Annotated in this window: 193 protein-coding genes, 1 tRNA gene, 8 pseudogenes and 1 riboswitch; of the genes and pseudogenes, 125 read left to right on the plus strand and 77 right to left on the minus strand. The window is 40.4% G+C overall.

The annotated features are described in order from the left end of the window. Positions 1–218: 218 nt before the first annotated feature. Complete coding sequence (locus AC5JL8_RS19830) at positions 219–1,541, minus strand: OmpP1/FadL family transporter (protein WP_495881393.1); 1,323 nt, start codon at positions 1,539–1,541, stop codon at positions 219–221. 607 nt (positions 1,542–2,148) lie between these two features. Here AC5JL8_RS19830 and AC5JL8_RS19835 point away from each other — a divergent pair. From AC5JL8_RS19835 to AC5JL8_RS19845, 3 genes are all read left to right on the plus strand, one after another. After that, complete coding sequence (locus AC5JL8_RS19835) at positions 2,149–2,880, plus strand: DUF8692 domain-containing protein (protein ID WP_495881394.1); 732 nt, start codon at positions 2,149–2,151, stop codon at positions 2,878–2,880. 257 nt (positions 2,881–3,137) lie between these two features. Continuing rightward, the gene (locus tag AC5JL8_RS19840) at positions 3,138–3,812 is read left to right on the plus strand and encodes an alpha/beta hydrolase (protein ID WP_495881395.1); all 675 of its coding nucleotides are present in this window, start codon (positions 3,138–3,140) and stop codon (positions 3,810–3,812) included. Between the two features lie 80 nt (positions 3,813–3,892). Then, positions 3,893–4,774, plus strand: coding sequence for an isocitrate lyase/PEP mutase family protein (locus tag AC5JL8_RS19845; RefSeq protein ID WP_495881396.1), 882 nt, complete (start codon positions 3,893–3,895; stop codon positions 4,772–4,774). Positions 4,775–4,806: 32 nt separating this feature from the next. On the opposite strand, the gene AC5JL8_RS19850 is transcribed toward AC5JL8_RS19845, so the two are convergent. Both AC5JL8_RS19850 and AC5JL8_RS19855 read right to left on the minus strand, forming a co-directional pair. After that, on the minus strand, positions 4,807–4,941 hold the full coding sequence (locus AC5JL8_RS19850) for a hypothetical protein (protein ID WP_495881397.1): 135 nt from the start codon (positions 4,939–4,941) through the stop codon (positions 4,807–4,809). A gap of 9 nt (positions 4,942–4,950) precedes the next feature. Beyond that, on the minus strand, positions 4,951–5,079 hold the full coding sequence (locus AC5JL8_RS19855; protein ID WP_495881398.1) for a hypothetical protein: 129 nt from the start codon (positions 5,077–5,079) through the stop codon (positions 4,951–4,953). 272 nt (positions 5,080–5,351) lie between these two features. On the opposite strand from AC5JL8_RS19855, the gene AC5JL8_RS19860 reads away from it, so the two are divergent. The 6 genes from AC5JL8_RS19860 (at position 5,352) to AC5JL8_RS19885 (ending at position 17,389) form a co-directional block, all read left to right on the plus strand. Next, positions 5,352–6,743, plus strand: coding sequence for a S8 family peptidase (locus AC5JL8_RS19860; RefSeq protein ID WP_495881399.1), 1,392 nt, complete (start codon positions 5,352–5,354; stop codon positions 6,741–6,743). Between the two features lie 781 nt (positions 6,744–7,524). Continuing rightward, the gene (locus tag AC5JL8_RS19865) at positions 7,525–8,424 is read left to right on the plus strand and encodes an alpha/beta hydrolase (protein ID WP_495881400.1); all 900 of its coding nucleotides are present in this window, start codon (positions 7,525–7,527) and stop codon (positions 8,422–8,424) included. Between the two features lie 498 nt (positions 8,425–8,922). After that, on the plus strand, positions 8,923–11,043 hold the full coding sequence (locus tag AC5JL8_RS19870; RefSeq protein ID WP_495881401.1) for an AMP-dependent synthetase/ligase: 2,121 nt from the start codon (positions 8,923–8,925) through the stop codon (positions 11,041–11,043). 51 nt (positions 11,044–11,094) lie between these two features. Continuing rightward, positions 11,095–13,464 carry a 3-hydroxyacyl-CoA dehydrogenase/enoyl-CoA hydratase family protein gene (locus tag AC5JL8_RS19875; RefSeq protein ID WP_495881402.1) on the plus strand — a complete coding sequence of 790 codons (2,370 nt, stop codon included), beginning with the start codon at positions 11,095–11,097 and terminating at the stop codon, positions 13,462–13,464. A 160-nt stretch (positions 13,465–13,624) separates the two neighbouring features. Next, entirely contained in the window at positions 13,625–14,806 is a 1,182-nt protein-coding gene (locus AC5JL8_RS19880; RefSeq protein ID WP_495881403.1) for a thiolase family protein, read from the plus strand. Positions 14,807–14,938: 132 nt separating this feature from the next. Then, positions 14,939–17,389, plus strand: a complete 2,451-nt coding sequence (locus AC5JL8_RS19885) for an acyl-CoA dehydrogenase (RefSeq protein ID WP_495881404.1) — start codon at positions 14,939–14,941, stop codon at positions 17,387–17,389. 59 nt (positions 17,390–17,448) lie between these two features. Here AC5JL8_RS19885 and AC5JL8_RS19890 read toward each other — a convergent pair whose 3' ends face one another. After that, complete coding sequence (locus AC5JL8_RS19890) at positions 17,449–17,679, minus strand: hypothetical protein (protein ID WP_495881405.1); 231 nt, start codon at positions 17,677–17,679, stop codon at positions 17,449–17,451. A gap of 444 nt (positions 17,680–18,123) precedes the next feature. Here AC5JL8_RS19890 and AC5JL8_RS19895 point away from each other — a divergent pair, with 444 nt between their 5' ends. From AC5JL8_RS19895 to AC5JL8_RS19915, 5 genes are all read left to right on the plus strand, one after another. Next, positions 18,124–18,840, plus strand: coding sequence for a biliverdin-producing heme oxygenase (locus AC5JL8_RS19895; RefSeq protein ID WP_495881406.1), 717 nt, complete (start codon positions 18,124–18,126; stop codon positions 18,838–18,840). 143 nt (positions 18,841–18,983) lie between these two features. Beyond that, positions 18,984–20,366, plus strand: a complete 1,383-nt coding sequence (gene hemN, locus AC5JL8_RS19900; protein ID WP_495881407.1) for an oxygen-independent coproporphyrinogen III oxidase — start codon at positions 18,984–18,986, stop codon at positions 20,364–20,366. A gap of 490 nt (positions 20,367–20,856) precedes the next feature. Continuing rightward, a complete protein-coding gene (locus tag AC5JL8_RS19905) occupies positions 20,857–21,129 on the plus strand; it encodes a GlsB/YeaQ/YmgE family stress response membrane protein (RefSeq protein WP_495881408.1) in 273 nt (90 codons plus the stop codon). A gap of 144 nt (positions 21,130–21,273) precedes the next feature. Beyond that, positions 21,274–21,969 carry a manganese catalase family protein gene (locus AC5JL8_RS19910; RefSeq protein WP_495881409.1) on the plus strand — a complete coding sequence of 232 codons (696 nt, stop codon included), beginning with the start codon at positions 21,274–21,276 and terminating at the stop codon, positions 21,967–21,969. Between the two features lie 109 nt (positions 21,970–22,078). Next, entirely contained in the window at positions 22,079–22,807 is a 729-nt protein-coding gene (locus tag AC5JL8_RS19915) for a DUF3891 family protein (RefSeq protein WP_495881410.1), read from the plus strand. A gap of 526 nt (positions 22,808–23,333) precedes the next feature. Here the strand turns inward: AC5JL8_RS19915 and purH are convergent. Next, the gene (purH, locus tag AC5JL8_RS19920; protein ID WP_495881411.1) at positions 23,334–24,875 is read right to left on the minus strand and encodes a bifunctional phosphoribosylaminoimidazolecarboxamide formyltransferase/IMP cyclohydrolase; all 1,542 of its coding nucleotides are present in this window, start codon (positions 24,873–24,875) and stop codon (positions 23,334–23,336) included. A 167-nt stretch (positions 24,876–25,042) separates the two neighbouring features. On the opposite strand from purH, the gene AC5JL8_RS19925 reads away from it, so the two are divergent. From AC5JL8_RS19925 to ureG, 6 genes are all read left to right on the plus strand, one after another. Continuing rightward, complete coding sequence (locus AC5JL8_RS19925) at positions 25,043–25,669, plus strand: alpha/beta hydrolase (protein ID WP_495881412.1); 627 nt, start codon at positions 25,043–25,045, stop codon at positions 25,667–25,669. 154 nt (positions 25,670–25,823) lie between these two features. After that, complete coding sequence (isiD, locus tag AC5JL8_RS19930; RefSeq protein WP_495881413.1) at positions 25,824–26,036, plus strand: protein IsiD; 213 nt, start codon at positions 25,824–25,826, stop codon at positions 26,034–26,036. 82 nt (positions 26,037–26,118) lie between these two features. Then, on the plus strand, positions 26,119–27,345 hold the full coding sequence (gene coaBC / locus AC5JL8_RS19935) for a bifunctional phosphopantothenoylcysteine decarboxylase/phosphopantothenate--cysteine ligase CoaBC (RefSeq protein WP_495881414.1): 1,227 nt from the start codon (positions 26,119–26,121) through the stop codon (positions 27,343–27,345). Between the two features lie 133 nt (positions 27,346–27,478). Then, entirely contained in the window at positions 27,479–27,919 is a 441-nt protein-coding gene (gene ureE / locus AC5JL8_RS19940) for an urease accessory protein UreE (RefSeq protein WP_495881415.1), read from the plus strand. After that, entirely contained in the window at positions 27,900–28,586 is a 687-nt protein-coding gene (locus tag AC5JL8_RS19945) for an urease accessory protein UreF (RefSeq protein WP_495881416.1), read from the plus strand. The genes ureE and AC5JL8_RS19945 overlap by 20 nt, the downstream gene beginning before the upstream one ends. A gap of 48 nt (positions 28,587–28,634) precedes the next feature. Further along, the gene (gene ureG / locus AC5JL8_RS19950) at positions 28,635–29,231 is read left to right on the plus strand and encodes an urease accessory protein UreG (protein WP_495881417.1); all 597 of its coding nucleotides are present in this window, start codon (positions 28,635–28,637) and stop codon (positions 29,229–29,231) included. Here ureG and AC5JL8_RS19955 read toward each other — a convergent pair. Next, positions 29,204–29,308 carry a hypothetical protein gene (locus AC5JL8_RS19955; protein ID WP_495881418.1) on the minus strand — a complete coding sequence of 35 codons (105 nt, stop codon included), beginning with the start codon at positions 29,306–29,308 and terminating at the stop codon, positions 29,204–29,206. The two genes, ureG and AC5JL8_RS19955, sit on opposite strands and share 28 nt — an antisense overlap. A gap of 292 nt (positions 29,309–29,600) precedes the next feature. On the opposite strand from AC5JL8_RS19955, the gene AC5JL8_RS19960 reads away from it, so the two are divergent. The 3 genes from AC5JL8_RS19960 (at position 29,601) to AC5JL8_RS19970 (ending at position 31,299) form a co-directional block, all read left to right on the plus strand. After that, on the plus strand, positions 29,601–30,422 hold the full coding sequence (locus AC5JL8_RS19960) for a nucleotidyltransferase family protein (RefSeq protein ID WP_495881419.1): 822 nt from the start codon (positions 29,601–29,603) through the stop codon (positions 30,420–30,422). Beyond that, the gene (locus AC5JL8_RS19965) at positions 30,415–31,077 is read left to right on the plus strand and encodes a DUF262 domain-containing protein (protein WP_495881420.1); all 663 of its coding nucleotides are present in this window, start codon (positions 30,415–30,417) and stop codon (positions 31,075–31,077) included. The genes AC5JL8_RS19960 and AC5JL8_RS19965 overlap by 8 nt, the downstream gene beginning before the upstream one ends. Before the next feature lie 69 nt (positions 31,078–31,146). Then, positions 31,147–31,299 (plus strand): hypothetical protein, encoded by a 153-nt coding sequence (locus tag AC5JL8_RS19970; protein WP_495881421.1) that lies wholly within the window; start codon positions 31,147–31,149, stop codon positions 31,297–31,299. A gap of 95 nt (positions 31,300–31,394) precedes the next feature. Here AC5JL8_RS19970 and AC5JL8_RS19975 read toward each other — a convergent pair whose 3' ends face one another. From AC5JL8_RS19975 to AC5JL8_RS19990, 4 genes are all read right to left on the minus strand, one after another. Continuing rightward, positions 31,395–33,008, minus strand: coding sequence for an NAD(P)H-quinone oxidoreductase subunit 4 (locus tag AC5JL8_RS19975; RefSeq protein ID WP_495881422.1), 1,614 nt, complete (start codon positions 33,006–33,008; stop codon positions 31,395–31,397). A 336-nt stretch (positions 33,009–33,344) separates the two neighbouring features. Then, complete coding sequence (locus tag AC5JL8_RS19980) at positions 33,345–33,854, minus strand: hypothetical protein (RefSeq protein WP_495881423.1); 510 nt, start codon at positions 33,852–33,854, stop codon at positions 33,345–33,347. A 9-nt stretch (positions 33,855–33,863) separates the two neighbouring features. Beyond that, positions 33,864–34,787, minus strand: a complete 924-nt coding sequence (gene thrB, locus AC5JL8_RS19985) for a homoserine kinase (RefSeq protein WP_495881424.1) — start codon at positions 34,785–34,787, stop codon at positions 33,864–33,866. Between the two features lie 263 nt (positions 34,788–35,050). Continuing rightward, positions 35,051–35,650 (minus strand): hypothetical protein, encoded by a 600-nt coding sequence (locus AC5JL8_RS19990; RefSeq protein ID WP_495881425.1) that lies wholly within the window; start codon positions 35,648–35,650, stop codon positions 35,051–35,053. A 296-nt stretch (positions 35,651–35,946) separates the two neighbouring features. Between AC5JL8_RS19990 and AC5JL8_RS19995 the strand changes: the two are divergent. Continuing rightward, positions 35,947–37,452 (plus strand): annotated as a pseudogene (locus AC5JL8_RS19995) (catalase); the annotation flags it as partial. Positions 37,453–38,030: 578 nt separating this feature from the next. Continuing rightward, positions 38,031–38,546, plus strand: coding sequence for a hypothetical protein (locus AC5JL8_RS20000; RefSeq protein ID WP_495881426.1), 516 nt, complete (start codon positions 38,031–38,033; stop codon positions 38,544–38,546). Between the two features lie 114 nt (positions 38,547–38,660). Here the strand turns inward: AC5JL8_RS20000 and AC5JL8_RS20005 are convergent, their stop codons facing one another. From AC5JL8_RS20005 to AC5JL8_RS20015, 3 genes are all read right to left on the minus strand, one after another. Then, the gene (locus AC5JL8_RS20005) at positions 38,661–39,011 is read right to left on the minus strand and encodes a DUF1257 domain-containing protein (RefSeq protein ID WP_015136553.1); all 351 of its coding nucleotides are present in this window, start codon (positions 39,009–39,011) and stop codon (positions 38,661–38,663) included. A 142-nt stretch (positions 39,012–39,153) separates the two neighbouring features. After that, the gene (gene ycf46 / locus AC5JL8_RS20010) at positions 39,154–40,665 is read right to left on the minus strand and encodes a stress-responsive protein Ycf46 (RefSeq protein ID WP_495881427.1); all 1,512 of its coding nucleotides are present in this window, start codon (positions 40,663–40,665) and stop codon (positions 39,154–39,156) included. Between the two features lie 90 nt (positions 40,666–40,755). Next, positions 40,756–41,103, minus strand: coding sequence for a slr0373 family blue light stress response protein (locus tag AC5JL8_RS20015; protein WP_495881428.1), 348 nt, complete (start codon positions 41,101–41,103; stop codon positions 40,756–40,758). Between the two features lie 310 nt (positions 41,104–41,413). On the opposite strand from AC5JL8_RS20015, the gene AC5JL8_RS20020 reads away from it, so the two are divergent. The 3 genes from AC5JL8_RS20020 (at position 41,414) to AC5JL8_RS20030 (ending at position 45,799) form a co-directional block, all read left to right on the plus strand. Further along, entirely contained in the window at positions 41,414–43,510 is a 2,097-nt protein-coding gene (locus tag AC5JL8_RS20020; RefSeq protein ID WP_495881429.1) for a hydantoinase/oxoprolinase family protein, read from the plus strand. 50 nt (positions 43,511–43,560) lie between these two features. Further along, positions 43,561–44,106: a protein-tyrosine phosphatase family protein gene (locus AC5JL8_RS20025; protein ID WP_495881430.1), complete on the plus strand. Its 546-nt coding sequence runs from the start codon at positions 43,561–43,563 to the stop codon at positions 44,104–44,106. A 142-nt stretch (positions 44,107–44,248) separates the two neighbouring features. Next, positions 44,249–45,799 carry a hydantoinase B/oxoprolinase family protein gene (locus AC5JL8_RS20030; RefSeq protein WP_495881431.1) on the plus strand — a complete coding sequence of 517 codons (1,551 nt, stop codon included), beginning with the start codon at positions 44,249–44,251 and terminating at the stop codon, positions 45,797–45,799. A gap of 28 nt (positions 45,800–45,827) precedes the next feature. Here AC5JL8_RS20030 and AC5JL8_RS20035 read toward each other — a convergent pair whose 3' ends face one another. From AC5JL8_RS20035 to pbpC, 3 genes are all read right to left on the minus strand, one after another. Then, positions 45,828–46,265, minus strand: a complete 438-nt coding sequence (locus AC5JL8_RS20035) for an RrF2 family transcriptional regulator (protein WP_495881432.1) — start codon at positions 46,263–46,265, stop codon at positions 45,828–45,830. 418 nt (positions 46,266–46,683) lie between these two features. Next, complete coding sequence (locus AC5JL8_RS20040) at positions 46,684–46,848, minus strand: hypothetical protein (RefSeq protein ID WP_495881433.1); 165 nt, start codon at positions 46,846–46,848, stop codon at positions 46,684–46,686. Between the two features lie 189 nt (positions 46,849–47,037). After that, a complete protein-coding gene (pbpC, locus tag AC5JL8_RS20045) occupies positions 47,038–49,380 on the minus strand; it encodes a penicillin-binding protein 1C (protein WP_495881434.1) in 2,343 nt (780 codons plus the stop codon). 347 nt (positions 49,381–49,727) lie between these two features. On the opposite strand from pbpC, the gene AC5JL8_RS20050 reads away from it, so the two are divergent. After that, the gene (locus AC5JL8_RS20050; RefSeq protein ID WP_495881435.1) at positions 49,728–55,445 is read left to right on the plus strand and encodes an alpha-2-macroglobulin family protein; all 5,718 of its coding nucleotides are present in this window, start codon (positions 49,728–49,730) and stop codon (positions 55,443–55,445) included. Positions 55,446–55,463: 18 nt separating this feature from the next. Here AC5JL8_RS20050 and AC5JL8_RS20055 read toward each other — a convergent pair whose 3' ends face one another. Further along, complete coding sequence (locus tag AC5JL8_RS20055) at positions 55,464–55,691, minus strand: type II toxin-antitoxin system HicA family toxin (protein ID WP_495881436.1); 228 nt, start codon at positions 55,689–55,691, stop codon at positions 55,464–55,466. Continuing rightward, on the minus strand, positions 55,688–55,891 hold the full coding sequence (locus AC5JL8_RS20060; RefSeq protein WP_086690510.1) for a type II toxin-antitoxin system HicB family antitoxin: 204 nt from the start codon (positions 55,889–55,891) through the stop codon (positions 55,688–55,690). The genes AC5JL8_RS20055 and AC5JL8_RS20060 overlap by 4 nt, the downstream gene beginning before the upstream one ends. Before the next feature lie 47 nt (positions 55,892–55,938). Between AC5JL8_RS20060 and AC5JL8_RS20065 the strand changes: the two are divergent. The 8 genes and pseudogenes from AC5JL8_RS20065 to AC5JL8_RS20100 form a co-directional block, all read left to right on the plus strand. Continuing rightward, positions 55,939–56,115, plus strand: a pseudogene (locus AC5JL8_RS20065) (alpha-2-macroglobulin family protein); the annotation flags it as partial. 85 nt (positions 56,116–56,200) lie between these two features. After that, complete coding sequence (locus AC5JL8_RS20070; protein ID WP_495881437.1) at positions 56,201–56,437, plus strand: type II toxin-antitoxin system Phd/YefM family antitoxin; 237 nt, start codon at positions 56,201–56,203, stop codon at positions 56,435–56,437. Next, the gene (locus AC5JL8_RS20075) at positions 56,434–56,607 is read left to right on the plus strand and encodes a type II toxin-antitoxin system VapC family toxin (RefSeq protein ID WP_495881438.1); all 174 of its coding nucleotides are present in this window, start codon (positions 56,434–56,436) and stop codon (positions 56,605–56,607) included. Before AC5JL8_RS20070 ends, AC5JL8_RS20075 begins: the two co-directional genes overlap by 4 nt. Before the next feature lie 198 nt (positions 56,608–56,805). Further along, a complete protein-coding gene (locus AC5JL8_RS20080) occupies positions 56,806–57,066 on the plus strand; it encodes a type II toxin-antitoxin system VapC family toxin (protein ID WP_495881439.1) in 261 nt (86 codons plus the stop codon). A 203-nt stretch (positions 57,067–57,269) separates the two neighbouring features. After that, positions 57,270–57,923: a DUF488 domain-containing protein gene (locus AC5JL8_RS20085; protein ID WP_495881440.1), complete on the plus strand. Its 654-nt coding sequence runs from the start codon at positions 57,270–57,272 to the stop codon at positions 57,921–57,923. Then, positions 57,916–58,362 (plus strand): DUF488 domain-containing protein, encoded by a 447-nt coding sequence (locus AC5JL8_RS20090; protein ID WP_495881441.1) that lies wholly within the window; start codon positions 57,916–57,918, stop codon positions 58,360–58,362. The genes AC5JL8_RS20085 and AC5JL8_RS20090 overlap by 8 nt, the downstream gene beginning before the upstream one ends. Positions 58,363–58,371: 9 nt before the next feature. Then, positions 58,372–59,061 (plus strand): dual OB domain-containing protein, encoded by a 690-nt coding sequence (locus AC5JL8_RS20095; RefSeq protein ID WP_495881442.1) that lies wholly within the window; start codon positions 58,372–58,374, stop codon positions 59,059–59,061. Positions 59,062–59,513: 452 nt separating this feature from the next. After that, on the plus strand, positions 59,514–60,095 hold the full coding sequence (locus tag AC5JL8_RS20100; protein WP_495881443.1) for a hypothetical protein: 582 nt from the start codon (positions 59,514–59,516) through the stop codon (positions 60,093–60,095). A 411-nt stretch (positions 60,096–60,506) separates the two neighbouring features. Here the strand turns inward: AC5JL8_RS20100 and AC5JL8_RS20105 are convergent, their stop codons facing one another. Both AC5JL8_RS20105 and AC5JL8_RS20110 read right to left on the minus strand, forming a co-directional pair. Then, positions 60,507–60,860: a Rieske (2Fe-2S) protein gene (locus AC5JL8_RS20105; protein WP_495881444.1), complete on the minus strand. Its 354-nt coding sequence runs from the start codon at positions 60,858–60,860 to the stop codon at positions 60,507–60,509. Positions 60,861–61,672: 812 nt separating this feature from the next. Then, positions 61,673–61,810, minus strand: coding sequence for a hypothetical protein (locus AC5JL8_RS20110; protein ID WP_495881445.1), 138 nt, complete (start codon positions 61,808–61,810; stop codon positions 61,673–61,675). A 613-nt stretch (positions 61,811–62,423) separates the two neighbouring features. Here AC5JL8_RS20110 and AC5JL8_RS20115 point away from each other — a divergent pair. Then, a complete protein-coding gene (locus tag AC5JL8_RS20115) occupies positions 62,424–65,009 on the plus strand; it encodes a GAF domain-containing protein (RefSeq protein WP_495881446.1) in 2,586 nt (861 codons plus the stop codon). 216 nt (positions 65,010–65,225) lie between these two features. Here the strand turns inward: AC5JL8_RS20115 and AC5JL8_RS20120 are convergent, their stop codons facing one another. Together AC5JL8_RS20120 and AC5JL8_RS20125 are read right to left on the minus strand one after the other, a co-directional pair. Then, positions 65,226–65,804, minus strand: coding sequence for a DUF2808 domain-containing protein (locus AC5JL8_RS20120; protein WP_495881447.1), 579 nt, complete (start codon positions 65,802–65,804; stop codon positions 65,226–65,228). Positions 65,805–66,056: 252 nt separating this feature from the next. Continuing rightward, positions 66,057–68,264: a GumC family protein gene (locus AC5JL8_RS20125; protein ID WP_495881448.1), complete on the minus strand. Its 2,208-nt coding sequence runs from the start codon at positions 68,262–68,264 to the stop codon at positions 66,057–66,059. A gap of 2,006 nt (positions 68,265–70,270) precedes the next feature. Between AC5JL8_RS20125 and AC5JL8_RS20130 the strand changes: the two genes are divergently transcribed. The 7 genes from AC5JL8_RS20130 (at position 70,271) to AC5JL8_RS20160 (ending at position 76,728) form a co-directional block, all read left to right on the plus strand. Then, complete coding sequence (locus tag AC5JL8_RS20130) at positions 70,271–71,710, plus strand: glycosyltransferase family 4 protein (protein ID WP_495881449.1); 1,440 nt, start codon at positions 70,271–70,273, stop codon at positions 71,708–71,710. A gap of 370 nt (positions 71,711–72,080) precedes the next feature. Then, positions 72,081–72,506 carry a hypothetical protein gene (locus AC5JL8_RS20135; protein WP_495881450.1) on the plus strand — a complete coding sequence of 142 codons (426 nt, stop codon included), beginning with the start codon at positions 72,081–72,083 and terminating at the stop codon, positions 72,504–72,506. A gap of 975 nt (positions 72,507–73,481) precedes the next feature. Continuing rightward, entirely contained in the window at positions 73,482–73,670 is a 189-nt protein-coding gene (locus tag AC5JL8_RS20140) for a hypothetical protein (protein ID WP_495881451.1), read from the plus strand. 60 nt (positions 73,671–73,730) lie between these two features. Then, positions 73,731–73,892 carry a hypothetical protein gene (locus AC5JL8_RS20145; RefSeq protein WP_495881452.1) on the plus strand — a complete coding sequence of 54 codons (162 nt, stop codon included), beginning with the start codon at positions 73,731–73,733 and terminating at the stop codon, positions 73,890–73,892. Between the two features lie 181 nt (positions 73,893–74,073). Then, entirely contained in the window at positions 74,074–75,039 is a 966-nt protein-coding gene (locus AC5JL8_RS20150; protein WP_495881453.1) for a GDP-mannose 4,6-dehydratase, read from the plus strand. Next, complete coding sequence (locus tag AC5JL8_RS20155) at positions 75,036–75,872, plus strand: ABC transporter permease (RefSeq protein WP_495881454.1); 837 nt, start codon at positions 75,036–75,038, stop codon at positions 75,870–75,872. Before AC5JL8_RS20150 ends, AC5JL8_RS20155 begins: the two co-directional genes overlap by 4 nt. Positions 75,873–75,906: 34 nt before the next feature. Next, positions 75,907–76,728 (plus strand): Uma2 family endonuclease, encoded by an 822-nt coding sequence (locus AC5JL8_RS20160; protein WP_495881455.1) that lies wholly within the window; start codon positions 75,907–75,909, stop codon positions 76,726–76,728. Positions 76,729–76,730: 2 nt separating this feature from the next. On the opposite strand, the pseudogene AC5JL8_RS20165 reads toward AC5JL8_RS20160, so the two are convergent. After that, positions 76,731–76,940: pseudogene (locus AC5JL8_RS20165) on the minus strand (Uma2 family endonuclease); the annotation flags it as partial. Positions 76,941–77,039: 99 nt separating this feature from the next. On the opposite strand from AC5JL8_RS20165, the gene vapB reads away from it, so the two are divergent. After that, entirely contained in the window at positions 77,040–77,276 is a 237-nt protein-coding gene (gene vapB, locus AC5JL8_RS20170; RefSeq protein ID WP_495881456.1) for a type II toxin-antitoxin system VapB family antitoxin, read from the plus strand. A 300-nt stretch (positions 77,277–77,576) separates the two neighbouring features. Here the strand turns inward: vapB and AC5JL8_RS20175 are convergent, their stop codons facing one another. Next, a complete protein-coding gene (locus tag AC5JL8_RS20175; RefSeq protein ID WP_495881682.1) occupies positions 77,577–78,143 on the minus strand; it encodes a Uma2 family endonuclease in 567 nt (188 codons plus the stop codon). A 176-nt stretch (positions 78,144–78,319) separates the two neighbouring features. Here AC5JL8_RS20175 and AC5JL8_RS20180 point away from each other — a divergent pair, with 176 nt between their 5' ends. The 23 genes and pseudogenes from AC5JL8_RS20180 to AC5JL8_RS20290 all read left to right on the plus strand — a co-directional run bounded on the left by AC5JL8_RS20180 (position 78,320) and on the right by AC5JL8_RS20290 (position 101,670). Then, positions 78,320–79,591 (plus strand): lipopolysaccharide biosynthesis protein, encoded by a 1,272-nt coding sequence (locus tag AC5JL8_RS20180; RefSeq protein ID WP_495881457.1) that lies wholly within the window; start codon positions 78,320–78,322, stop codon positions 79,589–79,591. A 69-nt stretch (positions 79,592–79,660) separates the two neighbouring features. Beyond that, positions 79,661–80,224, plus strand: a complete 564-nt coding sequence (locus AC5JL8_RS20185) for a class I SAM-dependent methyltransferase (RefSeq protein WP_495881458.1) — start codon at positions 79,661–79,663, stop codon at positions 80,222–80,224. Between the two features lie 22 nt (positions 80,225–80,246). Further along, positions 80,247–81,338, plus strand: a complete 1,092-nt coding sequence (locus AC5JL8_RS20190) for a glycosyltransferase family 4 protein (RefSeq protein WP_495881459.1) — start codon at positions 80,247–80,249, stop codon at positions 81,336–81,338. 99 nt (positions 81,339–81,437) lie between these two features. After that, positions 81,438–82,466 (plus strand): glycosyltransferase, encoded by a 1,029-nt coding sequence (locus tag AC5JL8_RS20195; RefSeq protein WP_495881460.1) that lies wholly within the window; start codon positions 81,438–81,440, stop codon positions 82,464–82,466. Positions 82,467–82,604: 138 nt separating this feature from the next. Then, positions 82,605–83,237: a class I SAM-dependent methyltransferase gene (locus tag AC5JL8_RS20200; protein ID WP_495881461.1), complete on the plus strand. Its 633-nt coding sequence runs from the start codon at positions 82,605–82,607 to the stop codon at positions 83,235–83,237. 9 nt (positions 83,238–83,246) lie between these two features. Then, positions 83,247–84,254 carry a glycosyltransferase family 2 protein gene (locus AC5JL8_RS20205; protein WP_495881462.1) on the plus strand — a complete coding sequence of 336 codons (1,008 nt, stop codon included), beginning with the start codon at positions 83,247–83,249 and terminating at the stop codon, positions 84,252–84,254. A 39-nt stretch (positions 84,255–84,293) separates the two neighbouring features. After that, the gene (locus AC5JL8_RS20210; protein WP_495881463.1) at positions 84,294–85,373 is read left to right on the plus strand and encodes a glycosyltransferase family 1 protein; all 1,080 of its coding nucleotides are present in this window, start codon (positions 84,294–84,296) and stop codon (positions 85,371–85,373) included. 33 nt (positions 85,374–85,406) lie between these two features. Then, the gene (locus tag AC5JL8_RS20215) at positions 85,407–86,144 is read left to right on the plus strand and encodes an FkbM family methyltransferase (RefSeq protein ID WP_495881464.1); all 738 of its coding nucleotides are present in this window, start codon (positions 85,407–85,409) and stop codon (positions 86,142–86,144) included. A gap of 20 nt (positions 86,145–86,164) precedes the next feature. Then, entirely contained in the window at positions 86,165–87,385 is a 1,221-nt protein-coding gene (locus tag AC5JL8_RS20220) for a glycosyltransferase family 4 protein (protein WP_495881465.1), read from the plus strand. Between the two features lie 160 nt (positions 87,386–87,545). After that, positions 87,546–88,220: a class I SAM-dependent methyltransferase gene (locus AC5JL8_RS20225; protein ID WP_495881466.1), complete on the plus strand. Its 675-nt coding sequence runs from the start codon at positions 87,546–87,548 to the stop codon at positions 88,218–88,220. Between the two features lie 3 nt (positions 88,221–88,223). Further along, a complete protein-coding gene (locus AC5JL8_RS20230) occupies positions 88,224–89,231 on the plus strand; it encodes a glycosyltransferase family 4 protein (RefSeq protein ID WP_495881467.1) in 1,008 nt (335 codons plus the stop codon). Continuing rightward, positions 89,231–90,592, plus strand: a complete 1,362-nt coding sequence (locus AC5JL8_RS20235; protein WP_495881468.1) for a hypothetical protein — start codon at positions 89,231–89,233, stop codon at positions 90,590–90,592. Before AC5JL8_RS20230 ends, AC5JL8_RS20235 begins: the two co-directional genes overlap by 1 nt. Continuing rightward, positions 90,585–91,835: a glycosyltransferase family 4 protein gene (locus AC5JL8_RS20240; RefSeq protein WP_495881469.1), complete on the plus strand. Its 1,251-nt coding sequence runs from the start codon at positions 90,585–90,587 to the stop codon at positions 91,833–91,835. Before AC5JL8_RS20235 ends, AC5JL8_RS20240 begins: the two co-directional genes overlap by 8 nt. A gap of 39 nt (positions 91,836–91,874) precedes the next feature. Then, positions 91,875–93,047 (plus strand): glycosyltransferase, encoded by a 1,173-nt coding sequence (locus tag AC5JL8_RS20245; RefSeq protein WP_495881470.1) that lies wholly within the window; start codon positions 91,875–91,877, stop codon positions 93,045–93,047. 9 nt (positions 93,048–93,056) lie between these two features. After that, positions 93,057–94,298: a glycosyltransferase gene (locus AC5JL8_RS20250; protein ID WP_495881471.1), complete on the plus strand. Its 1,242-nt coding sequence runs from the start codon at positions 93,057–93,059 to the stop codon at positions 94,296–94,298. Between the two features lie 12 nt (positions 94,299–94,310). Beyond that, on the plus strand, positions 94,311–95,444 hold the full coding sequence (locus AC5JL8_RS20255) for a glycosyltransferase family 4 protein (RefSeq protein WP_495881472.1): 1,134 nt from the start codon (positions 94,311–94,313) through the stop codon (positions 95,442–95,444). Beyond that, the gene (locus AC5JL8_RS20260) at positions 95,437–96,717 is read left to right on the plus strand and encodes a glycosyltransferase family 61 protein (RefSeq protein ID WP_495881473.1); all 1,281 of its coding nucleotides are present in this window, start codon (positions 95,437–95,439) and stop codon (positions 96,715–96,717) included. Before AC5JL8_RS20255 ends, AC5JL8_RS20260 begins: the two co-directional genes overlap by 8 nt. A 20-nt stretch (positions 96,718–96,737) precedes the next feature. Next, a complete protein-coding gene (locus AC5JL8_RS20265) occupies positions 96,738–97,628 on the plus strand; it encodes an FkbM family methyltransferase (protein WP_495881683.1) in 891 nt (296 codons plus the stop codon). After that, complete coding sequence (locus AC5JL8_RS20270) at positions 97,591–98,358, plus strand: glycosyltransferase family 2 protein (RefSeq protein WP_495881474.1); 768 nt, start codon at positions 97,591–97,593, stop codon at positions 98,356–98,358. The genes AC5JL8_RS20265 and AC5JL8_RS20270 overlap by 38 nt, the downstream gene beginning before the upstream one ends. Positions 98,359–98,609: 251 nt before the next feature. After that, positions 98,610–99,398, plus strand: a complete 789-nt coding sequence (locus AC5JL8_RS20275; protein ID WP_495881475.1) for a Uma2 family endonuclease — start codon at positions 98,610–98,612, stop codon at positions 99,396–99,398. 150 nt (positions 99,399–99,548) lie between these two features. Further along, positions 99,549–100,045: pseudogene (locus tag AC5JL8_RS20280) on the plus strand (YdcF family protein). A gap of 133 nt (positions 100,046–100,178) precedes the next feature. Beyond that, positions 100,179–100,709 (plus strand): annotated as a pseudogene (locus AC5JL8_RS20285) (WcaF family extracellular polysaccharide biosynthesis acetyltransferase); the annotation flags it as partial. A 469-nt stretch (positions 100,710–101,178) separates the two neighbouring features. Continuing rightward, the gene (locus AC5JL8_RS20290; protein ID WP_495881476.1) at positions 101,179–101,670 is read left to right on the plus strand and encodes a hypothetical protein; all 492 of its coding nucleotides are present in this window, start codon (positions 101,179–101,181) and stop codon (positions 101,668–101,670) included. A 165-nt stretch (positions 101,671–101,835) separates the two neighbouring features. Here AC5JL8_RS20290 and AC5JL8_RS20295 read toward each other — a convergent pair whose 3' ends face one another. The 5 genes from AC5JL8_RS20295 to AC5JL8_RS20315 all read right to left on the minus strand — a co-directional run bounded on the left by AC5JL8_RS20295 (position 101,836) and on the right by AC5JL8_RS20315 (position 105,864). Beyond that, positions 101,836–102,123: a TMEM165/GDT1 family protein gene (locus tag AC5JL8_RS20295; protein WP_495881477.1), complete on the minus strand. Its 288-nt coding sequence runs from the start codon at positions 102,121–102,123 to the stop codon at positions 101,836–101,838. A gap of 45 nt (positions 102,124–102,168) precedes the next feature. Beyond that, a complete protein-coding gene (locus tag AC5JL8_RS20300) occupies positions 102,169–102,597 on the minus strand; it encodes a TMEM165/GDT1 family protein (protein WP_495881478.1) in 429 nt (142 codons plus the stop codon). Between the two features lie 167 nt (positions 102,598–102,764). After that, positions 102,765–103,115 carry a YkgJ family cysteine cluster protein gene (locus AC5JL8_RS20305; RefSeq protein ID WP_495881479.1) on the minus strand — a complete coding sequence of 117 codons (351 nt, stop codon included), beginning with the start codon at positions 103,113–103,115 and terminating at the stop codon, positions 102,765–102,767. Between the two features lie 467 nt (positions 103,116–103,582). Next, positions 103,583–105,040: an O-antigen ligase family protein gene (locus AC5JL8_RS20310; protein WP_495881480.1), complete on the minus strand. Its 1,458-nt coding sequence runs from the start codon at positions 105,038–105,040 to the stop codon at positions 103,583–103,585. Continuing rightward, positions 105,022–105,864 carry a YaaW family protein gene (locus AC5JL8_RS20315; protein ID WP_495881481.1) on the minus strand — a complete coding sequence of 281 codons (843 nt, stop codon included), beginning with the start codon at positions 105,862–105,864 and terminating at the stop codon, positions 105,022–105,024. The genes AC5JL8_RS20310 and AC5JL8_RS20315 overlap by 19 nt, the downstream gene beginning before the upstream one ends. Positions 105,865–105,991: 127 nt before the next feature. Here AC5JL8_RS20315 and AC5JL8_RS20320 point away from each other — a divergent pair, with 127 nt between their 5' ends. Both AC5JL8_RS20320 and AC5JL8_RS20325 read left to right on the plus strand, forming a co-directional pair. After that, entirely contained in the window at positions 105,992–107,092 is a 1,101-nt protein-coding gene (locus tag AC5JL8_RS20320) for an NAD(P)/FAD-dependent oxidoreductase (protein WP_495881482.1), read from the plus strand. 549 nt (positions 107,093–107,641) lie between these two features. Then, positions 107,642–108,019: a hypothetical protein gene (locus tag AC5JL8_RS20325; protein ID WP_495881483.1), complete on the plus strand. Its 378-nt coding sequence runs from the start codon at positions 107,642–107,644 to the stop codon at positions 108,017–108,019. Between the two features lie 39 nt (positions 108,020–108,058). Here AC5JL8_RS20325 and AC5JL8_RS20330 read toward each other — a convergent pair whose 3' ends face one another. Together AC5JL8_RS20330 and AC5JL8_RS20335 are read right to left on the minus strand one after the other, a co-directional pair. Further along, positions 108,059–108,397, minus strand: a complete 339-nt coding sequence (locus AC5JL8_RS20330) for a DUF3140 domain-containing protein (RefSeq protein WP_495881484.1) — start codon at positions 108,395–108,397, stop codon at positions 108,059–108,061. A gap of 9 nt (positions 108,398–108,406) precedes the next feature. Beyond that, positions 108,407–108,622, minus strand: coding sequence for a hypervirulence associated TUDOR domain-containing protein (locus AC5JL8_RS20335; RefSeq protein WP_495881485.1), 216 nt, complete (start codon positions 108,620–108,622; stop codon positions 108,407–108,409). A gap of 370 nt (positions 108,623–108,992) precedes the next feature. On the opposite strand from AC5JL8_RS20335, the gene AC5JL8_RS20340 reads away from it, so the two are divergent. Continuing rightward, positions 108,993–109,925, plus strand: a complete 933-nt coding sequence (locus AC5JL8_RS20340) for a bestrophin family protein (protein ID WP_495881486.1) — start codon at positions 108,993–108,995, stop codon at positions 109,923–109,925. 31 nt (positions 109,926–109,956) lie between these two features. Here AC5JL8_RS20340 and AC5JL8_RS20345 read toward each other — a convergent pair whose 3' ends face one another. Then, positions 109,957–110,805 carry a M28 family peptidase gene (locus tag AC5JL8_RS20345; protein WP_495881487.1) on the minus strand — a complete coding sequence of 283 codons (849 nt, stop codon included), beginning with the start codon at positions 110,803–110,805 and terminating at the stop codon, positions 109,957–109,959. Between the two features lie 318 nt (positions 110,806–111,123). Between AC5JL8_RS20345 and dnaK the strand changes: the two genes are divergently transcribed. The 5 genes from dnaK (at position 111,124) to AC5JL8_RS20370 (ending at position 116,142) form a co-directional block, all read left to right on the plus strand. Beyond that, complete coding sequence (gene dnaK / locus AC5JL8_RS20350) at positions 111,124–113,223, plus strand: molecular chaperone DnaK (protein WP_495881488.1); 2,100 nt, start codon at positions 111,124–111,126, stop codon at positions 113,221–113,223. A 261-nt stretch (positions 113,224–113,484) separates the two neighbouring features. Then, on the plus strand, positions 113,485–114,477 hold the full coding sequence (locus AC5JL8_RS20355) for a DnaJ C-terminal domain-containing protein (protein WP_495881489.1): 993 nt from the start codon (positions 113,485–113,487) through the stop codon (positions 114,475–114,477). 457 nt (positions 114,478–114,934) lie between these two features. Continuing rightward, positions 114,935–115,066, plus strand: coding sequence for a hypothetical protein (locus AC5JL8_RS20360; RefSeq protein WP_495881490.1), 132 nt, complete (start codon positions 114,935–114,937; stop codon positions 115,064–115,066). 245 nt (positions 115,067–115,311) lie between these two features. After that, entirely contained in the window at positions 115,312–115,842 is a 531-nt protein-coding gene (locus tag AC5JL8_RS20365) for a J domain-containing protein (protein WP_495881684.1), read from the plus strand. Between the two features lie 27 nt (positions 115,843–115,869). After that, the gene (locus AC5JL8_RS20370; RefSeq protein WP_495881491.1) at positions 115,870–116,142 is read left to right on the plus strand and encodes a DUF3143 domain-containing protein; all 273 of its coding nucleotides are present in this window, start codon (positions 115,870–115,872) and stop codon (positions 116,140–116,142) included. Between the two features lie 108 nt (positions 116,143–116,250). Here the strand turns inward: AC5JL8_RS20370 and uppS are convergent, their stop codons facing one another. From uppS to lysA, 3 genes are all read right to left on the minus strand, one after another. Next, positions 116,251–117,000, minus strand: coding sequence for a polyprenyl diphosphate synthase (uppS, locus tag AC5JL8_RS20375; RefSeq protein ID WP_495881492.1), 750 nt, complete (start codon positions 116,998–117,000; stop codon positions 116,251–116,253). Continuing rightward, positions 116,997–117,920: a diadenylate cyclase CdaA gene (cdaA, locus tag AC5JL8_RS20380; protein WP_495881493.1), complete on the minus strand. Its 924-nt coding sequence runs from the start codon at positions 117,918–117,920 to the stop codon at positions 116,997–116,999. Before cdaA ends, uppS begins: the two co-directional genes overlap by 4 nt. A gap of 229 nt (positions 117,921–118,149) precedes the next feature. Further along, positions 118,150–119,574 carry a diaminopimelate decarboxylase gene (gene lysA / locus AC5JL8_RS20385; protein ID WP_495881494.1) on the minus strand — a complete coding sequence of 475 codons (1,425 nt, stop codon included), beginning with the start codon at positions 119,572–119,574 and terminating at the stop codon, positions 118,150–118,152. A gap of 91 nt (positions 119,575–119,665) precedes the next feature. Between lysA and rimI the strand changes: the two genes are divergently transcribed. Then, positions 119,666–120,217 carry a ribosomal protein S18-alanine N-acetyltransferase gene (gene rimI, locus AC5JL8_RS20390; protein WP_495881495.1) on the plus strand — a complete coding sequence of 184 codons (552 nt, stop codon included), beginning with the start codon at positions 119,666–119,668 and terminating at the stop codon, positions 120,215–120,217. Positions 120,218–120,224: 7 nt separating this feature from the next. Here rimI and AC5JL8_RS20395 read toward each other — a convergent pair whose 3' ends face one another. Beyond that, the gene (locus AC5JL8_RS20395) at positions 120,225–120,383 is read right to left on the minus strand and encodes a hypothetical protein (RefSeq protein ID WP_495881496.1); all 159 of its coding nucleotides are present in this window, start codon (positions 120,381–120,383) and stop codon (positions 120,225–120,227) included. A 370-nt stretch (positions 120,384–120,753) separates the two neighbouring features. On the opposite strand from AC5JL8_RS20395, the gene AC5JL8_RS20400 reads away from it, so the two are divergent. The 9 genes and pseudogenes from AC5JL8_RS20400 (at position 120,754) to lepB (ending at position 126,795) form a co-directional block, all read left to right on the plus strand. Beyond that, the gene (locus AC5JL8_RS20400) at positions 120,754–123,222 is read left to right on the plus strand and encodes an ATP-dependent Clp protease ATP-binding subunit (protein WP_495881497.1); all 2,469 of its coding nucleotides are present in this window, start codon (positions 120,754–120,756) and stop codon (positions 123,220–123,222) included. 112 nt (positions 123,223–123,334) lie between these two features. Next, positions 123,335–123,505, plus strand: a pseudogene (locus AC5JL8_RS20405) (DUF6972 family protein); the annotation flags it as partial. 96 nt (positions 123,506–123,601) lie between these two features. Further along, positions 123,602–123,652, plus strand: coding sequence for a hypothetical protein (locus AC5JL8_RS20410; RefSeq protein WP_495881685.1), 51 nt, complete (start codon positions 123,602–123,604; stop codon positions 123,650–123,652). A 1-nt stretch (position 123,653) separates the two neighbouring features. After that, a pseudogene (locus tag AC5JL8_RS20415) lies at positions 123,654–123,881 on the plus strand (hypothetical protein). Between the two features lie 249 nt (positions 123,882–124,130). Continuing rightward, a pseudogene (locus AC5JL8_RS20420) lies at positions 124,131–124,535 on the plus strand (DUF1308 domain-containing protein). A 2-nt stretch (positions 124,536–124,537) separates the two neighbouring features. Beyond that, positions 124,538–124,834 carry a DUF3349 domain-containing protein gene (locus AC5JL8_RS20425; RefSeq protein ID WP_495881498.1) on the plus strand — a complete coding sequence of 99 codons (297 nt, stop codon included), beginning with the start codon at positions 124,538–124,540 and terminating at the stop codon, positions 124,832–124,834. Between the two features lie 226 nt (positions 124,835–125,060). Then, positions 125,061–125,333 carry a hypothetical protein gene (locus AC5JL8_RS20430; RefSeq protein ID WP_495881499.1) on the plus strand — a complete coding sequence of 91 codons (273 nt, stop codon included), beginning with the start codon at positions 125,061–125,063 and terminating at the stop codon, positions 125,331–125,333. After that, positions 125,330–125,695, plus strand: coding sequence for a clan AA aspartic protease (locus AC5JL8_RS20435; protein WP_495881500.1), 366 nt, complete (start codon positions 125,330–125,332; stop codon positions 125,693–125,695). The genes AC5JL8_RS20430 and AC5JL8_RS20435 overlap by 4 nt, the downstream gene beginning before the upstream one ends. Before the next feature lie 527 nt (positions 125,696–126,222). After that, positions 126,223–126,795 (plus strand): signal peptidase I, encoded by a 573-nt coding sequence (lepB, locus tag AC5JL8_RS20440; protein WP_495881501.1) that lies wholly within the window; start codon positions 126,223–126,225, stop codon positions 126,793–126,795. Between the two features lie 37 nt (positions 126,796–126,832). Here the strand turns inward: lepB and AC5JL8_RS20445 are convergent, their stop codons facing one another. Both AC5JL8_RS20445 and AC5JL8_RS20450 read right to left on the minus strand, forming a co-directional pair. Further along, the gene (locus AC5JL8_RS20445) at positions 126,833–127,366 is read right to left on the minus strand and encodes a ComEA family DNA-binding protein (RefSeq protein WP_495881502.1); all 534 of its coding nucleotides are present in this window, start codon (positions 127,364–127,366) and stop codon (positions 126,833–126,835) included. Between the two features lie 15 nt (positions 127,367–127,381). After that, positions 127,382–127,756 carry an NINE protein gene (locus tag AC5JL8_RS20450; protein ID WP_495881503.1) on the minus strand — a complete coding sequence of 125 codons (375 nt, stop codon included), beginning with the start codon at positions 127,754–127,756 and terminating at the stop codon, positions 127,382–127,384. Positions 127,757–128,099: 343 nt separating this feature from the next. Between AC5JL8_RS20450 and AC5JL8_RS20455 the strand changes: the two genes are divergently transcribed. Then, positions 128,100–128,552 (plus strand): tetratricopeptide repeat protein, encoded by a 453-nt coding sequence (locus AC5JL8_RS20455; RefSeq protein WP_495881504.1) that lies wholly within the window; start codon positions 128,100–128,102, stop codon positions 128,550–128,552. Between the two features lie 125 nt (positions 128,553–128,677). Beyond that, positions 128,678–129,001 carry a DUF1825 family protein gene (locus tag AC5JL8_RS20460; protein WP_495881505.1) on the plus strand — a complete coding sequence of 108 codons (324 nt, stop codon included), beginning with the start codon at positions 128,678–128,680 and terminating at the stop codon, positions 128,999–129,001. Between the two features lie 148 nt (positions 129,002–129,149). On the opposite strand, the gene AC5JL8_RS20465 is transcribed toward AC5JL8_RS20460, so the two are convergent. After that, positions 129,150–131,072, minus strand: a complete 1,923-nt coding sequence (locus tag AC5JL8_RS20465) for a transglycosylase domain-containing protein (RefSeq protein ID WP_495881506.1) — start codon at positions 131,070–131,072, stop codon at positions 129,150–129,152. Between the two features lie 175 nt (positions 131,073–131,247). Here AC5JL8_RS20465 and tyrS point away from each other — a divergent pair, with 175 nt between their 5' ends. From tyrS to AC5JL8_RS20485, 4 genes are all read left to right on the plus strand, one after another. Next, entirely contained in the window at positions 131,248–132,444 is a 1,197-nt protein-coding gene (tyrS, locus tag AC5JL8_RS20470) for a tyrosine--tRNA ligase (RefSeq protein ID WP_495881686.1), read from the plus strand. A gap of 20 nt (positions 132,445–132,464) precedes the next feature. Further along, complete coding sequence (pyrF, locus tag AC5JL8_RS20475; protein ID WP_495881507.1) at positions 132,465–133,184, plus strand: orotidine-5'-phosphate decarboxylase; 720 nt, start codon at positions 132,465–132,467, stop codon at positions 133,182–133,184. Beyond that, positions 133,181–133,813, plus strand: a complete 633-nt coding sequence (locus AC5JL8_RS20480; RefSeq protein ID WP_495881508.1) for a hypothetical protein — start codon at positions 133,181–133,183, stop codon at positions 133,811–133,813. The genes pyrF and AC5JL8_RS20480 overlap by 4 nt, the downstream gene beginning before the upstream one ends. A 471-nt stretch (positions 133,814–134,284) precedes the next feature. Continuing rightward, entirely contained in the window at positions 134,285–134,845 is a 561-nt protein-coding gene (locus AC5JL8_RS20485; RefSeq protein ID WP_495881509.1) for a hypothetical protein, read from the plus strand. A gap of 133 nt (positions 134,846–134,978) precedes the next feature. Here AC5JL8_RS20485 and AC5JL8_RS20490 read toward each other — a convergent pair whose 3' ends face one another. The 5 genes from AC5JL8_RS20490 to AC5JL8_RS20510 all read right to left on the minus strand — a co-directional run bounded on the left by AC5JL8_RS20490 (position 134,979) and on the right by AC5JL8_RS20510 (position 139,582). Continuing rightward, a complete protein-coding gene (locus AC5JL8_RS20490; protein ID WP_495881510.1) occupies positions 134,979–135,665 on the minus strand; it encodes a uracil-DNA glycosylase in 687 nt (228 codons plus the stop codon). 683 nt (positions 135,666–136,348) lie between these two features. Next, positions 136,349–137,449: a tetratricopeptide repeat protein gene (locus AC5JL8_RS20495; RefSeq protein WP_495881511.1), complete on the minus strand. Its 1,101-nt coding sequence runs from the start codon at positions 137,447–137,449 to the stop codon at positions 136,349–136,351. Positions 137,450–137,790: 341 nt separating this feature from the next. Continuing rightward, positions 137,791–138,093 carry a hypothetical protein gene (locus AC5JL8_RS20500; protein ID WP_495881512.1) on the minus strand — a complete coding sequence of 101 codons (303 nt, stop codon included), beginning with the start codon at positions 138,091–138,093 and terminating at the stop codon, positions 137,791–137,793. A gap of 266 nt (positions 138,094–138,359) precedes the next feature. Continuing rightward, positions 138,360–138,797 carry a riboflavin biosynthesis intermediates N-glycosidase gene (gene ybiA, locus AC5JL8_RS20505; protein ID WP_495881513.1) on the minus strand — a complete coding sequence of 146 codons (438 nt, stop codon included), beginning with the start codon at positions 138,795–138,797 and terminating at the stop codon, positions 138,360–138,362. 458 nt (positions 138,798–139,255) lie between these two features. Beyond that, the gene (locus AC5JL8_RS20510) at positions 139,256–139,582 is read right to left on the minus strand and encodes a DUF6464 family protein (protein ID WP_495881514.1); all 327 of its coding nucleotides are present in this window, start codon (positions 139,580–139,582) and stop codon (positions 139,256–139,258) included. 802 nt (positions 139,583–140,384) lie between these two features. Between AC5JL8_RS20510 and AC5JL8_RS20515 the strand changes: the two genes are divergently transcribed. After that, positions 140,385–140,618, plus strand: coding sequence for a Nif11-like leader peptide family natural product precursor (locus AC5JL8_RS20515; RefSeq protein ID WP_495881515.1), 234 nt, complete (start codon positions 140,385–140,387; stop codon positions 140,616–140,618). Between the two features lie 573 nt (positions 140,619–141,191). Here AC5JL8_RS20515 and AC5JL8_RS20520 read toward each other — a convergent pair. Both AC5JL8_RS20520 and AC5JL8_RS20525 read right to left on the minus strand, forming a co-directional pair. Continuing rightward, a complete protein-coding gene (locus AC5JL8_RS20520; protein ID WP_495881687.1) occupies positions 141,192–141,734 on the minus strand; it encodes a hypothetical protein in 543 nt (180 codons plus the stop codon). 246 nt (positions 141,735–141,980) lie between these two features. After that, the gene (locus tag AC5JL8_RS20525) at positions 141,981–143,330 is read right to left on the minus strand and encodes a helix-hairpin-helix domain-containing protein (RefSeq protein WP_495881516.1); all 1,350 of its coding nucleotides are present in this window, start codon (positions 143,328–143,330) and stop codon (positions 141,981–141,983) included. 280 nt (positions 143,331–143,610) lie between these two features. Here AC5JL8_RS20525 and gatA point away from each other — a divergent pair, with 280 nt between their 5' ends. After that, positions 143,611–145,071 (plus strand): Asp-tRNA(Asn)/Glu-tRNA(Gln) amidotransferase subunit GatA, encoded by a 1,461-nt coding sequence (gene gatA / locus AC5JL8_RS20530; RefSeq protein ID WP_495881517.1) that lies wholly within the window; start codon positions 143,611–143,613, stop codon positions 145,069–145,071. A gap of 70 nt (positions 145,072–145,141) precedes the next feature. On the opposite strand, the gene AC5JL8_RS20535 is transcribed toward gatA, so the two are convergent. After that, on the minus strand, positions 145,142–145,408 hold the full coding sequence (locus AC5JL8_RS20535) for a hypothetical protein (RefSeq protein ID WP_495881518.1): 267 nt from the start codon (positions 145,406–145,408) through the stop codon (positions 145,142–145,144). A 508-nt stretch (positions 145,409–145,916) separates the two neighbouring features. On the opposite strand from AC5JL8_RS20535, the gene AC5JL8_RS20540 reads away from it, so the two are divergent. Further along, positions 145,917–146,282 carry a hypothetical protein gene (locus tag AC5JL8_RS20540; protein WP_495881519.1) on the plus strand — a complete coding sequence of 122 codons (366 nt, stop codon included), beginning with the start codon at positions 145,917–145,919 and terminating at the stop codon, positions 146,280–146,282. Positions 146,283–146,532: 250 nt separating this feature from the next. Here the strand turns inward: AC5JL8_RS20540 and AC5JL8_RS20545 are convergent, their stop codons facing one another. The 4 genes from AC5JL8_RS20545 to AC5JL8_RS20560 form a co-directional block, all read right to left on the minus strand. Next, entirely contained in the window at positions 146,533–146,895 is a 363-nt protein-coding gene (locus AC5JL8_RS20545; protein WP_495881520.1) for a DUF4288 domain-containing protein, read from the minus strand. Between the two features lie 422 nt (positions 146,896–147,317). Next, positions 147,318–147,599 carry a hypothetical protein gene (locus AC5JL8_RS20550; RefSeq protein WP_495881521.1) on the minus strand — a complete coding sequence of 94 codons (282 nt, stop codon included), beginning with the start codon at positions 147,597–147,599 and terminating at the stop codon, positions 147,318–147,320. After that, entirely contained in the window at positions 147,577–147,855 is a 279-nt protein-coding gene (locus AC5JL8_RS20555) for a tetratricopeptide repeat protein (RefSeq protein WP_495881522.1), read from the minus strand. Before AC5JL8_RS20555 ends, AC5JL8_RS20550 begins: the two co-directional genes overlap by 23 nt. A 136-nt stretch (positions 147,856–147,991) precedes the next feature. Beyond that, the gene (locus AC5JL8_RS20560; protein WP_495881523.1) at positions 147,992–148,399 is read right to left on the minus strand and encodes a hypothetical protein; all 408 of its coding nucleotides are present in this window, start codon (positions 148,397–148,399) and stop codon (positions 147,992–147,994) included. A gap of 474 nt (positions 148,400–148,873) precedes the next feature. On the opposite strand from AC5JL8_RS20560, the gene argZ reads away from it, so the two are divergent. From argZ to AC5JL8_RS20580, 4 genes are all read left to right on the plus strand, one after another. Continuing rightward, positions 148,874–150,985 carry a bifunctional arginine dihydrolase/ornithine cyclodeaminase gene (gene argZ, locus AC5JL8_RS20565; RefSeq protein ID WP_495881524.1) on the plus strand — a complete coding sequence of 704 codons (2,112 nt, stop codon included), beginning with the start codon at positions 148,874–148,876 and terminating at the stop codon, positions 150,983–150,985. Positions 150,986–151,026: 41 nt separating this feature from the next. Further along, a complete protein-coding gene (locus tag AC5JL8_RS20570) occupies positions 151,027–151,533 on the plus strand; it encodes a DUF2085 domain-containing protein (RefSeq protein WP_495881525.1) in 507 nt (168 codons plus the stop codon). 176 nt (positions 151,534–151,709) lie between these two features. Then, positions 151,710–152,030 carry a hypothetical protein gene (locus AC5JL8_RS20575; RefSeq protein WP_495881526.1) on the plus strand — a complete coding sequence of 107 codons (321 nt, stop codon included), beginning with the start codon at positions 151,710–151,712 and terminating at the stop codon, positions 152,028–152,030. Beyond that, a complete protein-coding gene (locus AC5JL8_RS20580; RefSeq protein WP_495881527.1) occupies positions 152,023–152,250 on the plus strand; it encodes a hypothetical protein in 228 nt (75 codons plus the stop codon). Before AC5JL8_RS20575 ends, AC5JL8_RS20580 begins: the two co-directional genes overlap by 8 nt. A gap of 650 nt (positions 152,251–152,900) precedes the next feature. Here the strand turns inward: AC5JL8_RS20580 and AC5JL8_RS20585 are convergent. Beyond that, entirely contained in the window at positions 152,901–154,718 is a 1,818-nt protein-coding gene (locus tag AC5JL8_RS20585) for an N-acetylmuramoyl-L-alanine amidase (protein WP_495881528.1), read from the minus strand. Positions 154,719–154,802: 84 nt separating this feature from the next. Between AC5JL8_RS20585 and pyrG the strand changes: the two genes are divergently transcribed. Both pyrG and AC5JL8_RS20595 read left to right on the plus strand, forming a co-directional pair. Then, positions 154,803–156,425, plus strand: coding sequence for a CTP synthase (pyrG, locus tag AC5JL8_RS20590; protein WP_495881529.1), 1,623 nt, complete (start codon positions 154,803–154,805; stop codon positions 156,423–156,425). Positions 156,426–156,538: 113 nt separating this feature from the next. Continuing rightward, positions 156,539–156,961, plus strand: a complete 423-nt coding sequence (locus tag AC5JL8_RS20595; RefSeq protein WP_495881530.1) for a hypothetical protein — start codon at positions 156,539–156,541, stop codon at positions 156,959–156,961. A 120-nt stretch (positions 156,962–157,081) separates the two neighbouring features. Here AC5JL8_RS20595 and AC5JL8_RS20600 read toward each other — a convergent pair whose 3' ends face one another. The 3 genes from AC5JL8_RS20600 to AC5JL8_RS20610 form a co-directional block, all read right to left on the minus strand. Next, on the minus strand, positions 157,082–157,975 hold the full coding sequence (locus tag AC5JL8_RS20600; protein WP_495881531.1) for an ROK family protein: 894 nt from the start codon (positions 157,973–157,975) through the stop codon (positions 157,082–157,084). A 146-nt stretch (positions 157,976–158,121) separates the two neighbouring features. After that, complete coding sequence (locus AC5JL8_RS20605) at positions 158,122–158,325, minus strand: hypothetical protein (RefSeq protein ID WP_495881532.1); 204 nt, start codon at positions 158,323–158,325, stop codon at positions 158,122–158,124. 137 nt (positions 158,326–158,462) lie between these two features. Beyond that, on the minus strand, positions 158,463–159,359 hold the full coding sequence (locus AC5JL8_RS20610) for an ABC transporter permease (RefSeq protein ID WP_495881533.1): 897 nt from the start codon (positions 159,357–159,359) through the stop codon (positions 158,463–158,465). Between the two features lie 140 nt (positions 159,360–159,499). On the opposite strand from AC5JL8_RS20610, the gene AC5JL8_RS20615 reads away from it, so the two are divergent. Continuing rightward, complete coding sequence (locus tag AC5JL8_RS20615; protein ID WP_495881534.1) at positions 159,500–159,901, plus strand: four helix bundle protein; 402 nt, start codon at positions 159,500–159,502, stop codon at positions 159,899–159,901. 164 nt (positions 159,902–160,065) lie between these two features. On the opposite strand, the gene trxB is transcribed toward AC5JL8_RS20615, so the two are convergent. Both trxB and AC5JL8_RS20625 read right to left on the minus strand, forming a co-directional pair. Further along, positions 160,066–161,439, minus strand: a complete 1,374-nt coding sequence (gene trxB, locus AC5JL8_RS20620) for a thioredoxin-disulfide reductase (protein WP_495881535.1) — start codon at positions 161,437–161,439, stop codon at positions 160,066–160,068. A gap of 135 nt (positions 161,440–161,574) precedes the next feature. After that, positions 161,575–162,360 (minus strand): Rpn family recombination-promoting nuclease/putative transposase, encoded by a 786-nt coding sequence (locus AC5JL8_RS20625; protein WP_495881536.1) that lies wholly within the window; start codon positions 162,358–162,360, stop codon positions 161,575–161,577. Positions 162,361–162,472: 112 nt separating this feature from the next. On the opposite strand from AC5JL8_RS20625, the gene AC5JL8_RS20630 reads away from it, so the two are divergent. The 4 genes from AC5JL8_RS20630 to AC5JL8_RS20645 all read left to right on the plus strand — a co-directional run bounded on the left by AC5JL8_RS20630 (position 162,473) and on the right by AC5JL8_RS20645 (position 166,849). Beyond that, positions 162,473–162,748: a hypothetical protein gene (locus AC5JL8_RS20630; protein ID WP_495881537.1), complete on the plus strand. Its 276-nt coding sequence runs from the start codon at positions 162,473–162,475 to the stop codon at positions 162,746–162,748. 56 nt (positions 162,749–162,804) lie between these two features. Continuing rightward, positions 162,805–163,368 (plus strand): Uma2 family endonuclease, encoded by a 564-nt coding sequence (locus AC5JL8_RS20635; RefSeq protein WP_495881538.1) that lies wholly within the window; start codon positions 162,805–162,807, stop codon positions 163,366–163,368. Between the two features lie 403 nt (positions 163,369–163,771). Beyond that, positions 163,772–164,308 (plus strand): type IV pilin-like G/H family protein, encoded by a 537-nt coding sequence (locus AC5JL8_RS20640; protein ID WP_495881688.1) that lies wholly within the window; start codon positions 163,772–163,774, stop codon positions 164,306–164,308. 300 nt (positions 164,309–164,608) lie between these two features. Continuing rightward, positions 164,609–166,849 (plus strand): O-linked N-acetylglucosamine transferase, SPINDLY family protein, encoded by a 2,241-nt coding sequence (locus tag AC5JL8_RS20645; RefSeq protein ID WP_495881539.1) that lies wholly within the window; start codon positions 164,609–164,611, stop codon positions 166,847–166,849. A gap of 32 nt (positions 166,850–166,881) precedes the next feature. Here AC5JL8_RS20645 and AC5JL8_RS20650 read toward each other — a convergent pair whose 3' ends face one another. From AC5JL8_RS20650 to AC5JL8_RS20675, 6 genes are all read right to left on the minus strand, one after another. Next, positions 166,882–167,370: a PIN domain-containing protein gene (locus tag AC5JL8_RS20650; protein ID WP_495881540.1), complete on the minus strand. Its 489-nt coding sequence runs from the start codon at positions 167,368–167,370 to the stop codon at positions 166,882–166,884. Further along, positions 167,360–167,614, minus strand: coding sequence for a UPF0175 family protein (locus AC5JL8_RS20655; protein ID WP_495881541.1), 255 nt, complete (start codon positions 167,612–167,614; stop codon positions 167,360–167,362). The genes AC5JL8_RS20650 and AC5JL8_RS20655 overlap by 11 nt, the downstream gene beginning before the upstream one ends. A gap of 385 nt (positions 167,615–167,999) precedes the next feature. After that, positions 168,000–172,079 (minus strand): O-linked N-acetylglucosamine transferase family protein, encoded by a 4,080-nt coding sequence (locus AC5JL8_RS20660; protein WP_495881542.1) that lies wholly within the window; start codon positions 172,077–172,079, stop codon positions 168,000–168,002. A 50-nt stretch (positions 172,080–172,129) separates the two neighbouring features. Beyond that, positions 172,130–172,663, minus strand: a complete 534-nt coding sequence (locus AC5JL8_RS20665) for a class I SAM-dependent methyltransferase (RefSeq protein WP_495881543.1) — start codon at positions 172,661–172,663, stop codon at positions 172,130–172,132. A gap of 43 nt (positions 172,664–172,706) precedes the next feature. Next, positions 172,707–173,102, minus strand: a complete 396-nt coding sequence (locus AC5JL8_RS20670; RefSeq protein ID WP_495881544.1) for a tetratricopeptide repeat protein — start codon at positions 173,100–173,102, stop codon at positions 172,707–172,709. Positions 173,103–173,591: 489 nt separating this feature from the next. Next, on the minus strand, positions 173,592–173,798 hold the full coding sequence (locus tag AC5JL8_RS20675) for a hypothetical protein (protein WP_495881545.1): 207 nt from the start codon (positions 173,796–173,798) through the stop codon (positions 173,592–173,594). Positions 173,799–173,944: 146 nt separating this feature from the next. Here AC5JL8_RS20675 and AC5JL8_RS20680 point away from each other — a divergent pair, with 146 nt between their 5' ends. Then, the gene (locus AC5JL8_RS20680; RefSeq protein WP_495881546.1) at positions 173,945–174,163 is read left to right on the plus strand and encodes a DUF4327 family protein; all 219 of its coding nucleotides are present in this window, start codon (positions 173,945–173,947) and stop codon (positions 174,161–174,163) included. 67 nt (positions 174,164–174,230) lie between these two features. Here the strand turns inward: AC5JL8_RS20680 and AC5JL8_RS20685 are convergent, their stop codons facing one another. The 4 genes from AC5JL8_RS20685 to AC5JL8_RS20700 form a co-directional block, all read right to left on the minus strand. Continuing rightward, complete coding sequence (locus tag AC5JL8_RS20685; protein ID WP_495881547.1) at positions 174,231–175,502, minus strand: protein kinase domain-containing protein; 1,272 nt, start codon at positions 175,500–175,502, stop codon at positions 174,231–174,233. A 165-nt stretch (positions 175,503–175,667) separates the two neighbouring features. Further along, the gene (locus AC5JL8_RS20690; RefSeq protein ID WP_495881548.1) at positions 175,668–177,644 is read right to left on the minus strand and encodes a serine/threonine phosphatase; all 1,977 of its coding nucleotides are present in this window, start codon (positions 177,642–177,644) and stop codon (positions 175,668–175,670) included. Between the two features lie 249 nt (positions 177,645–177,893). Then, positions 177,894–179,258 carry a PAS domain-containing sensor histidine kinase gene (locus AC5JL8_RS20695; protein WP_495881549.1) on the minus strand — a complete coding sequence of 455 codons (1,365 nt, stop codon included), beginning with the start codon at positions 179,256–179,258 and terminating at the stop codon, positions 177,894–177,896. A gap of 528 nt (positions 179,259–179,786) precedes the next feature. After that, positions 179,787–180,416 (minus strand): rRNA large subunit pseudouridine synthase E, encoded by a 630-nt coding sequence (locus tag AC5JL8_RS20700; protein WP_495881550.1) that lies wholly within the window; start codon positions 180,414–180,416, stop codon positions 179,787–179,789. A 113-nt stretch (positions 180,417–180,529) separates the two neighbouring features. On the opposite strand from AC5JL8_RS20700, the gene AC5JL8_RS20705 reads away from it, so the two are divergent. From AC5JL8_RS20705 to thiC, 4 genes are all read left to right on the plus strand, one after another. Beyond that, a complete protein-coding gene (locus AC5JL8_RS20705; protein WP_495881551.1) occupies positions 180,530–180,925 on the plus strand; it encodes a hypothetical protein in 396 nt (131 codons plus the stop codon). Between the two features lie 83 nt (positions 180,926–181,008). Continuing rightward, entirely contained in the window at positions 181,009–181,833 is an 825-nt protein-coding gene (locus tag AC5JL8_RS20710; RefSeq protein WP_495881552.1) for a hypothetical protein, read from the plus strand. Next, positions 181,833–182,294, plus strand: coding sequence for a DUF2726 domain-containing protein (locus AC5JL8_RS20715; RefSeq protein WP_495881553.1), 462 nt, complete (start codon positions 181,833–181,835; stop codon positions 182,292–182,294). The genes AC5JL8_RS20710 and AC5JL8_RS20715 overlap by 1 nt, the downstream gene beginning before the upstream one ends. 226 nt (positions 182,295–182,520) lie before the next feature. Then, positions 182,521–182,617, plus strand: a riboswitch (TPP riboswitch). Positions 182,618–182,626: 9 nt separating this feature from the next. After that, positions 182,627–184,000: a phosphomethylpyrimidine synthase gene (gene thiC / locus AC5JL8_RS20720; RefSeq protein ID WP_495881554.1), complete on the plus strand. Its 1,374-nt coding sequence runs from the start codon at positions 182,627–182,629 to the stop codon at positions 183,998–184,000. Between the two features lie 106 nt (positions 184,001–184,106). Here thiC and AC5JL8_RS20725 read toward each other — a convergent pair whose 3' ends face one another. Further along, positions 184,107–184,271, minus strand: a complete 165-nt coding sequence (locus AC5JL8_RS20725; RefSeq protein ID WP_495881555.1) for a hypothetical protein — start codon at positions 184,269–184,271, stop codon at positions 184,107–184,109. Between the two features lie 317 nt (positions 184,272–184,588). Here AC5JL8_RS20725 and AC5JL8_RS20730 point away from each other — a divergent pair, with 317 nt between their 5' ends. Further along, complete coding sequence (locus AC5JL8_RS20730; RefSeq protein WP_495881556.1) at positions 184,589–185,380, plus strand: DUF4058 domain-containing protein; 792 nt, start codon at positions 184,589–184,591, stop codon at positions 185,378–185,380. Between the two features lie 45 nt (positions 185,381–185,425). On the opposite strand, the gene AC5JL8_RS20735 is transcribed toward AC5JL8_RS20730, so the two are convergent. Continuing rightward, positions 185,426–186,271 (minus strand): Rpn family recombination-promoting nuclease/putative transposase, encoded by an 846-nt coding sequence (locus AC5JL8_RS20735; RefSeq protein WP_495881557.1) that lies wholly within the window; start codon positions 186,269–186,271, stop codon positions 185,426–185,428. A 10-nt stretch (positions 186,272–186,281) separates the two neighbouring features. Here AC5JL8_RS20735 and AC5JL8_RS20740 point away from each other — a divergent pair, with 10 nt between their 5' ends. Further along, positions 186,282–186,419, plus strand: coding sequence for a hypothetical protein (locus tag AC5JL8_RS20740; protein WP_495881558.1), 138 nt, complete (start codon positions 186,282–186,284; stop codon positions 186,417–186,419). Here AC5JL8_RS20740 and pyrE read toward each other — a convergent pair. Further along, on the minus strand, positions 186,408–187,028 hold the full coding sequence (pyrE, locus tag AC5JL8_RS20745) for an orotate phosphoribosyltransferase (RefSeq protein ID WP_495881559.1): 621 nt from the start codon (positions 187,026–187,028) through the stop codon (positions 186,408–186,410). The genes AC5JL8_RS20740 and pyrE overlap by 12 nt on opposite strands. Before the next feature lie 107 nt (positions 187,029–187,135). Here pyrE and AC5JL8_RS20750 point away from each other — a divergent pair, with 107 nt between their 5' ends. Further along, entirely contained in the window at positions 187,136–187,567 is a 432-nt protein-coding gene (locus AC5JL8_RS20750; RefSeq protein ID WP_495881689.1) for a hypothetical protein, read from the plus strand. Between the two features lie 150 nt (positions 187,568–187,717). Here AC5JL8_RS20750 and AC5JL8_RS20755 read toward each other — a convergent pair. Further along, positions 187,718–187,790: transfer RNA gene (locus AC5JL8_RS20755), tRNA-Ile, on the minus strand. A gap of 188 nt (positions 187,791–187,978) precedes the next feature. On the opposite strand from AC5JL8_RS20755, the gene AC5JL8_RS20760 reads away from it, so the two are divergent. Both AC5JL8_RS20760 and AC5JL8_RS20765 read left to right on the plus strand, forming a co-directional pair. After that, positions 187,979–188,677, plus strand: coding sequence for a hypothetical protein (locus AC5JL8_RS20760; RefSeq protein ID WP_495881560.1), 699 nt, complete (start codon positions 187,979–187,981; stop codon positions 188,675–188,677). A gap of 211 nt (positions 188,678–188,888) precedes the next feature. Further along, positions 188,889–190,250 carry a hemolysin family protein gene (locus AC5JL8_RS20765; protein WP_495881561.1) on the plus strand — a complete coding sequence of 454 codons (1,362 nt, stop codon included), beginning with the start codon at positions 188,889–188,891 and terminating at the stop codon, positions 190,248–190,250. A 30-nt stretch (positions 190,251–190,280) separates the two neighbouring features. Here AC5JL8_RS20765 and queC read toward each other — a convergent pair whose 3' ends face one another. Next, positions 190,281–190,985 carry a 7-cyano-7-deazaguanine synthase QueC gene (gene queC / locus AC5JL8_RS20770; protein ID WP_495881690.1) on the minus strand — a complete coding sequence of 235 codons (705 nt, stop codon included), beginning with the start codon at positions 190,983–190,985 and terminating at the stop codon, positions 190,281–190,283. Positions 190,986–191,568: 583 nt separating this feature from the next. Between queC and AC5JL8_RS20775 the strand changes: the two genes are divergently transcribed. The 6 genes from AC5JL8_RS20775 to rdgB all read left to right on the plus strand — a co-directional run bounded on the left by AC5JL8_RS20775 (position 191,569) and on the right by rdgB (position 197,865). Continuing rightward, a complete protein-coding gene (locus tag AC5JL8_RS20775) occupies positions 191,569–192,651 on the plus strand; it encodes a Gfo/Idh/MocA family oxidoreductase (protein WP_495881562.1) in 1,083 nt (360 codons plus the stop codon). 335 nt (positions 192,652–192,986) lie between these two features. Further along, positions 192,987–193,601 (plus strand): DedA family protein, encoded by a 615-nt coding sequence (locus AC5JL8_RS20780; RefSeq protein ID WP_495881563.1) that lies wholly within the window; start codon positions 192,987–192,989, stop codon positions 193,599–193,601. A 208-nt stretch (positions 193,602–193,809) separates the two neighbouring features. Further along, positions 193,810–194,958 carry a filament morphology actin-like protein FcmB gene (gene fcmB, locus AC5JL8_RS20785; RefSeq protein WP_495881564.1) on the plus strand — a complete coding sequence of 383 codons (1,149 nt, stop codon included), beginning with the start codon at positions 193,810–193,812 and terminating at the stop codon, positions 194,956–194,958. 5 nt (positions 194,959–194,963) lie between these two features. After that, entirely contained in the window at positions 194,964–195,455 is a 492-nt protein-coding gene (gene fcmC, locus AC5JL8_RS20790; protein ID WP_495881565.1) for a filament morphology membrane protein FcmC, read from the plus strand. Positions 195,456–195,765: 310 nt separating this feature from the next. Beyond that, positions 195,766–197,202: a phosphoglucomutase/phosphomannomutase family protein gene (locus AC5JL8_RS20795; RefSeq protein ID WP_495881566.1), complete on the plus strand. Its 1,437-nt coding sequence runs from the start codon at positions 195,766–195,768 to the stop codon at positions 197,200–197,202. Positions 197,203–197,277: 75 nt separating this feature from the next. Then, the gene (rdgB, locus tag AC5JL8_RS20800; RefSeq protein ID WP_495881567.1) at positions 197,278–197,865 is read left to right on the plus strand and encodes an RdgB/HAM1 family non-canonical purine NTP pyrophosphatase; all 588 of its coding nucleotides are present in this window, start codon (positions 197,278–197,280) and stop codon (positions 197,863–197,865) included. A gap of 191 nt (positions 197,866–198,056) precedes the next feature. On the opposite strand, the gene AC5JL8_RS20805 is transcribed toward rdgB, so the two are convergent. From AC5JL8_RS20805 to AC5JL8_RS20820, 4 genes are all read right to left on the minus strand, one after another. Continuing rightward, positions 198,057–198,395 (minus strand): P-II family nitrogen regulator, encoded by a 339-nt coding sequence (locus tag AC5JL8_RS20805; RefSeq protein ID WP_086686886.1) that lies wholly within the window; start codon positions 198,393–198,395, stop codon positions 198,057–198,059. 355 nt (positions 198,396–198,750) lie between these two features. After that, the gene (locus AC5JL8_RS20810; RefSeq protein WP_495881568.1) at positions 198,751–199,368 is read right to left on the minus strand and encodes a hypothetical protein; all 618 of its coding nucleotides are present in this window, start codon (positions 199,366–199,368) and stop codon (positions 198,751–198,753) included. A gap of 232 nt (positions 199,369–199,600) precedes the next feature. Beyond that, positions 199,601–200,431 (minus strand): bifunctional hydroxymethylpyrimidine kinase/phosphomethylpyrimidine kinase, encoded by an 831-nt coding sequence (gene thiD / locus AC5JL8_RS20815; RefSeq protein ID WP_495881569.1) that lies wholly within the window; start codon positions 200,429–200,431, stop codon positions 199,601–199,603. Positions 200,432–200,565: 134 nt separating this feature from the next. Next, positions 200,566–201,003 (minus strand): hypothetical protein, encoded by a 438-nt coding sequence (locus AC5JL8_RS20820; protein ID WP_495881570.1) that lies wholly within the window; start codon positions 201,001–201,003, stop codon positions 200,566–200,568. A 117-nt stretch (positions 201,004–201,120) separates the two neighbouring features. Here AC5JL8_RS20820 and AC5JL8_RS20825 point away from each other — a divergent pair, with 117 nt between their 5' ends. Together AC5JL8_RS20825 and AC5JL8_RS20830 are read left to right on the plus strand one after the other, a co-directional pair. Further along, positions 201,121–202,971, plus strand: coding sequence for a S8 family peptidase (locus AC5JL8_RS20825; RefSeq protein WP_495881571.1), 1,851 nt, complete (start codon positions 201,121–201,123; stop codon positions 202,969–202,971). 85 nt (positions 202,972–203,056) lie between these two features. Further along, positions 203,057–203,290: a hypothetical protein gene (locus AC5JL8_RS20830; RefSeq protein ID WP_495881572.1), complete on the plus strand. Its 234-nt coding sequence runs from the start codon at positions 203,057–203,059 to the stop codon at positions 203,288–203,290. Here the strand turns inward: AC5JL8_RS20830 and AC5JL8_RS20835 are convergent. Beyond that, positions 203,277–203,600: a thioredoxin family protein gene (locus AC5JL8_RS20835; protein WP_495881573.1), complete on the minus strand. Its 324-nt coding sequence runs from the start codon at positions 203,598–203,600 to the stop codon at positions 203,277–203,279. The two genes, AC5JL8_RS20830 and AC5JL8_RS20835, sit on opposite strands and share 14 nt — an antisense overlap. Between the last annotated feature and the right edge of the window lie 1,146 nt (positions 203,601–204,746).

Consider the following 204,746-nt stretch of genomic DNA (forward strand, 5'->3'; position numbering starts at 1 on the left):
TTCAGAACTCGGAGTTTCGACCTTTTTGCTCGGTCGTTCGAGTTCAGAACTCGGAGTTTCGACCTTTTTGCTCGGTCGTTCGAGTTCAGAACTCGGAAATTTTAGTTATGAGCTTCAACTATGCACTTCAGAAGTACAATCACCGAGCTATTTTCTCTAAAGCTAGTTCTTGAGACTTAGGTTTGCAAGTTCTACGGAAGCTAGACAAATTTTTGAGGCTAAAATCGCCAGTTTACTTGTAAACCAAAGACATCAACTGCGCTTTCAAATTTCCCTGTGAGTGTACCTGCTGTGGTGCTTGATTGGTTAATCGAGCTATCGTCAGAGAAAACATGAAGATAACCAAAGTCTAAATCGAATGAATCGGAAGGTCGATAGGTAGCACCAAATCCAATCAAGGTGCGATCGCCTCCAGGTAGCCGTGGAGTATTATATTCATTGCTAATCGGACTAGGATCGTAACTAATACCAGTTCGCAGCGTTAATTGATCATTGACTGCGTAGTTTAAGCCAATACCTACGCGGTAAGTATCGTTCCAGTTCTCTGGTTGTACACTATCTGCTTGAGCTGGGTTGTCAAATCTCACTCGCAGTTCTTGAAAGCGGCTCCAGTGCGTCCAGGTAACATCACCGACAACTGATACACGCGGGTTAAGTTCGTGATAAACCGCAAGTGAGAGTGTATCAGGCAAGTTTAAAACAGCGCTAGCTCCCGTGTCTGTAAATTGCCCTCTGGCTGTAAGTATTCTCAGGTTGTCTGGTACGGTAAAATCTGCATTACCTCGGATATCTTGGGTAATGGGAGAACGGTAACTTAAACCAATTCGCGTGCTTTTGCTCGGTTCATACATCACCCCCAAGTTATAGCCTACACTCCAGTCAGAACCAGTGACTTTCACAAAGCCGTCTGCTTGTTGAGATTGGGTAGGTAAACCAACACTCCGCCCAATTAAACCAAAGTCGATGGCATTTGATAGTGTAGCCTCAGCATATTGAATATTCAGACCTGCGCCTACAGAAAAGTTATCACTTACCTTGGCGGCGATAGTGGGATTAATATTATAGGTGATGAGTTTAGATTCAACTGCGTGGTAACGCCCAACCCAGTCATTGTCATATTGGGTAGTTAGCCCATAAGGAACGTTAATGCCAATGCCTAGTTTAACGCGATCGGAAACACTCCAAGCAGCATAGAGGTTTGGCACAATAGCATCTACACCTGCATCACCGCCGTTACCACCTGTTAATGGTTGACCTGTTACTACCCTAGAACCTTGGTTCTGAAAACTAACATAAGGGAAAATTACGTAAGTACCCCCAACTACAGAAGTGTCTGGTAAGCGAGTTAAACCGGCAGGATTAAAGAAAATAGTGCTAGCATCATCAGCGCTAGCTGCACTCCCAGCAAAAGCATTTCCCAGAGTTTTGACACTTTGTTCATTAAGGGCAAATCCACCAGCCAATGCAAAGTTGGCTGTAGCGTTGACTATGAGTGCCATGAAGAGAGGCACTAGCGATAAGTTCACCTGTAATTTTTTCATATTATTTCAATTTGTGATTGATTGCGAACTTACAAATAGAGGCGATCGCTGATCCGATTATTAAGCAATTCAATATAATTAGGATTATTTTTTAACAACTTTTTGCGTATAACTACTGCATTCTTAGCCTTACCTCATCCAGACTGGAGGGTTGATCGAATTGCAGAGTTTGCCAACCACCTGGAGAGCCGCCTAGAGTAGAAAAGTATTGGTGATATTATGAGGCGATCGCTTGTTACCTCAATTTGAAAAATGATTGCGACCCATAGAGTAGCGTTACTACCTTGTCTATCATCACAGGGTTAGGTATTTTAAATCCCTATCAGGCCGATTGAATTTTTAATTTACGAAGTTACGATTATATTTAGTGTTACTGCCTAGCTTATAATAAAACAAATCTTAAAGAGGCAAAAAATGTTATTTTTACTACTCAATATTCCTGATACAGAGAACTAATACCATTTCACGAAATGCCTGATACAAATGATTGCTTTTTAATTCTTTCCCCCTGCCCCCTGCTGCCTATTTGTATCAATCTTAAAGTGAAACAGTATAAACAGGCTGAGAGTTTTGCGTTTAATGTAAAGAATATTACTAAAAGTTTTATATGTCGCAGCCATCTACCCGTGTTGTAGAGTTACCAATTCATATCTCTGCTAAAACAATTACACAACGTTTGATTATTATAATCTTATGTCTCACGCTAACAGGTGCTGTGAGTGCCTATTTCTGGGTAATAGAGTTTCCTTTTCCAAGTTCAAAATGGTTTTACAAACTCTTTAGCCTGGATGAAGAGTTAAATATTCCTGCTTGGTATTCATCGTTTTTACTATTATTCTCTTCGGGTTTGTTAGCAGTAATTACTTCAATTAAAAAAACAGATAAATATTATATTTATTGGAGAAATTTATCTTTACTGTTTTTATTTTTTAGCCTAGATGAAGCATTCAGCTTTCACGAAATTTTGATTATTCCATCATTAAGAAAATTCTTAAATTTACATCCTATATTTTTTCAAACTTGGGTGATTTTTGGCATTCCTTTAGTAATATTTTTTGCATTTAAATACTTCAATTTTTTACGACATCTACCTAACAAAACTCAATATTTATTTTTGCTCGCTGCAACTGTCTATATAAGTGGAACTCTGGGTATGGAAATGGTAGGAGGGATTTTAAGAGAAGTTTTTGGTCGGCTCGGCCTAATAACAGCTATTGGTATAGTTATTGAAGAGGTGCTGGAAATGATAGGAATTGTAATTTTTATTTATACACTGTTAGCTTACTTGAGCAGTTTGAAAGAAACTATTAATCTAAAAATTTCTATAGTTGAAAAGTAAGTTAAGAAACTATTTAGAAAGTAAATGCTAAATTTGTAGGACGTGTTGCGCTTTAACGCATTATTCATCAAAAGTGCGACTTGTAGCAACCTAAAGGCTAAATGCTATTAGCCCGTGGATAGAGGCTATTGCTGATTACTGCATAGAAACTAGATTTAATATGAGTTTAATCAGAAGGGTTTTCTAAAGAAAGAAACGGCAAAATATCCTTTCTAACCCCCGTTCCCCATTCCCCTCTTAATATTGTGGAGGATGTTGTGCAGCCTATATATGATGAATCATTTGAGATGATAGTCCAGGATGTTGAAATCGAACCTCAGCGGGAAGAATATCATCCAGTCAAACTAATCACGAGTCGGGGTTCAATTCATTGTCGCTACTATTCCGTGCAAGATGCTGAAAAAGCGGTGATTTGGGTAGGAGGTGTTGGTGGTGGATGGGATACACCTGCACGTGGACTTTACCCTTTGCTGTGCGAGCATCTTAGAACTGAGGCGATCGCTTCTTTGAGAGTGCGCTACCGCAACCCAACACAATTAGAAGAATCAATTCTGGATGTTCTTGCAGGTATTACTTATTTGCAAGATGAAGGTATCGAATCTCTAGCCTTAGTTGGTCACTCTTTTGGGGGTGCGGTAGTTATCCAAGCAGCTGCTCAATCTCCAGATGTCCATACAGTCGTCACCCTTGCGACTCAAGCCTATGGTACAGATCCTGTTCCAGAACTAGCCACACAATGCTCGCTTCTGCTACTGCATGGCATCGCTGATGAAGTATTACCACCTGAGTGTTCACAACGTGTTTATCAGCTAGCCCTAGAACCCAAACATCTAATTCTTTATCCTAATGCCCATCATGGTTTAGATGAAGTAGCCGATGAAGTTTACCCAACAGTCCGGGATTGGATTATTCAGCAGTTAAACCGTTCTTGAATCCATTTACTGATGGAATCCGATTCAAGGTGAGCAAACTCGCTGTATCCTCAGATAGGGGTATTTTTGCAAATTGCTTTATGTCTGCTGGACAAAAATTACGACAGTTATTAGCACGTCCTGAAATTATTGTGATTCCTGGTGTCTATGACTGTCTGAGTGCCAAGTTGGTTGAACAGTCAGGTTTTGAAGTGGCGGCTACTAGTGGCTTTGGTATTGCCGCTTCGACGCTGGGTTTACCAGACTACGGTTTTCTCACGGCTACGGAAATGCTCTACAGCGTAGGGCGGATTGCTCAGTCAATTAATATTCCTCTAATTGCCGATTTGGATACTGGCTACGGCAACGCTTTGAATGTGATCCGCACTGTTAAGGATGCCGTGCAGTTGGGTTTAGCTGGAGTGCTGTTGGAAGATCAGGAATGGCCAAAAAAGTGCGGTCACTTTGAAGGAAAGCGAGTTATCCCAGTTGCAGAACACGCCGGGAAAATTCGAGCAGCAGTAGAGGCGCGTGGTGACAGTGGTTTAGTAATTATTGCTCGTACTGATGCCCGTGCCCCTCTAGGTTTAGAGGAAGCGATCGCCCGTGGTCAAGCTTACATTGCAGCCGGGGCAGATGTACTGTTTGTAGAAGCCCCCCAGTCTGTAGCAGAATTAAAAGCGATCGCCTCAGCTTTCCCAAATGTGCCACTGGTAGCCAATATCGTTGAAGGTGGTAAAACTCCCGAAATTTCTACCTCTGAGTTACAACAGTTGGGTTTTAAAATTGTGTTTTTCCCTCTCACTGCCCTGTTTGCTGCCACACAGGTAATGGCAACTTGTTTACGTCACTTAAAAGAACAGGGAACCACAGCGAATTTTCCAGACTTAGTTAGCTTTCAAGATTTTCAAGACCTCATGGGCGTTCCTAAATATTTGCAGATGGAACGGGAGTTTGCTGCCCAAGATGACATTCACAAATGACTTAGTAAAGCTGCCTTGGCGGGCTACTACATTTATGTAAGGAAAAAGCAGAAATCAGCTACCTCAGACCAATACTTTAGGGCGATCGCACGAAGCGCAGTACCGGAGGCGATCGCAAAAGTTTTCGGTCTAAAGAGAATTGGTGTAAGTGGAGGAAAAACTCTCATACCAATTCTTTAAAAGCCAGCTACAAATAATTCTTCTCTGCTCACACCAGTCGCCTCAACGGTAGGCAGCCTTTGCGATCGCCTTGAATGAACTTCCCTAAGTAAGTTACGCATTTTTGTTTTTTTAAACAGTTTCATTAATTACACTTAAATAAATAAATCAATTATTAATTTTATGTACTGTTTTTGCAGCTTAATTTAAATATTCAGTATTTTTACGGTTAGATGCCAGATATTAGGATAACTATAATGCTCTGAATAAATTGGCAAAAAACGCTTTTTTCTTGAGCAATCAAAGAATATCGCGCAAATGCTAGCTTTTTGGTTGTTGTTAACGAAATTGACATACTTTTAGTTGGCATCTAACCATACATACTGGTAACTTTTATCAATCTCGGAAAAAACCTTAAATGAAAAAAACGTTTCTAGGGCTTTTTGTCTTAACTCTTTTTGGATTTGCTAGCTTACCGTCACTTGGGCAAGAGCAAAACAATAGTAAAAGTGTCTCTCCAAACAATACAAATTCAGTACCAGGAGAGCTATTAGTACAGTTCAAGAAAGAAGCCACTGCTGATGATAAAGCTCGTGCTTATGGACGAATTAAAGCGAAACACTTAGAGAAACTTGCTTCATCTGATAAGCATTCTGGTGGTCGTGGTGACTTAGTTTTAGTGAAACACCAAAACGATTTGCCTCCTCAAGCAGCAGCTCAGAAATTGATGGATGATCCTGCCGTTGAATTTGTGGAACCGAATTGGATCTACACTCATAACGCCACATCAAACGATCCGTACTATCTAAATGGTCAACAGTGGGGAGCGTACAGTAATGACTCTCCAACATCTATCGGCCCAAGCTTGACAACCAACCAGTACGGTAGTCAAGCAGAGAAGGCTTGGTCTACAGGAAATACAGGTAGTTCCACCGTTTATATCGGTGTCATTGACGAAGGAATGCAAGTGGAACACCCAGATTTAAAGCCTAATGTGTGGAAGAATCCTTATGATCCGGTAGACGGCATCGACAATGATGGGAATGGTTATGTTGATGACACAAATGGTTGGGACTTTGATGGTGGTAACAACACTGTCTATGATGGCGTTCAAGATGACCATGGCACTCATGTAGCCGGAACTATTGGTGCTGTGGGTGGTAATGGAATAGGTGTTGCAGGTGTGGCTTGGAATGTGAAGCTGATTTCAGTTAAATTTTTGGGAAAATACGGTGGCACAACGGCTAAAGCAATTAAAGCGATTGACTACATCACCGACCTCAAGACTCGCCATGGACTGAATATTGCCGCAACCAATAACTCGTGGGGTGGCGGCGGCTATTCTCTAGCCCTAAAAAATGCTATTGAACGGGCTAACGCTGCCAATATTCTATTTGTAGCAGCAGCTGGAAATGGCGGTTCTGATGGAGTCGGTGACAATAATGATCTCAGTCCCTACTATCCATCTGGTTATAGCAACGCAAACATCATTTCTGTAGCAGCAATTTCTAAAACTGGAACCAAGGCAAGTTTCTCAAATTACGGTGCAACGTCTGTAGATATTGGCGCACCTGGTGTAGGCATTGTCTCAACATTACCAGGTACAAATAACTCCTCAGTCTATGGAACTGGAAATGGTACATCAATGGCTACGCCCCATGTCGCTGGTGCGGTTGCGCTTTATGCAGCCTCACATCCGAGTGCGAATGCAGCGCAAATTAAGAATGCCATCTTGTCCAGTGCTATTCCAACTACTTCACTAGCAGGGCTAACAGTGACTGGTGGACGCCTTAACGCTTCTTCTTTCTAGCCAACCCTCTAATGGATTTCTGACAGTTGAGGGTGTGGAATATAAATTCTAAATAGTCCTCTTCTGTCACTCTATAAAAAAATTTTTAGTGGCAGTTATATTGGTGTGGTGTAGCTTAAGCTTATCTTGCAGCCTAAAGTCATCAAGATGCTAAGGCGCTATTTTAGGTTAACAATTAAATTATCCAAAATCTTAAATCATTGCTGCCTCGATCTATTCAATAAATCGCCCAACGCCCACTGTTAAAATTACTACGTAACACTAGATAATGCTGTTATTGCTGAGTCAGTCACTGTCTTGTAGCTTGAGAGGCTAATTTTAGTAATTTCTTGCTAATTTATACTTAATATAGTAGTAGTATTTTTTACTTAAGCTCAAATGTTTAGTTATTGTTGAGCTTATACGCAGAATTGAATAAAATTAATACAATATAAAAAGATGCACGGCGGCTTCTAAAAACTAAGTCTTTATACCTAAAATCTCTTTCAATCAATTGGTGTCAAGCCCTCAAAACGCAAATCGTTGGTATCAGCATTTTTGCTTAGGTTAAATTTATTCTTATGGTATTGACAAACACCAAAAATTAGATACAAAGGGTGAAAGATCACATCTACTAAGGGTAAAGTTTTAACTAGGTAACTAAGGATTATTTGTCTTGTTTTGTAGCTAGCATCTTAGCGCTCACTACATAATTACAAAAACTAATCATAGTAACCACAAGCAAAATCTCCAATTGCGTGCTGAGGACTAAATTGTAGAACTACGCATGTGGAGTTACAGTATGGCACACATCGAAGGCACCTTCACCGGAGCAGGAGGGCTTAACCTTTATTATCAAAGCTGGCAGCCAGAGGGAGAATCACGGGCAATTGTTGCCATAGTACACGGGCTAGGAGCGCATAGTGGCTTATTTAGCAATGCTGTGCAGTATTTGCTTCCCTTAGGCTATGTTATCTACGCTTTTGACCTGCGGGGGCATGGGCGATCGCCCGGACAACGCGGGCATATCAATTCCTGGGCAGAGTTACGAGAAGATTTGTATACCTTTTTGACACGCATTCAGGAACGAGGCCCAGGTTGTGCCTGTTTTTTATGGGGCCACAGCCTGGGAGCAGTAATAGCAGTAGATTATGCCTTGCGCTTTCCGCAAAGTTTGCAAGGACTTATCTTGACAGCACCAGCTTTGGGAAAAGTTAAGCTTCCTGTTCTAAAAGTTGCACTGGGGCGAATGCTTTCACAAGTATGGCCAAACTTCAGCCTCAAGGTTGGGATTGAAAAAAATGCAGGTTCACGCAATCCAAAAGTCATTGCCACGCCAGATCCATTGCGCCATGACTATGGCAGCGCACGACTTGCCGCAGAATTTTTTGCTACTAGCAAATGGGTTCAAAACCATGCTTCTGATTTACAAGTTCCTTTATTAATTCTGCATGGTAGTTATGACCAGGTAACACCTCCAGAAGGCAGTTTAGCCTTTTTTCACAAAGTAACTTTCCCTGACAAGGAACGTTATGAGTATGAGGGGGACTATCATGACTTTCACCAGGATATTAATTACCAAAAAGTACTTGTAGATTTGCAGAATTGGCTCGAAAAGCATTTGGCAGGAGAAATTGGTCTTCAGCCGACAATCTGCCAGATTAAAATCCCCACTTTGCAAAGTGAGTTGTCTAGTCTTTAGCTGCGTTTCTTTGCGAAAAAGATACAAACCTTGTCTTTGATCCCAGCTATGAACTACATTATTATTAGTACAGAATAAATAGATTTAAGGCGCTTAGACTAAGTAAGGTCTAATTCTTAAATAAAAATTAATTCTGTATTTAATAGATACCAAATGAAAGGAGATATTTGGTAGCATTAGGAGCTTAGGTATTAGAAGTCGGCATCTTAAAATATTACCTAGTCTTGCTTATAGCTTTGCTAAAGCATCTTTAGATAATAAGTTATTCAACACAGACCTATAGCTTCCTAAATTCATAGTAAAAGAAGCTAAAAGACTGAAATTCAAAGGATTGGTGACTGAAACTTAGAGACTGGGTGCTGGGAAGTGGTAAATTTTGGATTTCCAAATTTGGAAGCTTCCCGAATACCCAATATTCATATCAGTTATTGGTTAACATTAATAATTAATAACTGATAACTATTAACGAGGTGAAGAGTTTAAGACTCTTCCAGAAAAATGTTGTCGTCAAACAAGATATATAGAGCGCCTGCCAACTCTGGAGAAGTGATTTTGGGGCGTACTTTACCTTCCTTATTAGATGAAGCTTGCTCCCGCTCTCCCAACTCCCAAGCTTTAAATCAATATACAGAAACAGGTTGGCAACCTTTATCTAATCAAGAATTTCGCAATACTGCGGCAGAATTGGCATTAGGATTGCTGAATCTGCAATTAGAAACAGGCGATCGCATTGCTCTGTTAATGCACAGCGATGTCAATTTTTGCATTGCTGACATGGGTTCTTTACTGGCAGGTCTAGTAAATGTACCGATTGATTTAAGCCAAACAATTGAACACATTATTTTCATTTTGCAGCACACAGAAGCAAAAGTGCTGATTATTGCTGATTTAGATTTGTTTGCTCAAATCATTCCTTACCTGAAAAACTTATCTCATCTCCAGACAGTAATAGTTGCTGATGTTCCTAATGATTGGCATGAAAGGCGACAACAAATAATCTGTCAACATAATGTTGAAAATGGCACAACACTAAAAGATGAGGATAATCAACTTCCTGACTATCTATGTTTGTGTCTACCAAAATTCCTCTTATCAAAACAAAATGAACAATCAGTTATAGACATTTTCCAGTGTATTCAAGTCTTTTCATTAGAGGAAATCCGCTTACAGGGACGGACTGAAAATCTTGCAGATCGGTTACAACAACTCACATCCAAACTAGTAGCAACTGACCTCGCTACTATTATTTATATTCCTGGGATTACTGGGGAACCTCAAGGAGTGATGCTAACTCATGAGAATCTCTCTGCCAACGCCTTGGCAATGTTTACAGGAATCCCCGATTTAAAATTTGGCACACAGGAGGTAGTGCTTACATTCCTACCACTGACACACGTTTTTTCTAGAGTATTTTTTTACGGCCATCTCAACTATGGGCATAGCATTTATTTCAGTAATTCTAACCGAGTCCTGAAACACCTTAAAGAAGTCAAACCTACAATATTTGCTACCGTTCCTTTATTGCTGGAAAAAGTTTACGGCAAGCTTTTAGAGGAAGAAGGGAAAAACCAGACACGGGGAAATTTACCGCGTCGATTTTCTCTACACCTATCTCAATCTATAATGATTTGGGCATTAAAAATAGCCCAAAAATATGAATTGGGAAAAACATCACGAGGTAAATATACCTTAATGTTGATGTTAGCTAATAGGTTAGTCTTTTCAAAATGGCGTTCTGTTTTTGGGGGTAAGGTAAAATACCTAATTAGCGGTGGTGCAGCCTTAAAATCAGAAATAGTCAATTTATTTGCTGCTGCAAGAATAACCATTTTGCAAGGATATGGTTTAACCGAAACGAGTTCAGGATTAGCTTGCAATCGTAGTAAATTCAACCGTGCAGGAACAGTAGGTTTACCCATTGCTGGAGTAGAAATTGCTATTGCAGAGGATGGGGAAATTCTTACTAAAAGTCCTTACATTACTCAAGGCTACTACAAAAACCCAGCAGCGACTCAGCAACTAATTGATAGTGAAGGTTGGTTACATACAGGCGACTTGGGAGAATTTACAACTGATGGGTTTCTCAAAATTACTGGTTTGAAGAAAAGCCGATTTAAGCTTTCTACAGGTAAGTATGTAACATCGCAACCAATAGAAAGCAAGCTGAAAAAATCTCCTTTGGTAGCCCACGCTGTTACTGTTGGTGCTGAATGTAAATTCTGTGCTATGCTGATTTTTCCTCATTTAGAGAACTTACGTCAGCAGGCTTTATCAATAGGAATTGATTTACCGATTGAAGCCTTACTACAGCATCCTTGTATTGTTGCTTTGTATCAAGCCTTGGTCGATGAAGCTAATTGCCATTTGCCTCATTGGTCAACGGTAAAACGATTCCAGCTAATTAATGCCAACCTCACTGTTGAGAATGGAATGTTGACATCAACTCAGGAGGTAAATCGAGCAACAATTGTTGAAGTGTTTGCTCAAGAGATTGCTGCAATATATGAAGAAAAAGGGCTACAAAGACGCGGCAAAGCCAAAATAGAAAAGATAGATGATTTATGCCCTTTTATTCCAGCAGTTTCATGTCCGGCATACGCTCAATCTCTAAATTCATAACAATTATTCAACCAAAATCGTAAATCAAAATTCAAAAAGGAAGGGTGGAGTATGTTTAAGCCGTTCCAAACAGCCGCAGTTTTGGGTGCAGGGGTAATGGGAACTCAAATTGCTGCACATCTAGCTAACGCTGGACTTACAGTTCATTTATTGGATATTGCGGCCAAGGGCGACAATAAAAATGATGTAGTAGAAACAGCATTTAAAAAAGCTCTCAAGCAGTCTCCACCAATTTTATTTACAGAAAAAACAGCCCGTCGCATCATTTTGGGCAATTTTGATGAGCATTTTCATCGTATTGCTGATGTTGATTGGGTAATCGAAGTTGTGGTGGAAAATTTGGCTATCAAGCAAGATTTGATGGCGCGGGTAGAAAATACTATTCGTGATGATGCTGTAGTGTCTACTAATACTAGTGGTCTACCTATCAATGAAATTGCTCAAGGGCGTTCTGAGTCTTTTCGGAAGCGGTTTTTAGGTACTCACTTTTTTAATCCTCCACGCTACCTTAAATTACTAGAGTTAATTCCTACTCCAGATACAGACTCACAGATTCTCGAAAGAGTGCAATGGTTTGGCAGGATACACCTTGGTAAAGGCGTAGTAGTAGCTAAGGACACACCAAACTTTATTGCCAACCGCATAGGTATGTATGCAACCATGCTTGGTTTAAGAGGCGTTACTGAGCAAGGTTACACAATTGAAGAAATTGATACACTAACAGGAGTAATTGCCGGCAGACCGAAATCAGCAACATTTCGCACTGCTGATTTAGTGGGGCTAGATACATTAATGTATGTGGCACAAAACCTTTACCCAGCCATTCCTCACGATGAAAGCCGAGAAGCCTTGCGAGTGCCTCAATTAATGAAGAAACTCGTAGAAACAGGAACGCTAGGAGCAAAAACAGGACAAGGATTTTATAAGAAGCAAGGTAAAGAAATTCTCTCAATTAATCCTACAACACTCGCTTATGAAGCAGCGAAGCCACTTGATTTAGGGAATATTGAGACAATTGGGAAAATTAGTGATTTAGGCGATCGCCTGCGCGCACTTTATCATGATACTGGTCGTGCAGGTGCATTCTTTTGCAAATCAACCTTAGAAATCCTGAGCTACAGTGCCCGTCGCATTCCTGAAATTGCTGACAGACCGGCAGATATTGACCGGGCTATTCGCTGGGGTTTTGGCTGGGAAATTGGCCCGTTTGAAATCTGGGATGTGCTTGGCTTTGAGACTGTCTTAGCAGACATGAAAGCTGCTGGTATGTCTGTGCCAGAGTGGGTAGAAAAGATGCATGATAATGGCGTGCAAAGTTTCTATCAAAAAGACAGACTATCTTGGGCTGAACAAAAAGTAGTTGATGCCTGTGCCGTGTGCGTAGCCGAACAACCAAAAGTCCCAACAGATGAAATTCAGATAGCAAAAATCAAAGAAGATGCCAAAAATATCTTGTGGCAAAACTCAGAAGCTTCTTTGTTGGACATAGGGGATGGAGTAGTTTTGTATGAGTTTCATTCCAAAGGCCATACCCTAACTTTAAAAGTCGTAGAAGGTTTAGCTGCGGTATTAGACCTGATTGAAAACGGTGAATACCGAGGATTGGTCATTGGTAACGACAGTGCAAACTTCTCTGGTGGCGCAAATTTGGCAGAAATGGCCATGCTAGCGCAGACAGACAATGGTAAAGGCATTGCCGATTTAATCGTCAAGTTCCAAGCATTACTGCAACGTATTAAATATTTCCCTAAACCAATTGTCGCGGCAATTGTCGGGCGGGTTTTAGGTGGAGGTTGTGAATTAGTCTTAGCTTGTCCCCATGTAGTAGCAGCCGCAGAAACTTACATCGGACTGGTAGAACTCAGCGTCGGTTTAATTCCTGGGGCTGGCGGCATTATGCGGATGGTAACCTGGGCAGATGACAAAGCCGCCAGCGAATCACCACAAGATATTCTACCCTTCCTGCGGAAAGTGTTTGAAACTATTGGCATGGCTAAAGTTTCCAGTAGCGCCCACGAAGGGCAAGAATTAGGTTTCCTTTCACCGACAACCAAGATTGTGATGAATGCTGACCGACTTTTAGCTGTGGCGAAAGAGGAAGTCCTATGTCTAGACCACATCGGTTATTTTCCACCACCACAACGGAACGCCATCATGGTGCTAGGTCGTCCGGCCCGTGCCATGCTAGAACACGCCGCCTACGTCATGCAACAAGGTGGTTTCATTTCCGAATACGACAGTTATTTAGCTAGTCGCTTGGCTTACGTAATGACCGGTGGAGAATTGACTGCGCCTGCTTTAGTTGATGAGGACTACTTATCGAAATTGGAAAGAGAGTCGTTTTTACCACTGTTACAGCAACCGAAAACCCAAGAACGGTTTGCTTATACGTTAAAAACCAAAAAGCCTCTGAGAAACTAACGCGAAAACTCTTTTAATCCCTCTTACCTTTGTGTCCTTCGCGTCCTTCGTGGTTCGTTCTAAATTTTGTTAACGAACCGCAAAGGCGCAAAGGACGCGAAGGAAGAGAAGAAAGAGAATTATCTTTTTTGCCTTATTTATCAATAGGTGGGAGTTATTTATGAAAGATGCCTATATAGTCAGTAGCGTTCGCACACCTGTAGGAAAAGCGCCACGAGGTACGCTACATAATATGCGCCCGGATGATATGGGTGCAGTTGTAGTTAAAGCAGCAATTGAGAAAGTTAAAGACTTAGAACCTGTATACATTGATGATGTAATTATGGGTTGTGCTTTTCCAGAAGCAGAACAGGGGTTTAATATCGGGCGGTTAATTGCCCAGCGTGCAGGTTTACCTGATTCTGTTGCAGGTGAAACTGTGAACCGCTTTTGTGCTTCGGGACTGCAAACGATCGCAATGGCAACCCAAGCAATTATGGCTGGACACGCCGAAGTCATTGTGGCGGGTGGTGCAGAATCTATGAGTTTGATTCCGATGGGAGGACATTATTTAGCTCCCAACCCAGGCATGATGATCGATACGCCCAAAGCTTACTGCACAATGGGCATGACAGCCGAAAACGTCATGCAGCAATACGAAATTTCTCGCCAAGAACAGGATGCTTTTGCCTTGCGTTCCCACGAAAAAGCTTTAGCGGCAATTAGGCAAGGTCGGTTTGCAGAAGAAACTGTACCAATTACAGTGCAAGAAACACTTTATATTGATGGCAAACCGCAACCGATAGAAAAGGTGTTAGAGGTGGATGAAGGGCCGCGTGCTGATACCAGTATGGAAGCCTTGAGGAAATTGCAACCTGTATTTCGTGTTGGTGGTGGTGTGACAGCGGGTAACTCATCGCAAATGTCAGACGGTGCAGCTGCAACAGTGGTAATGAGCGATCGCATGATGCGTATGCTCGATGTCCGTCCTATGGGCAAGATGTTGGGCTATGCAGTGGCGGGTGTCGCACCGGAAGTTATGGGTATCGGCCCGGTGGAAGCTATCCCTAAAGTCTTAAAACAAGTCGGTTTGACCATAAACGACATTGGGTTAATCGAACTCAACGAAGCTTTTGCTGCTCAAAGTTTGGCTGTAATTCGTAAACTCGGACTCAACGAGGAAATTGTCAATGTTAACGGTGGTGCGATCGCCCTTGGTCATCCCCTCGGTTGTACTGGTGCGAAACTCACAGCTACCCTCTTCCACGAAATGAAACGGCGTAGTGTCCGTTATGGTTTAGTGACGATGTGTGTAGGCGGTGGAATGGGCGCAGCGGCGGTGTACGAGAATTTGATGATTTAGTTTTCTTTTTTAAACGCAGAGGTTAGCGCAAAGTCACGCAGAGTGTTTATGAGGAAAATTCGCTCTTGTATTTGTTTAACTCTTACTCTCTGCGCCTCTGCGTAAAATTTTTCTAATTTTGGGGTAAAACTAATGAACCTTCTCCAGCCAACCATAGTTATTCCCACACTAATTTTTCTACTACTATTACTTGGTTATATTGGCGTTCCGTTGTGGGTTTGGTCACTTTATTTCGCAGCATTACTAGTAACTGTTCATGCGCCTACTTGGATTTGGGTAATTTTTGGCGCGATCGCTCTCATATTAAATGTCCCAATTCTGCGGCAAACTATCATCACATCACCCTTAATTAAAGCTATTAAAGCCTTTAATTTATTACCAAAAATATCTGATACCGAACGCGCAGCCATTGAAGCCGGAAATGTTTGGGTAGATGGAGAGTTTTTCTCTGGTAAACCAAACTTCCAAAGAATTAATCAGGAACCATATCCTCTAGTCACACCAGAACTGCAAGCATTTTTAGATGGGCCAGTGGAACAAGTTTGTCGGATGGTGAGTGATTGGGAAATTTATCGCCGCAAAGATTTACCACCAGAAGTTTGGGATTATTTAAAACAAGAGCGCTTTTTGGGGATGATGATTCCTCAAGAGTATGGTGGCTTGGGATTTTCTAACTTCGCCTACAGCAATGTGATGACTAAGTTGGCATCGCGTTCTTTTACCCACGTTGCTACTGTTGGCGTAACAAATTCACTAGGCCCAGCAAAATTATTACTACGCTACGGTACACAAGAACAGAAAAATTATTACTTACCGCGCCTCGCACGAGGTGAAGAAATTCCTTGTTTTGCGCTGACAGAACCAACTGCGGGGTCAGATGCAGCCAGTATCAAGTCTGAAGGAACAGTGTTTAGAGGCGATGATGGCAAGCTTTATCTGCGGTTGAATTGGAAGAAGCGATATATTACTTTAGCTGCGATCGCAACTTTGTTAGGCTTGGCGTTCAAACTGCGCGACCCAGAAAACTACTTAGGTAAAGGTAAAGAACTTGGCATTACTTGCGTTTTAATTCCTACCAATACACCCGGCGTGAGCATGGGGAGACGACATGACCCTATGGGCGTGCCTTTCTACAATTCCCCCACGGAAGGACATAACGTTATTATTTCCGTTGACCAAATTATTGGCGGTGTGGAACAGGCTGGTAATGGTTGGAAAATGCTGATGCAAAGTCTAGCCGCAGGCCGTGGAATTAGCTTCCCGGCTAGCTGTACCGGAGTGGCAAAGTTAGTAGCGAGAGTTACAAGCGCTCATGCTGTAGTGAGGCAGCAGTTTGGTTTGTCGATTGGTCGCTTTGAAGGTGTAGAAGAACCTCTAGCAAGAATTGCTGGTCTTACCTACCTGATGGAAGCCGCGCGAACTTATACCTGCGGTGCAGTAGATCAAGGAGAACAACCTGCGGTAATTTCTGCGATCGCCAAGTATAGTTTGACAGAACTCTCCCGCAAAATTATTAACGACGGCATGGACATTATGGGCGGTGCGGGAATTTGTCGCGGCCCCAGAAATTTATTAGCAAATATTTATACAGCCACTCCAATTTCTATTACGGTCGAAGGTGCAAATATTCTCACCCGCACCTTAATGATATTTGGACAAGGAGCGATTCGCTGTCATCCTTATGTTTATGCGGAAATTACAGCCCTGCATCAATCTGATGTCGCTGCTTTTGATCAAGCTTTTTGGCACCATTTAGGGTTGACGGTGCGTAATACGTTCCGAGCCAAAATTCTGAATATTACCCGTGGATATGTGGCTTCATCTCCAGTCCCAGGTGCAACAGCCAAATACTACCGCAAACTGGAGTGGGCTTCTGCTACCTTCGCTTTACTGACTGATATTGCCATGTTCTCCTTCGGTGGGACTTTGAAGCGACGAGAGAAACTGACAGGAAGGTTTGCCGATATTCTCACTTGGATGTACTTAGCAACTGCAACCTTGCGACGCTTTGAAGCCGAAGGGCGAAAACCTGAAGACTTACCTTTTGTTCACTGGGCAATGCAATATGCTTTTGCTCAGATGCAGGAAGCTTTTGAGGGTATTTTCCAAAATTTATCTGTGCCAGTTCTAGGGACATTATTCGCTGGGCCTATAAGCTGGTGGTGGCGATTAAATCCAATTGGTTCCCTACCTACTGATAAACTTGGTAGCAAAGTTGCCCATGAGTTACAAACTCCCGGACAAATACGCGATCGCCTCACCGCAGGTATTCATATTCCTAGCACGAGCGATGAAGCATTGGGACGCTTGGAAAAAGCTTTCATGTTGTTATCTAAAGCTGAACCACTACTTAAAACTATCAAAAATGCTAGCCATGCAGGGAAACTACCACAGCAAAAACCTGACGTACTAATTTCAGCAGCCCTCAAAGCCGGGGTGATTAGCGAAAAAGATGTTGAGCTTATCTGTGAAGCGGAGTTCGCTCGTAATGATGCGATTCAAGTAGATTCGTTTACCTTGGAAGAGTATATGCAAGGTACTCAAAGCTTTGTAGATAAGGTAATGGCTCAGACTGTTGGATAAGCTTATCTTACTTCGTGTCCTTTGCGTCCTTTGCGGTTCGTTTATTCATAATATTTACCTCACGCAAAGGCGCAAAGAAAATTATCGAATTGTTTCTCTAGATAACTCCGCATTAATAGGTTTGACAAGGTAAATCCGTAACATATACCAGATGATGGCGATGATGACTGGTAATTTTTGGCAGAACTTGAGAAACTTGGGGCGATCGCTTCTAAAAATGTTTCCTGCACAGGTGCTTTAACACTTGGCTTCAGTATCTGAGGCTCTGGGTTTTCAACTGACTTCACCATGAGAGTCCTTTTATTTTTTAATCTTTAAATAGCTATATAATAATTAAATTCTGCAAACGAATGTCCCTAAACGCTTTGTGCCTCCACACACAGAAAAAGATAAATAAATGTTAATAACTTTATAGTTATACAAATATAAATAGTTAAATGATTTTGGGAGAAATAACAAGGACAGGTCACAGATCAGGAAGGACGTATCAAGGGTATCGGGCTGAGTCAATAATTCTTTTCGGACTTCCCTAGCCTCTCTTCCCTAGCCCCTGGCTCCTGAAGTTGCACACCCAGTCTCTACAGATAATATGCGTAAGTCCTGAGTGGTATTTGCTGGATTGCCTGATGCAGACCCACTCTAACTCCAGAATAACAATCTTGACTGTCAACTAGCAGGCATCCTGAGTCGGTGGCTGTCTAGAAACCTGACGCTTGAATATGAAGGAAGCAAAAATGAGTAGTAATCTGGCCGTCAAACTCCGCTCTGGAACTCAACAAGCTCACACAGCAGCGGAAAATGTAGGCTTTATGAAATGTTTTTTGAAAGGAGTTGTAGATAAAGACTGCTTCGCCAAATTTTTAGGTAACTTATATTTTGTCTACAGTGAACTCGAAGCAGCTATAGCAACTCATGTAAATCATCCTGTGATTGGTGCTGTCTACTTCCCAGAGCTGAATCGCCAAGCTTCTTTAGAGAAAGATATGGTGTTTTACTATGGGAAGGAATGGAAAGCGCAAATTACACCCTCAACCACCGCCCAAACCTACATCGCCCATATTCAGGAACTTGCAGCTACAGAACCTGCCTTGCTACTAGGTCACGCTTATACCCGTTACATGGGTGACCTCTCCGGTGGTCAGATGTTGCAAAAAATTGCCCAGTCAGCCTTGAAATTTTCTGGTTACGAAGGCACGAACTTTTATAATTTTGAACAAATTCCTGATAAAAAAGCATTTAAAGACAAATACCGTCAGGCATTAGATGCACTAGCTATCGATGATACAACTGCCGACAAAATTGTAGCCGAAGCTAACAATGCCTTTTATTTGAATATGCAAATGGTGCAAGAGCTAGAAGAAAGTTTAATCAAAGCGATCGGTCAAGTTCTGTTTAATAGCCTGACTCGCTCTCCAAACTCCGGTAGTACTGAAGTGGCTAAAGCTCAGTAATTTTCTTCAAATCAAGCTGTTGAGTTTGAGACAAAAACATCATCACTTATATTGGCAATTTGTTAGGTGTTAAACCGAACAAATTGCCGCTTCTACTATCTCTATCTATTCAACCAATCGCTAGAAATTACTCGGAGATTTTGATGGTTTATTTATTACCTGGGGTCAAATTTGATTTGGATATGATCCAAAAATATGATGCGCCTGCACCGAGATACACCAGTTATCCACCTGCGACTGAGTTAAGCGAAGCATTTACCGCAACTGATTTTCAAGCTGCGATCGCTGCCTCAAATCAACGAAAAACTCCTCTATCTTTGTATTTTCACATTCCTTTTTGCCAAAGCGCTTGCTACTTCTGCGGCTGTAACACGGTAATTTCTAACAACAAGAATATTGCCAAACCTTACTTGGAACATTTGGTTAAAGAGATTGAACATACCGCAGCTTTCATCGATACAGATCGCCCAGTTCTGCAAATTCATTGGGGGGGTGGTACACCTAACTATTTAGAGCGTGACCAAGTAGAATTATTATGGAACAACATTACTAAACGCTTCACTATTGATCCACAAGCAGAAATCTCAATTGAGATAAATCCTCGATATGTAGATAGAAATTACATTTTATTTCTGAGAAAGCTTGGATTTAATCGCATTAGTTTTGGTATTCAAGATTTTAACCGCCAAGTTCAAGTTGCTGTCAATCGTGTCCAACCGGAAGAAATGCTGTTTGATGTCATGAGTTGGATCAAAGAAGCCCAATTTGAAAGTGTGAATGTAGACCTCATTTATGGTCTACCTTATCAAACACGCCAGACTTTTCGGGAGACGGTACAAAAGACTATTGAATTAAATCCCGACCGGATTGTTGTATTTAACTTTGCTTATGTACCTTGGCTCAAACCTGCACAAAAAAATATTCCTCAGGATGCTTTACCTGCTCCACAGGAAAAGTTAGAAATTCTCAAAATGACGATTGAGGAGTTGACAAATAACCAATATCTATTTATTGGTATGGATCACTTTGCCAAATCTAATGATGAACTGGCGATCGCTCAACTTAATGGCACTCTAAAGCGTAACTTCCAAGGCTACACTACCCATGCGGAAACAGAACTCTTCGGTTTTGGGTCAACATCCATTAGTATGTTAGAAGATGCTTATGCCCAAAACCATAAGCAATTAAAAGATTACTATCAGGCAGTTACATTAGGTATTTTGCCGATTACTAAAGGCATCAAACTAACTCAAAATGATATTATCAGGCGGGAAGTGATTATGTGCATTATGTCTCACTTTCAACTGCATAAACAAGAGATTGAAGCCAAATATCACATCAGCTTTGATGACTATTTCTCTCATGAACTAGAAATGTTAAAACCTCTAGAAGCTGATGGACTTGTCAGTTTATCAACAAACCACATCAAAATTACAGACATTGGCAGATTACTGGTAAGAAATATTGCCGTTATTTTTGATACTCATATAAGAACTCAAGAAAAACAATTCTCTCGCGCAATTTGAGTTCGGTGTCCTGTAAATCTTACCTAAAATAAAGTGCTAGTCAGTCAAACTTAAGCGTTTAACATTATACAAGTTAATAGCTGTGTAGTGTTAAATGCTTATTAATAATAAGTTTCTATAGCTATTTATCAGAGCAATGTTTTTATAAACACATCACCAATAAGGCTGATTTAGGATTATTACTAAAGATAGGACTAAATTCAATATGTTTATACTTGATTATATATCTCTAGCAGGAATGAATAATTAAATCTCATTTAATGTGCTAAATTTACTAATTATTTTGTACTAAATTTGCTTATATTTTTGTATTTATAAGTTTTATTAGACATAAATTATTTCAGATATCTGAATACTAATATCAACTCTTTAAACACTGTATCTACCTTTTGGAGCTACAATTTATCTCATTTGATAGAAATAATTATATGTATATTTTTGATAAATTGAAACCAAATCAAAGCAAATTTTTGATTTCTGAGGAAACGATATGAACATTATTGCTTGGGTAGTATTAGGTCTCATTGCTGGTGCGATCGCTAAAGCTATTTATCCGGGTTCTCAAGGCGGTGGCATTCTTTCAACAATTATTCTAGGTATTGTCGGTGCATTCGTTGGTGGAAGTTTGTTTACATTATTCCAAACTGGAACCTTGCAACTTACTGCTGCTGGTTTAAGTATTCCTGGTTTATTTATTGCTGTAATTGGTGCGCTTGTTGCTATATACCTATGGGGACTTCTGAGCAGAAGCAGGAGTGTGTAGTTGAAATAGGCGACTAAAAAATAAATCAGAATAATTGGTAATTCTTGCGATTGGCAAGTTTTCGTTGCAGCTAGTGAAAACTTCTGAGAATTACCGAAACAATTCATTCATTTGTCACATCATTATTTCTGGAAGCACAAGGGTATGTTTTATCATAAAAAAGAACCAATTCATGTAGTCGATGTTGCTGAAGCTAACCCTCGGTATGCTCAGTTGCTCCTAGAGCAGTTTGGTGGAGCTACAGGAGAACTGTCGGCAGCACTACAATATTGGGTACAATCTTTTCATGTCGAGAATGCTGGCATTCGAGATATGCTCCAAGACATTGCGATCGAGGAATTTAGCCATCTAGAAATGGTGGGCAAACTCATCGAAGCTCATACAAAAAATGTCGATCAAACAGAAGCTTATAAAAGCACTTTGTTTGCTGTACGCGGTATGGGGCCTCACTTTCTAGATAGTCAAGGTAATGCTTGGACTGCAAGCTACTTGAATGAAGGTGGAGATGTAGTACGTGATTTGAGAGCTAACATTGCGGCTGAAGCTGGAGCGCGTCAGACTTACGAAGAGTTAATTAAGCTAGCAACTGATGAAGGAACTAAAAAGACTTTGGTTCATCTTTTAACCAGAGAAATTTCTCATACTCAGATGTTTATGAAAGCTCTGGATTCGTTAGGTAAGCTGACTGATCCAATGTTTGGTAATATTCAGCCTGACGAAACTGTTGCTCTTTACTACAACCTATCTAGCGATGGTAACGGTCACGATGAGCGTGGCCCTTGGAATTCTGAGCCAACATTTAAATACATTGCCAACCCACTGCTAGAAAAGAACTCTTAATTAACTTTATTAGCAGATTTATATGAGCCAGTTAGAAGTTAATTCCCTGGCTCATTTTTGAGGCTAAAACTCCTCTGAAACTCACAATTTAGACTATGGAGATTAACTGGTGATTGTCAATGCCACACAAAATGGTTGGGAAGTAATTTATCACCGTACACATGCTTTGTTAGCAGCTCAACTAGCAGGACAGTGGCGGCGCAAAAATGCCCCGGAACGTTTATACGAAACGCTAGCCGCAATTTCCCACCATGATGATTTAGAGAAAGAGTGGGAAGAGGACAATCTGACTGAGGGGGGTGCGCCAATGGATTTCACCCTGAGCCAAGAAACTTCTGTCGAGAAACTGGCTAATCTAGCAAAAAATGCCCGCTATCGGGGGCGGTGGGTATCTCTGTTAATTTCCAAACATATCAGTCGTTTGAATGAGTGCAAACGCGGCCAGTCTTCAGAAATGGATAAATTTCTTGATGAGCAACTGGAAAATCAGGAACGTTGGCGCAAGGAATTGGGTATTAGCAAGGAAGATGTAGATGCTGCTTATGCATTTATGCAATGGTGCGATCGCTTGTCTCTCATCCTTTGCCAACAAGAACTGCCTGCTGATGAGCGATTTTTAGAAATCAGCAAAGGGCCTGATGGGCAACGTTATGACATTATGCAACGCAGTGATGGCTTAATTACTGTCGAACCCTGGCCTTTTGAGGATGATAAGTTTACGGTCAACGTTGACGCGTGTGACTTGTCTCAAGTCAAATTTAAAAGCAGTGCTGAACTAACTCAGGCACTCCAAAAAGCTCCTATCAAGGTGCTGGAGTGGACATTTGTGAAGAGTTAGCCTAATTTCCCTATATTCAACAAAAAACGCCCAGGAGTGTTGCCGTGTTTCCACCCCAGGCGTTTTTTGTTTTTAACTTGCTCCTCACACACAAATAGAATATACCACTCGCTTTTAGAAAACGCAAGTAATTTAAATAATATTTTAAGAATTTACAAAGTATAAAACTTACAGTAATTTTCGGATACATAAACCATACTTAGAGGCGGACATCTGCCCGCCCTTACAAAAGATTGTGGTTCAAATAGATGAAAAACGCGGTCAATTTCTTGTTTAAGCTTGTGCCAATTTCCCAAACTCCTTGAAAAGGTAGAGTTTGCATGGGTAATGGTTTTGTTAATTTGCTAGTTGATACGATTTCTGTTAAGAAATTAAAAAACGCCCAGGAGTGTTGCCGTGTTTCCACCCCAGGCGTTTTTTATTTTTAACTTGCTCCTCACACACGACTAAAGCATATCACTTGTTTTTAGAAAGTACAAGTATAGTGTGTGACACTTTATTAAGTGAACTATATGCTGCCAAAAAATTAGTGTAAAAAGTGACGCACACCTGTTAATACCATCACTAAACCTAATTGATTAGCAGCTTTGATGGAATCTTGATCGCGCAAGCTTCCCCCTGGTTGAACAATGGCAGTAATTCCCGCATTTGCGGCAGTTATTACCGAATCATCAAAAGGAAAAAATCCATCGCTGGCTAGAATTGCACCTTTGGCTTTGTCTCCAGCTTGTTCTAAAGCAATTTTAACTGAGCCAACACGGTTCATTTGACCAGCACCCACACCGAGAGTGGTGCGATCGCCGCTGACAACAATTGCATTTGATTTGACGTGCTTGCAAACTTTCCAGGCAAATAGCAATTCTTCTAATTCGCTCTTCGTGGGTTGGCGTTCGGTGACGACTTGCCATTTATCGGTGTTAGCGATGATATCATCAGCGGCTTGGACAAGAAAACCACCAGCGATCGCTTTAACTGTTTCCTTGGGGCCACTGCTCAAATCTGGTAGGATCAAAACTCGAACTTTAGATTTGGCAGCTAAAATTGCTTCCGCATCCGCTTCACAACCAGGTGCTACGACACATTCTAAAAATGTTTTAGTTAACTCACTAGCTGTAGCACTATCAATCGGACGGTTAAGGGCGACAATACCACCAAAGGCAGAAATAGCATCAGCGTTGAAAGCTTTGTCGTAAGCTTCTTTGAGAGTATTGCCTAAAGCCACACCACAGGGATTAGTATGTTTGAGAATTGCGGCTGCGGGGGTATCAGTAAATTCCGCAATAATTCTACGTGCTGCTTCTAAATCAACTAAATTGTTGTAACTTAGTTCCTTACCTTGTAATTTAGTAGCACCAGCCCATCCTGTTGAGGTAGTACCAGTTTGATACCAAGCAGCGGTTTGATGGGGATTTTCGCCATAACGCAAAGATTGCAATTGTTCCCCAGATAGGATGTATTGCTCTGGTAAAGACTCACCATGCTGCGCTCCAGCAAGATAAGATGCGATCGCCTGATCGTAACTAGCAGTATGTAAAAAGCCTTTTAAGGCAGATTTTTGGCGAAATTCTAAAGATGCTTCACCGTGATTTTGGCGTAATTCTTGTAAATACTCATCATACTGCCCTGGATCGCTCAATACTGTAAGATGAGCAAAGTTTTTTGATGCTGCCCTCAGCATAGCAGGGCCACCGATATCAATTTGTTCAATTGCTTCGGGTAATGTAACGCCCCCTTTAGCAATAGTTTCTTCAAAAGGATAAAGATTGACTACCACCAAATCAATCGGACGAATTTGGTTATTTTCTAAATCTGTAACATCTTGAGCAACATCGCGCCGTACCAAAATTCCGCCATGAATTCTAGGATGTAGGGTTTTGACTCGACCGCCTAAAATTTCCGGTGAACCTGTATAATCAGAGACTTTTGTAACTGGTATCCCTGCATCTTTAAGAGTTTTAGCTGTTCCCCCACTGCTAATTATATCAAAGTCAAATTCTTCAACCAAGCTACGGGCAAGGTCAATTAAACCAGTTTTATTAGATACACTCAGCAAAGCCAGACGCGCCATAATTCCCAAATTCCTTTGGTATAAACAATTTAAGGGAGAAGATTATTTTACAAGCGACCAAGAACACCAGGAAGAATAGAGAAATGTGAAATTTCTCGTATTGTCGTTGCCGACTTTGGATTAGGATTGTCCTTTGCCAGTTATTTCTTACTACTGACCACTAACTAATGACTAAAACTTTGGAATTCATTTCAGTTCCCCCGAAAACCGGGCAAGCACCTTCAGGCTTAATCGTTACTTTACACGGTTGGGGTGCTAATGCCGAGGATATCGTACCTTTAGTACCCTTTTTTAACTTGCCAAATTATTACTTTATATTTCCCAATGGCCCTTATCCCTATCCCCATTCTTCTGTTGGTAGGGCATGGTATGACCTGAGAACAGAAAATATGTATCAGGGTTTACCAGAAAGTCGGCAACTACTCATAGATTGGTTGCAATCTTTAGAAAGTATAACAGGCGTGCCTTTCTCACGAACCATTTTGAGTGGATTTTCTCAAGGCGCAGCCATGACTTTAGATGTAGGAATCAATTTGCCTTTAGCAGGTTTAGTTGCGATGAGTGGTTATTTGCATCCTCAGGTAGGAAAGACAACTAAAAGTGATTTTCCCCCAACTTTAATTACTCATGGTAGACAAGATGAAGTTGTGCCACTGTCAGCTGCTGTGAAGGCACGAGACACCCTACAATCTATAGGAGTTCCAGTCCAGTATCATGAATTTGATATGGGCCATGAAATTCAGCCACAAATGTTAGACCTGCTACGGAATTTTGTGGTGAATGCAATTGGTTAGGCTGAGTTGTAATTTTTTTACAAATTCTGGTATAAATCCGGAATTTTTTTACAAAATCCACGCCATCTAATGAGTAATATAGATTGGGTGGCTGCGAAAAGCGCAACTCAATCCATGCTGAGTGCGGATGCTGCATAATGGAGGGGCAAGCATTATGAAAACTCTAGGCATTTCCAGAAAAGAGATTGCTGCCATGACTGCGGCAGAGGTAGAGGAATTAGCTACACGTCTAGAACTGGATAATTACAGCAATGCTTTTGAGGGTTTGAATGATTGGCATCTACTGCGAGCGATCGCGTTTCAGCGTCCAGAGTTAGTTGAACCCTACATCTATCTCTTGGACTTAGAACCTTACGATGAAGCATAGTGTGAAGTCTCAAGTATGAAGGATGAAGGATGAAGTATGAAATTACTTTATCCTTGATCTCTCATCATGAATATCATCCCCAATGCCTAATCCTAAATCTAATCCTAAATTACAAAAAGTTTTAATTTGCGTAGGCGGCGGTATCGCCGCCTATAAAGTCTGTGAGTTGGTATCGACGCTCTTTAAAACAGGGGTAGAAGTACGCGTAATTCTCACCCGTTCAGCGCAAGAATTTATTACACCTTTAACTTTAGCAACTCTTTCCCGTCATCCCGCTTATACAGATGAGCTATTTTGGCAGCCAACTCACTCTCGTCCATTGCACATTGAATTGGGTGAATGGGCAGATTTATTAGTAATTGCGCCTTTAACTGCTAATACATTAGCAAAGTTAGCTCATGGCATGGCTGACAATTTATTAACAAATACTGTACTGGCTTCTACCTGTCCTGTGCTGTTAGCACCAGCAATGAATACAGATATGTGGGAACAACTGACAGTGCAGCGAAATTGGCGACAATTATTAACAGATAGCCGATATCATGGCATGGGTACGGCATCTGGATTGTTGGCGTGCGATCGCGTCGGTGCTGGTAGGATGGCAGAACCTCCAGAGATTTTGACTTATATTCAATCGTTATTACACACAGGCGGTAAGCGAGATTTAGCAGGTAAACGAGTATTGATTAGTGCTGGGGGAACGCGAGAGTATCTTGACCCAGTTCGGTTTATCGGCAATCCCTCCACAGGTAAAATGGGCTTGGCTTTAGCACAAGCGGCACTGCATCGAGGCGCAATTGTTACATTAGTACATGGGCCAGCTAGTTGGGATGTACCTTTAGGCGTGCAAGCAATTCCTGTAATTAATGCCGAGGAAATGCAGCACGTTATGAGGGAGTATTTACCCAATGCAGATATGATTGTCATGTCCGCAGCAGTAGCGGATGTCAAGCCAAGAGATTACAGTACAGAGAAACTACCCAAGCGATCGCTTCCCCAATCTTTACCCCTAGAACCCGTACCAGATATTGTCAGTGAATTAGCACAACTCAAACAGCCACATCAGCGTTTAATTGGATTTGCTGCCCAAACTGGTGATATTGTTACCCCTGCATTAGAAAAGTTACGCAGTAAAAAACTAGATGCTATTGTTGCTAATCCCATTGATCAAGCGGATAGTGGTTTTGGTAGCGACAATAATCAAGCCATATTTTTAGATCAACAAGGAAGACAAATAGAAATTGCACCTTGTTCTAAATTACAAATGGCACATCATTTATATGATTTTGCCCTCACTGGAAAAACTTAAAATCTTCTTTTCCTCTCTTCCTCTGCGTCCTTTGCGTCCTCTGCGGTTCGTTTTCACCTTATTTTTGGCACTCTACTCAGGAACAGCTTAAAATTCACCCAGATACAAATTTGCCAGTTTAATTTCATCAATTATGCTAACGTTTACCCAATATAAACCCCCCGATCCTGATGCCGTAGTTACCTTAACTCTACCTCTCACAGCAGAAGAACGCACTCGTAGCCGTCATCGCTTTGAAATAACTGATGGCAGAGTTGTATTTTTGCGTTTACCCAGAGGAACCGTACTGCAAGATGGTGATATTTTGCAAGATGAAGCCCACAGCAATTTAATCAGAATTACTGCCAAACCAGAACCAGTATTAACTGTTTTTGCTCAAACACCACTGTTATTAATGCGGGCGGCTTATCATTTAGGCAATCGTCATGTACCTGTAGAAATTACAATAAACTATTTACGCTTATCGACTGACTCAGTTTTACGCACAATGTTGGAACAACTGGGGCTAGAAATTAAAGAAGAAATTTTACCATTTCAGCCAGAAGTGGGAGCCTATGGACATCACGCTCACTGATAGCCAATTTTTGTCTATTTTGCAGTTGACTAGCCCAGCATTACCTGTAGGAGCATATAGTTATTCTGAGGGTTTAGAAACTTTGGTTGAACAAGGTGCGATCGCTAATCAACAAAACCTCAAAGATTGGTTAGAGTCCCAGCTACGTTACGGAGCAATTCGGATAGAGGCGGCGGTAATGCTACGAGCTTATGAATTTGCAAAAATTGGGGATTTAGAAGCTCTATGTCATTGGAATCTGTGGTTATCTGCGGCTAGGGAAACAGAAGAGTTACGCACCTCTAGCTGGCAAATGGGGCGATCGCTAATTCAATTACTTGGTAAACTAAAGCCACAGATATTACCTCTTATCAATGCTGTTGGTAATCCTTGCAATTATGCGATCGCTTATGGTATTGCTGCTGCTCATTGGCAAATAAATATTCAAGCTGCCTTACTAGGATATCTGCATAGTTGGGCAAGTAATTTGATTACTGCTGGGGTAAAACTCATTCCGTTAGGACAAACAGCAGGGCAGCAGTTATTACTAGAGTTACAAGAATTGTTCAGTGCTGCGGCGGTAGAAATTTTGGCTTTGGAGGATGATGAACTCGGCTGTTGTAGTTGGGGTTTGTCGTTAGCCAGTATGCAGCATGAGACGCAGTATACCAGATTGTTTCGGAGTTAAGCGGCAGCATGGGGGCAAAGGGGCAGAGGAGACATCAAAGGGATTACTATGAGTACATTTAGAGTAGGGGTTGCTGGCCCGGTTGGTTCGGGGAAGACTGCGTTGGTAGATGCTTTGTGTAAAGCTTTGCGTGAGCAGTATCAAATTGCGGTGGTGACGAATGATATTTATACACAGGAGGATGCACAATTTTTAGTGCGTTCTCAGGCTTTGGCAAGCGATCGCATTTTAGGTGTAGAGACTGGTGGTTGTCCCCATACTGCGATCCGCGAAGATGCTTCGATGAATTTGGCTGCAATTGAACAGTTAGAACAGCGCTTTTCCAACTTAGATTTAGTCTTTTTAGAAAGTGGTGGCGACAATTTAGCAGCTACATTCAGTCCTGAATTAGTCGATTTAACAATTTATGTCATCGATGTGGCGGCTGGTGATAAAATCCCTCGTAAAGGTGGCCCTGGTATTACTAAATCTGATTTATTAGTGATTAATAAAATCGACCTTGCACCCTATGTCGGTGCAGATTTAAATGTCATGGATCGAGATGCAAAAAAAATGCGTAGCAATAAACCCTTTATTTTCACTAACTTAAAAACTCAACAAGGACTAACAGAAGTAATTCAATTTGTCCGTAAACATATCGGATAAAGCGATCGCCTGATTGTCTCAATCACTGTTTCTTCCTTCAACGCAGACAATTGCTCATCAAGCACCACCTGTCTCACCCTTCCTTTGCTGACTTGCAACTCAAAGGCTGTAACCTTACACTATTGTTTTCTGTCTCTAGCGTAGGTGTATTTATCTGATAGAAGTGCTCAGTTTTGTGTTCACCGTAGTCCTAAATGATTGATTCAGTTTTCTTAAAAAACTTTTTGGTTAAATTTATATTTAAATTGCTAGTCTATTGACACAGAGCCGAATATAATTCTAGTTTTAGTTAAAATGTGAAAGACGGTCTGTGCTAACGCTAAGTTTAGCTATATAAATATTAGGTTGAAGTGATAAATAGGAGGTGTAATGCACAAACCGATCAGTTTAGAAGAATATATAGAATGGGCAAAGCATTCGCTATTAAGCGATTTTAATGATCCAAGAATTGAGAGACTTTATGAAACTAATACAAGTAATATCCAAAATGCCATAATGCAGCATGACTTTTTTGTTTTCTTCTCTACTCATGCTTCAAACTGGCAAAAAGAATATAATCAAAAAACTTATTCAGAGCTTTTTATGAATAGTCATGAGCTAAGAATGATTACAAAACCGTATTTATCAGCTATTGAAAAAACATACAGAATTAATATATTATGGAATCAAAATTTTCCTGAGCCGCCTAAAAAAGGCTGGGTAAACCACCAAAGTATGTTTACTCAGTTCAATGATATTATTCGTGGCAATCTAGTTTGTAGATTTATAGATGGGCCAGATTTCGTGGCTAAAAAAATTATTGAATATGGCAAAATCAATAAATTAAGTGTTAGAAAATATAGCCAAGAACGTGAAGATGGATACTATGCCTATCATGTTTATGTTTCCTTACCTGCCAAAATTTTTGATATAAATTGGAATGTAGAAGATATTTATATTGAAACCGAGATACAAATAACAACTCAACTACAAGAAGTTCTAAAAGAATTAACACATAAATTTTATGAAAAAAAACGTATTTCCATAGAACAAGATACAAGTAAATGGAAATGGAATTTTTCATCTAGTCGTTTTAAAGTGAGCTATTTAAGTCATACTCTACATCTCTTAGAATCAATTATTTTAGAATCTAGAGACAAAGTTTTAGGAGATTGTTTAGCTGATGATGTAGAGGAAAATAGTAATGGCTAAAAATTATATTATCTCCCACACTCTAAATACCATTTTTCACATGATGGAAAATGGTACTCTTGCTGTTCCTGCTTTTCAGCGTGGGTATGTATGGGATAGACAAGCAGTTAAAGAACTTTTTGAAAGCATAAATAATGGTTATCCAATAGGAATCTTAATTGCAGTCGAGCATGATACAGAACATTTCGAGAGTGCGTCTAGTGAATTAACTTTTTTTCCAAAACTTAACTCTGATAAATTAGTCAGTTCAAAAAGACTTTGGATAATAGATGGTTCTCAAAGGCTTGCATCTCTTTATAATGTGTTTTTGGGAAAAAATAGCTCTTTCACTCTTTTATATGATTTAGAGAATAAAAAATTTATGTTCCCACAAGAGGCTGAAAATACAATTAAATTCTTGAATATGTCATCACTTTTTAAAACTGAAAATTTTATGGAACAACAGGCTAACATTGCCAAGAATAATGATGAGTTTCTGTTAGAAGAATTGTATTCAATCTTTAATAAATTTAAAGATTATCAAATACCTATTCAAGTAATTGCAGAAGTAAAAGACCAGGATATAGTTAATATTTTTACTGCTATGAATACCTCTGGAATATCTTTAAGCGAGGATGAAATGCAACGGGCACAAAAATATAATAAATCTACTTAAATAGGATTGAAGCGGCGATAAAAATAGCAATCAAACTCAGAATTTAATTTATAAAAATCTGTCAAAATCTTGTTATTAGAACAGGATGCTCATACCTCTAAAGCTACGTTACGGGGATTTTGGCAGGGTGATTCTCGTTCCGAGACAGTTGAGTGTTCGCATTCATCGTTGAGAGCAGCTGCGATCGCAGTTAAAAATAGAGATGAGTATTTAAGAGCATGACTACAATGCCCAAAATTTTAGGGGTGGTTATGTAACCACCCCTATATTCCCCTCATATTAGAATTTACTTGCAGCACCCTTCTTGAAAAATATATTTACTCAGCAATATTAACTAAACTTTCAACTTGAGAAGCAGCCAATGTTGGTGCTTGAAAAAGACGTGAGTACAGGCTTGATGGTTGCTGGTGAGCAACAACTGGTAGAACTTGGCGAGCATGGGCTGCTAATTCCACTGCCTTCACATCATAAGTCTGTGTTACCAACTTGGGATAGAAGCCAATACCGATGATAGGAACTATCAAACAGGAAGTAATAAACAATTCACGGGGTTTGACATCAAGTACTACAGCATCTAGATGTAATTCTTCGCTTTGCTTGCCGTAGAAGACTTGACGCAGCATCGACAGTAAGTAAATTGGAGTCAAAATTACGCCCACTGCTGACAATAGCACAACTACAACCTTGAAGCTGGAACTGTAAACATCACTGCTGGCGATACCTAGAAACACCATCAATTCACCAACAAATCCACTCATCCCAGGTAAGGCGAGAGAAGCCATTGAACCAGCTGTAAATAAAGCAAAGGTTTTGGGCATTACTTTCCCTATACCGCCCATTTTGTCCATCATCAAGGTGTGGGTGCGTTCGTAAGTTACACCAGATAAGAAGAATAAGCTAGCAGCAATTAAACCGTGGGAAACCATCTGTAGCACAGCACCGCTGATGCCGATTTCTGTGTATGAAGCAATCCCAATCAATACAAACCCCATGTGGGCAATTGAAGAGTAAGCCAACCGACGCTTGAGGTTTGTTTGAGCAAAGGCGCAACAAGCACCGTAAACAATATTTACTACACCCAAGATAGCCAGCACTGGCGCAAAGGTAACATGGGCATTAGGCAACATTTCAATATTGAAGCGAATTAGTGCATAACCGCCCATCTTCAGCAACACACCTGCCAATATCATCGAACCAGGTGCTGATGCTTCACCGTGGGCATCAGGTAGCCATGTATGTAGAGGGAAAATTGGCAACTTGACCCCGAAGGCAATTAAGAAACCTGCGTAAACTAAAAGTTCAAAGGCTTTGGGATATTGCTTCATTCCCAGAGTTGCCATGTCGAAGCTGACGGTATCTCCAGAGAATGCCATTGCAAAACCCGCTACCAATATAAATATTGATGCAGCAGCGGTGTAGATAATAAACTTGGTAGCTGCATAACGACGGTTTTGCCCTCCCCAAATCGAAATCAACAAGTACACAGGTACTAACTCGATTTCCCACATCAGGAAGAATAACAGTAAGTCTTGGGCAACAAACACGCCAAGCTGGGCGCTATACATTGCCAGCATTAGTCCATAAAATAAACGCGGCTTGTTGGTAACCTTCCAAGCCGCGAATATTGCGAGAGTGTTTATTAAGCCTGTTAGTAAGACTAGCGGCATCGACAGACCATCAACCGCTATAGACCAGTTCAAACCTAACTGCGGAACCCAAGGATAGTTTTCTACAAGTTGGAATGTGGAACTGTGGAAGTCGTAGTTATACCAAAAGGCACAAATCATTAATGCAAAGTCTGCGATCGCAACCCCCAGACCGTACCAGCGAACAGTTTTACCTTCTTTGTCTGGGATTAAAGGGATGGCTAGAGACGCCACCAGGGGCAAGAGGATTATGGCCGTTAGCCACGGAAATTCAATAGCATTCATCACTTTTGACAATCATTTTTGTATTTTGCTTTTAATTACATTATATTAAGGAGTTCATACTTTTGTAAACGGAATTTCTCTCTAGAATCTTAAATTTTCAAAATAGATAAGAATAAATACTCATAAAATTTGCCGCTCACTATTCTAATTGTAAACTTTTGCAACGTCAACAAAAAACGGCGGCTCATGCCACCGTTTGTAGTTAAGGTATTGGGGATTGGGAACTGGGAAGTGGGTACAAAGGGACAAAAAGAGGAATTCTTATTCTCAACTTACGACTCAGCACTCCGCACTTTTTCAAGTCAGATATTTGTTAATAAGACGTTGAGTTAGTCGTTAGACGATGCGGTTAACAATTGTCCAGACATCCCCATCGGAGCGCACATGAGGAACCGAGATCGTTTTGAACCCGGTAATGAAGGGTTTGTAATAAACTTGCCAATACATTGGACTAAGCTGATCGGCGCAAGTCTTCAATAGGCGGATTTCCTTAGCCAGTTCGCCTGCTAGTTGATTAATGCGTTGAGCATGAACCTGAGCAACTTTTCTCGCTTCCTCTAGCTGCTGCTCTTGATTAAGTTGTTTTGATTCAATTTGCCAACGTGCGAATTCGGTTTGTTTTTGTTGCAACTGAACTTCCAAGGCAGCGATCGCATCATCAATGCCTTTGAGTTCCACAGCCAATTGCGGATTTTCCCTAGCGTAGCGACGGTAAGCCTCAGCTATTTTTAGAGGTGAATCATCTTTTCCAGAAATCACATTATCAGTAGTGAGAGCAACACGTTCTTGCTGAAGAGCTTGAATTTGATTGCGAAGCGCCGCTATTTCTGCCTGAATTTGCTCCATAATTCCGGTTTATCCTTCGTGAAAGGTTCTTGCACCTTGAGTATCAACAGAAAGCGATCGCACAACAGCTGTAATTCCGGCTTCGTGCCAAGCATTGGCGATCGCGGCTTCAACAGCTTGGGAGTGTCCTACATCTGCTAAAGCCAACAGCGTCGGCCCCGCACCACTAATTACCATGCCATAAGCACCAGCAGCCACAGCCGCAGCATTAACAGCATCGTATCCAGGAATCAAAGCTTTTCGATAAGGCTGATGCAATCTATCTTGCAAAGCGGCCCTTAACCATTCTCCCTTGCCAGTTTCCAAACCGCGCAACAATAATCCTAAATGGGCAGTATTAAAAATCGCATCCGCACGACTCACCTCGGTTGGCAATACCCGTCGCGCTTCTTTTGTTGATAGTTCAAAATCAGGAATTCCTACTATCGGCACAACATCTTTATGCCAGGGAACATCACAAATTTCCCAGCCTGCATCACTGGTAGCAGCAAGACGACATCCCCCCAATAAAGCTGGTACGACGTTATCGGGGTGTCCTTCCATAGCGATCGCTAATTCCATCACCTGCAATTGAGACAGAGGCGCACCCGCTAGCTGATTCGCAGCAACTAACCCAGCAACAATTGCCGTTGCCGAACTACCTAAACCCCGCGCCAACGGCACACCCAACTGGATTTCAATTTTCACTGATGGCGGTGTCTGCTCTAAATGACGATAAAACTTGAGAAACGCTTCATAGACCAAATTACTTTCATCAGTTTTTACTCGTTCAGCTTCTACACCTGTGACATTAATTGTTAATCCACCTGCTTCTAGGCGAGTGAACTTAAACTCGTTGTATAGCGTTAAAGCAGCACCGATACAGTCAAAACCAGGCCCCAGATTCGCAGTGGTCGCGGGAATAGTAACAGTGACACCAGAAACAACAGACATCTGCAATTACTCACTAATCGATCAACCAGCATCCCATGTAAATGATTGATTTGCTCATTACTGATGTCAAATTCTTCCTTTAATTGCTGGGAACGGGTAACAGCCTAGAGAATATATAGGACTCATATTTGATTTTTGAACAAAATTCAGTACACCTTTATTCCTTCTTCCCAGTCCCCAGTCCCCAATCCCCAGTCCCTTACCTCTACGAGTGATTCAGAAATCAAATCGGATTGCTATATAATTAATTTTGTTTAGGTATATCAATTGCTGGGTCTTTCGTAGAGATACAGTAGCGCTTCACCAATAGTTTTACCATCGGGACGTGTCACCTCTAGATAAGCATTAATGGCATTTTGGGGGCCCCCACCGTCTCGATAAATGGAATAAGTGTATCCATTATTATTAAAAATTAATTGATATGCTGCGTCTTCATCCTTACTTGTAATGGTAAGGCTACTTTTGCCATTCTTCGCGCGGCTCAGGTAATATTTAGGTTGGTTATAAGTCTTTTCTTTAGTACAAATTTCTACCTGATAATTCGTACTTTCCGCATAGGCATACAAATTAGAATTAGCAGGACAAGACTTAAACATTTGGTTGCGCTTGAATTCTCGCAAAGAACGACGAATCGTCACCTTGCCAGTTTGAGGTAATGGCGTAGAAAAGCCATAATCGCGCAAATAGTTGGGATTATCTGGATCTGGTTTAAACTTTGATTTATTTTGAGCCGACTGCACTTGATTTTTAGGGAAGAATGCAGAAATGTGATTTTGATTCAAATTAGCGCCGTGGGACGCGCTAAAGCCGTAAGCGCCAAGTACAACAAACAGACTAGCTCCGATAAAAGGTAATTTTTTCATTGGCTGAGGTTAACAAGAGAAAGTTAGATTGTTAACTCCATTAGTTAAATGCATGATTTCGCATTCTTAATCTAAGTTTTGCAAGCGATCGCTGCTACATCCTAATGCATACCATCTTTAGGTAGAAGTTTATAAAGTATTACATTTGGGTAAGCAATGCTTTAGGTAGAGGCTCGAAAAAATACTAGCAATTATTTTTCAAAGTAAAGGTAATGGAACCCTTAGTCACTTGCTTAAGAGTTCTGACGCTATCAGCGTGCCAGCCTTGGGAAACAAAGCTGAGTATTTAAATCCATATGGCAGACAACCAAAGAACGGATGAGTTGGGTAACGAAGAGAGAATTTTAACCAACCGTCAGGGTCATCCAATCTCTGATAACCAAAATACACGGACTGTTGGTGACAGAGGCCCCACGGTACTTGAAAACTACAACTTTCTGGAAAAAATTACCCATTTTGATCGTGAACGCATCCCGGAGCGGGTCGTTCATGCACGAGGAGCAGGCGCTCATGGCTATTTTGAAGCTTATGGCACAATCGGCGATGAACCTGTGAGCAAATACACACGTGCCAAGCTTTTTCAGGAAAAAGGCAAAATTACGCCTGTATTTATTCGTTTTTCAACGGTCATTCACGGCGGTCATTCACCCGAAACACTCCGCGACCCACGTGGGTTTGCCATCAAGTTTTACACTGAAGATGGTAACTGGGATTTGGTCGGGAACAACCTGAAAGTATTTTTTATCCGAGATCCCATTAAGTTTCCCGATTTGGTTCACGCTTTCAAACCAGACCCGGTAACAAACCGTCAAGATCCCAACCGGATCTTTGATTTCATCAGCCACACCCCCGAAGCTATGCACATGATTACGTGGCTGTTCAGCCCGTGGGGAATTCCTGCAAGTTACCGCTATATGGAAGGCTCAGGCGTCAACACCTATAAAATGGTTAACTCTGATGGTGTAGGACACCTTGTCAAGTATTTCTTTTTGCCTAAGCAAGGAGTTAAGTGCTTAACTCAAGCTCAGGCTGAGGAAATCCAAGCGAAAAACTTTAACCATGCGACTCAGGATCTGTATGAGGCGATCGAACAAGGCGAGTATCCTGAATGGGAATTTTGTGTCCAAATCATGTCCGATGATGAACACCCTGAACTTGATTTCGATCCGTTAGATCCAACTAAAATCTGGCCTACAGACCAATTTCCATTGTTAGCGATCGGACGAGTGGTACTCGACAAAAACCCTGTCAACTATTTTGCTGAGGTTGAACAAGCCGCCTTTGGTACAGGGGTGTTAGTCGATGGGTTAGACTTTTCAGACGACAAATTGCTGCAAGGTCGGACGTTCTCTTACTCTGATGCTCAACGTCACCGTGTGGGTGCTAATTATCTTCAGTTACCAATTAATCAATCGAAAACACACGTTGCAACTAATCAGCGCGATGGTCAGATGACTTACCGTGTTGATGGTATTGAAGCAGGCGAGAACCCTCATGTGAACTACGAGCCAAGCAGTTTGGGCGGGCTGAAAGAAGCACCGAAATCGGGCAAAGACCACACGCCCTATGTTCAAGGCCCAGTCATCCGCCAGAAAATCAGCAGAACCAACGATTATCAGCAAGCTGGCGAGCGTTATCGTAGCTTTCACGACGATGAGCGTGATGACTTGATTCTCAACCTTGTAACAGCACTCAATAAGTGCGAACCACATATTCAAGAGCGTATGCTAGAACACCTCATGCAATGCGATGCAGAATACGGTACACGAGTGCGAGAAGGGCTTAAGCAAAACAAAGAACACATGATGTCGTGATTTATAGTCACAATCATAGTTTGAGTTGTAATCAGTGGGCGGAACAGACGGGTTAACGTAGAGCTTTCATACCAATTGGGGGCGATTGCTGATGGAGTGTGCAATCGCCTTTTTTCATTCAGCTAACTATCCAAATTCTTTCAAAATTGCCTTGTGCGAACTTGACACTATCTGGGGATGCACATCGCATCTCAATAATTGCTTGGGTGAAATGAAGAAAAAAGACGTTTTAAGAAATTCTCAACTCCCAGTCCCTAGCCTCTAATCGCCAGCTAGAACGAAAGAAGGATTAGCTATTGAGCCTCTGGGAAGAGGTTTTGATATGTTGCATTGTTTAATCTGCAATAAATACCGTGTTGTTGAGTTTACTTAATCGCAGCTCGGCGGTCTTTCTGCTGCAAGGTAGGAAGCAAGAATAGTCACATAGTTCAATTTGAGTGAGAAATCAAAATGCGATTGAATCTAGTTTTGTTTTGGGTCAGCTTATCGTTCATAGTTGTAGGAGCGATTATGCTGCTTCTTCAACCCGCAATCGATTTTCATTCATCAGTAAGTTGAGGCAGTGTATGAATTATCTTGTTGCAGTTTTACCAGACCGGATGCAGGCCGAAGCAGCTTACTCTGCTCTGGCAAAAGAAGGTTTATCTGGCAACCAAATTGACATTTTAGGCAGTGGCTATAAAAGTGCTGATGAGTATGGGTTAATTGACCCTAGCCAACAAGCTCGTAAAGGAGCAAAACGCTTATTTTACTGGCTTGTACCCTTCGGATTTGCTGCGGGTTATGCTTTCAACATTTTAAGTGGTATCGAAATCTTTCCAGCAATTGGTAATGTTGGTAATCACATTATTGGTGGGCTTTTGGGGGCCATTTCTGGTGCATTAGGTGCCTACTTTGTTGGAGGTGGCGTAGGTCTAACCGAAGGTAGTGGAGATGCTTTGCCTTATCGGAATCGTCTCAATGCAGGCAAGTATTTGATCGTGGTGAAGGGTACAGAAGAACTAACGCGTCAGGCAACTCGTGTGCTGCGTCAGTTTGAGCCGGAAAATATTCAAGGTTATACACAACCAACAGGTGCATAAATAGCACTAAAAAAAATCAGGACTGGGATTTACATCTCAGTCCTGATAAAAAAGCGGGCTAACCGCTATTTACTTGGTTAACCCGTTCAGCTTTGGGAACGCGCAGAGAAGTTGCTATTGCAATACCAACTTGACATTGGCGTTTTGCAGACCGCGCTGTTTTACTTCAGCCAAAGTCTTGTTAACGGCATACTTTTGGTTGATGGAATTGATCAACTCAGTTTGGTTGTGCTTCTTAGCAACGCCCCACAGGTCAGCGATTAGGTCAAAAGAACCATCGCTATTGCGAGACCAACCGAGGTCATATTCGCCTTCCAATACAGCAACAATGTCGGAACGGACGCGCTGACCGTTATAACCACGAACATCAGCTTCAGTCTTCACGCTGATGCCTAGGTCACGCAGGGAAGCCTTGAGGATTTCTGCATCGGTGATCTTGGTGCGCAGAGTGCTAAAATGAGACATTTGGGTTTCCTCCAGAGAGAAGATTGAGAAAAACGACAACGGTTTGTTTTGGGGAAGCCGCGCTTAGGTGGAGGCGGCTATTTTGTCACAACTGCTAGCATTTTCAGCTAGCCTTTCCTCCTGGGTTAACAGGAGAAAGCTTTTAAAACTCCATTCGCTGATATTCAGCAACGGAGGATGCTGCGGGTCTTGCTCGCTGTCTGGCCCAGTCTCTTAGGGCCGTTACCTGTTCTTGCATGGTACGAGACAGTGGCAGTGTTGCCTTCAGTGCAGCAATAATATCTAATTGGGTGAACTCTCGATCTTGGGCAAAAGCTTCGTACATTGCCGCAACGATCGCTTGTTCAATCTCTGCCCCAGAAAAGCCATCAGACATTTTAGCTAGTTGCTCTAAATCAAATCTAGTGATGTCTTCACGACGCTTCGTCAAGTGGATATTGAAAATATCTTGACGTTCTTCAGGAGTGGGCAGATCCACAAAGAAAATTTCATCAAAACGCCCTTTTCTTAAAAATTCTCCAGGCAAGCGTTCTACTCTATTAGCAGTTGCCATGACGAACACTGGAGATTTCTTTTCCTGCATCCAGGTTAGGAAAGAGCCGAATATCCGACTGGAAGTGCCACCATCAGAATCACCAGAACCAGCACTACCAGCAAAAGATTTATCTAACTCATCGATAAACAGAATCGTTGGGGAAATTGATTCTGCTGTTTTTAGAGCATTACGCAAGTTTGCCTCACTTCGACCCACCATTGAGCCGTCGTAGACTCTACCCATATCTAGGCGTAAAATTGGTAACCCCCACAGTCGAGAAGTAGTTTTAGCAATCAATGACTTACCGCAACCTGGAACTCCTAAAATTAGCATCCCTTTTGGCTGAGGTAACCCATACTCTCTCGCTTTTTCTGTAAAAGCATTAGAGCGTTGCTTGAGCCACTTTTTCAGTTCTTCTAAGCCGCCTACTGCGTCAATGGTTTCATCCTCTTCAATGTATTCTAGTATACCATTGCGCCGAATAAGCTGTTTTTTCTCAGATAAAACTATATCTACTTCATCTTCCGTCAGCCGCCCTGTAGTTACCTGTGCCTTACGATATACTTTTTCGGCTTCGTCTTTAGTTAGACCTAAGGCTGCTCTTAGAAGCTTTTCTCGCGCCTCTGTGGTTAAGCGTCGCCCACGGTTTTGATCCAAGTGGTGAGTTAGAACTTTATTTAGTTCAGCCATATCTGGTAATTGAAAGTCAAGAACTACGACTTCCTTTTCCAGCTCAATGGGCACTTGCTGCACCGGCGACATTAAAATTATATTTTTCGGAGAGCCTTTAAAACTAGCGATCGCATCACGTAACGATCTTGTTGTTGCAGGCGCATCTATAAAAGGATGTAAATCTTTAAGAATAAATATACCGGGTTCTTTATGCCGGATAATCCACTCAATCGCTGCTTCTGGAGAAACAGTGTTGTGTTGGGTGACATTCCGGGGTTGACCATACTCCACGATGCCGTGAGTTACTGTCCAAACAAATACTCGGCGTTGGGGCTTTAATAACTGGGCGATTGTGGAAATTCCCTGCTCAGCCCGCTCTTCCTCGGAGGTCACAAGGTAGATTAGAGGGTATTGAGCTTGAATTAGGATATTGAGCTCTTCTTTCATACATCGACCTACTTGAGACCTTAGTACAGTACAGACATCGTTTCGTTGGTAACGAATCTCGAATTATGAATTAACTACTCATAATTCTTACTAGCAAGGGACTAACTCTTCCTCTTCCTTGGGATGAGTTTCATCTGCATCCATTTCATCAATGGAAAGATGATCCTGACCAATTATTCCTGGCTGATTACCCAAGGTAACCAATTCTCCATCACGTAACGCTAATGAACTCTCACAACTTGGACAGGAATATACTCTATGAGTTCGTCCATAAGCAGAAGCTTCTAATTCCTCAACCAACTCTGGATTAGCCAAGTAAAAACCTAACGCACGTTCGGCAAGTTCTGACATGGGTTCAGAATCGACTGCTGATCGAATCTTCAATCTTCTGTGCAGTTCTGGTGACAAATACAAAGTAACCTTTTGCTTAGTTTGCATATAACTTTTTGGCGGCCTTACCCGGGTATGTATATTACGTTATCGGCTCTTCTGTTGCTTGTCAAGACGGCAAAACGTTTTGACGGCAATATTGTTACATTACTTAATATATTAATGCGATTTTCAGTTTTTGTGGGGTTTGAATCCCCATCCATAAGACAATACGGTTGAGTTAAGGTAATTTATCTGTTGAGGCAGGCTGGGGAAGCAAGGGAAAAGAATCTGATAAAAGTGTTGCTTGCAGGGAGGAATTCGATAATTTATTTTTTGGAGTTCCCTAACAGGCTAGACGATTGAGGGGATAGTAGTGATGTTGAGAGTTTTTGTTGACCGGGGTGGTACATTCACAGACCTTATTATTGTTACTGATAATCAGGCAATCGTAGATAGGCTCTCAAGACATCCTGAACGTTTTTTAATTGTTCCTCTTCCTCAAGAGCAATGGATTATAGTTTACAAATTACTTTCAGAAAATCCCGAACAATATCAAGATACAGCTATTCAAGGTATTCGAGATATCATAGGGCTTTCAAACAATGAACCCATTTCAACAGCAGCAGTAGAAGTGGTAAAAATGGGAACGACGGTAGCAACAAATGCGCTGTTAGAAAGAAAAGGCGATCGCGTCGTTCTTTTAATTACCAAGGGGTTTAAAGACGCTTTGCGAATTGGCTATCAAAATCGTCCTGACATATTTGCTCGTCATATTGTTTTACCAACCATGCTTTATGAACGAGTTATTGAAATTGAGGAACGCTATGATGCTCATGGTCAGGAATTAACTCCTGTAAATCTTGAACAAGTCAAACAAGACTTACAAGCAGTTTACGATACAGGAATTCGTAGTTGTGCTATTGTTTTCATGCACAGCGATCGCTACCCTAACCATGAAGAACAAGTAGCCCAACTTGCCCAAGAAATTGGATTTACGCAGATATCAATATCCCATCAAGTTAGCCCTTTGATGAAATTGGTTAGCCGCGGAGATACAACAGTTGTAGATGCTTATTTAACTCCTATTTTGCGTCGTTATGTTAACCAAGTAGCTAGTCAGTTACCTGGAGTCAGATTAATGTTTATGAAATCTGATGGCGGGTTAACTGATGCAGAACAATTCCAAGGCAAAGATAGTATTTTGAGTGGCCCGGCTGGGGGTATTGTTGGTGCAGTACAAACTAGTAAAAGAGCAGGGTTTGAGTTAGTAATTACTTTTGATATGGGTGGAACAAGCACAGATGTCGCCCACTTTAAAGGAGAGTATGAACGACAATTAGATTCTGAGATTGCTGGGGCGAGGATGCGAGTTCCTGTATTAGCAATTAATACTATTGCTGCCGGTGGCGGTTCAATTCTGTTTTTTGATGGTTCTAGTTATCGTGTTGGCCCGGAATCTGCTGGATCAAATCCTGGGCCTGCTTGTTACCGACGTGGCGGGCCGTTAGCAGTTACAGATGCCAATGTGATGTTAGGCAAAATTCATCCCCAATATTTTCCGCCTGTATTTGGAACTAATGGCAACTTACCTTTAGATAAAGATGTTGTTCTCCGGCGATTTACGCGATTAGCCAAAGATATTGCATCTATTACAAAAAACATACGTACTCCCGAACAAGTAGCTGCCGGATTTATGGCGATCGCAGTAGAAAATATGGCAAACGCGATCAAAAAAATAAGTCTACAACGAGGTTACGATGTCACACAATATGTTCTTTGTTGTTTTGGCGGCGCCGGAGGACAAGTTGCTTGTTTAATTGCCGATACTTTGGGGATAAAAAAGATATTTTTGCATCCTTATGCTGGAGTTCTTTCTGCTTATGGTATGGGATTAGCTGATGTTAGGGCAATTCGAGAAGGGGGAGTAGAACAGCCTTTAACTCAAGCATTAATTCCGCAATTACAACAGTTAATGGAAAGATTAGAAACTCAAGCAAGAAATCAACTAAGTAGCTATAACGATAATAGCAAAGAGGAAATAGCGCGAAAAGTTAATTTAAAATACGACGGAACTAACTCTACGTTAAATGTTGATTTTGCCGATGATGTGGTAGGAATGCGACAAAAATTTGAAGTTGAACATAAATCACGCTATGGATTTATTCAAGCAGAAAAAAACTTAATTGTTGAATCAGCTTCAGTGGAAGTAATTCAGAAAATGGATACTCCTGAAGAATCTTTAATTACTCGTACTCGTGCCAATGATGAACTTCCGGTGTCTGTAGAAATAGTCAGGATGTTTACTGGCGATCGCTGGCATGATACACCTGTTTATCGGCGAGAAGATTTACAACCAGAAGATAATATTAATGGCCCTGCAATTATCGTTGAAAAAATTAGCACAATTGTAGTTGAACCTAACTGGAAAGTAATATTAACTGAACGCAATCATTTAGTTTTGCAGCATTTATGACTGGAACGTCATATTTAAATTAAGCCTTAAATGATTTTGATAATAGCAGTATGTACAAATTTGCTCCAGCGTGGGAAAGTGAAGCGATTGTGTTTGGTTCTGCAAGACCTGGATACAGTAGCGAGAAGGTCAACCAGTGGATTGAGTTTATGCAGAGTCAAGACATTAAGCGTGTTTGCTGTTTACTTTCCTATACTCAGCTCAATCGTTATTCAGATTTGCTTGGAGTTTACAGGCAGAAATTTGGAATGGATGAGGTTTGTTGGACACCAATTGAGGATTTTCAATTTGCTGATTATGAAACCCTAACCCAGCAAATTTTGCCGTTCTTGGTAGTTGCAAATCAACGAAACGAAAAAGTAGTGGTTCAATGTTCCGGCGGGGTTGGACGCACAGGGCATATCTTAGCAGCTTGGTTAGTTAGTGGACGCAGACTCTCCAACCAAGCAGCGATATCAGCAGTTAGACGAACTGGGAAAAATCCCTATGAAGCAGCAATTTTTGCTGGACTAAAAGGTCGAAATCCTTGGAAAGTTATTGCAGAACTAAATACACTTTTAGATGATTGCCGTCATTATGGAAAAACTTTAATTTAGCCTATTACTTAGTTATAACAGAATGCAACCCAACATTAATAATTAAATTTTCAGTCTCTGCGATCGCTAATAAATATTATAATCTATCTTAGTTTTTTACTGTTCTCTATACGTTGGAAATTATTATAAATAGGAAGCAAATATGTGTAAAACATCTCAACCCGATCCCGTCCGCTTAGAAATATTCAAAAACCTTTATCAATTTATCGCTGAACAAATGGGGATTGTTCTGCAAAATACGGCTGCATCGGTAAATATTAAAGAACGTTTAGATTTCTCCTGCGCTATTTTTGGTTCTTCTGGATTATTAGTTGCTAATGCCCCCCACATTCCCGTACATTTAGGCTCAATGAGTGAAAGTGTCCGCAGTTTAATTAAAGATAAAGGCAACACTTTAAAAGCAGAAAATGTGTATTTATCTAATAATCCCTATAACGGTGGGACACATCTTCCTGATGTAACTGCAATTACGCCTGTTTTTGATGAGGATAGAAAACAAATTATTTTTTATGTTGCTTCTCGCGGGCATCAAGCTGATATTGGTGGTATTACTCCCGGTTCAATGCCGCCCCATAGTACTACAGTAGAAGAAGAAGGAATTATCTTTGATAATTTTCTCTTGGTTGAAGCAGGATATTTTCGGGAAAATCAAGTACGAAATTTACTTTTAAATCATTCCTATCCAGCCCGTAACCCTGACCAAAATATAGCTGATTTTAAAGCCCAAATTGCCGCCAACGAAAGAGGAGTCCAGGAACTTCGTAAAATGGTTTCTCAATACGGGCTTGAGACTGTTCAAGCTTACATGAGATTTGTGCAAGGCAATGCTGAGGAAGCAGTCAGACGGGCGATCAATCTTCTCAGGGATGGCTCATTTATTTATGAAATGGATAACGGGGCACGAATTCAAGTTAAAGTAACAATTAATCGAGAAAATCGTAGCGCTTCCATTGATTTTACTGGCACATCTGGACAACTAAATAGTAACTTCAATGCTCCTAAAGCAGTCACTCAAGCAGCAGTCTTATATGTTTTCCGTACTCTGGTTAATGATAGTATTCCCCTCAATGCTGGCTGTCTTAAACCTTTAGAAATTATCATTCCTGAAGGCTGTATGCTCAATCCAACTTATCCAGCAGCAGTAGTAGCGGGTAATGTAGAGACTTCCCAAACTATTGTCGATGCTTTATATGGTGCATTGGGTGCGATCGCAGCTTCTCAGGGAACGATGAATAATTTTACTTTTGGTAATCAGCGTTATCAATATTATGAAACTATTTGCGGTGGTTCTGGAGCAGGGGCTGACTTTGATGGTACTGATGCAGTCCACACCCATATGACTAACTCCCGCTTGACCGACCCAGAAGTTTTAGAAACCCGCTATCCTGTCTTGGTAGAAAGCTTTAGTTTACATCCCGATAGCGGTGGTAAAGGAAAATATTCAGGCGGTAATGGAGTGATTCGCCGCATCAAATTTCTTGAACCTATGACAGCTAATATTCTTTCTAATCATCGCTGTATCCCTCCCTTTGGATTAAATGGTGGAGAAGCGGGACTAGTAGGACGCAACTGGATACAACGTCAGGATGGAACCCAAGAAAATTTAGACAGCACAGCAACAGTAGAGATGCAACCTGGGGATGTTTTTGTGATAGAAACTCCTGGAGGAGGAGGTTTTGGTGAAGTCTGTTAAATTTTCAATAGAGTTAACAAAATCTTCGTTAGATGTAGTACATCAATTCTCTTTGTTTTTGCTGACCTCGCCGATCGCAAAGGTCTTGCAGTGTATATTTTTCTAAAACAGAGTTAGCCGCCTGACGTGCTTCTTGCCAGATTTCTTCAATTATTTGACTTTCTAATGATTTAGAATTTTGCTCAGAAGCAGACACAGCAGCCTCTGTCCCTTCCATACAAGTCCACGCTTCCAGCAATGTAATTTTGCGAGGATCTCTTGCCAAAACATAGCCACCTTTGGCTCCACGTATACTTTTAATCAAACCTTGACGCCTCAAGGTCGCTAGTAGTTGTTCCAAATATCGGTTCGGGATATCTTGCAACACTGCCATCTGTCGGATCTGTAGAGATTCGCCACTTGGATAACAAGTTGCCAACTCTAACAGTGCTAGAAGTGCATATTCAGATTTGTTAGAGAGTTCCACAGACTTTATATGTTAGATTTATACCGAAAATATGTACACGTGCTGTTGATTTTTTCTTCAGCTTGTGCTTAACGAAACTTGACACTCAAGTTTTGGTTAAATACCTGATCTAAGTTTAGAGACTATCAACGATAGAAGCAAATATTTTTAGTTCTTAATTTGATAAATAAAAGGGATTAAACAAGTTTACCCAAGTAAAATCCTCGCCTTTAGTATGTATTTTACTAGGACACTGTTTGTTATGTAGCTAGCTTTGATGCCACTGTTCCACGCTTTACGCGTTACCATATTTTTGTTGAGCTAAACCCAGTATAGCCAAGCATTTGAGAAAATTATTCGTTTTGTTCAAAATGAGAAACAAAACAATTTAGTCTGACAAATCTATCTCAATTATTTAAGTGGAACTGTCAGCAGTAAATTAACTGGCGTGTTCCCAGTCGCTAAGTAACTCATGCTCCTGCTTTGCCTTATATTTACGGAGTGGTACTTTAGGTGTACCAATATCAGTCCTGGGAAAAGACTGTTGCCTTTTCTTTGTGGATATTTTCTCTTGTGTAGTGGAACTAGTCTGTGTGGTTTTCATTAGTAAGTAAATTTTTGATGAAAAACTGAGGTCTAATTTAAATCAACAATTTCTAAAAGGCAAGTTTCGGAAGAAGTATATTGTTTTTTTAGGTGATTATACTAACATGGCGATCGCTTAACTTATTAGAAATAGCTAAATGATGGTCATGCCACATTTATAAAGTTATACATCTTGTTATTAACTTGATTAATGACGGTTATTATTTAGGTGAGAATTCACAACAGAGAAGCCCCGACGTGTGGGTTTTATAGTAGCTAACTGTACTTGAAAACTTACCTTGTCGCTCATTGCACCACTTCTGGCTTCCAAAGTCCAGTTACCAGGGCGCAAGGGCCAAAATAAAGAATTGGCTGATTCTGTAGCTAGTTTTTCACCATTTAGCCACCATTCCACAGGTTTAGTTGCTGTCCCTGTTAGTTTAAATTCTAATTTTTGCTTGGCTTGTTCACCTGGGTACAACAAAAATAAATCACCATTATGAGGAGATAAAATTCTTAGATTACTAGGATTTAAATTCGATTGTTGCTGTCTGGCTAACCACTCGTCATACTCTGGCGGCAAATTTTCTTGCTTCTGACTTTCGTAAGCAATTTTGTCTTCTGGATAAAAATATTCCTGTACCACGGAAGTACAATCTGATGTTGGTTTTAACCCAGAAATGGCACAGATGGGTAACTGCACTAAACCTGTAGGAGGCGCAAAACTTACTGGTTCTTGATGTTCATGCAGATGTAACATTATCCGATTCCACAAAGGCGCAGCCCCTGTAACGCCTGATACCTGTCGCATCGGTTCGCCATTGAAATTGCCCACCCAGGTAGCTACTGTGTAATCGGTAGTGAAGCCTACCGTCCAAGTATCACGAAAATTAGAGGAAGTACCAGTTTTAACAGCGGCTGGGAAGGGTAAATTTAACACCGAGTCTACACCAAAAGCTGTAGCACGGGCATGGCGATCGCTCAACATATCGGTGATTAATTGCCATGTTGTAGGATTGGGGATTGGGGATAGGGGATTAGGGATTGGGGATTGGGAAATTGTAGTTAGCAGTTGTGCGGCTTCTCCCATTTTTGCCATAGTGACATAAGCCCTCGCTAATTCCCAGAGGCTGACTTCGCCACTACCGAGAGTTAAACCCAAACCATAATATTCTGGGGTTTGATTGAGGTGTTCAAAACCCAATTGATGCAGATGTTCTAGGAAAGTTGGCACACCTACCTTCTCTAAAACCCTAACAGCCGGTACATTAAGGGAATTTGCCAAAGCCACCCGCACTCGCACAGGCCCCAGAAAGGTTTGGGTATAATCTGTAGGACTATAAAGTTTTGCACCAGGAATCGCGTAGTGGGCAGGTACATCTGCCAAAATTGTATTCGGGCGAATTATACCTTTTTCTAAAGCCAACTCATACACAAACGGCTTGAGGGTAGATCCTGGTTGACGCAGCGCCTGAACTCCGTCATTGCGTCCCAGTTTTGCTTCATTGAAGTAATCGGGTGAACCGACATAAGCCAACACTTCCCCAGTGTGATTGTCAATCACCAAAGCCGCCGCATCATGAACATTATTAGCGGCGAGAGAAGAAATTACCTGCTGTACTTGTGCTTCAACAAATTGTTGTAAAGGTCGATTTATTGTAGTGCGGATTAGTCCCTCTCCTTCTGGGGATGAAGCGCTTTGCTGTGTCGCTAACCAAAATAAAAAGTGTGGTGCAGCAATAATTCCTCTTTGGCGAGACTGAAACACAACCTTTTCGGTATATGCGCGTTCTGCTAATGAGGAAGTTATGTAGCCATCTTGTACCATCTGATTGAGAACGTATTTCTGGCGTTTCTTCAACCGTTCCCAATGCTCTAATGGATCAAAGTAAGTGGGATTATTAGGGATAGCTGCGAGGAGACTAGCTTGGGCAAGATTCAAATCACTCGCTGGTGTAAAAAAATAAGTACGGGCTGCTGCTTCTACACCATAGATATTTCCCCCCATTGGTAAGCGATTGATGTATGCAGAAAGTATTTCATCTTTGTTCATCCCAGCAACTAACCGCCAAGATAACCAAATCTCACGCAGTTTACCTGAGAGAGTACGCGGAACAGGATCTAACATCCGCGCCAACTGCATAGTAATTGTAGAAGCACCAGACACAATCTTTTTAGCGTGAATCGCTTCTTTGATAGCGCGGACTACTGCTTTTATATCCAACGCCCCATGATGATAGAAGCTACCATCTTCGGCGGCTAAAATAGCATGAATAAACTGGGGAGAAACCTGATTTAATGGGACTACTGCTGTATGCTCTTGGTCACGAGTGAGTAGAGTTCCCAGTGGTAATCCATTGCGATCGCTAAACTGCATCGCTAGCTGATTTTGCATAATATCTGTAGCATGAACGGGCGCAAAATATGGCATTAAGCGCACCGTCAAGCACATTAACAGCAAAGCCAAAATAACTTTGCGCTTTCTTCTGCGATTAATCCAACGCCAAACTTTTTGCGTAATTTGGATCAGCCAACGTGAAGTTAGTTTCATCAGCGAATCCTCTACCCATCAAACTTACTTTAATTTTGACGCAGCGATCGCAATTAAATCAGGAAATATTTTTAACACTTAACAACTCATCTATAAAAATAAATTTGGAGATGGTAATTAGTATTATCTAAATTTAAATACCTGATAAAATCTTCTCTTTACTCTCCTCCTTGGCGTTCTTGGCAGTTCGTTAAAAAAAGTAAATGTTTTAGTTAAGAATTATAGTAATTTTAAGGAACAAACACATTAGATTAGTTATCTATATAAATAACTATATAGCAGATCTATTGGAGTTTTGAAAACTTCATAGATGGGCATTGCCTATCCTACATAATTATTAATTAAACATGGTTATTAAAATTTTTATTCAATTCATACTTACCCTAGCACTTATGTTAGGAATAACAGGGTGTAATTTTTTTGGAATTAGCCCAGGTAAAGAACCACTACCAACGGTTGCGCCTTTAACACCGCCAAATTTACCAGACTGGATTGAACAAATTAGTCCCATTGGCGATGCGAAACCACTCAATCAAATTCGCATCCGATTTAAAGAAGCTTTAATTCCTGTTGAAAGTCTTGACAGCCCAGAACAGCAGAATTTGCTACAAAAATTTGAACTATTGCCACCCTTACCCGGCCGATTTCGTTTTTTAACACCGCGTATGGTGGGATTTCAAGCTGATAAAGCATTGCCACAAGCGACAAGATTTAAGGTTACCCTAAAAGCAGGTTTAACAGATTTAAAAAATCATCATTTAGATAAAGATTTAGCTTGGACTTTCAATACAGAACTGATTAAGCTGACAAATTTACCTGGTGTAAATCCTATTGAGAAGGCTGATGCTCAACCGATTGATTTGCAACCTAAACTACAATTTACATCCAACGTAGAGCTAGATACAGCTTCAGCCCAAGAACATTTACAATTACTTCCAGAAGGTAAAAAGCAGGGGATTGGCTTCAAAGTTGATTTAATCAAAGAAGATAAACCACTAGAAAATGAAGATCCTTTAGAAAAATTTGACCCTTCAGCACGTAATTGGATTTATCAGCTTATCCCCCAAGCAAATCTAGAAATAGCAACTCGTTATCGATTGAATTTTTCTCCAGGTATCCGTCCAGCTTATGGTAATTTGCCTAGTGAAAAAGAATTTGCCAGCAAGTTAACAACATATTCACCCTTAGCATTTCAAAAAATTAGTTTCTATGGACAACCAGATGCAGGGGGAACTTACGGCAGATTTACTCAAGGTAGCCCTCAACTGGAATTTAATAATATCTTAGTGGCAGATTCAGCCCAAGAAAATATCACAATTAATCCTGCCCCAAAAAATATTCCACGGCTTCTTCAAGTTAATGAGGAAGATAACATTATACGCATCAATCCTTATGCACTTGCACCAGCCACTAATTATACAATTACTGTTGGCGCAAATCTCAAAGATAAATTTGGGCAAACTTTAGGTAAGCCTGTCACAGTCAAGTATGAAACTGGCGATTTAGCTGGGGATATTTGGGTTCCTTCAGATTTAAATATTTTTCCTTCAAGTAAAGACTTACAGCTAAATATTAATACGATAAATCTGCCAGAAGCGAAGTACAAAGCTGCTTATCGCGTAGTCCAACCAACAGATTTGGTTTACTTTAATTATGGGAATGATTTATTACCTAAACCTGCTGATTGGCAAAGTTTCCCAGTATCAGCTAAGAAAAATCAAGCAGTTGATATTACTATTCCTTTACGAGAAAAGCTATCTTCGTCTACGGGGATGTTAGCTTATGGGGTGCAAGCACGTACTAATAAATATCAAGAAAATCGCAAGGAACTGTGGCGAGAACCTACAACTTATGGCTTAGTACAATTAACCAATTTAGGTGTATTTTCGCAGTGGTTTCCCGATTCTGGTTTAATTCGTGTTCATCATCTTGGCGATGGTTCACCTGTGAAAGCTGCTGCTATTGAAATTTATCAATCAAAATTAAACGTAAAATCTCGTCCTCAACCTCTACCTTGTGCATCTGGTAAAACAGATGATAATGGTAATCTCAGCATTAAACGCGAAGATTTGCAGCAATGTTTTCCTGGAAATCAAAGATTTGTCAAAGCACCAGAATTGGTAATAATTGCCCGTGAAAATCAAGATTGGGCATTTACCCGCACAGAAGAATATAGCGGTGTTTATGGTTATGGTATTGATGCAGGTTGGCAAGATGGAAAACCAGAATCACGAGGAATTATATTCTCAGATAGGCAATTATATCAACCAGGGGAAAAAGCTTGGTTAACTGGTTTCGCTGATTACTTACAAAATGGCACAATTCAGCAAGATAAAAATGCTGTTTACCAATTAACTCTAGTAAATCCTGATGGACAAAGGACTAATTTAGGCACGAAGACAAGCAATGAATTTGGTACTTTCTCCCTAGAGTTGCCGATTAATAAAGCTCAACGCTTAGGATATTATACAGTCCAGGCTAGAGGTAAAAGCGGACAAGAAATTTCGGGTGAATTTCGGGTGGCTGAATTCAAACCGCCTAATTTTAAAGTTGAACTCAACTTGAATAAAGAATTTGCCTTAATTGGCGATAAAGTTGAGGCTAAGGCTGCTAGTAATTATTTATTTGGTGCGCCTGTCCAAGGAGGAGAAGCAAAATATTTTGTCACGCGCCAGCAGGCTAATTTTACTCCCAAAGGATGGGAAGAGTTTAGCTTTGGTAGGCAATGGTTTTGGCCGGAAGAAAGCCCAAATTTACCTAGCGATGTGTTGCAGGTAAATTCTCGGTTAGATGCTAGCGGTAGCAGCGGTCAAACTGTGACAGTGGCTAAAGATTTACCATATCCAATGACTTACCGTGTAGATGTGCAAGTCGCAGATGTTTCTAATTTATCGGTGGCGAATTCGCAAACTTTTACAGCCTTACCAACTAACCGCCTGATTGGGTTAAAAAGTAATTTTATTGCTGATGCTGGCAAACCATTTTCTATTGAAACTGTTGTTACTGACCCTACAGGAAAACCCATCACAGGTCAACGGCTGCGTCTGGAGTTACAACAGATGAAATATAGCAGCGTCACTAAATTGGTAGAAGGTAGCCGAACACCAAAGAATCAAGTGGAATATAAGACAGTGGGACAAGCAGAAGTGACATCTGCTAGCAATCCTCAGTCGGTAAGTGTAACACCTCAAGAATCAGGTTCCTACAGAATTAGAGCGAATTTTAGCGATACTAAAGATGAATTAAGCGCCACAGATTTACAAATTTGGGTAACTGGAGACAATCAAGTATTCTGGGGTTCTCCAGAAGAAGACCACCTAGAAGTTAAACTAGATAAAAAAGAGTTTAAACTCGGTGAAACTGCAACAGCATTAATTCAATCTCCCTACCCAGATGCAGAATTATATTTTGCGGTAATTAAAGATAAACCTCTCTATCAACAGATTACCAAAGTGAAGGGAGGCGCACCGCAAATTCAATTTCAAGTTACGCCAGAAATGCTACCTAATGCAGCAGTACAAGCTGTGTTAGTTAGACAAGGCGCACCACTTAATCAAGTGGAACCGGGAAGTTTAGATAAATTAGTAAAAATTGGTTTTGCACCATTTAAAGTCAACTTGCAGGATAAATATTTACAAGTGCAAGTGAATCCAGCGCAAGCATCACTGGAACCTGGTGCAGAGGAAACTGTACAACTAGAACTCAAGGATAATCAAGGTAACCCCACCCAAGGACAATTCTCAGTCATGGTGGTCAATGAGGCGGTACTACAACTTTCTGGTTATCGTCCGCCAGATTTGGTAAATACAGTATATGCTGAACAGGCGATCGCAACCCGCTTCAGTGATAATCGTCCCGCTGTCGTCATTCAACCCCAAGATATCCCCAAACCCAAAGGCTGGGGTTATGGCGGTGGCTTTTCTTCAGGCGCAGCCAATACCCGCGTCCGCACAGATTTTCAAGCTTTAGCTTACTACAACGGTTCTGTGGTTACTGATGCTACAGGTAAAGCACAGATTACATTTAAACTCCCCGATGACTTAACTACATGGCGGGTGATGGCTGTTGCTACCGATGGAAATCTGCGTTTTGGCAATGGCGATGGAACATTTATCACTACTAAACCATTGCTAACTAATGCCATCTTGCCACAATTTGCCCGTCCAGGCGATCGCATCCTCGCTGGTTTATCCGTCACGAACAACACTGGAAATACTGGAAATCTCGCAATTAACGGTGAACTCAGCGGTACGGTGAAGTTTGCTGATAATAACCCTACCGCTACCGCTTTGCAAACCAAAGCTGAAACCGCTACCCAGGCTTATCGCTTTCCCATGGTCGCAGATAGTGTGGGAGTTGGGAGAGTTCGCTTTACCACGCAGTTAAATAATGCAGCCGATGCTTTTGAAGTACCTTTGGAAATTAAGCCCCTGGAAATTACAGAACAAGTTGTTGAAACAGGAATAACTGAAAAGCAGAGTAAAATCCCTTTGAATGTTGATAAAAATACCTTCCCAGACGCGGGAGGTTTAGATATTCAGTTAGCAAGTACCTTAATACCAGAAATTAAAGCACCAGCCAAACAAGTTTTAGCAGATAATGAATTACCATTCGCAGAACCAGCAGTGAGTCAGTTAATGATTGCGGCGAATTTGCGAACGCTGTCACAAAAATATAGTCAGACATTTGCAGAATTTAATCCTAGCCAACAAGCAAATCAAGCAATTGAACAACTGCAAAAACTTCAAATAGCTGATGGTGGTTTTGCTTCTTTCCCTGGACAAGAAAAATCCGACCCTTGGGTGTCTTCCTACTCAGCTGAATCTTTAACTAAGGCAAGTCAAGCCTTCCCTAGTTTGATTGATTCTAAAATGCTTTCTCACCTCAAGGGTTACTTACAAAAAGTCCTCGCTAACCCTGGACAATACGAATTTTGCAAACAGCAACTTTGTAAAAATCAACTGCAACTAAATGCCTTGATAGCTTTAGCAGAATTGGGCGATAAACGCAATAGTTTCTTAGCAGATATTTATCAAAAGCGCAATAACTTTGATGTAGTCAATCAAATAAAACTAGCGCGGTACTTATCCCAGTTCTCCGAATGGCGAGACGAATCACAAACAATGTTGAACCAGTTACAAAAAAATATATATGAAACTGGTCGCACAGCAGTTATTAGTTTACCCAATAGTTGGGGATGGATGAGTTCATCGACGACAGCACAAGCGCAAGCTTTACGTCTATTTATTGCTAACAAGGCTAAACCCGAAGTTATCGATAAATTATTTCAAAGTTTGCTAGCACAACGAAGAGATGGCACATGGCAAACTAGTTATAACAACGCCCAAGCACTCACAGCCTTAGTAGAATATAGTCAACTACAACCCACACCACCTAATTTTGTGACCTCTGTACAATTAGCTGGTAAAAAGTTAGGAGAAAATCGCTTTGATGGCTACAGCAATCCTAGCCTACAGCTAAATGTATCAATGGATAAATTACCTCATGGACGTCATGATTTAGTGCTACAAAAATCAGGTAGAGGTAAATTACACTATCTGGTTACTTATAATTATCGCCTGCAAGGAAATCAATCAGGAAAATTCAACGGTTTAAGGGTAACAAGAGAAATACAGAAAGTAGGTGAAGAAAAAGTTCTGCAAAAATTAGGACTTTACGCCTTTGATAAACCATTAACTTTAACACCTGGACAAGTTTTTGATATTGGTTTGGAAATTATTACCGATCATCCTGTGGATCATATAGTAATTACAGATCCTCTACCAGCCGGATTAGAAGCAGTAGATGCAAGTTTTCAAACTACAACAGCAGCATTAGAAGCAAAAGCCGATAGTTGGCAACTTGGGTTTAAAAATATTTACCGCGATCGCATTATCGCCTATGCCGACCACCTCGACCCAGGAGTTTATAGCCTGCATTACTTAGTGCGTTCCGTTACTCCCGGTAAATTCCTCTGGCCTGGTGCAGAAGTCTATCTGCAATATGCACCCGAAGAATTTGGGCGTGCTGCTGAGTCTACATTAATACTGGAGGATGGTAAGTAATAATTATGTAATCTGTGGCTACAACAAATCTAAAAATCTTTCCAGGTCTATACGAGCCTGCTTTAAAATCTTGGCTAGAGTAGAACGCTTAACTGGTCGATGAGCCGGAACTGTCAATTTCAAAACTTCATCTGACCAGGTTTTTTCTAGCCTAATGTGACTACCTCGCTGGCGTACAACTGTCCATCCATCCTGTTCTAAAGCAGCGATAATCTGAGTGTAAGGTAAAATAGGAACTTTACTCACAGTACCAATTCCCTAATAATTACTCCCTCTTGAGTGCTCAATTCATTTTCCAATGGCTCAAGATAGAGTTCGATTGCTTCTTGGATATTCTCTAATGCTTCTTCAACAGTTTCCCCTTCACTAATACATCCAGGAAGTGAGGGAACATAGACGGTGTATCCACCTTCATCACTGGGTTCTAATACAACTTTGAGTTTCATAATTTGGTAATGAACTTACTTCTCTATTTTTAATCATTTGTAGCTATCGCATTATCGCCTACGCCGACCACCTCGAACCAGGAGTTTATAACCTACATTACTTAGTACGTTCTGTAACTCTCGGTAACTTCCTCTGGCCTGGTGCGGAAGCGCATTTGCAATACGCACCAGAAGAATTTGGACGGGCGGCTGAGTCTACACTGGTATTAGAGGAGCATTCCTGAATATTCATCGCCTGCTTATATGCTCATCTGTAAAATTAGGAAAGAAAGATAAAAGCCAGCTATAGCTTTTAGGAGAAGCTTTGCTATGACTGTAAATATTAATCTTCAAGAGGCAGAAGTTACCTTTTCTGAACTTCTGAAGCGGGTAATTCAGGGTGAAGAAGTGACAATTATTCAAGATGGAGTTGCGATCGCTCGTTTAGTACCTGTGAATCAAAATCTCCCAAAGCGGATACCAGGAAGCGCTAAAGGCTTAATCACCATCGCTCCAGATTTTGACGATCCCTTACCTGATGATATCCTTGCGAGCTTTGAGGGATGAGAGTACTGTTTGATACCCATACTTTTCTGTGGTGGATTACTGATAGCTCTCGGTTATCATTTACAGTTAGATCAATTATCAGTGATGCCAACAATAAGTTATTTTTCAGTGCAGCTAGCGGTTGGGAAATAGCTATTAAAGCCAATACCTTAGCCAATTTACGAGGGTAAGTTCATGTATTAACGTCCTAGTCTCTAGGGTTTGGCAAAAACAATAAGTCCTAAAAATTCCTTCCCGATTTGTCACAAGGCTTTTTTTGACATACTACCGCAGTATCAAGGGTTTGAGCGGAAAACATACCTTGTAAGCTCAACGCTTATGTATCGGTTATTTTGCCATTTTTGCCAAAATTTTTTTAACCTCTTATTTTGGCGAAGGTATTGAAAGCACAACTAGGTAAATTGCTGTTACCAAAAATTCCAGAGCAGTTTATTTCTGAGCAATTGCTGATTAACTCTATTGAAAGTCTACCAATCCAACTTAATCACGCTGTTGGAGTTTATCATCTTCCCAATCATCATAAAGATCCATTTGACCGGATATTGGTTTGTCAAAGCCAACTTGAAAATTTACCAATTCTGACTCTAGATCCGTTAATTTCTCAGTATGATGTGAATGTTATTTGGTAGGCAATATAATTTTTTCCAGAAAGCGCTCGCACCACTACAACATTAACAACAAAAGGCGATCGCATTATCGCCTACGCTGACCACCTCGATCCAGAAGTGTATAGCCTGCATTATTTAGTTAATTATTTTACTGATACCTGCCTTCAAAAAGGATGCCTATAATTGGGTAACAGTGACACAATGGCAGCTATTAGACTTTTGAGATGGAAATTTTTACCATTGGACATTCCAATCACAGCATTGAAGCATTTATTACATTGCTACAAAAGCAGGGGGTAACAGCTTTAGCGGATGTGCGATCGCATCCATACAGTCGCTATTTACAACACTTCAGTCAAGCACCACTTAAAGCAGCCTTAGTCAATGTAGGTATTTCTTATGTATTTTTAGGACGAGAATTAGGAGCAAGACCTAGTGATACAACTTGCTATGTTGATGGTAAAGCTTTATATGAAAAAATTGCATCTACTCAACAGTTTGCAGATGGAATTCAGCGATTGTTAAAAGGAGCAGAAAATTACAAAATTGCGCTGATGTGTGCAGAAAAAGATCCAATTACCTGCCATAGAGCAATTCTTATTTGCCAACGCTTACGACAGTTTGACCTAAAAATTAATCATATTTTGTGCAATGGTGATTTAGAAACTCATGTTTACCTCGAAGAAAGACTGTTAAGATTACATAAACTCAAAATACCAGAGTTACCTAAACAAATTCAACTGTCTTTATTCGAGAGTATTTCCCTTTTTGAACCATCGATGTTGCAGTATTCAAAAGAAGAATTACTGAAAAAAGCCTATCAGCAACAAGGCGAAAAAATTGCCTATGTAGAGAAAACAGAAAATAAATATGAGTAAGGCAATTAATTTATTTACTATTGGTTTTACTCAAAAGACTGCTCAAAAGTTTTTTGACACTTTAGTTAATTCTGGAGTTAAGAGAGTTGTTGATACCAGACTGAATAATATCTCTCAACTTGCAGGTTTTACTAAGCGGGGAGATTTAGAATATTTCTTAAGACAAATTGGTGATATCGAATATGTACATATTTTAGATATGGCACCAACAAAAGATATTTTGGATAATTACAAAAAACACAAAGGTGATTGGCAAACCTATGAGAGCAAGTTTTTAGCATTGATGAGCGATCGCCAAATTGAAAAAAAAGTTTCACCACAGCTTTTAGATGGTAGTTGTTTGCTTTGTAGTGAAGCGAAACCTCATCATTGCCATCGTCGCTTAGTGGCTGAATATTTGCGTGACAAATTGGGAAATATAACCATAAGTCACCTATGACAAACTTTTATGGCTCAAATTATCTGCCTTGCCAATTCTTGGAAACTTAAAGAACGTTGTATTGCAGGAGTTAATCTTGCTACAGGTCAGTGGCTGCGTCCAGTCTCTAGTTTGTATCCAGAGGATGGTCGAGTTCCTGCAAGTATCCGACTTATACAAGGCAAAGAGCCTGCACTATTGGACATTCTAGAAATTCCGTTAGATAAGAATGGCCCCGACTTTGGTTTTGAGAGTGAAAACTTGACTATTGCTAGTGGAGTCTGGAAACGAGTCGGGCAGGCTCAATGCAAAGATATCTTGCAGTACTGTGGTAACTATTCTCATGTTCTTCATAACTCTAACAAGTATGTGACTGTAACTTATCTACAGTCACTTCCACTTCATAAAAGACGCACCCTGCAATTAGTATACGCAACAGAATTATCTGTAGAGGCTATATCGAAGGCTCAAGGTGGTCAGAAATGGCAAGGTACTTTGCTGACAAATACAGGTCAGCAACTAACTAATGCTATTATTACTGATCCTGTATTTGTAAAACGATTGGAATCTGGCTATCGTCCTCAAAATCCCTGCTTAGTAACAGTCAGCTTGAGCCTACCCTACTTACCATCTAATGATTGGGAAGGAGACAAGCCTTGCTGGAAATTGATTGCTGGCATTATTGAATTGTCGGATTATGACTTGATTTTATTTAAATAAACCGCTTGGGCTAAAACATATATCGAGGGCGCTCTTATCTACAGCGAACCTACAATAAGCGATCGTGTCAGGAATTTACTAATACTGAAGTTATTCAGTTTTTGAATCATCTCAAAAGTTTTTAAAATTGCTTACAGAACTTACGCACTCAAATCCCCCAACCTTCTTAGAAAGGGGGCTTTAGGCGTTCCCCCCATTTTAAGGGGGCTAGGGGGGATCGGGGTTTCAGGCTTGGGTGCGTAAGTCCTAGCTTAATGGTCTGAGTGCGATCGCCTTCTAAATAATGTGCTAAACCTATTCCAAAAAAGATTGGGGTCACAGCTTTAGCTATTATTTGGCACTTTTTATCTCCTAATATCGTCAATATATTTAAATCTAGCTCAAGCTCTTACACCAAACAAATCTAAGCGATTAGTTTGTTTAAGTTAGGAGAATTTATAGATAGAAAATATATGAAAATCACAAATATTGTACTGGCAGCCGCCTTAGCAGGTGTAACTCTTGCTGCTCACCCCAAATTAGTACAGGCTCAAGTCTGCCCCCAAAATGGTATAGTTCCTGCTGCTATCAAGCCTAAAACTATTCATCAAAAACAATTTGGCTATCGCTTTAACATCCCTGATAACTACAAAACTTTAGAAGTGGGCGAGAATGGATTACTAATACTTGATCCTCACAGTTTTGCACAGGCACAATGCTTAATAAAAAACAAAGTTCCTACAGAATTTCCTAAAAGTATCTCGATTTATACACAATCAGTTAATTATAATAATCGTAGTTTAGCTGATATTGTAAAGCTAAATGACCCCACAGCCGAGAAGTTTGCTAATACTAAAGTTGCTAATCAGAATGCCATTAGTTACACATCTAATACTTTAGGCGTTGAGAAAAAGGTGGCTTTCTTAACCCCCGATCACAAATACATAATTAGTATTTCGGCTCCCTTTAATTTTCAACAGGGACGTCCTACTACGGTTTTTAATAAAAATGTATTTGACAAAGTTGTCTCAAGCTTTAGTTTTATCCGAAGATGATTTCTTGCAATGTATTAAATTTGAGCGCTATCTGATACATAAAATGAGAAAGCGATCGCGAACTCAATAATTATATTCAACAAAGTATGATCAGTTAAAATTTCGTAGCTAGAATAAAAGCGCCAGTGAATACGGTAAAGAAACTGGCGCTGGTGTTATCAATCTTTGTGGCAGCATCATCTTAAGCAAAGCGCTATTGATGTGCAATGGCGTCAATCCCCTTGTGGGTTTTGCCCCCATAAGTGCTTATATCAATTCCCCAAATAAGGTAACTAATGATACAGATTATCGCGGAAACGGGAAGACGCGGAGATTATGTCTAGCCAGATTTTAGAGAAAGACTATTACACTAATCAAGGACGAAATTTTCTAAACAAATTAGTATGTATCCCTGAACAGATAGCCAACAAACTATTGCAACCCCACCCAAATACTTCCTTCTTCCACACGGATAGGAAAAACAGGCAGTGTCTTTTCTTTAGAAATCATACCCATCACCTTGCCAAGTCCAGGGGGAAAGGTAATCCATTCTGTAGGATTACCACTGGACAAATCAAAAGCACTACGGTGGAAAGGGCAGACAATCGCTCCATTATCTGTAATTTTGCCCTTCTGCATAGGTAGCTTCATGTGCGGACAGGAATTTGCTACCGCGTAAATTTGGTTGTTGTGGTGAATTAGTAAGATAGCGTGTTTTTCAACTTTTACCACTTTGCGCTCATTAGGTGATAGTTCATTTTCTGGTAGAACTTTAACCCAGTTCATAAATACCTCGCTTAATATCATCTACAAGGCTGCTGCTTAATGGAAGACCTTGAGATCTTATGCTTTTTATCCCTCAAGCAGCTGATTAAGTACATCATTTTACAAGTTTGCAAGACTATAAATAGCTCAAAATCTTGCTTGCAACTAGTAATATTTCACTTTTAGGTCGCTTTAATTCTCAATATGTTGCTTAAATCTCGTTTTAATCGACGTTTATTGGTAATTGGGGAAAAGTTGATTACCAATTACCATCGCAACGAGAATACAAGGGTTTTCACGGACATGAGATGATTTGTTCAGCAGACTCTGAAAAATAATTAGTGGCTAATTAGGCAGCAAAGTTTATAAAGTATTATGGTTGAACATATTCAACCACTTGATGCCTGAATTTTTTGCTGATTCTAAAACAGAGTAGGACTTACGCATAAAAACGGAAAATCAAAGGTTTGGGCGTGTAGGCTATAAGGCTTTAGGGGGGATGGTGTTTAAAAGCTGTACATTCCCACAACCTTGTACCCAGCCTCAACGAATAATATTTTTGCGTAAGTGCTAAACAGACTTGTTTGGCTGACTTCGCCCAAATTGGATACGAGCAATTGATATCAATCGCTTAAAATAAACTTTGTCACATTGAGAATTCTTCTAACAAAGTTTTGATTTTAAACTGGAAACTGTTAATTTAGCTAGGAGTCGGGGAACTATGGATACAGTAATTCTACAAGTATGGTCAGTCAAGTAGGTAGCGACTGAGCAAGTGAGTAATATCTGCAAACCTTGCGATCGCCTTTGGTGCTGCGCTCCGCGCAATCGCCCTACAGCCCTTCTCCTAAAGGAGACGCTACGCGTAGCTTGCTTAAGCGTAGGGGTACGGGCATCCTACGGCAGGCGCTGCGCTCCCTTGCAATCGCAGCTTTAGATGAAGCTAATGCATCTTCCAGCGGAATTTTCATAATGATAAGCCGGTAAGTTATGCACACAACGTCTGTAACCTGATTATGCCTTCCTTCCTAGTAATTAACAATGGCAGCTACATCACTTTTGATGTCACATTTATAGTACTAACACTTAACTTATTTTAGGAATTGGCTACATATCAATTTCTATTCTGCCAAGAGATTTGTCTAAAATTAATTTAAATTTATTAAATATTATAATTATCCTTTATTTTATTCAAGTCGATATGGTTTTAGATTTTTATTGCTACACTTTAACATCTATAAGATTTGCTCTAACAAATATGTCAAGTTAAATGCTTTCTAGTTAGTTTACATTGAAGTATTTCTTTTTTGTCAATGATTTAGGAGAACAAATATGAGAGGAAAACAGGCTGATATTTTGATACTTGTAATTAATTTGGCAGTTACCTAATGGAGATGCTCCTCTTAGGGAAGTAATGCTACATGAACAGACTTTGAAGCTTAAAATATTGATTTACCCTAGTTATCCACAGGATGACGCTAGTTCAATAAGCGATTAAACTGTAAATAATGCTAAATAACTGTTGCTGTTGGCAACACTTAATAACATTTCTAAAAACTCATCTCTATATATCAAAATTTAGTTATGTCATTGCATCAACATAGTTTTGATGAGACTGCCGATTTAATTATTGGTGTTCGTAACCAAGACAAAACATATTTAAAAGAAAATTCTGCTGCGATGGGTGGTTTAGCTACAAGGCAAGGAACGATTTCTAGTTTTCTTGCTCCCCTGACTCAGGATACTTTTAAACAGGTTGTTAAAGAGGTCGAACAAAAATTACAGATTGTCCATCAAACTTTGTCAATGCTGGATTCTCATGGATTTGAGAAAATCCTAGAAGAAATGTTGCATTCGATTACCCTGAAAATTGGTGAATTATTAGGGGCAGATCGTACAACAATATTTTTATTAGATGAAGAGAAACAAGAACTATGGTCTATTTTGGCGGAAGCAGAAGGCGATCGCTCTTTGGAAATTCGCATTCCAGCGGATAAAGGAATAGCTGGTGAAGTTGCTACTTTCAAAAAAGTGATTAATATTCCGTTTGATTTTTATCAAGATTCGCGCTCAGTTTTTGCTCAGAAACAAGAAAAAATAACTGGTTACCGTACCTATACAATGCTGGCTTTGCCATTGTTGAATGAACAAGGGAAATTAGTTGCAGTAGTACAATTACTCAATAAGTTAAAATACCTGGATAACCCCGATGATCCCCTTGCAGAACGCATCGATACTAGGGGTTTTACTAACGTCGATGAAGAATTATTCCAGGAATTTGCGCCTTCAATTCAACTGATTTTAGAGTCGTCACGCTCGTTTTATGTAGCAACGCAAAAACAAAGAGCAGCAGCGGCGCTTATGAAAGCAATCAAGTCGCTAAGTCAAAGCAGCCTTGACTTAGAAGATACCTTAAAACGGGTAATGGATGAAGCCAAAGAACTGATGAATGCTGATCGCAGTACTTTATGGCTAATAGACCGCGATCGCCATGAATTATGGACGAAAATAACTCAAGGTGATGGTTCAACTAAAGAATTGCGAGTCCCAATAGGTAAAGGCTTTGCTGGCATAGTAGCTGCATCTGGTAAAAAGCTAAACATTCCCTTTGATTTGTATGACCATCCAGACTCAAGTACTGCCAAACAAATTGACCAGCAAACTAGCTATCGTACTTGTAGCTTACTTTGTATGCCAGTATTTAACGCCGATCAACAATTGATTGGCGTCACTCAGTTAGTAAATAAAAGAAAATCAGGAGATTTTCCGGCTTATAACCCTGCATTTTGGCCAAAAGCACCCGAATGCTTCCAAGCTAGTTTCGATCATAATGACGAAGTGTTTATGGAAGCTTTTAATATTCAAGCGGGAGTGGCACTGCATAATGCCCAGTTGTTTGCCACAGTCAAGCAACAAGAACAAATGCAACGAGACATTTTGCGTAGTCTTTCTAATGGTGTAATTTCTACTGATAAAGCAGGGTTAATTATCGCTGCCAACGAAAGTGCTAAACGCTTGTTAGGCCATGAAGAACAAGACCGTTTAGAAGGTCTTTCAATTAAAGATGTCATCGGTATTAAAGAAGGTGACTTTAGTAAGTGGTGTCAGGATGCTTTAAATGCAGCCGATTTAAAACAGCGACAGCAGTATTATCCCGATCGCATACTTTTAACTACTGGCACAGAACAACACAGTATTAATTTATCGATTAACACAATTGCCGATGCCAGCGATGATACACAAGTCCGTGGGGCACTGGTTGTGATGGAAGATATCAGTGATGAGAAGCGCCTTAAAAGTACGATGTACCGCTACATGACTCAGGAATTAGCGGAAGAATTATTGAAATTGGATGATGCTAAATTAGGAGGCGATCGCAAAGAAGTTTCGATTCTATTTTCTGATATTCGTGGCTATACAACTTTAACGGAAAATTTAGAAGCCGAAGAAGTAGTCAGTATGCTCAACGAATATTTTGAATCAATGGTAGAGGCAGTTTTTCAACATAAAGGCACCCTTGATAAATACATTGGTGATGCGATTATGGCTGTATTTGGTTCTCCTCTACCATTAGAAGAACATGCTTGGATGGCAGTGCAAACATCCTTAGAAATGCGCCATCGGTTGCAAGAATTTAATCACCGTCGTTACTTAGCTAATAAACCCCGGATTAGTATCGGCATTGGAATTCATTCTGATACCGTGATTAGTGGCAACATTGGCTCTAGTAAACGGATGGAATTTACTGCTATTGGTGATGGCGTCAACCTTGGCTCTCGATTAGAAAGTGTCAGCAAACAGTACGGTTGCGACATCATTATTAGCGATAACACTTATAAACCCTGCCAAGAAAATATTTGGGCTAGAGAACTAGATTATATTCGCGTCAAAGGTAGAAATGAGCCAGTAGCTATATATGAACTGCTGAGTTTGCGTTCCGATCCTATTAATAGTAAAAAACTAGAAGTAATTGAGTATTATCACCAAGGACGTGAGTATTACCTCAAGCGTGAGTTTAGCTTGGCTCAAGATGCATTTACCAAAGTTTTGGCTGCTGATGGCAATGATAAACCTGCTATGTTGCATCTGCGCCGTTGTCAGCACTGGATACAATCACCTCCATCAGAAGCAGATTGGGATGAGGGTGTGTGGACTTTTAAAGAGAAATAATCAGCAATTTAAAATAATTAAACTTGCTACGCTTGCAAGAAATCTTCAAATCCTTATAGCTTGATTTAAACCAATATAATTAACAATCATATCAAGTCCGGCTAATTAGTATTAATTCCCAAAGCTATGCAGAAATCCTAAAAAGCCTTCTCCTGTGTCCCTCTGCTCCTCTGCACCCCTGCTATTTTCATGATAAATCTTTAACCGGACGTGATCTCACCACCCATAAGGGAAAAAAATCGAGTTAAATCTGGAACCGTAAAAATGTAGTCGTCCAAAACCCAGAAATTGCCCGTGAGATTTTTCACCAGCAGGAAAAGCCGTAACTCCAAATAAATAAACACCTGCCACAGCCGGATTCCGCTTAGGTTTTAAACCAATTGTAATAGTTTGACCAGGAGATATTGGCGGCTCAAATCTTAATGTTACTGTCCGTGACTTCTGGTTACTCGCCCCATCTTGTAATTTAAATTTTTGCCCCTTGTCGGAACGCGTACCTTCAAAAGCAAAACTGTTTTTTAGATCAAAGCGAATATTGTCTACTCCTTGATGCTGGTTGATTGTGACTTGTTGCAGTGGTTCTCCGGCATTCTCTGGTAGGCTGAGGGTAAAGTAGTATGTTGCACCCCAGACATAGACCTCATTATAAGTAGTAGCTGCCTCAACCAACCGCGGTGGTTGGGCAAAATATACTGTGCCATCTCGCAACTGAATTGCTGGACTCGGCTTTTGAGTATATGTTTCAATTCCAGCTACAGTTGCGATCGCTATGGCCAATATAACTGCAACGCGCATTGCTTTACCTAAATGACCAACTAGATCAATTGTACTGTGAATTGTCTTGAAAATAAGGCAGAGGAGGCAGTTGCTTATGGGGTAAACCCCCATAAACAACTGCTGCTCGCATAGCATATCCGTAGGATTCACCCGAAGGGGAACAGGGAACGGGGAACAGGAAAGAAAAAAAGCTGAAGTGTACGGTATTTTTTCAAAAATCAAATAGGAATCCTATATAGATACCCAATGCCTCATGCCCCATGCCCATTTTCATGACCGACTACTCGCGTAAGTATAGTAGTTTTTGTAGGCTTTGTACTGAGTCTGATCTCCATTGGCAACGATGCCTAAAACATTGATTGGAGAAATTTTTAAACTATCTTGAGCCTGCATCAACCCCGATTTATCTGTTTTGTCTAATCTCACTACAAGCACCATGCCATCAGTGTAGGGTGCTAACATTCTCGCATCAACTAATCCCACCATTGGGGGAACATCATAAATTACTAAGTCAAAGGTTCTATGGAAGTATGCCATCAAGTGCTTCATCTTGTCTGACGAAAGCAACCTTGCAGGGTCAGGTGGTACAGGCCCTGAAGTAATTATAGATAAATTGCTCATCGTTGGCATTTTCCGAATAACCTGCTCAGGTGGCATATTTGTAGAAATTAAACTACTCAAACCCCACAGGTTATTTAAATCTGATAAGTAGTGAATCTGGGGTCGGCGTAAATCAGCATCTACAAGTAATACTCGTTTCCCCATTGCTGTGGCTATTTGAGCTAGTTGAAATGCAACAGTAGATTTGCCATCTCCTGGCAGTGCTGAACTAATAATTAAAGAGTTAATAGGGTGATCGGAATTAAGTAGTTGTATATTCGTATACAACATCTGTAAAGATTCCCAAAATTTTCCTTGCCTGTAGTAGCGATCGCTTGCAGATTGTCGTTGTAAATTCTCAACAGAACTAGAAACTCCCTGAAGCAACTTAGCAGGTACTTTTTGTTTAGGAGACTTTTGTTCGAGATTGAGATTACGGCTCAGTTGGACTTTTTTGTCTAAAGGTAAAATTCCTAGTATCGGTAATTTGATATTTTCTTTTAACTCCGCGACACTATGGTAGGTATTGTCTAGTTTTTCTAAGAGTAAGCTAATGCCGATACCTAAGATAGAGCTAGCAACAAATCCCAAAAGCAAACTACGTGTGATATTAGGAGATATCGGGTATTCGGGCTGAAAAGCTCCTTGGATTAACTCCCAAGGAAGTTCTGTTTGAGCTACCTGAATTTGCAGAGTTTCACGAGTAGCTAAAAAACGATTCAGACTCTCAGTCGCAATTTGCAAATCTCGCTGGAGTTCGGTATATTTTCTTGATAACACTGGTAAGAGTTTAGCTTGTCGATCCAGTTGCACTTCTGCTTTAGAAAGCTCTTGGCTTTGAACTTCTAAACTCTGCATTTGAGTTGTAATTTCAGCAAATTTTATTCCTAAAACACGCTGCGCTTCTTGTTGTATTAATGGTAACAGATTTTGTTTTTTATCATTCAATGTTTGAATAGCCGGGTTCTCTGGTTGGAAACGAGTTAATTCACTAGATATTTGAACTTCTAGTTGTCGCAACTGAGTAACTAATTGTTGATACATAGGTGAAGAATTTAGCGCTACAAGCTCTCCTTCTTTCCCCTCCATAATTTTATAATTGGAGCGAACTAACGCTAATTGCTGATCAATTGCTATTCTTTGATTAGACAATGTTTGAAGTTGAGACTGGATTTGTTCTCCTTGAGTGTCAGGACTAATAAAATTATACTTTTGTCTAAAAATTTGTAGCTCTTTTTGCAGCTGATCCACTCTATTTTTAATAGATGGCAGTTGTTTCTCAACAAACTGAACTCCTTGCCGCAGCTTGGTTTGCCGTTTCTCTAGACTGTAATTTAAGTAATATTTAGCAATCAAATCTAATACTACTTTTATTTGATTTGGATCATTACTTCTATAGGTAACTTCTATAATTTTAGTTGTACCTAAACGACGAATTAATAAATTTTGAATGAGATAATTATAGTTGATCCCTGGATAATAACTTTGCAGTTGCTTCACAATGCCTGCCATTAACTCAGGACTCCTAAGAACCTGAATTTGGCTTTCATAATCTAAACTTGCTTTAGTGTTGAAGTTAGCGTCTGTAGTAACTTTTCCTAAATTATTATCATCATTGACAGACTCTACTAAAAGCTGAAAACTACTTTGGTAGACTGGTTTTTGCTGTAGCGTTGAGTAGGAAACAAAACTCATCACAACGCTAGTTACTCCTACCATGACTAAAGCCCGCCGCTTGATCACAGCCAGGAATTGTTTTAAGTCCCAATCCTGCTCTTCCTTTGCAAACCAGGAAAAATTTTGAGATGGAAGTGTTGTGCCTCCACTACTTCCATTCTGTTCGTAACTTGAGATTTTAGTAAAATGATTCTCCATCATTAATTTGTATTGGGTAATAAGCCTGGGTATGGTTTGACATCACAACTTTTAGTCATATTTGACATTCGATTGTCCTACTAATTAAGTTGTGGAAGGTGAACAATTAAATACTTAACTTAATCAAATGTAGTATGATAAATTTTTTAGTTTGGGTTGATTTGCTCTCCCGCAACTATTTCCAAAAGGTTGAGAATTTCTATAACTGTTATAGGCCGTGACGGTAATTAATGCACTAAGCTAAAAATAGCGAGACATCTAAAACTAGCTCTAAAGCCCAATATCAAAGATTTTTGAATGTAAAATTCCGCATAGCGTTACAAGTCACTGCTTTAGAGGATGTGAGAGAATTTAGCATTAATACTATGTCTTTTGTCAAGCTTGATTGTCTACCGCAACAAAACATGGTTGGGGTTAATCAGTATCATCTTCATGGAACCTTTAGTGGCTTGGTCAATTGTTTTGGGATGCAATTATGCATTTTAAGTAGGATAAACGGTATTATACCCAGGCAAGTATATTCTGGCTTCTCTAAGTAAGCCTGAGTATAATTCACAAATTAAAGTATAAAATCTGTTACATTCTTCAGCATTAAGCTTTGTTTAACAAAAAGTCAAGTAAACTTGTAATAATTTTACTTATTGAAATATATAAATTACGAATAATTACTTATAAAAAGAAGTGGACAATCGAGTGCCGACTGACTTGAAAGTGCTGAGTTTTTAGTGCTGATACCAAGTTGCGTTCTGTTGTAGTAATCTTTCGTTAGCGGAGATTGCTTCGCTCCACTTTGTTTCGCTCGCAATGACAGTTGCTACTTTTGATTGCAACTTGGTATGAGTTCTGATCTCTCCCCTTGTCTTCCCTGCTCCCCCAGCCTCCCCAGTCCCTAGAACATTTTCATGCTTGGCTTTGAAACTCGTTTTGTTATGACTGCCTTCTACTTAGAATGTTTCATTAATCCTCTGGTTTCCCCAGATTTGTTAAATAGCCTAGCTCATTTTCAGCAATAATTTTTTTAAATATTAAGTTGTTTTTGCATACTTTTTGAGTTAATAACACGAATATATAAGCATTTAACAGCTTGGCGCGTGTAATAAGTCAGGCATTATCAAGTATTAAATGCTAATAGCTAAAACAAGAGCAAAAATAATTAACTGCTGAGTAAGTGGCAATTAATGAGTTAATCATGTTATAACTCTTAGGTTTAGCTGTTTTGCTGGCAAAGGTATATAAGCTTTCTATACACAAACAATGCCTAACTTGAGGATGAGACTATTTAATGAGCTAACCTGAGTACTACAACAGGTTTATTTGATTAAAGTCGTAGATGCTCACATCTGCGGATGTTAGCAGTTTAGGTATATCCAATAATTTTTGTTTCAACTTTTAGAAACCTTAGCCTTTGTGAAAACCTGGAATAATCCGTTATTTTTTTCATGCATACTGGTTACACAAATATAACTAGTATGCTAAGATAGCCGCCAAATTACGTAAACCACAAGTAACGCTTTACTACTATGGTTGATGCTATTTGCTTATCATGTCTGTATTACGGGCTTTAAATATGTAGTTGTGATAGTATGATGCTTCTGCCAGCAGATTTGATGTTTAGCATCATTTATTACTAAAATTACAAAAAAAATTAAACATTAGGTTTTGTAATTTATCAGGCTTTTGACCCAATAGATTGTAAAACTTGGATATGTTTGATAATGCAAATATTTGCCTTTTCCTCTTTTGAAAGTAATTAAAGAGGAAGAAAAAAGCAAAGTTTACATAGGGTTCCTGTCCCTAAAAAGACTTATAAAAATCAGATATTTGAGAAAATATTACAAAAATAAACAAAAAAAACCAAGAAAATCTGGTTTTTATACTCATTTACTCAAACATCGACTATAAAGGAACTGAATTGAACGTATTGGGCGATAAAGGCAATTTTTGTGCCTAAATTATCGCTGAAAAGTTTATCTCTACGTCTAAAAATCTTTCAAAGGATAATATAGCCAATGGCATTCAGTGAATGGCTGAAAAAGTCGTTGCCAACGAACTCTAGCAGCAAATCTTCTCAAAATCATCAATTCATCCAAAATGATAGGGAGTTGTTGTCAAATGAGAAGGTTAATTTTGATAACACAAGAAGCGGTAAAGCAAAGAATTTTCCCGCATTTGCATTTCCTCCTATTACTCCACGTCAGTCTTTAGGAACGAATGAAACCAGGTTTGTCCAGCCGTTAAATTTATCTGTAATTACCGAGTTTTTCCCTCCAGACTATGCAGCCACGGGGCAGTTGATTGAAGAATTGGTGAAACACTTAAGTCAACAAGGGGTAAACATTGAGGTTTTTACAGGTCAACCAGGGTATGCGTTTGGGACATCCAATGCTCCAGCAGTAGAACAAGTAGGCCGAGTCAGAATTCAACGATCGCGCGCTGCCCAACTCTGGTCACGGCGGCTTCGTGGTAAAGCTATCAATGGTGTCTTGTTTACATTGCGTGCCGTTCTGCATCTGATCAGATGTTGCCGTCGCCACGATGTATTTTTACTGACTTCAGCACCCCCGTTTTTACCGATTATAGGGTACTTAGCCCATCTGTTTTTTGGGCTTTCTTACGTGTGTTTAATTTACGACATTTACCCAGATATTGCGATCGCTCTTGGAGTGATCCCCAAGAATCATTGGCTGGGTGGATTCTGGCAAGCGGTTAACAGAAAAATTTGGCAGAATGCGCGAGGAATCGTGGTTCTGAGTCCTGCTATGAAGCAGCGAGTGGTAGCAAATTGTCCTGAAGTAGCAGATAAAGTTTCCGTAATTCACAGTTGGGGAGACCCGGATTTGATCGTACCAATTGTAAAAAAAGATAACTGGTTTGCTAAAGAACACAACTTAGTTAACAAATTTACCGTACTCTATTCTGGTAACATGGGCCGTTGCCATGATATGGACACCATTTTAGAGGCTGCGAAACATCTGCAAGATGAGCCAATTCAGTTTGTCTGTATTGGCGGTGGGCCTAAACAACAAAGTTTTATCCAGGAGGTAAATCGATTAGGACTAGAAAATTTCCTTTTTCTACCTTACCAAGACAAACAAGTGCTGCCATATTCTTTGACAGCTTGCGACTTATCTTTAGTCAGCGTAGAAGCTGGCATGGAAAGTTTAGTTGCTCCTAGCAAGCTTTATCCAGCTTTAGCTACAGGGCGACCAGTAGCAGTGGTTTGTTCGGAATATTCTTACTTGAGACAGCTACTTAAAGATGCTCAATGTGGCGCTAGTTTTGAGAATGGAGACAGTTACGGGCTAGCTGAATTTATTCGCCTACTGAATAAAGACCAAGAACTAGCAGAACACATGGGTGTGGCATCTCGTAAGTATTTGCAGTCGCATTTTACGCCAGAAATCATAGCTAAACAATATTTGAGAGTTTTGCGTCAGGCCGCTTCTTAAGGATTTTAAGTAATATCACGTACAAAATTACCGAATCCGTATTAATCTATCTTCACTTTGGTCTTGACAATTGTAATTTGCGGCTATATAAACATAGTGCGTCTACCATTTAGGAGCGCCTAGCTCTAGAAGTTCTGCTTTGCAATCTGACAAATGCAGACTCTCAACAAGCAAGTCTATGTATACTTGCTTAGGTATAAGAGTTAGTGAAGCATGTTCCCTAGAACTTGCACTGGTTCATAAGTTTTTACTGGTCAAACTGAATAAACCGTTGATTTAGGAGTTGGGCTTTGATGGTCTTTATGATCTCAGTCCCTCCAACGCAACCTTCTTGTGATCTGTTTTATGTTTAGTGATGCGGAGGGTCGAAGTGCAGAGAAGGTGTGACCGAAATCGGAAACGTTCTAAGCGGCGAGCTATATACTGTCCGGTACATGGTTGCTACATCAATAGTACGAGTCAAAAATTTGGGTTGTTTGCTGAACGGGCAGGACAACTTCAACAAAGAGGAATGAATCGGCGCGATGCCTTAATGTTAGTGGCAGCCAAGACCGCGGTTCCCTTAGAGGGTGAATGGTTGGAGTCTTTCTGGTGTGATGAGTGCCAAGAAACTAAGTGGTATCACGTATGTAAGCGTGAATCTGTTTATGAATTGTCACTAGCACCAGCAGAACTTTGGCAACAGGCAACCGGAGTAATTAATCCTCATAGGAACCCCTCAGTGGGGGAGTTCACTAGCAGGCACTCCCGGATGATTGGTTACAGAAGCCTGCAAGATTTTAAATTTATCAACTAAAAAATTGTGAATTTAAGAAAATGCAAAATTTATCAGGATGCACTAGTACCGCAAAGCGGAAGTCAAAAGTCAAAAGTCAAAAGAATTGTATTCCAAGCTCTTGCGCCATTTGAAATGGTATGTTTATTTCCGCCGTACTGTACTAATGCTCGCATCATACTCAGCTTGAATCAGTTATGTAATGTGTCGTTCTGAGCGAAGCGAAAAACTTAAATATCTGCGTTTCGCGCAAAATGACATATTTCAACGCCCCTAGTGAGCAGGCAAAAATTTATTGCAAGCGTAGAATGTTTCCAAAAAACACAGCATTTGTTGAAATGATCAATCTATTCATAAGTTTTGCTTAAGTGAAATTTGATTTGCCTCAAGCATTCATAAGTTTTATTTAAATGAAATTTGATTTTGCATAAGCATTTCAATAAATGCTCAACGTGTTTGTAAGTTTTATTTAAATGAAATTTGATTTTGGATAAGCGTTTATTGAAATGCTCAACGTGTTTGTAAGTTTTGTTTAAATGAAATTTGATTTTGGATAAGCATTTATTGAAATGCTCAACGTATTTGTAAGTTTAAGAGGTTGTTTGAAAAGTCTAATTTATTATTTGCCTTGGCAGTTAGAAACCGTTAGGTATTTCTTTCACAAGTAGATTTTCCCGCTAAATGAGTGTAAATCAATGTAAATTAGGGAATTTACTCAATTATTCCGAAAATTTGATGAGACTTTGTTCCCAGTTAACACTGGTTTCGTGGAGGTAAGGACTAGGTTAATTTATGTGTATCGTTTAAAACATAAATACATTATGTCAAGACCGAAACGCAGTTCTGTAATTCTAGAAAAAGCCGAGCGCCGGATAGCTGCTTTGAAGGCAATTGATGCGACGTTAGATCTAGGAAACGGGCTAACAGTTGAATTATTTTCGGAGTGTAATTTAAGATACACGCCTTCAGTTAGAAGCATACAATACAGCTCTGTCAATGCTTGATCAGACACGTAATACGGTTTCAGACAAAGAGCAAGCCCTTTCTGAGTTATCGGAGCGAATGCTAATTGGTGTAGCTTGTAAGTTCGGTAAAAATAGCGATGAATATCAGATGGCTGGGGGCGTGCGTCGGCGCGATCGCAAGCGAGTTACTCGCAAAGTAAATTCGCCGATACCTACATAAATAGGACTTACGCACTCGCAACGAAAATCAAGGCTTTGGGATTGCTTCCCTACGGTCGCAATGACGAAATTACTTTATTGGTGCGTAAGTCCTGATAAAGACGGCGTTGCAGAACAGTGGGATGAATTGGGGCAAGCTGGGGTAGCAGGGGGAGAAGTTTTCTGGTGTTGCTACATCCCGCAAATAAGCAACGCCATAAAGACTAGTGCGACCTCGTATTGAGCATAGGGAAATAGGGAGATTGCTAGAAATAATTCTCTTGCGAACCCCTCAATTATGCATAGTTACAGTTATTTACCCAAAAATAACTGTAACTATGCAATAAATAGCGATCGCATCTAAGTTTTGAGGCTAAAGGTGCGATCGCTTTTTAAGTTATTAGGAGATTAGCTGAGGATAGTTGATGAAGAAAGCACTTATTTGTGGAATATCGGGACAGGATGGAGCCTACCTAGCACAATTGCTTCTCAATCAAGGTTATACCGTCTGCGGTACTTCGCGGGATGCTCAGATTTCCTCTTTCCAAAATTTGGTTCACTTAGGTATCCGAGACCAAGTGAAACTAGAGTCAATGGCTGTGACTGACTTTCGCAGCGTGTTGCAGGTATTGACTAAAATCCAGCCGGATGAAATTTACAACTTGGCAGGACAGAGTTCAGTAGGCCTATCCTTTGGGCAACCAGTAGAAACTTTAGAAAGCATAGCTACTGGCACTCTCAATTTACTAGAAGCTATTCGCTTTTTAGGTGTGCCGATTAAATTCTACAATGCTGGTTCTAGTGAGTGTTTTGGCGATACTGGCGAAACCGCAGCCGAAGAAACAACGCCATTTCGCCCTAGAAGCCCTTATGCGGTTGCTAAAGCCACTGCTTTTTGGGAAGTCGCTAACTACCGTGAAGCTTACGGTTTATTTGCCTGTTCGGGAATTTTGTTTAATCATGAATCTCCCTTGCGACCAGAAAGATTTGTGACTCAAAAAATTGTTGCTGCTGCTTGTCGCATCGCTCAAGGTAGTTCTGAACAGCTTTATTTAGGAAATATGCAGATTCAGCGTGACTGGGGTTGGGCCCCAGAATATGTTGAGGCGATGTATTTAATGCTGCAACAACAGCAGCCTGATGATTATGTAATTGCTACAGGAGAAAGCAGTTCATTAGAAGATTTTGTAGCAGCAGCTTTTGCATCTGTAAATTTAGATTGGCGCGATCATGTCGTTACAGATCGTAGTCTACTGCGACCTACAGATTTGGCAGTGGGTAGAGGTAATCCAGCTAAAGCAAAGGTTCAGCTGGGATGGCAGGCACAATATAAAACCAAAGATGTGGTGCAAATGATGGTCAAAGCAAGGTTGGCTAAATCAGCACAATGAAAGACAGCATTTCCCAGCCGGATCTAGTAATTGAAGCCGGACGTACAGAACGGCAGTATTGGAAAGATTTGTGGCGCTATCGAGAATTATTTTACTTCCTGGCGTGGCGAGACATTTTGGTGCGCTACAAGCAAACAGCCATAGGCATTGCTTGGGCACTAATTCCACCATTTTTAACGATGGTAGTGTTTACAGTTGTGTTTGGGCAGTTGGCAAAGTTACCTTCCCAAGGTGCGCCTTATCCAATTCTAGTTTTCTCTGCGATGTTGCCCTGGCAGTTCTTTGCAAATTCACTGTCAGAGTGCAGCAATAGTTTAATTAGCAACGCCAATTTAATTTCAAAAGTCTACTTTCCTCGCTTAGTAGTGCCGACAAGTGCAGTAGTAGTCAGCTTTGTAGACTTTTTAGTCTCTGGCATAATTTTGTTGGCGTTAATGGCTTGGTATAACTTTGTCCCCAATTGGCGAATTTTGATATTGCCTATATTTATTGCGATCGCCTTTGCTGCTTCAATAGGAGCAGGTTTATGGCTGGCTTCGTTAAATGTGAAGTATCAAGATTTTCGTTATATTGTGCCGTTTATTGTGCAATTTGGTCTTTACATTTCACCAGTAGGATTTAGTAGCACCATTGTGCCTGAAAAATGGCGGTTCCTCTACTCGTTGAACCCAATGGTAGGGGTAATCGATGGTTTCCGTCGGGCAATTTTGGGAGGTGAGTCGAATTTATATTTACCTGGATTTGTTCTGTCTTTAGCACTGGTATTTTTAATGTTTGTGACTGGGATTTGGCATTTTCGCAAGATGGAACGGACTTTTGCAGATGTAATTTAGATATATTAATTTTGTAGGCTGCGTTATTACTGCCATGTACCAGACTGATCCGCCCCGTCCGCCTAGCGAAGTCCTGCCTACTATGTACGATCTTCCTAGCGAAGACTTGGAGGATCTGGATGTACCAGAGGAGATGCATCCCCGTCCACCTTGGGAAACTATGCCCACCATGTATGATCTTCCTAGTGAAGATCCAGAGGAGCCTGGTTTGCCCGACGAATTCCACGACTTCCAACCCCAATTATTACGAGAAACCTGCCAACCCCTAAACTACCCAACTGGGGAGATGTTCATTGGCACAGATTTAAACCTCTATTACGATGCTCGCCATCGGCTGTGGCATAAGCGACCAGATTGGTTTTTGGTTTTGGGTGTATCTCGCGCTCAACAGCAACAGGAAATGCGCCTGAGCTATGTTGTTTGGCAGGAGGGAATGGCTCCATTTTTAGTGGTTGAACTTTTGTCGCCGGGTACAGAAGCAGAAGATTTGGGGCAAACTTTAAGGGATGCAAACAAGCCACCGACAAAATGGCAAGTGTACGAGCAAAATTTGCGAATCCCTTACTATATTGTGTTTGACCGCTATCAAAATCAGTTGCGAGTTTTTCAATTAGTAGCAACACAATATCAGGCTGTGGAAGTTCCCGATCAAAGATTTTGGTTTGAGGAGTTGGAATTAGGGTTAGGGGTTTGGCAAGGAAGCTATCAGCAAACAGAGGGGTTATGGCTACGTTGGTATGATGTTTTAGGTAATTGGATTCCTACTTTAGAGGAACGAGCAGAACAGGAACGCCAACGTGCAGAACGTTTAGCGGAACGGTTAAGAGCAATGGGCATTAATCCAGAAGAGATTTGAGCTACCTGCTCATCTTGAGGATTAATTAGCCAACCTAAACGCAAACCACTGTTGAGATATTCCTGCATTTTTTCTTGCAAGGGTTTGAGCGCATCTGTGCGTGACATTAATTCGATGACAAAATCAGGACAAATAGGAGGGAATTTTTCTTGTTCTTCTGTGGTGAGTGCTTCCCAACGGTCTAATTTTATCCAAGCTACATCAGGAGAGCGATCGCTCATTCCCTATTCCCCATTCCGTGAATAAAAAACTCCATTTAGGCTTTTTGGAATTGCTCTAGAATACAGGAGGAGCTAATCTGGACAGTTGCGATGACTTCCCAAACACTAAATATAACTGAGACATTAATTGCCCAACTTCAAACTCTACCACCAGAACAACAACAGATGGTGGTAAATTTTGTGGAATTTCTAGCCCAGAAAAACGCCCAATCCCAACTTAGTCAGAACCGAAAAAAGCGGCGCGTTGCTGGATTGCATGAAGGTATGGGTTGTATTAGTGACGATTTTAATGAGCCTTTACCAGATGAATTTTGGATGGGTGAGTGATGAATTTTCTTTTAGACACCCATACATTAATTTGGTAGTCAATTTAAACAAAACACAATATCATTGTGACAGATTCAAATACTTTAGTTGACATTTTTGTAGAAAGCCTTAGAGGATGTTTTAAAAGTCCTCTTGTTGGTAGCAAAACGTTTTTGACCCCCCTAAATCCCCCTTTTCAAGGGGGACTTTGATTCTAATTCCCCCCTTTTTAAGGGGGGCTAGGGGGGATCAACGAGTGTCTAAAATCACAGCCAACCACTTTTCAAACAACCTCTTACACGATGCGATCGCGCTTTAGTATTAGATAGGTAAATTTAATCCAAATCCAGGTAGGACATCTTCACCAGATAAATTTACTGGAAACGCAACTATTTCTACTGCTTGATTAGGACGGTAAATTTCTACCTGCTCATCTTGATGATTAATTAGCCAACCTAAACGCAAACCACTGTTGAGATATTCTTGCATTTTCTCTTGCAGGGGTTTGAGGGTATCTGTGCGTGACCTTAATTCAATGACAAAATCAGGACAAATGGGTGGGAATTTTTCTTGTTCTTCTGTGGTGAGTGCTTCCCAACGATCTAATTTTATCCAAGCTACATCAGGAGATCGGTCACCACCACCAGGGAGTTTAAAAATTGTGGAAGAACTAAAAACTTTACCTAATCCTGTTTGCTGGTTCCATAACCACAATAGACCGATCAAACTTGCTTCTTGATTTCCGCTACTTCCTCTAACTGGTGGCATAATCACTAATTCTCCCTTAGCGGTTCGCTCAAGCTGTAAGTCACGGTTTGCGTGACACAGGCGGTAAAATTGCTCATCTGTTAGTTCTACATTCTCTAAATTGAGGACAACAGGCATCATTGCCATTGACTGAAACATATTGCCGACCTATTGATTAAGGAAAACAAATTTAACAATTGCAAATATTTTTAAAATCTAATCTACTATCTTAAATGCTTTCCGTCATTAGCAACAGGGTCATGTGACGACCAAACTATGTTATGAAATTTCTTAATTTAGTTAAACTCAGCAACTAAATGTACTTATCTTTTTTACCGTCTAATTTTGTCCATTGGTTGAAGATACTAAGCAAATTTGTTTCTATTCAAATTGTAGTTCAAGCTTTGGGGCTAGTAAGCGGAATTTTGTTAGTTCGGACACTAGATCAGCAACAATATGCCTATTTCACTATTGCTAATACAATGCAGGCAACAATGAATTTGCTGGCTGATATAGGCATTGGTACAAGTCTATCTGCAATTGGAGGAAAGGTTTGGCAAGATCGCTACCGTTTTGGTCAGTTAATAAATACTGCAATGCGGTTGCGATACTCTTTAGCAGCTATTTCAGTTACTATAGTTACGCCTATTTTAATTTGGATGCTAATTCACAATGGTGCTTCAAAAATTTATGCAATTTTAATATCTATTGTAGTTTTAGCCGGATTAAATTTTCAGCTAACATCTGATGTTTTAATAGTAGTGCCTCGCTTACATTCTCAAATTAATAAAATGCAGAAATTAGATTTGTTTTCTGCATTTTTTAGGATCGTATTTCTCGGCTTAGGTTACTTAACTTTTTGGAATGCCGGAGTAGCAATTGCATCTACATCTCTCGTATCAGGATTACAGCGTTTTGTTTTAGGGGGTTGGGTTAGCGAAAACATTGATATGCACTCGCCTTTCAATAATGAAGATAAAAGTTTTATACTAAAAACTATTAAAAATACACTACCTTCTACTATTTTCTTTTGTTTTCAAGGGCAACTAAGTATTTTTATTATTACCATATTTGGTAATACAAAAAGCATAGCGGAAATAGGTGCTTTAGGACGAATAAGTATTATTTTTACACTAATTAATTCGGTGATGACTGCAATTATTTTACCGAGTTTTTCTCGTTGTCAGTCAGCCAAACTGTTAACTAAACGTTATTTACAAATATTAAGCATATTTTTTGGATTTAGTTTACTATTAATTTTTTTATCAGTAATTTTTCCTAGTGAAATACTTTGGATTCTTGGAGGAAAGTATCAGCACCTTAAAAATGAATTAGTACTGATGGTTATTTTAACAGTAGTAAATTCTTTTGTCGGTATCATGTCTTCTCTAAATTTTTCCAAAGCTTGGATTGAGTTTATTTGGATTGAAATACCAATGAGATTAGTTTTGCAAGCTATTTTGCTAATGATTTTAAATATCTCAACAATTCAAGGAGTTATTTGGTTGAGTTTGTTATCAAATCTTTCTCCATTTTTAGTCAATGCAATGCTTACATATAGAGGTTTAAAAAGTTACAATGGCATTTAAAATAGCAGAGATATCAAAATTTATTTTCGTAGAAAAAGCTCTTATAAAACAATTTTTTTGATTTTTTAAATGTCAATTGATTATATAACTTCAGTAGTAACAGATAGAGCCATGACTGTATTATCCGTTGGTTGCGGTCTCAAACCACCACAAAACGATTTAGTTAGATTAGATATATCCTCAGCAGTAAATCCTGATGTAGTTTGGAATTTAGAAAAAACTCCTTATCCGTTTAATGATTCAACCTTTTCTGAAATTGAATGTTTGGATGTTATAGAACATCTAGGAAGTATTCCGAATGCTTTAGAGGAATTCCATCGCATTCTCAAGCCGGATGGAGTACTTAAGATAACTACACCTCATTTTTCTTGTGCTAACTCATACATAGACCCAACTCATAAATGGCATTTAAGTTATTTCTCTTTTGATTATTTCTCTAATAGCCATAATTTGTCATATTACTCAAAAGCTAGATACCGAATTAGATATCGTCATCTACAATTTCAAGGTGGTAGGTTTAACCGTTCTATTTTAAGTAGATTAGCTAACAAATTTCCTAAAACTTATGAGCAAAGATGGGCTTGGATGTTTCCAGCTTGGTATCTTTTTTTTGAGTTAGAGGCTATTAAATAAAGCTATTCTTGAGCATTTAATTATGAAAATTGTTCATATTACTCCTACCTATTTTGATGAATCATCAATTATTGGTGGTGGAGAGCGATATCCCACAGAATTAGCTGCTTGGATGGCAAATTTTGTAGATACTACTCTTGTAAGTTTTTCTTCAGCGCGGAGGAATTATCATCAAGACGCTCTCAAAATCGAGACATATCCAGTTCAACATTTAATTCATGGAAACAAGATAAATCCATTAAGTTTTCAATATCTAAGTTCGATTATCAGCGCTGACATAGTACATATACATCACATTCATACTCTAGTTTCTGACCTGGGCTGCCTTCTAGCAAGTTTACTTGGTAAACGAGTTTTTGTTACTGACTATGGTGGTGGAGGAAGCTTAGTATTGAACCAGAAACTACCAGTGTTTAGAGGTTATAAAAATGCGATCGCCTATTCTCGCTTTGGTTTAGATTTTATTCCTGTTGAACTGCAAAAGAAATCTATTTTAATCAAAGGAGGTATTGATACAGATAAATTTTGCCCTGATGCAGCTTTAAAAAAAGAAAAAAATATTTTGTACGTAGGACGAATCTTACCTCATAAGGGCATTAACTATTTAATAGATGCCTTTCGTCTCCTCAATCGTACAGACTACAAACTAAAAATTGTTGGTAGAGTCTACAGTGAAAAATTCTACCAAGACCTGAAACAGCAAGCAGATGGACTAAATGTAGAATTTGTTCATGATGCTGATGATCAGCAATTGCTGCATGAATATCGCACAGCGATGGTAACGGTTTTACCTTCAGTTCACACTAGCTGCTATGGAGACTACACTCCAGTTCCAGAGTTAATGGGTTTTACTTTATTAGAATCTCAAGCCTGCGGAACTCCTGTAATCTGTACAGATGCTGGTGCAATGCATGAGTTTGTAGATAACGGGAAGACTGGGTTTGTAGTCAAGCAAAATTCCGGTGAGGCGATCGCTACTGCTATCAAGACAATTATTGATATGTCTCCCTCAGAATACACACAATATCAACTCTTTTGTCGTGAGTGGATAAAACCTCTAAGTTGGTCAACTGTAGTCCAAAGACACTTAGATATTTATAAAGGTGCTAAGTAAGACAGTACTAATTCTTAATATAAGGAGTTACCATTGCGGTCAATTCGTATACTTATAGCTACGGCTGCTCCACTGTCTCCTGAATTTGGTGCTGGACAAATGGCAATTAATTTAGCAGAAGCATTACGGGCGCAGGGACATGATGTTACTCTTTGGTCTCCTTACCCTATGCCTAATTTGACAAGATGGTGGCAAGGTTTCCAAAGTATTCAATTAATGCGATCAAAGCTAGATGCATTTATTGAAGCTCAAGAACCATTCGATGTAATTGATACTAGTGCTGAACTAATCACTAAACGGGTTGGTCAATCAGCTTTAGTAGTGGCTCGTAGTATTCAGCCTCAGATTTTATACACAGTATGTAACTTAAGCAATCCGTTAAGCTTAAAAGAAATTGTTCTGTTGCCATTAAATTATTTATTTTTGATAGCGCTAGTTTTTTTATTAATACAAGGTTGGCAAAGAGCAAAATATATTCTTTGCCTCGGAAGCTTAGAAATTAAGTGGATGAAGAAATGGTTCCCCTGGTGGAGAGATAAATTAATTTTTTATTTTAATGCGCTCTCAAAAACCGACCAACTAACTCTTAATAGTATCTGTATAAATAGGAATAAGTATCATAGCAACAGTATTAAGTTTTTGTGGATTGGTCGCTGGGCTGCTCATAAAGGTACTACCGAATTGAGTAATTTTATTGTTAAACGAGCAGCTTCACATCCAAAGGACAGTTTTACAATTGCTGGATGTAATACTAATGTAGAAAAATATTTTCCACCTGCATTAATTCATTCGGGAAGGATAAAAATTTTATCCTCGTTTAATAGGAGCCAACTTTACAGTTTACTTGCTAGCCATGATGTTGGTTTATTTACTAGTAAAGTTGAGGGTTGGGGGCTTATCTTGAATGAAATGCTAGAGTCTGGAATGCCAGTTTTTGCAACGATAGCTGGTGGAGTGCCGGATTTACAACCTTTTTTTGAGACCCTGAAGCCGTTCCCACCACCGCTGCAATTTATGCCTGATATTTTAAGTAGTGCTACAACTATGGATGATTATTATCGTATATGTAGCTGGGATAAAATAGCTGAAAATTATGCCAACACAATATTGGCGAACTTAAAATTTTAACCAAATATACATTATAAATGTTTAATCACCTATGTGAAACACTGGTCAATAAATCCAAATAAGCAGAATTGAACGATTGTGAGTTGTGTAAGTTAAAGTATATTTTTATTAATGTGTATGCAGCACTTATTAAATGCCATGTATGAAGCAGTTAACGATTCAGTTATATTACATATTCCTAAAACTGCTAAATGTATACTCGATATTGGTTGTGGTTCAGGAAATTTAGGAAGAGAAATCAAGTCAAGAATTAACTGCGAAGTAGTTGGGGTTACTTACTCAGAGTCAGAAGCAAATGCAGCTTCAGCTTTTTTGGATAGAGTACTGATCAAAGACCTCAATTATTTTGATACTCAAGAATTAGGTCAATTTGATTGCATTATTTGTAGCCATATTTTAGAACATTTATATCACCCCGAAGATTTATTGATTAAACTTCGGAGAAATTTGGCAACCAATGGTGTCTTGATCATTGCTCTACCTAATACTTTACATTGGAAGCAACGCTTAGAATTTCTCAAAGGAAACTTTAAATATACAGATGGGGGTGTAATGGATCGAACTCATTTTAGATTTTTTGACTGGAATACATCTGTTGAGCTAGTTAGCTCATCCGGCTTTAAAGTCCTATTTTGTAAGGCAGATGGTTACCTACCTATGCCTGGAGTTAGAAGGTTTGTAAAATCCATAGCATCAATTTTAGATAGATTAGTATCAAAGTTTGCACCTGGTTTATTTGGTGTGCAATTTATTATTGTCGCAAGTATTTAAATTTCAGCAATGTCACTAAATATTGATCCATTAGTAAGTATCATCATACCTACATACAACTATGCAAAGTATATTGGTGATGCTGTTGAAAGTATATTAAATTCAGATTTTAATCAAGATGACATTGAAATCATCATTATTGACGATGGTTCTACAGATAATACTGCTGAAAAAGTTGCCATTTATGGAAATCGAGTTAAATATATTTTTCAAGAAAACTTAGGTAAAGCATGGGCAACTAAAGTAGGTATAGATAATTGTAGAGGCAAATATCTCTTTAATTTAGATGCCGATGACATATTTTTACCTAATAAAATTCAAGAGGTTGTGCAAATATTTGAAAGCAACCCAGATATTGTTCATGTAGGACATCCTGCACTTTGTTGGAATGTTGATAAAAATATAAAAACTTCTGAAGTAATCCCAAAATGTATACTTGGTAATAAAGTTGATGGCAGAGAGTTATTAACCTTCTTCTACAGAAGAGGGATTCTCTTTGGAGGTGGTTCAACTTTTGCTGCGCGTGTAGAGGCTATACGAAAATTCTCTATACCAAGAGAGGTGGATATGTATATTGATGAGTACCTTGTTATGTGTACTTTAAATCAAGGCTACTCATACTTTATTAACTCGCCTATGTCTATTTGGAGAATACATGGTAATAATTTTTCTGGCGTTACTTCCAATCGCGTTGTTAGTGAAGCCAAGATACGCAGAAGCTTTAACAGTATGAAGGCTATATTAAATAATTTAAATGATTTTGAACAAGAAATTATTAATATATATTCTCTAAGGTTAAAAATTTCTGAGGTTTCCTTCAAAGAAGGAATTGGAGAAAAAACTTTTATTGATATTTTAAGTATGTGGTTATTATTTTTGAAAAACTTTGATTTATGGAATCAGGAGCATTTAAGAATGATTCAGGCTTATACCCTTTTGAATAGAAGTTTACCAACCTCTACACTCAATTTGCTAAGATTTATCAAAAAAGGTGTATCTCACTCTTTTAATATTTAAATGTAACTAAACTTAAAATTAAATGCGATTATTCTTATAGTGATCATACTTTCTATAGTTCCCAGGTTACCTCCTGCAATCGATGGTGTAGGAGACTATGCCCTTAATTTAGCTCGCCAGATCCGCAAGGACTTCAATATTCAAACTCATTTTATTGTAGGTAATCCTACATGGAATGGTGCAGCAGAAATTGAAGGATTTCCTGTTAGCCAAGTTAGCGATCGCTCTCCTGATGCATTGCTAGCTTTATTATCAGGCGATCGCACTTCTAGCATCTTGCTGCATTATGTAGGTTACGGCTATGCTAACCGGGGTTGTCCAATTTGGTTAGTCGATGGGTTACAGCGTTGGAAAAATTTATTTCCCAAGCGATCGCTCATAACCATGTTCCACGAAATCTCTGCTTCCGGCCCACCTTGGACAAGTGCTTTTTGGCTTTCACCTCTGCAAAAAAATTTAGCAGCGCGTTTGGCACAATTGAGCGATCGCTGTCTCACAAGCAAACAGAGTTATGCTGAAATTTTGTATAAGCTAGCTCAAGCTAAACATACTCAAATCCCTTCTCTTCCCGTCTTTTCTAACATTGGAGAGCCAGAGTATGCATTGCCTCTACTAGAACGTACTCGAAGATTAGTAGTATTTGGTAGCCGGAATTCTAGGCTGCAAGTTTATCAGCAATGCCGCACTGTTTTGGAACAAATTTGCCAAGCTCTTGAAATTGAAGAATTATGTGATATTGGGGTTCCTACTGGTTTAGAACTGTCTGTAATTAATAATATTCCTGTTGTGGAAAAGGGAGTGACTGAAGCAGTAGAAATTAGCAATATATTGCTAGATGCTGTTGTAGGTTTTTTAAACTTTCCACCACCTGCTTATCTTGCAAAATCAACTATTTTTGCTGCTTACTGTGCCCATAGACTGATTCCTTGTATGGTTGCCTCCAGCACAGTACCTATAGATGACCTCCAAAGCCATAAACATTATTGGTCTGCTACGAACAAAAATAACCAGTTGTGCTTAAAAACGGGACAGGATATCGCTGATCATGCTTATACATGGTATCAAACTCACAGCCTCCCGGTTCAAGCAAAGGTTATGAATAACTGTCTCAATATATAAATATAAAAATTTATATTATTAAAGGAAAAAATAATGAACATCTCTAGTATTTCTAATCAAAACTTATTAGGCAAACTTTTACGTTATCCTCTTCAATTTATTCCACCTGCAACAGTAATGCCAATTTTGCAAGGAAAGCTTAAGGGAAAACATTGGATTGTTGGCTCAGGGCAACATGGCTCTTGGTTAGGTAGCTATGAATATGAAAAACAACTTCTATTTCAACAACTAGTTACAGAGGGAAGTGTTGTTTATGATTTGGGTTCTCATAGTGGCTTTTATGCTCTCTTGGCATCGGTTCTAGTGGGAAGCAAAGGGAAAGTGTTTGCTTTTGAACCACACCCGCGAAATCTACATTATCTTAAAGAGCATTTGCGGTTAAATCAGATTCATAATGTAACGGTTATTGAAGCAGCAGTTTCAGATTCCTTTGGCACAATCTTTTTAGAAGGAGATGGTTTCTTAGGGCGTATTTCATCTCAGGGAGAATATCAAGTTCAAACAGTTGCTCTAGATGAATTGATTGAAAAGAAGCAAATTCCACTGCCTAATTTCCTCAAAATTGATATAGAAGGAGCAGAAATGTTAGCTCTTTCTGGAGCCAAATCTATCCTCAGTAAGGCTCACCCTACAATACTTCTAGCAACACATGGGGCAGAAGTTCACCAACAATCTTGTCAATTTTTAGAGTCTCTTGGCTATAGTCTAAAAGCAATTAATGGGAAAACTGTTCAGGAATCTAATGAACTTATTGCCTACTTTAATCGGTGAGAAGTAGTAAATAAACACAGATGAATATACGTAAATATCGCATTTTAATTGTTGCATCTCACCCAGCCCAATACTCAGCACCGATTTTTCGAGTCATGGCAAAACATCCGCAATTAGAACCGCAGGTAGCCTATTGTAGTTTGCAAGGATTTGAGCCAAGCTTAGACTCAGAATTTGGTGTAGAGGTTGCATGGGATATACCGTTGCTTAATGGTTATCCTTGGATTCAAGTTCAAAATAATTCTCCTAAACCCAAACTGGGCAGTTTCTTTGGCCTCATAAATTTAGAGTTATGGAAACTGATACGCAAAGGAAATTTTGATGCAGTAATTGTATATGCAGGTTATTCCTATGCCAGCTTTTGGATTGCTGCTGCGGCTGCTAAGGCTCATGGCCAAAAATTCGTATTTAGCACAGATGCAAGTAGTATACAATCTCGTAATGGCAAGCAATGGAAAGCTTGGTTAAAAAGATTTTTATTACCACCTATCTTTCGACTTGCTGATTTTGTTATTGTCTCCTCAACGCTGGGCAAACAGGTGGTGCGAAGCTTAGGAATTCCTGAAAAGCAAATTGCGATGACTCCATCTTCAGTTGATAACGATTGGTGGAGCTACCAAGCTACCCAAGTGGATGTAAAGGCAGTTCGCAGACAGTGGGATATCCCAGAAAATGGGCTTGTTGTGCTATTTTGTGCCAAGCTCCAACCTTGGAAACGGCCTACGGATATTTTACAAGCTTTTGCTAAAGCAAATGTACCAAATAGCTACCTTGTGTTTGCTGGTGAAGGGCCTTTACGACCACAATTGGAAGCAGAAGCTAAATCTTTAGAAATGCAAGATCAAGTTAGATTTCTTGGCTTTGTTAATCAGTCCCAGCTACCTTCTGTTTATCGCTGTGCCAATTTATTTGTCTTACCGTCAGAGCATGAACCATTTGGGCTTGTTGTTAACGAAGCTATGCTCTGCGGTTGCCCTGTAGCTGTGAGCGATCACGTTGGTGCTAGCTATGATCTTGTGCAACATGGTGAAACGGGATTAGTTTATTCTTGTGGTGATGTAGATGCCTTAGCAGGAATTTTGCGAGTATTTCTTCCCGATAGCGAACGTTTGAACAAAATGAGTGCTGCTGCTGCTCAACGGATGAAAACTTGGTCACCTTATGAGAATGTAGAAGTTATTGTGCAAGCTTTAGAAAAATCCATAGCTAGTCCAGCTATGATTCTTTCTTCTTTATCCTGATAACGAGCTTTCACACTCAAATTAAAGCTTTTATTGCAAGCTTTAAATATTTTTAAATAATTCAATTAATTGAATATTTTATTGTATTAATAAAGCGGTAATAAAGCGCTGCAAACAACATTATTAGTTTACATTTTTTACCTAGTTAGAAATTTAGATCATGTCAAACACCGGACTTAGAGAGCGTACAATTTCAGGGTTACATGATGACATTGCAAGCTCACTCCCTACACTTAGGCTTGATACGCCAGTTCTCGATATTGGTTGTGGTACAGGAGCTTGGCTAGAACGGTTAGCAAATATAGGTTTTACTCAACTACATGGTATTGACCTAGATATTAAACAATTTGGTACACAAAAGGCGACTTGTTCCCAAGCTAACCTTGATTTTGATGACTTAGATTTGGGAGACAGAAAATTTGGTTTAATTACATCGATTGAGGTAATAGAACACTTAGAAAATCCCGGACGTCTTTTCTATCATGTAGCTAAACATTTAGATAAAAATGGATATTTTCTGTTGACTACTCCAAACATTCATTCAGTTAGCTGTAGACTTAAATTTCTCACTACTGGAAAGCTAGCATCATTTGATGAAAAGGGAGATAAAACCCATATCTATCCAGTCTTGCTGAATTGCCTAAATAGAATTTTGCCGCGCTATTCTTTTGAAATTGCCAAACAATGGGGTTTTCCTAATCAAGGCTCTTTTGTTTATCGCCCTAGTACAAAACTGGTATCTTCTATCTTAGAATTTTTTGTTCCTAGTGAAACTTCTGGCGATACATTGTGTATGTTAATCAAACAAAAAACTAATTCATTTGGATTTAATTAGGAAATGAAAATTCTTATTTATTCCCCTTCTTTCTATCCAAATATTGGTGGATTAGAGACAATAATTTTAACGTTAGCGTATGAATTTACCTATCAGTCACATGAAGTAAAGGTAATCTCACAAACTCCAGCAACAGACTCAAAAAAATTTCCCTTTGAAGTTATCCGGCAACCTACTATAAAAAAAGTATTTAAATTAACTCATTGGTGTGATGTATATTTTCAAGGTTGTGTCAGTTTAAGAGGGATTTGGCCTCTATTATTTGTACCTCGCCCCTTGGTTGTAACCCATCAAACTTGGTATCGCTATGTCAATGGAGGTTTGGGTTGGCAGAATTATCTAAAACACTTTGTGACTCGTTTTGCAACTAATATCTCAGCTAGTCAGGCTGTAGCTCAACCAATACCAGCACCATCCAGTATAATTCCTAACTCTTATCGGGAAGATATTTTTTATGAAATACCCAATATCCCCCGTAATCAAGAACTTGTATTTTTAGGGCGCTTGGTTTCTGACAAGGGAGCCAATTTATTGTTAGAGGCATTAGCTCAACTCAAATCGAAGGGACTTACTCCTAAGTTGACAATTATTGGAAGTGGCCCCGAAGAATCTCAATTACGCCAGCAAGTCAATGACTTAGAAATTGTTGAGCAAGTCAATTTTACTGGAGTAAAAGTTGAGCATGAGTTAGTCAAATTATTAAATGCTCATCAAATTATGGTAGTGCCTTCTCTATGGGATGAACCCTTTGGCATCGTGGCCTTAGAAGGAATTGCCTGTGGTTGTGTTGTCGTTGGTTCTGAGGGAGGGGGATTAAAGGATGCAATTGGCGCTTGTGGTGTGACATTTCCCAACGGTAATGTTGAGCGTTTGACCCAAATTCTATTCGATTTACTCACCCATCCTGAGAAATTAACAACTTATAGAGAACAAGCTAAATCGCACTTAGCTCGTCACACTAGTAAAGCTGTTGCTAAAGCGTACCTTGAAGTTATAGAGGGAGTAATTTAATGGATCTATCCATTGCTCTATTAGGTCTAATTATAATAGTTGGGCTATCTTCTATTAATTGGCGACGCTCTGTTAAAGCTGCATTGGTTATCGTTATTTTAGAAGGTGTACTACGAAAGTGGGTGCTACCACAAGCCAGCGACTTCATTTACTTTGTTAAAGATTTAGTCCTGTTAGGAGCATATTTAAAGTATTACTTTAGTTCTGAACCAAAATATCCCTTTAAATCGTCTGGTTTCACTATTACTTTATTAATGGTAATTGGCTGGTGTTTAGCCCAGTCTTTTAACCCTAGCTTAGGTTCACCGATAGTCGGTTTTTTTGGGCTAAAAGCATATATCTTTTATATTCCTTTGATGTGGATGTTACCCAGCTTATTTCAGTCTGAGGAGGAATTATACCGATTTTTACGCAACTATATGCTATTGGTTATTCCGGTGGCTCTTCTAGCTGTAGCTCAATTCGGTAGCCCAAGCTCCAGCCCTATCAATATGTATGTGGGTGGGCAAGAAGCTACTGCTACGGCTGGTGGCGCTGTTAGAGTTACAGGTACATTTCCTTACATTGCTGGCTACTCAGTTTATTTATCTACTTGTTTCAGCTTACTAATTCCATTATTAACCCTGCCGCAAACCCCACTATGGCGATCGCTAACTGTTATTGAAATTTTATTGGTTATTGGTACCTCATTCATGACTGGTGCCCGTGGTTTGCTGTTTTTTGAAATTTTGTTTGTAGTGGGATATATATGTATCCTCTGGTTCACGCAGCCTTCAATAGCTGCCCGTTCAACTAAACAATTCATGCTACCTGTAGTTTTGATTTCAGCTATTGTGCCCATGTTTTTTAACAAAGCAATAGAGGCATTTTCTAGCCGTGTAGCAGGATCAGACTCAGAAACATTTCTTGATCGGGCTTTCTCTGCTTTTGCAGAACCTGAGAATGCCATGCAATTTAAGGGATTTGATAGTTATGGAACAGGAGCAACCCATCAGGCTGTCCCGGCTTTGCGTCAGGCTCTCAATTTACCTTGGGGCGAATCACCTCCACCAGCTGAAGGAGAAATGGGAAGAGTTGTTCTAGAAATAGGCCCATTCGGCTTTCTCATTTGGTATGGATTGCGTTTAGCCTTGATATTCTCTCTTGCGAGAGTTTACCTAAAATTGAAAACTCCTTTTTTCCGTAACTTAGCTCTTGCTATCTTTTTATTTCACGCTATTAATATTACTAATCAACTCGTAGTCAACAGTACCTTTGCGATTTACTATTGGTTTTTTGGCGGTTTTGTTTTCCTACTTCCAACATTAGAATCTCAGCAGTTGTTCTCTTCTAAACACTGGGTACAGCAACCACATGTCTAACCCCAGCATTTCTTTAGTTCATCAAATTAATCCTTCTAACGCTCAATATGCTGCTTTAGCATTTGCCGAAGCTAATTTATTGAAACAAGTTATTACTCCTGTCGCCTATGACCCAAAAGCACCTGTGTGGCGCTACTTAAATTTGCTACCCAAAAAATTGAGATCATCCATTAGCAATGAACTAAGTAGACGAACTTGGATTTCTGCCGATGATATGGCGATTCAAACCTATCCGTGGCAAGAAATCATGCGGATATTTTTATCTCGAACCAGGCTAGCACCTCGTTTAGGATTTAGTTATACAGATTTAGTTAACTGGGTTTATGTCTGCCTAGATCGTCAAGTTGCCAAACACCACCTTCAAGGTTTAGATGCTATCTACAGTTATGAAGATTTAGCTGCAACCACATTTGAGAAGGCAAAGCAGCAAGGAATTCTTTGCCTTTACGATTTACCTATCCCTTTTTATCGCATGACTTGTAACATCATGCGCCAGGAGGCTGAGAGTTTTCCTAAATTAGCTCCAGGGCTTGAGGCAGTGAATGAACCTGCATGGAAAATTGAGCGTAAGGAACAGGAAGTTCAACTGGCCGATCATATCTTCGTCGCTTCTTCGGTAACAAAACAGTCATTGCTAGAGATTGGTGTAGAGTCTGAAAAAATCAGTGTTATTCCCTTTGGCGCTCCTGTAGAGTATTTCCAACCTCAACCGAAAACTGATGATTGCTTCCGTGCCTTATTTGTTGGTCGCGTTTCTCCTCGCAAAGGTGTTCATTACTTATTACAAGCTTGGCAAGACCTCAAATTACCCGATGCAGAGTTGCTGTTAGTGGGAACAAGCCTTTTCCCAGCAGGTTGGCTAGAGCAGTATAAAGATATTTACCGCCATGTTTCTTCGGTTCCTCATCTCCTACTAAATCAGTATTACAGTTCTGCTAGTGTCTTTGTTTTTCCTTCTTTGGTGGAAGGTTTTGGTTTAGTGCTGTTAGAAGCAATGGCCTGTGGGATTCCTGTAATTACTACGCCTAACACAGCAGGCCCCGATATCATAACCAATGGTGTGGAAGGGTTTATCATTCCGATTCGGGATGTAGAAGCGCTTAAGGAAAAACTGGAGTGGTGCTACTCTCATCCTCAAGAGTTGGCAGAAATGGGACGGGCAGCTCGACGCAAAGCTGAACAGTTGAATTGGGCTTTGTATCGCCAGAAATTAGCAAGTCGAGTTCGAGAACTTCTTAGTTAGCAAAACACTCAATTAATTCTTAATTTTAAAATTATAAATATGCAATTAAAGACTATTGAAAAGCCGAAATTTACAGTGCAAGGTAATGTGCATTTGTGGTTCCCTAACTTATTTGAATTTAAAGGTGGCATTCAGGTTTATCTACAAGATTTTCTCCAAGCTCTACAAGACCAACTACCTAATTTGTCGGTTTCTGTTTTAGACAAGCTTGATAAAAATAAACCTATAGATAAATTCAACGCAGACAACTTATCTTTTACTTTTAGTGGACATCTATCTAGCTATTTACAAACAACCCACTTTGCTTTTAATTTAATTAAAAAAGCGTTGCTCAATCGTCCCAAAATTATTGTATGTGGACATTTAAATTTTGCTCCTGTAGCATTTTGCTTACATCAGTTAACAGGAATTCCTTATACAATCATTGTTTATGGTGTTGATGCATGGCAAATTCAGGATAAATGGAAAATCAAAGCGCTACATTCTGCTGAAAAAATTATTTCAATTAGTGGGTATACACGCGATCGCCTAATTGATGAGCAGCAACTACCTCCAAATAAGATTGAACTTTTACCTGTTACTTTTGATGTAGAAAATTTTCAGCTTGGCGCTAAACCAAGTTACTTGCTTGAGCGTTATAGTTTAAGCTCTAAACAGCCAGTTATTCTTACCGTTACCCGGTTAGCTAGTACTGATGGCTATAAAGGCTATGATCAAATTCTTCATGCTTTACCGGAAATTAAACGTCATCTTCCAGATGTTCACTACATTCTGGTTGGCAAAGGTGATGATCGCTCCCGAATTGAACAGTTAATTGCTCAACTTAACCTTCAAGACTGCGTTACATTAACCGGTTTTATACCCGATAGTGAAATCCGCGATCATTACAATCTTTGCGATGTCTTTGCTATGCCTAGCCGCGGAGAAGGTTTTGGAATTGTTTATCTGGAAGCACTAGCTTGTGGTAAACCGACTTTAGGTGGAAATCAGGATGGTGCTATTGACGCGCTTTGTCACGGTGAACTGGGAGCATTAGTTAATCCTAGTGATGTAGATGCGATCGCTCAAACTCTCATCCAAATTTTGCAAGGCACTTATCCAAATCCTTTAATATATCAACCAGAAGCTTTACGACAAAAAGTTATTGATACATTTGGATTTAAAAAATTCAAACAAACTGTTGCAGAAATTATGCAAAGTTTCCATATATAATTTTTTTCAATGCAAGTTAATTCTTCAAACGTTCAACAGCTAAAAACATCTATAAGTAATCCACGGGTAGGCCACGTAGTTGCAAGTATCAATGAAAATGTTGGTGGCACAGCTTTTTTTGTTACCAGCCTTGCATCAGCTATAAATAATCAAGGATTACCATCTAATATATTCACGCTTGATTATCAAGAAATTGGCAAGCAGATTGTAGCAGAGAATGTCAATATATACAGTTATCCTGCTACATTCTTAGCTAAGAATATGCGAGGATTTCATCCCCAAGCTAGTCATGCTTTATCGCAGTTAGCATCGGCTGAATTTGATTTGATTCACAATCATGGCTTGTGGATGTTTCCTAACCTTTATGCTCGGCAGGCTGCATTAAAAAATAACCTACCTTTAATCATTTCACCACATGGAATGCTAGAGTCTTGGTCTTTGACTCGTAGTAGGCTAAAAAAATTCTCAGCATGGTTACTATATGAGCAAAAAAATCTCAACAGTGCTACTATTTTTCATGCCACTTCCGACGAAGAAGTAAAGTCAATTCGCAATCTTGGTTTTCAGCAACCAATTGCTTTTATTCCTAGTGGTGTACATCTTGCTGATTGCGAAAGCCAACCTAGTAGAGAAGTATTAACACAATTATTCCCTGAACTTGCTGAAAAGAAATGGTTACTGTTTTTTTCTCGACTTCATCCTAAAAAAGGTATAGACAATTTACTCTACGTTTGGCAAAAATTAGTAGACCAATTTTTAGACTGGCATCTGATTATTGCTGGCCCCGACTTAATTGGATACCAAGAAAAGTTAGAACTACTAGTAGAGAAGTTGAATTTAAGACAACAGGTAACTTTTACGGGAATGCTCTCAGGGCAGGAGAAGTCCTGTGCGCTTAGTAATGCTGGCTTATTTGTTTTGCCAACCCATTCAGAAAATTTTGGTATTGCGATCGCAGAATCTTTAGCTTACGGTGTACCTGTGATTACTACTAAAGGCGCGCCTTGGCAGGACTTACAACACTATGGGTGCGGCTGGTGGATTGAGGATAACCAAGAAGCACTCAAGGTTGCTTTAGTGGAAGCAATGCAGATTTCTGCACAAGAACGAAAGGCAATGGGTTTAAAAGGGCAACACTTAATAGAAACTAAATACTCTTGGAATTCAATTGCAAAGGAGATGGCGAATGTTTATCGCTGGATTATTGGTGGTGGTGAACTTCCCAACTGTGTTCAACTTTATAACTCATAGAAAAGCATAACTATGATTATTAACATTGCTACAGGCCCTTGGCTACCTGTTCCTGCGGTGCAAGGAGGTGCTATCCCTCGACTTTGGCAAGGTTTAGCAGAAGAATTTGCTGCCAGAGGTCATGAGGTGAGGATTCTATGTCGTTCCTATCCTGGGCAGCCTCAAACAGAAGTAATTAATGGCGTGCAATACATTCGACGTGGGGGACTCCCACAAAGCACCAATATTATCCTGGATTTACTCAAAGACTTGTTTTATGGCTTGTTAACATTTCCTACATTACCTCCTGCTGATATTTTAGTTATTAATGACTTTTGGTTGCCTATATTTGCTGCTTTGCGTCCTAAAGCAGGCAAGGTTGTAATTAATGCCAATCGCTTCCCCAAGGGACAGTATTGGTTATATGCAAGAACTACTTTTTTTGCTGCTGCATCACGAGCTATCCAAGAAGCTATTGCTAAAGAATATCCTGCCGCTATACACAGAATGGGAATTATTCCTAACCCGATTGATACTCGTATATTCTCACCAAATACTCAACCAAAATTAGAACCTAAAGAAAAAGTCATTTTGTATGTAGGTAGGATTCATCCAGAAAAAGGAGTTCATCTTCTTTTAGATGCATTTTCAATTTTATCGCAGCAAATTTATACAGTAAAGTTGAGGATTGTTGGGCCTGTAAAAGAAAATCAAGGTGGTGGCGGAGAGGCATATTTGCGTACTCTTCGCTCTCAGGCTGAAGGTTTAAACGTTGAATTTATAGAACCTATTTTTGACGTATATAAATTAGCTCAAGCTTATCGGGAAGCCGATGTATTTTGCTACCCTTCACTGGCTGAAAAAGGTGAATCATTTGGAGTTGCACCATTAGAAGCAATGGCATCAGGTCTTATTCCAGTTGTTTCTGACTTAGCTTGTTTTCGAGATTTTGTTGAAGATGGGCAAACTGGGTACTTTTTTGATCATCGTAACCATAATGCTGCTGAAATTCTTGCAAAAACTTTACAATCAGCTATTGTTAATTGGCAAAAAACAACACAAATGAGTTCAAATGCTATTCAAAAATCTATAGCTTATAGCTATAAAAATATTGCTAAAGACTATCTATATAATTTTGATAAATTGATAGATTTAAAACATGATTAAAAACATAAATACTAATTTACTAATAACAAAAATTATGCTATATAAAAAAATTAAACAAAAAACAAAAATAATATTTATAAAGAATAAATGGCGACTGAGGAGCTTATTACCTGTAATAGAAAAATATAAACATGTTATAGTAATAATATACCAAATAATCGACAAATATGTAGTTTTTAAAAATAATAAATTTAAAGTTCCTAGAGGTTATATATATTCTACTTTCGAATATATAAACCAATCTCAAAATAATGATTTTTATATAAATATTTATGAGCAGGAGAAGATTAAAAGAAAGTTACCTATATGTATTGATGAAAAAGTAAAACAGGGCTTCAGTGAACATGCTGAGTCTATTTTACCGGAACAAAGAGTCTATCATTTACATAATGTTAGGTTTTGGGGGCATTATGGTGGTACTTTAATTACACCTTTAAATCAAGTATTAGCAGATATATCACCTGATATATGGGGTATTGAAAAACATACAATTTTTACAAAGTTTAGATTACCACGTTGCATTGAAATTAAAGGTAAAACTGTAATACTTTCAACCCCTGAAGCAGCATCAAACTACTGGCATTGGACTTTTGACCTATTGCCTAGATTTGATTTACTTTTGAAAAGTGGTGTAAAACTTGATTCTATAGACAATTTTATAATTAACCATACTAAGCAGCAGTACCAATTAGAATCTCTTAAAGAACTAGGAATTCCCGAAGAGAAAATTATTTGTTGTAATTCTAACTCACATTTTCATACTGAATATGCTATTATTCCTAATTTATGCCCCTCAGAAAATGGCGTTCATAGTTGGAAAAAAGATTTTTTAAAAAAATTAAATTTTAAGAAATTAGAAACTAAAAAATTGAGTAAGATATATATATCGCGTCAGCGTAGTCAACAAAGAAGATTTATCAATGAGAAAGAAATAGAAAGTATTATTACAAATCAAGGATTTTCAACAATTTATTTAGAAGATTACAGTATTGCCGAACAACGTACACTTTTTTATAATGCAGACTGTATTTTAGGAATACATGGAGCAGGTTTTAGTAACATAATTTTCTGTAAAGAAAACACAAAAATTATTGAAATATTTCCTCCAAACTATATTCAATACTATTACTGGTATATTGCAGATATGCTAAATTTAAATTACAGATTTATAGTTGCTAATAAGCAAGAACATACTAATAACGTAGATCGGATGATTGCGGAAGATATATTATTAGATGTATTTCAACTTAGTAAATATTTGGAGAAATTATAAAAATGTTAAATCTCTATAGGATGTCTAGCATAAGCAAGTACAAAAAAGTTCACGAATTCATGAGGTATATAACTGAAAATATATTGAAACTTTACAGTTTATTAGGAGGTATAGATTTAGGGCCACATCCATATCTTCAATTTGCTTTAGAAATTATTTTTGGTAATTATGAAAAAGAATATTGTGATTTATTACCGCAATTTCTGAAAGAAGGTGATTTGGTACTTGACGTTGGGGCTAATATTGGATATTTTTCTTTAAAGTTTTCCAAATATATAGGAGAGAATGGATATGTCATAGCTTTTGAACCAAATCCTGAGACTTTTTCAATCTTACAAAAAAATACTAAAAATAGAAAAAATGTAGAATGTTTAAACTTAGGATTGTCAGAAGAAAATGATTCTTTAAATTTGTTTGTTGCTAATAATAATATAAATACTGCTTCTTTTTTATCTGAATATCCAGCAGAACATTTACTTGAACATGAAAAATCAGTAGCCGATATAAAAAAATACAAAGTAGATTTAGTCAATGGTACATCTTTTTTGCATAAAAGGAAAATTAATAGTATTAATTTTCTAAAAATTGATGTTGAAGGATGGGAAATCAACGTGTTAAAGGGATTAGATGCTGTCATCAAATCTTCTCCTGGTTTAGTTATCTTCATTGAATTGAATATGCTCTCACAAGAAATGTCAGGTTATAAACCAGATGATTTATTCAAATATATTATTGGCCTGGGATTTCAGATATTTTACTTAAATGATAATTTGGTTCTTGATCAGCTTACCGAATCTAATTTTACTAAATTAAAAGATAAGCTTGGTCTTAGAGGTTTTACAACTTTAATTTGTCAAAAAAATAGAGTTATTGATGCTCAAAGAAGTTACTCCTCTTATACTCACATATAACGAATCGCTCAATATTGAGCGCACTTTGCAAAGTATCACTTGGGCAAAGAAAATAGTTGTAATTGATAGTTACAGCACAGATGAAACTTTAGAGATTTTACACTCCTATCCTCAAGTTAAGCTATCTCAGCGTAAATTTGATACCCATACTTCACAATGGAATTATGGTTTAGAGCAAGTTGAATCGGAATGGGTTCTTTCCCTTGATGCCGATTACATTGTTACGGATGAACTGATCGCAGAGATTAAAGAACTTTCGATAGATTCATCTATTGATGGTTACTTTGCACCGTTTAAATATTGCGTCTTTGGTAAACCACTGCATGGTACTTTGTTACCTCCCCGCCAGGTACTATTCCGAAAAGCTAAAGCCATTTATATTGACGATGGCCATACTCAATTGCTAGAGGTGAAAGGATCATCAAGTAAACTCTCTGGTTTCATTTACCATGACGATCGCAAACCTCTGAGCCGTTGGCTATGGGCACAGGATCGCTATATGGTGATTGAAGCTAAAAAGATATTAGAAACACCTAGCATTGAACTAAGCTTAGGCGATCGCATCCGCAAACAAAAAATCCTTGCTCCCATCATCATCCTATTTTATTGCCTCATCCTCAAAGGCGGTATTCTCGACGGTTGGCATGGTTTTTACTATGCATTCCAGCGGGTATTGGCGGAGATTCTGCTGGCAATTCATCTGATTGAAGCAGAGAAATTAAAAACATAATTCTGCTACAACTCCATCAGCTAATCAATAATTATTTTAGTGAAAAGGTTACATTGTCAATCCAAAAAGTTTTTGTGTTTTTGGTCTAGCAGATTTTATTCTAATGCTGCTGAGTATCATCTCCTTACAAATAGCGATCGCCTCTGTCCTCAACCATTTGTAAATGCGATCGCTGACCTAAAATATCATAATTAGTTAACTTTGTATAATATATTAAATCGACCCTGCTAGCGATCGCCTAAATTAAGATCATGACAGCCCTACAAGGTCACCCGGCAAATGCCCTACCCCCGATTACTTGGCAGAAACTACCTGCTGATTTTCCTTTGCCCGATGAACCTGTGGAAAGTAACCTGCAACCCCTACTAGCCGCCGCCCTGCGAGAATCCCTAGAGTTAGCAGGCTTGATTCTCGAATCAATGTTGATTACCTCTAATTTTGGTCTTTGTGCCACAGTTGCTGACAAAACTATCGTCAAAGCTCCCGATTGGGTTTACGTCCCGTCGGTTCATCCTCTACCTTCAGGAGAAATTCGCCGCAGCTACACCCCCCAAGCAGAAGGAGAAAAGCCTGCCCTAGTTATGGAGTTTATCTCTGCCACAGAGGGGGGCGAATACTCGATTAATCCTCACTATCCCTATGGCAAGTGGTACTTTTACGAACAGATTTTATCTATCCCCGTCTACGTAATTTTCCACCCTCAAATCGGAGTATTAGAAGTCTACTTCTTGGTGCAGGGTAAGTATCAACAACAACCCCCAGATGAAAACGGACGCTTTTGGATAGAAGCCTTGGGCTTATTTTTGGGCGTGTGGATGGGAAGAAAAGCAGAGTTAGAAAGCTATTGGCTACGCTGGTGGGATAAATCAGGAAATTTACTGCCTTGGGGAAGTGAATTAGTGGAGCAAGAACGCCAACGTGCTGAACAAGAACGTCAACGGGCCGAGCAAGAACGCCAACGGGCACAACAGGCAGAACAAAAAGCTGATAGATTAGCTCAAAGACTCCGAGCAATGGGGATTAATCCAGAAGAAATTTAGCGAAAATGCCCACAGGCTAGAAGCTTAGATCGGCAACTTAGTTTGTGTAGCCGCATCCTTCAGCAAAATTTGTGCAAAATTGAGATGCTCTTTTACAGAAGTTGACGCTTGATTGCCGACTCCATCAAGGAGGTGGGATGAACTTAATATATTTATCTTCTTATCTTGGTTTTGCTAACTGTTATCCTTATTAAAATAGCGATCGCATCCTACCAAAGCCCCTACGCCCAAGCTATCCTCACCCTTGGTGGCGATTCAGACCGAGAAAAATTCACTGCCCAATTTGCCCAAAAACATCCTAATCTAGACGTTTGGATTTTCAGTGGCTCACCTCTAAATAGAGCTTATACTATCTTTTATAACGCAGATATCCCAACTAGCCGCCTTCACCTCGACTACCGTGCTGTTGACACTGTTACTAACTTCGCTTCTCTAGTTGCAGAATTTAAACAACGCTGTATTCAGCATGTCTACTTAATTACCTCCGATTTTCATATGCCTAGAGCCAAAACCATTGCTATTCTTGTTTTTGGTAGCCAAGGCATAACCTTTACCTCTATCTCCACATCCTACGTGATATTGGGCGTTCCCTCTTCTGGATTGTCTCAGGAGGTACCGGAGCAAGCCTTAACCCTAAGCTTAACTAAGCAACTATAGCAATCCGATTTGATTTCTGAATCACTCGTAGAGGTAAGGGACTGGGGATTGGGGACTGGGGACTGGGAAGAAGGAATAAAGGTGTACTGAATTTTGTTCAAAAATCAAATATGAGTCCTATATATGCATTTAGATAACTATACCCTTGGCAGTTACACCCCAGGCGCACCCTACTGGAAGCAACTTTTGTGGCATTTCTTTGGATCACCTTTAGTTGAGAGTAGCTGGCTTCCCTTCTCAAAGATAAAAGTTTGGGTGCTTCGCAGTTTTGGAGCTAGCATTGGCAAAGGTGTTCGCATTAAAACAGGAGTGCGGGTCAAGTTTCCCTGGCGATTAACAGTTGGTAATTTTGTTTGGATTGGGGAAAATGCTTGGATTGATAACCTTGCGCCTGTAGTAATTGAAAGTCATGTTTGTCTGTCGCAAGGGGTGTATCTCTGCACTGGCAATCATGATTGGTATCATCCAGATTTTAGATTAATTCCTGCACCAATTCACATACATGAGAGTAGCTGGATTGCCGCTAAGTCGGTAATTGGGCCTGGAGTCACAGTCGGTCAAGGAGCAGTGTTGACCTTGGGTGGCGTGACTGGACGCTCATTAGAGCCAATGATAATTTATGCAGGTAACCCTGCTCAACCTATTAAGAACAGAGTTAGGGCAAAAGTAGAAGATGTTCTTCAGATCTCTGCACAAGATGAATTCATTCATGTCCGCCATGTTTTTGATACGGATCTGACTGAGGTGGATATCAGAGTGCGTACACCCAAAAACGACGAGCAGTTTGAATAGAAAGTTGATCACACTGTTCATCAATCAGATTTAAGCAATTTAGATATCCTAGACAATAACGAAACTTTTTCAATTAAATTTAATTAGGGCTTACGCAAGAACTCTCTGAAAACCTCTTTCCTTCGTGCCCTTCGTGTCCTTTGCGGTTCGTTTTTTCATAATTTTGCGTAAGTCCTGTTAATGATTAATTAGATTACTTCAGCAATAAAACTAAACAATTGTAATGTTAACTTTTTGAAGTTGTAACTGCTTTGTAAAGGATAATTGATAAGTGTTGTCAAAGCTACTTCTAGAGAGAGAGACTACAAATATCACGCACGCAATTATTCTTATGAATGCTATTTCTAACCTTCAATTCAAACGGGCAATTTGGCAACCTGCTATTTTATTGACTTTAGGCTTTTGGCTCAGTGCTAGCCTAATTTTGGATTGGGTAATTATGCCTAGTCTTTATGTTTCTGGCATGATGACCCAAGCTGGTTTTACTACAGCTGGCTATGTAATTTTTTGGAATTTTAATCGTGTAGAATTATTATCTGCTGCTGTAGTATTGACTGGTGTATTAGCTTTAAGCAAAACCCAATCTCACTGGCGTCTGAACGGAATTGTTTTATCTGTAATCCTGCTAGCTATAGCGCTGCTGGAAACCTATCTTTTAACTCCGCAAATGAGCGCTATCGGAGTTCATCTCAACGCATTTGATGTAGAGACTACTATTCCGGCAACAATGAATTTACTTCACGGCGGCTATTGGATATTAGAAGCAGCCAAGCTTATAGCGGGTGGTACACTTTTAAACTGGTACTGGCGACAGCAAGCTTAAGATTTAAATCTCATGCATAGATAAACACGGTGGGGGCACAACAATGTTTGGTTTGTGCGCCCACAAATTTTTGGTATTCCATACCTGGAAAACGGCTCTATTGATTTGAATATGTAACGTCAGGGATAATTAAGGGTTTCCAAGACTGGATAATTTATTTTTCGGTTAGTGCGTTGATTCAGAATCACTAAACAACAGCAGGCGTGCGGCAAGTATTGCAAATCCTAAAGCAGCGATCGCCTTTAACAAACGTGTAGGTAATAATTCTGCAACGGCTCCCCCTGCTAATGCTCCCAACAAACTAGTTAACAATAGGGCAGCCGCAGTACCAAAAAACACAGCACGCGGAGATTGGCTACGACCTGAAAGCGCGATCGCCGCTAACTGGCTTTTGTCACCTAATTCTGATAAAAAAACTGTAATAAAGCTCAGTCCTAAAAGATGCCAGTCCATGTGATTAAGGGGAGAGGGGACAAACAGAAAACAATTAAACGACTCTTAACCGTGAAATACATCCCAAAACAGCAGAAGGGAAATCACCAATAACATTACTCCTGATGATTTTTCTACGGTTTTTGGGCTGAGTCGGCTAGATATCCAACTTCCTAACAGTACGCCTAATAAGCTAGTGGTTATTAGTGCAGCCCCAGACCCCATAAATACTATCCAAGGTGCATGAGATTCTGCACTCATTAATAAGGTAGATAACTGAGTCTTATCTCCAATTTCAGCTAAAAAAATGGTGGCGAAAGTAGTACCGAAAACAACCGCTACTGATTGCTGCCTTTTAGGACTATCAATAATTTCAGGCTGAATCGGCTCAATAGTTGCAGTAGTTAAGTTAATACTGGTGATGTGTTGTGGTTCTGGCTGGCTTTCAGTCTGGTATTTGTCAGAAAGGCTTAATGGTGCAGAGTCAAGTTTCACAGGCAATAATTTTGTGACGAGGTTGTTTTCATATTTTTCTCATTTTCTCAGATTGTTGTAATAGATTGCAACTGTAGTAGTACTGCAATTCCGAACTAGACAAGTTTATGCTTGTCAGGCTAACGCTCCTAATCGAAGAGGACAAGGGGAAAGAAGATCGGGTTATCTTACAGACCAACAGCTTTATCGAAGCGGAGCATTTCTAGACTGCGATCGCCATAAACTCCTTCTATCTGTTGGCGACAGCAATCAATAGCAAAATCATCTAAATCTTCTGGCTCAATCCCATACATATCCTGAAATATCTCAGTTTCCACCCGACAGAAGCGAGGACGATTCGGGTAAATGCGGCATTCTCGTGTGGTATGGTCAAAATTCACACACCATCCCCCTTCGCCTACCATACTGAAATAAATTTCCAGTTCTGCGGCTGAGAGATACTCTTCTATGTCTGGACGCTCTGCTGGATCAAGATTACAGCAGGCTCCACATTGCTTTATACATTGCCAAGTTGCCATGATTAGGTACTGGGTATTGGGTATGCGGAAGACGCCCTCTCAGATTTTTCTGTGGTTTATCTGTGGTTTTATTTCAGGCACTTGACCGTCTACAACAAGTTTAGCTTGCAAATTCTAATACTTTTTAATCAAGTCAGCAAGAAATCAAACAGAGGTTAGCATTTCTAACCCTAAAGAATTTGATTGCAGATAAGAAGCCTTAATGCAATATTTTTTAAACTTGCGTTAATGACGAAAACAACACATAAAAAAAGGCATCTGCAAGAGATGCCCAAAATGCAGGAAAACCCCAGAAGGGTTGTCCTTACACCTTCCCAACAATCAGCAACAGTGGCTAATTTGAAATTAACCACACTCACAGACGTGAATACAGTAATTTTATTAACCAAAATATATAAATAACTTCAGTGTATGCACGTAAAAAATGTCATTTATATATTTTGTAAATGCCAAAATTCTCTGCTTGACTACTTTGAATTAGCTTGAAGCCTATAGTGTTGTTTGTTGCGATACACTACTCCACAAACAGCAGATAACATTAACCACGAAAGCGTATTTAACCGGAAATCGAATAAGGTAACATCAACAGTATTGAATAGCAACCAACCGAACAGAACCACGATATAACTAAAAAATATCAATCTGTCTTCTTGATCTATATATTTATATTTTGAGTTTCGTAGTAGTTGAATGGATGTCGTCAAAATCCAAGCGATTAAACTACAAAACAAAAGAGTACTCGGCAGACCAGTTTCAGCAGATAGCATCAAAAATAAGTTGTGGGGATGACCTAAGGAAATTTGCATCTTGGCTTCGTAGAGTGCGGTGAAGTTGCGTAAACCCCAACCAGTCCAAGGGTGCTGCTGAGTTAAAGACCAGGCAAACTCCCACTGGGTTTTTCGCATTAAGGCAACTGGTCTGTCGGGATACATATCATCATTTAACCGCGCCCAAAAGAAAGCAGGAACGAACTGACGAAAAAACTGCGCCACAGGTAAGGGAGCAAAAGCTGCCAAAAGCACCGTAGCAACGACACTAGCAACGCCGCCTACAAGAATCCGCCAACCTTGGTAAAATGCAAAAGCTAAACAAGCAAAAATTGCGATCGCCCATCCATTGCGTGAGTTAGTAAAAATCAGGGCAATGAAGTTGGCAATTCCGGTCACGGTCAGAAAGAGGAGGGGGATTGGGGATTGGGGATTAGGAATTAGGGATTGGGGACTGGGGATTGGGGATTGGGGGCTGGGGATTGGGGATTGGGGATTGGGGATTGGGGATTGGGGACTGGGGATTGGGGATTGGGGACTGGGGATTGGGGATTGGGAAATTGTCCTCATCCTTAACTGCCATTGTTCTAGCCACAATCCTAAGCCGAGGATGAAAACTATAACTAGATAAGCAGCTAGAGTGTTGGCGTGCATTAATATTGAAGCCATGCGACCTGGTGGTTGCCCTCCAGGTGCGATCGCCCACTCTAATACAACCCACAACAACGTAAAATTCAGACTCCAGCCCAAAAATAATTGCCCCAAGCCTAGAATTACTATTGGTACGGAACCGATTACCAAAATCCAAGCCAGTTGACGCAATTGTGCAATTGTCTGAATTAGGGCGCTAAGCCCAGCAAAAACAATAAAGTATGGTAAGAAATTGAATAAACCGATAAAAGCTGGTGTTTTGTCATAGGCAAACGCAGCTGTAATTATGAGTAATACGCTAAGAAGCGCAAATCCCCAGTTGAGGGGGCGGCGGACAATGGTGCGGTATTGTCGCTGCCAAGTAATTAAAGATGCCAAAACTATACATACAGCCCCTAAAAAGGGACTCAATGGGAAGACTAGTAGCCCCCATTGAGTTAAATTCCAAGGGAATTGCAAAGCAGAATTGGGATGGTAATAAGCCTTTTTCAAGCTGGCTCCCAACATTCAGCACGGGTGAGACGAATTTGAGCTAAGGCAAAAATGGTAGGAATGATTCTACCGTAGTTAGTGGCGATCGCTCTCCATCCCAAGTCAGCAAAAAACCAAGTCCACATCACTGGCCCAATAAAAGCAAAAACACTACGAACTGCGCCATAACGAGCTGCACTCATAGTCATACCCCGCCGTGCCATTTGCAACACTATATAGTTTTGAAACTGAGTTGTAGCAACTGCTGAACCTTGAATGGCAGTTTGTTTGGCTACTTGATAGGTAGCAAAATGCATAGCAAATTGACGGGCGATTTGTTTAAGCACAAATGGCTGGATTACAGAAGTGACCGCCAAGGCACTACCGCCTTTGAAAATTAATCCTAAAGGATCGCGCTGCAATAAAATTGGTAGCGGTTCTTGTCCTTCTGATTTGATCAACTGACGCTGCACTCGCACAGTTAACTTTTGTTTCTCGTCTTCTGGCAGTTTTTTCCACACATGACCTAATAGATGCAAAAATACCTCTGCTTCTAAATCAACCGTTGCCAGCTGACTAGAATAAGGAATTTTTAAATACTTACATACTTGAACTAGCGCTTGTCGGTAAGTTACTTGGTTGGTGCGTCCCCGTAAAACCGTCATTCCATCTGCTGCCAAAAAGCGGAAACGATTCTCCAGTGTATCTAGCCAAGCTTTGCGGTCTTGGCTTTGGACTTCAATCGGTTCAGGTGTCTGAACATAGTCTAAGGGATTGAACTTACGACTAAACAGAATTGCCGTTAAGTCTTGCAGTTCTTCTTCGGTTGCCATCTCTAACGCCGCCCTCAGTTCATCCAATTTCCGTTCCTCCCTTCCATGCTGCTGTACCTTATTCTACTATTAGCTTTCAGCAGTCATTGAGTAGTCCTTTTGTCTTGTGTCATTTGATAATAACCAATGACCAATGACTAAGGACTATTAATTCATGATTGATGTTGCAATAATTGGTGCGGGCATGGCTGGTTTAGCCTGCGCCCAGCAATTAAGCCAAGCGGGATATTCGGTGTTAGTTGTGGAAAAGTCCCGCGGTTTAGGGGGAAGAGTTGCCACACGCCGCTTGCATGGAACTTGCGCGGATCATGGGGCTTGTTATCTCAAACCCAAGGGTGAATTGCTGGGACGTTTTGTGGAGTTACTATGCGATCGCCCTTTAGGGCGCTGCGCTCCGCGCAATCGCCATCTACTAGAAATCTGGACGGATACAGTTTATGAACTGACAGCAGATGCTTCTATATCTCAACCTCAAAGCCGTAGCCCTCGATATGTCGCACCTCAGGGAATGAGTACTGTTGCTAAATTTCTCGCCCAAGGTTTGGATATATTGCTGAATCAGCGTGTCATCGCCGTTACCCCAACTCCCGAAAATAGTTGGCGACTCAATCTTGAATCTAGTAATGAAGAATTAACTGCTAAAACTTTAGTTTTCGCTATTCCCGCGCCCCAAGCTTTGGCACTGTTAGCACCCTTGAGTGACAGGGTTTTAGATGCAGTTTTTCTTGATAATCTGCGTTCTATAGAATTTTATCCCTCTATCAGTGTAATTGCCGGATATGCACCTACGTGCAAACCATTACCGCAATGGAAAGCTTTGAATTTTATAAATAATGCTGACTTGGCATGGATTGGTTTGGATAGCAGTAAGCGTCTCAATCCTCAGCAACCACATTTTGTAGTGCAAAGTAGCGCTGATTTTGCTCAACTTCACCTAGAATCCCTAGATTTACAACCAGCTGGACAGTATATGTTGCAGCGTGCAGCCCAACTTTTGGTACTTCCCTGGCTAGAAAATCCTGAGTGGATGCAAGTACATCGCTGGCGTTATGCCTTTCCTAAGACTTTTTGGTACGAAGCTGTTTTATCTACTACAACTCCTTTACCCTTAATTTGTTGCGGTGATTGGTGCGGTGGCAATCTTATAGAAGGTGCGATGCTTTCTGGAATAGCTGCTGCTGTTGAAATTAATCATCATCTACAGCATTTACCGCTACCGAATGTTAATAATCTTTTAACTTCTTTGATACTTTAAATTTGTGTGACATAGGCTGATTGCCCAGTATAGTAGGTTGCTATAATTACGGCTGTGAATTTACATACTAAACAATCAGTTCTTTACATTAGATAGTATATTTACTGTCAAATGAGGTGGCGATCGCTGGTGGTTACTTTAATAAGTAATGTAAACAATACTGTCAATTCAAATTTCCTGAAGATTTAACCAGAATTCATCTTAGTTCCGAGCGGCAAAATTGATCCCTAATATTATATGATGCGTTTTGTGTAGTTTTTAACCAAAATTACATAATTTTGGAATAATTGTCATCGTATCGATAGAATATCAGTACTTTACCAAACCTTTACATACTGATTTCCGAGGTTATACTGTGAAAAAATATCAGGCTTAACTAAAAACAGCAGAGCTTGATGTTTATTGTCGTACAAATTAAAAATTTAGATTCAGCGCTAGAGCATCCTTTCACTTCAATCAATTCCAACTGATTGTCATAACTACATTGCCTGCAAGTGAACTTTCTCTGCATGGCTGATTAGCTGAATAACAAAAGGAGATAAACAATTTATGAAAACAGTAGTCAAATTAACACAACAAACGGTGTTAGGAGAAATTGAAAGTGTTTTGGATACATATCCATATCATCCTTACCAACAAGCCTTTGCAATTCCTGACTTGCGCCAAGAATTAATTGCATTCGTCCTCAACCGTATTCCCTGCCTTGATTACACGATGTTTGCTGGACAAAATCTGCTTTTTGAAGCTGATAAAGAGTGCTTGCTCAACTATAAATTACCTCGTGGCCCTTTGGAGCAGCAACTACATTTACAAAATTTGATTCATCAAGGAATTTCCTCTATCTTTCAAGATAAGTCAGATTGGATCAGCCATCACCTTTGTGAAACAGTTCAACCTGGCTTGGAACCGTCTCACTGGTTTGGCTGAATTATGGCTACGAATGAGAAGTTAAAAAACTCCTCACTGTTAACTATTAACTTTTAGGGGATCGTGTCCCCAATTCATCAACGAGTAGCGCCAGCGCGTATGTTCAACATCGCCTTGAGGCTGCTGTGCTGAGTGGCGATGGATGTAGCTGACAACTTTTTTCATGTGCGATAAATCATCATCGGTGTAGTCATCTTTGTTCTTATTCAACAAATTGATGATTCGCTTACCAGATTTATGCCCAATAGATTCGTCATCACCTTCTTTTTGTCCAACTGATAGAGAGTCCTCTGTTTTTAACCAAGATTCTAATTCTTTTGGTGTCATATTAACTGAGGAATGAAACTCATCTATCACTGATTTAACATCTTTACTCATAACGTTATATTACTCTTCAATTTTATCCAGAGCATCAGGTTTATGGGCGGCTTCTTTGCCAGATTTGTCGCTTTTCACCAAGTACTCTGGATTCTCTTTTGAGGCGGCAACATGATGTCCTTTAATCTCTGTAGGTGAAGTTAATTTTTTTTCTACTTCACCAGTGGTTTCACCTTGTGCTGTATTCCACTTCACCTTGTCACCTTTCTTCAAATCTTCAGTCATGGGTGTTCCTTCTTGTTGTTTTATACCTGCCCATTATGTTAAGGGTGCAAGAGTAATTAATCAGTCAAGGGATAGAAAAAGTGTTAAAGGAAGTGTGGGGTGAGTTGGAAATGGGTGTGCAAGTATATAAAAGGACAGAGTGAGATTGCGATCGCAATGTGTCGCTATACCATCCACGCTAACAGCGATGGGGTGATCATCCTCCGACTGAATTGAATTAAGCCTGTTTATTAGCTCACAAAGCTGCATGACAAACATTACACCACTTACACAATTTCGTCTATAATCACCATTGCCAATTATGCTACTAATAGAGTTATTATTTTTAAATTAACAGACTGAAAATTCACAGATTATTTAGGTAAATTGCATGAAGGCTGGCAAAGAACAATGGTTTCCAATGGTTTTACAGCTTAAAGGTTCGGTAATCGCAGCAATTTATAAAAATGTTTTATGTTGTGGAATTTTCGGTGTTATTATTTCTATACTTCACTATTTTAAATTCCCTGTTTCCCAACCTATTTTAGGAAGCGTTATTCCCAGTATTGTTTTAGGTTTACTGCTGGTTTTTCGCACAAATACAGCTTATGAGCGCTTTTGGGAAGGTAGAAAAAGTTGGGGTTCCATCGTAAATACTGTCCGTAATTTGGCGCGACAAATATGGGTAACTATTGATGAAATTTCCCCTGAAGATAGAAAAGATAAAATTGCAGCTTTACGGTTATTAGTTGCTTTTGCTGTAGCTACCAAATTGCATTTACGGGGTGAACCTGTAAATCGTGAGTTGCAAGAATTAATGCCGTCTTCTATGTATTTAGAACTAAAAATTATGAATAATCCTCCCATAGAAGTAGCTTTTTGGATAGGAGATTATTTACAACGACAATATAACCGCAATTGCCTCAATAGCTATCAGTTAACATCTATGCAAGAGTTATTGAATAATCTGGTAGATAATTTAGGAATTTGCGAACGGATTTTAAGAACGCCTATGCCGCTTGCTTATGCTATTCATTTGAAGCAATTACTATTTCTATATTGTCTCTTGCTACCTTTCCAAATGGTAGACAGTCTTGGTTGGTGGACAGGCGTAATCGCTGCTTTAGTAAGTTTTACTTTATTTGGCATTGAAGCCATTGGTTTAGAGATAGAAAACCCTTTCGGCTATGACGCTAATGACTTACCCCTTGATACAATTTGCAACACAATGAAACGCAATATTGAGGATTTAATGAGTCTGAGTCCAAATGTGCGATCGCATATCAATAATGTGAACAACACAGAAGACTTTAGTGTCAGTTAAGTAGGAAAATAAGAAATAATAAATTGCGATTTCATAACCGTCGAATACCAATTTCCAATCCTTCACATACGCCAGTCAGAAAATCTAAATCCAAAGTAGCAATGGTATCGCTAGGTTTGTGATAGTGGGGATTACGCAAGAATGCCGTATCTGTCACCATAATTGCTGGATAGCCTGCATCCCAAAAAGGTGCATGATCACTCAGCCTAGTTTGAGGAACTATCAAACCTCGATTCGGTACTGGTAACCATTGACTAGCTACCCCAATATTGCGAATACTACGGCTAATTCTAATTAAGTCAGGTATTGTCCGCCAATTACCAATTAAAGCAATAAAATCACCACGATTTGGGTAAAAGCGTTCTAGAGGTGGTGGGTAACTTTGGGAATTAGGCTGAGAATCCTTATAACCCAACATTTCTAGAGACATCATTAACCGTAGTGGTTGCTTTTGTTGACGCAACAAGGCTACATAGTCAGCACTACCCAGTAGGCCATATTCTTCCATATCAAAAGCCACCAGCCTTAAAGGATATCTCATGGGTTCAGTGGCGAAATTTTTAGCCAATTCTATCAACACTGCCACACCTGTAGCATTATCATCAGCCCCTAGTGTTCCGGGTACAGCATCATAGTGAGCAGCAATTAAAATTGGTGGCAAATCTTTTTTTTGCCCTCTAAATTGAGAAGGCAAATTCAATATGAGATTCTTGCAGATTTTGCTCCCTACTCGAAAGGTGTGGATTTCCACACTTCCCCATTGTTCAAATTGCTGACGGATGTATTCTTGGACAAAAAAATACCCAGCTGTTGCCATGTAAGGATCGCGTTCTCTGGCTATTTCCGTCAGGTGAGTTTGTAATCGTGCTTTTAAATTCAAATTTTTAAAGTAGTCGCAATATCAAAGTTTGCAGACAGGGGGAAACACAGAGCAAGTATTATTAGAGTGCATTTCCCATCTTGCAGATACACTCAACTAAATCTCTTAAACTCCAAGAATTAAGACTGTTTGGACACACTAACCATAGTCAATGTTATCCTAGTCTTGCAACTAGCTCCTCTAGCTAAAATTCTGGCCCTTACTACCTTAATAATGACTATTATACCATTGAGGGCTTTCAATCCTAGAGCAAAAAGCTAGAGGTAGTCTCGCACATTCATAATAATTGTATAAGACACGCTAGGAGATGAGTAACGCATGGGCAAGGTAGTCGGCATCGACTTGGGTACAACCAACTCAGTAGTCGCCGTTATGGAGGGTGGCAAGCCGGTGGTGATTGCCAATGCAGAAGGAATGCGAACAACCCCCTCCGTAGTTGGTTTCAGCAAAGAAGGCGAAAGAGTAGTCGGGCAAATGGCACGGCGACAAACCGTTTTGAACCCCCAAAATACCTTTTTCGCAGTGAAACGTTTCATTGGGCGCAAGTATGGTGAACTTAACCCAGAATCGAAGCGTGTACCATATACTATCCGCAAAGACGAAATTGGTAATATTAAAATTGCCTGCCCCCGTTTAAGTAAGGAATTTGCCCCAGAAGAAATTTCGGCAATGGTGCTGAAGAAATTGGCAGAAGATGCCAGTCGCTACTTGGGTGAACCAGTAACAGGGGCAGTGATTACAGTTCCTGCTTATTTTAATGATTCTCAGCGGCAAGCCACCAGGGATGCTGGTAGGATTGCTGGTTTAGAAGTACTACGGATTCTTAATGAACCTACCGCCGCCTCTTTAGCTTACGGTTTAGATCGTGGTGATACCGAAACTATCTTAGTTTTTGACTTGGGTGGTGGAACCTTTGACGTATCCATTCTAGAAGTGGGTGATGGAGTTTTCGAAGTCAAAGCCACTAGTGGAGATACGCAGCTTGGCGGTAATGATTTTGACAGAAAGATTGTAGATTGGTTAGCAGAGCAATTTTTGGAAGCCGAAGGGGTAGACTTAAGACGCGATCGCCAAGCTTTGCAACGTCTGATGGAAGCCGCAGAAAAAGCCAAAATAGAACTTTCTGCTGTTAGCGTTACTGATATTAACTTGCCCTTTATAACCGCAACTGAAGATGGCCCTAAACATCTAGAAACTCGCCTAACTCGTTCTCAGTTTGAGGGTTTGTGCGGTGATTTGGTGGGACGCTTGCGAACACCAGTCAAACGGGCCTTAAAAGATTCAGGTCTCTCACCAGATGACATTGAAGAAGTTGTGTTAGTGGGTGGTTCCACACGCATCCCCATGGTGAAGCAGCTAGTGCGTGACTTGATTGGCATAGAACCGAGTGAAAATGTCAACCCTGACGAAGTGGTGGCAGTAGGTGCAGCAATTCAAGCAGGTATTCTCGCAGGCGAACTTAAAGATGTGTTGCTTTTAGATGTCACACCGTTATCAGTGGGGTTGGAAACCATTGGGGGCGTGATGAAAAAACTTATTCCCCGTAACACTACCATCCCAGTACGCCGTTCTGATATTTTCTCCACGTCAGAAAATAACCAAAACACTGTGGAAATCCACGTAGTCCAAGGCGAACGGGAAATGGCTGCTAATAACAAGTCACTGGGGCGTTTCAAACTGTATGGCATCCCGCCAGCACCCAGAGGCATACCACAAATTCAGGTATCATTTGATATTGATGCCAATGGTATTTTACAAGTAACAGCTTTGGATAGAACTACTGGACGAGAGCAAAGTATCACCATCCAAGGCGCTTCTACTTTGAGCGAGTCAGAAGTGAATCGAATGATTCAGGATGCCCAGAAATATGCCGACATCGACCGAGAACGCAAAGAAAGAGTAGAAAAGCGTACTCGATCTGAGGCTTTGATTTTACAAGCAGAACGACAACTTAGAGAAGTGGCGCTAGAGTTTGGTATGCAGTTTGCCCGCAGCCGCCGCCAAAGAATTGATAATATTTGCCGGGAACTGAAGGAGAGTTTACAACAAGACGATGATCGCGGCATTGACCAAGCTTACGCCGACCTGCAAGATGCTTTGTATGAGCTAAACCGGGAAGTCCGCCAGTATTATGCTGAGGACGAAGATGACGACTTGTTTGGCACTATTCGAGACATCTTTACTGGCGATAAAGAAAAAGAACGCGATTTTCCGCGAGATACCTATCGGGAACGTGATTCCTATGGTAGAGACTATGGCAGAGATTATGGTAGAGACTCTACTAGAGACTATGGTAGAGACTCTACTAGAGATTATGACAGAGATAGTCGTTCCTCTTACCCTGACAACCGTTCTCCTCGCAGATCTCGCCCAAGCTACCAGGATAACTGGGATGATGACGATGATGATTGGTTGTAATACTCCTAAAATGGCGGGTAACCTCGCCCTCATGCTACCGCATGGGTCTAGTAGCCCGAAAAAGCGAATTAAATTGATTCAAAATTCGGATTTGATAATTGTTGATTGGTAATTTGTTAATAGTCAGCAGTAATCAAAAAAAATAACAGCTGATGGTATCCGTTACTTATTACCAAGATGTGTCTGGAAAAGTTTGTTACGGAGGGAAACATTCCTTACGACTTTTCGCAAAATCTAAAATCTCAAGTTAAATAACTGACTATGCAAAATTTGCAGAATTTTCGAGATTACTACGAAATTTTGGGAGTACCTAAAGAAGCCTCTAGTGAGGAAATTAAAAAGGTTTATCGACGTTTAGCACGCCAGTATCATCCCGACCTCAATCCAGGAAATAAGGCAGCAGAGGATAAATTTAAAGATATCGGTGAGGCCTATGAAATCCTTTCTGATCCAGCGAAGCGGGCACAGTACGATCAGTTTAGCCGCTACTGGAAGCAAAAAGGCTTTGTCAACAAACAGACACCTAAAGCTAAACAGTGGAGCGATAATCGCTCTACTAATCGCAATGGCAATCAAGAAGTAGATCCCAGCCAATTTGCTGATTTTGAAAGTTTTATTAATCAGGTAATCGGTGTAGGCAGTCGCCAAGAAAATAAAAATGGGGGAAGTACCAAGACAACTAGCGATCCGTTTCGTACCCCAAGAACAAAAGTTGAATACACAGTCAATCCCCGTCCTACCCGTCGAGATATAGAAGCCAGGTTGACTCTACCATTAGAAAAAGCTTATCAAGGTGGTACTGAACGCATTCGTCTAGAAGATGGGCGATCGCTAGAAGTAAATATGCCCCCAGCTATGGTAACAGGGCAAACTATCCGTTTGCGAAACCAAGGCATTGGTGGCGGTGACTTGTACTTAAAAATTACCGTCGAGCCGCATCCTCTGTTTAAGCTTGAAGGTGCCAATATCTTCTGTCAGGTACCCATTACTCCCACCGAAGCAGTCTTGGGAGGGCAGGTAGAAGCACCCACTCTTGATGGGCCTGTGAAAATGACGATTCCCCCAGGAGTTAGATCTGGTCAAAGATTTCGTTTGGCAAATAAAGGCTACCCCAACGAAAACGGCAAACGTGGCGATCAACTGGTGGAAATTCAGATAGTGGCTCCGAAAACTATTAGCAGCGAAGAACGGGAACTCTATGAGAAGTTGCGCCAAATTGAAACCTTTAAACCCCGCGCGGATTTAATCAGTTAGGGATGATATAGTTTAGCGAGCTATTTTTTACACAAGCAAGTACGGCTCTAATAAATCAACGCTGCTGATAGAAAGGTATGATAAAAAATAGTGGTTATACCAATCAAAGCGCACAATTCTTTATTATCCCAACATTTCTGTTCCTTCTGGTCGGTGGCTTCGCAAAGCTTTATTTTATTGGGATGAGATTGGCTCTATAGTTCAGCAAAGTATTCGTAGACTGCACAAATCGCCCAGAATATGAAAAGCTACTTTACAATGCTTCATCCACAACAAATGGCTTTACTTGCCTAAATATTCGTTTCTGTAATGTGCTTCCAATCCATCGTCATGATATACCTTGCAGATATTATAGAATTCAAACGAAAACGTAGAGATGAACTGCTTCATTTGCTCTGACTTAGCATTTAAATTAAATAAGATATAGCATTTTAGCAAAAAGGATAAGTAAAGTTAAATGGATTCTTTTAAAGAAAGATTCATAGTAGATGAAAAAGGAAATCGCATTGAAGTAATTCTTGATACTTACGAACGAGTGATAGAAGGTATTCGCGCTCTCGTTGAAGACCCTAGACCCCTGGTTGCTTAAAATTGACTAACCGCGAAGGATGGCGTATCCGAATTGGTAATTATCGTGTGCTTTAGGAGATTGATGACGAGCAAACAATGATCACAGTCCTTCAAGTTGGCCATCGACGCGATATCTACCGCTAAGTACCCTTTGATTAAAACATTAGATGCTCGTCAGTAATGGAGTTGAGAGGTTTACAATATTAGGATTAGGAAAAACTTGATTGCAAGGTGACTCAATCAGCCGTGAATCAACATGGGGCAATGCGACAAAGCAGTGAACCCACCTATTACTCTTTGCTGGGACTCCATCCCTCGGCATCGGTAATCGACATCCGTCGCGCCTATCGAAAACTGAGTAAACGCTATCATCCTGATACTACTGACTTACCTGCTACTGTCGCTACCGCTAAATTCCAGCAACTCAACGAAGCCTACGCCACATTGAGCAATCCAGAACGGCGCTTAAGTTATGACCTGAAAATCGGCTATTCTCGTTTTGGAGTGATTCAAGCACCCGCTGATTTGAACCATCCGGTTACTAAAGCCTACGACTGGTCAAAATCTGCTTACCTGGATGCTAGCGATCGCCCCCTCTCATCGGGCGAAATCTTTGCTTTATTTATTTTGGGGTTGACGTTTTTGGGTTGTTTATTGCTAGCGATCGCCATTGGTTTAACACGTGGTGACGCTGCTTTCCAAACACAATTGCTACCACCTCAAACCGTACATCAGCAAATTCCCCAGCCATCGCAATCAACTAGCCTTTGGGGAACTAAAAATTATTTTTGTTAATTTTGTATTTTAAATTTTGAATTGCTTATGTCTTTTCTTCCTTCCGATGCTCCTCTATATAACCATACCCTGCCACAAATTGAGCGGTGGCTAAAAGACCAAGGCTGCCAACAAGATGAAGCATTTTTGCATTGCTGGCGTGTAGAGCGACCTCATTGGCAAGCTGAACTTTCCCTTGATGTTGAGCAAATTACAGTAAGGTACATCCAAGCTGGGGAAAACGGGCAAGATATCCAACGCTCTTTCAAATATTCCCTGAGTCGGGAAGATATAGAACAAGCAGTTTTTTCTGGGCCTTAAGACAGTGCTGAGTAACAAGTGCTGAGTAACAAGTAGAAGAATCAAGAGTTGAATTTTTGTCGGATTTCTCATAACTCATAGACTCATAACTCAGCACTCATCACTCTCTCACACACTCCCAAACCTCCGTTCTCGCTGCTGATATGCACACAAGGCGCGGTGAAATTCAACGCGGTCAAAATCTGGCCACAAAGTCTCAGTTATGTAAATTTCTCCATAAGCCATTTGCCAAAGTAAGAAATTTGACAGGCGCATCTCCCCACTAGTACGGATTAACAAATCTGGGTCAGATATACCTGCTGTGTAGAGGTGGCGTTCAAATACTTCCTCATTAATTTCATCCGGTTTTAATAGACCTTGCTGGACTTTCTCAGCGATCGCTCGACAAGCCTGCAAAATTTCTTGTCGTCCGCCATAATTTGTAGCTACTGTAAATCGGATACTGCGATTATCCTTAGTTTCTGCCATTGAACGGGAAATTTCTTGTTGAAGCGATCGCGGCAAAGCATTTAAATTGCCGACAAACTGAATTTGAACATTCTCTTCTAGCATTTCCCGCAATTCTTGACGCAAAACTCTTTGGAATAAAGTCATCAAAAAATCTACTTCTTCCTGGGGCCTTTTCCAGTTTTCCGTCGAAAAAGCATAAGCTGTTAGCGCCTGAATTCCCCAATCTTTACAGCAACGGAGCAAATCCTTAAGGGCATCTACACCAGCTTTATGACCCATAATCCGTGGTAGACCTTGACGTTTAGCCCATCGACCATTGCCATCCATAATCACCGCAACGTGCTTGGGTAATAGTTCTCGTTTTAAGCCAGGGGGCAAATCTTGAAGTTCAGTTTGTTGTGCTGTCATTTTTTATCTCGAGAAGCGGTCGATGGTAGTCCGAGTAAACGTGAAATTAGTACTAATGCCTTAGTAACAATCTGACGACCCAAGCTGAACAAACCAGGAGCAACAGCTTCCCGATCTACAGTGGGGGACAATAGAGCCTCTAATGACTCTTTCAGCTTCCTAATCGTCAGCGGTCTATTTAGGATTCCCCGTTCCGCTAAGGAAATAGAACCAGTTTCTTCTGATACAACGACACAGATACAATTTTCGACCCGCTCAGTAATTCCCATTGCTGCCCGATGGCGTGTTCCCAACTGGCGCGAGGCTGTGCGTCCCGAAAGTGGTAAAATTATACCTGATGCTACAATCCTTGAGCCACGTATTAAGGTTGCTCCATCATGCAACAGAGTTTTAGGCTGAAAAATTGTTTGGATTAATTCCTTAGAAACCTCAGCATTCAGTTTTACTCCTGGGACAGAAAAATCCCGCTCGTCAATCGGGCCTGTTGTTTCCAAAATCAGCAAAGCTCCAATCCGGTTTTTTGACAGTTCTTTAACCGCATCAACAATTTCATCAATTACACTGTCGGACTTAGGTATTGCTAGATTGGATGGTTGAAACAACTGGCGAAATTCGCCACGCCCCAATTGTTCTAAAAATCGGCGAAACTCTGATTGGAGAGCGACTGCCATTGCTACAGCACAGCCAATAACTAACTTTTCTAGTACGAAATTGAGCAGTGGTAGCCCCAATCTATTACTGAGTGCTGAGGCTAGCATCAATATAATAAAACCCCGTACCATCCACAGTGTCCGGCGCTCACTAATAATAACTAGTATCATGTAGGTCAGCGCCAACACTAATACAATATCCAGAGTCCCAAACAGCAAGGACTGCGACCATCCCAGGTTTGTCAGCCATTGCTTCCACCAATCTCTCATGACATCTGGATTACTACTTTGCCTCTAAATACAGCGAGTTAATTGCCAATTGTCAATAGTCAATAGTCAATAATTTTTAGCTAGTGAACCTTTAGGGAACCCCAATCACCTGGGTCGGTCTAATCCTCCCTTGAAGTTCGCTTGGAGGGAAACCCTCCTTACGACTTCTTTCCCAAGTGCTGGAATTACTGCACTAGCTCACCAATGATTAATGACTAATGACTAATGACTAACTCTTTAGTCTTTCTGGTAGGCAATCTTGTCGAATCAAATCTTGATAAGTTTCGCGTTGCAAAATCAAGTTTGCTTCGCCGTTCGTTACCACAACTGCTGCCGGCCGGGGCAGGCGGTTATAGTTAGATGCCATACTGTAATTGTACGCACCAGTTCCCATAACTACGAGAATATCTCCTGGTTCAGTTTTTGGCAGTTGGGCATTTTTAATTAGAACATCCCCGGATTCACAGTGTTTACCAGCAATTGTGACTGTTTCTGTAAGGGGAGATGACATTTTATTTGCAACTACTGCTCGATAAACTGACTCGTAAGTAATTGGGCGCGGGTTATCAGACAATCCTCCATCTACCGCTACGTAGGTACGGATATCAGGAATCACTTTTGAGGAGCCGATAGTGTAAGCAGTAACACCAGCGTTAGCAATAAGCGATCGCCCTGGTTCACAAAGTAATTTTGGCAAAGGCAAATTTTCTGCCGCACAAGCTTCTTGAATTACTTCGCAAATCGGTTTTACCCATTCTTCAATGCTGGGGGGATCGTCCGATTGTATATAAGTAATCCCCAAGCCACCACCAACATCTACCTCTGTCAGAGTTAAACCATAGCTAGCAGCTTTAGTTACCCATTGCACCATTAAAGCTGCTAAATCACGATGTGGTTGGCGTTCAAAAATCTGGGAACCAATATGAGCGTGTACCCCCACGCAATTTAGGGCTGGTTGCTGACTCACAAAAGCAAACACCTCATCCAAATCGCCTGGATCAAACCCAAATTTACTATCTAAGTGACCAGTACGAATGTATTCATGTGTATGGCAATCAATACCAGGAGTCAAACGCAGCAAGATCCGAGTCCTGAGTGAGGAGTTTTCTGCTTGCTCCCTTGCTCCCCTGCTCTCCTGCTCCTCTGCTAACTGAACCAAAGTATGCAACTCATACCAGTTATCCGCCACAATGGTGCAACCTACTTCAATTGCGTAAAGCAATTCTGCGCGAGATTTATTATTACCGTGGAAGTAGATTTTGTCAGGACTTACGCCAGCAGCCAGTGCTGTGTAAAGTTCGCCTCCAGAGGCGACATCAATTCCTAAGCCTTCACTATTGGCTATGGCGCAAACAGCTAGACAGTTCCACGCTTTTGAAGCATAAAGTACCTGTGATTCACCTTGGTAGTATTGCTTGAAAGCATCTCGGTATTGCTGACAAGCCGAACGCAGGGTTTCTTCATCTAAAATATATAAAGGTGAGCCAAACTGCTGCACTAGGGTTGTGATATCACACCCACCAATTTCCAGGAAGTCATGACCATTTACTCTAGCAGTCAAGGGTAAAAGTTCTTGATTAGGCGAATTGCTGCGCCTTTGAGGTAAGTACTGACTACCAGTATGTTGAACCCCAGTGGGGTGAGTCGATACCATAACTATACGAGTTGTCCTTGTTCAAATTATGGGCGTGAGTAAGTCTCCCGTTTCCCAGTTTACAAAGGGTTTGTAATCTTATCCAATAACTGTGATCTCATTAGATTTAAAACTTCAATCACTGACAACAGAGCATCTAAGTGCAATAGTAGAACTGGATCAAGCCTGTTTCGGTGGTCTTTGGACTATGGATGCTTACCAACGAGAGTTGGACAGTCCTAACAGCGATTTACTGGGTTTATTTTCCCCAGGTTCTAGCTTGAGACTGCTGGGCATCGGTTGCTTTTGGTCAATTTTAGAAGAAGCTCATATTACAATTTTGGCGGTTCATCCCCAATATCACTGTCAAGGTTTGGGACAAGCTTTACTATATTCCCTCCTGAAGACAGCTAGCGATCGCGGTTTAGAGCGAGCTACTCTTGAAGTCCGAGCTTCTAACTTGGCGGCTATATCTTTATATCAAAAATTTGGTTTCAAAACAGCTGGGCGACGTCGGCGTTACTACAAAGATAACGGTGAGGATGCGCTGATTCTTTGGCTTTCTGATTTACAACAGCCGCAATTTCAAGCAACTTTGCTTGAGTGGCATACCATGGTTAGCGATCGCCTCAGTAAATTCTCTTGGCAGCTGCTTTTTCAGTAAATTGGCATCAATAGTTAATAGTCAACAGTTCACGCTCAAAAAACCCTTTACTATAGAACGTGAACTTTTGAGCATTGAGTTTATTTACTCCTACTTTCTTCATCAAAGCATCATTATGTAGTTGCAACCGTTGATAGCTCTGCTGTTGACTGTTAAGCATCTTCATGAAAAAACATAAATTTTTCTGCGTTATCTTTCATGATAATTATTTATTGTCTAAAAATTTACTATTTAAAAAAAATATCAAACAGAAAAAATATTGATTTTTGTAAATATGTATGATATATATATTTGTTTGGAAGTAGTTCAATAAAATCAAGATTTCAAAGGTTTTTTGTGTGTAGTCAATACCAAAAACGCAGGTAAACTCGCTCTCCTCAGTACAAAAGCCACACAAAAGTAATAAATATTAAGGAATTACGCCATCAGCTTGGGTGATCCCGCGTGGTTGTCTAAAATTTTGATACAGGCATCCAAAATCTTAGCCTGTGCTAAAATCAGCGTACCGGCACGACGCAGGTGATGGGAAAAATGCCATGTTTGAACGCTTCACAGAAAAAGCTATTAAGGTAATCATGCTGGCCCAAGAAGAGGCCCGCCGTTTAGGTCACAATTTCGTCGGCACTGAACAGATCCTCCTGGGTCTGATCGGTGAAGGGACGGGAGTGGCGGCCAAAGTGCTCAAATCAATGGGCGTCAATCTCAAAGATGCCCGCATTGAGGTAGAAAAAATCATAGGACGGGGTTCTGGCTTTGTCGCCGTGGAAATTCCCTTTACGCCACGGGCAAAGCGGGTTCTGGAACTGTCCTTAGAAGAAGCGCGCCAATTAGGGCATAACTACATTGGCACCGAGCATCTGCTGTTGGGCCTGATCCGCGAAGGGGAAGGTGTAGCAGCCAGGGTGCTAGAAAACCTCGGTGTGGATCTATCTAAGGTAAGAACCCAAGTAATCCGCATGCTGGGAGAAACAGCAGAGGTTTCGGCAACCGGGCAATCAGGACGTACCAAAACTCCAACTTTGGATGAATTTGGCTCGAACCTGACCCAAATGGCAACGGATAACAAGCTCGATCCAGTGGTGGGACGCGCCAAAGAAATCGAGCGAGTAATTCAGATTTTGGGACGCCGGACTAAAAACAATCCAGTGCTGATAGGCGAACCAGGTGTTGGTAAAACAGCGATCGCAGAAGGTTTAGCATCGCGCATTGCCAACAAAGATGTCCCCGACATCCTGGAAGATAAGCGCGTAGTCACTCTGGATATCGGCTTGCTCGTAGCAGGAACCAAGTACCGGGGTGAATTTGAAGAACGCCTGAAGAAAATCATGGATGAAATTCGGCAGGCGGGCAATGTAATTCTCGTGATTGACGAGGTACACACCCTCATTGGTGCAGGTGCGGCTGAAGGTGCGATTGATGCGGCGAATATCCTCAAGCCAGCTTTGGCAAGGGGTGAGTTGCAATGTATCGGCGCAACAACCCTTGATGAATACCGCAAACACATCGAGCGGGATGCAGCATTAGAGCGACGCTTCCAACCAGTGATGGTGGGTGAACCAACAGTCGATGAGACAATTGAGATTTTGTATGGTTTACGCGATCGCTACGAGCAACACCACAAGCTGAAAATCTCCGATGAAGCATTGGTGGCGGCAGCTAAGTTATCTGATCGTTACATTAGCGATCGCTACCTCCCAGATAAAGCTATCGACTTGATCGATGAAGCAGGTTCTAGAGTTCGGTTGATTAACTCCCAACTGCCACCCGCAGCCAAAGAGTTAGACAAAGAACTGCGGCAAATCTTAAAAGAAAAAGATGATGCAGTTCGCTCCCAAGACTTTGACCGAGCTGGGGAACTGCGCGATCGGGAAATGGAAATCAAAGCCGAAATTCGCGCGATCGCTCAAAGCAAGACGAATGCCTCCGGTACTGAAGGTGAAGAGCCTGTAGTCACAGAAGAGGACATCGCCCACATCGTCGCATCTTGGACTGGAGTTCCGGTGAACAAGCTCACCGAATCCGAATCCGAGAAGCTGTTGCACATGGAAGACACCTTGCATCAGCGTCTAATTGGACAAGAAGATGCTGTGAAGGCAGTTTCACGGGCAATTCGTCGCGCTCGTGTCGGTTTGAAGAATCCCAATCGTCCCATTGCCAGCTTTGTCTTCTCCGGGCCGACCGGCGTTGGTAAAACTGAGTTGGCGAAATCCTTGGCTTCTTACTTCTTCGGTTCTGAAGAAGCAATGATTCGCCTGGATATGTCCGAATATATGGAACGACACACCGTCAGCAAACTGATTGGTTCGCCTCCTGGTTATGTTGGCTATAACGAAGGCGGTCAGCTAACTGAAGCAGTGCGCCGTCGTCCATATACCGTGGTGCTATTCGACGAAATCGAAAAAGCCCACCCCGATGTCTTCAATATGCTGCTGCAAATTTTGGAAGATGGTCGCTTAACTGATGCCAAAGGTCGCACGGTGGACTTCAAGAACACCTTGCTGATTTTGACCTCCAACATCGGTTCCAAGGTAATTGAAAAAGGCGGCGGCGGTATCGGCTTCGAGTTTGGCGAAGACCAAAGCGAATCACAGTACAACCGCATTAAAACCTTGGTGAACGAAGAACTGAAGCAATACTTCCGTCCAGAGTTCCTCAACCGACTAGATGAAATCATCGTCTTCCGTCAACTGAGCAAGGTGGAAGTGACTCAAATCGCCGAAATCATGCTCAAAGAAGTCTTTGGTCGCCTAACCGAAAAGGGTATTACCTTAGAAGTTACCGACCGCTTCAAAGAGCGCTTGATTACAGAAGGTTACAGCCCCAGCTATGGTGCAAGACCTTTACGTCGGGCAATTATGCGCTTGTTAGAAGATAGCCTAGCAGAAGAAATTCTCTCTGGTCGCATTAAAGATGGCGATGTAGCCCTCGTTGATGTAGATGACAGCGGTAATGTGCAAGTTAGTTCTCAACAGCGGCGGGAATTGTTACCTCAAGGTGTTGAGTAGTCTTTAATATTTGGGATTAAATCTCAAGTTTAAAAATTCAAACGGTAGAGTATTAATTGCTCTACCGTTTTTTGTTTTCTTGCCGTTATAGCTAGGCTGTCGAGTCGCTCAAGCCATAATAGAAAATGGACAGTTCACTGGAATCATTCGCGGATATGAGCGATACGGAATGTTTTTTAATGAACCAATAGGTTATAGGATCAGTCCAGATGGTAGGCAGGGCGAACGCACGAGATTTCTGAAACCCTTGCTAGATAAGGATATTGACGAAAAAATAGACTAAATTTAAAAACGCCAAAACCCTTGCTATTAAAGGATTCTTATACTTTAGATGCGTTTGCCCTGAGATGGTAGGCGTATTCTACTTTATTATGGGGAGATAAAAATCAATGCAGACGACCAATACCACGTCATCCCCCGCAGCAGATAGAGTGAGGAATAACTGGGAATTTACGGAAGTCTGGATAGATCCTATGTTGTCTCCTCCATACATTCTTTTATTACTCTGCGATAGCGAGCAAAGCTGTCAAATTTATGACCCGGCGTAGGGTTATAAGGTTGTATTTTCTAGTAATAACTATGATGCAGCTAAGTTACGGTTACTAGAAGATGAATATGAACCAATTGCAGGTAGGCTGTTAGCTACGGAATTATTTTAACTAGAGCGAAGATGATTCGCCCCATAGGAGGCGATACCTACGGTAAGCTACGCTAACGCATAAAATTCTCGTCAGCTAGGATAAACACAAGCCAGCGATTAAGGTACTTGCGGACAGATATGTTTTTAATACAAATACTTATATTGTTTTGAGTTTCTTTATTCTTTTGTCTACCTCTTGAAGAAACCAAGATACTACTTCTTGTATTTTACTATATAACAATCAGAGGGTCTGAAGCATGACAATAACATGGTTAATCTAGATACTGTAACGGCTGTAGCTTTCATTGCTGAAGGTTCTTATGTCCGTTATTTGTTGCGACAATATGTAAATGCTCAAAAAATGGTAATGACTCAAACTGCTTTTGGTGAGTTCACTAATATAGTCAAAAGTATTGGTGGAATATTAGAACAGGATAGAGCTAGAAGATTTTTGCAAAGAGTAACTATTATTCCAGATAACCGATCACTTAGAACCTTAAACCTATAACTAACAAGGAAATTAGGAATAAGCGATATTATTATTTTAGGTACAGGTGATCAATTAGGAATTGTCACTACAACAGCAGATGCAAAAGCTGTTAGAGCTGCTTCTGCTCAAGGTGTGGATTTTCTTGTATACATTCATCCACCTTTTCCATTAACTGGTAATTAATTATGCAAATAACTATTCCGCATCATCTACAAAGCACCTATAAATTAATTCAATGTGCTTTTCCTAATGGTATTGAACCAGAAAATTATGAACCACTTTTAGCATTACTAAGCGAAGAGATGTCAGATAGAAACTTAGCGCAAGTAATTGCTTACTACGTTGGTAAAGAATATAGTGTGGTACTCAACGATGTATACCGAGTACAGTCAATTGATATTCCTAAAGCTGAAGCTATTGCTAATTTAAAAAATAATTTATTTAGTTGTGGTTATCAACAGTGGCTAGAGGAATTATTTTAAATGAAGCGATGAGGGTCTGCGCTACAGGAGGTGATACCTACGGTAAGCTACGCTAACGCACAAAGTATTCGCTTCAGCTAGGATAAACATAAACGAGCAATTATTGTTACTTTATGGAAGTATCAAAATAGACTATTCGCAAAGAGAATACGCCGATAGAACCGAAACCGCATTTTTAGAAGGCTGGTCGTAGAATGTGTAGATAAATTAAAAAAGGAGTAAGGACGTGCAAAGTATACTTTTAAGCCGCGAAGAAGTTGCACGACGTGCTAAAGAATTATACGACAATGGCATTCGTCAACAAGTGGAACGAGAAGAAAACATCGGTAAGATGGTGATTATCGATATAGAAACAGGTGAATACGCTGTTGATAAAGTAGGCATAGAATCAGCTCGATATTTACGCAATAAACACCCATTTGCTCGACTTTTCGGCATTCGTATAGGCTATAAAGTTGCTGCTTCCTTCAGTGGGAAGATGGAGCGTGATTATCGGTGATTTCTGGGATTATCAAAAATGGACGTGCTACTGTTAACATAATATTCCGACTCCCAAATCAACCAGACTTTAGTATTGAATTTGTTATTGATACAGGTTTTACAGATTTTCTTTCCCTACCTCCAGCGGCGGTAATTGTGTTGGGTCTTCCTTTTGTTTATGATATGTATGTAAATTTAGCTAACAATAGTAATGTCATCTTACCAGTACATCAAGCTACCATTATTTGGAATGGAGAAGAACGGGAAGTTAATGTACTCGCTACAGAACGATTACCTCTATTAGGTACAGCTTTACTTGATGAGCATGAACTTGTAATACAGTTTACTGAAGGTGGTTTAGTAACACTTGAAAAGTTGTAGTTCCAGTCTGAATATATAGCAGTTCTATCAACAGTGCCGCGAATTGTCGCCCCACAAGTTGAGTACGATTAAAAATTTTAGATTTGGGATTTGAGTGTAAATCTTAAGGCTTTATTGGATGTGCGTGGGTTAACTCCCACAATACTCTTCTGCAAAAAATTTAGTGTGCGGCTAAGATGAAGCACATAAGAAAAAACCGACTGGCTGTATCGCTCTACCAGTCGGCAACTAACTATTCTAGGAAGAGGCTTAACAATTGAGAATCTGCCAAAACCTTGCCTTATAATTGCAGCTACTAAGATTAGGATTGTTAAATGTGGATTTAGAAAGCCTAATCTCAGCTTGTATCGTATAAGACAGAGTTTATTTTGTTTTCAGCACTCTTGCCTATAATTGGTAGATGCGATAGTCGTATTCTTAATGCTTGTTATGGGTTAGCGCAAAACCCAAGTTGTTTATTAAATATACCTTTAGCGTCAAAATAATCAAGGTATTTGTTCCACTTTCTTAACTGGCTGAAAACTTCTATGACTCCTCACGAAAGTGATGCAAAAGATGCTCCTACGTCGTCGAAAATATGGCGTAGTTGGCAGGAAAATCTCACTCTAATTACGATCGCCTTGTGTTTGGCATTTGTAATCCGAACTTTTATTGCCGAACCTCGCTATATCCCTTCTGAATCGATGTTTCCCACCTTGCATACAGGCGATCGCTTGGTGGTGGAAAAACTATCTTACCGTTTTCACCCTCCTGCAACCGGAGATATTATTGTTTTTCAGCCACCAGCAGAACTGCAACGTCGGGGATATCCTAAAGACCAAGCTTTTATCAAGCGCGTGATTGGTGAGCCTGGAGAAATAATCAGCGTTGCTCATGGCAAAGTTTACCTTAACGGTCAAGCCTTGCAAGAAGACTACATCGCTGAACCACCAAATAGCCCTTACCCACCACAGCAAGTTCCTGAAAATGAATTTTTTGTTATGGGAGATAACCGTAACGATAGTAATGACTCTCGCTACTGGGGCTTTTTACCTAGAGCAAATATTATTGGCCGAGCAACATTTCGCTTTTGGCCTCTTAGTCGTATCGGGTTCATTTAATTAGTCAGTAGTCAGTTAACAACCTGTTAACTGAGACTCAAAATCTTAAATAATACATTAACTGGGCGATCGCATCCCCAGGTAACTCTAGGCGACGCTGAAAATCAACTAAGTTGCGGTAAGGCCCAGAAGATAGCCGATTTTGCACTACTGCTTGCGCCATAGACATATCTATAAAGGGAATTTTTGCCAGGTTCTCAACTGTTGCTGTATTTGGATTTACCAAAGGCGTAAGATTATCTAGAGATTCTTCGTCATAGTAAACAAAATTAAGCAACTGCTTTAGTGGTGCTAGCCGTTGTACTGGTATAGCCAAAGCCGCAGCTATATCTTCAATACAGTAGAATTTCACACCTGAACGCGAAAGTTCCACCAGCGATCGCGCTTGGTGAATCGATAACCCAGGTAGGCGTAACCAATCATCTACAGTTGCTTGATTGGCATCAATTTGGATACCCAGTTGCACTGCCATTTGAATTTCTTCCCCAGATTGTAGTCTATAGTACGGGTCGTTAAGGAGCTTGGCACGGAGTTTTTGCAACTTGGGGTTCAAAGGTAGCCAGTTATTCATAACATTTCGCTGGTATCAAGAAATTTGGTCTAGCATCTGGCGGCGCTTTTGCTCAAATTCGTACTCAGAAATTAATCCATCTTGACGCAAAGCATCTAACTCGCGCAAAGCGTCTGCGATCGCTCCTACCTGATTGCTGACTTGCTGTAAATTTTTAGCCGCCGACTTACCAAAATTAAAATTACGATCAAAAGCTTCTTCGTCTTGGGCTAAGTACCACACTCCCTCAATAGCACTAGCTACCTTGGGAATAGGCGTCCAGGAAAGCAAAACATATAAAATACCCCATAACGGCTGTCCTAAATAAAACTTATGCAATCCTGAAACTGTCAGCGTGCCAGCAAAAGCTAAAACAGCAGCAACACTACGGCTTTTTCGCTTAGTCAACATATTCTTAAATTTACTACTATATTTCTCACAATCAGATAGTCATCGTAGCAAAGCGCCTGCATAAATTCAGCATTAGTGTTATCGTACCTAACACCGAATCTCTGAATCCATTTTATTAATTCCAGCTAGGAGTTATTAGCTACCTATAACTTAGGTAAATTAAGAAAATTTGTTCATAGTACATTAACTGCTGGCAGTGCCTAGCTGGTAAGCACAGTTGTTCTATAAACAGGCGATCGCTTTCGATGCAGAAGCTTAATCTAAAGTTCTCAGTAAATTCTCCTAATTAAGGCAAAAATTAAATACACTCAATTTAGTTAACTTCTCACCACACAAATCTGATATGCTCCTCCCGCAAGAAGCTGTCCCTATAATTACTGAGGTTATAGTGAAACCAGAGGACTTGGCATTAGATGAAACAAGCAATGCCAAACCATCTGTTAACAAATACGCTCAACGGCACTATCAGCGGGCTATTGAATATAATAACCAAGCTAACTGGACACAAGCTGTACAAGAACTGCGGGATGCTATTAAACTAGAGCCAAATAATAGCGACTATCATGCATTACTAGGGTTAGTACATCTCCAACAGAATCTTCGTGGGATGGCAATGGTTTATATCCGTCAAGCATTAAAACTGAATCCCCAAAACCAGCTAGCTTTAAAATACGCTGCCAATTTGAAAATTAAACAAGGTGAAAACACCAATCCCAAATCAATGGCAACAGCTATAAGTATTGCCGCTATATTAAGTTTCTTTTCAGCGCAGCCACGCTCTGGAGTCAAGTGGTGAAATTTCGCTAAATAACCGTACTCAAACCGAAGCTTGATCCTTAGATGATTGCCCTAGACTAGAATGAAAATATAAGCATAACCATAAGCTACTGAGGGTTAGTACTCAGTTGAATATTAAGCAAAATGGGATTCTTTGATTCTGATATAGTTCAGCAAGAAGCAAAACAGTTGTTTGACGATTATCAAGCACTGATTAAGGTTGGCAACAATTACGGCAAATTTGACCGCGAGGGTAAAAAGCTGTTTATTGAGCAAATGGAAGCCATGATGGATCGCTATCGCATCTTTATGAAGCGCTTCGAGCTATCAGAAGATTTCATGGCACAAATGACTATGGAACAGATGAAAACTCAGCTAGGTCAGTTTGGGGTAACCCCCCAACAAATGTTTGACCAAATGCATCTTACCTTACAGCGGATGAAGTCCGAGTTAGAAAAGCAACCATAGGGACTAGGAATTAGGGGCTAGGGATTAGAGACTACAGATAAAAAATCATTATTCAAAACAGCAAATCTAAAATTTCCAGAACTCATTACCCAGTACCCAGAGTACTTAATCCTTATTTCTTATCCCTAATCCCTAATCTCCAGCCTCTTTAATTCGATTTTGGTCGAGGAAACTGGGATGGTGGTTTAAAGTTCTCAACGGGCACATTCTTTAATGCCTTCTCCATGAACTCACGCCAGATAGGAGCTACCATTACACCACCGGTTGCACCACTGGCTAATTGTTTGTTGTCATCCCTACCTACCCAGACAGCAGTTGTTAACTGCGGTACTGTACCCACAAACCAAATATCTTTTTCTGAAGACGTTGTGCCCGTCTTACCGGCGGCAGGGCGTCCTATAGCCGCATTTTTACCAGTACCATCAGTAATTACCGAGCGCATCACATCGATAATTGCTGCTGAAGCCCAAGGATCAAGAACTAACTGGGGTTTAGGCGTATTGTCTAGCAATACGTTGCCGCTACTATCGGTAATCCGCACAATTACCGTTGGTGGCGACTGCCAACCGTAATTGGCAAACGTAGCATAGGCGCTAGCCATTTCCAGAGGTGTGACACCAATTGCACCTAAAGGTAAAGAACTTACGGGTTCCATCGGACTCATAATACCTAAAGTGCGGCAGGTTTCGATAACTTTATTCATCCCCACAGCCTTACCAACCTTAATTACGGGAATATTGCGAGACTGGGCTAGGGCGGTACGAATTGACATCGATCCCGAAAAACCACCATCATAATTTCTGGGAAAATACCAACCATCACCGTCTCGATAACTGACTGGTGCATCTAGCACCGTTGTATCTGGTGCAAACTTACCATTGGCAAAACCAGCATAGTAAACAAACGGCTTAAAGGAAGATCCAGGCTGACGCTGGGCTTGAGTTGCACGGTTGAATTCGCTGATTTTGGGGTCTACACCACCGACCAATGCTTTGACAAAATGCGTCCGGGGATCAATTGCTACCAGAGCTATTTGGTTTTTAGATAATCCCAGCCCCTTAAGCCTCTGATGCGACTGAACAACAATTTGCTCCGCCATTTTTTGAAATTCGGCATCAACTGTCGTTTGTACCCGCATCCCGCCTTTTAGCAGTGCTTCACGCCCAAACTTCTTCGCCAACTCTTGCGCTACAGCATTAGTCACATAAGGTAAGGCACTACCTTGAAATGACTTAATCCTACCTAGTTTGATTTCTTGCTTGAGGGCGTCGTCATACTCTTGCTGGCTGATCCAATTCAAGTCCAGCATTCGTCCTAGCACTTCCTTTTGTTTCTGTTTTGCCAGTTTCATGCTCGCAAATGGGCTGAATTCTTCTGGCGCTTGGATTAAACCAGCCATCATTGCCGATTCACCCAAGGTTAAAAATTCCGATGACTTATTAAAGTAACTGCGTGCTGCGGTTTGAACGCCATAGTTGTTATGACCCCAATAAACTTGATTGAGGTACATCTCTAAAATCTGGTCTTTGGTAAGAATTTGCTCTAAGCGAATTGCCAGCACTCCCTCCGCCAGCTTTCGGGTAAAGGCACGCTTGCGAGACAAAAACAGGTTCTTCACTAACTGCATCGTAACGGTAGAGCCACCTTCCTTGACTCCGCCTGCTACCAAGTTAACGACCACAGCACGACCAACACCGGTAGGGTTAATACCGTGATGAGTGTAGAAATGACTATCTTCGCTTGCTAGTACCGCCCGTTTTAAATTTGGAGAAATTTTATCTAGGGGTATGACTTCCCGATTCGCTTCCCCGTGAATACTCGTTAACAGTTTGCCTTTAATGTCATAAATATAAGTAGTTTCTGAAGGAAAGAAGTTACGTAATTGCCTAACATCCGGCAAATTACGAAAACTAATAGCTAGCCCAACCAATCCTCCCGCTACAATTGAACTTGCCAGCATCGTGATTGATAATAGAGTTCCGCCAGCTACCTGACCTACTCCTTTGAAAAACTCAAAACCTGATGAAGCCTTACTTTGGGCTTCTTTGTCTTCAAAAAACCTTGACGACACGGCGATTTCACTTCCTCACTTGTAGATATTAACTGTAATTCCTTTGACGAAGCAAGGCGGTTAATTTTTTGCAATTATAGTAGTTTGGCAGAATAAGAGAGCGGACAAATTGCCAGTGAACAGAACCAACCCAACTTCTCAAGTCGAAAACTTAATTAATAGCGAATTTACTAGTATGACGCAAGATTTTGCTTGGTTGCGTCGTGGTGTAGCTGAAATTTTCCCACAACCAACTGATGCTGATAGTGAAAGTGACAGTTTAGAAAAGTGCTTGGCTAATACAAACCGACCTTTAAGGGTCAAGTTGGGTATTGATCCAACGGGCGCTGATATTCATCTAGGTCATAGCATACCAGTACGAAAACTGCGAGCTTTTCAAGATGCCGGTCATACAGCAGTTCTAATTATTGGTGATTTTACGGCTCGCATTGGTGATCCGACAGGTAAATCTGAGGTGCGTCGCCAACTGACAGAGGCAGAGGTAGCGCAAAACGCCCAGACTTATCTTGATCAAGTGCGTCCTATATTGGATTTTGACACACCTGGAAGGTTAGAGATACGTTATAACTCCGAATGGCTTTCCCGCCTGGATTTGGGAAAAATTTTAGAGTTACTCTCAACGATGACGGTAAGTCAGATGTTGGCTAAGGAGGGATTTGCAGAACGCTATAAGAAAGAGAATCCAATTTTCCTCCATGAGTTCCTCTATCCATTGATGCAGGGGTATGATTCAGTTGCCGTCGAGTCTGATGTGGAATTAGGCGGAACTGACCAAAAATTTAACATAGCTGTGGGCAGAGATTTGCAACGTCATTTTGGTCAAAAGCCTCAATTTGGGTTGCTGCTGCCAATTTTAATTGGCACAGATGGTGTGCAAAAAATGTCCAAGTCTCTAAATAATTATATAGGCTTGTCTGAACACCCGTCTGATAAGTATCAAAAGTTGCAGGGAGTTCCAGACCAGTTACTAGCACAATATTTTGAACTTTTGACAAATTTATCTTTGGATAAGTTGCCAGAAAATCCACGCGATCGCCAAATGCTTCTGGCATGGGAAGTTGTCAGACAGTACCATGGCGATCAAGTTGCGAATGAAGCTAAAGAAGCAGCAAAAAGCGGTGGTAAAGAAGGTGCTGTCCCTGAATTTTCTTTAGCTGGGATACCACAGTTTCCGGTGAAGTTGGCTTATCTTCTCAATGCTAGCGGTTTGTGCAAAAGTAGCGGTGAAGGCAAGCGAAAAATTCAAGAGGGTGGAGTGTACTTAGATGGCGATCGCATTAAAGATGTTGATACCACTTTCCAGCAGCCCAGTGAATTATATGGAAGAGTTCTGCAAGTGGGAAAAAATAAGTTTATGCGCTTACTACCTTAATCTGAGTTAAAGAACCGCTAATGAACGCCGAGCAGCGAATTATTGTCCCTTTGGATGTGCCGGATGAAAAAAGTGCGATCGCCCTTGTGGATCAACTGCCACAAGTAAGTTTCTGGAAAGTTGGTTTAGAGTTATTTACCAGCACTGGGCCAAAAATTCTAGAGGAGCTAAAATCCCGGCAAAAGCGTATTTTCCTGGATTTAAAGTTTCACGATATCCCTAACACCGTTGCTGGCGCTTGTCAGGCTGCGGCTCGTTACGGGGTGGATTTGCTGACAATTCATGCTACTGCTGGTAAAGATGCCCTGAAAGCGGCAACTGAGGCAGCACAAACAGGGGCGGCACAGGCGGGTGTTGAACCGCCGAAATTGATTGCCATTTCTCTACTGACAAGTATTTCTGCCAGAGAGTTAGCATTTGATTTAAAAATTCCTCTGGAATTGCCAGAATACGCCCTAGCAATGGCACTGCTAGCTCAAGAGGCGGGGCTGGATGGGGCAGTTTGTTCGCCCCAAGAGGCAGCACAGTTGCGGCAAACTTGCGGGGATGATTTTTTGTTAGTTTGTCCGGGGGTACGCCCCATTTGGGCAGACAAGGCGGATCAAAAGCGATCGCTCACTCCAGCACAAGCTATCAAAGCTGGCGCAGATTATTTAGTAATTGGGCGTCCCATCACTAATGCTACCGAGCCTGAGTTAGCCTGGAAAAGGATTTCTGAGGAGATAACTACGCTGGCATGAAGGCAGGAGTCAGAAAGAGAAGAAAACGCTTGTGGCTGATATGTGGCTTCTGGCTGGCAATAGCAAATAGCTTTGATAACTCAGCATTTTCGCAAAACATCACCCCCTCTCCGTCAACACAGAGGGGGGTAGACAGTAATAAGGTAGAGTCTTTTTGCTCTCAGCAAGATTTAGAAACTTTAATTACTCAATTATTGCGCGATTTACCTAGCTACAGCAATCGCATTAGTCAACGCGCCCGTCGTCTGAGGAGAAGTGCTGATATTTATAGCTATATGCAGGTAGCAGGTAGGCCTGAGTTTATACCATTGCCCCTAAACCCTGGTGGATATACCGCAGATAACTCCAAAAGTACAGCCTCAGGAGTTGAGCAGGTTTTCTTTACTACCTTAGAGCGGCAGTACATCGATCAAAAAGCGATAGAATTGCAGCAATTTCACTGGCTATTCTTGACTAAAACTCAAAGTGGTTGGCGTTTGGTAATGATGTTTACCCAAACTGGTTCTTATCCCAAGCGACAACCGCCATCCCCGCCACGAGATAGCAGTAATAGTGCTATTGCCCAAGCAATCAATGCTTGGTTACGGGATTGTGAAGCGAGTAGTGTGCGGATGCGTACCGTAAATTAAAAGGTTTGAAGTACCAACTTTTTTGCCTGTAATGCTCATCCTTATTTAAACTTAATCGCTGTGGCAGCTAATTATACACCAACACCAGCTTATTGTAATTAAATATACATAATGTTCAGCGATAGCCACAGCTTGTATCAGAATTATCTTAATAAAGCAATTAGAGCAAACCCCAAAAGTTATAGATAAATATGCTGCGATTTCATTAGGAATCGTATCTTTAGTTAGAGGACAATTTCACTAATAATTCGTTCTACTTAAGTAAGTACAACAACGTACAAACTCACCCGGTTTAAGAAGTGATAAGTGTAGCGTTAATTATAACCACTATCATCATTTTTCTTGGCTAAATTGGCTTTAAACCGTTATGTTTGATGAGATTTTTATTTTTTTCATGTCTGAATTAAATACATATTTATTTCAAATATAAAAACAATTGTTTATTCCTGTGAAATTGCGAACTAGAAAACTATGCTAACTAAAACTACTAAACACGGATTAGGAGTATTTGCCAAAGCTCAAGAAGTAGAGCCAGCAATAAACGCTTTGAAAGAGTCAGGCTTTCCCATTGAACAAGTTTCTATTATTGGCAAAAATGTAGAACAAGGCGATCGCCTGGCCGAAGCAGAGATGAGCGATCGCATTGGCGATCAAGATGTTAATGCAACGGGAGCTGTAGGAGACACACTTTCAGCAGCTACTTGGGGTACTTTGTTACTTGGTATGAGCAGTTTGGCGCTTCCCGGTTTAGGCGCTGTACTGGCTGCGGGTTCTGTGGGCGTAGCGTTAGTTACTAGCATTGGAGGTGTGGCTGTAGCAGCATCAGCAACTCAGAATTTAGTTAAGGCTCTAGCTAATTTAGGTATACCTGAAGAACGGGCGAGTGTTTATAGCGATCGCCTCCAGCAAAGTTATTATTTGCTCATACTTAATGGCACACATGAAGAACTCAATCGTGCTGAATCAATATTGCGTGAACATGATATTCAAAACTGGGGCATTTATGATTCCCCAGAAGCTAAAAACGAATAAAATCAATATCTGCAACGCTTTTTTGCCAACACCTATTTCCAGTGTCAGAGTCGGATAGTTCACAGTAAATGAACTACCGACTCTGAAACTTTCCAACCTAATTATTTAATCAACACAAACGCCAGCGATCGCATTAACTGTCACTAGTTTTTTGAATTTCATCAAACTTGGCACGTACCGCCTGTATATCCTGCCACATTAACCATTTAGGCGCGCCTTTTTCTTTAGAAGGATTACGCAGCAAGTATGAAGGGTGGAAAATTGGCATACATAAACGCCCTTGCCATTCTATCCACTGTCCGCGAATTTTGGTGATTCCGCGTTTATCGCCAGTTAAACCTTTAACCGCAGTTGCACCTGTTAACAAAATTATTTTGGGGTCAACTAGCCGAATTTGTTCTAATAAATAAGGTAAGCAAGCCGCCATCTCTTCAGTTGTAGGAACTCGGTTTTCTGGAGGACGGCATTTATTAATATTGGCGATGTATACATCGGTTTCAGTATTAAGATTCACAGATGCCAAAATTTTTTCTAGCAACTGTCCCGATCTACCTACAAATGGTAAACCCGTTTCATCTTCATTTTGGCCTGGTGCTTCCCCTACAACCATGATTGTTGCCTTGAGGTTCCCGCGTCCAACGACTGCATGAGTACGGTTGTCTCCTAACCCACAACGATGGCACTGATTACAATGCTGTGTCAATTCAGTCATATTCGCATAGGTATCGGGCGGGATAGGAATCTTGGCGTCTGTGGGAATCAGATCTCTTTTGTTAAAGGTTGAGTCGTCGAAGAGGCTGAGTTGGGTTTCACTGCTCATGACAATCTAAATTTTGGTGTCGATGCGCCTGTCTGAATCTGAATATCTGAATGAAATCTTGTTGTGTTGGGGATTTCTCAGAAATGAGTTATTACTGGAAATTGTTTTTTGACACTCTCACCGCCAAGCGGGAGCTGTGGCGGGAGATTCTTGTTTCTTAGAAACCCGCTTTTTGGCACAAGTACCAATGAGTCTTACAGTCTCTCCACAAGCTTGAATTTCTGTGTGTCCCACAGTATTTGATAGAACTTTTATTGTATCAGTTGTATCGATTCGTTTGAGCAACAATCGGTCATGAGCAAGGCAATGCCATCCTCCTTAGCCTTGCAGGATTTGAAGGCAGTCCTAATGAAAAAGGAAATGGGGACTGAAGACTGGGAGCTGGGAAAAAGCAGCTTGTGCAAAGAGCTCTTAGCAGGGGAGACAAGGGGACAAGGGGACAAGGTGAGACAGCGCTCTTGGTAGGGTTTCCAACGCCAGCCGCTCATGGGGGAGACCCCCAAGACCGCGCTGGCTCCTCCGCAGGCGACTGCGTTCCCCGAAGGGGTTCTCGAAGAGTACCCGAAGGGGGACAAGGGGAAAGAACCATGATTAACTCTTGCTTCTTGTCCCCCCATCCCCCATGCTCCTTGTCTTCTTTATCCAATGCCCAATGCCCCATGCCCCATTTTCAAGGCAGATATTTAACTGTTTGTCGATTTCCAATCTTGGTATTGCATTGCTTTGGCGTAATTGCCTATGGCGTAGCAAGCAAGTTTAAGGTTGGCTAGAGCTTGTTCTTGGCTGCGACGGTCTTTCATAGCCCTAGCTAACAATAAACGTTCTTCATAGTATGTAATCGCTTTAGCATAATCACTTAAGGCTTCACAAGCAACTCCTAAACTCCCTAGTGACTGTTCCTCGCTGCGCTTATCTTGAAGTTCTCTGGCTAATTGCAAACGCTCCTGGTAATACACAATGGCTTTAGCATAATCGCCAGTGGCATAGTAGGCATTACCTAAATTTTTCAGTACGTGAATAGCGCTGCGAAGGTTGTTCAGGGAGCGTGATAATAGTACACACTTTTCATAGTAGGCGATCGCATTTGGGTAATTGTCTAATGCATACCAAGCATTGCCCAGATTCTTTAGTACCTGTTCTTCACCGCATCGGTCTTGGAGTTCTTGCACAATTTTTAAGCTTTGCTCTTGATACTCAATTGCTCGTGCAACACTACCCAAAGCTTTATAGACCAATCCCAGATTATTCAGCGTCGCCACTTGACTACGCTTGTCTTGCTTCTGCTGGGTTATCTTTAAACATTCTTCTAAACACTGAATAGCTTTGTCATAATCGTTTAAATGACGGTAAGCATTACCCAAATGAGACAGCACTTGCATTTTTATGAATGCATTTGAAGTATCTTTTGTTAAAGATAAACACTGTTGAGAGTAGGAGATAGTGTTCTTATAGTCCCCTACGGTGTAAGCTACCAATGCTAACAAAGAAAGTACCTGTCCCTGTTTTTGGAAATCACCAACAGCTTGAAACAGCACCAGGGATTGTTCTAAGGACTTCATAGCAGTATTTAAATCACCTGCTTGCTGCTGTTGAACTCCTTGTCGCAGTAACTTGGATGCTTCTAATAACTGTCCGTCACCTTCTTGTGAAAGGACTGTCTCTTCTGATAAGCCTTGCCCAAAGTCGTGGGCAATTGTATTGCGCTTTGTTGGTTTCAAGGATTTTGCTGGGACTTGTAAGGGAACTGTATTTTTTAAGCTAGGATTTTCTTTGCTTGTAGACATCGACCAAATCCTGTTGAGTTTGGTGATGTATTTAGTATTCCCAAAATCCCAAATACATTTTTACTTAGATATTTCCTATTCTCTTGACCCTAAACTGACACTAGATGCAGTACAGCAACTGCTTTTCTAGCTTTAGAGTGTTTAATCAGGCTAAAATTCACATTAAATTAATGAGAGACGATTTACTATAACTATCGTCTAAAAAATATCTAAATTTCGGTCATTAAATACTTTTCAATGTCCAAAATATATCTAACTAAAAGCCACTACACGTTTACAGACATTTGCAATGCTGTTATGGTTTGAGGATTCAGATATTTCTCTATATCTGGCAAATACCCTCATCTATTCATTGGTGTTTTTGTATTCCAGATTTGCTCAAATTCGGCTTTAGTAATGCCAAACTCTTGAATATCCTCTTCATTTAGCGGCTTATCGCTTAACATCCCATAGTTATCTGCAAAGTGGCTGCCATCATAAAACAATACGTTTCCGTTTTCGTAAACCTCTATTTGTCTAATCGCACATAAATTATGACCAACTTCCATAAAGTAGGTGCTAGTACCCCAAGTGTCGTAATCTCCTCCCAGGGATTCATCCCAAAACCATTTACAATATTTCTTGATTTTTGTCGTTAAAGGCATAATTACTTTGCTCCTGCGAGAGGGTACTACTTCAAGTTACTTTATAGAGAATACAGTTATTGTAAATTTAGGCAAGCGGGTATTTTAAAGAAATCTAGTAAAATTCTCCTGGAAAGCGCCACAATACCTAATTTTGCTAATTCTCGATACAAAGTTTTACGCTTTGTTATAGCTTGCTGCTGAATACTTATTTTATAACTTTGTAAGAGATAGCAATAACAGTAACAATATTAGTTTACAACATTACTGCTGCCAATCTCTGCACTTTAGGCATGGCGCAGTATTTCTCGTACTTCCATTAAAATTATTCCCAACATATTTTTACCACTTCCATCAGATCCACAACCCCAGTAACTATCGATGGGAGAGTTTTCAACAATTTCTTCATTGTCTGTGGAAAGCAAAATTTCCCTAATATCTCTATGGATTTCAAATTTGCGTAATACCGCTTTTCGCATAATCTCGTCTTTTACTTGCTCCCAATCTGGACGCAGAGGACGGGTTCTTTCTCGCCCCATTTTCGCAGCATCCTTAGGAGTTCTTGCTAAACGGATTTGTTCTAAATGGAAAGTATTAATAAACTTTTGTGCTTGAAAATAGTGTTCGCTTGTATACCAATATAATCCATCTAGCTCAAAGCCATGAGGCGAAAAGTTAGAAAAACAACCATATTGTTCACGAGTAGTATAAAAGTAGATAGTCATCGAATTTATACAACAGTTCGGCAGATATGAGTAGGTCGGTGTAAAGAATTATCGTTGTGATCAGGCAGGGGGCAAGGAGCAGGGGGAAAAAGGATTTGAGTCTTGTTTATCTTTCTTTACACAGCTTGATTTTATTGTGTCGGCTTACTTAACAATAGTAATATTTTAATTTGAAATTTGTTTTTGCAAAGTTGTTATTGGCAAGTAAATTACAAATTATGCTCCTTACTAAATGTCAAAGATTATTTATATTTTACCTTTGTGTTTTTCTATGATTTGATAATGTTGTTTAACGTTAGCAGCTAGAATATTTTGCATTAACTTTTCTTGATTTTCAAACATACGCGATCGCATCTCTTTTATAAAATTTGCTGGCACTTGGTTGTTAGCAACAAATACATCACTTGGCAGTAATGTCGCTATAAAGATTACGGAAAAATCTAGAGCTTTGAAGAATCTTAAATTTTATGTTCACTGTCAGCCAATTCCCTTGGTTCATAGTAACGGCATCCCTGACAGGGGCCATTAGGATTGACAGCACAGCGGATATAGCCGGAGCGAGCATTAAATTTGCAGCTGATGTCGCCAACGAGGTAACCTACCCCTTCTAAATAGTAGCGATCGCCCTCTAATTGTCTGATGTTTTGCGGTCTTCTTACTACAGAAAAGTTCATCGCTGCTTGCCTCATCCTTAAGCGTGTCCGTAAATAATTTTTACGGATTACCCACAAGGAAAATAGAGATGGCAAGAAACCAATGACGATCACCAAAAAAGTTCTTAACACTTTTTCTTTACCTCTTTTATGCGCTGATTGATCGTCCCTTGTATTGCACTATCTTGTTTACCTAAGTGCAACTCTTAGGGCAGGTTCGCCTTTGCATTTTGAGAAGTAACATTTCCACTGCTGTGGACTAGGGAAAGTTTGTACAGGCTGCAATGGCGTATGGCACTAGCAAATCTAGGGAAGAAGCACTGACTACCACTTTAATCAGCATAGCTTTTACAGTTTAAGAGGTGTGCCGTAGTTGTATCTTTATAACTTTAAGTTTTGTTGATTAGCACTTGCGAGAAAAAGTGATTGAGTCAGCATCAGCCGTACTCATGTTTGTGCAGTGCTAGTGCAATCGCATCGTAAGTTATATAGGACTCATATTTGATTTTTGAACAAAATTCAGTACACCTTTATTCCTTCTTCCCAGTCCCCAGTCCCCAATCCCCAGTCCCTTACCTCTACGAGTGATTCAGAAATCAAATCGGATTGCTATATATAGACGTTGCTCAACACCTTGCTACTCTTAATCGCATCCGTAAACTCAGCCGTTTGATGGATACATCTATACGTATCTCTGGGATATGATTTCATACTGCACTAAATTTAATCATTAGCCTGATTCTAGAGGTTAGTGATTTTATCATTACAGCGTTTTTATTGACATCACATTTCTAGCTATGGTCTTCGGCATAGTATGCGAAGACTTAGCCAAAATGTATTTCACAAGTTAAAAGACCACTACTCGATTTGGCGAAACTACATAAGTCAAAATAATACCTTCAAACCTGATATTTAAAACAGGAGATGGACTATCATGTCACAGCAAAATGCTGCTCAACTTTTTAAAGCCGTTAAACAAGATCAAGCGCTTAAGGAAAGACTCAAAGCAACAGCTGACTCAGAAACATTCATGAAGATTGCTAAAGAGCGTGGTTATGACTTCACTATCCAAGAGCTAGAGTCTGAAATCAGCAAATTGTCTGAAGAAGATTTGGCAGCAATTGTCAATCCAGGGTGGGGGCCTAGACGTCACATTAATCCTAGATAATAGTGTGTTCAGGTAAATACCCAAAATTAAGGCTAACGTAGTGAGTCTTCCACTTGGAGTATCCCTAGCTTGAAGCAAATAGTTTTTTATTAATCCTACATTTACCTGACTCAGACATGACGATCTGAGTCAGGATAGTCAATAAATATAGGGCTTATACGTTGTACCAAAAAGCTATCAACTTGTGTTGTAAAAATTTATTGATGAGGATAAAAGTTGTATTTGATCAATACCTGAAACTAAAATTTTGTTTAGTAGCCAGCAAATAAAAATTATTAATATTTTTATTTATTAAAACTCAAATTAATTATATAGGACTCATATTTGATTTTTGAACAAAATTCAGTACACCTTTATTCCTTCTTCCCAGTCCCCAGTCCCCAATCCCCAGTCCCTTACCTCTACGAGTGATTCAGAAATCAAATCGGATTGCTATATTTTGCTCTTATGTTACTTCATCTCGTACTAATTCCCTAAATCCGAGATACATATTATTTTTGCTTGCTGCCTATTTATGGCGATATTGGAGCAAAATAGTATTAAACTGCCATGATAGGATTTTTTGGAATTTTTTTATAGCTTATTTATTTGATAGTTTCTTCGCCATTGCTCAAGATTATCTATAGTTACTGATTTAGTAATCACATTCACGCCATTTCCCCGCCAATCTAGTTCTGGATCTGTAGTAAATACTCCACATTCTAATTGCTCATTTCTGATACTCCAATATTCACTAAATCGGCTTTTTAATGTAATAACTTGTTCAAAAACTTTGTTTCTGTGCTTATTTCTTCGTTTTCTTTCTGTGGCTCCTGTTGCTTCTGTATCAATAAATTTAGTTTCAATTAAAAACAAATTACCTTGTAATGTAAGAAAAAGGAAATCACATTTTCCCAAATCTGTATAATCTGCAATCGGAGACTTTTCAAATAGTAGTAATTCAGTGCATGAGGGAAAGAATTTTTGAATATTTAAAAATAAATAAGCTTGTAATAGAAGTTCTTTATCGTAGGGAAAAGCAATCACTCCCTCAAAAAACTTTTTGATATCTTCCTGCGTTTGGGGTTGAATTCTTTTACAATATGAAACAAATTTATGTAGCTCATTGACAATCATCAAGTCCTTACTCCTTCCCCTGGTTATGGCTGAAACGCCATGGCATAAAAAGATACCATTTAGTCAGGGAAGTAATCATCCGCAAAAGTAACCAAATAAACGTCTATATAGCCATTTAGCTACGGCTATATACTGTTGACGTAGGAGTAAATTCTATGTCAAGCTACTTCAGCAATTTTAAGTATGACGATAAAAAAACGTCTTTAAACGAAACTTTAGTAGTGGTAAATTTTTTATCTTTTAGCTTCAACTACTAGTAAGCGGTTTTATATGAGCAGGAAATCTGGCATTTTGAAGAGCTATCACAGTAGTTAGAGAATCTTGCACCCAAAATTGCCTACCAAAACGGACGAGTTGACGAGAATTACCAGCCTGTACAATGCCAATCACAGGTATCTTTGCTTTTTCTTTGTCCCCTGATTGTTCTTTTAAAATCGTTCTGAGGCGATCGCGTTCTTCAATAGTAACTGCTTGTTGGGGAGTTAGTTCTACCATTACTAGTTTTACGGTATCAACTAGTTCTGCATCTTCAACAATCAATTGAGTTTGCTCGTCTCGTCGGTCTACTTTACCCCAAATAATCAACCTAGCATCAACTTGGAGTAAAGAACTAATACGTTCGTAATTTTTGGGAAAGACCACTGCTTCTGATTGTGAAGTTAAATCTTCTATTTGTAAAATCGCCATTGGATCGCCTTTTTTGGTGATCACCTTTTTCACACCATTGAGCATGACAACCGCACAAAGCATTGTGTCTTCCCTTTGTTCGCCAAGCTGCGAAAGGTTAATAGGCGCTAGAACTGAAGATGATTGTTTAAGAGACTTGAGGGGATGGTCTGATACATAAAAGCCTAAGAGTTCTTTTTCCATCCGCAATTTTTCTTGTGGTGGAAAATCGGAAACAGCTTGAGCTTTGGGAGCGATTTCAAAAGCATTATTTACAGGTTTATTACTAGTAGTAGAAAATCCCCCTAACAAATCAAAGATACTTCCCTGTCCGCTAGCTCGATCTTTGGCGCGGGATTGTGCCCAATCGTATACTAATGGTAGGTCTTGGATTAATTGGTGACGGTTGGGTTGAATTTTGTCAAAAGCTCCACAAGAGATTAGTGACTCTAAAGTTCTGCGGTTAACAGCACGCAAATCTACACGATCGCAAAAATCCCCTAGAGATTTAAACTCCCCACCTTCTTCTCTGGCTGACAAAATACAGGCGATCGCATTCTGTCCGACATTGCGAACTGCCGAAAATCCAAACAAAATTTTTCCTGCCACTGGTGTAAAATCCACACCAGAGCGATTAATATCTGGCGGCTCTATTTGAATATTCATACTCATACAGGTGGAGATATATTTCTGCACCTTGTCTGTATCGCCACTGTTAGCCGTCAACAGTGCCGCCATATACTCTAATGGATAATTAGCTTTTAAATATGCTGTTTGATAAGTTACATACCCATAGGCGGTTGAATGAGATTTATTGAAGCAATTGGAAGCTACTAAACCATTTTTGATGACAAAATTATGGTCACGCTCAACCCCAATGTCATAAACATTTTGTTCGCCTATAAATTTACGGGTAACTATTTTAACCATCTTTCCCAAGCCCCAAAAGCAAATCTGTTAAATTGTTTAATTTATAAAAATATCAACATTGTTAGCTAGACAATGCCCATACTACAAAATTTATGGCAGAGCGAACACTGCTATACTTTTACACGAAAAGAGGGACTGGGGGCTGGGGACTGGGAAGAGTTTACTCAGTAAGTACCCAATCCCCAGTACCCAATCCCCAATCCCCATGCCCCATGCCCCATGCCCCATGCCCAATCATAATGTACTAAAATCAAGGACTTGAATCACAAAGGGAGCAGTCATGGCATCCATCCGCGAGTTGCACGAACAGCTAATTAAAAAAGAACGTTCTGCTGTTGAAATCACCCAAGAAGCTTTAGAGCGCATTCAAGCTTTAGAGCCAAAATTGCACAGTTTCTTACACGTGACGGCACAACAGGCGTTAGAGCAGGCTCGTGCTGTGGATGCCAAAATCGCCGCCAACGAAGAAATTGGCTTGCTGGCGGGGATTCCTATCGGTATCAAAGACAATCTTTGTACTAAGGGAATTCCGACTACTTGCGCCTCTAAAATTTTGGAAAATTTTGTGCCACCTTATGAATCAACGGTAACGCAAAAGCTGGCAGATGCTGGGGCAATTATGGTAGGCAAAACCAATTTGGATGAGTTTGCCATGGGCAGTTCTACAGAAAATTCTGCCTATCAAGTTACGGCGAATCCTTGGGATTTGTCACGGATTCCTGGTGGTTCTTCTGGTGGTTCGGCGGCGGCGGTGGCGGCGGAAGAATGTGTTGTTGCTCTCGGTTCTGATACCGGTGGCTCAATTCGTCAACCTGCATCTTTATGTGGTGTAGTAGGAATGAAACCAACTTATGGGCTGGTTTCTCGTTACGGTTTAGTGGCTTACGCTTCATCTTTGGATCAAATTGGGCCATTCGGACGCACAGTAGAAGATGCAGCAATATTATTGAGTGTGATCGCGGGTTACGATCCTAAAGACTCTACTAGCCTCAAAGTTGATATTCCTGACTACGCCGCCAGTTTAAAACCAGACCTCAAAGCTAGAAAAAAGCTCAGGATTGGTGTAATTAAAGAAACCTTTGGTGAAGGCTTAGACTCTGTGGTAGAGCAAGCAGTTACCAAAGCAATTGATCAACTCCAACACTTGGGAGCAGAAATTCATGTAGTTTCCTGTCCCCGCTTCCGCTATGGCTTACCTAGTTATTACATCATCGCTCCATCGGAAGCCTCTGCAAACCTAGCTCGTTACGATGGCGTTAAATATGGCTTGCGTGCTGCTGACGCAGATAACCTGCTGTCGATGTACACCCGTACCCGTGCTAGTGGTTTTGGTACGGAAGTTAAGCGGCGGATTATGATTGGAACTTATGCCCTTTCTGCTGGCTATTACGATGCTTATTATCTCAAAGCTCAGAAAGTCCGCACTCTGATTAAGCAAGATTTTGATAAAGCTTTTGAACAAGTCGATGTGTTAGCCTGTCCTACTTCTCCCACCACAGCATTCAAAGCAGGAGAAAAAACTACTGACCCCTTGAGTATGTACTTAACCGACTTGATGACTATTCCTGTCAATCTTGCGGGTTTACCGGGTTTAAGTGTACCTTGCGGATTTGATGATCAGGGACTCCCCATTGGATTACAGCTAATTGGTAAGGTGCTGCGAGAAGACCAACTGTTTAATGTAGCTTACGCTTATGAGCAATCAACTAATTGGCGCGAGCGTAAACCACAACTATCTTGATATTACTGAGGAATGAATCTTAAAAACACCACTGCGATCGCAGTGGTGCAAAATTATTCAGTACATTTCTCTATTTTGTCTTCCTTGTACCAACTTCTGCCTTCCCTGTAACAGCTTCCGTCTTCACGTTTCCGTGTTCCGCGCAGTCTGTAGCAACTTCTGTCTTCCCTGTAGCAGCTTCCGTCTTCACATTTCCGTGTTCCGCGCAGTCTGTAGCAACTTCTGCCTTCCCTGTAGCAACTTCCGTCTTCACGTTTCCGTGTTCCGCGCAGTCTGTAGCAACTTCTGCCTTCACGTTTCCGTGTTCCGCGCAGTCTGAAGCAACTTCTGCCTTCACGCTATCAGAAACAGACTTGCGCTCTCAAATTCGGCAACAGATTCAAAGCCTAGAACCTAGATTCTGTTGGACTTTCGTAATTAGGAATTGAGATAAATTACTCAAGTCCGCTTAATTACTTACGATGTTAGGGCTTACGCACTGAAGTCTGAAACCCTGATCCCCCCTAACCCCCCTTAAAAAAGGGGGAACGTCTAAAGCCACGCCACTGAGGGAGTCGGGAAACCCGCAAGGGCGCAGGGCTGCCCTTTTTAAGGGGGTTAGGGGATATGAGTGCGTAAGTCCTGGATGTGTCATTGCGAGTGAAACGCAGTGGAACGACGCAATCGTAAGGACTCTGCGATTACTTCACTTCGCTATGGCTGCGTTCGTAATGACAAGTGTTTAGTCGAACATGATATTACTTAAATTTTGGATTTTAAAAAAAATCAACAAATTTACGTATGACAACTTTTTCAACATCTGTCCACTATGGAGTTATGACAATTTGGAAAAACAAGTATTAATTATGGCAAGACCTAAACGGAGTTCACGTATTCTAAGCAAAGCTGAAACACGTCTAGCTAGTATTAAATCTATCAGTCCAACTCTAGATGTAGGAGAAGGGTTGACAGTCAAAGATTATACTGACAAAATCGAACGCCTCCGAAAAAATCTAGAAGTATACAATACCACCCTCTCGACTATTGATATTTTATTAACCCAGCTCAACGAAAACGAAGAAATTTTGGCAGACTATTCTGAGAAAATTTTGCGTGGTATAGCTTATAAATTTGGTAACAATAGCCATGAGTATCAAATGGCTGGAGGTACTCGCAAAAGCGATCGCGCCAAGCGCGGTGTCGAAGCCAATCGCAAGCCTACTGTGCGTTAAAGCACGGTTGCACCTACTAGCCAAGACTAGGGCAGAAAGGCGCTTACCAATTTGAAAAAAAATGCGACAGATTGGTAGGGGCACAACATTGTTGTGCCCTGATGAATAACTTATGTGTGGAGTGATTATAGCGGTTCTCGTTTGGATGCACTACACTATAGGGCACAGCATTGCTGTGCCCCTACGAATGATCTGTATTCTAAACAATAGAGAACCGCTATATAGATCACAACGAAAGAATGCATAAATCCTAAAATTGCTCTTGAGATAATAATGGTTCAAATGATTGGTAAGCGTCATAATTGCAAAAATGTCGAGTATATAAATCAATAACATCCTCAGATGAATCAAAGTCATCATACAAAACTGAATTAACATCTACTACTTGCTGCAAAGACCAAGTAATAGTTTCTCCATTCTCATTTGTATAGCTGACGCTTTCATTTTTTCCATAATTTAAAGCCTTTGCTTTTGCTGACTCTAAAGAAGCAGCTTTAATTAGCACAAAGCTTTCTTGGTACAAAGGTTTATAATCAGGTGCATCTGAAGATGATTTATAGAGAATAATAGCGATGTAAAATGATTCTGGTCTATTTGTACTTTCAGGTGTCATCCCATTTTCCCCAGTTACTTTTTGAATCTATTATCATTCAATAACTTCCAAGCTTTTTTACCAGTTGCAGATTTATTGCTTTTGATGTCTTCTAAATAAAAGTTCAGAAATTCGCTAGGAAACTCTCGCCTAATTGATGCTTTTAGGCACACACTAATAAACGTATCAGCCAACAAACTTAAGTTGTCGTTTGCTTCACAACTATCCCCAGGTCTAAATTGGCTTATTAGTAAGGATTGCTCGGATAAACTTGTTGTGCTGTAATTGCTGTAATTATAGATTAGAGTCTTGCAGTGAGCAGCAATGGGTTGTATAAGCAATCCCATGGTGAAAAATCTAACTATTGGTAATGGTAGATATTTCGGCAGCATATAGGTAAAAAATAGCCAGTTTCTTATATTTCCATAAATAAAGAATCTTTTTCACCGGCGAAACCAAGCGCAAACCCAACGCCACAACCGATGCAACCACCCCCAAAACCCACGCCGAGAAACTACAGGCGCTTTTGGTTGCGAAAGACGCTCAATTGCATCATTGCAAAGTTGCACATTAGCATTAATTCCCATTGTCTGATACAGTTCACGCACATTGCGATAAACACCCAGCGCGTCTGATTCTCGGTTGACGTTTTGCAAAGACAAACCTAAATTAAACCAGGTGTCTGCTTCCCCTCGAATATCGCTAATCTCCCTTTTGATATCCAAAGTGGAAGAACTCAATCGCTCGTTGGTACTGTCCCAGGGAGTCGTAAGCATTGCCCAAATTGTTTAAGGAAGCACCTTCGCCATTGCGATCGCTGATCTCCCGTTTGATATCCAAAGACTGCTGGTAGAACTCAATCGCCCGTGGGTATTGTCCCAGGGAGTTGTAAGCATTGCCCAAACCGATTAAGGAAATACCTTCGCCTCGAATATTGATTTCAATATTGTTCGAGTTACTGGGGTTGGGTTCTTCTGCCATTATTGTTAGCAGGTAAAAATTTTGCTGGATGTTGTGACTGCGAACGTAGAAGTAAGTAAGGGCACGGCACTGCCGTGCCCTTACACCTGGCGATATAATGTTGTACTGTATCTAAATGGGAACTACTATAGCTGAGTTAAAAACTCACTTGGTTTGCGTCAATTTTCCCAACTTGCTTGACTGTACTTTGGTCGTAAGCATTAGCACTCATCGCAATATTGTCACCAGGTTTGTCAGTCGATGCTTGCAAAATCTTGGCTATTTCCTCTGCAAGCCCTTTATCAGCCTCTAAAATCTTCTTTAATTGCACCCGCAAGCTTACTTGTAAATCTTCATCCTCTGGATTTGCAGCCACATCCACCGCTGCTTCTTTCGCTGCTTCCTTAGCCTCTACCTTGGAATGTAACTTAGCCCAAATAGCCTTTGCTTTATTCCAAACATCCTCACCTAGTTTCTGTGATGCTCCTTCTACGGCTTTATTACCTACATTCAGCAGAAATGGCAGACAAGGCGCAAGAAACTTAACGATTAAAGCAATATCCACACATTTACGCGGTATAACATTGTTATTTATACAATGGTATGTTAGCGCATTCCCAAAATAGACAAAACAATTGCGGAGTTGCCGAATTAACTTATTGTGAAAGCGATTTAGTTTAGTAGGTTTACGATCTGCACTTTCCCCCGTACCTCGTCACTAAACTTCATACTGTGTCAAGCCTTGCTATATTTATGTCTAATTTATGTCCATATTTTTGGGGATAAAATATTGAGTTCCTACAGCCAAATAGCGCTACAATGGCACGCAATTGAGCTTTCGGTTTTGTACCATTAGTCTTTTTGCTATGTTGTCAGTTTTTGCCGCATTTTATCCTTTTGGGATAATAGAATGAGAGCAAAAATTTTACGTCTTGAAATACTAAAAAATTTCAATGAATCGTAGCAAATTTGACATATTGTTGCAGTAATAGTTTGTATAAACTAAGGCTTGTAGCTTCTCAACGCTTGTAATATTTTTATGACTTCCCGCATTCGCTTTTTGATGTGTGCCCCTGACCACTACGATGTAGACTATGTGATTAATCCCTGGATGGAAGGGAACATTCACAAGTCATCGCGCGATCGCGCCGTCGAACAGTGGCAAAAACTACACTACGTCCTCAAAGAACACGCCATTGTAGATTTAGTAACGCCTGAAAAAGGTTGGCCTGATATGGTATTTACCGCCAATGCCGGCTTGGTGTTGGGGGATAATGTTGTTCTCAGCCGCTTCCTGCACAAAGAACGTCAGGGAGAAGAACCTTACTTTCAACAATGGTTTGAAGGAAATGGTTACACAGTCCATGTATTGCCAAAAGACTTACCCTTTGAAGGCGCAGGGGACGCACTGCTAGACCGGGAAGGACGTTGGCTATGGGCAGGATACGGCTTCCGTTCTGAATTAGATTCTCATCCTTATCTAGCTAAATGGCTGGATATAGAAGTACTATCTTTGCGATTAATTGATGAGCGCTTCTATCATTTAGATACCTGCTTCTGTCCTCTAGCCAACGGTTATTTGCTTTACTATCCAGGCGCTTTTGATTCCTACTCCAACCGTTTAATTGAAATGCGAGTAGCAGCAGAAAAGCGCATCGCTATTGAAGAAGCCGACGCGGTAAACTTCGCCTGTAATGCGGTGAATGTTGACAGCATCGTGATTATGAACAAGGCGAGTGATGCTTTAAAAGCACGCCTAGCAGATGCAGGTTTCCAAGTAATTGAAACACCGCTAACTGAATTTCTCAAAGCTGGTGGTGCAGCGAAATGTCTTACCCTGCGGGTGACAGAACCAGTCAGAGATGAAATTCATGCCAATGTCTCAGTAGAAAGCCGCATCATTCGCCTAGAAGGACACTTGCTCGACTCTGGCTTGATTAACCGCGCTTTGGATTTAATTGTAGACACAGGTGGAAGTTTCCAAGTATTAAATTTCAACTTGGGAGAACAACGCCAAAGTACCTCAGCAGCTGAAGTGAAAGTATCAGCACCATCGCATGAAGTGATGGAAGAAATCATCTCGCTGTTGATTGATTTGGGTGCGGTAGACTTGCCCCAAGATGAGCGCGATGCCAAACTGGAGCCTGTGGTTCAAGATGGTGTTGCTCCTGATGATTTCTATGTAAGTACGATTTATCCTACTGAAGTACGGATTAAAGGACAGTGGGTGAAAGTACAAAATCAACGCATGGACGGTGCGATCGCAATTACCCAAACACCTCAAGGCTTAGTAGCTAAGTGTAAAATCTTACGGGATTTAGTAGTAGGCGAACAGGTAATAGTAGACGTACTAGGTATCCGCACGATTCGGAAAACAGAATCGCGCGAACAACGCAACGCCCAAGAATTTAGCTTTATGTCCGCAGGTGTTTCCAGCGAACGGCGTGTGGAATTAGTTGTGGAACAAGTAGCTTGGGAATTGCGTAAAATCCGAGATGCAGGCGGTAAAGTAGTTGTCACAGCGGGGCCTGTAGTAATTCACACAGGCGGCGGCGAACATCTATCACGGCTAATTCGAGAAGGATACGTACAGGCGCTTTTGGGCGGGAATGCGATCGCTGTCCACGACATCGAGCAAAATATGATGGGAACATCCCTCGGTGTAGACATGAAACGGGGTGTTGCTGTTCGTGGTGGACACCGCCATCACCTGAAGGTAATTAATACTATCCGCCGTTATGGAAGTATTGCCAAAGCAGTGGAAGCTGGGCTGATTAAGAGTGGCGTTATGTATGAGTGCGTCCGCAATTACGTACCTTTTGTTCTTGCCGGTTCGATTCGGGATGATGGGCCTTTGCCTGATACCCAAATGGATTTAATCAAAGCACAGCAAGAATACGCCCAACTTTTAGAAGGTGCGGAGATGATTTTGATGCTTTCATCAATGCTGCACTCGATTGGCGTAGGGAATATGACCCCGGCTGGTGTGAAAATGGTGTGTGTGGATATTAATCCAGCTGTGGTTACTAAGTTAAGCGATCGCGGTTCGATAGAATCGGTAGGTGTGGTTACAGATGTGGGATTGTTCCTCAGTCTGTTGACACAGCAACTGGATAAGTTGACAAGTCCTTATCGGGCAGTGGTAGGTTAAGAAAGGTATCACGCAGAGGCGCAGAGGCGCAGAGAAAGGGAATGATGAGAGTAGCTTTCAGAAGAGAGTTGCAGGTTAATTGGGTCAGTGCAATCGCTGATTTTATGCTGGCGGGTATGGTGATTGGCCCGCTAGCTGCTCCCTTTCTTGCTGCGTCTGGGGTATGGTTACTTGGGAGTATTGCGAACATCATTTATTTCATGGGCAATCATGTATGTCCGCAACCAGATATGGGCTTAGATTTAGCACCCCCATTTATGATGGCTGTATGTATGCGTTGCTATGGCACTGTTACAGGTTTATTTATTACCCGCCTACTATATGCTGTGACCGATGGTAAAGGTTTTTATTGGTTGAGCCAATATGGTTGGAATGGTGCAGCTTTAGCTAGTGTATTAATGATGGCTTATCCGTTGGAATTAGCAGCACAGGTTTTCGGTTTATGGAGTTTTAATAACTATATTGTCACGCCCTTTGGGTTAATTACGGGTTTGGCGTGGGGGTTATTTACTATGCCAATATTGCACGGGCGATTTTCAAGCAATTAGCTTATTTCTAATGAATGCGTAAGTCCTATAAATATAGAATTTATCTAGATGCTTGTTGCCTCAATCGTCCGTTTGACGATCAAACACAATCCCGGATTGCACTGTAAACACAAGCAATCCTGACAATTCTTAGCCAATGCTACTCAGGAATCTGGAGACTGATCGCAAGCGCTGCTTTGGATGCAGAATTAGACCAAACTCCCGATCTAGAAAGACTCAAGAATGTCAAAAAAATACTCGCGATCGCTAAAATCAAAGTCATCAGCAGCCAACTCATCGAAAAGCGATCGGCAGAACTCCAAAGCCTGGGATTTTCTAACTATGATGCCACTCATATCGCAAGCGCTGAAAGAAGCCAAGCCGACATTTTCCTCACGACAGACGATAGACTCCTCAAAAAAGCCCAGAGAAACCCTCAATTGATTAACGTAAAAATTAATAATCCTATGCAATGGCTAGTAGAAGTTATACAAATAGAGGAACAAAATAATGACTAGAACACAGCAGGAAATAATCAGACAAGGTTATCAAGCATTAGTTGATTCCTTGGGGGTTGTCGATGCAATAAGATTTATTCAACATTTCAGTCCAGGTCAAGGTGACTACACGAAGGAACGTCATCAGTGGCTAGACAAAAAATCTCTAGAGGATGTTTTTGCACAAATGAAACAGCGTCCAGAAGAAGATCCTAATCAGTATGAGGAAATTATTGAGTAGTGATATCATCAAACCACAATAACAATAGCCAGATAAAAGTCAAGACTGCAATGTCTTTCTGTTCAATAATTATCCAAGGTTGGTACTTTGTATCTCAAGAATTGAATAATCGATATCTAAAAGCCAATTTTCATCAACAAATTCTAAATTTTCATTTTAAACAAGAACCAATTCAGCCACTTTTTGAGATTTATTGCTTGCAGTTTGTATACTATCAATAGCATCAGCTATCAGGACAAACTTTAGTTGGATAAAGCGTTCTTTGTGGGTAATGCCAATAGAACTGCTAACTAATTCGGCTTTTAGTGTACGAGGTAAAGTAATTTTTTCATAATATTTATCTTGTTCATCCCAATACCCGCATATTTTATAATCACATAATTCCAGATGTTCTTTAATAAGAGCATCGGCATCTAAAGTTTCTAATATTGCAGTTAAATCTTGCCAAACTTGATGATTTTTTAATTATAGTCTTGTCATAGTTATGCACATTTAATGTTCTGTTACTAAACCGGGGAAGTGCAATATACCATCAATAAATTTTGCATGAAATCGGCGTAGGCGCAGCCCGCCGCAGGCATCGCCACCTTTACCTAAAACTTTAGATTTCAAAACTACCAGTTTTTACTTCTTACTAAAAACAGGAATCTCTATTTCACGCTTTTGAACCACTCAGTAATTCCTTCAGCTAGGGTCTTTGCCATCTTTTTCTGTTCCTCTGGATTTACTATCCATTCAAATTCATCAGGGTTACTCATAAAACCTAATTCCAGTAACACCGAGGGTGCAGCAGCAGGACGTGTCAGTGCCAAGTTATCCCACAACACACCATAGGAAGGTCTATTGAGCTTTTTAACTATGTAATTATGCAGAAAAACTGATAGGTCGTGAGCCTGGGGGTGATACCAAAAAGCTGAGAATCCCTTAGTTTTTTGGGCATCGCCATCATCAGGTAAAGAGTTATGATGAATAGAAAGAGCGATCGCGGGTTCTTCTTGACTAATAATTGCTTGACGTTCTGCTAAAGATAGATCCTTGTCATCTTCCCGCGTTAATACCACAGTCGCGCCACGCTTCACCAACTCAGCGCGCAGCAGCTTGGATACTACCAAGTTCACATCTTTTTCTAGATATCCAGTTGGGCCACTTGCACCTGATTCTTTACCTCCATGCCCTGGATCTAGTAAAATTTTAATACCACCTAAAGGCTTTTGTTTTCTGTGTCCGATTACAGGCGGATGACGCAAAGCCAAAACTAAGCTCGTACCCTCGTAATTCATCTTATATCCCCACTGTTGAGATTTTTTCAGATTAAAGGTGTACTGTACTTGTCCGGGAGCTACCTGTTGCCAATCTAAGCGAGAAATTAGCGGGCTGTCGTCTGTACGAACAATATCTGTTTGGGCGGTGGTGTTGTGTAGAGTGATGGTAAAAGTGCGATTACCTTGTTGCACACTTACAGGAACGGGAACTTCTAAAGGGAAAATAATCTCTGTAGCATTAGGTAGTTGACGATATCCGACACTGCGAATTTTTGTCCGTGGTGGGATAGCGCCTTGTAAAACTTGGGTTTCCTTATTGTTAATCCAAGCCCCATAATCCAGGCGTAACCATTCACCTTCTTTACCCGTAACTGTTGCTCGTGTTCCTTTGGGCAGTGGTGTGAGTCTAGAATAGTCGGTACCAGGGCCAGTGCGAGCAACGCCTGAGTCTGCCGTTACTTCAACAACTGGTAATTGTGCGGGTGAGAGGATTTGAAGATTGCCACTTCCTGGTTGAGTAATTGTCTTACCATTAAGTGTCAATCGAAATTCTGGTTTACCCAAATCGAAATTTTTCCCGGAATCTGGAGTAATAGCACCGGAGATTATATTGTTACCGTAATTAAAGGAGCTAGGCTGTTGTACTACAGTACAACCCTCATACCTTCCTACGGTAGACTGGTTAGCAGGTTGGTTTCGTCCTGTCAGAGCTGCCAAATTATTTGGTAGTTTTGCCTGAGTAGGCTGGGGCGAAAGCACAACAATTTGATTAGCCAGATTAACAGAAACGCTGGCATTAGAGGGTGCGATCGCGCTAAAACAAATTAACTCCCCTGGGAGTCTAGCAATGTCAGTTGCTGGACGAAGAGAATCTTTGGCAAAGGCTAAACCTTGTGGTATCTCTGGCTGAGTAGTAAGCCTTATCACCTTAATCTTTATTTCTTGATTCTGGTGACGCACAGTAAAAAGATTATCGCCCAATTGCAAGGGTAAACTTGGAGAAAAATGACCAGCCTGACTGCGGGTAACTGGCTTACCATTAATTAACACTTGACCGTCTAATGGTGCAGTACCAAGAAAGAAGATTTTTTCCGCACTTGTCTGGTAGTTTGTTCGAGGAAAAACAACTACAAAAGATGACTCTGCCAAGGCTACTGAGGAGGTGACAATACAGCTTAATATTACTAATCCTAAAAGTTTTTTCACAACGTGATTACACTAAGATTTCACAACGTGCTGTGGCACAATGACGGGATGTATTTTTAGAAGTTGCTAGCAATTTAAATTAGTATGACTAAGTTTATTTTTGTAACTGGGGGCGTAGTTTCCAGTATCGGCAAAGGCATTGTAGCAGCAAGTCTAGGGCGTTTGCTCAAGTCGCGCAATTATTCTGTGTCGATTCTGAAACTCGACCCTTATCTTAATGTTGATCCAGGGACAATGAGTCCGTTTCAACATGGAGAAGTTTTTGTTACCGAGGATGGTGCAGAAACAGATTTGGACTTAGGGCATTATGAACGCTTCACCGATACTTCCATGTCGCGGCTAAACAGCGTTACCACTGGCTCGATTTACCAATCTGTAATTAATAAAGAGCGTCGCGGCGATTATAATGGCGGCACTGTGCAAGTGATACCTCACATCACTAATGAGATTAAAGAGCGGATTTTAAAAGTCGCTAAAAATACAAATCCCGATGTGGTGATTACAGAAATAGGTGGCACAGTAGGAGATATCGAATCACTGCCATTTTTGGAAGCAATTCGCCAATTTCGCAAGGAAGTAGGACGACAAAACGTCCTGTATACCCACGTCACCCTACTACCGTGGATTGCTTCTGCCGGTGAAATGAAAACTAAGCCCACACAACATTCGGTGAAGGAACTGAGATCGATTGGCATTCAACCAGATATTTTAGTTTGCCGCTGCGATCGCCCTTTACCTATTGGGTTAAAACGAAAATTATCAGAATTTTGCGACGTGGCCGAAGAATGTGTCATCACCTCCCAAGATGCCAAAAGTATTTATGAAGTGCCACTGATGTTAGAACGGGAAGGAATGGCGCAGCAAGTGTTGGACTTGCTGCAAATGGAACAACGCCAACCAGATCTCGTGCAGTGGCAAAGCTTAGTGCAGCATTTACACAGCCCCAGATACGACGTAGAAATTGCGATTGTAGGTAAATACGTGCGCTTAGGTGATGCCTATATATCAGTAGTAGAAGCGTTGCAACATGCAGCCATCTCTACTTATGGCAAACTGCGCTTGCGTTGGGTAAACTCAGAAGCCTTAGAAAATGATCCAGCCGAACACCATTTGGAAGGAGTTGATGGTGTAGTTGTACCAGGAGGTTTCGGCATCCGGGGAGTAGATGGTAAAATTGCCGCGATTAAATATGCCCGCGATCGCCAAATCCCCTTCTTAGGTTTGTGCTTGGGAATGCAATGTGCTGTAATTGAATGGGCAAGGCACATAGAAGGATTAAAGGATGCCAACAGTGCCGAGTTTGACCCTGAGACCAGCGATCCAGTAATTAACCTGTTACCAGAACAGCAGGATGTGGTCGATTTAGGTGGCACAATGCGTTTAGGGCTTTATCCTTGCCATATTCTCCCCAATTCTTTAGCATCTAAGCTCTATCAAGAAGATGTGATTTATGAGCGGCATCGGCATCGATACGAGTTTAACAATAACTACCGCCAACTTTTATTAGAATCAGGTTACCTGATCAGTGGCACTTCTCCCGATGGACGCTTAGTCGAAATTGTGGAATTACCAAAGCATCCATTCTTTCTTGCTTGCCAATTTCACCCAGAGTTTCAATCGCGCCCTAGCAATCCTCATCCTTTATTTAAAGGATTTATCCAAGCCGCGATCGCTCGTTCCACCCCAGCTCTGGTGCGGCAATATTAGGTACGCTGGCAGAAGTTAATTAAAATTCACAATTAAAAGCAGGTTTTTTGCGTTTTAAATTGTGAATTTTGCTAAAGTGACAGCGACACTCAATAGGGGCTTGAGGAGATTTTGTGGCGTACTGGGTGAAAATCCTTTACGAGAGGAAACAATATGTCGTTAATTTTGACCGTATTAATGCTTTTTGTTATGAACAAAACGGCAGGGTTACCTTTTGGTTGCCCGATTCTGCCATTCCTATTGTGATTAGCCCACAAAGTAATCCCCAAGACTATCAAAAAATTTTAAAATATCTAGAAAGCGTTACAGGGTTAGAGCTAGAAAATGCTTACTGGGTAAAAATACTTTATGAAAACAATGAATATGTAATTAACCTTCATTGCATCAGTTCTTTTTGCCAAGAATCTAACGGCAGGATAACTTTTTGGTTGCCTGATGGTACTATCCCTATTATTATTAATCCAATAAATAATCCAGAATCTTATCAAAAAGTCTTGCAATTTGTTCACAAGATAACAGGTTATTCTTGGTCTTGAATTGGGCACTGGGCATTGGGCATTGGGGAGAAGGGGCAGATGAGAAGAAATGGCTAGAGTTCCCCCTACTGCATTCTTTCCTAGTCCCTAGTCCCTAATCCCCAGCCCCCAATCTGCAATTCAAAATCTTGAATGCTGTTGCCATGCCAACTTCGCTGCACCCAACATTCCCGCAGCATTGCCTAATTCTGCGGGTATAATTTGCAAACCTACACGAGATGTAGCCATAACTCGCTTCTCAATTTCTGCCTTCATTGCTGGTAAGAAAAACTTGAAGCTGGCACTCACTCCGCCACCAATGACGATCGCTTCTGGCGTTAAAACGTAAATCAAACTCGTCAAGCCAATACCCAAATCTCTACCATATTCTTGCCAAAAATTCAAAGCATCGGCATCTGCTGCTTCAGCAAGAACGCCCAATTCAAACGGTTCTTTGCCAGTGCGACGACGAATCGCTTTGAGTGAAGTATATTGCTCCAAAGAGCCGTGATTGCCACTATTACACATGGGGCCATCAGGGTTGAAGCTGATTAAACCCAATTCTCCACCTGCACCTTGATGTCCGATAAACAATTTGCCATCTAGGATAATCGCACCGCCTACCCCAGTTCCCAAAGTCAGCATAATAAAATTTTGAAAGCGGCGACCAGCACCCAACCAAGCTTCGCCCAAGCCTGCACAGTTTGCATCGTTACCCAGAATCGTTGGTTTGCCAGTTTTAACTTCCAACCAATCTGCCAAAGGTACATCACACCAACCTGGGAGGTTGATGGCGATTTTAGCAATGCGTCCTGTAGCATCAGCAGGGCCAGGAGTCCCGACACCGATGGCAACAGTTTGATCCGAATTAATTTGCGCGATCGCATCCACCATCACCGCCAGCACAGCTTCTGGTGTCGCTGGTTGGGGAGTAGGCACGGTTAAAGATTGCAAGCAAGTGCCATCTTGTCCAAACCGTCCCAGCTTAATCGCTGTTCCACCCAAATCAATACCAATTACTTCAGAATTCACCACTTTCAAATCTTTACACCAAAGCGGGGGTTGGGTACTGGATATTAGAGACTGGGGACTGGGGACTAGGGATTGGGCAATTTACCTAGTACCCAATACCCAATCCCCAATACCTAATACCCTATACTCAATCACTTTAAAAAAGCATATTAGCTTTTTTGCGTTTTGGCGCGAAAAAATTCCGAACTTTCTGGTTTCTTAGCCGTAATTTGTAAATCAGTAACGTTTGCTAGACGAGTACTCGATTGCCCCTGCCAAGCTGTGACTGGCGTTCCCCGTAAGATACCAGCTAAAGCTACAGAAAGCATGAACCCGCCAGCAGCGGCAGCAATTAAAGTTATATTGTCTTTCACACAAATCTCTCAGTAACAAATACAAAAGTTTAGTTATTAGTTATCAACCATTCACGAGCGATCCTTGTCCCCGTGTCCCCCAGTCCCCAGTTATCAATGCTCAACACGTGTACTGATTACTGTTCACTGTTGAGCAATTATTTCCGGATACTATTTTGTCTCCGTAAACGAGGATTGACAAATTCGTTTAACCCCTCACCTAGTAGTGATAACCCTACCACCATGAATGTCATCGCTAAACCCGGAAAAAGTGTAGTCCACCAAATACCGGTAGGTAATGCTTCTAAAGCTTGTCTTAAATCATGTCCCCATTCTGGCACTTCTTCCGGAAGTCCTAGCCCCAAAAAGCCCAAACCGCCTAATACCAAAATTGCATCGGCGGCGTTAAGAGTGAATAGTACGGGTACGCTTTGAATGACGTTGAAAAATAGATAGCGAGAAAGCACAATCCAGGTTGAAGCGCCCATTGCTTGAGCAGCTTCTATGAAAACTTCAGTTTTAACGCTCACAGTGTGGTTGCGAACAACCCGGTAATATTGAGGAATGTAAGCAATGCTGATGGCGATCGCTGCATTTAATATCCCACGCCCCACAACAAAAGCCAGGGTTACTGAAAGCAGCAGACCAGGTAGGGTATAAATGCTATCCATGAGAAACAGCAAAACCTTATCTAATCTACCGCCTAGATAGCCGCTGACCATACCCAAAGGTACACCTATTACCATACTCAACGCTGTTGCTAAAATTACCACTTGCAACGCAGCTTGAGCGCCAAACAGTGTACGAGAGAATACATCATAGCCCAGGCGGCTAGTACCAAACCAATATTTGCCTGAAGGTGGCTCTTGAATGGGGTTAGTTAGGAAATCTTTGGGATTTTGCAGCCATCCCCAAGCTTGAAATACGGGAGCAAAGAATGCCAAGAATAGAAAAAATAGAGTAATGGCTAACCCTATCAGCATTAATCGCTGGGAAAGATTGGGATTTTTAGGAAAGCGTAAAAATGACGGCAATTGCCGTTTTGTCATGGTCATGAGCGATCGCCTGCATTGAGCAAGATACGCTGACCATTTTACATATCAGAGTAGCGATTGGGGACTAGGGATTGGGGACTAGGGATTGGGGACTTGGCAAAAATCTCTCATAAAATTGAGGGACTTTAGATTGGGATGATATGGGAGATAAGGGCTTTGAGTCTTTAGACTTCTATCACGATAGCCTCAAGCTGCTAAAAGCCGCTTATCGACTAGCAGATAGTTTGCCAGATTGTGAACGTTACAATTTAAGCGATCAATTACGAAGAGCAGCTTGCAGTGTATTACTTAACATAGCTGAGGGCTATGGACGTTATCATTATTTAGATAGATTGCGTTTCATGTACATTGCTCGCGGTTCATTAGCTGAAACCAAAAGCGCTTTCATTATTGCTGAGAGCTTGGGGTATTGCAATACAGAACAATTAAACTGGGTTAGCCAGCTTAAAGACCAGATTGAAAAAGGTCTTAATGGTTACTGCCGTTTCATTCGTTCCCAGCAACAAGGTAAAGAAGAGTACGGTACTCGATTAGGAGATTGATGATCGGGTATTGGGTATTGGGTATTAGGTATCGGGTATCGGGTATCGGGTATTGGGTATTTGGTATTGAGTATCAGGTATTGGATATTAGGTAAATTGCCCAGTCCCCAGTCCCCAGTCCCCAGTCCCCATTCCCCAGTCCCCAGTCCCCAGTCCCCAATCGCTCAAAGATTACTTTCAATCAACTGCCGATACTCACTCTTTTGCTTCACGCCTTTAACTTCTTTCAACAGTTCCTTATCCTTGAATAATTGAACTGTTGGTGTTCCTGTCACACCTGCATTTTCGGCAATATCTCTATCTTTGTCGATGTCAATTTCTACAAAGTGGATTTTGCCATCAAATTCATCGACTACTTTATTTAATATTGGCTTTAGAGTATGACAAGGGCCGCAACCGGGAGCGACGTATTTAACTAAGAGTATGCGATCGCTTTCATGAAAGAGCTTCCGTAAAGCATAACCACCTTCATGGCGCGTTGCATTCAAGTTAAATTCTGCTTCTTGCTCGGCTTCAGTCTTCTTCGCTACTGGCTGATGTTCTAATTCATTATCTGCTGTTTCTGGCTTTTGATGGAACTCTTGAATTAAACCATTAAAAGACAACCAGCGTTCTGCCAGCATCGCCGCCATACAACCAGTACCAGCAGCCGTAATTGCCTGACGAAACTCATGATCTTGCACGTCACCAGCCGCAAAAACACCTTCTACACTGGTTTCTACAGAACCGTGCTTGGTGACAACATAGCCTACATCATCTAGTTCCAATTGCCCTTTGAATAAAGAAGTATTGGGAGTGTGACCGATAGCGTAGAATAAGCCCTTAGCGTGTATTTGGCTCACTTCGCCAGTTTTGGTATTACGGATTTTCACCCCGTCCATGTGACCGTTACCAAAAATATCCACGGCTTCTGTGTTCCAATGTACCTGGATTTTCGGGTTACTTAAAACACGGTCTTGCATGGCTTTAGAAGCCCGCATCTTATCAGAACGCACCAGCAGATTCACCTTAGAACCGTACTTAGTCAGGTAAATCGACTCTTCCGCCGCCGAGTCTCCAGCACCAATCACAGCCAATTCCGCACCGTGGAAAATTGGTGTCGCACCATCGCAAATTGCACAAGCAGAGATACCCCGGCTCCAAAATTCATGTTCATTGGGTAAACCTAAACGCCTTGCTGTTGCACCAGTAGCGATGACGATGCTGTTAGCTTTAACTTCTCTTTCTTCTGAACGGATGGTAAAAGGACGCTGGCTTAAATCAACTGATATCACATCTTCTGTATATAACTCAGCACCCCAGCGTTCTGCTTGCACCTTCATCCGATCCATCAGTTCCGGCCCAGTAATACCTTGAGGAAACCCAGGAAAGTTCTCTACTTCCGTCGTTGTCATAAGTTGTCCGCCAGGTAATCCCCCAGCTTGGAAACCTTCAAATACAACAGGTTTCAAGTTAGCTCGTCCTGCATATATGGCCGCTGTGTATCCTGCTGGCCCAGAACCGATGATTACCAAGTTTTCTACTGTCGGGTTGGTCATAACAGTTATACAAACTCATAACGACTACGCTTAATATAGCATAGCAAATCGTGATTGGCTACGCCAGATGGTAAGCGATAGGAAAACGCCTACGGCACTATGCGCTCAATACCTTGCAAAACATCCTCTTAATTGCTAAGACTGTTCTTGCAGATATTTCCTAATAGTTTCAGCATCTACTTCTAAAAATTCTGCTATTTCTTGAATACTCATACCTCTTTCAAGGCATTTTGGTACTAATTTCAATTTTGTTTCTTGTTCGGTTTTTGCCAGTATACTTTCGTATAATCGAGTATTTCTGAATTCATCTAAATTAAGCATGGCTTCAATTTCCTCTACAGCAAGATTGGGAAATTTGTAAAATACAATGGCTTGGATAAATGCTAGCACTTTCTTTTGAAGAGTTTCATCAGGTAAATTTTCTCTTGCCTGATTAATTAGCTGTTGGGCTAGGGAAGTAGCTTTTGTAGGCGATTCTATAAATAGTTTGGCAATTCCTATACCTAATGAATATTCAGATCCAACAGAAAGTTCATTCAAATAAATGCAGCGCAGATGTTGTTCTATTAAAACCCGGTAGCGAGGGTGAGGTGGGATTTCATGAATGCGTTTGTCGTAGATAACAATTGCATACCAGTCGGAGTTGGCTGGTTTATATTGACGGAAGTAAACAAAAATTTCACCAAAAAGACGTTCATAAAATTCTTCATCTTTGTAAGTTTGTAATTCTACAAAGTATAAAGGTTCATTTTCAAATCCCTCGATAGTAGAAAATAAACCATCTAAACGAAATGACTGTTGTTTGATTTCAGGTGCGGTAAATGTGTAGATATTGGGATTAGTATTAGGTTTTCCAATAAGTTCAAAAAATAACTGTGGTAGTTCTTTAATAAATTCATAAAAAATGACATCTGTTTTCATTGATGCTATTAATGGCAAACTAAACAGTCGTTTTTGGTTAGATACAATACATTGTAGCTTTCGTAGGGTAAGCTATTTAAAATAGATACAAAAGTGTTATTTATTGCATTATGTGCGTAATATAAAAATTCACAACAACTACGCTGAATCTGCCATAAAAACTGCAATTGGCTTTACTAGTAGTGTGGGCGATCGCAAATGGGAAAAATTGGAGATATTATTGGCGATGTCTATGACAAGCCCTACGGGTAAATCCTACGGATACGCTGCGCGAACGCCAGTTCCTTTATGCCGGGGAACCCTTTCGGCAGTTCCTCCTGGGGGAAACCCCCAAGACCGGACTGCCTCACCACCGGACTGGCTCACCGCTCCGCGTCTACGCAGCTAGCCAATTGTTGTGCGAACAGTACCTATGATATGTATAAGAGTATTTTCTGTAATCTTATGTCTTTCACCATTACAGATTTAGAACAATTACAAACCGAGCATCCAGAATGGCAGATGGAGCTGGTAGAAGGAAACATTATACTTATGGGGCCATCAGATTACGAGTCAGAGGAAATTGGCGGTCGTCTAATTACGTTTTTAAATATTTGGGTAATGTCGCGCAAGCTAGGGCGTGTAACTGGTTCTAGCGCTGGGTTTATTTTGCCTCAGATAGAAGAAGATTCTGAAAAAAAAAACCTGCGTGCGCCTGACGTGTCTTTTGTGCGGGCTGACAGATTAAAGAAAACCAAGCGCGACTTTGTAGAGTTAGTTCCAGACTTGATGGTTGAGATCAAATCCAAAACAGACAAAATTCAACCGCTGGAAGAGAAGATTCAGCTATTCCTAAAACTTGGGTCTACAGTCGGGATACTGATTGATCCTGACATCTTGACAGTAACGGTTTACCGACTAAACCAAGCTCCAGTTGTATTGCAGAATGGAGACACACTCACGTTACCAGATTTGCTGCCAAGTTGGGAACTGGCAATATCAGAACTATGGCCACCTGAATTTGATTGATACTCCCATAATCGAAATTAAGAATCTAGCCCTTGGTTCCAGCCAGGGGCTTATTTATGCCAGAGCTTACGTACCAATAACGTAGTTTCGTCATTGCGACCGTAGGAAAGCATAAGTCCTAAGCCCTTCGGGCACGCTGCGCGGTAAGCGAAGCTATGCCCGAAGGGCTTTACGGACACGCTACGCGATCGCAAAGCCTTGTTTTTCATTGTGAATGGGTAAGTCCTATATGTGTATGGCATTTTTAAATGCGAGGATTCTAGATTTTGGCACTCCATCACGTCCACCCGGCGATAAAACCCTAATCTGAAAAATATTTTTACTACAAGTGATATGAAACTGATCCGAGGTGGGTAAGTTATTTATAGAACAAACAACCCACCCCACGGCAGGGAAAACACTTATGAAAACCGAACTAAAAGCTAAATTCATCCAACACATTCTCGGCAAAAAGAAAGAAAACGAAGGTTTTACACTTATTGAATTGTTGGTAGTAATTATCATCATTGGTATTTTGTCAGCTATTGCACTACCTTCTTTCTTGAACCAAGCTAATAAAGCAAAACAATCTGAAGCTAAAACCTATGTTGGTTCTATGAACAGAGGTCAACAAGCTTTCTACACAGAAAATTCCAGCTTTACAAGTTCAGTTGATGACTTAGGAATTGGTGTTAGTACTGCAACTTCTAACTATAAATACGGCACAGCTGCAACTGCGGCAGCAGGTACTGTTCTTGCTTACGCTACAAGCTATTCAGATTTGAATGATAATATCACTGGCTTGAGAAATTATGGTGGTAGGGTTTATTTAAAAGCTGTGGGGGCTAACTCAGAGTTAACTAGTATCGCTTTCCTGTGTGAAGCTAACAATGTAGGAGTGAGTGGTTCTGGTTTGACTGACGTAACCAGCTGCACCAGTGCCGCAAAATTCATTAAGTAAGAGTTAATAAATAACTCATACTTGTAGAAAATCTAGCAAATTCAAAGGAGTTAAGAATGCCACCTTATGAGGTGATGTTCTTAACTCTTAAAAGTTTTAAATATGATTATTTTTAGAGATACTAAGACTATCAGTAAAAATAAAAGTTTAAAATTTTTATTAGATTTAGACGTAGTAACGTAACACAGTTAAAATAGTTGATCAATTTACAGGGTGCGTTGTTAACGCACCCTGTAAATTTAAAAATTTTCAATTATAATCTAACAGTTCAATAATTTTGGATAGTAGAAACGTAATAATATGGTATTAAAACAATCTTTTCTTAATAGCCATGATTGGCAACAACAAGCAGAACAATATTTAATAGCAGAAAACTACAGTGCAGCCGCTACTCTTTATGAGCAGGCAATTGAAAGTGAGCCAGATATTAAGTCATATTACTGGAATTTAGGACTAATGTTGCTGCTGCAAGGGCAAGAAACTGAGGCACAAATGACTTGGTTGATGGCCTTATCAGAAGATGAAGGAGAAGTATACACGGCAGAGCTAGTAAAAGTTTTAGAAACGGAAGCTGAACGTCGGATAACTATTGAAGACTATCGAATCGCTTTGGCAATTCGTCAGCATATCAGAGAAATTGTCCCTGAAGATATCAATAATTTACTGCACATTGTTGAAATCTTACTCAACTTGCACGATTCTAATGAAGATATTCATGATTTATTAGAATCAATAATCAATTTATTAGCTATAGAAACAATTTCCTATGACACAGACTTATTATTGAATATTGTAAAAAATATTTTAATTTACGCAACCAACGAACCATTAGTATTCACTTTCGTTGAAACTAGTATTAAGTATTTCCCTAAAACTGTAACTATTATTGAAACAGTAATGGTAGAAAGCATAGCAATTGCTATGTTTCAAAAAATGCCAGAATTAGCATCAAAGTTTGCGGAAATCTGTTGGCAACTAGTTCCTGTAGACAGGGTAATAGAACAACGAGAAATTCTCGTAACATTAGCTAATTTTTACCAAAATTGCCAAAAATATACACAAGGTATCGAAACAGCCAAAAAATGTTATGAAATAGTTAATACATTAGCTGAAAAAATTTGTATCAATGCCTTAGTTCTTAGAGGTTTAATGACAGCGGGTAGTTATTGGGAGGAGGTATGTTCTGTATTAGATCAGCAAGTATTGCTTGCCAAACAACTTATTCAAGAAAAACCTAATAATCTTGATATAGTTATCACTGCGCGACTTTTTACTTCAGGCTTTTTCTTGCCATATATTTATGACAATCCTGAAAAACACCGCAAACTTCAAAATGATATTTCTAGTTTATGCCAAGCTAATGTTATTCAAAATCATTTAGAAGTTGCAGAACGGCAGAATAAGTTATTGCAATTTCGCAAACAGAGTATAAATAAAGACAAAAAAGCTCTTAATATAGGCTATATTTCTCATTGCTTAAAGAGACATTCTGTAGGGTGGTTATGCCGATGGTTGTTTAGAAATCATAATCCCGAAAAATTTAAAATACATAGTTATTTTTTATATGATGCAGATGTCGTAGAACAATTTACAAAAAATAATTTTATTGACACATCATATAAATTTCATAAATTTGGGATTCGTGACTATAATATATGGGATGAAATCCAGAAAGATGAAATTGATATTCTGGTAGATTTAGATAGTATTACTTTAGATCACTCTTGTCAGTTGATGTCAATTAAATCAGCCCCTATACAAGTAACTTGGCTGGGTTGGGATGCTTCAGGATTGCCATCAATTGACTACTTTATTGCTGATCCTTATGTATTACCTGAATCAGCACAGGATTATTACAGTGAAACAATTTGGAGATTACCTCAAACTTATATAGCTGTTGATGGTTTTGAGGTGGATGTACCTAATTTACGACGGGAAAACTTAGATATTCCTAGTGATGCCATAGTTTATTTTATGACTCAAAAGGGGTATAAAAGGCATCAGGAACACCTGCAATTACAATTGAAAATTATCAAAGAAGTACCCAATAGTTATCTTTTAATTAAAGGTGATGCTGATCCAGAATCATCCAAAGAATTTTTTGAGCGTATTGCAGAAGAAGAAGGTGTTGATTTTTCTCAACTACGATTTTTACCTAATGCTCCTTCTGAAGCGATTCACCGTGCTAACTTGGGGCTTGCAGATGTTGTTCTTGATACTTATCCCTACAATGGAGCGACGACAACATTAGAAACCCTTTGGATGGGTATACCGATGGTAACAAGAGTTGGACAGCAATTTGCAGCCCGAAACAGCTACAGCATGATGATGAATGTAGGTGTAACAGAAGGTATTGCTTGGAGTGAAGATGAGTACGTAGAGTGGGGCGTGTGCTTGGGTAAGGATGAGAAATTGCGACAGCAAATTTCTTGGAAGTTGCGTCAATCAAGGTACACAGCACCGCTATGGAATGCCAAACAGTTTACTCTTGAGATGGAGAAAGCTTATCAGCAAATGTGGCAGAGATATATTGATCGATGAACTACCTCAACTTGCAATGTTGAGGTCGATTATTACTCACCAGCTTGGTGTTTAAGCATATTGACTATAGTATCTGATAGCCATAAACCAGCATCGCGTAAAGCCTGAATTCCTGGAGATATGCTAGGAATTAGTCCGCGTCTTTTTGCTAGTATTAGTAAACCTCCTGTACCTATAGTAATAATACTTAATGATTGACCACAACGCCGCGCTGCTCTATCGTCGACAATAGCGGCACAATCTAAGTTTTTCAAAGCTAAACTTAATACTTGTGATTCTCCTGTTCCTAAATCCCAAGCTGCTACTTCAGGCGCTATGCTATCAATTTCTACTCGTTGTATCCAAGAAACGGTAGGTAATTGTCTTGACGCATTATCATCTTCTCCTCCTTTGGTGACTTCTTGAAATACACCTTCAGGTACTAAAATTTCTGTAAATAATTGTGGTAACAATTGTGCTTGTTGACTTTTAAACAGAACAATCAGAGGGGAAGAATTAATGATAATACGATTAATGGACATTCTCCATTTCCTCAGCCAACTCTTCTGTAGTATATTGCATAAAATCAACTCGATAACGAGATAAAGCATTGATAAATTCTACACGAGTTAACCCAGCAATTTCGGCGGATTTATTTTGCGATATATTACCTAATTCATACCATTTAATTGCTGCTGCAATCCTCATTTCTTGCACAAATTCTTCGGGATTTTTGCGAAGTGAAGAAAATACTGTTTCCGGTAATTGGATGGTTACGGTTTTCATAAATTGGGTGGGAATAATATAAATTTGTGGTGTACTTTACCTCATTGTATGCTATGTGTAGACGGGGATGTACGAATGAGTAAATATAAGACTTTAAGAGAGCAAGTAGCATGAAAGCTGCTATAGTCAAGGCAAACAGCACCGCTTTGGAATTGAAAGCAATTTACGCATGAGATGGAGAAGCCTTACGAGCAGATGTAGTAGAGGTATCTTGATGGACAATGATATTGAATATACTTGCCTACCCAGTATAGGGCTGTATAAAAAGCTTGCTTTTGCGTGCTTTTTTATTTTGCATTAACCAAAAAAAATGCCAGAGACTCAAATCTCTGGCTCATAGCTCAAGTCCACACAAGTAGGTGGAATCAATATTAGACTTTTATAACTATACAGGTGCAACTTCCAAGCTGGAACTGATTAAGCTATCCAATTCCCAAACAGAAAGTTGTTGAATAAGCACTTGTGTCAATGCTTGTTTATTCTCATATTCCAAAACAATTCTAGCTGTGAGACTAGGTAGTAGAGCTTTCCACTGATTATCTGCCAGTTTATCCAGCAAAGAAATTTCTAATTCCTCAGTTATATCTAAATCTTCATTCATCAAGAGATTCATAGCAACACTGGATAAAAATATTTCTGCATCCTCCACTGCAATATTATCCGTGTCGATAAGTAAGGTAGTTTTTCGGCTATCAGGATAAGTAGCAAGAATTTTGATTACTTGCTCTAATTCTAAACCAATGAATTCTTCTGATTGGCTCCAATCGGGAAAAATAATTAGGTTAATATCTCTTAGACGCAAATTTTGATTTAAAGTATCTGCAAGGTAATTGTTGAATAGCTCTTGGAATAGGTTACCTATTTTAGCTGAGTATGAGCGACTATCCAGAAAACTAGGGTTACCCTGCATTTTTTCTTTAATTTGGACGCTCTTTTGTTGACGTAATTCAGGATCTGTACCAAGTGCGATCGCTAGCTGTATGTAAGAATCTTCACTATCTGCAACTAAACTAGGAACATCTAGAGCTTGTAACATTGCAGCGCCCATTGCAGAACGAAAACTATTACCTTGTCTAGTAATGACTGGTAGATTAACTTGCAGCGGTTCTATTAGTGAAGTTGTACCTGCAAATGGATAAGAATCTAGATAGACATCGGCAATTTTGAAGTATTCCTTCACCTCTTCTCGATTTGGCACTGGTTGAGGATCTAAAACTATCAATCGTTCTGCTGATATCCCATATTTTAAAAATACTTTACTCAAGTGATTTTCAAAATTTTTCTTTGGATAGGCATTAGACCAATTCGGGCCAAAGGGTAGAAGTACCAGAACTGAATTTGGCACTTTCGCAATAATTTTTGCCCATGTATTAATTAGTTCTGGAATAATTTTGAAAAAGTTGGCAGCAGAGATAAAAACTACAGTATCTTCAGCAATTCCTAAATTTACTCTATCAACTTCAACAGTTACCTTTTCTTGTTCATAACCATAACTAAAACAATGAGCAGTTCCTTCTATTTTTACCAATTTTTCTTGATAATGTTCTTGTGCTGTTGGTGATGGATCTGTTAACTTACCAGAGATGTAATAATCAATGTGCCGCATTCCAGTTGTGACAACCGATCCTCCACTTGTAACTTGTATCCTAGCTAATCTGTGCATTGATAAGAGACAGATTTGATTGGTTACCGCCGTTACATTAGTAGCAATGAATAATATATCGAGGTCGTCAGCACGAATGAAATTTACTTGTTCTGCTAAATCCTGCGGCAGCAGTTTAAAAGAGTTTGCACAACTTTGACAATATTGCTCTAATAGATGACCAGTTTCTATTAGAGAGTACAATATAACTTCAAAATCTCTGCTAAGATATTCATAAACAGGAAGGGTAGCAAACGTCTCAGATGAGGGTAGAAAATGGGTTGCCAATATACCTAACCGAATTTTTTTCCTGTTAATTGAGCGCTCAGTTAGTTCATAATCTAATTCATACTTGTTGGCTTTTAGAAAATACTCTATAACTTTTGCACGTTTTACATAGATATCTTTAAGATTACTGTCATTAAAATATAAAGGTATAAAATTAATATTTTGCACAAAATATTCTGCAAAAGTATTCCAAAGAACAGAATCCTGCTCATGCAATATAGATGAATACAAGTAACCAATCCAACCCTGCATATAGCAGTAGTAATTATCTGCTTCTCCAAATTCTTGGAAGTAAGACTGAGAATTAAATAGATATTTTACATAGTCATTTAGCAGCCAGTTAGGTATGAATGCAATTTCACGGAATAATGATAACTGCTGAGGATGGAGATATAGCATTCCTACCAGGAGGTACTGAGTGGCTTTTGGTTCATTTAATCCTGAAGAAATTTTTGCTAATATCTCAGCCATAAAGCTCTGTTCATCATCCGTTAATGCTTCTTTATGAATACCACTTCTTAACAGTGCTTGATGGGACTGACCAACTTTGCTTAAATATAATTTCTCAAGCAGAATTTCTTTTGTACACAGCCATAATTTAGCTATTTCTTTTCTTCCTTGGCGCAAATATTCTATTACTGAGGTCTCAAACTTTTCTCCTTTATATTGCTCTATAATATTAATTATATTTTTGAAAATCTCAGCATTTTTGCTGTTAAAATTCAGACTACATTCAAGATCAAGATGGATTTTATCTATAGTATCTAACTCATAAACAGGAATTTTGTTAGCTATTGTTTTTGCAATAACTGATTTATTTTCTCTTTCTAATGTAATTCTAGCGTTAGTCCGAGAGAGCAGCAATTTCCACTCTCTATGAGTGAGGTTGCCAATTAATGTAATTCCTGGTTCTTCTGTAAAATCAAAATCTTCTTCTTGAAGCAGACTAAAAACAACATCTGATATTATAAGGTTTGCATCTTCTTCAGAAATACCATTGTTATCGAGCAACAATGTAATTCGGTTTTTTTCTGGATGAGTAATAATGCTCTTAATAAGAATTGCTAAATCTTCATGCAAAACCTCTTCCGGTTGCTGCCAGTCTGGGAAAACGATCAGATTGATATCAGTTAAATTAAATTTAAAGTTTGTTGCGGACTGATCAGTCTTGCCAAAAGATTTTTGTTGAGTGGGATTTAATCGTAGCTTAAGCTGTTCTAATTCTCCATGCAAATTTTTAGCAAGCTGCTTATAAAATTGCAATTCTGCAAAGGTTGTTAGGCGGATGTTTGCTTGAGTTTTTGAATGTTGCCTATACTCTAAAATGGGCAGTGGTACTCGTTTAGCATTCCATCCTGCTTTTACAATTCGTGCAAAAAGATTATAATCTTCAGGTATAGTTGATAATTCAATATATCCTCCTACCTCATCAAAAGCCTGCCGCCTAAACATGGACGAGCCATGAATAAAGTTTCCTTGGGTTAATAATTCTTGCTTGGCATTTTCATCGAAGTTAGGAAAGTTGATTATGAAAAAATGTTCTGCTTTGATCAAGCCATGTCTGTTGCTAGGAAAACGATCATATACTAACTTAGCTCTTGAACCAAACAAAGCAAAATCTGAGTAAGCTATTCCTACATCAGGACATTGGTCAAGTATTACTGAAGTTTTTTCAATAAAATCACTACGATATCGATTATCTGCACCGAGAATAGTAACATAATCAGAATTTGTTAAACTAATAGCTTTGTTAAAGTGTTTTACTATTCCAAGATTATGAATATTTCTATTAACTTTAATCAGTCGGGGATATTTATCTTGATAAAATTTAGCTATTTCATACGTATTGTCGTCAGATGCATCGTCCGTAATTAAAATTTCATCAGGCATCCTTGTCTGGCGTAATACTGACTCTATTGCCTCAATCAGGAAGGGGCCATAGTTATATGATGCTATGATAACAGCTATGGTAGCCTTTTTAAATATAGTACTGTTAGTTACAGTTATACGATTCAAGCAATAAACATCTGTATCATTACCTTGATCGCAAGATAATCCGCCTATAAATCTTTTTTTAACTTCTTCGAGTACTATTTGATTAAAGTTACCATAAGGGTACGCAAACCAATTAAATCCTTTTTGATCTAAATTTTTCAAAACAAGAGGAATTTCTAATTCACATATTATCTTTGAAATATCCTCCTCTTGTGACAAATCGGGATGTGATTTGGTATGCCATTGTAACCTACCATTCATATCAATTAGAGACTTCAAATCCTCCAAAGTAACAAATTTTGCTAATGGTTCTGATTTGTCAAATGAATTATCTTTGCCAATGTAGTCACTGGATATAAATAATTCAAATGGATAGTTGAATTTACTTAATATAGGTACTGCATAATCTAAAACATTTTTGTAAATTCCATCAAATGTAATTACAACTTGATTGGGGTCATTTGGATTGTAATCATCTAAATAAACCACGTTTTTATATTTTAATTCGAGCATCTGTCTGTAAAATTCATCAACAGACACCCACCACATCGTCGGGTTATCTAGAGAAACTTTGTGATACATTAGAATAGTCATTTTACGTAAATCTCCAATCTTTGAGTGTATTGTCTGTATTCAAATAAGTAATATTCAAGCATTAAATAAGAGAAGCGAGTTCTATACCAATCATCAATATGGCAGCATATAAGAATACCATTATCTACTATTAGTTGATCTATAATTAGATATATAAGATTGTGCGAACTACCAATATATTGAGGGTATAAGACACCAGTTATAATGATTAAATCGAACTTGACTGACGTTTTTTTAGGAATATCAAAAATTGAAGATTGAATAAATTTAAGATTGGTAGTTTCATGTTTTTTTGCTTGAATGATTGCATTAGATGAGATATCTACTCCCAATATATTTTTTCCCGGCAGATCTCTTGTAATAAAGCCATGCCCGCAACCTATATCGAGAACATTTTTATAATCTTTATTAGGAATTTCACTTAAAATTATTTCTTTTCTTTTTTTATCATCAGGCGTGTTTTCATATTGCCAAGGATCATCTTGTTGATAAAATATTTCTAAGTCTTTTAGGGGTTGTAACATAGCCATTACTGTTTGATTAAATTGCCTATAGAACAAGTGTTGTAATTCTTCAGCGATCGCTCTTGCCTTGTTCTTTCTTCAGCTGCTCTAACATCACTTTGTACTCTTGTCGTTCAGGGCGTAATTTCACCAACTTTTCCAAAGGCTGAATTGCACCTTGAGTATCCTTCAACTGTATTCGTATATTTGCTAGCCCTTCCAGCGCCACTGGGTTCTCTGGTTCTCGTTGTAAAACCAACTCAAAACCTTTTGCCTGTGTTTCTAATGAATTATCTGGAGATGCAACTACTGTTGGTGACTGAGGCTGAATAGCCTTTTGTATCGCCGGAATCGCTGCAAATGCCGTAGAACCAAAAAACGACACAATTGATACTAACGTCAAAATTTTTTGTCGCCGCTTAATCTGCTTGCTGCGAGCAATCAGATAATCTTCCGATGAACCCATATTTTATGTAGATGCTGTGGTAATTACTTAAGGATTAGCCATCCTCCCGTTATGAGGATACCCACTCTTCCACAGAAACTATCATCTTGGCTATAAATGTTTTACACAAAATTTAAAAGCTGACTCTGGACACTAAGTTGAGCTTTGTGCTATGTCAATTTCACACTTACATTGTGTCCTGCGATCGCTCTGGCTCATTACAAGGCATTTGCAGCTTTCACTTCCTGATTACAACAATTCCTGTATTTCAAGACACTAAGTAATGCAAGGTTGCGAAAAATAGAATTTAGGTGAGGTAATTGAGTTATATCTCTTCATCTCGCCACCGTCTTAAGCCAGAAAATTACATAACTCACAGATATATTCCTGTTGGCAATATTAAATTTATATAAAGTTTTCCAATAAGATTGCCTGACCTCAGATGTTTGCGATAATGTATATAACATTTAAATAGAGCGGTAAAATTCTTTTACCCTTAATCAAAAAACTTCAAAACAGCCCGTATTCTATGGGTTTTTCAAAAATCAAACGCATTTTGGTAAATAAAACAAATACAATCTCACAAGCCGTCTTAGCTTGTGCTACCAATGCAATTGTCAGGACGGCTAATTTTTGTGTTTGGTGTTGGCGATGAGAGTTCGGCGGAGTTGGTATTGTGTGGTGGTAATTACCGTACAAAACCGAATTCGCTAGCAACTTAGTAGAGTTAGTTGTGGTATAGTTAAAAAGTTAAGACTAGCTTTGCCCAAAAGTATAACGCTCTACGCATCGGTAACAATTGCAGAACGGAAAGCAGTTTTGATTAAGTATTTAGCAAACAAAATCTGAATTGAATCGAGGTTATGACTCAGCAAGTAATTCACCCAATGGTGAAATTGCAGCGTAACGTGCAATCACTCGTGGAATCTAATATTATCAAGCCAAATGATAGCATTTGGAAAATCGCTCTGCTCTATGGCAATGAATGGCCGCACTGGAAACAGGAACTATTGGATTTTGGATTTACTATGCAAGACCCAATTAGTGAGTTGCTAGCTGTAGAAGCTTGGGATGAAGAATAGGGATTGGGTATCAGGGGCTGGGTATTAGGTATTAGGAATATTCTTATCTACCCAATTTCTAGTACCTTTATTGGCAAGTAGCTAATGCCATAGCTAGTTCCTGTGCGGTTTGATAGCGATCGCGTGGCAACGGTTCTGTAACGCGGTCGATAATCTCTCTTAATTTGGGAGTAATAGTCGGAACACTAGCAACATCAAACCTAAAACTTCGCCCACGTTGATGGTAAAACTTGAAAGGGTTTTCACCTGTGAGCAAAAAAATTAAGGTTGGCCCAATCGCATATAAATCAGATTGAGTCAGGGGTTGTCCTCGTTCCTGTTCAGGAGCGCAGTAACCTTCTGCGCCAATCCGAGTACCTGGTGCTGTACCAATTTCCTTAACAGCGCCAAAATCTAGCACTACTATGTGATTATTAGAATTTCGCACCATCAGGTTAGCCGGTTTTATATCCCGGTGAATCAGTGGTGGTTGCTGACTATGCAAATAGCCTAAAATATCGCAGGTTTGGATCATCCAGGCGATCGCTTGGCTTGGTATCACTGGGCCTGTAGTATAAATTCGTTTTTCTAAATCCTGTCCATGGACTAATTCCATTGCCAGGTATTTTTTTCCATTTTCAACAAAAAAATCATAATACTTGGGAATTCCACTATGGTTAAGGGATTTAAGAGTATGTGCCTCCCGCTCAAATAATTCTTGGGCCTTAGCAATTTTCACCATATCGGCGTTCATCTGCTTTAACACCAGTAGTTGTGGATGCTCTGTTGTCACTCCCATTGCATCCCAAGCTAAATAAGTAGTACCCATGCCTCCTTGCCCTAAAGTTCGCAATACTTGATACTGGCGAATAGTCTTTTGCACCGAGAGGGGTTGACCACAATGAATGCAAAATAGGTTGTTAGGAGAGTTACCTTCATGGGTGCAATTTGAAGGGTTTTTTGTTAATGAAATTGGCGTGGGAGTAGTTTTTTCCGTTGAGCCAAGGTTTTCTTGCCACTGTAACCAAGAATCAGGTGCAGTTATTTCCTGAATTTCAAACCTTAGTAATGGGCCTCCCTGCGCTAGTTGCAGGAGGCAATCATCTGGCAATTGGCTCTGAGTCACAAGCACGCCATTAAGGAAAGTGCCATTCGTGCCGTGATTAATCACCTGCCATGAAGCACTATTGCTGCCAGAACCAACTTTCTTGAGTTCTAGATGATGGCGAGAAACCAAACTATCAGTTAACACAACGTCATTATCCGCCGCTCGACCAATCCGAATTACGGTGGAGTTTTCAAAATACCATTGCTGAAGCAGCGTTTTTTGTTGCGGTTCTAGTAGCGTTAGAGTAACCACAATACAACCTAAAAGGTGAAAGGATTAGGGATTAGGGATTAGGGATTGGGCATTGGAGATTGGGGATTGGGCATTGGGGATTAAAGAAGTTTTTTTCCTCTGCTCCCCTGCACAAGCTGCTTTTTCCCAGTCCCTAGTCCCCTATCCCCAGCCCCCAGCCCCGATTTATTTTGGACTTTCCAAATTTGGGCGTACTTTTGCCCGGATAAGGATAGCGGTAATATTGTCATGACCGTTGTATTGGTTTGCCAAATCAATTAAGTCTGTAACGCCTCCTTCCAAGTTAGTACCAGAACTCAGCAGAGAAAGTAAGTGATTCTGCCAATGTATTTCTAATAAATCATTATCCGATAAACCATCCGAAGCCAGGATGAAGAGAGTATCTTCATTAATCTCGAAGAACTCCACACTGGGATTAATCGAGTTTTCATCACGCGGCCCCAATGCTTGGGTGAGTTGATAAGCATCCGGACGGGCATAAGCTATGCTTGCTTCCACTCCTCTAGCAATTTCCCTTTGACCAACTTCGTGATCTACCGTCATTTGTTCCAGCCCTCGCTTGCGAGTCAGGCAATAGAGGCGGCTATCTCCCACGTGTGCTACCGCTGCATGACTATCTTGAATTAAGAGCATCACTAGGGTAGTACCCATGCGCCCGACTCCAGAACGGGCATCTTTTTGATTGAGATTGTAAATTGCCTGATTAGCTAAATATACTGCCTCACGAATACTCTCTTCTGTTGGCAGCTGGTTAGCAATCCAGTTTTCTTCAAAATATTGCCGTAGAGTGTTGACTGCTAACTCACTGGCTATCTCGCCTCCGGCGTGTCCCCCCATACCATCGCAGAGAATATACAAACCTCGCGCTTGTAAAATTCTACTTTTAGGTAACTCTAATTTATTAAGTTTTGTCTCAATGCCAAAGTAATCTTCGTTGTGATGTCGCTGACGTCCTACATCAGTGCGTCCTGCATCTTCCAAAGTGCTTAATTGCATTGGCAGCACAATTGTTGGCAAATCGTCATTTTTGATATCAGAATCTTCTACTAACTCATTCAGTTGCAAGGTTGTTGGTGCGGTGGTGTATTTCTCCTCCGTTGGAAGAGAAGGTTGTGTGGTAGGTTCTTCTAATTCCATAGCCATCTCCTCCAAACGCGATCGCAACTGGGCGATCGTTTCAATTTTACCTATCTCTAAATCTGCCAACATCTGGACTATAGAGCCAAACTGAGTGCGCTGGGAATGTCTAAATAACGCCTGCCATACTTGCCCCAATGTGGTGATGGTTAACGGTTGACCTTGTTGAGCAGACGTTTCGTCTTCTGCCGTTGTTGGTACAGCAACTGGCTGACTATTCAATGGTTCCACATATAAACGCCCTAGCGATAGTGTTTGATCTTCATCCAATCGCAGATTCGACAGTTCTAAAATACTTGGAAGACAATTCACTGGTTCTAGTAATACCCAAAGTTGGGTCATCTGATAACACCAGTGTAAAATTTGTAACGAACTGGTTGTGTTGTCTTGCCACAGATCAAGTAAATACGGCCAATCCGAGCGGTTTTGGATAAGCACCACCTGCATATCACCCTGCTGCCATGCGTCGTGAATTGGCGGTATCCCTGAGTGACCCAGAGATTGTAAGGCGATATAAGGTTTAGCAAAGCTGGGAATTCCACTTGCCTCTACTGATGGTGTAACTACCCCCTGTTGCTGATTTTCTATCATTGCCTCAAGGGGCGAAATTTGATAAGGTTGGCAGTCTAGAACTCTAATGCACACCTCAGTACTAGCAGTGAATTCTTCTGGGTTGGGTAGCGGTTCTAATATCTGATAGCGCTGCTCTTGATCTAAATAAGAGCCGACTGAGAATTTTGATAGAGAGATGGAGAAATGAAGGTAGCTTTCTTCATCTCCTTGTTCCCTCAATTTCTCTTCTCCTTCATCCCCAGTTCCTTTGTGAGCAATAATTGCCCACCACACTGTTCCGCAGTCTGCACCACAGTTAGGGCAATGTTGGGCGTTTACAGGTACATCGGTACTACATTCAGAACAGACCTTGTAGGTCAAGGACGTACCACAGTTTTGACAAAATTTGTTGGTATTGAAGTTTTCAAATTTACACTGAGGGCAAATCAGCATAGTGGAAGTTCCTTATTCCCGTTCCAAGGTGCTTCTAGCCACTAAGATCCAAAGTGCCACAACTGACTGTCCCTGCCTACAGTAGACCTATAAAAGATTGTGGTTTTACCAGTGAATTTTGGTGGCAGTATTAATTGTGACGCATATTAGCTAAATATTTCCGATGTCAGCAAGCCAATTCTTCCTAAAGGCGCGAATTGGGGGATGAGGGAGCAGGGGATTTAAGTTCATCCTCCTCATCTTCTTCTTTTACGCCTCACTACTTAGAGCAAGTTGGATAGCGAAAGAAGTACGATTTGACCCACTTTCGACCTCGATTGTTCCTCCTAAGTGTTTGGTGAGTTTCTGTACCAATGCTAAACCTAATCCTGTACCACCTTGTTTCCAAGGGTCGTTACTGGGAATGCGATAAAATTTGTCGAAAATGTGTGGTAGTTCTGAAGTAGGAATCTCTACACCAGAATTGATTACCTGAAATTGAATAGTACGGGATTTCCGTTGGGCGCAAACAGTGATTTCTGCATTTGGAGGACTGAATTTACAGGCATTAGTGAGCAGTTCTATCAAAATGCGTTCTAAACTGAATGGGTCGCACATGAGTGGGGGAAGATTGGGAGCTACGTTAAGGTGCAAGTTTTGCTGGCAAGAATTGCGATTGCGGGCTTTAAATAGCTCTACCACCCGCCAAAGCCATTGCTGTACTTCAAGAGTTTCCAGTACCAAAGGTTTAGCGCCTGTATCTAACCGTTGCAAATCCAAAAAGTTACTAATCAGATTAATTTCGCGATCGCACTCATTATCTAAAATTTCAAAATAGCGAGCAGCTTTGGAACGTTGTGCTTGTGGCTTCGCCATTTCCGACAAAAAGTTTTGCTCTCGATCTAATGCGATTCCTAGCATTTGGATCGCCATTTTCATATTAGTTAGTGGCGTGCGTAGTTCATGCGACACTGTACTCAGAAATTCATCTTTTAAACGGTTGAGGCTTTCCATCTCCTCTAACTGCGCTTGCACTGCTTTATGAAAGCGCTGTTCACTTTCTCGGAAAGCATCTTCCGCCTGCCTGTGAGCAGTGATGTCTTCAAAAACTAGGAGAATGACCGGATTTTTCCGAGAGGACTTATCAGCAAGGTTAGGATCTGAAAGATATTGTCCATTCCCATCAGGTAATAGACGCGCCACGATTTTTACCCATAAAATCTTACTGGCAGGGCAGTTTAAACGAAACTCCCAACTAACAACTTCACTCTTAGGCGAGGCCTTTAATAACCTCATCAATGCATCAGATAATCTTTGTCTGTCTGACGATGCGAATAAATTAAAAATAGGTTGATTAATCAAATCTTCTGGAGTGTAACCAAGACAGTTTGCACCGAACTGGTTTACAAATAAAATTATTCCTGTAATATCCAAACTGAAATACACAGAAGGGATATTTTCATAAAGCCTACGATATAACAAGAGTTCCTCTTGGGTACGACGCAGAGTTTCTGCTGTGCAAAGTTCTAAATCGCAGGCTCGTTCAGGCACAAGTTCCAAGCGTGCAGGTGTTGCAGCTACAATATCTTGTTGTTGGTGAGTGTTATGCCAGATCGATTGCTGATTACGGCTCATAAGAGTTAATTATTTGCACCCAAGGGCTGATTTAGACAGGGCAGGAATAAAAAAATATTATTATACTTCTTTTGGATCAATTTGGGTTCAAAGGTGCAAAGAAAAACTTAGTTAATAATTGTTAACCACTGTTTTTGCAGGATTAATTTTTTAGCTCAAAATTACTGACTAAATTATGTAGCAATCCGCGGATTTCGGCTTTTACTAAAAAGTAATGAGATGGCAGATACACTATAAAAACATTTAAATTTGTAAAGTCTAGCTCGGTCAGAACTTGAGAAAAAGTCACAGCCAAATACTTAGTAAATTAATATCATAATGGGGGTAGATAAATTAGCTAAGTATGAATTTAGACGTTGGTTTTCATCGTTAGTACCAATAGTTAATCTTTCGTTTTACTCACTACTAGCTACAGACAATTTTTGAGCGGCGATTTTCATCATGGAGTTGATTTAAATCCAGCTACTAGTTTCAGCATTAAGAATGGGTTAACCTGAAATTTAAATGATAGTAAGAACTAAGTACTTTTCAAAATAATGCTGAAGTCTTGGCTTTGTTCGCTATTCCACCTGTTTTAGGCAGATTATGCAGGAATTCTATTTCAGAGCAACTCAGGTCTCGCCACTCACCTAGTTGTAGTCCATCTAATTTTAGGTGGGCAATGCTTACCCTGATCAGTCGCAAAGTAGGAAACCCTACAGCCGCCGTCATCCGGCGCACCTGACGGTTTTTTCCCTCAGTTAAAGTCATTTCTAGCCAAGCTGTTGGTACATTTTTGCGAAATCTGATTGGTGGATTGCGATCGCCAATAGTTGGTTCTTCTAACAATAAGCGTACCTCTGCTGGTCGAGTGCGGTAATCTTGAATCTTCACACCAGTTTGCAATTTCTTTATAGCAGCAGCATCAGGAATTCGTTCTACCTGTACCCAATAAGTACGTTTATGCCCAAACTGAGGATTAGCAAGGCGATGTTGCAATTGCCCGTTGTTGGTCAACAGTAGTAACCCTTCACTGTCCCAGTCTAAACGTCCCACAGGATACACATCAGGAACCAGGATATAGTCTTTGAGGGTGCTGTGTTTGGGAGTTTCCTGTGTAAACTGACTGAGGACACCATAAGGTTTGTAAAAAATAATATATCTATAGTTAGAAGTCATTATCCTTCTGTGCTTATTTCCTCAACTCTCTCTCAGTAACTTATCAGTGCTGCGTACCAAATTATGCAAGGGTTTGGGCATTTTAAGAGAAACAATATAGCCAAGAGTAAACTATGCCAAGTTTCAAAATATCTCGGCGGTCTTTCTTGTTTCTGGGAGGTGCTACCCTGGCACAAGGATTGACACTGGCACTACCCGTTGCTGCTCAAACCGTACAAGTGAAGAAGGGTAAAGTCAATGGTATCTCGTTTTATCAAACTGTTATCGACCTCACCGACCCCAAAAGCTTTATTACTATAGGTTTGGCGAATAATGCACCTTTTGCTAATACTACTCAGAAGACTAGTGGTGATGAGGAGTTTAGCACATTAGTAGCTCGACAACGCGCCGCTGTGATTGCCAATGGCACTTTTTCTGTTAAGAATGCCAAAAAACCTGCTCCCGATAGTTTACGGCAGGCGTGGATGAAGTTTCAACAAGGCGATCGCCTCGTGATATCCAGTATTTAGAAGCTTTTGGTTGAAGGTGCGAGGAGTGCCGTGCGTCGCCTTCAGCATAGTCATAGTATTTGCTTTTCCCAAGGCTGCAAGTCATGGCGGGAATTAGCATCTATCTGCGAAATCTAAAAATCTTAGCCAAGGCTATTGGAAAACTTAGAAATACACGTTACACTATTTCCATAAACCTTAGCCAAGGTTTATGGAAATTAGCAATGTTAAAAATAATATACGATGTCATCCAGCGTTTTGAGGTAGAAAACGGCGTTCCACGCTTGATTTCAACAAATATTCAAGTAATTCAAGGTGGAGAAGATTTGCTGTCTTTGGCTATCAATATGCTGGAGAGACTTGGTTTTTACGACAAGTTCGAGGAGAATCGGACATCTCAATATATAGGATATCGACTTAAAAATCCTGGAAAAGGAGCTAAACGTTATCAACTTGTTTTAGCTCAACGAAAGGAAGGGTTATGTATTTCTATTCCTAAAAACGTATTTCAACAAGAAATTTTGGAACTTACTTGTGAGACTGAAGGAATATTAATAGATCGTGGAGATCATTTTGAACAGTATAAAACAAATATTTTAGGTAGGTTTTGGGTTTTACCTAGTAAAGAAGACATATTTTTGGATTCAATGCAAGTTTCCTACCCAAATAGTTTGAAGGGTGAAGTTCAAGGTAGTTTTTCATTAAATAGTTATGAAAATTATATCGATGATGATGGTGTTGATTGGGGTGGAATAGTATCGATGTCACCTGAAGAGTTCAAAATCGAACATTTAGGTGACATTAGTAGCTATCTAATAATTCATGAAGATAAACTTTTTCCTTATGCATGGCAGGTATGTATTGGTTATAAAGAGGTTCTTGAAGAATTTATTAGTTATTTTGCAAAAATCCTAATGGAGCAACAGTAATGTCTTTAAAAACCAAAAGATTGGTCAATCTTTACGAAGAAAGGATGCTGGAGTTTCTGCAAACCTGCGTTGAGGATAATTTTAAAATTCATACACAAGTAAGCTTATCCCAATTCTGTGAACTAAATAGCAACCTTGACTGGGAACTTAAAAATTTTTTCTTTAGCTCTAGTGTAGATGCTTTAATAACAGACTATGATTACAAACCTTGTTTAGTTGTAGATTTCCAGTCTTCATATCATGACTCACTTGAAGCAAAAGAGCGCGATCGTAAAAAGGCAACTTTACTTACTCTTGCTGGCGTTCCCTTACTTTATTCAAGAGTGAGAGATTTTGGACTCTTGCATCTTTACTCTAAAGATGAAGAAGTAGTATTTAACTTATTCACAGGAGAACGGCGTGAGAATGCCAAAGCCCTAATTAAAAAGTATTGTGAGCAATCTGTTTTTGCTAATATTTAATTTACAGATTAGTACATTTAGGTGTTTTGCGCGCTTTTCTTTGCGCCTTTGCGCCTTTGCGCGAACAAAAATGATTTATGCAAATAGCAAGAGAATAAATATAGCAACTGGCAGTCTTAGACATTATTGAGCAAAAGCAGCGAACTGCTTAATATCCATCACCGCCCGCATTCTCAGGAATTGTTAACCCTCTTGTTCCCAGCCACAAGCAAGGTGGTACAATCTACATCCATGCTAGGGGTGCCTGAATAACTAGGCTGAGATCACACCCTTAACACCTGAGTCTGGGTAATACCAGCGGAGGGAAGCTGTTTATCGAGGATTTCAAAAATATGCGGACAGAATGGGTTGCCAAGCGGCGTGGGCAGAGCAATGTAACTCAAATGCACTACGCACGTCACGGTGTTATCACCGAAGAAATGCATTACGTCGCCCAGCGGGAAAATCTCCCCGCCGATCTCATTCGAGAGGAAGTGGCGCGGGGGCGGATGATTATCCCTGCTAACATTAATCACACCAACCTAGAACCGATGTGCATTGGCATTGCCTCTAAATGTAAGGTAAATGCTAATATCGGGGCTTCTCCCAACTCTTCCAATCTTCAGGAAGAAGTGGATAAGCTAAAACTAGCCGTGAAGTACGGTGCTGATACCGTGATGGACTTGTCCACAGGTGGCGGTAACTTGGATGAAATTCGTACCGCTATCATTAACGCTTCACCCGTTCCTATTGGCACAGTGCCAGTTTACCAAGCTTTAGAAAGCGTTCACGGCACAATTGAAAAGCTTACCCCTGATGACTTTCTCCACGTCATCGAAAAACACGCCCAGCAAGGGGTAGACTATCAAACCATCCACGCCGGAATTTTAATTGAGCATTTGCCTTTAGTAAGAGACCGGATCACAGGTATTGTCTCTCGTGGCGGTGGTATTCTAGCACGGTGGATGCTACATCATCACAAACAAAATCCTCTTTATACGCACTTCCGCGACATCATTGAAATTTTCAAGAGATACGATGTCTCTTTTAGCTTGGGGGATTCCCTGCGCCCTGGCTGCACCCATGATGCCTCAGATGCCGCACAATTAGCTGAACTTAAAACCCTCGGACAGCTAACTCGTAAAGCCTGGGAAGATAACGTACAGGTGATGGTAGAAGGGCCTGGACACGTCCCAATGGATCAAATTGAGTTCAACGTCCGCAAGCAGATGGAAGAGTGTTCTGAAGCACCTTTTTATGTGCTGGGGCCATTGGTAACCGATATTGCTCCTGGTTATGACCACATCACCTCAGCTATTGGGGCTGCAATGGCTGGTTGGTACGGTACAGCAATGTTGTGCTATGTTACGCCCAAAGAACACTTAGGATTGCCCGATGCCGAAGATGTACGAAATGGCTTAATTGCCTATAAGATAGCGGCCCATGCGGCGGATATCGCTAGACATCGCCCAGGTGCAAGGGACAGAGACGATGAACTCTCCAAAGCCCGTTATAACTTTGATTGGAACCGTCAATTTGAGTTATCCCTCGATCCAGAAAGAGCCAAGGAATACCACGACGAAACTCTGCCAGCAGATATCTATAAAACTGCTGAGTTTTGTTCTATGTGCGGCCCCAAGTTCTGTCCAATGCAAACCAAAGTTGATGCTGATGCACTAACAGAACTAGAGAAGTTCTTGGCGAAAGAAGCTGTCACACAAAGTTAATTAATAACCAATAGCCCTCAGATTAAAAATCTGAGGGTATACAAAAAAGCCAAATTTTTTGGACTAATTTATTTCTTGTAAAATCTGTGGACACGTTTACATAAAATTAACGAAGATCACCAAAATAGCATACTGGTTCAGATCCTCCAGTTCTCACATACGCTGACCTATCTCCACATTCATATCCTCTTGGATCTAGGTCGTAAGGGCAGCGACAATAACCTACATACTGATATGGTGGTCTAATACCAATTCGTAATTCGTAATTCATAATTCGTAATTACGAAATTCCGATAGCATCTAGGGTTCTAGATTTGAATTTGTTGCCAAATTTTAGAGAATTGGTATAACAGGACTGTAAGGATTGATTTGTCTGTAGCGACGAGATGAATTTTTAGAATTTATAGCCAAAAATAAAAAGCACTTAATAAAGTAACTAATTTAGCTGAAAAGTTGGTAAAGTTTACCACCACAGATATAGTAGGTTGTTTTAATGGCATAGTGAAAATACTTCCAGATGAATGCTCTTAAATACACAACCAAATAACATTGCTTCTTTAATAACATCATGACCTGCTGTTACGGAATGTGGCTTCCGAGTTATTACAGTTATTGACGAATTCTTTTATTTACGTTTGTTTGTGGATAATTACTGAAATTGCGAATGTAGAGACAATGATGCTGCAAGACCATTTTCGTCCACCACTCTCAGTTCGCCGTCACTGGCACGCATTTCATAACGCCTGGGCGACTTATATTGCATCTGATTTAAACGCTAAATTGCCAGAGGGCTACTTTGCTGAACCAAATGTACAATTTGGCATTGAAATTGATATAGCAGCTTTTGAAGAGTCATGGCAGGAATCAAAAGATATTGATAGTATTTGGATGCCTCCACCACCTGCTCAAACAATAGCTTTTCTACCTACAGATGAAACAGTAGAAATAAATATTTTTAATACTGAAGCTGGCCCTATTTTAGCTGGAGCAATAGAATTAGTAAGTCCTGCAAATAAAGACCGTTCTACTCATCGCAATGCTTTTGTTTCTAAATGTGAAACCTATTTACGACAGGGTATTGGTTTGGTTATTGTTGATGTTGTGACTGAACGCAAGACAAATCTCCACAATGAATTATTAACCCGTGTCGCAGAAACTAATGCATTACTGTTTAACGCTGAACTTTATGCTACGGCTTATCGACCCATCCAGCAAAATGGGCAGTATAAATTAGATATTTGGCAAGAAAAACTAACTGTAGGCTGTGCGTTACCGACTTTGCCATTGTGGTTGCATGGTGAAATTTGCTTACCCGTAGAATTAGATGGTATTTATGAGCGGACTTGCCGAGAACAGCGAATTCCGATTCATACTGCTTAGTTACACATTTGCAGATGAAATGATTAGGAATACGATCACCCTGCACTACAGCAGTTGTCGTAAATCCTCAACTGAATTTGCAGTTTTAATCGCTTGTTGAATCAATTTTAATCTTTCCAAATCATTAACTTGAGCAATTATTGGCATCAATTCTAAACCTGCGCTACCAAACTTGATCTCTAATAGTAATTCAATACTTGAAAATAACTCTTCCCGTCGTCCGCGTTCTACTCCACGCTGCTCAATTTCGTTATACCAAGGCGGTTCGCGCAATACAGCCATATCCCACCTCATGATTTCTTGAACTAGGGTGCTTTCTAATACAAACGTAGCAAAAAATGCTAAAACCGTCTCAAGTTGGTTTAGCTGTTCATCAGCCCGGAGAATTTGTAACGCTTCTCTAATTGTTGATTCATTTTCACCACCTTTGAGAATTGGGACAAAAGGGAGTAAGGATGGTAAAGGTTGATCAAAAGCAATATTTACATCAACTTCCCACAAATTGATGACGCGATAATCTTGAATTGCCCGCAAACCAGCAATATTCGATTCATAAGTTGTAGGTATTTCAACATCACCAGTTTTTAGAATGTTGATTAATACAGGATACGTCAGCAATTTATATTTTTCTTCTGCAAGTGCTGCATAAGCACGCATTCTCCGTGACATTTCTGGTGATGGACGCAGTTGTAGTTCATTAAGAACGAGAAAATTACCGTACTGGGGATTTTTTACACGAATTAAAACGTCACTTTCTCGACTTATCCACTGAAATTCTGAGTTGAGTATTTCCCCTGCTGTAATATCTGGAATTCCTGTAACCCATTTTACCCAGTTATCTGGTGCGAGGCTAATCAAGCGTTTTGTGCTGACATCTGCGGATTTTGCCATTGTATTGTAGATGCACTTATGTTCAGAAGTTCATACTACTAGTAGTAATTGGGATATCAAAAAACGCGATCGCAAGCAAACTTTATTGAAAAGTCGCCAACAAAGCTATTTTGCGATCGCATCCTTCATCACTCAACTAAATTCCTAATTCCCGATACCGCTGTTGAATCTCCGCGATCGTAAATAAAGCTTCAAACTTCAACCCAGCTGACTCATACAATTCTGCTCCACCTTGCTGGCGATCTACCAGTGCAATTACTTGTTCAACGGTATAACCTGCTTCTTTGAGGCGGCCAACTGCTTTTAAAGCAGATTGTCCTGTGGTAACTACATCTTCTAAAACCACTACTTTCGCTTCTTCTGGCAAAAGAGGACCTTCAATATATGCCCTTGTTCCATAACCTTTGGCTTCTTTACGAATAATCAAAGCTGGAATCGGTCGGTTTTCATAGACAGAAACCACACTTACTGCTGTCACAATTGGATCAGCACCCAATGTTAAACCAGCCACCGCCTGGGTATCAGCAGGTAACAAAGGAAAAACCAAACGTCCTACAGCTAAAGCGCCTTGGGGATGGAGTGTTACCTGTGTCTTGTTCACGTAATAAGAACTACGTAATCCAGAAGAGAGAACAAAATCACCCTCTTGATAAGCAAGTTGGCAAAATAAATCTAGTAATTTGTAGCGTAGGGTCGTCAAATCAGCATCAGCGGCCCACATATCCGAGTGGGTAGTGGTTTCAGTAGAATAAGTCATTACAAAACATTAAAAGTTGTGCTACACCAAAGGTTGAACTCATTAGAGTTCTGAATTTAAGCATAAATTAAGTTTCGCCCAGAAATTGAGGAGTAATAAACATGGGTATGGGTAGAAAATTTAAAACCTTAAGTGGTTTATTGGTGCTAGTAGCAGCTGGTATTGCTTTTCCTTCCGTTGCGATCGCCGAAACGCAAACACCTAATTATGAAACGCCTAATGATGCAATTGAACGAGCTTATTTTCAACACGATCGCAATTTCTATGAAAATACCAGCGTCAAGCGTCAACTAGATTCTTTTCTAGGATTTGGTTCTTTCTCAACTTCCTTCCCAGAAAATGAAATTGCTAGCGATGGTGATTTGATCAATGGGGTTTATCGGGATATGCTAACTCAGCAAGTTGGTAACGATCCATATATCCGTACCCCAGATTTACCTAATCCTTATGGTACATCGCTGCTGATGTCTCCTCGCAACAACGCTGATAAGCTCAAGGTCGGCACAGAATTCCGGTTTGAGACTGTACCACCCCGGTAATATTACTGAGTGCTGAGTAGTGAGCAAAAATTAAAAGTTAAGACTAAGAATGAGTCTGAGGTTTTAACCACAACAAAGAGCTTGGAGTTCATTAGAATTGAATTATTAGGTAACTCAGAACTCAGCACTCAAAACTATATACTAATTTAATCCAGGGTGCAGGAGTTGAACCTGCCTTGGGCGAATTATGAGTTCGCTGCCTCAACCGCTCGGCCAACCCTGGTCGATTTTTAATTGTAGCGTGTTTTCACCAGCTCGTGTACCCTCGAAGATAGTTTACCAGATTTTTTATTACATAATTTTATTATGAAATCATACAGACTAATATTGACTAAGTTATTTTAAGGCTTGAGCTAATCAGCTTCAATAAGTTTAAATAGACCAGCATTTTTGTGCAATAGCTTGTCAGTGATGAAACTAAATTCGACTGTACTTCTTACGTTATTTTTATTAACCCTAATGTTGGGCGCAGGTTCTGTGAGTGCGTTTTTGGGATTTACTCTAGGGAGTTCAGCACTCAAAGGTATAACAACGCCTGATGGTCGTCCCACAACCAAATTTACCAGCGGTAAGTCCGCTAACTCGCAACAAGCAAACTTAGCGCTATTGAGAGAAGAAGAAATCCTCAAAATTGTCAAGGCCCGAGTTGAGGGTAAAACCAAGGCTGCTAAATCGGAAAAATTAGACGAAGACGATGAGGAGATCAGTAATACTAAGCAAAAGCCAGAGGAAAAACCCCAAGAAGTAGAAGAAAAACCCCAAAAAGGATTTCCAGTTACCGCTGTCAATAAAGGTGTAACTCTAGCTGTACAATCTGTTCGCTACTCTGGCGGAGATTTACTACTGAGAGTAAAAATGCAGAATAAAGGTGCTGATTCTGTGCGCTTCCTGTATAGTTTTTTAGATGTTACTGATGATAAAGGACGAACTCTCAGTGCTAGTACAGAGGGATTACCAGCAGAATTACCTACAAATGGGCCAAGTTTTTCAGGTACAGTGATTATTCCTACGGCTTTACTTGATGATGTCAAGAAAATATCACTCGCTTTGACAGATTATCCTGCTCAACAATTGAAGTTAGAGGTGCGGGATATCCCTGTAGAAAGGTAAATAGGACGATTTTAGATGTCAGTTGAGATTGGAGTTGAATACTGGGAAGTTCAGTTATATGCAAATAAAAGTCCTAAAAACAACTTTTTACTAGTGCATTAACTGGTATTGGAACTGTGAACTGAAAAAAATCGCAAATAGTATTCTTAATTTCCGAATCTAAAATCCAAAATCAAAGAGTGGGTGCGTAAGTTGTACACGAGCTTTAGCGGTGAGTGGTTTTTCTAGCATAATTTGGACAGATGTGGGGCTGCGATTGTTAACAGTGCTGTTACTGATTGCCATCAATGCTTTTTTTGTTACAGCAGAGTTTTCAATGGTGACTGTAAGGCGATCGCGTATCCATCAGTTAGTCCAAGCTGGTGACATTCCCGCGATCGCTGTCGAAATGTTGCAACGCAGTATTGACCGATTGCTATCTACCACCCAATTGGGTATTACCCTCTCTAGTTTGGCACTGGGATGGATTGGTGAAAGTTCCATTGTCGTGTTGGTAGATGCATGGCTAAAATCCTGGCCTTTACCTAGAGGAATGAGTAATTTTATCGCTCATTCTTTCTCAATCCCGATCGCCTTTTTTCTGATAGCCTATTTGCAAATTGTTTTAGGCGAACTATGCCCTAAATCCGTAGCAATGCTGTACTCAGAACAGCTAGCAAGATTTTTAGGGCCATCAGTAAAAGCGATCGTCCGTTTTTTTAGCCCTTTCATTTGGATACTCAACCAATCAAACCGCTGGCTGTTAAGACTATTTGGCATCGAATACACAGGTCAAGGCTGGAGACCACCTGTCACTCCCGAAGAATTGCAGCTCATTATCTCTACAGAACGGGAATCCACTGGACTCCAGCTTTCAGAGAGAGAATTGCTTAATAACGTCTTTGAATTTGGGGATGTTATGGCACAAGATGTAATGATTCCCCGTACCAGCATTGTCGCCCTGCCTAAAGATGCCAGTTTCCAAAGATTACTCAAGGAAATGGCTTCTAGCGGTCACTCTCGCTATCCTGTAATTGGAGATTCATTAGACGACATTCGCGGCATTGTTTACTTTAAAGACTTGGCACAACCTCTAGCTGTGGGGAAATTAACTCTAGAAACATCCATCCAAGCGTGGATGCGTCCTGCTCGATTTGTACCAGAACACACGCTTTTAAGTGAACTCTTGCCGATGATGCAGCAAGAGAAACCCACTATGGTAATGGTGGTGAATGAATTTGGCGGTATTGTGGGATTAGTGACACTTCAAGATGTCATTGCCGAAATCATCGGTAGTGCAGGTGTTCTTGACAGTGCTGAAGAATTGCTAATCCAGATGTTAGACGAGCAGACATTTCTGGTGCAAGCACAAATCAACCTAGAAGACCTCAATGAAGTCTTAGATCTAAACTTGCCTTTAACAAAGGAATATCAGACACTAGGGGGCTTTCTGCTATACCATCTACAGAAAATTCCCGCCAAAGGTGAAACTTTTTCCTTTCAAAATCTTGAATTCACTGTGGTTTCAGTTATCGGGCCACGCTTGCACCAAGTCCAAATGCGACGCCTGCAAGTGGACACCAGAACTTTTTAACAATCTTCTTTGCATCTTCTCTGCCTCCCCCTACTGAGCATAGGGAAGTAGGTCTTTTAATCCCAATTCGGTAAAAGCTGCTAGCCTGAGACGGCAAGAATCACATACACCACAGGCGACATCAGCACCAGCATAACAAGACCAAGTTAGTTCCCAAGGTACACCGAGCTGATTACCAAGCTGGATAATTTCTGTTTTTTTTAGGTTAATCAGCGGGGCAATAATTGTAATAGGTTTTCCCTCACGCCCTTGTTTGGTTCCTAGCTGAAAAACCTCCTGCATCGCTTGGATATAGTCGGGGCGACAATCAGGATATCCAGAGTAATCTAAGGCATTAACGCCGATATAGACACGTTCAGCACTGATAGTTTCAGAATAGGCGAGGGCAAAGCTTAAAAAGATGGTGTTGCGAGCAGGCACGTAGGTTACAGGAATGTTTTGAGACATTTCATCCAAAGAACGCTCCTTCGGTAGATCAATTCCATCGTCTGTAAGTGCCGAACCGCCCCATTGCCGTAAGTCAAAATTTACCACCTGATGTTTTACTACCCCAGCTTTTTGCGCCACAAACAAAGCTGCTCGCAACTCTCGCCGATGTCGCTGCTGATAATCAAAGGAAATGGCATGACACTCACAGCCATCAGCCTTAGCTTGGTACAGAATTGTAGAAGAATCTAATCCTCCAGACAAAAGAATTACAGCTTTCATCTCGGTTTCCAATTGTGGATTTCCAATTGCCAAATCATACTGCCAAACTTCCGGCTGCGCTGTTGCCAATGGAGGTTGCAACTCCGCCTTGAACAGCCAAAGAAAAACATCTGCACCAATGTTCTGCAAAAATCAGATGGTGCAATCTGCAAGTGTTGTAAATAATTATGTAAAAATTATTAAGTGTATCAATAGTGAACATTCTCAATAAATTCTGTGTCCAGATCAACCCCTAAGTATATCAATTTCTTTTTTTGTAATTTTACTAACAAAAAACGATTCACATTTCATGCTGCTAATCATAATATTGAGTCTAATCATTAATTAGCCCATTGCCACTTAAGAATTCCTCCTTAGGATTTACTGAGATTTTTAAGTTAATAAGAAGACATATTGAACTTTATGTAAAGTGTCAAAAATCAACCAATTCCGAACTAACCATACAAAAGGCACCCAGATTACGGGAACCCATAACAAACTTTGAAATTCTTCATAAATAGAACCTCTATGTTACCATCTGGATGGTTTTAGACGGATCGTAACTGGCAGTTAAGTATAAAGGCCAACGTCCGTAGCGTCTCTTAATTTGGTGGTTGAGGAGAGAATAATAGTGCAAGATAGCATGTCAGTGGCAGAACCAAATCCATATACACAGCGCAACCAACCACGACCGATTCGCATAGGCGTGATCGGGGTGGGTAACATGGGACAACATCACACCCGTGTCCTGAGTTCAATGAAAGATGTTGAACTAGTCGGCGTGTCAGATATTAATGTCGAGCGAGGATTAGAAACCGCTAGCAAATACAAAGTCAAATTTTTTGAAGATTATTGTGACTTGTTGCCCCATGTGGAAGCAGTTTGTATTGCTGTTCCCACTCGTTTGCATTATGCCGTGGGAATCAACTGTCTATTAGCGGGAATTCATGTCTTGATTGAAAAGCCGATCGCAGCAAGTATTTCTGAAGCAGAATCTCTAGTAAATGCTGCTGCTGAGTCTCAGTGTATTCTACAAGTAGGTCATATTGAGCGCTTTAATCCAGCATTTCGGGAACTCAGCAAAGTCCTGAAAACTGAAGAATTACTAGCGCTAGAAGCTCATCGTATGAGTCCTTACTCAGACCGGGCTAACGATGTTTCGGTTGTACTGGATTTAATGATCCACGATATTGACCTGCTTCTGGAATTGGCTGCCTCCCCAGTCATCAAGTTGACTGCTAGCGGTACTCGCGCCCTAGACTCTGGTTATTTAGATTATGTGACCGCTACCTTGGGATTTGCTAATGGCATTGTAGCTACTTTGACTGCTAGCAAAGTCACCCATCGAAAAATCCGTCGCATCGTTGCTCATTGTAAAAACTCATTTACTGAAGCAGATTTTCTCAAAAATGAAATTTTGATTCATCGGCAAACAAATGCCAGCTCTTTGAACGATCATCGGCAAGTACTTTACAGGCAGGATGGTGTGATAGAGAAAGTTTATACAACTAATATTCAACCCCTAAGTGCAGAACTAGAACATTTTGTTAATTGTGTACATGGTGGTAATCAACCTTCAGTAGGTGGTGAACAAGCTCTGAAGGCTTTGAGATTAGCCAGTTTAATTGAGCAGATGGCTCTTGAAGACAGGGTTTGGAACCCATTAGATTGGCAATCGGAACCAAGAGTGCAATCATTGACTCCGACAGTCTAGATCAGAGGGGGGGAGCAGAAATTCAGAATTTGTCTGGGAAAGTTTGCGCTTGTTGGGCTAACCCACACCACTTGCTACAAGTCGGTTAACCGCAAAGGCGCAGTTGCTCTTCCTTGGATCTTCTGTAAACAAGGGACTGGCTAAACTTTCTGCATTCAAAATTTTGAATTTATTTACCTATCTCCCCCTGATCTTCACCTATTTTCATAATCAAAGTGGCAATTTTAGTCCAACCAAGTTATCTTGACTCCAGCAATCTCAAATAATCAATTTTCGAGAAAGCTAAAGCTGAATTTAGCAACCAGACAGGTGTAGCAATTTCAGGAATTTATTTAATGCTCGAATGGATAATTAATACCATCAACTCCTTAGGGTATTGGGGGATAGCTCTATTAATGTTTTTAGAGAACTTATTTCCTCCCATCCCTTCAGAATTGATTATGCCACTGGCAGGTTTTACTGCCAGGGTAACCCCCAACAAGCTGAATATTATTGGTGTCTTTTTTGCCGGACTGTCGGGTTCTGTACTGGGTGCGCTTATTTGGTACTACCCAGGTAAATTCTTAAGTGAAAAACGCTTGAAAGCTTTTGCTGATAAATATGGCAAATGGATAGCCATATCTAGCCAAGATATCACTAAGGCAAGGCAATGGTTTGATAGACAAGGTAAGAAAGCTGTATTTATAGGCCGCCTTGTGCCGGGAATCCGTACTTTGATTTCCGTGCCCGCTGGTATCAGCAATATGCACTTGCTACCATTCTTATTTTACACAACTTTGGGTAGCGCTGTCTGGGTATGTTTGCTAACATACTCAGGATATTTGTTGGGTAGTCAGTATGAACTTGTCGACAAATACCTTGCTCCGGTATCCAAAATTGTTATTGGGAGCCTGCTTTTGGTATTTGCCGTTTGGGTGTTCAAGCGCCAGCGTCAAGGCACTAGAAAATGAAATACACATGCTTTTGGGTTAAAAGAGGTGTTAAGTATACATAAAATTGGCCTACACTATGCCAAATAATGCTAAATTCTCGATCGCCTGAATTAATTTATGCGTATTTCTAGCTACACTTGACGCAGCCTGAAATTTCTGTTATTACGCATTTTTGTAAGATTGAGCAGGATAACTTTTTACAGTTAAGTTAGGACTAGGAGCTTTTATGACAGACCAACCTACCGCCGCCACCCCAATTAATGCCGCTGCTATACCTATGAATAGAGTATCGGCATCTACCCCTATCAATGCTACTACTACTAAGCCGCCAAGCACGTACTCTGGCAAGGCTATTCTCAGTGTTGATTTAGGCAGAACTTCTACTAAGACTTGTGTCAGCCGCGAACCAAACAATGTGGTGTTTGTACCTGCCAACGTCAAGCAAATGTCTATTGAACAAGTACGCGGGGGAGTTTTTGAAGCCCGTGCTACTGACCCTTTAATGGATATGTGGCTTGAGTATCAAGGTAGTGGTTATGCTGTCGGTCAGTTGGCAGCTGACTTTGGGGCAAATTTAGGAGTGGGACAATCTAAGGTAGAGGATGCACTCATCAAAGTTTTGGCAAGTGCTGGCTACTTCAAACTCAAAGACGATATCTCAGTAGTGCTGGGTTTACCTTTTCTTTCCTTAGAGCAATTTGAAAAGGAAAAAGCACAGTTGATCAGCTTGGTAACTGGCCCTCATGTATTGAATTTTCGCGGTGAATCTGTGAACCTTAATGTCACTAAAGTTTGGGTCATGCCAGAGGGCTATGGTAGCCTTCTCTGGTCTGAAGCCCAACCTCAGAAAGGCACGACCGTTCCTGATTTTACGAAAATATCAGTTGCTATTGTTGATATTGGGCATCAAACCATCGATCTTTTGATGGTTGATAACTTCCGCTTTGCTCGAGGCGCTTCTAAGAGTGAAGACTTTGGTATGAACAAGTTTTATGAACTAGTAGCCGCCGAAATCGAAGGAGCCGATAGCCAATCTCTGGCATTAATTTCTGCTGTCAATAGACCCAAAGGCGAAAGATTCTATCGTCCTAAAGGTGCAAGCAAGCCTACTAACCTCGATGATTTTCTCCCTAACCTCATAGAAATGTTTTCTCGTGAAATTTGTAGCCGCGTACTAGCGTGGTTGCCAGAGCGGGTTACTGATGTGATTATTACTGGAGGTGGTGGCCAGTTTTTCTGGGAAGACGTGCAACGTCTGCTAAAAGAGGCTAAAATTAATGCCTATTTAGCTGCACCTTCTAGACAAGCTAATGCTTTGGGGCAGTATATTTATGGAGAGGCGCAATTATCCGCCGTTCGCTCTTCTAGGGCTTAAAACTGATGTTCCAATGGTCGAAAAAGGTAGTTAAATCGGTCACGTTCAATCCAGGGGTAGCTGACGAAAGCTTGTTGGCACTTGTAGAAAGCGAGTTGGAGAAGCAACCCGAAAAAACTTTCAGCGACCTCTGTAAAGAAGCCCTATGGCAATCTTTATGTGTCCCGGAATCAGTAAAGCCTGCTCCGAAAACAGCAGCAATAGAATCGGTTGAACAACAAATCGGTAAACTGCAAAATCAAGTGGCTGAACTTGAGGAACGTTTTTTTGCCAAGGAATCTAATCGTTTGGAGGCAATGGAACGCCATATTCTGCAACTTAGTCAACAAGTTGCTCAACTGGCAATCATGATTAATGAGCGACCAGTTATTCAGCCTCTAATTCCATCACCATCAGTAGTAGAGGCAGTAAATACCCCTGCTTATTCTGCTCATACCCCTCCTCAAGAGGTTGACCCCGTTATCAGCCGACTTAGCCAGTTTCTCGATGATTTCTAAAGAATAATCAAGGTGTTGTGCATCTTGTGTTCTAATACTTAATCCTTAATAGAAAATACTATTAAGGATTTTTAATTATTAATTTATTTATATAGAACTATTGCAGCGATCGCGCCTAATTTAGTTACACAAGTAAACCTACCATTACTAGTTGATCCAATCGTGTGCGATCACACCGTTAAAAATACATTTGCTCACTTTTAACCTACAACTGCTGAGTAGCAATTGTACATAATCTTACTATATTCTTTTTTTACAAAGAATACTGTAAAAATGGTAAAATCCTCAGGTAAAAAGTTAGGATACCTCAATGCCAGTTGTAACTAACTCAATCAAGTTTGGTACAGACGGTTGGCGCGGCGTGATTGGTGATGAGTTCACTTTTGAACGCCTAGCCTTGGTCGCACCAGTTGCAGCAAAAGTATTATATAATACATATTTTTCAACAACGGGTAGCCGTAAGATTATTGTCGGTTATGATCGCCGATTTATGGCGGAAGACTTTGCTCGTGCTGTCGCCGATGCTGTCACTGCTATCGGATTTGATGTGCTATTAAGCGAAAGTTATGCTCCAACTCCAGCTTTTAGCTGGGCGGCGAAACAACTCAATGCTTTGGGAGCGCTGGTAATTACCGCTAGTCATAATCCAGGCGCATATCTGGGACTAAAAGTCAAAGGATATTTTGGAGGATCGGTATCGCCAGAAGTTACCAAAGAGATAGAAGCGCTGTTGCCTGAAGGAGTACCAGAGGCAAGCACACCTGGCAAATTAGAAAAGTTTGACCCCTGGCCCAGTTATACAGCAGGCTTAGAAGGTAAAGTTAATATTGCCAAGATTCGGGAGGCGATCGCTTCTAGGAAACTAACCGTATTTGCCGATGTCATGCATGGTGCTGCTGCTAGCGGATTAGCAAGACTATTAGGTGATCAGGTAAAAGAAATCAACAGCGATCGCGATCCTCTGTTTGGTGGCGGTGCGCCGGAACCATTGCCTAAATACCTTTCACATCTATTTGAAGTCATCCGAACTAACCGAGAAACAAACCACACAGGTTTAGCGGTAGGGTTGGTATTTGACGGAGACTGCGATCGCATAGCAGCAGTCGATGGAGAAGCTAACTTCTTGAGTTCCCAAGTCTTAATCCCAATCTTAATTGACCACTTGACCTTACGACGCAACTTTAAGGGTGAAATCGTCAAAACTGTAAGTGGTTCCGACTTAATTCCCCGTGTTGCAGCACTACATAACTTGTCAGTGTTTGAAACCCCAGTGGGTTACAAATACATTGCTGACAGAATGCTAGCAGCAGAAGTTTTATTAGGAGGCGAAGAGTCGGGAGGAATTGGCTATGGTAGTCATATTCCCGAACGAGATGCACTGCTGTCAGCATTGTACGTGCTAGAAGCAATTGTGGAATCTGGGCTAGATTTAGGCGAATATTACCGCCAGTTGCAGAAGCAAACGAGTTTCAACTCAGCATACGATCGCATTGATTTACCCTTAGCAAGCATGGAAGTGCGATCGCGTCTTTTGCAACAACTACAAACCCAACCCTTAACTGAAATTGCTGGAAAAGCCGTGATTGATTGCCAGACAATTGACGGCTACAAATTCCGTCTAGCTGATAGCAGTTGGTTAATGATTCGGTTTAGCGGCACTGAACCAGTTTTACGCCTCTACTGCGAAGCTTCTACACTCGATCAGGTGCATCAAACTCTGGCGTGGGCTAAACATTGGGCAGAATAAAATTAGTTAACGGTTATCGGTTGTCACTTATGATTTTTAACTGTTAACTGTTAACTGACAACTCACAATTGATACATGGCTAAACTACTAGTAGTAGCAACAGGAAATCCAGGTAAATTGCGAGAAATGCAAGCTTACCTGGCTGGTTCTGGTTGGGAATTAACCCTCAAACCTGAAGAATTAGAAATTGAAGAGACAGGCGAAACTTTTGCTGCCAATGCTTGTCTCAAAGCATCGCAAACTGCTCAAGCAACGGGAAACTGGGCAATTGCTGATGATTCTGGCTTGCAAGTAGATGCACTCAATGGCGCACCAGGGGTTTATTCTGCACGCTATGGCAAAACTGATGCAGAACGTATTGCTAGGCTATTGCGCGAACTAGGCAATGAAGTAAATCGACAAGCCCAATTTGCTTGTGCAGTGGCGATCGCTCGTCCTGATGGTGCGATCGCTCTTCAATCTGAAGGTGTTTGCCGCGGTGAAATTCTCCATGCACCCCGTGGTCATGGTGGTTTTGGCTACGACCCGATTTTTTATGTTCCACAAAAGCAACTGACCTTTGCTGAGATGTCACCAGAGTTGAAGCGGTCGATTAGCCATCGAGGTAGAGCTTTTACAGCTTTACTACCCCAACTTGATACAGTGCTGAGTCCTGAGTCCTGAGTTATGAGTTAGAAGAAAGTTTTAGAGTTAGTTAGGGAACAAGTTTTGAGTAAGTCAGCCTGAAGAGATAATTTGTCACCATTTCTTCATTTCATCACCACGCTATATCAAGACATTTAGCATTTGGTACAAACCCAAAACTTTACTCAATAACTTTTCTTTCTTGCTATTCAGCACTCAGCACTCAGCACTCAAACTGCTTCTGTGTTCTTTTCCCCAGTACGAATCCGAACAACTTGCTCAACAGGCGAGATGAAAATTTTGCCATCACCGATTTCACCAGTGCGGGCAGCAGCGATAATTTTGTCTACTACCATATCAACTTGATTGTCGTCAACAACGATTTCTACTTTGAGTTTTTGCAGAAACTCAACGGTGTACTCAGAACCCCGATAGCGTTCCGTTTGACCTTTCTGCCTTCCGAAACCTCGAACTTCAGAAACGGTCATGCCGACAATACCAGCATTTACCAAAGCTATTTTCACTTCATCGAGCTTAAATGGACGGATAATTGCTTCTACTTTTTTCATTTTTTGGACTCCTTACTTCTACTAGCTTTGTTTATCTATCTAACCAGATCCACTGTCTGACACTTTAACTAGTGGCACTATTTTAAAAAGATATGTAATAATTGCAACTGTTTAAAAACTGTGGCTATACTGCCCGAACAGTTCGGAAATTAGCAGCAAATATGATTAATTAGTTAGCCATTGAGATTAATCCATAAAAAATTTATCCCCAATTAGCAGTTGAAAAAGTTATTTTTGTAACACAAAAATAGCTAAATTCCCTTAGTGAATAAATCTGTTGAAATATTGACAAAGTAATTTAAGAGAAATTGTACGGGAATCTACGACCTAAAACCCGAAATAACAAGAGTTTTAACTAGCGACTTTGATGTTCAAACAGGGGACGCACAATCAAATACCCAGCACTAAAAGCAGTCAGCATAATTAACAAGATGGTAATTACTAACCACCAACCACTTACTTCCTTGGCTTCTGGCTTAGTAGGGCGATAATATTTGACTTCCTGCTCTTCTATAAATACTGGTTGTGGCATTGGAGACATCATTTCCGCTACAGGCACAGAAAAGTTGGAGCGAGAACTTTTGCTATTCGGAACTTCAGGAGCGCTAGATGGACGCGGACGAGGGACTTGCTGACGTGGACGTATATCTGCGGCTGGATGCTGAACTGCACTTTTCGTATTAGGGGAAGTATGGGGCACTTGGCGATCGCTTGATGTAGTAGGTGTAGTATTAAGACCCACCAACTTTTGCAAATGTGAAAAAGACTGAATGACTTTGGTAATTTCTTGCCGCAGCAGCTGATTTTCTTGGGCTAGCTGCTGATTTTTAGCAGTGAGTGCATCTAACTTTGCCTGTGCTGTTTGCAACTCTATTGCTAATTCCCGGTATACAGAAAGTGGTACAGAGGGAGGATAAGCTGGAGCGGCTGGCGTAGGTGGCTTTTTGTGAACTGAAGCTGTGGTTGTTCGCATGGGTGGCTAGGTAACAAAAATCAAAGTATTTGAAAGTTTTGGAGAGACTATTAAAGATATTCGACACTAAAAGTATGCTTAAACTATGCCCAAGAATAATCGAAAAATGCTCACAGGGCAAAGATTTTTTATTTACAGTCGCACTTAAATATATATACTTAGCTTGAAAAATACATTGCTATGTTCGTTAAAAGGCAGTGGTATAAGTATATAACCACTAGCAATTAGCTACTTAACCAATAGGTTTATTCTGTAGCAAGGGGAAGAAGTGTCCCACAGGGCCTTGACCTTTGCCAATTTCTAGAGCGTAAGTGAGTGCAGTTGTAACATATTCTTTTGCCTGCTGCACTGCTGTTAATAAGTCTCTTCCTTGCGCTAGATTAGCAGCGATCGCCGCCGATAGAGTACAACCAGTACCATGAGTATTTTTGGTATCTACTAGCTTGGTTGTTAAAGTTTCAAACTTTTGTCCATCAAACCAGATATCAACACCACGCGAACTCCCCTGCATACCTCCTCCCTTGACTAAAACAGCTTTTACACCTAAATTCCTGTGAATGATTTGAGCGGCTGTTTGCATATCCTCAAGAGAATCAATCTGCAAACCACTCAAAATTTGAGCCTCATAACGGTTTGGTGTGACAATAGTTGCTTGAGGAATCAAAGCATCACAAAGAGTCCGCACGGCGTTATCATCAATCAATTGTGCCCCTGTGCGTGACACCATTACTGGATCTACTACTAGGTTATTGATTTTTAAAGCTTCTACTTGTTGAGCAACAGCCAAGATAATTTCTTGATTGAGTAACATTCCTGTTTTCGCTGCTTGCACGCCGATATCCTCAACTACTGCTTGAATTTGTGCCACTACAGCCTCAGTTGGTATGGCGTCAACTCGCTTTACCCCCAAAGTATTTTGTGCTGTGATGCAGGTGATGGCGCTAGTGCCATGAACACAGTGAAAAGCAAAGGTGCGTAAATCAGTTTGAATTCCCGCACCACCACCACTATCTGAGCCAGCAATGGTTAAAGCAACAGGCGTGCTTGATGTTGTAACATTCATAAGTCAAGTGCTTCACTTTCCAATTAATCTATTTGCTGGGTCGATTTTTCAAGTTCCTAATCACCAGTTCCCAGCCCCTTGTTCATGCATGATGAAAATTTTTCATCGGGGCTGCCTTATGTTCAACTCAGCAATTAGGAATCATTATTTCCAAAGTGCGAGGTTTGTAGTGCTCCTTGCAAATACTTGCCCCATTCTGCTGCTAAAGGGATTTCTGTAAATGGAATCCGCACTGAGTTAGCAGATTCGGAAAATAGAAATTCTAACTCAATTTTTCGGCCTTTCTCTGGTGGTGTTTCTACTCCAACTACTTTGTCATCTACCAAAAGGGTTACTTGTCGTACATCAAGTAAAGAAAAGGTTTTAAGTTTAATCGGGCCTTTGGGAGTAGGTTTTCCCCAAGTTATATTGTTACCTTTTTGCCCCAATACTGCATAGATATCATACTTAGCTCGTTCAAATTGCTCTGCCCAGGCACGATAAGCTTCAACTTTTTGATACTCCTTTGAGCCTTGCCAAGCCAACCAGAAAAACATTGCTAACAGGGGTAACCATAAAAGACCACGTTCCATTGTTTAAACAGTCCTGCGTCTTGAGTAAAAGTTTTAACTAAAGTGCAAAATACACCAACAAGGGACTGAGATAAGTTATGTTAGTGAGCAACTGGCAAAAAGCGGTGATGAATTTATATGAGAAAACTTATATTATTTTGCTTGTTTGTCATTGGGCTGGGGGCTGCTGTGTTTGCTTTCATGAATTTTCAAGGACTGGCAGCTAAAGGAGAATTTGAGACGATTCTGCTTGATTTTCGAGAAGATATTCCTGCTAAGGTGGTGCAGCAGGAGTTGCAAGCGATCGCTCAACAATACAACGTTACACCCCAATTGGATAATAAATTTTCGGCAAAAGATAATGTTTATATTATCAAAGGCGATCGCCAGCGATTGAAAGAACTGCAAAAATCGCAATTCAAGTCAGTTACAGAATTTATTGAGCCAAATTATATTTACAAAAAAATTCCGCAACCAGGTGAAGCCGCTTGGTTAGGAGAATTTTTGCGACCTACAGATGATGAAGAAGCAAGCCCCTCTTTAATTGGCCCCAACGACCAATATTACAGCAAGCAGTGGAACTTGCACAAAATCGGTGTTGAAGGCGCATGGAGTCAAACCAAAGGCAGTGGCGTGACAGTAGCAGTGATTGACACTGGTATTACTCGTGTGCGCGACTTGTATGAGACAAAATTCGTCAAAGGCTATGATTTTGTTAATGATCGCGAAGAAGCTACAGATGATAACGGACACGGTACCCATGTTGCGGGTACTATCGCCCAAGCCACCAATAACAAATATGGCGTAGCTGGAATTGCTTACGAAGCCAATCTCATGCCATTAAAAGTGCTGAGTGCGTATGGTGGTGGTACCGTTGCCGATATTGCCGAAGCTATTAAGTTTGCCGCTGATAAAGGCGCAGATGTAATTAATATGAGCTTGGGCGGTGGCGGTGAAAGCCAGTTGATGAAGCAAGCGATTGACTATGCCCACAGAAAAGGTGTAGTCATAGTTGCAGCGGCTGGCAACGAAAACGCTAATGGGGCAAGCTATCCAGCCCGTTATCCCCATGTAATCGGTGTTTCGTCCTTTGGGCCAGATGGCGAAAAAGCGCCTTATTCTAACTTTGGTGCTGGTATAGATATCTCTGCCCCTGGTGGTAGTGAAGCTGGAAAGATTTTGCAAGAGACAATTAACGAAAAGGGTGAAGGAGTGTTTCTTGGTTTCCAAGGTACAAGTATGGCTTCCCCCCACGTTGCGGGTGTTGCAGCATTAATCAAAGCTAAAGGAGTTACAGATCCCGATGAAGTTTTGAAAGTTCTTAAACAGTCATCACGAGTGATTCAAGATGATGGTTTGAATTACTATGGTGCTGGACAACTAAATGCTGAGGCAGCGGTCAAACTCGCTACTGAGGGTCAAATCAGTTTCTCCGATTTCTTCCGTTGGTTACGGGATAACGGTTACCTCAACCCTGGATTTTGGATTGATGGCGGTGCTGTGGCGCTGTTGCCTAAGGTTTTAATGGTAGTAGGTTCCTATCTGCTAGCTTGGTTTTTAAGAGTTTACTTTCCCTTCACTTGGACTTGGTCTTTATCAAGTGGTTTAATTGCTGGCAGTTCTGGGTTATTTTTCCTCAAGGGAATTTATATCTTTGACCTTCCCCAATGGCCTTTCCGGCTTTTAGGTAGTTCCATTCCCGAACTTGGCAACACCCTCCAAGGGACAGATGCTTTAAATCCCTTATTTGCTAGCGTACTGATTCCTATTATTCTCATAGCATTACTGCTGGGGCATCCTAGTGGAAAATGGTTTGCAATTGGTTCAACCCTTGGTGTAGCTGCTTGCTTGACGGTGAGTGCAGTTTACGACCCTACACTTTGGGGATTGGGAAGTAATCACTTGGCTCGTGTCTTCCTGATTCTCAATGCTCTACTATGTTATGGGCTGGCTCGTTTAGCATTGAAAAACGAAAGTCAAGCAGCATAAATAAATTAGGAACAAGGAAAAGGGATCTCATTCCTTTTTCCTTCTACACCTAAGCCAAAATTCAAGACTAAGGACTTTGAATGATATGAGCATTAAAGTGACAGGTACTATCCAACGCCGCGATATTGGTATTGGCGCTTGGGCCTTAGTTACAGATGAGGGTGTTACCTACGAAATCCTTAAAGGTGCGGACAGCAAGCTACTCAAAACAGGGCAAAAAGCAAAGGTTACTGGACAGGTGCGTGAAGACATCATGACTACTGCCATGATTGGCCCTGTTCTGGAAGTAAAATCTTTTGAAGTAATTAGTTCTGACTAGCTGTGGAGTTGAGAACTTCTTGTAGGCGACTTCTGAACTCACCTTTGGGATGACCACCTTTGACTTCACCCATAATCTGAAATTCTCCCTCTGGAGAATCGCAGATAATGTAAGTAGGCCATCCCATTTCGGATTTGTCGGGGTACTGGGTCAATAAAATCTTGCGGTACTTGCGATAAGTAGCCGTATCTTGCATTTTTACGTCAATAAATTGCAAACCTAGTTCCTCAGCCACTTTTTTGTCATAAAACGACATTTTGTGGCAAATGCCGCATTCTTCTGAAGAGAACTTAATTACCGCTAAATTCATCTGACTTTTGCGACTTTATGAATATCAGGAGTGTAATTATAACATAATTTAACTAATATTAGTATAATGACGAACAGGAAAAATTATAATCTAGTAGTAAGTGTTAAAAAAAATCTAGAAAAAATTAAAATTTTTTGCAAGTAAGACTGAAATCATCCTAGCGCCTGCTTTCTAGCTTATACAATAGTGGCAGTGACTCAGAGAATGATATAGAGAGCTACAAGAAAATAATGATAAGATAGACTCACTTAACCATTACTCTATAAATTAGCTCCTGCAAAGCAACAATATTGTGAGCAGTGACAGAAAAACTGGCAGTAACTCGGTTAAATACGTTAGAATATTACCCTAATTATCTACCAGTAGACAACTTAATAAGCAAACGATCTCCTCAAAAAATCCCCAGTAGGGCTAGCCTACTAGGGGAGTTAGTTATCAGGGTGCATCTACCAATTAAGTTTTCCCAGCTTAGGCACAATCCTCCGGATAAATTTGTATAAGCAGGGTTGTAGTTTCTTTAAAAATAAAAAAAACCCCTAGTAGGATAAGCCCACTAGGAGAGTTAGTTATCAGGGTGCATCTACCAATTAATTGTTCTTAGAGAAACCACTAGTATCCGGATGAAATTATCATGCAGGGGGATGGCTAATTGCCAACTAGAAAAAACCCCTAGTGGTGGCAGCCAACTAGGGGAGTTAGTTATCAGGGTGTATCTACCAATTAATTGTTCTTAGAGAAACCACTAGTATCCGGATAAAATTATCACTAAGTTGGTGTTAATGCTCATAATAAAAAAACCCCCAGTCAGGGTTAGCCAACTAGGGGAGTTAGTTATCAGGGTGCATCTACCAATTAATTGTTCTTAGAGAAACCACTAGTATCCGGATAAAATTATCGCTAAGTTGGTGTTAATGCTCACAATAAAAAACCCCAGTCAGGGTTAGCCAACTAGGGGAGTTAGTTATCAGGGTGCATCTACCAATTAATTGTTCTAGAAGAAATGAGTAAACTCCGGATGAAATTCTCACAATTAGCGGTTAGCCATTATTTCTACCATAAAAAATCTCCCAGTTAGTTTTAGCCAACTAGGAGAGTTAGTTATCAGGGTGCATCTACCAATTAATTGTTCTAGAAGAAATGAGTAAA

The sequence above is a fragment of the Mojavia sp. genome (assembly GCF_059505145.1).

Excerpts from the sequence above, each read along its gene's own strand:
- AC5JL8_RS20070 (WP_495881437.1), top strand. The coding sequence starts at position 56,201 with ATGACTGTAAATATTAATCTTCAAGAGGCAGAAGTTACCTTTTCTGAA.
- AC5JL8_RS20810 (WP_495881568.1), bottom strand. The coding sequence starts at position 199,368 with ATGCGAACAACCACAGCTTCAGTTCACAAAAAGCCACCTACGCCAGCC.
- AC5JL8_RS20625 (WP_495881536.1), bottom strand. The coding sequence starts at position 162,360 with ATGAAAACAGATGTCATTTTTTATGAATTTATTAAAGAACTACCACAG.
- AC5JL8_RS20275 (WP_495881475.1), top strand. The coding sequence starts at position 98,610 with ATGACAGCCCTACAAGGTCACCCGGCAAATGCCCTACCCCCGATTACT.
- AC5JL8_RS19980 (WP_495881423.1), bottom strand. The coding sequence starts at position 33,854 with ATGGAGCAAATTCAGGCAGAAATAGCGGCGCTTCGCAATCAAATTCAA.
- AC5JL8_RS19910 (WP_495881409.1), top strand. The coding sequence starts at position 21,274 with ATGTTTTATCATAAAAAAGAACCAATTCATGTAGTCGATGTTGCTGAA.
- AC5JL8_RS20020 (WP_495881429.1), top strand. The coding sequence starts at position 41,414 with ATGTTGAGAGTTTTTGTTGACCGGGGTGGTACATTCACAGACCTTATT.
- AC5JL8_RS20610 (WP_495881533.1), bottom strand. The coding sequence starts at position 159,359 with ATGACCATGACAAAACGGCAATTGCCGTCATTTTTACGCTTTCCTAAA.
- cdaA (WP_495881493.1), bottom strand. The coding sequence starts at position 117,920 with ATGAGAGATTGGTGGAAGCAATGGCTGACAAACCTGGGATGGTCGCAG.
- AC5JL8_RS19875 (WP_495881402.1), top strand. The coding sequence starts at position 11,095 with ATGTTTAAGCCGTTCCAAACAGCCGCAGTTTTGGGTGCAGGGGTAATG.
- AC5JL8_RS20725 (WP_495881555.1), bottom strand. The coding sequence starts at position 184,271 with ATGAATTACGAATTACGAATTGGTATTAGACCACCATATCAGTATGTA.
- AC5JL8_RS20480 (WP_495881508.1), top strand. The coding sequence starts at position 133,181 with ATGAAGGCAGGAGTCAGAAAGAGAAGAAAACGCTTGTGGCTGATATGT.
- rdgB (WP_495881567.1), top strand. The coding sequence starts at position 197,278 with ATGGCTAAACTACTAGTAGTAGCAACAGGAAATCCAGGTAAATTGCGA.
- AC5JL8_RS20105 (WP_495881444.1), bottom strand. The coding sequence starts at position 60,860 with ATGAACTGGGTTAAAGTTCTACCAGAAAATGAACTATCACCTAATGAG.
- AC5JL8_RS20645 (WP_495881539.1), top strand. The coding sequence starts at position 164,609 with ATGGTATTAAAACAATCTTTTCTTAATAGCCATGATTGGCAACAACAA.
- AC5JL8_RS20710 (WP_495881552.1), top strand. The coding sequence starts at position 181,009 with ATGGCGGGAATTAGCATCTATCTGCGAAATCTAAAAATCTTAGCCAAG.
- AC5JL8_RS20220 (WP_495881465.1), top strand. The coding sequence starts at position 86,165 with ATGAATATACGTAAATATCGCATTTTAATTGTTGCATCTCACCCAGCC.
- AC5JL8_RS20185 (WP_495881458.1), top strand. The coding sequence starts at position 79,661 with ATGTCAATTGATTATATAACTTCAGTAGTAACAGATAGAGCCATGACT.
- AC5JL8_RS20360 (WP_495881490.1), top strand. The coding sequence starts at position 114,935 with ATGGATTCTTTTAAAGAAAGATTCATAGTAGATGAAAAAGGAAATCGC.
- AC5JL8_RS20460 (WP_495881505.1), top strand. The coding sequence starts at position 128,678 with ATGGGATTCTTTGATTCTGATATAGTTCAGCAAGAAGCAAAACAGTTG.
- AC5JL8_RS20650 (WP_495881540.1), bottom strand. The coding sequence starts at position 167,370 with ATGTCCATTAATCGTATTATCATTAATTCTTCCCCTCTGATTGTTCTG.
- AC5JL8_RS19880 (WP_495881403.1), top strand. The coding sequence starts at position 13,625 with ATGAAAGATGCCTATATAGTCAGTAGCGTTCGCACACCTGTAGGAAAA.
- AC5JL8_RS20515 (WP_495881515.1), top strand. The coding sequence starts at position 140,385 with ATGTCACAGCAAAATGCTGCTCAACTTTTTAAAGCCGTTAAACAAGAT.
- AC5JL8_RS20120 (WP_495881447.1), bottom strand. The coding sequence starts at position 65,804 with ATGCGCGTTGCAGTTATATTGGCCATAGCGATCGCAACTGTAGCTGGA.
- AC5JL8_RS20445 (WP_495881502.1), bottom strand. The coding sequence starts at position 127,366 with ATGAATAACTGGCTACCTTTGAACCCCAAGTTGCAAAAACTCCGTGCC.
- AC5JL8_RS20000 (WP_495881426.1), top strand. The coding sequence starts at position 38,031 with ATGAATTATCTTGTTGCAGTTTTACCAGACCGGATGCAGGCCGAAGCA.
- AC5JL8_RS20265 (WP_495881683.1), top strand. The coding sequence starts at position 96,738 with ATGTCTAGCATAAGCAAGTACAAAAAAGTTCACGAATTCATGAGGTAT.
- argZ (WP_495881524.1), top strand. The coding sequence starts at position 148,874 with ATGACTTCCCGCATTCGCTTTTTGATGTGTGCCCCTGACCACTACGAT.
- isiD (WP_495881413.1), top strand. The coding sequence starts at position 25,824 with ATGAAAACTCTAGGCATTTCCAGAAAAGAGATTGCTGCCATGACTGCG.
- AC5JL8_RS20340 (WP_495881486.1), top strand. The coding sequence starts at position 108,993 with ATGAAGGCTGGCAAAGAACAATGGTTTCCAATGGTTTTACAGCTTAAA.
- AC5JL8_RS20060 (WP_086690510.1), bottom strand. The coding sequence starts at position 55,891 with ATGAAACTCAAAGTTGTATTAGAACCCAGTGATGAAGGTGGATACACC.
- ureG (WP_495881417.1), top strand. The coding sequence starts at position 28,635 with ATGAGTACATTTAGAGTAGGGGTTGCTGGCCCGGTTGGTTCGGGGAAG.
- AC5JL8_RS20260 (WP_495881473.1), top strand. The coding sequence starts at position 95,437 with ATGATTAAAAACATAAATACTAATTTACTAATAACAAAAATTATGCTA.
- AC5JL8_RS20155 (WP_495881454.1), top strand. The coding sequence starts at position 75,036 with ATGAAAGACAGCATTTCCCAGCCGGATCTAGTAATTGAAGCCGGACGT.
- AC5JL8_RS20555 (WP_495881522.1), bottom strand. The coding sequence starts at position 147,855 with ATGGCAGAAGAACCCAACCCCAGTAACTCGAACAATATTGAAATCAAT.
- AC5JL8_RS20320 (WP_495881482.1), top strand. The coding sequence starts at position 105,992 with ATGATTGATGTTGCAATAATTGGTGCGGGCATGGCTGGTTTAGCCTGC.
- AC5JL8_RS20180 (WP_495881457.1), top strand. The coding sequence starts at position 78,320 with ATGTACTTATCTTTTTTACCGTCTAATTTTGTCCATTGGTTGAAGATA.
- AC5JL8_RS20085 (WP_495881440.1), top strand. The coding sequence starts at position 57,270 with ATGGAAATTTTTACCATTGGACATTCCAATCACAGCATTGAAGCATTT.
- AC5JL8_RS20015 (WP_495881428.1), bottom strand. The coding sequence starts at position 41,103 with ATGCAAACTAAGCAAAAGGTTACTTTGTATTTGTCACCAGAACTGCAC.
- fcmC (WP_495881565.1), top strand. The coding sequence starts at position 194,964 with ATGTTCCAATGGTCGAAAAAGGTAGTTAAATCGGTCACGTTCAATCCA.
- pyrF (WP_495881507.1), top strand. The coding sequence starts at position 132,465 with ATGAACGCCGAGCAGCGAATTATTGTCCCTTTGGATGTGCCGGATGAA.
- AC5JL8_RS20680 (WP_495881546.1), top strand. The coding sequence starts at position 173,945 with ATGACTCAGCAAGTAATTCACCCAATGGTGAAATTGCAGCGTAACGTG.
- AC5JL8_RS20805 (WP_086686886.1), bottom strand. The coding sequence starts at position 198,395 with ATGAAAAAAGTAGAAGCAATTATCCGTCCATTTAAGCTCGATGAAGTG.
- pyrG (WP_495881529.1), top strand. The coding sequence starts at position 154,803 with ATGACTAAGTTTATTTTTGTAACTGGGGGCGTAGTTTCCAGTATCGGC.
- AC5JL8_RS19965 (WP_495881420.1), top strand. The coding sequence starts at position 30,415 with ATGGCTAAAAATTATATTATCTCCCACACTCTAAATACCATTTTTCAC.
- ycf46 (WP_495881427.1), bottom strand. The coding sequence starts at position 40,665 with ATGAAAGAAGAGCTCAATATCCTAATTCAAGCTCAATACCCTCTAATC.
- AC5JL8_RS20130 (WP_495881449.1), top strand. The coding sequence starts at position 70,271 with ATGGCATTCAGTGAATGGCTGAAAAAGTCGTTGCCAACGAACTCTAGC.
- AC5JL8_RS20500 (WP_495881512.1), bottom strand. The coding sequence starts at position 138,093 with ATGCCTTTAACGACAAAAATCAAGAAATATTGTAAATGGTTTTGGGAT.
- pyrE (WP_495881559.1), bottom strand. The coding sequence starts at position 187,028 with ATGACTTATTCTACTGAAACCACTACCCACTCGGATATGTGGGCCGCT.
- AC5JL8_RS20325 (WP_495881483.1), top strand. The coding sequence starts at position 107,642 with ATGAAAACAGTAGTCAAATTAACACAACAAACGGTGTTAGGAGAAATT.
- AC5JL8_RS19850 (WP_495881397.1), bottom strand. The coding sequence starts at position 4,941 with ATGAGAGTTTTTCCTCCACTTACACCAATTCTCTTTAGACCGAAAACT.
- AC5JL8_RS20400 (WP_495881497.1), top strand. The coding sequence starts at position 120,754 with ATGTTTGAACGCTTCACAGAAAAAGCTATTAAGGTAATCATGCTGGCC.
- coaBC (WP_495881414.1), top strand. The coding sequence starts at position 26,119 with ATGCCTAATCCTAAATCTAATCCTAAATTACAAAAAGTTTTAATTTGC.
- AC5JL8_RS20250 (WP_495881471.1), top strand. The coding sequence starts at position 93,057 with ATGCAAGTTAATTCTTCAAACGTTCAACAGCTAAAAACATCTATAAGT.
- AC5JL8_RS20005 (WP_015136553.1), bottom strand. The coding sequence starts at position 39,011 with ATGTCTCATTTTAGCACTCTGCGCACCAAGATCACCGATGCAGAAATC.
- AC5JL8_RS20205 (WP_495881462.1), top strand. The coding sequence starts at position 83,247 with ATGTCACTAAATATTGATCCATTAGTAAGTATCATCATACCTACATAC.
- AC5JL8_RS20115 (WP_495881446.1), top strand. The coding sequence starts at position 62,424 with ATGTCATTGCATCAACATAGTTTTGATGAGACTGCCGATTTAATTATT.
- AC5JL8_RS20485 (WP_495881509.1), top strand. The coding sequence starts at position 134,285 with ATGCTAACTAAAACTACTAAACACGGATTAGGAGTATTTGCCAAAGCT.
- AC5JL8_RS20310 (WP_495881480.1), bottom strand. The coding sequence starts at position 105,040 with ATGTTGGGAGCCAGCTTGAAAAAGGCTTATTACCATCCCAATTCTGCT.
- AC5JL8_RS20640 (WP_495881688.1), top strand. The coding sequence starts at position 163,772 with ATGAAAACCGAACTAAAAGCTAAATTCATCCAACACATTCTCGGCAAA.
- purH (WP_495881411.1), bottom strand. The coding sequence starts at position 24,875 with ATGGCGCGTCTGGCTTTGCTGAGTGTATCTAATAAAACTGGTTTAATT.
- AC5JL8_RS19860 (WP_495881399.1), top strand. The coding sequence starts at position 5,352 with ATGAAAAAAACGTTTCTAGGGCTTTTTGTCTTAACTCTTTTTGGATTT.
- AC5JL8_RS20540 (WP_495881519.1), top strand. The coding sequence starts at position 145,917 with ATGGCAAGACCTAAACGGAGTTCACGTATTCTAAGCAAAGCTGAAACA.
- AC5JL8_RS20110 (WP_495881445.1), bottom strand. The coding sequence starts at position 61,810 with ATGAAAATTCCGCTGGAAGATGCATTAGCTTCATCTAAAGCTGCGATT.
- uppS (WP_495881492.1), bottom strand. The coding sequence starts at position 117,000 with ATGACAGCACAACAAACTGAACTTCAAGATTTGCCCCCTGGCTTAAAA.
- lysA (WP_495881494.1), bottom strand. The coding sequence starts at position 119,574 with ATGGTATCGACTCACCCCACTGGGGTTCAACATACTGGTAGTCAGTAC.
- tyrS (WP_495881686.1), top strand. The coding sequence starts at position 131,248 with ATGACGCAAGATTTTGCTTGGTTGCGTCGTGGTGTAGCTGAAATTTTC.
- AC5JL8_RS20200 (WP_495881461.1), top strand. The coding sequence starts at position 82,605 with ATGTATGAAGCAGTTAACGATTCAGTTATATTACATATTCCTAAAACT.
- AC5JL8_RS20525 (WP_495881516.1), bottom strand. The coding sequence starts at position 143,330 with ATGGTTAAAATAGTTACCCGTAAATTTATAGGCGAACAAAATGTTTAT.
- AC5JL8_RS20425 (WP_495881498.1), top strand. The coding sequence starts at position 124,538 with ATGCAAATAACTATTCCGCATCATCTACAAAGCACCTATAAATTAATT.
- AC5JL8_RS20090 (WP_495881441.1), top strand. The coding sequence starts at position 57,916 with ATGAGTAAGGCAATTAATTTATTTACTATTGGTTTTACTCAAAAGACT.
- AC5JL8_RS20125 (WP_495881448.1), bottom strand. The coding sequence starts at position 68,264 with ATGATGGAGAATCATTTTACTAAAATCTCAAGTTACGAACAGAATGGA.
- AC5JL8_RS20695 (WP_495881549.1), bottom strand. The coding sequence starts at position 179,258 with ATGAGCCGTAATCAGCAATCGATCTGGCATAACACTCACCAACAACAA.
- AC5JL8_RS20545 (WP_495881520.1), bottom strand. The coding sequence starts at position 146,895 with ATGACACCTGAAAGTACAAATAGACCAGAATCATTTTACATCGCTATT.
- AC5JL8_RS19905 (WP_495881408.1), top strand. The coding sequence starts at position 20,857 with ATGAACATTATTGCTTGGGTAGTATTAGGTCTCATTGCTGGTGCGATC.
- AC5JL8_RS20175 (WP_495881682.1), bottom strand. The coding sequence starts at position 78,143 with ATGATGCCTGTTGTCCTCAATTTAGAGAATGTAGAACTAACAGATGAG.
- AC5JL8_RS20290 (WP_495881476.1), top strand. The coding sequence starts at position 101,179 with ATGAATGCTATTTCTAACCTTCAATTCAAACGGGCAATTTGGCAACCT.
- AC5JL8_RS20145 (WP_495881452.1), top strand. The coding sequence starts at position 73,731 with ATGACGAAATTACTTTATTGGTGCGTAAGTCCTGATAAAGACGGCGTT.
- gatA (WP_495881517.1), top strand. The coding sequence starts at position 143,611 with ATGGCATCCATCCGCGAGTTGCACGAACAGCTAATTAAAAAAGAACGT.
- AC5JL8_RS19890 (WP_495881405.1), bottom strand. The coding sequence starts at position 17,679 with ATGGTGAAGTCAGTTGAAAACCCAGAGCCTCAGATACTGAAGCCAAGT.
- AC5JL8_RS20160 (WP_495881455.1), top strand. The coding sequence starts at position 75,907 with ATGTACCAGACTGATCCGCCCCGTCCGCCTAGCGAAGTCCTGCCTACT.
- ureE (WP_495881415.1), top strand. The coding sequence starts at position 27,479 with ATGCTAACGTTTACCCAATATAAACCCCCCGATCCTGATGCCGTAGTT.
- AC5JL8_RS19835 (WP_495881394.1), top strand. The coding sequence starts at position 2,149 with ATGTCGCAGCCATCTACCCGTGTTGTAGAGTTACCAATTCATATCTCT.
- AC5JL8_RS20450 (WP_495881503.1), bottom strand. The coding sequence starts at position 127,756 with ATGTTGACTAAGCGAAAAAGCCGTAGTGTTGCTGCTGTTTTAGCTTTT.
- AC5JL8_RS20050 (WP_495881435.1), top strand. The coding sequence starts at position 49,728 with ATGGTTATTAAAATTTTTATTCAATTCATACTTACCCTAGCACTTATG.
- AC5JL8_RS20820 (WP_495881570.1), bottom strand. The coding sequence starts at position 201,003 with ATGGAACGTGGTCTTTTATGGTTACCCCTGTTAGCAATGTTTTTCTGG.
- AC5JL8_RS19830 (WP_495881393.1), bottom strand. The coding sequence starts at position 1,541 with ATGAAAAAATTACAGGTGAACTTATCGCTAGTGCCTCTCTTCATGGCA.
- thiC (WP_495881554.1), top strand. The coding sequence starts at position 182,627 with ATGCGGACAGAATGGGTTGCCAAGCGGCGTGGGCAGAGCAATGTAACT.
- AC5JL8_RS20215 (WP_495881464.1), top strand. The coding sequence starts at position 85,407 with ATGAACATCTCTAGTATTTCTAATCAAAACTTATTAGGCAAACTTTTA.
- AC5JL8_RS20830 (WP_495881572.1), top strand. The coding sequence starts at position 203,057 with ATGAGCATTAAAGTGACAGGTACTATCCAACGCCGCGATATTGGTATT.
- dnaK (WP_495881488.1), top strand. The coding sequence starts at position 111,124 with ATGGGCAAGGTAGTCGGCATCGACTTGGGTACAACCAACTCAGTAGTC.
- ybiA (WP_495881513.1), bottom strand. The coding sequence starts at position 138,797 with ATGACTATCTACTTTTATACTACTCGTGAACAATATGGTTGTTTTTCT.
- AC5JL8_RS20230 (WP_495881467.1), top strand. The coding sequence starts at position 88,224 with ATGAAAATTCTTATTTATTCCCCTTCTTTCTATCCAAATATTGGTGGA.
- AC5JL8_RS19885 (WP_495881404.1), top strand. The coding sequence starts at position 14,939 with ATGAACCTTCTCCAGCCAACCATAGTTATTCCCACACTAATTTTTCTA.
- AC5JL8_RS20570 (WP_495881525.1), top strand. The coding sequence starts at position 151,027 with ATGATGAGAGTAGCTTTCAGAAGAGAGTTGCAGGTTAATTGGGTCAGT.
- AC5JL8_RS20370 (WP_495881491.1), top strand. The coding sequence starts at position 115,870 with ATGTCTTTTCTTCCTTCCGATGCTCCTCTATATAACCATACCCTGCCA.
- AC5JL8_RS20075 (WP_495881438.1), top strand. The coding sequence starts at position 56,434 with ATGAGAGTACTGTTTGATACCCATACTTTTCTGTGGTGGATTACTGAT.
- AC5JL8_RS20030 (WP_495881431.1), top strand. The coding sequence starts at position 44,249 with ATGTGTAAAACATCTCAACCCGATCCCGTCCGCTTAGAAATATTCAAA.
- thrB (WP_495881424.1), bottom strand. The coding sequence starts at position 34,787 with ATGTCTGTTGTTTCTGGTGTCACTGTTACTATTCCCGCGACCACTGCG.
- AC5JL8_RS20740 (WP_495881558.1), top strand. The coding sequence starts at position 186,282 with ATGCACTTATGTTCAGAAGTTCATACTACTAGTAGTAATTGGGATATC.
- AC5JL8_RS19855 (WP_495881398.1), bottom strand. The coding sequence starts at position 5,079 with ATGAAACTGTTTAAAAAAACAAAAATGCGTAACTTACTTAGGGAAGTT.
- AC5JL8_RS20520 (WP_495881687.1), bottom strand. The coding sequence starts at position 141,734 with ATGATTGTCAATGAGCTACATAAATTTGTTTCATATTGTAAAAGAATT.
- AC5JL8_RS20670 (WP_495881544.1), bottom strand. The coding sequence starts at position 173,102 with ATGGGTTCATCGGAAGATTATCTGATTGCTCGCAGCAAGCAGATTAAG.
- fcmB (WP_495881564.1), top strand. The coding sequence starts at position 193,810 with ATGACAGACCAACCTACCGCCGCCACCCCAATTAATGCCGCTGCTATA.
- AC5JL8_RS20025 (WP_495881430.1), top strand. The coding sequence starts at position 43,561 with ATGTACAAATTTGCTCCAGCGTGGGAAAGTGAAGCGATTGTGTTTGGT.
- AC5JL8_RS20705 (WP_495881551.1), top strand. The coding sequence starts at position 180,530 with ATGCCAAGTTTCAAAATATCTCGGCGGTCTTTCTTGTTTCTGGGAGGT.
- pbpC (WP_495881434.1), bottom strand. The coding sequence starts at position 49,380 with ATGAAACTAACTTCACGTTGGCTGATCCAAATTACGCAAAAAGTTTGG.
- AC5JL8_RS20195 (WP_495881460.1), top strand. The coding sequence starts at position 81,438 with ATGGCAATTAATTTAGCAGAAGCATTACGGGCGCAGGGACATGATGTT.
- AC5JL8_RS20690 (WP_495881548.1), bottom strand. The coding sequence starts at position 177,644 with ATGCTGATTTGCCCTCAGTGTAAATTTGAAAACTTCAATACCAACAAA.
- AC5JL8_RS20825 (WP_495881571.1), top strand. The coding sequence starts at position 201,121 with ATGAGAAAACTTATATTATTTTGCTTGTTTGTCATTGGGCTGGGGGCT.
- AC5JL8_RS20490 (WP_495881510.1), bottom strand. The coding sequence starts at position 135,665 with ATGAGCAGTGAAACCCAACTCAGCCTCTTCGACGACTCAACCTTTAAC.
- AC5JL8_RS20095 (WP_495881442.1), top strand. The coding sequence starts at position 58,372 with ATGGCTCAAATTATCTGCCTTGCCAATTCTTGGAAACTTAAAGAACGT.
- AC5JL8_RS20700 (WP_495881550.1), bottom strand. The coding sequence starts at position 180,416 with ATGACTTCTAACTATAGATATATTATTTTTTACAAACCTTATGGTGTC.
- AC5JL8_RS20455 (WP_495881504.1), top strand. The coding sequence starts at position 128,100 with ATGCTCCTCCCGCAAGAAGCTGTCCCTATAATTACTGAGGTTATAGTG.
- AC5JL8_RS20760 (WP_495881560.1), top strand. The coding sequence starts at position 187,979 with ATGAAACTAAATTCGACTGTACTTCTTACGTTATTTTTATTAACCCTA.
- AC5JL8_RS20795 (WP_495881566.1), top strand. The coding sequence starts at position 195,766 with ATGCCAGTTGTAACTAACTCAATCAAGTTTGGTACAGACGGTTGGCGC.
- AC5JL8_RS20270 (WP_495881474.1), top strand. The coding sequence starts at position 97,591 with ATGCTCAAAGAAGTTACTCCTCTTATACTCACATATAACGAATCGCTC.
- trxB (WP_495881535.1), bottom strand. The coding sequence starts at position 161,439 with ATGACCAACCCGACAGTAGAAAACTTGGTAATCATCGGTTCTGGGCCA.
- AC5JL8_RS20330 (WP_495881484.1), bottom strand. The coding sequence starts at position 108,397 with ATGAGTAAAGATGTTAAATCAGTGATAGATGAGTTTCATTCCTCAGTT.
- AC5JL8_RS20655 (WP_495881541.1), bottom strand. The coding sequence starts at position 167,614 with ATGAAAACCGTAACCATCCAATTACCGGAAACAGTATTTTCTTCACTT.
- AC5JL8_RS20635 (WP_495881538.1), top strand. The coding sequence starts at position 162,805 with ATGTCTTTCACCATTACAGATTTAGAACAATTACAAACCGAGCATCCA.
- AC5JL8_RS20355 (WP_495881489.1), top strand. The coding sequence starts at position 113,485 with ATGCAAAATTTGCAGAATTTTCGAGATTACTACGAAATTTTGGGAGTA.
- AC5JL8_RS20150 (WP_495881453.1), top strand. The coding sequence starts at position 74,074 with ATGAAGAAAGCACTTATTTGTGGAATATCGGGACAGGATGGAGCCTAC.
- AC5JL8_RS19865 (WP_495881400.1), top strand. The coding sequence starts at position 7,525 with ATGGCACACATCGAAGGCACCTTCACCGGAGCAGGAGGGCTTAACCTT.
- AC5JL8_RS20615 (WP_495881534.1), top strand. The coding sequence starts at position 159,500 with ATGGGAGATAAGGGCTTTGAGTCTTTAGACTTCTATCACGATAGCCTC.
- AC5JL8_RS20305 (WP_495881479.1), bottom strand. The coding sequence starts at position 103,115 with ATGGCAACTTGGCAATGTATAAAGCAATGTGGAGCCTGCTGTAATCTT.
- AC5JL8_RS19975 (WP_495881422.1), bottom strand. The coding sequence starts at position 33,008 with ATGAATGCTATTGAATTTCCGTGGCTAACGGCCATAATCCTCTTGCCC.
- AC5JL8_RS19945 (WP_495881416.1), top strand. The coding sequence starts at position 27,900 with ATGGACATCACGCTCACTGATAGCCAATTTTTGTCTATTTTGCAGTTG.
- AC5JL8_RS19990 (WP_495881425.1), bottom strand. The coding sequence starts at position 35,650 with ATGAAAAAATTACCTTTTATCGGAGCTAGTCTGTTTGTTGTACTTGGC.
- AC5JL8_RS20190 (WP_495881459.1), top strand. The coding sequence starts at position 80,247 with ATGAAAATTGTTCATATTACTCCTACCTATTTTGATGAATCATCAATT.
- AC5JL8_RS20335 (WP_495881485.1), bottom strand. The coding sequence starts at position 108,622 with ATGACTGAAGATTTGAAGAAAGGTGACAAGGTGAAGTGGAATACAGCA.
- AC5JL8_RS20140 (WP_495881451.1), top strand. The coding sequence starts at position 73,482 with ATGCTTGATCAGACACGTAATACGGTTTCAGACAAAGAGCAAGCCCTT.
- thiD (WP_495881569.1), bottom strand. The coding sequence starts at position 200,431 with ATGAATGTTACAACATCAAGCACGCCTGTTGCTTTAACCATTGCTGGC.
- AC5JL8_RS20715 (WP_495881553.1), top strand. The coding sequence starts at position 181,833 with ATGTCTTTAAAAACCAAAAGATTGGTCAATCTTTACGAAGAAAGGATG.
- AC5JL8_RS19845 (WP_495881396.1), top strand. The coding sequence starts at position 3,893 with ATGTCTGCTGGACAAAAATTACGACAGTTATTAGCACGTCCTGAAATT.
- AC5JL8_RS20295 (WP_495881477.1), bottom strand. The coding sequence starts at position 102,123 with ATGGACTGGCATCTTTTAGGACTGAGCTTTATTACAGTTTTTTTATCA.
- AC5JL8_RS20580 (WP_495881527.1), top strand. The coding sequence starts at position 152,023 with ATGACTAGAACACAGCAGGAAATAATCAGACAAGGTTATCAAGCATTA.
- AC5JL8_RS19870 (WP_495881401.1), top strand. The coding sequence starts at position 8,923 with ATGTTGTCGTCAAACAAGATATATAGAGCGCCTGCCAACTCTGGAGAA.
- AC5JL8_RS19895 (WP_495881406.1), top strand. The coding sequence starts at position 18,124 with ATGAGTAGTAATCTGGCCGTCAAACTCCGCTCTGGAACTCAACAAGCT.
- hemN (WP_495881407.1), top strand. The coding sequence starts at position 18,984 with ATGGTTTATTTATTACCTGGGGTCAAATTTGATTTGGATATGATCCAA.
- AC5JL8_RS20780 (WP_495881563.1), top strand. The coding sequence starts at position 192,987 with ATGCTCGAATGGATAATTAATACCATCAACTCCTTAGGGTATTGGGGG.
- AC5JL8_RS20395 (WP_495881496.1), bottom strand. The coding sequence starts at position 120,383 with ATGAAGATGCTTAACAGTCAACAGCAGAGCTATCAACGGTTGCAACTA.
- AC5JL8_RS19925 (WP_495881412.1), top strand. The coding sequence starts at position 25,043 with ATGACTAAAACTTTGGAATTCATTTCAGTTCCCCCGAAAACCGGGCAA.
- AC5JL8_RS20835 (WP_495881573.1), bottom strand. The coding sequence starts at position 203,600 with ATGAATTTAGCGGTAATTAAGTTCTCTTCAGAAGAATGCGGCATTTGC.
- AC5JL8_RS20665 (WP_495881543.1), bottom strand. The coding sequence starts at position 172,663 with ATGGCTATGTTACAACCCCTAAAAGACTTAGAAATATTTTATCAACAA.
- AC5JL8_RS20040 (WP_495881433.1), bottom strand. The coding sequence starts at position 46,848 with ATGAAAACCACACAGACTAGTTCCACTACACAAGAGAAAATATCCACA.
- lepB (WP_495881501.1), top strand. The coding sequence starts at position 126,223 with ATGACTCCTCACGAAAGTGATGCAAAAGATGCTCCTACGTCGTCGAAA.
- AC5JL8_RS20255 (WP_495881472.1), top strand. The coding sequence starts at position 94,311 with ATGATTATTAACATTGCTACAGGCCCTTGGCTACCTGTTCCTGCGGTG.
- AC5JL8_RS20365 (WP_495881684.1), top strand. The coding sequence starts at position 115,312 with ATGCGACAAAGCAGTGAACCCACCTATTACTCTTTGCTGGGACTCCAT.
- AC5JL8_RS20100 (WP_495881443.1), top strand. The coding sequence starts at position 59,514 with ATGAAAATCACAAATATTGTACTGGCAGCCGCCTTAGCAGGTGTAACT.
- AC5JL8_RS20495 (WP_495881511.1), bottom strand. The coding sequence starts at position 137,449 with ATGTCTACAAGCAAAGAAAATCCTAGCTTAAAAAATACAGTTCCCTTA.
- AC5JL8_RS20245 (WP_495881470.1), top strand. The coding sequence starts at position 91,875 with ATGCAATTAAAGACTATTGAAAAGCCGAAATTTACAGTGCAAGGTAAT.
- AC5JL8_RS20235 (WP_495881468.1), top strand. The coding sequence starts at position 89,231 with ATGGATCTATCCATTGCTCTATTAGGTCTAATTATAATAGTTGGGCTA.
- AC5JL8_RS20240 (WP_495881469.1), top strand. The coding sequence starts at position 90,585 with ATGTCTAACCCCAGCATTTCTTTAGTTCATCAAATTAATCCTTCTAAC.
- AC5JL8_RS20735 (WP_495881557.1), bottom strand. The coding sequence starts at position 186,271 with ATGGCAAAATCCGCAGATGTCAGCACAAAACGCTTGATTAGCCTCGCA.
- AC5JL8_RS19960 (WP_495881419.1), top strand. The coding sequence starts at position 29,601 with ATGCACAAACCGATCAGTTTAGAAGAATATATAGAATGGGCAAAGCAT.
- AC5JL8_RS20750 (WP_495881689.1), top strand. The coding sequence starts at position 187,136 with ATGGGTAGAAAATTTAAAACCTTAAGTGGTTTATTGGTGCTAGTAGCA.
- AC5JL8_RS20225 (WP_495881466.1), top strand. The coding sequence starts at position 87,546 with ATGTCAAACACCGGACTTAGAGAGCGTACAATTTCAGGGTTACATGAT.
- vapB (WP_495881456.1), top strand. The coding sequence starts at position 77,040 with ATGACTTCCCAAACACTAAATATAACTGAGACATTAATTGCCCAACTT.